At 66.4% G+C, this 229,358-nt stretch carries 197 protein-coding genes, 3 tRNA genes, 4 pseudogenes and 1 riboswitch (2 of these 205 cut by a window edge); of the genes and pseudogenes, 111 read left to right on the forward strand and 93 right to left on the reverse strand.

From position 1 onward, the window contains the following. A protein-coding gene (locus DES44_RS14050) for an endo alpha-1,4 polygalactosaminidase (RefSeq protein ID WP_083525372.1) crosses the window boundary here: on the forward strand, positions 1-786 show its 3' portion. The gene continues 54 nt to the left of window position 1, outside the view; only the last 786 of its 840 coding nucleotides appear in the window; its start codon lies beyond the left edge, outside the window; it ends in the stop codon at positions 784-786. Positions 787-855: 69 nt separating this feature from the next. Here DES44_RS14050 and DES44_RS14055 read toward each other — a convergent pair whose 3' ends face one another. Genes DES44_RS14055 through DES44_RS14065 form a run of 3 tightly spaced genes read right to left on the reverse strand, consistent with a single transcriptional unit; the run spans position 856 to position 7,743 of the window. Next, complete coding sequence (locus DES44_RS14055; protein WP_116001617.1) at positions 856-3,618, reverse strand: alpha-galactosidase; 2,763 nt, start codon at positions 3,616-3,618, stop codon at positions 856-858. Further along, positions 3,615-4,772 carry an amidohydrolase family protein gene (locus tag DES44_RS14060; protein ID WP_198164910.1) on the reverse strand — a complete coding sequence of 386 codons (1,158 nt, stop codon included), beginning with the start codon at positions 4,770-4,772 and terminating at the stop codon, positions 3,615-3,617. Before DES44_RS14060 ends, DES44_RS14055 begins: the two co-directional genes overlap by 4 nt. A gap of 22 nt (positions 4,773-4,794) precedes the next feature. Beyond that, positions 4,795-7,743: a TonB-dependent receptor gene (locus DES44_RS14065; protein ID WP_083525371.1), complete on the reverse strand. Its 2,949-nt coding sequence runs from the start codon at positions 7,741-7,743 to the stop codon at positions 4,795-4,797. Positions 7,744-8,173: 430 nt separating this feature from the next. Here DES44_RS14065 and DES44_RS14070 point away from each other — a divergent pair, with 430 nt between their 5' ends. The 5 genes from DES44_RS14070 to DES44_RS14090 all read left to right on the forward strand — a co-directional run bounded on the left by DES44_RS14070 (position 8,174) and on the right by DES44_RS14090 (position 13,539). Beyond that, complete coding sequence (locus DES44_RS14070; protein WP_058934049.1) at positions 8,174-9,088, forward strand: DMT family transporter; 915 nt, start codon at positions 8,174-8,176, stop codon at positions 9,086-9,088. Next, positions 9,085-10,380: a D-tagatose-bisphosphate aldolase, class II, non-catalytic subunit gene (locus DES44_RS14075; RefSeq protein ID WP_116001619.1), complete on the forward strand. Its 1,296-nt coding sequence runs from the start codon at positions 9,085-9,087 to the stop codon at positions 10,378-10,380. The genes DES44_RS14070 and DES44_RS14075 overlap by 4 nt, the downstream gene beginning before the upstream one ends. A 25-nt stretch (positions 10,381-10,405) precedes the next feature. Further along, positions 10,406-11,620 carry an AgaS family sugar isomerase gene (locus DES44_RS14080; protein ID WP_058934048.1) on the forward strand — a complete coding sequence of 405 codons (1,215 nt, stop codon included), beginning with the start codon at positions 10,406-10,408 and terminating at the stop codon, positions 11,618-11,620. Beyond that, positions 11,617-12,594 (forward strand): N-acetylglucosamine kinase, encoded by a 978-nt coding sequence (locus tag DES44_RS14085; protein WP_058934047.1) that lies wholly within the window; start codon positions 11,617-11,619, stop codon positions 12,592-12,594. Before DES44_RS14080 ends, DES44_RS14085 begins: the two co-directional genes overlap by 4 nt. Positions 12,595-12,735: 141 nt before the next feature. Continuing rightward, positions 12,736-13,539: a DeoR/GlpR family DNA-binding transcription regulator gene (locus tag DES44_RS14090; protein WP_058934046.1), complete on the forward strand. Its 804-nt coding sequence runs from the start codon at positions 12,736-12,738 to the stop codon at positions 13,537-13,539. Positions 13,540-13,558: 19 nt separating this feature from the next. Here the strand turns inward: DES44_RS14090 and DES44_RS14095 are convergent, their stop codons facing one another. After that, entirely contained in the window at positions 13,559-14,428 is an 870-nt protein-coding gene (locus DES44_RS14095; protein ID WP_058934045.1) for a LysR family transcriptional regulator, read from the reverse strand. A 73-nt stretch (positions 14,429-14,501) separates the two neighbouring features. Between DES44_RS14095 and DES44_RS14100 the strand changes: the two genes are divergently transcribed. After that, entirely contained in the window at positions 14,502-15,026 is a 525-nt protein-coding gene (locus tag DES44_RS14100; RefSeq protein ID WP_058934044.1) for a lactoylglutathione lyase family protein, read from the forward strand. After that, positions 15,026-16,072, forward strand: coding sequence for a zinc-binding dehydrogenase (locus tag DES44_RS14105; protein ID WP_083525370.1), 1,047 nt, complete (start codon positions 15,026-15,028; stop codon positions 16,070-16,072). The genes DES44_RS14100 and DES44_RS14105 overlap by 1 nt, the downstream gene beginning before the upstream one ends. Before the next feature lie 470 nt (positions 16,073-16,542). Here the strand turns inward: DES44_RS14105 and DES44_RS14115 are convergent, their stop codons facing one another. Next, complete coding sequence (locus DES44_RS14115; RefSeq protein ID WP_232309936.1) at positions 16,543-17,100, reverse strand: cytochrome b; 558 nt, start codon at positions 17,098-17,100, stop codon at positions 16,543-16,545. Between the two features lie 396 nt (positions 17,101-17,496). Here DES44_RS14115 and DES44_RS14120 point away from each other — a divergent pair, with 396 nt between their 5' ends. Continuing rightward, positions 17,497-19,701: an autotransporter outer membrane beta-barrel domain-containing protein gene (locus DES44_RS14120; RefSeq protein WP_147307092.1), complete on the forward strand. Its 2,205-nt coding sequence runs from the start codon at positions 17,497-17,499 to the stop codon at positions 19,699-19,701. Between the two features lie 54 nt (positions 19,702-19,755). On the opposite strand, the gene DES44_RS14125 is transcribed toward DES44_RS14120, so the two are convergent. Further along, positions 19,756-20,910 carry a PEP-CTERM sorting domain-containing protein gene (locus DES44_RS14125; protein WP_116001621.1) on the reverse strand — a complete coding sequence of 385 codons (1,155 nt, stop codon included), beginning with the start codon at positions 20,908-20,910 and terminating at the stop codon, positions 19,756-19,758. Positions 20,911-21,031: 121 nt separating this feature from the next. On the opposite strand from DES44_RS14125, the gene DES44_RS14130 reads away from it, so the two are divergent. The 3 genes from DES44_RS14130 to DES44_RS14140 are packed head-to-tail and all read left to right on the forward strand — an operon-like array spanning position 21,032 to position 22,314. Then, a complete protein-coding gene (locus DES44_RS14130; RefSeq protein WP_058934040.1) occupies positions 21,032-21,541 on the forward strand; it encodes an HD domain-containing protein in 510 nt (169 codons plus the stop codon). Positions 21,542-21,574: 33 nt separating this feature from the next. Next, on the forward strand, positions 21,575-21,826 hold the full coding sequence (locus tag DES44_RS14135) for a hypothetical protein (protein WP_147307093.1): 252 nt from the start codon (positions 21,575-21,577) through the stop codon (positions 21,824-21,826). Between the two features lie 20 nt (positions 21,827-21,846). After that, positions 21,847-22,314 carry a hypothetical protein gene (locus DES44_RS14140; protein ID WP_116001623.1) on the forward strand — a complete coding sequence of 156 codons (468 nt, stop codon included), beginning with the start codon at positions 21,847-21,849 and terminating at the stop codon, positions 22,312-22,314. A 110-nt stretch (positions 22,315-22,424) separates the two neighbouring features. Here DES44_RS14140 and DES44_RS14145 read toward each other — a convergent pair whose 3' ends face one another. After that, the gene (locus DES44_RS14145) at positions 22,425-23,027 is read right to left on the reverse strand and encodes a hypothetical protein (RefSeq protein ID WP_058934037.1); all 603 of its coding nucleotides are present in this window, start codon (positions 23,025-23,027) and stop codon (positions 22,425-22,427) included. A 58-nt stretch (positions 23,028-23,085) separates the two neighbouring features. Next, complete coding sequence (locus tag DES44_RS14150; RefSeq protein WP_147307094.1) at positions 23,086-23,316, reverse strand: hypothetical protein; 231 nt, start codon at positions 23,314-23,316, stop codon at positions 23,086-23,088. On the opposite strand from DES44_RS14150, the pseudogene DES44_RS14155 reads away from it, so the two are divergent. The 4 genes and pseudogenes from DES44_RS14155 to DES44_RS14170 all read left to right on the forward strand — a co-directional run. Continuing rightward, positions 23,315-23,660, forward strand: a pseudogene (locus tag DES44_RS14155) (transposase); the annotation flags it as partial. The gene DES44_RS14150 and the pseudogene DES44_RS14155 sit on opposite strands and share 2 nt — an antisense overlap. A 505-nt stretch (positions 23,661-24,165) precedes the next feature. Further along, complete coding sequence (locus tag DES44_RS14160) at positions 24,166-25,272, forward strand: DNA-methyltransferase (RefSeq protein ID WP_083525369.1); 1,107 nt, start codon at positions 24,166-24,168, stop codon at positions 25,270-25,272. Continuing rightward, positions 25,269-27,296, forward strand: coding sequence for an ATP-binding protein (locus DES44_RS14165; protein ID WP_058934035.1), 2,028 nt, complete (start codon positions 25,269-25,271; stop codon positions 27,294-27,296). The genes DES44_RS14160 and DES44_RS14165 overlap by 4 nt, the downstream gene beginning before the upstream one ends. Beyond that, a complete protein-coding gene (locus DES44_RS14170; protein WP_058934034.1) occupies positions 27,293-28,630 on the forward strand; it encodes a hypothetical protein in 1,338 nt (445 codons plus the stop codon). The genes DES44_RS14165 and DES44_RS14170 overlap by 4 nt, the downstream gene beginning before the upstream one ends. Positions 28,631-28,752: 122 nt before the next feature. Here the strand turns inward: DES44_RS14170 and DES44_RS24715 are convergent, their stop codons facing one another. From DES44_RS24715 to hrcA, 4 genes are all read right to left on the reverse strand, one after another. Then, positions 28,753-29,751: a hypothetical protein gene (locus DES44_RS24715; RefSeq protein ID WP_147307095.1), complete on the reverse strand. Its 999-nt coding sequence runs from the start codon at positions 29,749-29,751 to the stop codon at positions 28,753-28,755. Between the two features lie 281 nt (positions 29,752-30,032). Then, positions 30,033-31,070 (reverse strand): IS630 family transposase, encoded by a 1,038-nt coding sequence (locus tag DES44_RS14175; protein WP_058937225.1) that lies wholly within the window; start codon positions 31,068-31,070, stop codon positions 30,033-30,035. A gap of 97 nt (positions 31,071-31,167) precedes the next feature. Further along, positions 31,168-31,244 (reverse strand) — tRNA-Ile (locus tag DES44_RS14180). Positions 31,245-31,373: 129 nt separating this feature from the next. Continuing rightward, complete coding sequence (gene hrcA, locus DES44_RS14185) at positions 31,374-32,402, reverse strand: heat-inducible transcriptional repressor HrcA (RefSeq protein ID WP_058934033.1); 1,029 nt, start codon at positions 32,400-32,402, stop codon at positions 31,374-31,376. A gap of 71 nt (positions 32,403-32,473) precedes the next feature. Here hrcA and DES44_RS14190 point away from each other — a divergent pair, with 71 nt between their 5' ends. The 3 genes from DES44_RS14190 (at position 32,474) to rapZ (ending at position 36,218) form a co-directional block, all read left to right on the forward strand. Beyond that, positions 32,474-33,349, forward strand: coding sequence for an NAD kinase (locus tag DES44_RS14190; RefSeq protein WP_058934032.1), 876 nt, complete (start codon positions 32,474-32,476; stop codon positions 33,347-33,349). 143 nt (positions 33,350-33,492) lie between these two features. Beyond that, entirely contained in the window at positions 33,493-35,310 is a 1,818-nt protein-coding gene (gene recN, locus DES44_RS14195) for a DNA repair protein RecN (RefSeq protein WP_083525368.1), read from the forward strand. After that, a complete protein-coding gene (gene rapZ, locus DES44_RS14200) occupies positions 35,307-36,218 on the forward strand; it encodes an RNase adapter RapZ (protein WP_083525367.1) in 912 nt (303 codons plus the stop codon). The genes recN and rapZ overlap by 4 nt, the downstream gene beginning before the upstream one ends. Positions 36,219-36,316: 98 nt before the next feature. Here rapZ and DES44_RS14205 read toward each other — a convergent pair whose 3' ends face one another. The 3 genes from DES44_RS14205 to mutM all read right to left on the reverse strand — a co-directional run bounded on the left by DES44_RS14205 (position 36,317) and on the right by mutM (position 38,736). Further along, complete coding sequence (locus DES44_RS14205; protein ID WP_058934031.1) at positions 36,317-36,670, reverse strand: hypothetical protein; 354 nt, start codon at positions 36,668-36,670, stop codon at positions 36,317-36,319. Between the two features lie 40 nt (positions 36,671-36,710). Then, positions 36,711-37,784, reverse strand: a complete 1,074-nt coding sequence (gene mutY, locus DES44_RS14210; RefSeq protein WP_058934030.1) for an A/G-specific adenine glycosylase — start codon at positions 37,782-37,784, stop codon at positions 36,711-36,713. 85 nt (positions 37,785-37,869) lie between these two features. After that, positions 37,870-38,736, reverse strand: a complete 867-nt coding sequence (mutM, locus tag DES44_RS14215; protein WP_058934029.1) for a bifunctional DNA-formamidopyrimidine glycosylase/DNA-(apurinic or apyrimidinic site) lyase — start codon at positions 38,734-38,736, stop codon at positions 37,870-37,872. A 133-nt stretch (positions 38,737-38,869) separates the two neighbouring features. On the opposite strand from mutM, the gene DES44_RS14220 reads away from it, so the two are divergent. The 20 genes and pseudogenes from DES44_RS14220 (at position 38,870) to DES44_RS14325 (ending at position 60,081) form a co-directional block, all read left to right on the forward strand. Further along, entirely contained in the window at positions 38,870-40,843 is a 1,974-nt protein-coding gene (locus DES44_RS14220; RefSeq protein WP_083525366.1) for a tetratricopeptide repeat protein, read from the forward strand. Continuing rightward, positions 40,843-41,421 (forward strand): outer membrane lipoprotein LolB, encoded by a 579-nt coding sequence (locus tag DES44_RS14225; protein ID WP_058934028.1) that lies wholly within the window; start codon positions 40,843-40,845, stop codon positions 41,419-41,421. Before DES44_RS14220 ends, DES44_RS14225 begins: the two co-directional genes overlap by 1 nt. Before the next feature lie 120 nt (positions 41,422-41,541). Then, positions 41,542-42,501: pseudogene (gene ispE / locus DES44_RS26130) on the forward strand (4-(cytidine 5'-diphospho)-2-C-methyl-D-erythritol kinase); the annotation flags it as partial. Between the two features lie 179 nt (positions 42,502-42,680). Further along, positions 42,681-42,757, forward strand: a tRNA-Gln gene (locus DES44_RS14235). Positions 42,758-42,826: 69 nt separating this feature from the next. Continuing rightward, positions 42,827-43,789 carry a ribose-phosphate pyrophosphokinase gene (locus DES44_RS14240; protein WP_058934026.1) on the forward strand — a complete coding sequence of 321 codons (963 nt, stop codon included), beginning with the start codon at positions 42,827-42,829 and terminating at the stop codon, positions 43,787-43,789. 111 nt (positions 43,790-43,900) lie between these two features. Next, a complete protein-coding gene (locus DES44_RS14245) occupies positions 43,901-44,518 on the forward strand; it encodes a 50S ribosomal protein L25/general stress protein Ctc (RefSeq protein ID WP_058934025.1) in 618 nt (205 codons plus the stop codon). A 101-nt stretch (positions 44,519-44,619) separates the two neighbouring features. After that, a pseudogene (gene pth, locus DES44_RS25625) lies at positions 44,620-45,234 on the forward strand (aminoacyl-tRNA hydrolase); the annotation flags it as partial. Between the two features lie 314 nt (positions 45,235-45,548). Further along, the gene (locus DES44_RS14260; protein WP_147307096.1) at positions 45,549-46,283 is read left to right on the forward strand and encodes a hypothetical protein; all 735 of its coding nucleotides are present in this window, start codon (positions 45,549-45,551) and stop codon (positions 46,281-46,283) included. Between the two features lie 14 nt (positions 46,284-46,297). Beyond that, positions 46,298-46,605: riboswitch (cobalamin riboswitch) on the forward strand. A 70-nt stretch (positions 46,606-46,675) separates the two neighbouring features. Then, positions 46,676-48,622, forward strand: coding sequence for a TonB-dependent receptor plug domain-containing protein (locus DES44_RS14265; protein WP_058934023.1), 1,947 nt, complete (start codon positions 46,676-46,678; stop codon positions 48,620-48,622). 35 nt (positions 48,623-48,657) lie between these two features. Continuing rightward, positions 48,658-49,215, forward strand: coding sequence for a bifunctional adenosylcobinamide kinase/adenosylcobinamide-phosphate guanylyltransferase (cobU, locus tag DES44_RS14270; RefSeq protein ID WP_058934022.1), 558 nt, complete (start codon positions 48,658-48,660; stop codon positions 49,213-49,215). A 23-nt stretch (positions 49,216-49,238) separates the two neighbouring features. Continuing rightward, the gene (locus tag DES44_RS14275; protein ID WP_058934021.1) at positions 49,239-50,183 is read left to right on the forward strand and encodes an ABC transporter substrate-binding protein; all 945 of its coding nucleotides are present in this window, start codon (positions 49,239-49,241) and stop codon (positions 50,181-50,183) included. Between the two features lie 8 nt (positions 50,184-50,191). Then, a complete protein-coding gene (locus tag DES44_RS14280; RefSeq protein WP_058937223.1) occupies positions 50,192-51,199 on the forward strand; it encodes a FecCD family ABC transporter permease in 1,008 nt (335 codons plus the stop codon). Next, positions 51,196-51,981, forward strand: a complete 786-nt coding sequence (locus tag DES44_RS14285; protein ID WP_058934020.1) for an ABC transporter ATP-binding protein — start codon at positions 51,196-51,198, stop codon at positions 51,979-51,981. Before DES44_RS14280 ends, DES44_RS14285 begins: the two co-directional genes overlap by 4 nt. A 102-nt stretch (positions 51,982-52,083) precedes the next feature. Continuing rightward, the gene (locus DES44_RS14290) at positions 52,084-53,424 is read left to right on the forward strand and encodes a cobyrinic acid a,c-diamide synthase CobB (protein ID WP_116001625.1); all 1,341 of its coding nucleotides are present in this window, start codon (positions 52,084-52,086) and stop codon (positions 53,422-53,424) included. After that, a complete protein-coding gene (cobO, locus tag DES44_RS14295; protein WP_058934018.1) occupies positions 53,421-53,990 on the forward strand; it encodes a cob(I)yrinic acid a,c-diamide adenosyltransferase in 570 nt (189 codons plus the stop codon). The genes DES44_RS14290 and cobO overlap by 4 nt, the downstream gene beginning before the upstream one ends. Before the next feature lie 99 nt (positions 53,991-54,089). Then, entirely contained in the window at positions 54,090-55,004 is a 915-nt protein-coding gene (cbiB, locus tag DES44_RS14300; RefSeq protein WP_058937222.1) for an adenosylcobinamide-phosphate synthase CbiB, read from the forward strand. Positions 55,005-55,066: 62 nt separating this feature from the next. Next, positions 55,067-56,338 (forward strand): aminotransferase class I/II-fold pyridoxal phosphate-dependent enzyme, encoded by a 1,272-nt coding sequence (locus DES44_RS14305; protein WP_058934017.1) that lies wholly within the window; start codon positions 55,067-55,069, stop codon positions 56,336-56,338. 47 nt (positions 56,339-56,385) lie between these two features. Beyond that, positions 56,386-57,849, forward strand: a complete 1,464-nt coding sequence (locus tag DES44_RS14315; protein WP_058937221.1) for a cobyric acid synthase — start codon at positions 56,386-56,388, stop codon at positions 57,847-57,849. A 123-nt stretch (positions 57,850-57,972) separates the two neighbouring features. After that, entirely contained in the window at positions 57,973-59,019 is a 1,047-nt protein-coding gene (cobT, locus tag DES44_RS14320) for a nicotinate-nucleotide--dimethylbenzimidazole phosphoribosyltransferase (protein WP_058934016.1), read from the forward strand. 87 nt (positions 59,020-59,106) lie between these two features. Next, positions 59,107-60,081 (forward strand): hypothetical protein, encoded by a 975-nt coding sequence (locus tag DES44_RS14325; RefSeq protein WP_147307097.1) that lies wholly within the window; start codon positions 59,107-59,109, stop codon positions 60,079-60,081. Positions 60,082-60,374: 293 nt separating this feature from the next. Here DES44_RS14325 and DES44_RS14330 read toward each other — a convergent pair whose 3' ends face one another. The 6 genes from DES44_RS14330 to DES44_RS14360 form a co-directional block, all read right to left on the reverse strand. Further along, complete coding sequence (locus DES44_RS14330) at positions 60,375-61,175, reverse strand: PIN domain-containing protein (protein ID WP_083525360.1); 801 nt, start codon at positions 61,173-61,175, stop codon at positions 60,375-60,377. An 11-nt stretch (positions 61,176-61,186) separates the two neighbouring features. Beyond that, the gene (locus tag DES44_RS14335; RefSeq protein WP_083525359.1) at positions 61,187-62,422 is read right to left on the reverse strand and encodes a helix-turn-helix domain-containing protein; all 1,236 of its coding nucleotides are present in this window, start codon (positions 62,420-62,422) and stop codon (positions 61,187-61,189) included. 127 nt (positions 62,423-62,549) lie between these two features. After that, positions 62,550-63,968: a pectate lyase family protein gene (locus DES44_RS14340; protein WP_198164906.1), complete on the reverse strand. Its 1,419-nt coding sequence runs from the start codon at positions 63,966-63,968 to the stop codon at positions 62,550-62,552. Positions 63,969-64,736: 768 nt separating this feature from the next. Continuing rightward, on the reverse strand, positions 64,737-66,188 hold the full coding sequence (locus tag DES44_RS14350) for an efflux transporter outer membrane subunit (protein WP_232309934.1): 1,452 nt from the start codon (positions 66,186-66,188) through the stop codon (positions 64,737-64,739). Further along, positions 66,185-67,375 (reverse strand): efflux RND transporter periplasmic adaptor subunit, encoded by a 1,191-nt coding sequence (locus DES44_RS14355; RefSeq protein WP_058934012.1) that lies wholly within the window; start codon positions 67,373-67,375, stop codon positions 66,185-66,187. The genes DES44_RS14350 and DES44_RS14355 overlap by 4 nt, the downstream gene beginning before the upstream one ends. Then, positions 67,365-70,601, reverse strand: a complete 3,237-nt coding sequence (locus DES44_RS14360) for an efflux RND transporter permease subunit (RefSeq protein WP_116001724.1) — start codon at positions 70,599-70,601, stop codon at positions 67,365-67,367. The genes DES44_RS14355 and DES44_RS14360 overlap by 11 nt, the downstream gene beginning before the upstream one ends. Positions 70,602-71,016: 415 nt before the next feature. Between DES44_RS14360 and DES44_RS14365 the strand changes: the two genes are divergently transcribed. The 3 genes from DES44_RS14365 to miaB all read left to right on the forward strand — a co-directional run bounded on the left by DES44_RS14365 (position 71,017) and on the right by miaB (position 73,879). Beyond that, the gene (locus DES44_RS14365) at positions 71,017-71,790 is read left to right on the forward strand and encodes a hypothetical protein (protein ID WP_198164904.1); all 774 of its coding nucleotides are present in this window, start codon (positions 71,017-71,019) and stop codon (positions 71,788-71,790) included. Positions 71,791-71,857: 67 nt separating this feature from the next. Further along, the gene (locus tag DES44_RS14370) at positions 71,858-72,376 is read left to right on the forward strand and encodes a hypothetical protein (protein WP_232309933.1); all 519 of its coding nucleotides are present in this window, start codon (positions 71,858-71,860) and stop codon (positions 72,374-72,376) included. A gap of 102 nt (positions 72,377-72,478) precedes the next feature. Further along, a complete protein-coding gene (gene miaB, locus DES44_RS14375; RefSeq protein WP_058934011.1) occupies positions 72,479-73,879 on the forward strand; it encodes a tRNA (N6-isopentenyl adenosine(37)-C2)-methylthiotransferase MiaB in 1,401 nt (466 codons plus the stop codon). A 142-nt stretch (positions 73,880-74,021) separates the two neighbouring features. Here the strand turns inward: miaB and DES44_RS14380 are convergent, their stop codons facing one another. After that, positions 74,022-74,306 carry a hypothetical protein gene (locus DES44_RS14380; protein ID WP_058934010.1) on the reverse strand — a complete coding sequence of 95 codons (285 nt, stop codon included), beginning with the start codon at positions 74,304-74,306 and terminating at the stop codon, positions 74,022-74,024. Positions 74,307-74,465: 159 nt separating this feature from the next. Here DES44_RS14380 and hemA (DES44_RS14385) point away from each other — a divergent pair, with 159 nt between their 5' ends. From hemA (DES44_RS14385) to DES44_RS14410, 6 genes are all read left to right on the forward strand, one after another. After that, entirely contained in the window at positions 74,466-75,866 is a 1,401-nt protein-coding gene (gene hemA, locus DES44_RS14385) for a glutamyl-tRNA reductase (protein ID WP_083525356.1), read from the forward strand. 279 nt (positions 75,867-76,145) lie between these two features. After that, positions 76,146-77,234 (forward strand): peptide chain release factor 1, encoded by a 1,089-nt coding sequence (gene prfA / locus DES44_RS14390; protein ID WP_058934009.1) that lies wholly within the window; start codon positions 76,146-76,148, stop codon positions 77,232-77,234. Then, entirely contained in the window at positions 77,231-78,061 is an 831-nt protein-coding gene (gene prmC, locus DES44_RS14395; RefSeq protein WP_058934008.1) for a peptide chain release factor N(5)-glutamine methyltransferase, read from the forward strand. Before prfA ends, prmC begins: the two co-directional genes overlap by 4 nt. Before the next feature lie 280 nt (positions 78,062-78,341). Further along, complete coding sequence (locus DES44_RS14400) at positions 78,342-79,031, forward strand: hypothetical protein (RefSeq protein WP_058934007.1); 690 nt, start codon at positions 78,342-78,344, stop codon at positions 79,029-79,031. A gap of 141 nt (positions 79,032-79,172) precedes the next feature. Next, the gene (grxD, locus tag DES44_RS14405; protein ID WP_058934006.1) at positions 79,173-79,487 is read left to right on the forward strand and encodes a Grx4 family monothiol glutaredoxin; all 315 of its coding nucleotides are present in this window, start codon (positions 79,173-79,175) and stop codon (positions 79,485-79,487) included. A 5-nt stretch (positions 79,488-79,492) separates the two neighbouring features. Next, positions 79,493-80,113, forward strand: coding sequence for a UbiX family flavin prenyltransferase (locus DES44_RS14410; protein WP_058934005.1), 621 nt, complete (start codon positions 79,493-79,495; stop codon positions 80,111-80,113). A gap of 18 nt (positions 80,114-80,131) precedes the next feature. Here the strand turns inward: DES44_RS14410 and DES44_RS14415 are convergent, their stop codons facing one another. From DES44_RS14415 to DES44_RS14425, 3 genes are all read right to left on the reverse strand, one after another. Continuing rightward, a complete protein-coding gene (locus tag DES44_RS14415; protein WP_058937217.1) occupies positions 80,132-80,803 on the reverse strand; it encodes a lytic transglycosylase domain-containing protein in 672 nt (223 codons plus the stop codon). A gap of 47 nt (positions 80,804-80,850) precedes the next feature. Further along, complete coding sequence (locus DES44_RS14420; RefSeq protein ID WP_058934004.1) at positions 80,851-81,957, reverse strand: DUF418 domain-containing protein; 1,107 nt, start codon at positions 81,955-81,957, stop codon at positions 80,851-80,853. 108 nt (positions 81,958-82,065) lie between these two features. Next, positions 82,066-83,820, reverse strand: coding sequence for a proline--tRNA ligase (locus DES44_RS14425; protein ID WP_058934003.1), 1,755 nt, complete (start codon positions 83,818-83,820; stop codon positions 82,066-82,068). 111 nt (positions 83,821-83,931) lie between these two features. Here DES44_RS14425 and DES44_RS14430 point away from each other — a divergent pair, with 111 nt between their 5' ends. Continuing rightward, positions 83,932-84,681 carry an RNA pyrophosphohydrolase gene (locus DES44_RS14430; protein WP_233441659.1) on the forward strand — a complete coding sequence of 250 codons (750 nt, stop codon included), beginning with the start codon at positions 83,932-83,934 and terminating at the stop codon, positions 84,679-84,681. A gap of 78 nt (positions 84,682-84,759) precedes the next feature. Here the strand turns inward: DES44_RS14430 and proB are convergent, their stop codons facing one another. The 4 genes and pseudogenes from proB to rplU all read right to left on the reverse strand — a co-directional run bounded on the left by proB (position 84,760) and on the right by rplU (position 88,037). Beyond that, on the reverse strand, positions 84,760-85,878 hold the full coding sequence (proB, locus tag DES44_RS14435; protein ID WP_058934002.1) for a glutamate 5-kinase: 1,119 nt from the start codon (positions 85,876-85,878) through the stop codon (positions 84,760-84,762). Between the two features lie 296 nt (positions 85,879-86,174). After that, a pseudogene (gene cgtA / locus DES44_RS14440) lies at positions 86,175-87,227 on the reverse strand (Obg family GTPase CgtA); the annotation flags it as partial. Positions 87,228-87,417: 190 nt separating this feature from the next. Next, entirely contained in the window at positions 87,418-87,675 is a 258-nt protein-coding gene (rpmA, locus tag DES44_RS14445) for a 50S ribosomal protein L27 (RefSeq protein ID WP_058934001.1), read from the reverse strand. Positions 87,676-87,725: 50 nt separating this feature from the next. Then, positions 87,726-88,037, reverse strand: coding sequence for a 50S ribosomal protein L21 (gene rplU / locus DES44_RS14450; protein ID WP_058934000.1), 312 nt, complete (start codon positions 88,035-88,037; stop codon positions 87,726-87,728). Positions 88,038-88,720: 683 nt separating this feature from the next. Between rplU and DES44_RS14455 the strand changes: the two genes are divergently transcribed. The 8 genes from DES44_RS14455 to DES44_RS14490 all read left to right on the forward strand — a co-directional run bounded on the left by DES44_RS14455 (position 88,721) and on the right by DES44_RS14490 (position 94,218). Then, positions 88,721-89,650, forward strand: a complete 930-nt coding sequence (locus DES44_RS14455; RefSeq protein ID WP_058933999.1) for a polyprenyl synthetase family protein — start codon at positions 88,721-88,723, stop codon at positions 89,648-89,650. A gap of 65 nt (positions 89,651-89,715) precedes the next feature. Beyond that, positions 89,716-89,792: transfer RNA gene (locus DES44_RS14460), tRNA-Pro, on the forward strand. 285 nt (positions 89,793-90,077) lie between these two features. Then, positions 90,078-90,365: a helix-turn-helix transcriptional regulator gene (locus DES44_RS14465; RefSeq protein WP_083525354.1), complete on the forward strand. Its 288-nt coding sequence runs from the start codon at positions 90,078-90,080 to the stop codon at positions 90,363-90,365. A gap of 3 nt (positions 90,366-90,368) precedes the next feature. Then, complete coding sequence (locus DES44_RS14470; protein WP_058933998.1) at positions 90,369-91,718, forward strand: type II toxin-antitoxin system HipA family toxin; 1,350 nt, start codon at positions 90,369-90,371, stop codon at positions 91,716-91,718. Between the two features lie 271 nt (positions 91,719-91,989). Then, positions 91,990-92,184, forward strand: a complete 195-nt coding sequence (locus tag DES44_RS14475; RefSeq protein ID WP_058933997.1) for a hypothetical protein — start codon at positions 91,990-91,992, stop codon at positions 92,182-92,184. Positions 92,185-92,257: 73 nt separating this feature from the next. After that, a complete protein-coding gene (gene rbp / locus DES44_RS14480; RefSeq protein WP_058933996.1) occupies positions 92,258-92,611 on the forward strand; it encodes an RNA-binding regulator in 354 nt (117 codons plus the stop codon). Between the two features lie 235 nt (positions 92,612-92,846). Beyond that, a complete protein-coding gene (gene cspE, locus DES44_RS14485; protein WP_058933995.1) occupies positions 92,847-93,059 on the forward strand; it encodes a transcription antiterminator/RNA stability regulator CspE in 213 nt (70 codons plus the stop codon). Positions 93,060-93,189: 130 nt separating this feature from the next. After that, positions 93,190-94,218: a hypothetical protein gene (locus DES44_RS14490; protein ID WP_058933994.1), complete on the forward strand. Its 1,029-nt coding sequence runs from the start codon at positions 93,190-93,192 to the stop codon at positions 94,216-94,218. On the opposite strand, the gene DES44_RS14495 is transcribed toward DES44_RS14490, so the two are convergent. The 14 genes from DES44_RS14495 to DES44_RS14565 all read right to left on the reverse strand — a co-directional run bounded on the left by DES44_RS14495 (position 94,205) and on the right by DES44_RS14565 (position 108,212). Beyond that, positions 94,205-95,491: a putative Na+/H+ antiporter gene (locus DES44_RS14495; RefSeq protein WP_198164902.1), complete on the reverse strand. Its 1,287-nt coding sequence runs from the start codon at positions 95,489-95,491 to the stop codon at positions 94,205-94,207. The two genes, DES44_RS14490 and DES44_RS14495, sit on opposite strands and share 14 nt — an antisense overlap. A gap of 101 nt (positions 95,492-95,592) precedes the next feature. Beyond that, the gene (locus DES44_RS14500; protein WP_147307099.1) at positions 95,593-96,765 is read right to left on the reverse strand and encodes a PAS domain-containing protein; all 1,173 of its coding nucleotides are present in this window, start codon (positions 96,763-96,765) and stop codon (positions 95,593-95,595) included. 163 nt (positions 96,766-96,928) lie between these two features. Beyond that, the gene (pufC, locus tag DES44_RS14505) at positions 96,929-98,086 is read right to left on the reverse strand and encodes a photosynthetic reaction center cytochrome PufC (RefSeq protein ID WP_083525352.1); all 1,158 of its coding nucleotides are present in this window, start codon (positions 98,084-98,086) and stop codon (positions 96,929-96,931) included. A 226-nt stretch (positions 98,087-98,312) separates the two neighbouring features. Beyond that, positions 98,313-99,293, reverse strand: coding sequence for a photosynthetic reaction center subunit M (gene pufM / locus DES44_RS14515; protein ID WP_058933991.1), 981 nt, complete (start codon positions 99,291-99,293; stop codon positions 98,313-98,315). Between the two features lie 92 nt (positions 99,294-99,385). Next, positions 99,386-100,210, reverse strand: coding sequence for a photosynthetic reaction center subunit L (gene pufL, locus DES44_RS14520; RefSeq protein WP_058933990.1), 825 nt, complete (start codon positions 100,208-100,210; stop codon positions 99,386-99,388). A gap of 106 nt (positions 100,211-100,316) precedes the next feature. Beyond that, entirely contained in the window at positions 100,317-100,508 is a 192-nt protein-coding gene (pufA, locus tag DES44_RS14525; protein WP_058933989.1) for a light-harvesting antenna LH1, alpha subunit, read from the reverse strand. An 11-nt stretch (positions 100,509-100,519) separates the two neighbouring features. Beyond that, positions 100,520-100,744, reverse strand: a complete 225-nt coding sequence (locus DES44_RS14530; protein WP_058933988.1) for a hypothetical protein — start codon at positions 100,742-100,744, stop codon at positions 100,520-100,522. 37 nt (positions 100,745-100,781) lie between these two features. Beyond that, on the reverse strand, positions 100,782-100,931 hold the full coding sequence (gene pufB / locus DES44_RS14535; RefSeq protein WP_058933987.1) for a light-harvesting antenna LH1, beta subunit: 150 nt from the start codon (positions 100,929-100,931) through the stop codon (positions 100,782-100,784). Between the two features lie 97 nt (positions 100,932-101,028). After that, positions 101,029-102,513 (reverse strand): chlorophyllide a reductase subunit Z, encoded by a 1,485-nt coding sequence (bchZ, locus tag DES44_RS14540; protein WP_058933986.1) that lies wholly within the window; start codon positions 102,511-102,513, stop codon positions 101,029-101,031. Beyond that, positions 102,510-103,997: a chlorophyllide a reductase subunit Y gene (gene bchY, locus DES44_RS14545; protein WP_058933985.1), complete on the reverse strand. Its 1,488-nt coding sequence runs from the start codon at positions 103,995-103,997 to the stop codon at positions 102,510-102,512. Before bchY ends, bchZ begins: the two co-directional genes overlap by 4 nt. A gap of 12 nt (positions 103,998-104,009) precedes the next feature. Continuing rightward, entirely contained in the window at positions 104,010-105,053 is a 1,044-nt protein-coding gene (locus tag DES44_RS14550) for a chlorophyllide a reductase iron protein subunit X (RefSeq protein WP_083525351.1), read from the reverse strand. Positions 105,054-105,102: 49 nt separating this feature from the next. Next, on the reverse strand, positions 105,103-106,056 hold the full coding sequence (bchC, locus tag DES44_RS14555; protein ID WP_058933984.1) for a chlorophyll synthesis pathway protein BchC: 954 nt from the start codon (positions 106,054-106,056) through the stop codon (positions 105,103-105,105). Between the two features lie 90 nt (positions 106,057-106,146). Beyond that, positions 106,147-107,322 (reverse strand): methyltransferase, encoded by a 1,176-nt coding sequence (locus DES44_RS14560; protein WP_083525998.1) that lies wholly within the window; start codon positions 107,320-107,322, stop codon positions 106,147-106,149. A gap of 11 nt (positions 107,323-107,333) precedes the next feature. Continuing rightward, positions 107,334-108,212 (reverse strand): polyprenyl synthetase family protein, encoded by an 879-nt coding sequence (locus DES44_RS14565; RefSeq protein WP_058933983.1) that lies wholly within the window; start codon positions 108,210-108,212, stop codon positions 107,334-107,336. Positions 108,213-108,302: 90 nt separating this feature from the next. On the opposite strand from DES44_RS14565, the gene crtD reads away from it, so the two are divergent. From crtD to DES44_RS14580, 3 genes are read left to right on the forward strand one after another with little or no spacing between them, the layout of a single operon-like run. Further along, complete coding sequence (crtD, locus tag DES44_RS14570; protein WP_058933982.1) at positions 108,303-109,898, forward strand: 1-hydroxycarotenoid 3,4-desaturase CrtD; 1,596 nt, start codon at positions 108,303-108,305, stop codon at positions 109,896-109,898. Continuing rightward, a complete protein-coding gene (locus DES44_RS14575) occupies positions 109,853-110,812 on the forward strand; it encodes a carotenoid 1,2-hydratase family protein (protein ID WP_198164899.1) in 960 nt (319 codons plus the stop codon). Before crtD ends, DES44_RS14575 begins: the two co-directional genes overlap by 46 nt. Beyond that, positions 110,812-111,801, forward strand: coding sequence for an NAD(P)H-binding protein (locus DES44_RS14580; protein ID WP_116001631.1), 990 nt, complete (start codon positions 110,812-110,814; stop codon positions 111,799-111,801). The genes DES44_RS14575 and DES44_RS14580 overlap by 1 nt, the downstream gene beginning before the upstream one ends. Before the next feature lie 22 nt (positions 111,802-111,823). Here the strand turns inward: DES44_RS14580 and DES44_RS25110 are convergent, their stop codons facing one another. From DES44_RS25110 to DES44_RS14595, 4 genes are read right to left on the reverse strand one after another with little or no spacing between them, the layout of a single operon-like run. After that, positions 111,824-111,982, reverse strand: a complete 159-nt coding sequence (locus DES44_RS25110) for a hypothetical protein (RefSeq protein WP_157592934.1) — start codon at positions 111,980-111,982, stop codon at positions 111,824-111,826. A gap of 7 nt (positions 111,983-111,989) precedes the next feature. After that, entirely contained in the window at positions 111,990-113,276 is a 1,287-nt protein-coding gene (gene hemA / locus DES44_RS14585; protein ID WP_058933981.1) for a glutamyl-tRNA reductase, read from the reverse strand. After that, positions 113,273-114,382, reverse strand: a complete 1,110-nt coding sequence (locus DES44_RS14590) for a phytoene/squalene synthase family protein (RefSeq protein ID WP_058933980.1) — start codon at positions 114,380-114,382, stop codon at positions 113,273-113,275. The genes hemA (DES44_RS14585) and DES44_RS14590 overlap by 4 nt, the downstream gene beginning before the upstream one ends. Next, positions 114,366-115,940: a phytoene desaturase gene (locus DES44_RS14595; RefSeq protein WP_058933979.1), complete on the reverse strand. Its 1,575-nt coding sequence runs from the start codon at positions 115,938-115,940 to the stop codon at positions 114,366-114,368. The genes DES44_RS14590 and DES44_RS14595 overlap by 17 nt, the downstream gene beginning before the upstream one ends. A 40-nt stretch (positions 115,941-115,980) precedes the next feature. Between DES44_RS14595 and bchO the strand changes: the two genes are divergently transcribed. After that, complete coding sequence (gene bchO / locus DES44_RS14600; protein ID WP_083525350.1) at positions 115,981-116,916, forward strand: alpha/beta fold hydrolase BchO; 936 nt, start codon at positions 115,981-115,983, stop codon at positions 116,914-116,916. On the opposite strand, the gene DES44_RS25310 is transcribed toward bchO, so the two are convergent. The 10 genes from DES44_RS25310 to DES44_RS14650 all read right to left on the reverse strand — a co-directional run bounded on the left by DES44_RS25310 (position 116,877) and on the right by DES44_RS14650 (position 128,318). Then, entirely contained in the window at positions 116,877-119,162 is a 2,286-nt protein-coding gene (locus DES44_RS25310) for a VWA domain-containing protein (protein WP_058933977.1), read from the reverse strand. The genes bchO and DES44_RS25310 overlap by 40 nt on opposite strands. Further along, entirely contained in the window at positions 119,153-120,172 is a 1,020-nt protein-coding gene (gene bchI / locus DES44_RS14610) for a magnesium chelatase ATPase subunit I (RefSeq protein ID WP_058933976.1), read from the reverse strand. The genes DES44_RS25310 and bchI overlap by 10 nt, the downstream gene beginning before the upstream one ends. 1 nt (position 120,173) lies before the next feature. After that, the gene (locus tag DES44_RS14615) at positions 120,174-121,481 is read right to left on the reverse strand and encodes a DUF3422 family protein (protein WP_058933975.1); all 1,308 of its coding nucleotides are present in this window, start codon (positions 121,479-121,481) and stop codon (positions 120,174-120,176) included. A gap of 43 nt (positions 121,482-121,524) precedes the next feature. Then, positions 121,525-121,827, reverse strand: a complete 303-nt coding sequence (locus DES44_RS14620) for a high-potential iron-sulfur protein (RefSeq protein ID WP_058933974.1) — start codon at positions 121,825-121,827, stop codon at positions 121,525-121,527. Between the two features lie 12 nt (positions 121,828-121,839). Beyond that, positions 121,840-122,163, reverse strand: a complete 324-nt coding sequence (locus tag DES44_RS14625) for a hypothetical protein (RefSeq protein WP_058933973.1) — start codon at positions 122,161-122,163, stop codon at positions 121,840-121,842. Then, positions 122,160-123,362 (reverse strand): geranylgeranyl diphosphate reductase, encoded by a 1,203-nt coding sequence (locus tag DES44_RS14630; protein ID WP_058933972.1) that lies wholly within the window; start codon positions 123,360-123,362, stop codon positions 122,160-122,162. The genes DES44_RS14625 and DES44_RS14630 overlap by 4 nt, the downstream gene beginning before the upstream one ends. After that, complete coding sequence (locus tag DES44_RS14635) at positions 123,359-124,681, reverse strand: BCD family MFS transporter (protein WP_058933971.1); 1,323 nt, start codon at positions 124,679-124,681, stop codon at positions 123,359-123,361. Before DES44_RS14635 ends, DES44_RS14630 begins: the two co-directional genes overlap by 4 nt. After that, positions 124,678-125,556, reverse strand: coding sequence for a chlorophyll synthase ChlG (gene chlG / locus DES44_RS14640; RefSeq protein WP_083525349.1), 879 nt, complete (start codon positions 125,554-125,556; stop codon positions 124,678-124,680). The genes DES44_RS14635 and chlG overlap by 4 nt, the downstream gene beginning before the upstream one ends. 84 nt (positions 125,557-125,640) lie before the next feature. Further along, a complete protein-coding gene (gene ppsR, locus DES44_RS14645) occupies positions 125,641-127,146 on the reverse strand; it encodes a transcriptional regulator PpsR (protein ID WP_083525348.1) in 1,506 nt (501 codons plus the stop codon). Positions 127,147-127,355: 209 nt separating this feature from the next. Further along, on the reverse strand, positions 127,356-128,318 hold the full coding sequence (locus DES44_RS14650; protein WP_147307100.1) for a cobalamin B12-binding domain-containing protein: 963 nt from the start codon (positions 128,316-128,318) through the stop codon (positions 127,356-127,358). 303 nt (positions 128,319-128,621) lie between these two features. On the opposite strand from DES44_RS14650, the gene bchF reads away from it, so the two are divergent. From bchF to DES44_RS14715, 13 genes are read left to right on the forward strand one after another with little or no spacing between them, the layout of a single operon-like run. Next, the gene (gene bchF / locus DES44_RS14655) at positions 128,622-129,134 is read left to right on the forward strand and encodes a 2-vinyl bacteriochlorophyllide hydratase (protein WP_058933969.1); all 513 of its coding nucleotides are present in this window, start codon (positions 128,622-128,624) and stop codon (positions 129,132-129,134) included. Beyond that, entirely contained in the window at positions 129,131-130,447 is a 1,317-nt protein-coding gene (locus DES44_RS14660) for a ferredoxin:protochlorophyllide reductase (ATP-dependent) subunit N (protein WP_058933968.1), read from the forward strand. The genes bchF and DES44_RS14660 overlap by 4 nt, the downstream gene beginning before the upstream one ends. A 9-nt stretch (positions 130,448-130,456) precedes the next feature. Then, complete coding sequence (bchB, locus tag DES44_RS14665; RefSeq protein ID WP_058933967.1) at positions 130,457-132,127, forward strand: ferredoxin:protochlorophyllide reductase (ATP-dependent) subunit B; 1,671 nt, start codon at positions 130,457-130,459, stop codon at positions 132,125-132,127. A 16-nt stretch (positions 132,128-132,143) separates the two neighbouring features. Then, complete coding sequence (locus tag DES44_RS14670) at positions 132,144-135,923, forward strand: magnesium chelatase subunit H (protein WP_232309932.1); 3,780 nt, start codon at positions 132,144-132,146, stop codon at positions 135,921-135,923. Further along, positions 135,920-136,825: a ferredoxin:protochlorophyllide reductase (ATP-dependent) iron-sulfur ATP-binding protein gene (gene bchL, locus DES44_RS14675; protein WP_058933965.1), complete on the forward strand. Its 906-nt coding sequence runs from the start codon at positions 135,920-135,922 to the stop codon at positions 136,823-136,825. Before DES44_RS14670 ends, bchL begins: the two co-directional genes overlap by 4 nt. Continuing rightward, positions 136,825-137,526 (forward strand): magnesium protoporphyrin IX methyltransferase, encoded by a 702-nt coding sequence (gene bchM, locus DES44_RS14680; RefSeq protein ID WP_058933964.1) that lies wholly within the window; start codon positions 136,825-136,827, stop codon positions 137,524-137,526. Before bchL ends, bchM begins: the two co-directional genes overlap by 1 nt. After that, on the forward strand, positions 137,523-138,992 hold the full coding sequence (locus DES44_RS14685; protein ID WP_058933963.1) for a BCD family MFS transporter: 1,470 nt from the start codon (positions 137,523-137,525) through the stop codon (positions 138,990-138,992). The genes bchM and DES44_RS14685 overlap by 4 nt, the downstream gene beginning before the upstream one ends. Before the next feature lie 9 nt (positions 138,993-139,001). Continuing rightward, complete coding sequence (gene puhA, locus DES44_RS14690; protein ID WP_058933962.1) at positions 139,002-139,757, forward strand: photosynthetic reaction center subunit H; 756 nt, start codon at positions 139,002-139,004, stop codon at positions 139,755-139,757. Next, a complete protein-coding gene (puhB, locus tag DES44_RS14695; protein WP_232309931.1) occupies positions 139,754-140,461 on the forward strand; it encodes a photosynthetic complex putative assembly protein PuhB in 708 nt (235 codons plus the stop codon). Before puhA ends, puhB begins: the two co-directional genes overlap by 4 nt. Before the next feature lie 3 nt (positions 140,462-140,464). After that, complete coding sequence (gene puhC / locus DES44_RS14700) at positions 140,465-140,959, forward strand: photosynthetic complex assembly protein PuhC (RefSeq protein ID WP_058933960.1); 495 nt, start codon at positions 140,465-140,467, stop codon at positions 140,957-140,959. Then, positions 140,943-142,019 carry a magnesium-protoporphyrin IX monomethyl ester (oxidative) cyclase gene (gene acsF, locus DES44_RS14705; RefSeq protein ID WP_058933959.1) on the forward strand — a complete coding sequence of 359 codons (1,077 nt, stop codon included), beginning with the start codon at positions 140,943-140,945 and terminating at the stop codon, positions 142,017-142,019. The genes puhC and acsF overlap by 17 nt, the downstream gene beginning before the upstream one ends. A 6-nt stretch (positions 142,020-142,025) precedes the next feature. Then, positions 142,026-142,802 (forward strand): putative photosynthetic complex assembly protein PuhE, encoded by a 777-nt coding sequence (gene puhE, locus DES44_RS14710; protein ID WP_058933958.1) that lies wholly within the window; start codon positions 142,026-142,028, stop codon positions 142,800-142,802. 35 nt (positions 142,803-142,837) lie between these two features. Next, entirely contained in the window at positions 142,838-144,505 is a 1,668-nt protein-coding gene (locus DES44_RS14715; RefSeq protein WP_058933957.1) for an O-linked N-acetylglucosamine transferase, SPINDLY family protein, read from the forward strand. Between the two features lie 114 nt (positions 144,506-144,619). On the opposite strand, the gene DES44_RS14720 is transcribed toward DES44_RS14715, so the two are convergent. After that, complete coding sequence (locus DES44_RS14720) at positions 144,620-144,994, reverse strand: glutaredoxin family protein (RefSeq protein WP_083525346.1); 375 nt, start codon at positions 144,992-144,994, stop codon at positions 144,620-144,622. A gap of 434 nt (positions 144,995-145,428) precedes the next feature. Here DES44_RS14720 and pilB point away from each other — a divergent pair, with 434 nt between their 5' ends. The 6 genes from pilB to DES44_RS14750 all read left to right on the forward strand — a co-directional run bounded on the left by pilB (position 145,429) and on the right by DES44_RS14750 (position 151,209). After that, positions 145,429-147,153, forward strand: a complete 1,725-nt coding sequence (pilB, locus tag DES44_RS14725; RefSeq protein ID WP_058933955.1) for a type IV-A pilus assembly ATPase PilB — start codon at positions 145,429-145,431, stop codon at positions 147,151-147,153. 98 nt (positions 147,154-147,251) lie between these two features. Next, positions 147,252-148,484: a type II secretion system F family protein gene (locus tag DES44_RS14730; protein ID WP_058933954.1), complete on the forward strand. Its 1,233-nt coding sequence runs from the start codon at positions 147,252-147,254 to the stop codon at positions 148,482-148,484. A 3-nt stretch (positions 148,485-148,487) separates the two neighbouring features. Next, positions 148,488-149,426 carry a prepilin peptidase gene (locus DES44_RS14735; RefSeq protein ID WP_058937209.1) on the forward strand — a complete coding sequence of 313 codons (939 nt, stop codon included), beginning with the start codon at positions 148,488-148,490 and terminating at the stop codon, positions 149,424-149,426. 16 nt (positions 149,427-149,442) lie between these two features. Next, positions 149,443-150,036, forward strand: coding sequence for a dephospho-CoA kinase (gene coaE / locus DES44_RS14740; RefSeq protein ID WP_198164897.1), 594 nt, complete (start codon positions 149,443-149,445; stop codon positions 150,034-150,036). A 77-nt stretch (positions 150,037-150,113) separates the two neighbouring features. After that, positions 150,114-150,869: a cell division protein ZapD gene (zapD, locus tag DES44_RS14745; protein ID WP_058933952.1), complete on the forward strand. Its 756-nt coding sequence runs from the start codon at positions 150,114-150,116 to the stop codon at positions 150,867-150,869. A 115-nt stretch (positions 150,870-150,984) separates the two neighbouring features. Then, positions 150,985-151,209 (forward strand): DNA gyrase inhibitor YacG, encoded by a 225-nt coding sequence (locus DES44_RS14750; protein ID WP_058933951.1) that lies wholly within the window; start codon positions 150,985-150,987, stop codon positions 151,207-151,209. 141 nt (positions 151,210-151,350) lie between these two features. Here the strand turns inward: DES44_RS14750 and DES44_RS14755 are convergent, their stop codons facing one another. Genes DES44_RS14755 through tal form a run of 3 tightly spaced genes read right to left on the reverse strand, consistent with a single transcriptional unit; the run spans position 151,351 to position 154,561 of the window. Beyond that, a complete protein-coding gene (locus tag DES44_RS14755; protein WP_058933950.1) occupies positions 151,351-151,974 on the reverse strand; it encodes an HAD family hydrolase in 624 nt (207 codons plus the stop codon). An 11-nt stretch (positions 151,975-151,985) separates the two neighbouring features. Continuing rightward, positions 151,986-153,614 (reverse strand): glucose-6-phosphate isomerase, encoded by a 1,629-nt coding sequence (gene pgi / locus DES44_RS14760; protein WP_058933949.1) that lies wholly within the window; start codon positions 153,612-153,614, stop codon positions 151,986-151,988. Further along, positions 153,611-154,561: a transaldolase gene (tal, locus tag DES44_RS14765; RefSeq protein WP_058933948.1), complete on the reverse strand. Its 951-nt coding sequence runs from the start codon at positions 154,559-154,561 to the stop codon at positions 153,611-153,613. Before tal ends, pgi begins: the two co-directional genes overlap by 4 nt. Positions 154,562-154,877: 316 nt before the next feature. Here tal and zwf point away from each other — a divergent pair, with 316 nt between their 5' ends. Both zwf and DES44_RS14775 read left to right on the forward strand, forming a co-directional pair. Then, positions 154,878-156,323, forward strand: coding sequence for a glucose-6-phosphate dehydrogenase (gene zwf, locus DES44_RS14770; protein WP_058933947.1), 1,446 nt, complete (start codon positions 154,878-154,880; stop codon positions 156,321-156,323). 31 nt (positions 156,324-156,354) lie between these two features. Further along, positions 156,355-157,215: a MurR/RpiR family transcriptional regulator gene (locus tag DES44_RS14775; RefSeq protein WP_058933946.1), complete on the forward strand. Its 861-nt coding sequence runs from the start codon at positions 156,355-156,357 to the stop codon at positions 157,213-157,215. Positions 157,216-157,274: 59 nt separating this feature from the next. Here the strand turns inward: DES44_RS14775 and DES44_RS14780 are convergent, their stop codons facing one another. The 6 genes from DES44_RS14780 to DES44_RS14805 all read right to left on the reverse strand — a co-directional run bounded on the left by DES44_RS14780 (position 157,275) and on the right by DES44_RS14805 (position 161,583). After that, a complete protein-coding gene (locus DES44_RS14780; RefSeq protein WP_058933945.1) occupies positions 157,275-157,601 on the reverse strand; it encodes an STAS domain-containing protein in 327 nt (108 codons plus the stop codon). Between the two features lie 4 nt (positions 157,602-157,605). Further along, positions 157,606-158,247 (reverse strand): MlaC/ttg2D family ABC transporter substrate-binding protein, encoded by a 642-nt coding sequence (locus tag DES44_RS14785; protein ID WP_058933944.1) that lies wholly within the window; start codon positions 158,245-158,247, stop codon positions 157,606-157,608. Positions 158,248-158,324: 77 nt separating this feature from the next. Beyond that, positions 158,325-159,413 (reverse strand): MlaA family lipoprotein, encoded by a 1,089-nt coding sequence (locus DES44_RS14790; RefSeq protein ID WP_058933943.1) that lies wholly within the window; start codon positions 159,411-159,413, stop codon positions 158,325-158,327. Further along, entirely contained in the window at positions 159,410-159,886 is a 477-nt protein-coding gene (gene mlaD, locus DES44_RS14795) for an outer membrane lipid asymmetry maintenance protein MlaD (protein WP_058937208.1), read from the reverse strand. The genes DES44_RS14790 and mlaD overlap by 4 nt, the downstream gene beginning before the upstream one ends. 66 nt (positions 159,887-159,952) lie before the next feature. Beyond that, positions 159,953-160,741, reverse strand: coding sequence for a lipid asymmetry maintenance ABC transporter permease subunit MlaE (gene mlaE / locus DES44_RS14800; RefSeq protein ID WP_058933942.1), 789 nt, complete (start codon positions 160,739-160,741; stop codon positions 159,953-159,955). Next, positions 160,738-161,583, reverse strand: coding sequence for an ABC transporter ATP-binding protein (locus DES44_RS14805; RefSeq protein ID WP_058933941.1), 846 nt, complete (start codon positions 161,581-161,583; stop codon positions 160,738-160,740). Before DES44_RS14805 ends, mlaE begins: the two co-directional genes overlap by 4 nt. A gap of 257 nt (positions 161,584-161,840) precedes the next feature. On the opposite strand from DES44_RS14805, the gene DES44_RS14810 reads away from it, so the two are divergent. From DES44_RS14810 to DES44_RS14835, 6 genes are all read left to right on the forward strand, one after another. Then, positions 161,841-162,344 carry a type IV pilin protein gene (locus DES44_RS14810; protein WP_083525344.1) on the forward strand — a complete coding sequence of 168 codons (504 nt, stop codon included), beginning with the start codon at positions 161,841-161,843 and terminating at the stop codon, positions 162,342-162,344. Then, positions 162,335-162,970: a prepilin-type N-terminal cleavage/methylation domain-containing protein gene (locus DES44_RS14815; RefSeq protein WP_058933940.1), complete on the forward strand. Its 636-nt coding sequence runs from the start codon at positions 162,335-162,337 to the stop codon at positions 162,968-162,970. Before DES44_RS14810 ends, DES44_RS14815 begins: the two co-directional genes overlap by 10 nt. Continuing rightward, the gene (locus DES44_RS14820) at positions 162,967-163,374 is read left to right on the forward strand and encodes a type IV pilus modification PilV family protein (RefSeq protein ID WP_170156681.1); all 408 of its coding nucleotides are present in this window, start codon (positions 162,967-162,969) and stop codon (positions 163,372-163,374) included. The genes DES44_RS14815 and DES44_RS14820 overlap by 4 nt, the downstream gene beginning before the upstream one ends. Before the next feature lie 2 nt (positions 163,375-163,376). Further along, positions 163,377-164,600 carry a PilW family protein gene (locus tag DES44_RS14825; protein WP_058933938.1) on the forward strand — a complete coding sequence of 408 codons (1,224 nt, stop codon included), beginning with the start codon at positions 163,377-163,379 and terminating at the stop codon, positions 164,598-164,600. Positions 164,601-164,686: 86 nt separating this feature from the next. Further along, positions 164,687-165,250, forward strand: coding sequence for a hypothetical protein (locus tag DES44_RS14830; protein WP_058933937.1), 564 nt, complete (start codon positions 164,687-164,689; stop codon positions 165,248-165,250). 8 nt (positions 165,251-165,258) lie between these two features. Then, positions 165,259-169,077 (forward strand): pilus assembly protein, encoded by a 3,819-nt coding sequence (locus tag DES44_RS14835; protein WP_058933936.1) that lies wholly within the window; start codon positions 165,259-165,261, stop codon positions 169,075-169,077. A 179-nt stretch (positions 169,078-169,256) separates the two neighbouring features. Here DES44_RS14835 and DES44_RS14840 read toward each other — a convergent pair whose 3' ends face one another. From DES44_RS14840 to DES44_RS14890, 11 genes are all read right to left on the reverse strand, one after another. Beyond that, a complete protein-coding gene (locus DES44_RS14840) occupies positions 169,257-170,732 on the reverse strand; it encodes a glutamate synthase subunit beta (protein ID WP_058933935.1) in 1,476 nt (491 codons plus the stop codon). Positions 170,733-170,772: 40 nt separating this feature from the next. After that, positions 170,773-175,506: a glutamate synthase-related protein gene (locus DES44_RS14845; RefSeq protein WP_058937207.1), complete on the reverse strand. Its 4,734-nt coding sequence runs from the start codon at positions 175,504-175,506 to the stop codon at positions 170,773-170,775. Between the two features lie 195 nt (positions 175,507-175,701). Then, positions 175,702-176,403, reverse strand: coding sequence for a transposase (locus DES44_RS14850; RefSeq protein ID WP_058933934.1), 702 nt, complete (start codon positions 176,401-176,403; stop codon positions 175,702-175,704). A gap of 657 nt (positions 176,404-177,060) precedes the next feature. Next, the gene (locus tag DES44_RS14855) at positions 177,061-178,200 is read right to left on the reverse strand and encodes a deoxyguanosinetriphosphate triphosphohydrolase (RefSeq protein WP_058933933.1); all 1,140 of its coding nucleotides are present in this window, start codon (positions 178,198-178,200) and stop codon (positions 177,061-177,063) included. 51 nt (positions 178,201-178,251) lie between these two features. After that, positions 178,252-179,442: a 3-dehydroquinate synthase gene (gene aroB / locus DES44_RS14860; protein ID WP_083525343.1), complete on the reverse strand. Its 1,191-nt coding sequence runs from the start codon at positions 179,440-179,442 to the stop codon at positions 178,252-178,254. Next, entirely contained in the window at positions 179,439-180,065 is a 627-nt protein-coding gene (locus tag DES44_RS14865) for a shikimate kinase (RefSeq protein WP_058933931.1), read from the reverse strand. The genes aroB and DES44_RS14865 overlap by 4 nt, the downstream gene beginning before the upstream one ends. Positions 180,066-180,074: 9 nt before the next feature. Continuing rightward, positions 180,075-182,294 (reverse strand): type IV pilus secretin PilQ, encoded by a 2,220-nt coding sequence (locus DES44_RS14870; protein WP_058937206.1) that lies wholly within the window; start codon positions 182,292-182,294, stop codon positions 180,075-180,077. Between the two features lie 23 nt (positions 182,295-182,317). Beyond that, positions 182,318-182,869 (reverse strand): pilus assembly protein PilP, encoded by a 552-nt coding sequence (locus DES44_RS14875; RefSeq protein WP_058937205.1) that lies wholly within the window; start codon positions 182,867-182,869, stop codon positions 182,318-182,320. Continuing rightward, the gene (locus DES44_RS14880) at positions 182,869-183,558 is read right to left on the reverse strand and encodes a type IV pilus inner membrane component PilO (protein ID WP_058933930.1); all 690 of its coding nucleotides are present in this window, start codon (positions 183,556-183,558) and stop codon (positions 182,869-182,871) included. Before DES44_RS14880 ends, DES44_RS14875 begins: the two co-directional genes overlap by 1 nt. 7 nt (positions 183,559-183,565) lie before the next feature. Beyond that, positions 183,566-184,186 (reverse strand): PilN domain-containing protein, encoded by a 621-nt coding sequence (locus tag DES44_RS14885; protein ID WP_058933929.1) that lies wholly within the window; start codon positions 184,184-184,186, stop codon positions 183,566-183,568. Further along, on the reverse strand, positions 184,183-185,262 hold the full coding sequence (locus DES44_RS14890; RefSeq protein ID WP_058937204.1) for a pilus assembly protein PilM: 1,080 nt from the start codon (positions 185,260-185,262) through the stop codon (positions 184,183-184,185). The genes DES44_RS14885 and DES44_RS14890 overlap by 4 nt, the downstream gene beginning before the upstream one ends. Positions 185,263-185,581: 319 nt before the next feature. Between DES44_RS14890 and DES44_RS14895 the strand changes: the two genes are divergently transcribed. Next, positions 185,582-188,005 (forward strand): penicillin-binding protein 1A, encoded by a 2,424-nt coding sequence (locus DES44_RS14895; RefSeq protein ID WP_083525341.1) that lies wholly within the window; start codon positions 185,582-185,584, stop codon positions 188,003-188,005. A 60-nt stretch (positions 188,006-188,065) separates the two neighbouring features. On the opposite strand, the gene cyaY is transcribed toward DES44_RS14895, so the two are convergent. Beyond that, positions 188,066-188,419: an iron donor protein CyaY gene (cyaY, locus tag DES44_RS14900; RefSeq protein WP_058933928.1), complete on the reverse strand. Its 354-nt coding sequence runs from the start codon at positions 188,417-188,419 to the stop codon at positions 188,066-188,068. 28 nt (positions 188,420-188,447) lie between these two features. On the opposite strand from cyaY, the gene DES44_RS14905 reads away from it, so the two are divergent. Beyond that, positions 188,448-188,780: a lipoprotein gene (locus DES44_RS14905; protein WP_147307101.1), complete on the forward strand. Its 333-nt coding sequence runs from the start codon at positions 188,448-188,450 to the stop codon at positions 188,778-188,780. A gap of 21 nt (positions 188,781-188,801) precedes the next feature. On the opposite strand, the gene DES44_RS14910 is transcribed toward DES44_RS14905, so the two are convergent. The 7 genes from DES44_RS14910 to DES44_RS14940 form a co-directional block, all read right to left on the reverse strand. Next, positions 188,802-189,851 (reverse strand): ABC transporter ATP-binding protein, encoded by a 1,050-nt coding sequence (locus tag DES44_RS14910; protein WP_058933926.1) that lies wholly within the window; start codon positions 189,849-189,851, stop codon positions 188,802-188,804. 24 nt (positions 189,852-189,875) lie between these two features. Continuing rightward, positions 189,876-190,877: an ABC transporter ATP-binding protein gene (locus DES44_RS14915; protein WP_058933925.1), complete on the reverse strand. Its 1,002-nt coding sequence runs from the start codon at positions 190,875-190,877 to the stop codon at positions 189,876-189,878. 15 nt (positions 190,878-190,892) lie between these two features. Beyond that, on the reverse strand, positions 190,893-191,861 hold the full coding sequence (locus tag DES44_RS14920) for an ABC transporter permease (RefSeq protein WP_375137529.1): 969 nt from the start codon (positions 191,859-191,861) through the stop codon (positions 190,893-190,895). A 53-nt stretch (positions 191,862-191,914) separates the two neighbouring features. Further along, positions 191,915-193,141 (reverse strand): M20 aminoacylase family protein, encoded by a 1,227-nt coding sequence (locus tag DES44_RS14925; protein ID WP_058933923.1) that lies wholly within the window; start codon positions 193,139-193,141, stop codon positions 191,915-191,917. Position 193,142: 1 nt separating this feature from the next. Beyond that, positions 193,143-194,120, reverse strand: a complete 978-nt coding sequence (locus DES44_RS14930; RefSeq protein ID WP_058933922.1) for an ABC transporter permease — start codon at positions 194,118-194,120, stop codon at positions 193,143-193,145. Between the two features lie 254 nt (positions 194,121-194,374). Continuing rightward, positions 194,375-195,436 carry a porin gene (locus DES44_RS14935; protein ID WP_083525340.1) on the reverse strand — a complete coding sequence of 354 codons (1,062 nt, stop codon included), beginning with the start codon at positions 195,434-195,436 and terminating at the stop codon, positions 194,375-194,377. 331 nt (positions 195,437-195,767) lie between these two features. Beyond that, entirely contained in the window at positions 195,768-196,790 is a 1,023-nt protein-coding gene (locus DES44_RS14940; protein WP_058933920.1) for a porin, read from the reverse strand. 381 nt (positions 196,791-197,171) lie between these two features. Here DES44_RS14940 and coq7 point away from each other — a divergent pair, with 381 nt between their 5' ends. Next, positions 197,172-197,840 carry a 2-polyprenyl-3-methyl-6-methoxy-1,4-benzoquinone monooxygenase gene (gene coq7 / locus DES44_RS14945; protein WP_375137530.1) on the forward strand — a complete coding sequence of 223 codons (669 nt, stop codon included), beginning with the start codon at positions 197,172-197,174 and terminating at the stop codon, positions 197,838-197,840. Positions 197,841-197,899: 59 nt separating this feature from the next. Here coq7 and DES44_RS14950 read toward each other — a convergent pair whose 3' ends face one another. Then, the gene (locus DES44_RS14950; protein ID WP_058933919.1) at positions 197,900-198,322 is read right to left on the reverse strand and encodes an OsmC family protein; all 423 of its coding nucleotides are present in this window, start codon (positions 198,320-198,322) and stop codon (positions 197,900-197,902) included. Positions 198,323-198,824: 502 nt separating this feature from the next. Between DES44_RS14950 and ilvA the strand changes: the two genes are divergently transcribed. Both ilvA and DES44_RS14960 read left to right on the forward strand, forming a co-directional pair. Further along, positions 198,825-200,423, forward strand: a complete 1,599-nt coding sequence (ilvA, locus tag DES44_RS14955; RefSeq protein ID WP_083525338.1) for a threonine ammonia-lyase, biosynthetic — start codon at positions 198,825-198,827, stop codon at positions 200,421-200,423. A 191-nt stretch (positions 200,424-200,614) separates the two neighbouring features. Next, on the forward strand, positions 200,615-201,700 hold the full coding sequence (locus tag DES44_RS14960; RefSeq protein ID WP_058933918.1) for a nicotinate-nucleotide--dimethylbenzimidazole phosphoribosyltransferase: 1,086 nt from the start codon (positions 200,615-200,617) through the stop codon (positions 201,698-201,700). A gap of 84 nt (positions 201,701-201,784) precedes the next feature. Here DES44_RS14960 and DES44_RS14965 read toward each other — a convergent pair whose 3' ends face one another. Next, positions 201,785-202,411 (reverse strand): hypothetical protein, encoded by a 627-nt coding sequence (locus DES44_RS14965; RefSeq protein WP_058933917.1) that lies wholly within the window; start codon positions 202,409-202,411, stop codon positions 201,785-201,787. A gap of 64 nt (positions 202,412-202,475) precedes the next feature. Here DES44_RS14965 and gspG point away from each other — a divergent pair, with 64 nt between their 5' ends. From gspG to DES44_RS15035, 14 genes are all read left to right on the forward strand, one after another. Beyond that, complete coding sequence (gspG, locus tag DES44_RS14970; RefSeq protein ID WP_232309927.1) at positions 202,476-202,910, forward strand: type II secretion system major pseudopilin GspG; 435 nt, start codon at positions 202,476-202,478, stop codon at positions 202,908-202,910. A 46-nt stretch (positions 202,911-202,956) separates the two neighbouring features. Further along, the gene (locus DES44_RS14975) at positions 202,957-203,415 is read left to right on the forward strand and encodes a type II secretion system protein (RefSeq protein WP_058933916.1); all 459 of its coding nucleotides are present in this window, start codon (positions 202,957-202,959) and stop codon (positions 203,413-203,415) included. Further along, positions 203,412-203,816, forward strand: a complete 405-nt coding sequence (gene gspI / locus DES44_RS14980; RefSeq protein ID WP_058933915.1) for a type II secretion system minor pseudopilin GspI — start codon at positions 203,412-203,414, stop codon at positions 203,814-203,816. The genes DES44_RS14975 and gspI overlap by 4 nt, the downstream gene beginning before the upstream one ends. Then, on the forward strand, positions 203,816-204,427 hold the full coding sequence (locus DES44_RS14985) for a prepilin-type N-terminal cleavage/methylation domain-containing protein (RefSeq protein ID WP_058933914.1): 612 nt from the start codon (positions 203,816-203,818) through the stop codon (positions 204,425-204,427). The genes gspI and DES44_RS14985 overlap by 1 nt, the downstream gene beginning before the upstream one ends. Continuing rightward, positions 204,424-205,479 (forward strand): type II secretion system minor pseudopilin GspK, encoded by a 1,056-nt coding sequence (gene gspK / locus DES44_RS14990; protein WP_058933913.1) that lies wholly within the window; start codon positions 204,424-204,426, stop codon positions 205,477-205,479. The genes DES44_RS14985 and gspK overlap by 4 nt, the downstream gene beginning before the upstream one ends. A gap of 168 nt (positions 205,480-205,647) precedes the next feature. Continuing rightward, positions 205,648-206,916, forward strand: a complete 1,269-nt coding sequence (gspL, locus tag DES44_RS14995) for a type II secretion system protein GspL (RefSeq protein WP_058933912.1) — start codon at positions 205,648-205,650, stop codon at positions 206,914-206,916. Beyond that, positions 206,913-207,410 carry a type II secretion system protein M gene (locus tag DES44_RS15000; RefSeq protein ID WP_058933911.1) on the forward strand — a complete coding sequence of 166 codons (498 nt, stop codon included), beginning with the start codon at positions 206,913-206,915 and terminating at the stop codon, positions 207,408-207,410. Before gspL ends, DES44_RS15000 begins: the two co-directional genes overlap by 4 nt. After that, complete coding sequence (gene gspN, locus DES44_RS15005; protein ID WP_058933910.1) at positions 207,407-208,285, forward strand: type II secretion system protein N; 879 nt, start codon at positions 207,407-207,409, stop codon at positions 208,283-208,285. Before DES44_RS15000 ends, gspN begins: the two co-directional genes overlap by 4 nt. Positions 208,286-208,299: 14 nt before the next feature. Then, positions 208,300-210,549, forward strand: coding sequence for a type II secretion system secretin GspD (gene gspD / locus DES44_RS15010; RefSeq protein WP_233441652.1), 2,250 nt, complete (start codon positions 208,300-208,302; stop codon positions 210,547-210,549). Positions 210,550-210,566: 17 nt separating this feature from the next. Next, complete coding sequence (gene gspE / locus DES44_RS15015) at positions 210,567-212,006, forward strand: type II secretion system ATPase GspE (RefSeq protein WP_058933908.1); 1,440 nt, start codon at positions 210,567-210,569, stop codon at positions 212,004-212,006. Between the two features lie 6 nt (positions 212,007-212,012). Then, positions 212,013-213,221, forward strand: coding sequence for a type II secretion system inner membrane protein GspF (gspF, locus tag DES44_RS15020; protein ID WP_058933907.1), 1,209 nt, complete (start codon positions 212,013-212,015; stop codon positions 213,219-213,221). A gap of 17 nt (positions 213,222-213,238) precedes the next feature. Further along, a complete protein-coding gene (locus DES44_RS15025) occupies positions 213,239-214,138 on the forward strand; it encodes a 5'-nucleotidase (protein WP_058933906.1) in 900 nt (299 codons plus the stop codon). A gap of 270 nt (positions 214,139-214,408) precedes the next feature. Then, a complete protein-coding gene (locus tag DES44_RS15030) occupies positions 214,409-217,807 on the forward strand; it encodes a S41 family peptidase (protein WP_232309926.1) in 3,399 nt (1,132 codons plus the stop codon). A gap of 384 nt (positions 217,808-218,191) precedes the next feature. Continuing rightward, positions 218,192-219,307 carry an acyltransferase family protein gene (locus DES44_RS15035; RefSeq protein ID WP_058933904.1) on the forward strand — a complete coding sequence of 372 codons (1,116 nt, stop codon included), beginning with the start codon at positions 218,192-218,194 and terminating at the stop codon, positions 219,305-219,307. Positions 219,308-219,325: 18 nt separating this feature from the next. On the opposite strand, the gene DES44_RS15040 is transcribed toward DES44_RS15035, so the two are convergent. Then, the gene (locus DES44_RS15040) at positions 219,326-221,119 is read right to left on the reverse strand and encodes a glycoside hydrolase family 15 protein (protein WP_058933903.1); all 1,794 of its coding nucleotides are present in this window, start codon (positions 221,117-221,119) and stop codon (positions 219,326-219,328) included. 240 nt (positions 221,120-221,359) lie between these two features. Further along, positions 221,360-222,616: a tyrosine--tRNA ligase gene (gene tyrS / locus DES44_RS15045; RefSeq protein WP_058933902.1), complete on the reverse strand. Its 1,257-nt coding sequence runs from the start codon at positions 222,614-222,616 to the stop codon at positions 221,360-221,362. Positions 222,617-222,952: 336 nt separating this feature from the next. Here tyrS and DES44_RS15050 point away from each other — a divergent pair, with 336 nt between their 5' ends. Together DES44_RS15050 and DES44_RS15055 are read left to right on the forward strand one after the other, a co-directional pair. Continuing rightward, entirely contained in the window at positions 222,953-224,338 is a 1,386-nt protein-coding gene (locus tag DES44_RS15050; protein ID WP_058933901.1) for a M23 family metallopeptidase, read from the forward strand. A 246-nt stretch (positions 224,339-224,584) separates the two neighbouring features. Next, complete coding sequence (locus tag DES44_RS15055; RefSeq protein WP_058933900.1) at positions 224,585-225,703, forward strand: anhydro-N-acetylmuramic acid kinase; 1,119 nt, start codon at positions 224,585-224,587, stop codon at positions 225,701-225,703. Between the two features lie 145 nt (positions 225,704-225,848). Here DES44_RS15055 and erpA read toward each other — a convergent pair whose 3' ends face one another. From erpA to rplM, 3 genes are all read right to left on the reverse strand, one after another. Continuing rightward, entirely contained in the window at positions 225,849-226,229 is a 381-nt protein-coding gene (gene erpA, locus DES44_RS15060; protein WP_058933899.1) for an iron-sulfur cluster insertion protein ErpA, read from the reverse strand. 248 nt (positions 226,230-226,477) lie between these two features. Continuing rightward, positions 226,478-226,870 (reverse strand): 30S ribosomal protein S9, encoded by a 393-nt coding sequence (gene rpsI / locus DES44_RS15065; protein ID WP_058933898.1) that lies wholly within the window; start codon positions 226,868-226,870, stop codon positions 226,478-226,480. Positions 226,871-226,879: 9 nt separating this feature from the next. Continuing rightward, positions 226,880-227,308, reverse strand: a complete 429-nt coding sequence (rplM, locus tag DES44_RS15070) for a 50S ribosomal protein L13 (RefSeq protein ID WP_058933897.1) — start codon at positions 227,306-227,308, stop codon at positions 226,880-226,882. A 352-nt stretch (positions 227,309-227,660) separates the two neighbouring features. Between rplM and DES44_RS15075 the strand changes: the two genes are divergently transcribed. Beyond that, a complete protein-coding gene (locus tag DES44_RS15075) occupies positions 227,661-228,452 on the forward strand; it encodes a GNAT family N-acetyltransferase (RefSeq protein ID WP_116001639.1) in 792 nt (263 codons plus the stop codon). A 182-nt stretch (positions 228,453-228,634) separates the two neighbouring features. Continuing rightward, on the forward strand, positions 228,635-229,358 hold the 5' portion of the coding sequence (locus DES44_RS15080; RefSeq protein ID WP_170156682.1) for a DUF2726 domain-containing protein. Its footprint extends 116 nt past the window's final position; 724 of the gene's 840 nt are visible here — the first part of the coding sequence; its start codon is at positions 228,635-228,637; the stop codon falls past the right edge of the window.

The raw sequence follows: 229,358 nt of genomic DNA on the forward strand, positions 1-229,358 counted from the left end.
TCCGCCGGCATGGGGACCATGAACGCACAGGCCCAGACCTGGTGGAAACCGGGCGCCAACACCACCTGGCAATGGCAGCTCAAGGGCAAGATCAACACCAGCTACGCCGCCGATGTGTATGACGTGGACCTGTTCGACACCAGCGTCACTCAGATCAATGCGCTGAAGGCCCAGGGCCGCAAGGTGGTGTGCTACTTCTCCGCCGGCAGCTACGAGAACTGGCGTGCCGACAAGAACTCGTTCCAGAGCACCGACTACGGCAAGCCGCTGGATCCGGAATGGGAAGGGGAATGGTGGCTGGACATCCGGTCCACCAATGTGCGCAACATCATGCTCAGCCGCCTGGATACGGCCCGCTCCAAGGGCTGCGACGGCGTGGAGCCCGACAACGTGGACGGCTACAGCAACACCACCGGTTTCCCGCTGACGGCCGCCCACCAGTTGGACTACAACAAGTTCCTGGCCAATGCCGCCCATAGCCGGGGCCTGGCGATTGCATTGAAGAATGACGTGGACCAGCTCAGCGCGCTGGAGCCCTATTTCGACATGGCACTCAATGAGCAATGCAATGAATACAGCGAATGCGGCGGCTATTCGGTGTTCACCAGCAAGGGCAAGCCGGTGTTCAATGCGGAATATGCCTCCAAGTACCGCACCAACAAAAAGCAGGCGCGGGACAAGCTGTGCAGCTCGATGAATGCCGCAGGCATCAAGACGCTGGTGCTGGCCCTGGAGCTGGACGACACCTACCGCTACGCCTGCTTCGCGCCCACCGTGCGCAAGTAATGCGGTCATGAAGAAGGCCTCGCCGGGATCCCTCCCGTCGAGGCCTTTCCATCCACCCTCAGCTGAACCTCAGCCGAGCCTCAACTGCCCAAACGCCTGCGGCACATGGAAGTTCGGCTTCTCCGTTCCGGTGGGATTCCAGGCCGAATACATCCGGGCGCCGGCCGGGCCTTCGATCCGGAAGAAATTCAACCGCCAGCCCTCGGGCAAGGCCCCGGAGGCGCTGCCGCCGCCGACCGTCTGCCACGGCACTGCCAGCTCTGCCGTCCACAGCCGCTGCTCCGCCTGGACCGAGGCCCGCGCGCGCGACCGGTTGAGCACCCGCTGCCGCTTCGTCTCACCGATGTCGATCTCCTGCATCAGGCCGCTGGGCGCCACCTGCAGTTCCCGATAGCGCGAGGTGCCGGCATCCTGCGGCGCCTGCACAAACACCTCCACCACATCCCGGTCCCACAGCGGGTAGATGTCCGTCGCCGACAAGGCCCGCTCGTGGGTGGCGAGCTGCTGGTAGCGGCTGATGAAGCGCAGGTACAGCATGCGGTCGTCATGCAGCAGTTGCACCCGGGTGGACTGCGCTCCGGCGAGCGGCCGCCCCTGCCAGTCATGCGCAAAGAAGCTGGCCGGCGCATCGCTCCAGGCCGTGGCCACCGGGAACCCTTCCCGGTCCAGCCAGCGCGCCGGCACCCGTGACGATCGCGCCGTGGGACGCGAATCCTGCGTCACCCGCGTCGCCTCGATCAGCAGATGCTCTTCAAACCGCAGCTTCAGCGTGGGCCGTTCACCCTGCACCGTGCCAAGGTCCTGGTGGTTCACATAGTCGCGCAGGCGCCAGGTGCCTGGGCCCAGACCGCGCAGCGTCACCGGACCCTCCCAGCGCGGCGCATAGAAGGCGTAATGCATGACGCCGTTCTTCTCCACCACGTGGGTCTCCGGCAGGTCGAAGGCGATGTCGTAGAGCTCGCCGCGGTAGGTCCCGTCGGACAGACCCTTGGCATTGTGGGCCGCGATGTAGCGGCGCCAGTGGGCTTCGCGCTCCGGCGTCAGCAGGAAGGAGTCCTTGGGCTTGGGATCCACCGGCCAGGTGAACTTGGTGGAGACCACCGCACCCACCCCCACCGCCGAGGCAAAGTCCTGCCCGCCGGTGGACAGCTCCACATGGTCGCCCGCGTAGGCGGACCAGCGGCCCATCTGCGCCTTGAGGGCCTTGCCCTTGTGCCGCACCTGCCAGCTCGACAGCGGGTCGCTCGCCGGCGCCTGGTCGATGAAGGGCATGTTGTGGAAGGCATAGCTGGTGCCGCAGGGGCACACCTCCACCACCGCTTCCGGATTCACCGCATGGGCGGCTTCGAACATCGTGCGGTAGAAGGCAGCCATCTGCTCGACAGCGTCTTCCGGACGGGCGTGCTGGTGCTTGGGGTTGTAGCAGGGCGCGACGCCATTGAGGTGCTGGCCGTCGATCTTCAGCCCGTCAAAGCCCCAGTCCCCGATGATCTTTCGGAAGATCGCGGCAATGCGGGCCTGGGTCTGCGGATGCGCCGGGCAGAGGTAGAAGCTGTTCCACCACGACACCAGCTGCGGCGCACCGTCCTTGTCCAGCAGCAGCAGGTCGGCGTGCTCATGCAGTTCATCGCTGCCGGGGGCGACCGCCAGCGGCGCGATCCAGAGCCGCGCCTTCATGCCGCGGGCGTGGATGTCCTGCACCAGCGCCTTGATGTCCGCTTCGCCGCCGGGGAACTTGGCCAGGTCCAGCGTCCAGTCGCCGGTGGCGCGTTGCCAGCCGTCGTCCAGCACCGCCCATTTGAGGCCGAGTTCCTGCACCTTGGGCAAGGTGGCGCGGACGTAGTCCAGCGAGAAGTCGCGCTCATAGCCCCAGGCACACCACACGGCGTCGTGCGCGCTGCGTGGCGGCTCCGGCGCCGCCAGGCCCTGGGCCAGCATCAACTGCCGGTAGCGGTCCAGCGGGACGAAGCAGTCTCCGTCGTGCAGGTGCAGGAAGGCGGTGGGCGTCGCCAGCGTGGCGCCCGGCGCCAGCGAGGTCGGCTCGTCGCAGCGCAGGGCCAGGTCGATCTGGTCACCGACGGCGCGAACCGGCAGGGACACGAGCCGGGGCACGCGGTCGAGATGGCCGAGGGCCACACCCAGGTCTCGCCGCCACACATCCACCACCGGCGTGCCGCCGCCATAGTCGGAGGCATTCATGCCCATGAAGTTGCGCTGGTCGAAGCCCCGCTTGACGGGCTGCATCCAGTCGCGGCGGTCCTGATGCGTGGCGCCGGAGTAGGTCCACCAGCCGCCCCCGTGACGCGGCGCAGCCAGCAGGCGGTGCGCACCCACGGTCCAGCCCTGCACGGCCAGTGGCGTCGAACCGGTGTTGGTGAAGACCGTGTGGATCAGCAGCACGCCCGGATGCTGGTCCAGGAGGGTGACAATGACGGCCTTCTCAATGCCGGTCGCGGAGCGTCCGGTGACCACCAATTGCTGGCCCGGGCCCCAGGGGGTCTTCACTTCGCCGGGATGGGCGGCCGTGAGCGTGAATCGATCCACCGCCTTGCCGCCGTCCAGCAGCAAGGTTTCTCCAGCGTCGAAGCCGGTGAGCGGGAGCGGACGTGGTCCTCCCCGGCGCACCAGTCGCGAACGCATCTGCTCATCAAATTGGATCGACACCCGGTCATCCTGCAGCCGGACATGGCCGCGACCGATGGCCTCACGACGGGCGGCCTGCGCGGAGGCCGGGCCATGGGCGCTGCTGTCCGCAGAGCGGGCCCAGGTCGGCACGGTGGCAGCGACCGGCGCAGCACCCAGCCATTGCAGGAAGGCACGGCGCGCGGTCATGGCTTCGCCTCCCAACCGCCGCTGTAGATGCGCTCCGCATTGCGGTGGTAGAGCTTGTCCACCACCTCCCGCGGCAGGGCCAGGCCCTGCACCGGCGCATCGAGGTCGGCCACCTTGAAGCGATCCGCAGTGTTGAAGTAGCGCCAATGCATGCGCCAGAACGGCACCATCTCCTTGAGCAAGGCCGCGCCGGACTGGTCCGGGGCCTGCGCCAGGTCGGTGCCATACATCAGCCGGTCCTGGTATTTCACAATGAAGCGTCTCACCTTCTCTCGGTCCTTCTGACTCTGGGCCTGCAACTGGCCGATGCGCGCGGCTAGGTCCACATTCGCCTGCGGAAAGCGGTCCAGGAAGTCGGCCAGTTCATCGACATTGCGCTCGAGGGACGCCATGTGCATGCCGATGAAGCGCAGCCCCGGATGGGCCGTCAGCATGCGGTCCCGCGCCGCCATCTGCGCTTCCCAGCTGGGCATCTCCGGATGCAGGGCCATGTGGTATTGCGGATGGGCCTTGAAGTACTCGCGGTCATTGTTGACCGTCATCTGCGCCAGCGGCAGCCAGCAGTTGTGGGGCTCGCCCTGGTGACCCAGCATGGCAATGCCGCGCTGCGCGAAGTCGTCGAATAGCGGGCTGAAGCGGGCGTCATCAATCATCACCAGCTCGCCTTGCGCATTGCGCAGGCTCATGCCGATGTTCTTCCACACCTTCACGCCCACCGCGCCTTGCGCCAGGCCTGCATCCACCCGCGCGCGGGTGGCCTCCAGCCAGCCCGGCTGGTCGGAGGTCTCGCTGGAGAAGCTGACCGCCCAGGCGATGGTCCCAGGCACGGACTTGCGCAGCGAGAGCGCCACCCGCTGCTGATCGTCCAGCGGCGGAAAGTCCGGGTAGTCGACGTTGATGGTGAGCAGCTTGAAGTTCAAGCGCCGCGCGGCCTGCACAAAGGCCGGGTCGGGGTTGTGAAGGTGCACGTGTGCGTCGATCTTGGGCACGCGCTCGAAGTCGGCCATGGTGTAGGGACGCGACGCCTGCGCGGAAGGCGCCTTGGCGGGTGGCTCCGCCGCTCGCGCTGGGGAAGCCACGCTGAGCGCCAACAGCGCTGCGGCCAAGGGTGAAGCGGCCCACCGTGCCGACATCGTGAATGAACGAAAGGTCATTGTTGAAAGGCTTTCCGCAAGATCAGAACTTCAGGCTGGCGCCCACGGTGAAGGCGCGACCCCAGCGGTTGTAGCCCTGCGGCAGCACGATGTTGCCATTGCCCAGGGTGTAGGACTGCTTGGCATCGGTGAGGTTGCGACCCTCGATCGAGAGGCGCAGCCACTGGTTGACCTCATACGCCGCCTGCGCCGTCAGCCAGGTGATGGCCTTGGCCCGCTCATTGAACCCCGGGCCCAGCACGTTGATGGCGCTGACGAATTCATCGGTGTGATCGGCGGTGGCGCTCAGGCTCCAAGGGCCCTTCTCATACAGCACCCCCAGCGACGAGGTCGCCGGCGCAATGCCTTCCAGCGGACGCTCTTCCCCGCCCACCCAGCTGCGGGAGTTGTTGCGGGTGTACTGCGCCCGCAGGCCGAAGCCGTTGTCGAACAGATGCTGGAAGCCGACTTCCATGCCGCGCACACGGGCCTTGTCGCCGTTGATCGGCTTGAGCACATTGAACAGATGCCCCGGCACGCCGATGTCAACGCCGGTCTGCCAGCTGGTGGTGATCTGGTTCTTGATGTTCTTTTGGAACACCGCGAAGGTCAGGGCCGAGTTGCGGGCGTAGTACCACTCCAGCGAGGCGTCGTACTGACGCGCGCTGTAGGGCTTGATCTGGGCATTGCCGCCATAGACCTGGGTGAAGTCGCCCCAGGCCACGCTGGCGGTGGTGCTGGTGGGCGCCAGCTGCTCCACAGACGGCCGCGCCATCGTCTTGGCCGCGCCCAGGCGCAGTTGCAGCTTGTCGTCGAAATGCCAGACGAAGTTGGCGGACGGCAGGCCGTAGGTGTAGCTGCCGGTCTCCACCAGCGAGGTCGGCGCCGCATAGGTGGCGGTGTAATTGAAGGCTCCGTTTTCCACCAGGTCCACGATCTTGGCGTCCCAGGCGGTGGAGGCCGTTTTGGTATGCACCAGCCGCACGCCCACATCGGCATTCCAGCGCTCGCCAGAAAGGTCGGCCTGCACAAAGGCGCTGGTGGTGGTTTCCTTCACCCGGTAGCTTTGCAGCGGGTTCCACACCGGCGCGGCCTTGCTGAAGTCGTAGGTCGTGCCGTCCGGGCGTGGCTGGCCGTTGTAGGCCTGCAGGGCCGCCAGATAGTTGGGCACGTCAAAGCCCAGGAAGCTGCGCGGGAAGTTGCCGCTGACCCCGCTCATGAAGTTGGGCAGATGCAGGCTCTGGTCCAGCACATTGCCGCCCAGGCTGCCCACATTGATGGCGTTGTCGCCGGAGTAGTAGTTCTCGCCACCATTGATGGCGTTGTCCACCAGGTCGCGGCTCTTCTTGCGGCGGGTGCTGCTGATGCCGAATTGAACGGTGTCGATGTTGAAGCGGTCCAGCGTCCAGGTGCCGTTCAGGCTGATGCCGTTGATGCGGTCATCGATGTTGTCGCCGGACAGGCCCAGGTAATGGGTGTTGAAGTCACTGGCGCCGAATTGGCCCGCGGCCAGGCCCTGTGCCAGATCCCGCCCATCCGCCAGCGTGGTGGTGATGCTGGGCACCTGCGAGCCGGTCAGCTGCACCGTGGTGACATTGGGCTGGTTCATGCGCAGGACGGTGTAGGTGTCCTGCCCACCGGAATGGCGCTTGGAGGTGGAGGTGTAGACGTCGCCGTTGAACTTGAGGTCGGCCGTGGCCTTCCACTCGGCATTGGCGCCGTACAGGGCGGTGTCCACCACACGATGGGTGGTGAGGTTCAGCAGCTCGGGATTCAGGCGCAGCTCAGGGTCGCTGTTGTCCATGGTGAAGCCGGTCACCACGCCGTTGCTGACCTTCATGTTGGACCAGCGGCCCGGTGAGAACAGCGTGTAGAACGACTGCTGATAACCGACCTGCGGGGAGTCCAGCCGCGTGCGGATGCCATCGACCACCAGCTTGAGGTTGTCCGCCGGCCGCCATTCGACCTTGCCGGACAGGGCCAGCCGTTTCTTCTGCTCCATGATCGAGCCAACGCGGAACTGCCCGGGGCCGATCAGGCCTTCTTCGTCGGGGTCCAGCACGCCATTGCCGTTGGGATCGATGTTGCCGCCCCAGGCATTGCCGGTCCAGTTAGCCGCTGGGTCGCTGATCGGATTGCGGGTCCAGCCGCCGTCGTTGCCGGCGGTGTCGGTGCGCACCTTGCGGTCGGCATACACAACTCCCAGCAGAACGCCCACCTGCGAGCCGAAGGTGTTGCTGTAGGTGCCCGACAGCTTGCCGCCGTTGAGACGGCTCATGGTGTTGCGGTCCGCCTCCACACGCAGCAGGCCATGCTGGCCCGGCTGGTCAAAGGGACTGGCCGAGCGCAGGTTGACCACGCCGCCGATGGCGCCTTCCATCACTGCTGCCTGAGCGGACTTCACCACATCGGCGCCGTTGATGATGTCCGACGGCAGCACGTCGAAAGCGAAATCACGCCCCTCGCCGTCGGTGGCCAGGATGCGGTTGTTGAAGGTGGTGAGGGTGTACTCCGGGCCCAGGCCCCGAACGCTGACCTTCTGGCCTTCACCGCCGGCCGTGCGCGAGATCGACACGCCAGTGATGTGGCTGAGCGAATCAGCCACGTTGTCGTCGGGGAAGCGGCCCAGCTCGGTAGCGCTGATGCTGTCCTGCACCAGGGCGGCATTGCGCTTGAGGTTGAGCGAGCGCTGCAGGCTGGCGCGGGTGCCGCTGATCTCGACACGGTCCAGGGTCTGGTCGGCGCCCTGGGTGGAGGCGCGGTCCTTCGGATCCTTGCTGTCCGGGGCGGAAGCGGCGGCGGAAGCAGCGGCAGATGCGGCGGCTGGCGAAGCGGCGGCAGATGCGGCGCCGGACGGCGCAGGCGCGGCCTGCTGCGCCCAGGCCGGGCTGACGGCGGACAGCGACGCCGCCAGGCCCAGCACAGCCAGGGCGACGGCGGTCAGCGGTGGCGCCAGGGGGACGGCAGGCGCGGGGAGCTTTCGAGCAGACATCAGAGATTCCTTCGTTGGTGTCGTGGCAGCCGGGGGAGGCGGCGGTTGCGGCCGAGGCAGCGAAAACAGCGAATACAGCGAAAACAGGGAGCTCTACAGAAGCGCGCCGAAGGGAACGGACGGGGGAGGCACGCGGGCCGGACGCTGAACGATAGGAGCGCGTCGCCGGTCTGACGAAAGTCTACGAGTCCTTTCGAATCATTTCGCACATGGTTTTTACGGACATTTTTGTTTTCGTTACAAGAGATTTCGAAAGCATTGCCGCGCTGTCCATTCGCCTATTGGTCGGGGTTTTCCCGGCTTTATCGCCGATATCGACGGGACAAGCCTCACCTCCGTTGTGTTTCTCATCCACCTCGCCTATTCTTTCGTTCGAAAGCTTCGGATCGAAAACCAGATCCCTTATTCCCTCCCTTCGAAAGTCCACACCATGCAACGTCACTGGCTGACCTATTCGCTGGTCACCACCTTGTTCTGGGGCGCCTGGGGCGCCTTGACCGGGCTGTCCTCGGAGCGAGGTTTTCCGGACACGCTGGTCTACGCGGTGTGGGCCCTGACCATGATTCCGCCGGCGCTGATCGTGCTGGCCCGTGCCGGCTGGCGGCTGCAGCGGGACCGCCGTGCCGTGGTGCAAGGCCTGGCGGTGGGCCTGCTGGGCGCCGGCGGGCAGATGCTGCTGTTCCGCGCGGTGGAGTCCGGGCCGGCTTACCTGATCTTCCCGATCGTGTCGCTGTCCCCGGCCGTGACGATTGCCCTGTCCTTCGGCCTGCTGGGCGAGCGCACGGGACGGCTGGGCGTGGCGGGCATCGTGCTGGCGCTGTGCGCACTGCCGCTGTTTGATTTCCAGTTCGGCCAGTCCGGCCAGCCGCTGGGGCTGTGGTTCGTGCTGGCCCTGGTGGTGATGCTGGCGTGGGGCCTGCAGGCGTATTTCCTCAAGACGGCCAACAACGCCGCCAGCGCCGAAAGCATCTTCTTCTACATGATGGTCAGCGCCCTGCTGTGCGTGCCGGTGGCGCTGTGGATGACCGACTTCAGCCGCCCGATTCCCTGGGGTTGGAACGGCCCGGGCCTAGCCGCACTGATCCAGGTGCTGAACGCGGTGGGCGCGCTGACGCTGGTCTATGCCTTCCGCCTGGGCAAGGCCCTGGTGGTGGCGCCCATGGTCAATGCCGGCGCGCCGCTGCTGACCGCCCTGCTTTCCATGGCGCTGAGCGGCGCCACGCCGTCCGGACCCAAGCTGGTCGGTGTCGCCCTGGCCTTGCTGGCCGCCCTGCTGCTCGCGCTGCAACCCGAAGGCGGCACGCCCGCCGCCGACGACTCGAACGTCCGCAAGGAGCCCGCTTGAAGTTCATGCTCGACCTGGTGCGTCGCCACAAGGCCACGCCCTCCGACGGCCCCGCTGTCGGCATCCCGTCCGTCTGCTCCGCCCATCCGGTGGCCATTGCCGCCACGGTGGCCGAATGTGCCGCGCTGGGCCGCCCCGCCTTGATCGAGGCCACGTCCAACCAGGTGAACCAGGAAGGTGGCTACACCGGCATGAAACCGGCCAACTTTCGTCGCTTCGTGCAGGCCATTGCGGCCGAGCACGGCCTGCCGCCGGACCAGCTCATCCTGGGCGGCGACCACCTGGGGCCCAATGCCTGGCGCAGTCAGCCGGCTGCCGTGGCCATGGCCAAGGCCGAAGTGATGGTGGCGGACTACGTGAGCGCCGGCTTCCGCAAGATCCACCTGGACTGCTCGATGTCCTGCGCCGACGACCCCGTCCCGCTGCCCGAGCCGGAGATCGCCGCCCGCGCGGTGCGGCTGTGCCGAGCCGCCGAGCAAGCATGGCGCGAGGCCTTGGACCCCGGGGAGCCGCCGGTGTATGTCATCGGCACCGAAGTGCCGGTGCCCGGCGGCGCGCATGAGGACCTGGACGAACTGGCCGTCACCTCGCCGGACGCTGCCGCCGCCACGTTGTCCCTGCACGAAGCCGCCTTTGCCGCAGCCGGCCTGGAGTCGGCCTGGGCCCGGGTCATCGCGATGGTGGTGCAACCGGGGGTGGAGTTCGACCATCACAAGGTGATCGACTACCGTGCCGACAAGGCCCGCGCGCTCAGCGCCTTCATCGAGACGCAACCGGGGCTGGTCTTCGAAGCCCATTCCACCGACTACCAGACGCCGTCCCGCCTGGCCCAGCTGGCGCAGGACCACTTTGCGGTGCTCAAAGTCGGCCCCGGCGCCACCTTTGCGCTGCGAGAGACGCTCTGGGCCCTGGCATCCATCGAGCAGGACTGGCTGGGCCCCTCGCGCAGCGCCGAGGACGGCCTGATCCAGACCGTGCTGACGGTGATGCGCGCCGAGCCGGCCCACTGGAAGCCCTACTACCAGGACCCGGCCCGCCTGCAGGTGGACCTGGCCTACAGCCTCAGCGACCGCATCCGCTACTACTGGGCCCACCCGGTGGTGCAGCGGGCGTGTGCGCGGCTGATCCATCGCCTGGAGGCCAGCCCCCCGCCGCTCACGCTGCTGAGCCAATACCTGCCGCGCCAATACGAAGCGGTGCGCGAGGGCCGCCTGGGTCTGCGCCCGGTCGAACTGCTGCGCGATGGCACGGCCCAGTCCCTGCGCCCTTATCTCCACGCCTGCGCCGCCTGAGCGCCGGGCCTTCCCGACACTGACCATGACCCTGCTTCACCTCACCCCGTCCGACCTGGAGCGCCGCGGCGCCCCCCACACCGCCCGAGAGATCGCCCAGCAGCCCGCCGTCTGGCAGACAGTGCAGACGCTGGTGGCCTCGCGCCGCGCGGAGCTGGACACCTTCCTGGCGCCGCTGCTGACGGCGCCCGCCGCGCGGATTGTGCTCACCGGCGCGGGCAGCTCCGCCTTCATCGGGCAATGCTTGACGCCGGCCCTGGTGCAGGCGCTGGCCGACCGGCCCGGCGTGCGCGTCGAGGCCATTGCCACCACCGACATCGTCTCCAATCCCCAGCAGTGCCTGACCCCGGGCGTGCCGACCCTGCTGGTCTCCTTCGCGCGGTCGGGCAATAGCCCGGAGAGCCTGGCAGCCGTAGCGCTGGCGGACCAGGTGGTGGGCCGCGAATGCCGTCACCTGGCCGTGACCTGCGCCGCCGAGGGCAAACTGGCGACCGAGCTGTCGTCGCGCCTGGACGCGCTGGTGCTGCAACTGCCCGACGAGACCCATGACCGCGCCTTTGCGATGACATCCAGCTTCACCGGCATGCTGCTGGCGGCGGCCTGGGCTTTTCAGTTGCCGCTGCCGGGCGCCGACGTGCTGGGCCGTGCCGCGCAGCACCTGCTGGAGACCGAGACGGACCGGCTGCAAAGCCTGTCGGACAGCGCCTTCGAGCGCATCGTGGTGCTGGGCAGCAACGGCCTGCAAGGGCTGGCGCGCGAGGCCGCCCTCAAAATCCTGGAGTTGACCGACGGACAGGTGGTCGCCCTGGCAGACTCCCCGCTGGGGTTCCGCCACGGCCCCAAGACCATCCTCAACGACCGCACCCTGGTGCTGATGCTGCTGTCCGCCGACCCCTACACCGCCCGCTACGACCTGGACCTGCTGCGCGAATTGCGCCGTGAGCAGCGGGGCCGGGTGATCAGCCTGGGCGCTCGGGCGCCGGACGGTGCGGGCGCCTCGCCCACCTCGCCCGCCTCGCCGGTTTTGCCCGCTGCGCCTGATGACGACGTGCTGCTGGCCCTGCCGCACGACACGCCGGACCTCGGCCTGGCGCCGGTGTCGCTGGTCTTCGCGCAATGCCTGGCCCTGCTGGCATCGCTGCGGCTGGGCATCACGCCGGACAATCCCAGCGCCTCCGGGACCGTCACCCGCGTGGTGAGCGGCGTGACCATTCATCCCTTTGATCGACCCCACGCATGAACGATCGCAATCCAGACGCCGGGAGCCTTCAGGACGCTCTCTACCTGGGCATTGATGGCGGCGGCACCAAGACCAGCTTCCTGCTCATGTCCGGAGACGGCCGGGTGCTGGCCCGGCACACCGGCCCCACCAGCTACTACCTCGAGACCGGCTTCGACGCGCTGCGTGGGTTGCTGCGCGATGGGGTGGCGACGGTGCTGAATGCCGCAGGAGTGCGCCCCGATCAGGTCCGCTCCGCCTTCGCTGGCCTGCCCGCCCATGGCGAGGACAGCGCCCTGCTGCCCGCGTTTGATGCGCTGCTGTCGGACCTGCTGCCGGTCAGCCGCGTCGGCAACGACATGGTGTGCAGCTGGGCCGGCTCACTGGCTGGCGGCGACGGCATCAGTTTGGTGGCGGGCACCGGCTCGATCGCCTATGGGGAATGGCGGGGTCACCGCGCCCGCTGCGGCGGTTGGGGCGAAGTCTTCGGCGATGAAGGCTCTGCCTACTGGCTGGCGCGGGAGGGGTTGGCCCTGTTCTCCCGGATGGTGGACGGGCGCGCCGAGCCGGGACCGCTGCTGGGCCTGGTGCGCGAGCATTTCGATCTAAAGCATGACCTGGACCTTTGCGCTGCCATCAATGGCGAAGGGGCACGCAGCACCCTGGCGCAACTGGCGCGGCTGGTGACCCAGGCGGCAGACCTGGGCGACGAGCAGGCGCTGGCGCTGTTCACCCGCGCAGGGCAGGAGCTGGCCGCCCTGGCCAAGGGCGTGGCGCGGCGGCTGGAAGTCCCCGCATCCGCCTCGCTGCCCGTCTCCTACACCGGCGGCGTGTTTGCGGCGGGGGAGCGGATCCTGGCGCCCCTGGCTGCGGGATTGGCCGAGGCCCTGCCCGGCGCGGTGCTGCGCACGCCTGCCTTTGGCCCGGATGTGGGGGCCGCCATGTATGCGGCGCGGCTGGTCGGTCAGCGGCTGGTGCCGCAGGGGACCGACTGACGGCGCCACCGGGCACATCCGCCGGGCCAGTTCCCTACACACCGCAGGCGACCACCGCCACGGGGCACTGACGCCAATGCGCGCCCGAGCCCCGTCCCGCCTCGATATGATCCGAACGTTCTGCGCACCTCCCTCTGCCCAATGCCCGCCTCCATCGTCCCCGACAAACCCGAGTCCGCGCTGCTCATCGATGAGCGCCGCCGCCTGATCCAGGAACAGGTGCAGGCGCAGGGTCGGGTGACCGTGGAGGAGCTGGCGGAGCGGTTTGGTATTTCTGTTGTCACCATCCGCAGCGACCTGAACGCGCTGGCCGCCAGCGGCGTGCTGCTGCGCACCCACGGCGGTGCACTGGCCCAGCGGGACACCGAGGAAGTGCCGATCAGCGTCAAGCAGAAGCTGCGGCATGAGCAGAAGGTGCGCATCGCCAAGGAAGCGGCCAAGCTGATCCGCGATGGCGAGACCATCCTGCTGGACTCCGGCTCGACGACCGAAGAGATCGCCAAGCAGATCCGTGGCATGCGGCTGGGGTCGCTGAATGTGATCACCAATGCGCTGAACATCGCGGTGCAATTGGCCACCGTGCCCAATGTGAATGTGATCATGCCGGGCGGGCTGCTGCGGCCGAATTCCTATTCGCTGTCCGGCCCGCAGGCGGTGACGGCCTTGCAGAGCCTGTATGCCGACCGGCTGTTCCTGGGCGTGGACAGCCTGGACCCGGACATCGGGCTGATGACGCCCCATCTGCTGGAAGCACAGCTCAATGCGCAGATGATGAAGATTGCCCGGCAGGTGGTGGCGGTGGCGGATGCGTCCAAGCTGATGAAGCGCAATCTGTCGGTGATTGCGCCGGTGGAGCAGTTGGACCTGCTGATCACCGACAGCGAGGCGGACCCGGCCATCGTGGCCGAGCTGCGCCGCAGGGGTGTGGACGTGTTGATGGCTTGATGGCTTCGCCCCGCTCCCCCTATCCCAACCGCTCCTTGATCTGCTGCACCGCCCACGCCGCCCGGGCAGACAGCGGCCATTCGGCGCGATGGATCAGCCACAGCGTGTCCCACACGGCTTCCCCCAGTTCGACCACCTGAATGGCGTCCTGACGCGCAAACGCCTGACGCGCGTGGCGGGGAATGACGGTGAACCCCAGGCCTCTCGACACCGGCTCGAGGATCAGCGCGATCTGATTGCTGAACCCGCGGCTCGGAAGATGGCCGATGCCCGGGTTGCCCGGCAACTGGCGCGTCAGCAGCCGGGTGGCCATGGCCTGCCCATCGGGATGGTCGATGAACCCCAGACGCTCCAGGTCCGCCCACCCCGCCACAGCTTCCCCTGCCGGCACCACCAGCTCCAGCGGCTCCTGCAGAAAGGCATGAGCGGAGAGACGCGCATCCTCCGGCTTGAGCGTCACCAGCCCCAGTTCGTACTGCTTGCTCAGCACCGCTTCCCGTGCTTCGGGGTCCGGCGCAAAGCGATGGCGCACCACCAGGCCAGGGTGGGCACTTTGGAGACTGAGCAAGATGGGGTAGAGGGCCAAGCCGACGCTGCCGGGACTGATGAGGCTGAGTTCACCGCTGGTGTGGCTGGCGTCGCTCAACCGACTGTTCAGGCGCTTGGCCGCGAATTCGACTTCCTGCCCGTATTCCCGCAGGGCCTGGCCCGCCGGAGTCAATTCGATCAGCCTGGGATGGCGGATGAGCAGCGGGCCGAATTCCGCCTCCAGATGCCGCAGGTGCTGGCTGACCGCGGCCTGCGTCAGTCCGAGCCGGTCGGCGGCCCGAGTGAACCCGCCGGTCTCCACCACCGCCAGGAACGAACGCATCCAGTGCGGGTTCACCATCACAGACTCTTATGCCGTCGATAAGGGTTCATTAGAGCAAAGTTGGGCCCGGTGCGCCTACGCTGGCGGCACCATGCAAACACATCCCTACCCCCGCAGTTTTTCGCACATCGGACTGTCCGTCACCGACCTCGACGCGGCTGTCCAGTTCTACACCGAGGTCATGGGCTGGTATCTGATCATGCCCCCAACCACCATCACCGAGGACAGCAGCGCCATCGGCGTGATGTGCACCGACGTGTTTGGGGCCGGATGGGGCTCTTTCCGCATTGCCCACCTCTCCACCGGCGACCGCATCGGCGTGGAGATCTTCCAGTTTCCCAACGCGCAGAAGCCGGCCAACAACTTCGAGTACTGGAAGACCGGCATCTTCCATTTCTGCGTGCAGGACCCCGACGTGGAAGGCCTGGCGGCAAAGATCGTGGCCGCGGGCGGCAAGCAGCGGATGCCGGTGCGGGAGTATTTCCCCGGTGAGAAGCCCTTCCGGATGGTCTACATGGAAGACCCCTTCGGCAACATCCTCGAAATCTACAGCCACAGTTACGAGCTGACCTATGCAGCGGGCGCCTATCAGCCGGCTGCTTCCCAGGAGTCCTGATGAGTGATCGTCTTTCCTCAAACGCTACTTCGGCAGCTGCTTCGGCCCCCACCCGTTCGTCAGCCGCCTTACCCAGCCACTATCGTGCGTGGCGATGGCACGGCAGCGCCGACCCCCTTGCGCTCACGCTGGACGAAGTGGCCTTGCAACCACTGGCCCCAGGCGAAGTCCTGGTGCGCAATGACGCGATTGGATTGAACCCCGTGGACTGGAAGGTGCTGGGCGGTGGCCTGACCGCCTGGCAGCCCGGCCACATTCCTGGCGTGGATGGCGCCGGCGAAGTCGTGGCCGTGGGGCCAGACGTGGCGCAGGACTGGCTGGGGCAGCGAGTGGCTTATCACACCAGCCTGCACGGTCACGGCAGCTTTGCGGACTACGCACCGGTCCCGGCACGCGCGTTGATGCGCCTGCCGCAGGGCATGACCGCGGAGAGAGCCGCGGCGTTCCCCTGCCCCGCTCTGACCGCCTGGCAAGCCATTGAGAAGGTGCCTGCACAACCCGGTCGCACGCTGCTGATCAGCGGCGCTGGCGGCGCGGTCGGCCACTACCTGATCCAGTTGGCACGTTCACGGGGCTTCGACATCACGGCGATGGCCAATGCCCGTCACCACGAACGGCTGCGTGCGTTGGGGGCCCACCACTGCATCGCGGGCCCGCTGGCCGATGGCCAAAGCTGGACAGGCGGACGCCAATTCCAGGTGGTGATCGACACGGTCAGTGGCAGTCATGCGGAACGTCTGTCGGCTTCCCTCCAAGCGAACGGTCATCTGGTGTGTATCCAGGACCGGGTGCCGACCTGGCCGAATGCGGCATTCGGGCTGACCTTGTCGATGCATGAGGTGGCCTTGGGAGCCCTGCATGTGCATGGCGACGACCTTGCCTGGAAGCAATTGACGCAGGCGGGCGAGCAGATGTTGGCGCAAGTGGCCGATGGGCAGATGGACATCCCGGACCGCGAGGTGCGGGATTTCAGCGGCCTGTCGCAACTGCTGGCGGACTTGCAGCATCGACGCTTCTCGGGAAAACCGGTGGTGCAGATGCGCTGAGGTCGGCAGTGCAAAAGAGCTAGTTCTGGAAGGTGGGCAGTGAATCAAGCTTGCGGAACCCACCACTGAGGCTAGCCGGTGAAGGTGGCCGGCTCCTGCAACTTGGTTGTTCAAGCGACAACCTTTCAGAACGAGAGGACTGCCTCATGGCTCTGTACAAGCAAGGTCAGCTGTTGACCCAATCCCAGCATCAAGCCTTTGACACATTGCTTCCGCCCGGTTCAGACGCGTCCAACCCGGGCATCTATCGGTGCGCTGTCTGCGGCGATGAAATCGGCATTGCCAAAGGGCATGTGCTGCCGCCGCAGAATCATCACCAGCATGTGCCGGGGCAAGGCCCGATCCGGTGGCAACTGCTTGTGTGTGCGCAGCAGCGCTGAGACGGGGCACTGCTGAGTCATGGGGCGCCGTCTCTGACGACGGCGCCCCTTCTCAACAGCGTACGACCCGCCGGAAGGTCGACACCGACCTCAGAGCATTCGTTTCAGAACATCCGCCTGCGGATCCTTGTCGAAGAAGCGGTGCTTGAGGGCCCCGGCGATGTGGAGCGCAATCAGCCCGAGCAGGGTGTAGGCCAGCACGCGGTGCAGGAGTTGGAAGACCTCGAACCAGCGGTCGTTCTTGGGCAGCAGTTCAGGCAGGTGGCCGAAGAAGAAAAACGGGACCCCGTCGCTCTGTGTGAAGGTGCTGGACATGGAATAGCCCATCAACGGCACGATGATCATGAGCGCATAAAGCGCCTTGTGCGTCAGGTGCGAGAGCTTGTGTTCCCAGGGCTGGAGGCCGGCCCCATCGGCGGGTAGACGGGCCCGGAAGCGGATGCGAAGCACCGCCTGGATGAGGACCAGCAGCAAGGCCAGAACGCCGAATTGCTTGTGGTTCGGGTAGAGCGCCTCGAACTTTGCAGTGACGTCGTCCGGCAGGTTGACCATCAGCAGGCCGACCAGCAAGGTACCCAGGATGACGGCGGCGCGCAGCCAGTGGAGGAGGCGCATGCTCAGGGGGTATTTCTGGGCGGTGGAGGTCATGGACGGCATGCAGAGGAAGTCGAAGGGACGGGGCGAATGCTAACGCTGACGGGGTGTCGATGCGGCCGCGCTGGCCGCCCACGCTCGCATGCCGGCGCCCTGAATGCCGATTGCTGCCGCCTACCCCGAAGACGCCCCGCCACGCAACGCCCCCGCCCCTTTCAATCGTGCGTTTTTCACGGCCAAAGACGGCTTGCTGCGCCTCGATTCGGTGCGTCCCTCAGCGCCCCGAAATCACCCTCGAAACAGTCTGTGTCCTTTGTATGGAATCGGCCTGGAAACCCCCGCCAGGCCCCGTGCTCAGGCATCATCGCGTCCCAATCCGTCGGGGCTCCAGCCCCATCCGACATCCGTCGCGCGGACACCTTTTTCTTTTTTCCGACCGCTCGCGGCGCCATGAATTCCGACCCTTCTCACACCGACCCGGCGACCCGCTCACGACGAGTGGGCCGCACGCGTTCGACCAAGAAGGCGGACGCGCCCGCGACGCATCGTGCGCGGCTGGCCCCCGCTGGCGCGCAGGCGGTGCTGGCGGCGCGGCTGGTGGTCGAGGTCACGGGCCGCGGCCATGGCGACCAGCCGGTCAAGGGCTGGGTGCTGCTGCGGTTCTCGCTGGCCCGCTGCCTGGTCCTGACCGGCGCGCTGGAAGGCGGCGAGCAGGACGTGCCGCTGCGCTCGGGCGTCAAGCAGGTGAGCGCATCCCTGACGCGCCGCGTGCGCTGGGTCATCCGGCGCTTGAATGGCGGCCTGTTGACGATCACCGGCCTGTCCGCGCGCAGCGGGCACACGCTGTATCGATCGCTGCCCATTCCCGCTGACCGGTTCAAGGCGATGACACGCCCGGGTTGCGTCTCGTCCGGCCCGCTCGAGCAGGTGCTCGACGACACCGTCTTCTTTGGTCGCGCGCCCGCCGAGCTGCTGGCTCGCTTCCAGCGGGACATGGCCAAGCGCTCCGCGCCGGTGACGCGCGAGACGCCCTCCGTCATCTTGCGTCGGGCTTCAGCCGGTCGCAGCAATCGCCATGTGCCGGCCCGTCCGGCCGCCGTGCGGGGGCAGCGTCCGCTGCGGGCGCGTGAGCTTCGGCGGTCGGCGATTTCTCTGTCGGTCTGCGCTGCGATCGCCACCACGGCACCGGTGCATTACGCGTCCGCGGCCGCCTACACGAGCACCATCAACCGCAGCGGACTGGTCGACAACGGCTTCAAGCCCAGCGTCGATGCCGAAGGCCGGCGCGTGTTCACGCTGCAGCGCAGCGACAGTCTGTTCGCGTCGTCCGGTCCGTGGGCCAACGCGGGCGGTGTCAAGCTCAATGGCGCCACCAACACGGTCCTGCCGCAGGCGGGCGCCAAAGCGGGTGCGATAAGCATGGGGACAGCACGCCCTGCTGCTGCTGCGGCGGCTCAAACGTCTACCGCTGCTGCGGAGCGTAGCAACAGCGGTGAGACGGCGGAGGCTGTCGCGACCGTGTCGCCCTCGCGCAGCACCTTGCAGAGCGACGTTGGCCGAGTGGGACTCAACGGGCAGGAGATTCGGCCCGCCGCGACCAGCCAGTGGGCCGCAATGGACGCCGATGGACAGCCGCCCGCCGAAGTGGGCGCTTCTGAAGGGCTGTCGCCCGCGTCGCTCGTGTTGTCGGGCTCGCCGACCAGCGCGGCCAATGCCGCTCCCGCCGAGGTGGTGCTGACCGCCGGCGAAGCGCTGGACGCGATGCGCAATCTGGTGCTCAGAACCTCCAACTGGAGCGCGGGCAATGTGTCGAACTCGGCGAGCCGGTCCGACGAATCCGTGCGACATGTCTGGGCAACGCCAATGGCGAGCCACGACCGGACGGACACGAGTTATGGCCGTCAATACCGGCAGAACGTCACCGCGCTGAACGTGGGCGGGGACTGGCAGGTGGGCCGGTTGGAGAACGGCACCGTGCGCGCCGGCGTCAGCGTGACGCAGGGCCATGTGGAGGACGCGTATGCGCGTGGGAACGGCATCGCGAATCTGACGGCGGTGAACGGGCATGTGAGCGTACGCACGAGGGCCGGCGCGTATGTGGCGGCCAGCGTCGGCGCCGGGTCGGTGCGCGCGGTCTACGACGCCACGAGCCTGGAGCAGAGCGTCAGCAGCGGCAAGTTCCGCATGACCGCAGCAACGGCCAGCGTGGAAGGCGGGCGGCCGTTTGAGCTGTCGCGGGGGCTGACCCTGGAGCCCTCGGCGTCGGTGGTGGGCGCGGTGATGCTCAAGGACAGCAATGTCACCACGTCAGGCGTGTTGATCGAGACGCGCCGGACGACTTTTGGACAAGCCAAGGCGGGGCTGACGCTGCGTCATACAGGCACGGATGATGCGGTGACGCATCAGGTGTATGCCCGGGCGGCGGCATTGAAGGGGTTCGGGAGAAACCCTTCCGTGCAGGCCAGCAAGGACGGCGACATGATCGCCACCCAGGCCGTGGCAGGACAGCACTCGGGGCACGAAGGAGTGCTGGGTGGGTCGGTCGCGGTGGGGAACCGGAAGGCGCTGGCGGTGAGCGTGGAGGCGGGTCACCAGAAGATCAGCGGATCGACGTCCGGCTGGTCGGGGATGGTGAATGTGTCGTTCCGCTGGTAGCGCCCGGACGGCGTAGCGACACGGGGACAGGACAGAGCGGGGCTCTGCCCTGTTTCAGGATTGCTGGCGCCGGCGCCGCCAGGCAAGCCCTGCCATTGCGGCCACACCGCATGCGGCCAGCAGCATGGAAGAAGGCTCTGGCACCGGAGATGCGAGCTCACGGATGGATAGCAGCGTGGCAGTGCCCGAGGCCTCCGCCTGGTACGTGTGCGTGATCGTGTAGTACTCCGACTGGTTGCTCGCGTACAGGCAACTCACGCAACCCACCAGGCTTTGCAAGGTCTGGATAAAGGACCCCGATGTCATCGGTGCGTCAAAGGTGCCAGGCGTCGCCGCCGCCAAGTTCAAACTCAGGTCGAAGAAGTTCACCCTTGATATGCCCGTGGAGCCTTGCCAGATATCGTCTCGGAAAAGAACCAATGAGCGGGTTGCATTGAACACTTCGCCGGTGGTGGTGCTCTGCTCGTATTTTTGAAAATCAGTGGCCGACGTACTCTGGTAATACTCGGACGCGGGGACTGTGCCATGGGCAACTGTCAGACGGCTATCAAAATCAAGGGGAGCCGCCAAGATATTAGGGCTTTGATTGACCAGCGAAGACCTCACGCTGTGGGAGGCCGGGAACGGGCCATGTTCCGGACGGTCGAACACGCTCACAGTGGGCTGGGCGGCCAGTGTGAGGTTCAATGTCCCGCTGAACGGAATCGACACGTCAAGAATCGGCTCGCTGAAGCCGTCGGTGCAGCTATCACACGAATAGCCTTTCCAGAGCTTGGTGAAGGTGCCCGAGAAGGTCAGTTCGTAGGTTTGCGCTGCGGCGGGCACGGCGAGCGTGAGCGCCAGCAAGGCGGCGGCGATTGATTTGTTCATGGTCTCTCCCTCGGTCGCGAGTATCGCGGAGCGGAGGGGGAGTTTTGGGCGGTGTATCCCCCGGGATTCCGGGGGATAAGGATGCGGCTCGTCATGAGCCAGCCGCTTTTTTACCTGCGGTCGGGGAATCGACGCCAGCGCAGTGTCAGAGTCCACCGCCTTCGTCTTCACCAGCTCCAGCGTCATGCGAAGCTCGATCAGATCATTGCCGTCATCAGCGACCTCATCTTCATCGTTGGACGTCTGGCAGATGTGGGCCCACTTTTGATCCAGCTCCGTGAGCGCCTCAAGAATGCGTTGAGCTTGCCAGCGCGTCAGTTCCAGATTCAAAGTCTTCATGCCTGCTCACCTTGGCCCGCTTGGACGCGGGGGCCCCTCCCCTTCACCTTAAGATTCGCGAAGAGGCCGAAGCGACCTGACCCACCCTGCTGATCCCGCAACGTTCGATTCTAGGCAGATCATGACAACTCCCCTTGCAGCGCAGGCGCGCGCCTTCGCGGTAGCGGCCCATGCAGACCAGATGTATGGACAGCATCCGTATGTTCATCACCTCGATGCGGTGGCGAGCATCGCGGAGCCGTTTGGCGAGACGGCGGTGGTGTCCGCGTATCTGCACGATACGGTGGAAGACACGGCGGCGACAAAGCAGCAGATTGACGAGCTGTTCGGCACCTTGGTGGCGGAGTGCGTGGCGCTGTTGACCGATCAACCAGGCGCTGATCGCGCCGAACGTAAGCACAAGACCTACGCGAAGCTTGGCCAGGTCCAAGGGCAGCTTGAAGTGGCGCTGATCGTGAAAGCCGCTGATCGGCTGGCCAATGTGCGGGCGTGTGTGCAGGATCGGAATGAGCGCCTGTTAACGGTCTACCGCAATGAGCATGCGATGTTTCGGCAGGCGGCTTACCGGCCAGGTCTGTGCGATGCAATTTGGAATGAACTGGATGTCGCTATAGGGCACACTGCCCAGTAGCGCAGCTCCAGAAAATCTGGCCCATTCGTCGTCGTGAAAATCGTCAAGGCAGTCGGTGTGATTCTCGCGGTGGCCGCCGGGGCGTACCTGATCGGCGTCAACGCGTTGCGCCCCTGGAGTGGCGTCCGATTGGCACCAGCGTCGGAACTTGACCTTGGCATCGCAATCGTTCTGATGATTGCTGCGACAGGCGTTTGCATCTGGCGGCTGGTCGAGGGCGCAGAACCTGGCAGCGAAATGGAGCGGTTCTTGGATGCGGCGGGTGGTCAGGACGATCTTGGTTGATAGGATTTATAGGGAACGCGATGGGAATCACCATTCACTACGCCGGTCGAGCCTTGTCGGAAGACAGCATTGCTGCTGCTTTCAAAGAAGGCATCGAGCTTGCACATGAATTCGGTTGGGAGGCACGAGTCCCGCCAGCTGACGCAATGAGAGAAGAAGGCCTTGTGTTCTTTCCTCATGTGGACTGCGAGCCCGTCCACCTTCGGTTCACCAGAACCAGGCGCTTCTCCGAGTTCTGCAAGACCCAGTTCGCCGGGCCTTCCGTCCACCTTCAGGTGCTGGAATTCCTTGAACGCCTGTCTGGCCACTTCTCCAACCTCATCGTGTATGACGAGGCCGAAGACATTCTGGCGGAGGGAGAGGACATGTCGCTGGACGAAGCGTTCGACAAAGCGCTGGCGTTTATCAAGGACGGCCTGCTGGAGTATCCCGACGCTCAAATGAAAGTCAGGCTGCCGAGTGGTCGCATCGCAGACCTTATCGGGTGAAACCGGGCCAGGCCTTCGATAGGACGCCGCACGGTGAGCCAGCCGCGCGTGAGCTTCAGCGGTCCGCGACTCTTCGGTCACGTCCCCAATCCTTCGACCGGCTTGGCGATTCAGAGCAGTGCTAACAATGGAGCGTCGAGGCAATGATCGGGGAAGAAGTTTTGGAAGTATGAAACGTCTTCCCCACGGTCCGCCTTATCGAACATGTCGCTGATTGGCCCCCAGTAGTAGCGCTTGGACAGCTCGTCGATCTCGCGTTGCCGGTCCTCTGGAAAAGCATCGACGTCGATTTCGCTCAACCCGTCCGCTGTGAACTGATAGACCCGCCAGAGCGTGTCGTACATGAAGTTCGGTGCGCTTGGCGAGAATGCAATGTAGTCCACGCCGCCACGGTCCCGGTATCCAGCGATCTTTGTGAATGCAACGAAGGAGGGAAAGCCTTCCATGGTCTCCGGGTCGCGCACCTCAAGTTGGTAGAGGTAGAACAAGGTTTCTGTGGCGGCGTCGTAGCGGATGACGAGCTTGTTGAGCGGGTTGTGATAGTAGTCCGTCGATGGATCTACGAAGCCGCCATGGCTCTCCTGCTGCAAACCCGGCTTCTTGCCGAGGATGCAGCGGACATCGTCGATTAACTTGTCACCCCAGTCTCGGTAGTACTCGTCGAGACGTTGCTTGCTGATCTTGACTGAGGCGTAGATGCCGACTGGTTCCATGGGTGCTCCTGGAGGTGTTGGCCAGAGTATCCGTCCGCGGCGAGTTGCGGGGGCGAGATCAATCGGAGGTCTCGTACTTGGCTTTCAGGTCCAGATAGGCCTTCTTGCAGTGCTCGAAGTATTCGCGCTCGTCGTGCTCGCGCTGCCTCGCCTCATGGCCTGACTCAGCGGGATCCGCTGTGGGGGCGTCGAGCACCTCAACGAGGATGCGGTCGCCAACGCGCAGCTCACGGTGGCTGAACCGCCCCGGCTTTCTAGGAGGCTCAACACTCTGAGAGGATTGAGCCATTAGCAAATCGAACAAGTTCTCGCCCGAGGTGCGTGAGCGCGCGGTGAGGATGATGCAGCAGCACCGAGGGGAGTACCCGTCTCTGGCGGGGGCCGTCGAGTCCATCGCACCCAAGAACGGCTTTGTACCGCAGACGCTGAACGAATGGGCAAGCGCGCTGAGGTGGAAGCTGGCGTACGTGAGGGCGTGACGACCAGCAAGGCTCAGCGCGTAAAGGACCTTGAACGCGAGGTGCGGGGGCTGCGCAAGGCCAACCAGATCTCGAAGCTGGCCAGCGCGTTTTTCGCCCAGGTGGAGCTCGACCGCCGCATCAAGTCTCGAAGGCCTTTGTCAACCAGCATCGCTGTATTGCTGTGCCGATGGTTCCACGTGCCGCGGCGCAGCGTGTACCACCGCCCCGTCAAGGCCGCGCCGACGCTGCAGGCGCGCTTCGTCGCCCCGATCAAAGCCATGATTGAGGCGAACCCGTCCGTCGGGTACAGGAGGGTGGCGCACCTGCTGGTCAATACAGGTCGGTGAAAGACCGTCTGCAATCGTCGACCTCGCAATGGCGCAGAAATTGCGATTCAGTTGGTTCAACCGCAATCTAGTCGTCGACGGCATCCTGGTCGTCCATGTATAAATCGCGTGTACACGAGAGCCTCAGCAACTGCGCCTTAGAAGGGCAAAGCCGTCGAGTTGAGGCGGACCACTACAAGCGAAAACGAGATGACCGGAAAAAGTCGGCGACCAGGGAGCGCCAAAAGAGCTAGCGATGCGGCAGACACTAGGCCTAAGTCGAAAGGCATGGCGGTCGAGGAGGCAGAGCCTCTTATGGGCCGGGGTGGCCCTGAAAAGCGAGCGGGAAGTATGAAGCGCTCGGCTAATTCCGCCGCGGCCAAAACGACCGAGCGCTCTGCGCCCGGTACTGAGCCGGCCGAGGCACGCGCTAAGAAGGTCAAACCGACGCATTCGACGGTTGGGAAGAAGGACGTCGCTCTTCCGCAGAGGCCGAAACCCCAGTACGAAGCTAGTGGCGGAGCCTATTATTTTGGCGACTCGCTCGAGTTGCTCAGTAGCGATTCGTTCGCTGCCCTAAAGGGAAAGGTTCAGCTAGTCGTCACTTCCCCTCCGTACCCACTAAACGAGAAGAAGAGCTACGGCAACTTGACGGGAGCTAAGTACCTCGCTTGGATTGAGTCACTCGCTCCCGTGCTCTCGGAACTCTTGGCGGATGACGGATCCATCGTCATCGAGCTTGGAAACAGCTGGGAGAAGGACCGACCTGTCCAAAGCTTGTTGTCTATGGAGGCGCTACTGGCGTTCACCAAGGCGAAGGGGGCAAACCTTCGCCTGATTCAGCAATTCGTTTGCTACAACCCATCACGTCTTCCATCGCCAGCGCAATGGGTAACCGTGAATCCTCTCCGTACTGTAGACAGCTTCACGCACGTATGGTGGCTTGCGAAATCGGACTATCCAAAAGCAGATAACAGTAAGGTGCTTCGGCCATATAGCCCTTCAATGAAAGCCCTGTTAAAACGGGGCTCATACAACGCCGGGCTCCGTCCATCTGAGCATCGAATTAGTACTGGAAGCTTCCTGAAAGACCGTGGCGGCTCGATTTCGCATAACTTGTTTGAACTCGAGCAAATGCAAGAGGGGCGTGAACCACGCCTACCAAACGCGTTTTCTTTATCTAATAGCGCCTCAGCAGATTTTTTCCACAGGGCATGCAAGGAAAAGGGAATTACACCCCACCCCGCGCGAATGCCGTTGGGCTTGGCCTCATTCTTTATTGAGTTTTTAACAGATGAAGGCGACTTAGTCCTCGATCCATTTGGGGGAAGTAACACAACCGGATTCGCAGCTGCAATGGCGGGGCGGCAATGGATTGCAGTTGACGCATCGAAGCAATATGTAGAACAGTCAAAGCTGAGGTTTGAAGACCCAACGCTTAAGGGAGGGAAAAAATGAGTATTACCGACAATATTACAAAGGTAGATTTTTTCAAGCGGGAAGAATTGGCAGGGAAGTGGACTTGGGCGACCGGAGCATTTGTCGGCCGCCCGTTCAAGATCTCATATTCCGACGCATCAGTGCTTGTTGCTGATTCCTGGAAGGAACGTGCCCAAGGAATTCCACAGGGCTGCTTTCTACTTGCGTATTACGACTGCGACCCCGACAAAAAACATCTGCATGAAGCGGTTTTGTTGCGAGTAATTGAGCCGGCTGCACTTCCGACTGATCCAGATGTTGTCAGTTCCATGGTTGAATATTATAAAGACACAATCAGGACCGGCTCTGATAAACAAAGTCAACTAGACCAGTATTCCCGGTATGAATTTGGCTTTAGTGGGGTTCGATGCTCAATTCTCGGATGCTTCTATCTCTCAGAGGATGGTAAGTTGCAGTTCGGCGCCGACCTTGAAAATTTCTACAGCGCTCATAACTATTCCGTTATTAAGCCAAACGACACATTACTAACCACTATTGTTAATTACAGGGATAAGGGACTACCCGGTGGGGATGGCGACATCCGAATCGGTAAAGTACGATACAGCTCAAGCAGGCGATTTCCCAAAGCAAACCCCGACGTTCCACTTTATGTGAAGGCGAAAGATTTCGCGGGGAAGCGAACCGCTCTGTTCGGAATGACCCGTACCGGCAAGTCAAATAGCATCAAGAAGGTAATCCAAGCTAATGAGGCCATGAGCGCATTAGCGAAGATGGACTTGGCATCTTCAAAGGAAAGTGCCGAGGAGGCACTCGAACCGTTCAATGGAGACGCACCAAAATACCCCATCGGTCAAATAATATTTGACATGAATGGCGAGTATGCGAATAAGAACCTTCAGGACGAAGGAACGGCAATCTTTGAAATTTACAAGAACAAAACGGACCGTTACTCAATCGTTGAGAAGCCCGGCTTTAGGGTTATGAAGGTCAATTTCTACCGTGAAGTTGAGTCGGGCCTGGAGTTGATGAAGTCTTACCCGAGCGTCGCCGAAGACAACGCGAAGTTCATGGTTAACTTCAGAACAGTCTTCTTAGAAAAGCCGGACGACTACGCGAGCAATCCTTCAGCAAAGACCAGATACGACAGGCGAGTGGCTGTCTATCATTGCATTCTCCACCGCGCAAAGTTTGCCGCTCCACCAAATTTCACCTTGCAATGGTCTGCCTCTGAAGATGTCCGTAAAGAGGTAAATTCCGCAGTGGACCCAACCAAACCGCTCAGTCTCGAGGAAGCATGCGCTTGGTGGGAGAAGTTTTGGGAGGTATATAAGGATTCTGCCTTCGGAGCTGCATATAAAAAGAAAAATGGCCGTGAATGGGTGGACGACGATTTGGTAGCACTTTTAGTTATGCTTACCCGCGCCCGAGAGTCTGGCGGTCGGGCGGATTGCAATGGATATCGCAACCTTCGAGTGGTTGCAACACAGCACACTCCGACCACCAATAGTGCATTCGAACAGGACATTCTCGATTCTTTGCGTGCCGGGCGTATTGTGATTGCTGACCTCTCAAGTGGAGATGAAGCTCTCCAGCGCATGTACTCGGAGCGCATCACCTGGAAAATCTTCCGTGATGCGATGAGGCGTTTCACGTCTGCACAGCCTAACAACTTCATCCAATTTTATTTTGAAGAGGCGCATAATCTCTTTCCCAAGAAGGAGGATAAAGATCTAAGCCAGGTATATAACCGCCTAGCCAAAGAGGGCGCGAAACTACACCTTGGCTTGGTTTATGCCACGCAAGAGGTAAGTTCTATTAGCGGCAACATTTTGAAGGCGACGCAGAATTGGTTTATCTCGCACCTGAACAATGAAGACGAGATCCGCGAGCTTCGGAAATATTACGACTTTAGCGATTTTAGCGACAGCCTTGTTCGATTCAGTCAAGATACCGATAAGGGTTTTGTTCGAATAAAGACATACTCCAATGCCTTCGTCGTTCCCGTACAGGTGGATAAATTCTCGACCACCGACAAAGTATGAGCTATTCAACCAAAGGCCCCAAACCATTTGAGAGGGCAAGCAAGTCTTCTCATCACCACGTTATTAATGACCCTGAAGTTTTACGGGCGCTAACCTCCCTGCATGTCCCGCCGCGACAAGAAGCGGGGCAGATTGGGAGCCTTACGATTCCATTTGTCCCAACACAATCTGAAATTGAGCACGTTGTGGCTATTGATGGAGGCTATACCCACGTTCCGATACGTGACGGCTACCCATCCGCAGCAATTCACTTCTTTCAGTTTGGTGCGCTCCACTTTAAAACGGAAGACCTTTTTCGCCTGGAGCGGTTCGATCATGTTTCACCTGAGGACATGCAAAGGCTAAAGAATATGTCCCGGCTCAAGCTAGCTCTTGCAACTTCAGGCGCAAGGCGTAGTGATTGCACCTCGTTGGAGGAGTCGGTCCGTCGCACGCTGTACGAATTTCTCTGCATGCAGCAGCTAGAGGAAGACAGCAGCTTGATGGACACCTTGGCGTGGTTTGTATTTCGCCGGTATCAGTCGTCCAGGTCATCTCGGCACACAAACTGGGAGTTGGGCAACAATCCATATGGCGGAGGAAAGGTAATGCTTAATGAGGGGAACATGACAAAGGAATTTACCTTCGCATGCCCCATCACCTCGAAAACAATTTTCCTTACAGACGTATTTCGACTGCATGAGTTAATTGAGGAAGACGTGGGTGCGGCAGGCGTAGCTGGTTATGTCGCAGGCATCGTTGAGCACCTGATCCTCTTGCACATCATTCGGAACCTTTTAAGAAAAGATAGGGCAGCCCTCAAGCAGGTTTTGTTCATTATGGACAGGCCAACCGGATGGTTCGGTGTCACTGCGACCGTACATACACTGATGCTTGAACTTTCGGAATGGTTATTTGATAACCATGCGTTTTATCTTGCCGGGCTCGAGAAGAGCGGGGCCTTTGTTGAACATGCCACGCTAATTCGTGAGCACATGACTGCTGGGTCCGTGCTGGTGCTCAACGACTCATACATATACAAGTTCATCTCGCCTGGGGAGGAAGATGCTAGACGCCCTTACGCTAGCTCCTCATACTATGGGCACAAAGTAATATTCAAGTCGAGACTGGGCCAAATGTACGTCGTTTCGCTGCCAGTTAAGGAGCTGCTAAAGACTCCTCAACCATCGGACATTCCCAATTTGATGGATGTTCTTACCCATATCGAGCAGCTCCACTGTGACATGTATGAGAACGCCCTCTTGCCGGTAGCTCTTGCCAACAAGCTAGTGAGCTTGTCGGCACATCCAAGTTCGCAAATCCTTAAGGCCTTCGCGAAATCGTCAGTCGCGTGATGTGTTACTCGGATTTTGCATGTGGCGGATCATGATGCGGATGCCATGAGCTGGGTTTCTGTCACCTTCTTGACCAGTCAGAAGGCGGAGCTTACAGCTGCACCTTCCTCAGCAAGGCATTCTTAGGCAACTTCATCAGCAGACTGGTCGGGCTGTTTAACCTTAAACTTCAATAGTCTTGCGGATAGCTGCGCTTTATCAGCCGTTTTTACCTCCAATGTGGCGGAGACAATTTGACCATCAGCCATGCACCGAAAGAGTTGCCGCACCTTAGCGTCCGTGACTTGAGGTCTTCTGAAGGTCGCAGTCACAGCCATTGCAGCCGTTTCAAGCTTAATACGATAAGCACCCTGCGCCTTATCGATTCCCAGAACCTTGAAATCCTTTGTAATTTCTTCGACGCCGACTACTCTTCTCTTGCGGCGCTCAGACAGGATTTCAAGATCGTCTCCAGAAAGGTCAATCCCTGCGACGGTCATCCGATCGGCATTTGCGGATGCCGAAGCAAACTTCCAGAATGCATGACGCGCATCAGGTAGTGCTTGATGGATTTGCGGGTGGGTCTTCGCTACCTTCTTCAGAGACTGTTCATACAAATCAAATTGTTCTTTCTCTCTACTAGACAAGCCGAGGTTGAGCAGGCGAGCTCGCTCGTCTACATCGAGCTGCTTAGCTCGATGCTCGTAGTGCTTTAGGATTACAGGTCGAGCAACGAACGCCAGTCCCAAAATAAGTCCCACAGCGAGCGATGCTGCGGGGTGTGTCGAAATCGTTGAAGATAACGCTTGCACGAGGGGTGAGAGGTCCGTTTCCAGCAAGGAGGAGCCTTGCTTCACCTGTGTATTGAAATCAAGCTGCTCTTCTTCGTCTTGATGCAGTCGCCTCATATCGTAAGCACCATGCGAAATCATCGCATAGGTTCGGCCAATCGTCTTTTTGAAATCGACTAAGGCAGCCATTTGGCTAGAATTGAGTGACGAATGGTATTCATCACCCTCAACTGCGATTTGAAGCTTCGGCCAGCCTTCGAATTCCACCTCGGGCATTTGGTCTGTTTCTACCCAGTTTTTGAGCAGACGCCATGCCCTTTCCTCAGAATTGACCACGAAACTCTTGGCCATCTGGCACCCTTTCGACGAGTTCGAATTAGCAGATTACCAAAAGGATAAGGCTGTGGCCCGGTCGCAAATGGCCAGGGCAGTATAGGGCGACTGAACTCCATCAATCGTTAGCGCCAACCCGCAGACGAACCAACGCTAAGGCGTGATTGGCATGTAGCGAAAAGCGGACGATTCCCTACGTGCACGGCAAACGTGCTCCGCAGCGGTTCTCGATTGAGCACAGTCGACTTGGGATACAGAAAGCGTCTGAGTGGCTGTGGATCCAGCCCTAATCCAATGAATCAGAAGAATTGGTGGTGTCGGCGCTGAGGATTGTCGTACTTCCATTTCAGCGGTTTGGGGTTCTTGTTGTACTGGCGGATGTAGCGCATGAGCTTCTTGTCGAGGTCCTTGACGGAGGTGAAGGTGCCCCGGCTGATCACATCGCGTTGGATACGGGAGAACCAGTTCTCGACCTGGTTGAGCCACGAAGAGTAGGTGAGCGTGTAGTGGATCCGGACGTTGCTGTGCTGGACCAGGAAGGCTTGAACCAGCTCAGTCTCGTTGCTGCTGACGTTATCGCAGATGACATGGACTTCACGACCTTCGGGCTGGCTGGCGAGCACATCGCCCAGGAAGCTGACGAACTGCTCGCTGGTAGGGCGTCGGGCGGTCATCCCTAGCTCCTGGCCCGTGGCAGCGTTCAGCGCAACAAAAAGGCTGAGCGTGCCGTTGCGCTTGTATTCGGAGCTATGACTCTCGGCACGACCGGGGGCCAAGGGGCGCATGCGGTCTTTGCGGTCAAGCGCCTGGATGGCTATTTTCTCGTCCACGCAGAAGACAGGCGCGTGCGCCGGCGGATTCAAGTACAGCCCGATCACGTCGGCGGCCTTGGTCTCGAAGTCAGGGGCGTTGGAGACGAGGTGCCGCTCTAGCCGATGCGGCTGCAGGCCGTGCTTGCGCCAGATGCGTTGCACGGCGGAGAAGGAGAAATCGCCCAGCTCGGCCGCCAGCTTGCGACTGCTCCAGTGCGTGGAGCCATCCTTGGGCTTGTGCTTCAAGGTCTTGTTCAGGACCCGGGCCTCAATTTGGGCCACTGGACGAGCCGGAGCACGGCCAGGATGCAGCGAAACGAGTCCCGCCAAGCCCCCAAGCTCGAAGGCCTTGGTCCAGCGAGTCAAAAAACCGTCGTTGCAACCCAGCTTGTTCCGGATGTCCACACGACGCGCTCCATCGGCCCAAAGTAGTACACAACGCGCGCGACGTGCCAGAGCTGCACTGCCACTACGCTTGCGGATCACAGCTTTCAGTTCGCTGCGCTCGTCTGTCCTCCTGTGCATACCCTCCGACATGAGCATACACAGTCGATTTCAATGCTTCAGTGGACTAGACGTTGGGCATTGCCGGTGAATGACTGCCACCGCCATTCAAACTTACTGGTAGGCCGTACAGGACTTGAACCTGTGACCAAAGGATTATGAGTCCTCTGCTCTAACCAACTGAGCTAACGGCCCCCTGAACACTGGATCAGCGGAAGCCCGCGATTCTACTCAAGGCAAGACCCGTCCCGGGCCTGCGCGGTGTGGGGCGAGAGGTCTCCGTCAACCGCCGGTCAGCAAGCCCCTCAGCCAAGCACCCCCACGCTACCCACCCCCACCCTGCTTCTGCGACAACGCATTACTCACCATCCTCGACGTAATGTCCACGATCTGAATCATCCGGTCATACGCCATCCGCGTCGGCCCGATCACCCCCAGCGTGCCCACCACCTCGCCATCCACCTCATACGGCGCCGACACCACCGACAGTTCCTCATACGGAACCACCTGGCTCTCCCCGCCGATGTAGATGCGCACCCCTTCCGCCCGGCTCGACACATCCAGCAGCCGCATCAGCTGCGTCTTCTGCTCAAACAGGTCGAACATCCGCCGCAGGCTGCCCATGTCGTGGCTGAAATCCTGCACCGTCAGCAGATTCCGCTCGCCGGAGATGATCACCGGCTCATGCTGCTGGAAGCTCTGCGTGCCCACGTCCACCGCCGCGCTCATCAAGGAAGCGATCTCCCCGCGCAGCGCATCCACTTCCGTGCGCAGACGGTCCCGCACCATGTCCAGGCTCATCCCGGAATAGTGGGCATTGAGCCGGTTGCTGGCCTCGGTCAGCTCCGACTGGTTCAGGTCCTGCGCGGTGAACACCAGCCGGTTCTGCACATCCCCTTCCGGGGACACCATGATCACCAGCACCCGCCGCTCCCCCAGCCGGAGGAACTCGATGTGGTGGAACACGCTGCTCTTGCGCGGCGCCGTGATCACCCCCACGAAGCTGGACAGGCTCGACAGCAGCTGCGCCGCATTGGCAATCACCCGCTGCGGCTGGTCCGGCAGCAGCTGGGACTCCAGCGACGGCACTTCCGCCGCCGTGTTGGCCTTGGCCGTCAGCAGCGTGTCCACGAACAGCCGGTAGCCCCGGGCCGTCGGGATGCGTCCGGCACTAGTGTGCGGGCTGGCGATCAGCCCCAGTTCTTCCAGGTCGGCCATCACGTTGCGGATGGTCGCCGGGCTCAGTTCCAGGCCCGAGGCCTTGGAAAGCGTGCGCGAGCCCACCGGCTGTCCGTCCGCGATGTAGCGTTCAACCAGGGTCTTCAGCAGTGTTTTGGCGCGCTCGTCGAGCATGTTTTGATTGTATTGAATCCCCAGACCTTCCCCCGGTGGGGCCCGTGGTGCTGTGGTGTAATTCTGCGAATATGTCCAAGCGCTTCCGTCATGTGGCCATCGTCGGCAAGCCTCAGGCTCGCGGCATCCGTCCGCTCCTGGAGGAGATTGCCGATTTTGTGGCCGGCCAGGGATTGGATGTTTCCCTGGATCAGGAAACAGCCGACACCACCGGCATCTCCACCTTCCCCGCCCTCTCCCACGCGGAAATGGGCCAGCAGTGCGACCTGGCCGTGGTGGTCGGTGGCGACGGCACCATGCTGGGCTTTGCCCGCGAGGTCGCCCGCTACGGCATGCCGCTGGTCGGCATCAACCAGGGCCGGCTGGGGTTCATCACCGACATCTCCGCCGAACAGTACAAGGAATCGCTGGCCCCCATCTTCGCCGGCGACTATGAAAGCGAACACCGCTCCATGCTGGAAGGCGCAGTCCTGCGGGACGGGGAACAGATCTTCTCCGGCGTGGCGCTGAACGACGTGGTGGTCAGCCGCGGCGCCACCGCCTCCATGGTGGAGCTGCGGGTGGACGTGGGCGACGAGTTCGTGGCGAACATGCGGGCCGACGGCGTGATCGTGGGCACGCCCACCGGCTCCACCGCCTACGCGCTGTCCGCGGGCGGGCCCATCCTGCATCCTGGCATCGCCGGCTGGGTGGTGCTGCCCATCGCGTCCCATGCCCTGTCCAACCGGCCCATCGTGCTGCCGGATGCAGGCGAGGTGCGCCTGACCATCGTGGCCGGGCGGGACGCCAGCGTCAATTTCGACATGCAGAGCCTGGCCAGTCTGCTGCATGGGGACTGCATCACTGTGCGGCGCTCCCAGCACCGGGCCCAGTTCCTGCATCCGCGCGGATGGAGTTATTACGCGACCTTGCGGCGCAAGCTGCGCTGGTATGAGGGCGGCAGCTGATCCGGGGCAGTGACCGGGCCGTATCAAGCCAGCGCAACCGCTGCACGCCGCCCGGACACTGAGTCTTGTCGCCGACACCGCCCCTCCCCCGTACCGTCAAAGTACGAAGAGACCCGATTTGAGCCATTGAAGGACTCACCGACATGCTTCGCCGCCTGAGCCTGCGAGATTTCGTGATCGTGCCGGAACTGGAACTGGACTTCGCCGCCGGCTTTTCGGCGCTGACGGGGGAAACCGGTGCCGGCAAGTCCATCCTGATCGATGCCCTGCAACTGGCGCTGGGCAGTCGCGGGGATGCGGCCGTGGTGCGCGAAGGCGCGGCCAAGGCCGAGATCACCGCGGAGTTCGACCGCCCCGAAGCGGTGCTGAGCTGGCTGGAAGAAGGCGGCTTTGCCACCGACGACGAACATGCCAGCCTGCTGCTGCGCCGCGTGATCGACGCGCAGGGCAAGAGCCGGGCATGGATCAACGGCAGCGCCGCCACCGTCGCGCAGTTGCGGGAACTGGCTGAGCACCTGCTGGACATCCACGGCCAACACGCCTGGCAAGGCCTGACACGGCCGGCCAGCGTGCGTCAGTTGCTGGACGAGTTCGGGCAGATTGATGCCCGCCCGGTGGCTGCCGCTTACGCCCAGTGGCGCCAGGCCAGCGAAGCGCTGAGCACGGCCCAGGCCCGCCAGGCCGACCTGGCCCGCGAGCATGAACGCCTGAGCTGGCAGATCGGCGAGGTGGACCGTCTGGCCCCCACGGCCGACGAGTGGGAAGACCTCAATGCCGAGCATCAGCGGCTCTCCCATGCCCAGTCGCTGATGGACGCCGCCCGTGGTGCGCTGGACCGGTTGAGCGAAGCGGAGATCAACGCCCAGGCGCTGACCGAAGACGCCCTCTCCAGCCTGCAGGACGTGCTGACCTACGACGCTGGCCTGCAGGACACCGTCAATGCGTTGATCGGCGCCCAAGCCCAATTGCAGGACGCGGCGCACAGCCTGAGCAGTTATCTGAACGGCGCCGAGCTGGACCCGGACCGTCTGCAGCAACTGGACGAGCGCGTGTCCGCCTGGGTGACCCTGGCGCGTCGCTACCGTCGCCCGCCGGTAGAGCTGCCGGCACTGCTGGAAGAGTGGAAGGCCGAACTGGCGCAGCTCGACGCCGCCACCGACCTGGAAGGCCTGCAGGCCAAGCAGGCGCAGGCGCTCAAGGCCTATCAGAAGGAAGCGAAGCTGATCAGCACCGCTCGCGCCAAGGCGGCGCCGGCGCTGTCCAAGGCGGTGTCGCAGGCCATGCAGCAGTTGGGCATGGCGGGCGGGCGGTTTGAGGTGTCGCTTCAGCCGCAGGAGGAGCCGCAAGCCTTCGGTCTGGAATCCGCTGAATTCCTGGTGGCCGGTCACGCCGGCAGCACGCCGCGTCCGCTGGGCAAGGTGGCGTCGGGCGGGGAACTCTCCCGCATCGCGCTGGCCATTGCCGTCACCACCAGCCAGCAGAACAGCGGCGCGGGCACGCTGATCTTTGACGAAATCGATTCGGGCGTGGGCGGTGCCGTCGCTGAAACCGTGGGCCGCTTGATGAAGCAGTTGGGCCAGCGGGTACAGGTGCTGGCGGTGACCCATCTGCCGCAAGTGGCCGCCTGTGCCGACCATCACTTCCTGGTGGCCAAGGCCGCCAAGGGCGGCAAGACCAGTTCCGATGTCCAGCCCATCCAGGGTGAGGCCCGCACCGCAGAGATCGCCCGGATGCTGGGCGGTGAGCGCTTGTCCTCCACCAGCCTGGCCCATGCCCAGGAAATGCTGGCGCATTCCGCACGCGCCACGCCGCTGTCCGCCAACAGCGCTGACGGCGCGGACGCTGGAGGCGCAGGCAGCTCCGACACGTCCGGTGCAGGCGGGTCCACGGGCTCTGCCGGTTCAGCGGGGTCAGCGAGTTCAGCGGGTTCTTCCGGCAAGACACGAAAGGTCAAACCATGACGTCCCCGCCCGACAACACCGTCGCCGGCCAGGCCGCCCACATGACCGAACTGGTGCTGGTCACCGGCATGTCCGGCGGCGGCAAGTCCATCGCCATGCATGCGCTCGAAGACGCGGGCTTCTTCTGCGTCGACAACCTGCCGCCGGAGTTGCTGCCGCATTTCCTGAAGCTGGAACAGGAAAGCGGCTCGCGTCGCCGGGTGGCGATTGCGGTGGACGTCCGCAGCGCGGGCTCGCTGCCCCAGTTGCTGCTGCACATCAAGGAGATGCGTCTGCAAGGCGTGGCCCTGCGCAGCATCTTCCTGGACGCCGATTACGACACGCTGCTGCGTCGTTTCTCCGAGACCCGTCGCCCGCATCCGCTTCGCGCCGGTGTGGACGACAGCGACACCCATCGCGCCCTGCAGGAAGCCATCGCGCTGGAGCGCGAGCTGCTGACGCCGCTGCGCATGGAGTCCACCGTGATCGACAGCAGCCAGTTGCGTCCGGCGCAGTTGCGCGCCTGGGTGCGGGACCTGGTGCGGGTGAGCGGATCGTCGCTGACGCTGGTGTTCCAGTCCTTCGCCTTCAAGCACGGCGTGCCCAGCGATGCCGACTTCGTGTTTGACGTGCGGGTGCTGCCCAACCCCTATTACGACCGGGAACTCCGGCCTCTGACGGGGCGGGACCAGCCGGTGGCGGACTATCTGGAGCAACAGCCCGAAGTGCGGCTGATGCTCAGCCAGATCGGCGCGTTCATTGCGCAGTGGCTGCCCAGCTTCGGGTCAGACCAGCGCAGCTACCTGACGGTGGCCATTGGCTGCACCGGCGGGCAGCATCGGTCGGTGTATTTGGTGGAGACGCTGGCCAAGCAGTTTGCCTATCACGGGCAGGTGCTCAAGCGGCATCGGGAGCTGGACGCTCGCTAAGGCCGAGGCCGGATCTGGCCTGGTCTGGCTTGACAAGGCGAGGCCAGGCGACGCACCTGCAAGGACCCTGTCGGTGGCCCTGCAACCGCCGGGCCCGGTCAAGCCGTCCGGCTGCCCTGCTCCGCCTCTTCCTGGTTGGTCAGCAAGATGGCCAGGACCACCGAGGCAATCGGCATCGTCAGGACCATCAGCACCGTCCACCCCAGCACATTGCGTCCGGCCCGCTTGGCCGCGATGGCCATGTAGACCCAATGCGCGATCAGCCCGATCGACATGCCCAGCCCGCACAGCACGCCGCGGCCGGCGGGGATGTCCGCACCGTCTTCCGTCCCCGACACCAGCAGCCACAGGCAGCCGCCGAAGATCAGAAAGGCGACCAGCGCCGATTCGAGGGCGCTTTTGACGGGAGATTTGGCGGCTGAAGACATGGTGAGCAGGAAAAGGAGCTGCAAGGGCGGAGGATATCCCAGCCAGCCCCTTCCGAAACTCGGGTCAATCCAGCAACTTCTTCAGCGGCGCTGGCAGGGCGTATTGGCTCAGCTGTTCCCGGGCGACCCATTGGCCGGCCGGGAGTGCTGGGGCGCCACTGGCGTCTTGCGCGGTCGCCCCCAGCACCGCGCGGCGCGGATGCAGCACCCAGTCGAAATGCGTCAGCGCATGCTGCACGCGCGGCAGCGTTTCCAGCTCGGCCACGCCCAGCGCCTGGCGATGGGCGTCCAGGGCGTCTTCGCTGTCGTACATCGGCAAAGTCCACAGCCCGCCCCACAGGCCTTCGCTGGGGCGCTGCTGCAGCCAGATCCGCCCTTCATGCTCCAGCCACAGCCACCAGTTCTCGCGCTGGCCGCGCTTGAGCTTGCGGGTCTTGATCGGGTAGAGCGTCGGGTCCCCCTGCGCGCGCCCGTGGCACAGGCCGGAGACCGGGCACAGCAGGCACTGCGGCTGGCGCGGCGAGCAGTGGCTGGCGCCCAGGTCCATCAGGCCCTGCGTGTAGGCGGGCATGTCGGCTTCAGAGGCCGGGAGCAGCGCCTCGGCCTGGCGCCAGAGGCGCTTTTCTTGGGAGAGCTGCGCCAGGTCACCGTCGAAGGCCAGCAGGCGACCCAGCACGCGCTTGACGTTGCCGTCCAGGATGGCCACCCGTTCACCGAAGCAGAAGGACGAGATGGCAGATGCAGTGGAGCGGCCAATGCCCGGCAGTTCCGCCAGCTCCACCGCCGTGCGCGGGAAGGCGCCGCCGTGGCGCTCCATCACTGTTTGAGCGCACTTGTGCAGGTTGCGGGCGCGGCTGTAGTAGCCCAGGCCCGCCCAGGCGGCCATGACCTCGTCCTGCGGCGCGGCGGCCAGAGCGGCGACATCGGGGAAGCGCTCCAGGAAGCGCTTGTAGTAGCCCAGCACCGTCGTCACCTGCGTCTGCTGCAGCATGATCTCGGAGAGCCACACGCGGTAGGGGTCGCGCGTGTTTTGCCACGGCAGGTCGTGTCGGCCGTCCTTGCGCTGCCAGGCCAGCAGCAGCGGCGCAAAGTCGCCGCTCAGGGCCTGCACACGGGTTTGGAGTTCTTCGTCGGTCATCAGGGGGCGGAGTATCGCGCGTGGGGCGTCGGCGCATGGCAGCAGGACCTGCTCGCCATCCGGGGCCTCGCAGCCTTTGCAGCCATCAGCGCTTCTGGCAGTTTGGGCAGAAGAACGTCGATCGCTGCCCCTGCACGATGCGCCGGATCGGCGTGCCGCACACGCGGCACGGTTCCTTCTCTCGGCCGTACACCCGCGCCTGCATCTGGAAACTGCCCGCCACCCCGTGCGCATCCTTGAAGTCCCGCAGCGTGCTGCCGCCAGCCTCCAGCGCTTCGCCCAGCACCTGGGTCAGCGCCTGCGCCAGCTTCTGCGCCCGGGGCCGGCTGATCTTGCCCGCGGGCAGTCGCGGATCGATGCCCGCCATGAACAGCGCCTCGCACGCATAGATGTTGCCCGCCCCCACCACCACGTCGCCGGCCAGGATGGCCTGCTTGATGGCCACCCGCCGACCCTTGAAGCCGCGGTGCAGGTGCGCGCCGTCGAAGGCTTCGTCGAACGGCTCCAGGCCCATGCCGGCCAGCAGCTTGGCGGCCGGCGCCACATCCAGTCCCTCGGACCACACGACCGCACCAAATCGGCGCGGGTCGGTCAGGCGCAGCACCCCGCGGTCGGTGATCAGCTCGAAATGGTCGTGGGGGCCGGAGACCGGTGGTTGTTCCCGAAAGGCCAGCGACCCGGACATGCCCAGGTGCAGCAACAGCCCACCGCCTGGCGGCAGCGGCTGGGCGGGGTCCTGGAGATCGATGGCGTCCCCGTCGGTGCGCAGCGGCAGCCACAGGTATTTGCCCCGCCGCAGCACGGCCCCCACCCGTCGGCCCACCAGCCGCCCGGCCTCCACGCCCAGCGGCCAACGCAGGGGCTTGCCCATGCGCACGTCCAGCACACGAGACCCTTCAATGGCGGAGGCAAAGCTCAGACGTGTAACTTCAACTTCTGGCAACTCAGGCATGGCTCAATGATAGAGGGGCTGTTCTTGAGTCGCTTCGTCGGGGCGTAGAGCCCTTTTGTGCGGGGGACTCATCGGTCCCTAGAATGGTCCGGAGTCTTGTTTGCCTCCCTTGCGTCAGTTCAGGAGTTTTTTCATGCCCGCCTTTGTGCGTCGTCATTCCTGGTGGATTCCCGCCGTCCTTGCCCTGAGCTGCGCTGCGAACGCCCAGACCGCCCAGACCGTCCAGCCGGCCCAGTCATCCAAACGTCCTGCGACGCAGGCGACCAAGCCCGCTCGCGCCGCGACGCCGGCGGCGACGGGCGCTTCGGCGCCGTCGTCCACCCCTGCGGCCGCGCCGGCAGGCGGGGGCAAGAACGCTGCGCCGGCCGCTCCCGCGGCGCCTGCATCGCCTGCGGCACCGACGGCTCCCGCAGCACCGGCTGCGCCTGCATCGGCCGCGTCCGCGCCGGAGCCAGTCCAGAACTCCGATCTGGACGCACCGCTGTTCTATCAGTTGCTGATCGGTGAGATGGAGCTGCAAAACGAGCAGCCCGGTGTCGCCTACCAGGTGCTGTTGGACGCCGCCCGTCGCTCCGAAGACGAGGCCCTGTTCCGGCGCGTCGTCGCCATTGCGCTGCAAGCCCGTGCCGGCGACCAGGCCGTCGTGGCCGCCCGCGCCTGGCGCGACACGCTGCCGACCTCGCAGGAAGCGCACCGCACGCTGATCCAGCTGCTGGCCCTGCTCAACCGCCCCGCCGAGGTGGCTGCACCGCTGCGGGCGCTGCTCGCCCTGAATGTGCCGGACGCCCGTGCTGGGCTGCTGGCCGGTATTCCTCAATTGTTTGCGCGCACGCCGGAACCGAAGAAGGTGCTGGATGGACTGGAGCCGCTGCTGCAGGAGACCGCCGCGCGGCCGGAAACCCGCTTTGTGTCGCTGATGGTGCTGGCGCGTCTGGCCCAGTTGGCGGGCAATTCAGAAGCGGCCCTGGTGAATGTGCGAACGGCGCAGCGGGATTTCCCGGACCGGGAAGAGCCGCTGCTGCTGGCCGTAGAGCTGCTGCCGCAGCGCCCCGAAGCGGAGTCACTGATCACGGCCGAACTCCAGGCCCATCCCGACCGCCAGGCACTGCGCCAGGCCTACGCACGCGCCCTCGCCCGTGCGCAGCGACCGGCCGATGCCGCGCGGGAGTTCCGCCTGCTCACGGAGCAATCGCCAGAGAACCTGACCTCCTGGCTGGCCCTGGGCTCGCTGGAGCTGGACCTTCAACATCCCGATGCCGCCGAGACCGCCATCCAGCGCTACATGCGCCTGCTGGACGAGCAACCCGCCCAGCGTGAACGCCTGGAGCTGAGCGACCGTGAAGCCCGTCAGCAAGGTCAGCTGCTGTTGGCCCAGGCCGCCGAGATGCGGGGCGATCTGAAGTCCGCGGAAAAGCGCCTGGGCCAGATCGATGCCGCGCCGGGCAACCTGGACATCGCGTATCGGCGGGCCTCGCTGCTGGCGCGTCAGGGCAAGCTGGAGCAGGGGCGCAAGCTGCTGCAATCGCTGCCCGGCGACGATGTGAAGGACCGTCGCGCCAAGCTGCTGGCCGAGTCCCAGCTGCTGCGCGAAAACCGCCAGTGGCAGACGGCCTACGACCTGCTCGGCGAAGGCGTCACCGCCTATGGCGACGACACCGATCTGCTCTACGAGCAATCGATGATGGCCGAGAAGCTGGGCAAGATGAAGGAGATGGAAGCGCTGCTGCAAAAGGTCATCCAGATCAAGCCGCAGCACTACCACGCCTACAACGCGCTGGGGTATGCGCTGGCGGATCGCAATGAACGGCTGGAAGAGGCGCGGGACCTGATCTCCAAGGCCCTGAGCTTCGCGCCGGGCGAGCCCTTCATCATGGACAGCATGGGCTGGGTGGAGTTCCGCCTTGGCCGCATGGGCGAAGCAGAGCGGCTGCTGCGCCAGGCCTATGGCTCGCGGCCGGATCCCGAGATCGCCGCCCACCTGGGCGAAGTGCTGTGGGCGGCCGGTCAGCAGGACGAAGCGCGACGCATCTTCGCCGATGCGATGAAGCGCGATCCGGACAATGAGTCGGTCAAGAGCACGCTGCAGCGGCTGAAGGTGCGCCCCTGATGCAGCGTCGCATGTGGGTGGCGGCAGTGGCCGCTGCGGTGATGGGCCTGGGCCTGAGCGCTTGCACCAGCGTGCCAAAGGTGAGTGAGCAGGAAGCCTCCGCGCTGGCGCAGGCGCCTCGCCTGACCGGACGATTCGGCCTGGTGGTGCCCGCCGGTGCAGGGGGGCAGCCACGGGGACAGAACGTCACCGCCAATTTCGAGCTGCTGGGCGACCCGGCGCGCGGTCGGCTGGAAATGAGCACGCCGATGGGCAGCCTGCTGGCGCGAGTGTCGTGGCAACCCGGCAGGGCGCAGCTGCGCACACCGGACGAGGAACGCAGTTACGACACGCTGGATGCGCTCACCCAGGAGCTGCTGGGCGAAGCACTGCCGGTGCAGGCGCTGTTCGACTGGCTCAAGGGCCAGCCGTGGCCGGGCACGGAGCATCGCCGCACGGGAGACCAGGGCTTCGAGCAATTGGGCTGGCAGGTGGACTTGCGCCGCTTCTCCAGCGGGTTGATCGTTGCGCAGCGGATGAACCCCGGTGGGGCGGAACCGTTGGCGACCTTGCGGTTGAAGCTGGACGAGGCGCAGTAGCGCTGCGACCTTGTGGCCCTGTAACGAAGGGCCAAAGTAGCTCAGTGGCGGGGGAGCGCTGTCGCGCCTTGGCGGACAATACCGCGTCCCTCCCCTCCAACCCCGACCCCAATCCGCTCCGTGCTCGCCCTCTACGACGTCCCCGCACCGGCCAAGCTCAACCTGTTCCTCCATGTGGTGGGCAAGCGGCCGGATGGCTATCACCTGCTGCAGTCTCTCTTCGTTTTGATCGACTGGGCGGACACGCTGCATTTCGAGCGCCGTGCGGATGGCGCCTTGCATCGTCACGACCAGGGCGACGCCCTGCCCCCGGACGACCTGTGCCTGCGCGCCGCGCGTGCACTACAGGCGGCCAGCGGTGTGTCCTTCGGCGTGGACATCCATATCGAGAAGCGCCTGCCCGCCGGGGCCGGCATGGGCGGCGGCTCGTCCGATGCGGCCAGCACGCTGCTGGCGCTGAACCGCCTGTGGGGACTGAACTGGCCGCGGTCGCGTCTGCTGCCGATTGCGCTCCAGCTGGGTGCGGACGTGCCCTTCTTCGTGGGCGGTCGCAATGCCTTCGTCGAGGGCATTGGTGAGATTCTTCACGCCGTGAAGGTGCCGGTGACGCCCCTGGCGGTGATCAAGCCGCAGGTGAGTATCGGCACGAAAGAAATTTTTTCGAGCCCCCTGTTGCGGAGGTCGAAAAGTGTGGCTATAGTAGCGGGCTTTCCTGCAGTGAACGGCGGGCACGAAGTTAGTCAGATTCATCAGACTAGCCTTGTGAATACCGGTCACGCTGGAGCTGAGAATCCAGGCAACGTGCTCAAGAGTATTCCTTCGGGTCCTTCGGGAATTACCCAAAGCGATACTGACTTGCATGAAGCAACGCTTGAGAAACTCACTGAACTGGCAGTTTCAGGGTGGGGCAGAAATGATCTGCAGCCTCCTGCTGAATCTGCAAGCCAGGAAGTTTCGGAAGCATTGCACTGGTTGCAAACTCGCTACGGCAATAGTCGAATGACGGGTTCAGGCAGCGCAGTATTTGCTATACTCTCGGCTTCGCAGCAGAATGCTGATGACTCAAATGCCAGCTTAGGAAGTAATTCCAAGGCGACATCGGAAGCAAAAGCAAATGGTTCACTAAATATTAGTCTTCCATTTGATTTACCTCCGAAATGGGCTGGTAGAATGTGTCGCAGTCTTGAAGCTCACCCATTACTGGGCTGGGCGGCAGACTGAAGGTTAAAGGGTGTTGTGCCACGCACAATGTCCTGTGTAGGGGAGTCGCCAAGTTGGTTAAGGCATCGGATTTTGATTCCGACATGCGAGGGTTCGAGTCCTTCCTCCCCTGCCAAATTTCTTAGTTTCAATCCGGGACCCGCTGGGTTGGCCACCGGGCCACAAATTTTTTGGATGGCCCGCTGTGCTGCTCAATACCGTCCTCTTCACGGGTAACGCTAACCCGTCCCTCTCCAAAGAAATCGCCACCCATCTGGGCCTCGAGCTCGGCAAGGCTGTGGTCGGCCGTTTCTCCGACGGTGAGGTGACTGTCGAGATCCAGCAAAACGTCCGCGCCCGCGACGTCTTTGTGATCCAGCCCACCTGCGCGCCGACCAACGAAAACCTGATGGAACTGCTCATCATGGTGGATGCGTTGAAGCGCGCCAGCGCCCGTCGCATTACCGCGGTGATTCCCTACTTCGGCTACGCCCGCCAGGACCGCCGTCCTCGCAGCACCCGCGTGCCCATCTCGGCCAAGGTCGTGGCCAACCTGCTGGAAACCGTCGGCGTCGAGCGCGTGCTCACGATGGACCTGCACGCCGACCAGATCCAGGGCTTCTTCGACATCCCGGTGGACAACATCTACGCATCGCCGGTGCTGCTGTCCGACCTGAAGGCCCGCAACTACGAAAACCTGGTGGTGGTCAGCCCCGACGTGGGCGGTGTGGTCCGCGCCCGTGCGCTGGCCAAGCAGCTGGGCTGCGATCTGGCCATCATCGACAAGCGCCGTCCGGCCGCCAACGTCTCTGAAGTGATGCACGTCATCGGCGACATCGACGGCCGCAACTGCGTGATCATGGACGACATGATCGACACCGCCGGCACGCTGGTGAAGGCCGCGGAAGTCCTGAAGGACCGCGGCGCCAAGCGCGTCTTCGCCTATTGCACCCACCCCATCCTGTCCGGCCCGGCCATCGAGCGCATCTCGAGCTCGCAGCTGGACGAAGTGGTCATCAGCAACACCATTCCCCTGTCGGAGGCCGCCAAGGCCTGCGGCAAGATCCGTCAGTTGTCCGTTGCATTCCTGTTCGCCGAAACCATCCGCCGTATTTCGGACGGTGAGTCGGTGACCTCGCTGTTCTCCGAGCAGAACAACAACTTCTGACATGCAGAGTTCTGGTGAAGGCCCGTCGGGTCTTCATCAAGCAGAAGGCGCCTGGTCGCGGGGCCTTCACCCGGACAGCCATGGGGGTTGTCCGTCACATTGGAGTTGAATATGAAATTCGTCGCTTTTGAGCGCAAGCTGCAGGGGACCGGAGCGAGCCGCCGCCTGCGTCACGCTGGCAAGGTGCCTGGCATCGTTTACGGTGCTGGTGAACCCGTCTCGATCGAGCTGGACCACAACGCCCTGTTCCACGCCCTGAAGAAGGAAGCTTTCCACAGCTCCCTGCTGGACATGGAACTGGCCGGCGCCACCACCAAGGTGCTGCTGCGTGACTACCAGATGCACCCGTACAAGCCGCAAGTGCTGCACGTGGACTTCCAGCGCGTGGACGCCACCACCAAGATCACCAAGAAGGTGCCGCTGCACTTCGTGGGTGAAGCCGAATCGCCGGCCGTCAAGACCGACAAGGGCACCGTCAATCACGTGATCACCGAACTGGAGATCACCTGCCTGGCCCAGCAGCTGCCCGAGTTCATTGAAGTGGACCTGAGCGGCCTGACCATGGGTCACTCTGTGCACGTGAACGACCTGAAGCTGGCCCCGCACATCAAGATCGTGACCCACGGCAAGCCGAACCCCGTGATCGCCACCCCGGTGCCTGCCGTTGTGGAAGAGATCGTGGTGGCCGCTGCTCCGGCACCGGAAGCCAAGGGCAAGAAGAAGAAGTAATCTTCTTGTCGGTTCCCCCCAAGGGACGCCCTCTTCAAAGGGCAGCGAAGGCCCCGCTCAGCGGGGCCTTTTTCATGGGCGCTCCACTCGATAATCCCCTCATGATTCGACTCCTTGTTGGCCTGGGCAATCCCGGCACCGAATACGAAGACACCCGCCACAACGCGGGTTTCTGGTGGATCGACACGCTGGCACGCGGCCTTGGCGCCACGCTGCAGGCGGACCGCAACTACCACGGGCTGGTGGCGCGGGTGAACAACGCGCCGGGCGCGTCCGGGCCCATCTGGCTGCTGCAGCCGATGACCTACATGAATCTGTCGGGCAAGTCGGTGGCGGCGCTGGCGCGTTTCTTCAAGATCGCGCCGGAGGAAATCCTGGCCATTCATGACGAGCTGGACATTGCACCGGGCGAGATGAAGTTCAAGCAGGGTGGCGGCAATGGCGGCCACAACGGGCTCAAGGACATGCAGGCCCAGCTCGGCTCCCCCAACTTCTGGCGCCTGCGGCTGGGCATCGGGCATCCGGGGCACAAGGCGGAGGTGGCCAACTATGTGCTGCGCAAGCCGCCGCTGGCCGAGCGCCAGTTGATCGAGGACTGCATCGCCAAGTCGATGGACGCCGTGCCGCTGATGCTGCAGGGGGACCTGGCCAAGGCGCTGACCAAGATCCACGCCAAACCGCCGCGGCCCAAGCCGCCGCGTCAGGAGCCTGGCGCGGGTAAGGATGCTGGGAAGGACAAGGAAAAGGACAAGGGCACGGCTGCGCGCACGGATGCGGGCGCGGTCCCACTGGGTCAAGCCTCGACCGCAACGGCGAACAAAGATGCCGGCACCGCTCGCACCACCGGCACCGGCACCGGCACCGGCACCGACACTGGCACTGGCACTGGCACTGGCACTGGCACTGGCACCGGCACCGGCTCCGGCGCAGGCGACGGCGGCCACGCAGCCGGCGTCGCGGCCACACCTGGCACCGCTGGCAACGCCACCGGCACGCCAACCCCCGGCACCTCGTCGAAAGAGAATTAGCCATGAAGCCTGCCGCCGTCCTGCTCGCAATCTTATTGCTCGCAACATCCCCGCACGGGATGGCAGGACCGGCAGACGGGGCGGCTTCGCCCGCGAATGGGCGCTCCCAGTACTACCGCTGCGGCCCCAAGGGCCAGGACTTGCGGGACAGCCCCTGCCCACCCGGCATGGCCAGCAGTGCGGTGGATCTTCCGGAAGATCGCGTCACGCCCGACCAGCAGCGAGCCGCCCGGCAGCGCACTCAACAGGAGGCGCGCGACCTTGAAGCTCGGCAACGATCCCGCGAAGCCGGTGCCGCGCAGCGGGGCGCCTCGCCGGCAGCCGCCGGCATCAATGGCCTGACCACACTCGCCCCCGCCGCCGAAGCTGCCGCCCGGCATGCCAAGGACAAGGCCAAACCCAAGCCCAAGCAGCCGGCTCCGCCTAAGGCACCCAAAGCACCCAAAGCACCCAAAGAGCCGAAGGCCCCGAAGGAACCGAAGGAACCGAAAGCGCCGAAGGCCCCCAAAGAGGCGAAGGAAGCCAAGGAGCCGAAGCCACCCAAAGAAGCGAAGGAGCCAAAGGCACCGAAGGCACCGAAGGCACCTAAAGCACCTAAAGCACCCAAGGAGCCCAAGGAACCCAAGCCTCCCAAGCCACCCAAAGCTCAGAAGGACGGCAACACCTCCCCCTCCTCCAAACCGCGCAAGAAACCGCGCACCAAGGACGAAGCCGACCCCACCGCCTCGCCCTCCTGACGCGCCCCCCGCCCGTTAGAATCCGCCCCGTTGGTGCTCGTGCAGGCATTGCGCCTGTGCAGTTAAACGGGAATCAGGAAGCCGGCGGTCCTTCGGGCCGACAGCCAACCTGAGCTGTCCCCGCAACGGTAAGTGGCCGCCGGCCGACTGATCACGCTTGCATGCCCTCCCCCGCTTCGCGCTTCCCGCGTCCAGCGCGAGGCACGCACCGTGAACCCGTCGTCCGGCCGTGTCTGTCCTCATGTCCACTGGTGCCCTGCACTGGGAAGGACGCAGACATCGCGCCACCAGCCCGGATACCGGCCAACAGGAGGCCCACCGCCGCAAGGCGTGGGTCGTGTCACGGACGCCTGCGGGGAAGCTGGCGGCCGTATTGCCTGTTGATTGCTTCCATGTCCCGCTGCTTCCTGAGCGTCCGGCCCCGGGCCCGTGCGCTGCCTGCCTTCACCTCTTCGACCGCTCTGTCTGCGCTGTTCTCCCTGCGGTCTCTCAGCGCCCTGACCCTCGCTGCGGTCGCCCCCGCGGCCCTGCTGGCCGCCGAGGCCCAGACCGCCCCGCCCCGCAAACTGGACGACATCACCGTCACCGGCTCACGCAGCCCCATGCGCCTGGCCGACGTGCTGGGCGACCTCACCCTCATCTCCCGCGACGACATTGAACGCCAAGGCTACGGCAGCCTGCCCGATCTGCTGCGCAACGTCGCCGGTCTGGAGATGTCCCGCAACGGCAGCGCCGGTGCCAACACCAGCCTCTACCTGCGCGGCGCCGAGACCCGGCACACCGTCGTGCTGATCGACGGGGTCCGCATCGACTCCCAGTCCAGCGGCGGTGCCGACTGGCAAACCCTGCCCCTGTCCCAGATCGACCGCGTGGAAGTGCTCAAGGGCCCGGCCAGCGCCCTGTATGGCTCCGACGCCATCGGCGGCGTGGTGCAGATCTTCACCCGCCGCGGCAACGGCCGCACCCAGGTGGAATTGGGCCTGGGCGGCGGCAACCTGGGCGCCAGCCGGGCCGATGCCAGCATCACCGGCGGCAGCCGACGTTTCGACTATGCCGCGTCGCTGGCCATGGACCGCGGCACCGGCTTCAACAGCTACGTGCGTACGGGCACCAGCAGCTCCAATCCGGACAAGGACGGCTGGCGCAACTACAGCGGCAGCCTGCGCCTGGGCAGTTGGCTGAATGATGCCCATCGCATCGAAGCCGTGGCTTTCAAGAGCCGCACCAACAGCGGCTACGACGCCAGCCGCACCGCGGACGACCGCAACATCACCACCACCGAATCGGGCCGGCTGGCCTGGACCGGTGTCTGGTCGCCAGCGCTCTCCACCGACCTCAGCCTGTCTGAATCCCGCTCGGAACTGGAGACCGGCCCCACCTCGGTCTACCTGACCCGCACCCGGTTGCGCACTGCCACCTTGCAGGCGTTCTACCGGGTCGATGAACACCAGCAGATCAACGCGCTGCTGGAGCGGCGTGAAGACCAGCTGGACAACAGCGCCCTGGTCACCAACGGCAAGGACACCCGCTACGACAACGCCCTGGGCTTGAGCTACCTGCTCAAGGCCGGTGCGGCCAGCCTGCAGCTGCATGGCCGCCATGACGACGACCAGCAGTTCGGCGGCGTCAACACCGGCATCGCGGCGGCGGGTTATCAGCTGGGCGGTGGGTGGCGGGCGACCGCATCGGTGGGCAATGCCTTCCGCGCACCCACGCTGTATCAGCGCGGCAGCATCTATGGCCCCAACCTGGCACTGCCAGGTGTGGAGGCCCTGCGGCCGGAGCGGGCTCACAACGCCGAGCTGGGACTGAATTGGACGGGTGCCGGCCACGAATTCGCCATCACCACCTATCGCAACGAAGTGCGGGACCTGATCGCCTTTGGGGCCGCCGGCACCTGCCCGTCTTCCACCGGTTGCTACGGCAACATCGCCCAGGCCACGCTGCGGGGCACCAGCCTGAAAGCCGGCACGCAGCTGGGCCGGGTGCACCTGAGCGGTCATCTGGATCTCAGTGATCCCACCGACAACAGCACGGGCAACACCCTCGCACGTCGGGCCCGCCGCTTCGGGAGCCTGCGCGCTGACACCGACCTGGCCGCCTGGACCCTGGGCGCCACGCTGCAGGGCTCCGGCGAACGATGGAACGATGCGGCCAACAAGACGCGCCTGGGCGGCTACGGCCTGGTGAACCTCGATGCCACCTGGCGTTTCACGTCGGACTGGCGCGTGCAGTTCAACCTGGACAATGCCTTCAACCGCAGCTACCAGACGGCCACCTACTATGCGCAGGCGCCGCGCACCTGGATGGTGACGCTGCGCTACTCGCCGTCGTTCTGACCAGCACCTCATCGGCATCCACAAGGACTTCATCCATGGCGGCACATCAGCTCATCGTCGGGGGTCAGCGCAGCGGCAAGTCGCGGCATGCCGAGCGGCTGGCCTTGCAATGGGCGGCGACGCCCGGCCATCAGGTCAGCGTGCTGGCCACCGCGCAGGCCCACGACGACGAGATGCGGCAACGCATCCTGCGCCATCAGCAGGACCGGCCGGAAGGCTTCGACACCATCGAAGAGCCGCTGCATCTGTGTGAGGCGTTGCGGGCCCATGCGTCGCCGCGCCGCCTGCTGGTGGTGGACTGCCTGACCCTGTGGCTGACCAACTGGCTGATGCCGATGAGCGGCGAGCCGCATCTGGAGGACTGGCGCACCGAATGCGCCGCCTTGCAGCAGCTGCTGCCCTCGCTCACCTCGCCGGTGATCTTCGTGTCCAACGAGGTGGGCTGGGGGGTGATGCCCATGGGGCGCGAGGTGCGCGCTTATGTGGATGAACTCGGCCGTCTGAATCAGTTGATCGCGCGGCAGTGTGACCGGCTGACGCTGATGGTCGCGGGCCAGCCCTGGACCCAGCCGGTACAAAAGGATCTGGAATGACTCGATGCCCTCTGGCCATGAGGATGCTGCTGGCGCCTGTTGCGCGTAGCGCTCTTGTTGCGCGTACGGCGCTGCTGGCCCTTCTGACCGCCGCCTCCGCGCACGCCACCGCCCTGCCGATCAAGGACGACCGCGGCGTCACCGTCGAGCTGACCGCCCCGCCCCGCCGCATCGTGAGCCTGCTGCCCTCGCTCACCGAAACCGTCTGCGACCTGGGCGACTGCGACAAGCTGGTCGGCGTGGACCGGTATTCCAACTATCCCGCCCGCATCCAGGCCCTGCCCAAGCTCGGCGGCCTGGACGACACCGCCATCGAAATGCTGGTGGCCCTCAAGCCCGACGTCGTGCTGCTGGGCGTCTCGGCCCGCGTCATCGACCGGCTGGAGTCGCTGGGCCTGAAGGTGGTGGCGCTGGAGCCGCGCAGCATGGCCGATGTGCAGCGCGTGCTGGGCAAGGTCGGCCAGGTGCTGGGCCGGACCGAAGAAGCGCGGCGGCTGTGGAACCGCATCGACGGCCACATCGCCCAGAGCGCGGCCTCCCTGCCGGCGTCCGCACGCGGCTTGAGCGTCTATTACGAGGTCGATGCCGGCCCTTACGGTGCAGGCAGCAGTTCCTTCATCGGCGAGATCCTCTCGCGCCTGGGCGCGCGCAACATCCTGCCGCCCGAGCTGGGTCCGTTCCCCAAGCTCAATCCTGAATACATCGTGCGGGCGGACCCGCAGGTCATCATGGTGGGCCAGCGCAATGCCGTCGGGCTGCCGCAGCGTCCCGGCTGGGCCAGCATCCGCGCGGTGCGCCAGCAGAAGATCTGCGTCTGGGTGCCCGCCGAATCCGACGTCCTGGTGCGGCCCGGCCCGCGCATGTCGGAGGCCGCGGCGCTGATGGCCCGCTGCCTGAAGGAGGCTGCCGCCGGACCGGTCCTGTGGCCTAGCGCGCCTTTTAATGCGCCGCCCGGAGGCATGCGCTGATGCCGTCGATGGGCACACGCACCGCCGCCCAATTGCTGGGCCTGCTGCTGGTGGGCGCCTTGCTGCTGGCCCTGGGCCTGTGCGTCGGCAGCACCGGCTGGAGCCCGTGGTTCGGGGCAGAGGCGTTTCCGGACGACACGCTGCGGCAGATCCTCTGGGACATCCGCGCGCCCCGCTCCCTCGGCGCCTGGCTCGCCGGTGCGCTGCTGGGCCTGGCGGGCGCGATGGCGCAGGGGCTGTTCCGCAATCCGCTGGCCGACCCCTACCTGCTGGGCTGCTCGGCCGGCGCATCGCTGGGCGTGGCCGCCTTGCTGTTTGCCATCGGCCTGTCGCCCACCGCCACCGCGCTGGCCCTGCGCATCGGCATGACCGGTGCGGCGTTCAGCGGCGCGGTGCTGGCGGTGGTGCTGTCGCTGGTGCTGGCCCGGGGCGTGGCGCATGGCCTGCGGCTGTTGCTGGCCGGCGTGGTGGTGGGCGTGGTGCTGGGCTCTGGCGCCGCGCTGCTCACGCTGATGAACCCGGATGCGCTGCGCGCCATGCAGGCCTTCATGCTGGGCAGCACAGGGTTTGTGAGCTGGAGCGCGGTGCAGGTGATGGCGCTGTCGCTGCTGGTGTGCCTGCTGGTGGGCCTGGGCTGCAGCCGGGCGCTGGATGCGCTGACGCTGGGGGAGGACACGGCCCGGTCGCTCGGCCAGAAGCTGTCGCTCATCCGTCTGCTGCTGATCGCCGCCCTGTCGCTGGCCACCGGGTCTGCGGTGGCGCAGTGCGGCCTGATTGCATTCGTGGGACTGATCGCGCCGCATCTCGTGCGCAGCTGGGGACCGACGCCGCACGGCGCGCTGCTGCTGCTGTCGCCGCTCACCGGGGGCGCGCTGCTGCTGGCGGCGGACATCGGCGCCCGCTGGGTGATCGCCCCGCAGGAGCTGCCGGTGGGCATCATCACTGCACTGCTGGGCGGCAGCTACCTGCTGTGGCTGATGCACCGCCGCGGCAGCGTGCTGGGAGCGGCAAGATGATCCGCGCCCACAGCCTGTCGGGCGTGCCGCGGCTGCGCATCGAGCTGCGGTCGCTGTCCTTGGGCGACCGCGCGGTGCTGCATCCGTTGACACTCTCACCCGCCCCCGGTGAATGGATGGCGGTGGTCGGGCCCAATGGTGCGGGGAAGTCGCCCCTGCTGCGGGCCATGGCCGGGCTGCTGCCGTTTGACGGCACCTTGACGCTGGATGAGCGCGCCTGGTCCTCCTGGCCATCGCGGGAGCGGGCCCAGCACCTGGCCTGGCTGGGCCAACAGGAAACCACCGCTGAAGACCTGACCGCGCTGGACGTGGTGATGCTGGGCCGCCTGCCGCATCAGGCCTGGCTGGCGCCGGCGAGCGACGCGGACCGGGCCGCCGTGGAACAGGCCATGCAGCAGACGCAGAGCTGGGACTGGCGCCACCGCCCGCTGAGCCGGCTCTCCGGCGGCGAACGGCAGCGGGTGCTGCTGGCGCGGGCGCTGGCGGTGCAGTCCGGCCTGCTGCTGATGGATGAACCGCTGGCCCATCTGGATCCTCCCCATCAGAGCGACTGGGTGCGACTGGTGCGGGACCGCGTGGCCCAGGGCGGCGCCGTCGTCAGCGTGCTGCATGAGCTCAACATCGCGTTGCAGTCCGACCGACTGGTGGTGATGGCCGACGGCCGCATCGTCCACCAGGGTGCGCCTCACGATCCGGCCACCCATGCCGCGCTCCAGGAGGTGTTCCAGCATCGGCTGATGATCCTGCAGGTGCAGGGACGCTGGGTGGCACTCAATGCGTAATCAGCGGCACCAGCAGCATCGCAACGAGCGAGATCCTCAGCGGCCTCGCGTCGCGGGCAATGACCTGCCTTTGACGACATCACTCGCCGGATCAATCTTTCCATGACCTGCCCCACTTTCCTGATCAGCGCACCGGCCTCCGGCCAGGGCAAGACGAGCATTACTGCGGCCATCGCTCGCTCCGCGGTTCGCCGCGGCCTTCGTGTGCGTGTGTTCAAGACCGGACCGGACTATCTCGACCCGATGGTGCTGGGCCGGGCCTGCGGGCATCCGGTGTATCAGCTCGATCTGTTCATGGGCGGCGAGGCGCATTGCCGCGCGCTGCTGGATGAAGCGCGCCGGCAGGCCGATCTGGTGCTGGTGGAAGGGGTGATGGGGCTGTTTGACGGCGCACCGAGCAGTGCCGATCTGGCGGCGCGTTTTGGCTTGCCGGTGCTGGTGGTGCTGGACGCCTCCGGCATGGCGCAGACCTTTGCTGCGGTGGCCACGGGGCTGGCGCGTTTCCGGAGCGACCTGCGCGTGGCGGGCGTAGTGGCCAACCGTGTGGGCAGCGCGGCGCATGCCCGCATGGTGGCGGAGGGACTGCCGCCGGACCTGCCGCTGGTCGCCGCCTTGCAGCGGCAGGAAGCGCTGAGCCTGCCGGAGCGGCATCTGGGCCTGGTGCAGGCACTGGAGCTGGCGGATATCGATGCGCGCCTGGATGCCTGGGCGGATGCGTGGGAGGCCGGCGAAGCGCTGGGGCAGGGACTCGAGTCGCTGGGAGCGCTGCATGCGACACCCAGTCAGGCGCGCCCTGCCGCGGCCAATGCTGTCAGCGCGCCAGCAGCACCGGAAGAGCGTCCCCTGCGCGGCCTGCGCATCGCCGTTGCCCAGGACGCCTGCTTCTCCTTCATCTACCCCGCCAACCTCGACTGCCTGCGAGACCTCGGGGCTGAGGTGCTGAGCTTCTCCCCGCTGGCCGGCGATCCGCTGCCCGACTGCGATGGCCTGTGGCTACCCGGCGGATATCCTGAACTGCACGCGCCCGCGTTGAAGGCTCATCCCAGCTTCTTCGAGAGCCTGCGGCAGCACCTCGCCGCCGGCCGGCCGCTGCTGGCCGAATGCGGCGGCATGCTGGTGCTGCTGGACCACCTGACCGATGCGGACGGCGTGGCCCACCCCATGGCCGCATTGATGCCTGGCAGCGCCCGGATGCAATCGCGCCTGGCCGCGCTGGGCTTGCAATCGGTGGACTGGCCCGAAGGCGCCCTGCGCGGACACAGCTTCCATTACTCCACCATGGAGACACCGCTGGTCCCGGTGGCGGTCGCCGCCAATCCCAACGGCGGGCGCACGGCGGAGCCGCTTTATCAGCAGGGTGCGCTGCGGGCCAGCTACCTGCACCACTATTTCCCGTCGAACCCGACCGCAGTGGCCGCGTTTTTCCGCCCCCTCGCCCCATGAACATCGAACAACCCCCCGTCAATCGCGAACGCATCATTCCCACCGGTGAGCGTCGCGGACTCATCCTGGTCCACACCGGCAACGGCAAGGGCAAGAGCACGGCGGCCTTCGGCCTGGCACTGCGTGCCCATGGCCGCGGCAAGGCGGTGCGCATCTATCAGTTCATGAAGGTGCCCAGCGCCCGCTTCGGCGAACACCGCGTCTTCGAGACACTGGGCATTCCCATCGAAGGCCTGGGCGACGGCTTCTCCTGGAAGAGCAAGGACCTGGAGCATTCGGCCCAACTGGCCCGTGACGGCTGGGAACGCGCCCGCGCGACGATCGAGGCCGGCGAGCATTTCCTGGTGGTGCTGGACGAGATCATGTACCCGCTGCGCTATGGCTGGCTGCCGCTGGAGCCGGTGCTGGAGACCCTGCGCCAGCGTCCGCCCCACGTGCATGTGGTGCTGACCGGGCGCAATGCGCCGCAGGAGCTGATCGACCTGGCAGACACCGTCACCGAGATGGGCCAGGTGAAGCATCACTTCACCGCCGGGGTGCCGGCGCAACGCGGCATCGAGGACTGAGGCCCCGCCATGACGCTCCATGCGCTCCATGCGCTCCATGCGCCGCTGTCACTGCTTACGCCGCTGAATGTGTCGCTGCCGCTGCTGCTCCCGCTCGCCATGCTGGTAGCCCTGGGAGTGGACCGCCTGCTGGGCGAGCCGCCGGTGAAGCTGCATCCAGTCGTCGGCATGGGGCGATATCTGGGCCTGTGGAGTGCATGGCTGACGTCGCTGCCGCCCCGAAAGGCCCTGGTGGCCGGTGCGGCGGCCTGGTTGCTGGGCGCTGTGGCGGTCGCCGCACTGGCGCTGCTGGTCGAGCAGGCCGTGTGGACGCTGCTCCAGCCGTGGCGCGGCACGGCGGCACTGCTGGCTGCGAGCGGGGTTCTGGGGCTGCTGCTCAAGCCGATGCTGGCCTGGCGCATGCTGCGCGAAGAAGTGGCGGCCGTGGAGACGCAACTGGACCGGTCGCTGGACGACGGGCGCCAGCAGCTGTCACGGCTGGTGAGCCGGGACACGACGGTGCTCAACGCCACCGAGGTGCGCGAGACCGCCATCGAAACCCTGGCCGAGAACCTCAACGATTCGGTGGTGGCGCCGCTGTTCTGGTTTGCCATCGCGGGTCTGCCGGGCGCAGCGGTCTACCGCTTCGCCAACACGGCTGATGCGATGTGGGGCTATCGCGGCCAATGGGAATGGGCCGGCAAATGGGCGGCGCGGGTGGATGACCTGCTGTCGTGGGTGCCGGCACGTCTGACGGGTCTGGCGCTGCTCGCCGGGCGCCCGATGCTGCTGGGTCCGCTGTTGCGCGAAGCCGGCCGCACGCCGTCTCCCAACGGCGGCTGGCCGATGGGCGCCATGGCGTTGCGACTGGATCGTCGCCTGAGCAAGCCGGGTCACTATCAGCTGCATGAGGGCGGCACCGCCGTACAGCCCGGCGACATGGCCACAGCGCAGCGCCTGGCGTCGCGCGCGCTGTGGGGCTGCGTGCTGGCGCTAGCACTGCTGGCAGCCGGCGCGAGGGGAGGCTTGACGTGACCGACACAACACAGCCGCAGACTCAGATACCGGAACACGGCGGCACTGATGCAGGCCCTGCCGTGACCTGCGATTTTTCGACCAATGCGCATCCGTTGGGCCCGCCTCCCGCGGTGCTGGATGCCGTGCTGGCCGCGGACCGCCAGCGGTATCCCGACCCCAGCTACAGCGCCCTGCGCCAACACCTGTCGGACTGGCATGGCGTCGCGGCCGAGCGGGTGCTGCCGACAGCGGGAGGCGCGGAGGCCATCCGCCGGATCACGCTCGCGGCGATGCTGGCCGGCGTGCGCCGGGTCTGCGTGCCGCAGCCCGGGTTCGGGGACTATGCGGCAGCCGCGCAGGCGCTGGGCCTGACGGTGGTGCCCTGCTTGGATGCCGACGCGATGGTCCGCGCCATGGACGTACCCTGCCTCGTCTGGATCTGCGACCCCAACAATCCGACCGGTCGCACGCTGGCTGCGTCCGAGTGGGCCGCGATCGACAACGCCCGTCAGCGCTCCGGCAGCCGGGTGGTGGTGGACCAGGCCTATGAGCCGCTGCGTCTGCACGGGGCTTCTTCGATACCGCCGAGCCTGACGGACCAAGTGTGGCGGCTGATCTGCCCCAACAAGGCACTGGGCCTGACCGGTGTTCGCGCCGCCTATCTCCTGGCGCCGGTACAGGATGACTGGCGGGATCGACTCGTTGCGCTCGCGGCCAGCTGGGTGCTGTCGGCCGAGGGTGAGGCGCTGCTCAGGGCCTGGGCGCAGAGCGAGGTGCAGGACGAATTGGCCGATTCTCACGCGCTGCTGCGCGACTGGGTGCAGGAGCAGCAAGGCCGTCTGGCGTCCTGGGGCTTCGACGTGATGCCCGGCAGCGTCACGCCTTTCTGGATGGCGCGCCTGCCGGAGCTGGGGGCGGACAGCGAGTTGGATCCTGAGCTGGACCTTGATCTGGATCTCGGTTCAACGCGGCGGAAGATGGCTCCCATAGAGCCCACTCGCACCAGCGGGACCGGTCAACAAAAGCTGGAAGCTGCACACGCTCTGCAAGCTGCCGGGTCAACGGTTGCAACAGGCATCACCGTGTTCCCGGTGATGCCTCACACGCCCCCCGCCACCCCAGCAGCCCTGCTGGCCGCCTTGCGTCATCACGGCATCAAGCTGCGGGACGCGACCAGCTTCGGCTTTCCCGGCTGGGTGCGCCTGTCGGTGCAGACGCCCGCTTCCCAGATGGCCCTGCTCACAGCGCTGCATCAGGTGCTGGGCCCCCATCACGTCGTGCGGCGGCGCTCGCCGGCGGACATGCCGTCCTTGCTGCCCTTGCCCCCCGCTTCCCAACAGGATCCCCAGTGACTGCCACCCTCGACCTCCCCACCGCCCGCCCCCGCGGACGTGCCGTGATGGTGCTGGGCACGACCAGCGGCGCCGGCAAAAGCTTTCTCACCACGGCGCTGTGCCGCTGGTATGCCCGCCAGGGCCTGCGCGTGGCGCCGTTCAAGGCGCAGAACATGAGCAACAACGCGCGGGTCGTGCCCGGCCTGCACGGACGCATGGGCGAGATCGGCTCGGCCCAATACTTTCAAGCGCTGGCGGCCCGCGCGCGTCCGGACGTGCGCATGAATCCGGTGCTGCTCAAGCCGGAGAAGGACACCGCCTCCCAGGTCGTCGTGCTGGGCGAGGTCGACGACGTGCTGACACGTGCGCCCTGGCGCGCCCGCAGTGAATCGCTGTGGGCCCGTGCCCGTGAGGCGCTGGACGCGCTGCTGGCGGAAAACGACGTCGTGGTGATCGAAGGCGCCGGCTCCCCGGCAGAGATCAACCTGCATGACAGCGACTACGTGAACATGCGCACCGCCCTGGCCGCCGATGCGGCCTGCCTGCTGGTGAGCGACATCGACCGCGGCGGCGCTTTCGCCCATCTGTTCGGCACGCATCAGCTGCTGCCGGCGCATGAGCGTGCGCTGATCCGCGGCTTCGTGCTCAACCGCTTCCGCGGCGACGCGTCTCTGCTGGCGCCCGGCCCCGAGATGCTGCAGCAGCTCACCGGCGTGCCGACCGTGGCCACGCTGCCGATGTGGCGCGGCCACGGGTTGCCGGAAGAAGACGGCGTCTTCGACGATCGCATCACCGGCAGCGGCAGCCTGTGCCGCATTGCGGTGGTGGCGTATCCGCGCCTGTCCAACCTAGACGAGTTCCAGCCGCTGCGGCAGCTCGACGGCGTGCGTCTCCAATGGGCCCGCACTCCGGCGGATCTGGCGGAGGTGGACTGGATCATCCTGCCCGGCTCCAAGGCCGTGGCCTCGGACCTGGCTTGGCTGCGCGAGCAGCGGCTGGACCGCAGCATTGCCGAGCATGCGGCTGCGGGTCGGCCGGTGCTGGGCATCTGTGGCGGCCTGCAGATGCTGGGAGAAGCGCTGATCGATCCGCATGGGGTGGATGGCAACGCACCGGGCCTGGGGCTGCTGCCGCTGGTGACGCAGTTTGAACGCGAGAAGCTGCTGCGCGAGACGCAGGCCCGGTTTGCAGGTCCGACCCTGGCGGCGCCCTGGTCCGCCCTCGGTGACCAGACCGCCCATGGCTACGAGATCCATCACGGGCGCACCGCCCAGCATCCGTCGCTGGCGGCTGCCACGCCCGTCCTGTGGGACGACCGCGGCGAGGTCATCGGCTGGCAGCACGGCCCGGTGCTGGGCCACTACCTGCACGGCCTGTTCGAAAACGACGCGGTGCTGACCGCCTTGTTCCAGCGCCCCATCCGCCCGCTGGAAGATGTTTTCGACGGCCTGGCCGACTACGTGGACCGTCACTTCGCGCCCGGCGTGCTGGCCGGCCTGCTGTCCCCGGCGCCCGCCCTTCCCCCCTGACTCAAGGGTCTGCCCCTCAAAGAGACCGCCTTCTACGGGTAGGCCCTGAATGCCGACCCGGCGACACCCGCGTTACATCGCGTGGGCCGCTCCCAGGAACCGATTCGCTACTTCGTCACCGTTATGTCCACCCCTCAAGATCTGATCCCCGTCATTTCCTCGATTCAAGACCCGGCCCTGGCGGCGCGTCTTCAGCACCGCATCGACCGCAAGACCAAGCCGCTGGGGTCGCTGGGCCGGCTGGAGGATTTGATGCTGCGCCTGGGCCTGATCCTGGGCACCGAAACGCCGCAGCTGGTGGAACCGCAGATGATGGTGTTTGCCGCCGATCACGGGATCGCCGCCCATGGCGTGTCTGCCTTCCCGCCCGAGGTGACCTGGCAGATGGTGGAGAACTTCCTGTCGGGCGGCGCGGCGGTGTCGGTACTGGCACGTCAGCACGGCCTGACGCTGAGCGTGGTGGACGCCGGCGTGAAGCATCAGTTCCAGCCGCGTGCGGGTCTGCTGATCGCCAAGATCGCCATGGGCACCGCCGACATGCTGGCCGGCCCGGCCATGACGCCGGACCAGTGCAGCACCGCCGTGGCCGCCGGCAAGACGCTGCTGCAGAAACGCCCGGGCAATGTGCTGCTGCTGGGCGAGATGGGCATCGGCAACACGTCGGCAGCGGCGCTGCTGCTGGCGCGGCTGGGCGGTTATGCGCTGGTGGATTGCGTGGGACGCGGCACCGGGCTGGATGATGCGCAGCTCAAGCACAAGCTCGATGTGCTGACCCGCGCCTTGAACCGGCATCCGCGCGCCACCGACCCGCTGGCTGCGCTGGCGGCCTTGGGCGGGCTGGAGATCGCGATGATGGTCGGCGCGGTGCTGCAGGCGGCGCTGGAGCGGCGGATCATCGTGGTGGATGGGTTCATCACCGGCGCGGCGGTGCTGGTGGCGGCCCGTCTGCAGCCGGCGGTGCTGGAACGCTGCGTGTTTGCGCATCGCTCCCAGGAGGTCGGCCATCGGCTGATGCTGGAATCGCTCAAGGCGCAGCCGCTGCTGGACCTGGGCCTGCGACTGGGCGAAGGCTCCGGCGCAGCGCTGGCCTGGCCGCTGCTGGGGTCGGCCTGCCAGGTGTTGTCGGACATGGCGAGTTTTGACAGCGCAGGGGTGAGCGACCAGCGCTGATGCGGTCATCCCTAATTTGAAGGATGTCCGGGACCCCCGGTGGGCGTCACGCTTGCTATCGAGCGAGATCGTTCGACAGGGAGTCCCATGACAAGATCTGCACGCATGCTGCGGGGCCGGCTGATGCTGCTCGCCCTCCCCCTGACGCTGGGCATGAGCCTGGCCCAGGCCCAGTTCAATCGGCCGCCCGACTCGTTCCAGTCGGTGACGGTGACCGCGGGCGGCAACACCCAGAGCGACGGCGCGGCGGGCAGCGGGGCCGCTCCGACCTCGGTGTCGGCGGCGGTTATTGGCGGCGGGCCCGGCGAACCGTCGGTGTCCAGTGCATTTGCCAGCACGACCCTGGCGCCCGGCTCAGTGTCGGGGTCCTTAGGGACGGCCTTTGCGGGACCGGGCTCTGCGACTGCGCGGGCCGAGGCTTATCTGGGCGACACCCTGACCCTGAATGCCAACACCAGCGATGCCTTTGCGCGCATCTACTTCAGCGTCACCCTGTTCGGGACCAGCGAGACCTTCCTGGATGCCAGTGCGGTGCCTGCCGGCGTGCAGGGCAAGGCGGGCGACCTGAATACGCTGTTTGTGCTGGGCATTGACGATCACTTTGCGTCCTGGGAAACCAACAAGACGCTGCAGTTCGATGGCAGCACGGTGCTGGAGCGTTATCACAACGCCAGCGGACCGGATGGCAGGACTTACGGGGTGTTCGATTTCTCGGCGCAGATCCTCATTGGGCGCGAGGTGCCGCTGGACTTCTACATGCTGCTGACCAGCGATCTGAATCCGGGTGGTGTGTCGACCAATGGCTCGGCGTATACCGACGAATCGCCGGGGCTGTACTGGAACGGGATTTCCCGGGTGACGACGCTGGACGGATCACTGCTGAGCTATTCCTTGTCGTCGCGCACGGGGACGAACTATTTGCTGTCGGCATCGCCGCTGGTGACGCCGGAGCCGGCCACTTGGGTACTGGCCATGTTGGGGCTGGTGCCGATGGTGGTGTGGCGGTGCCGGGTGGCGGCGCGGGCGGCTGGACGGTCGGTGAGTGAGTTGGCCGGGAAATAAAGCGCCCCGGCTGGGCAGCCGAATTGCCGCTGTCAGCCGTGGCCCTCAACCTGGGGGCCGTGTGCAAGGAGTTGCCATGACCAAACCCCGTTCCGCCTCCGACTTTCCGCCTGGCCTGCAAGGCGGGCTGGAGCATGACAGCGAGGACCATCGCCTCGGTGAGACCGGGCAGACGGGTCCGGAAGCCCCCGGTGATGTGGATCGAAGTCACGCTGGCGCGGATCGGGCGTCCGATTCGTCCAAGATCCCCCCTGCCCGCCCACAGCAAAGCCGACGCGAGGGATGAACTGGCTCTAGCGGCCCTCTCCAAATGAACTGGTGGCGGCCGCGGCAGGAGTCGATCTGAGCGTCTTGGGCAGTTGCTGTTGGCGCGCAGCCGTGAGCGACGTTTTCATCTCATATCCCCAACGTCGGCCAAGCTCCAACGCGAACATGTGGCAGCCTGCCCCCACCAGCACGTTGAGAAGGTTCACCTGGCTGATGGGCGGGTTCTTGAAGCGCATCAGCATCTTGTCGATGGTGGTGACCACGGCCTTGGCGCTCCGCTTGAGTAAGGCCAGGAGAAACCTGTCGGGATGGAGCATCAGCACCTGCATCCCGTCGAAGGCCCACTGAGGTAGGTCAGCGGCATTGCTTGTGACCAGGATCACGGGCTTGCCCCCATAGACACTGAGGCTGACCTTGAGTGCGCCAGCAGCAACATGCTGGTCCTTGGCATCGGTGCTGCCAAAGAAGGCTTCGTCATACTTCTCCGATCCATGGGCGAGCGCTCGTGGAAAAGCCTTCGCCATGGCTCGCAACGTCTTGTCTACACCTCGCGGGTCCAGGGCGTATCGTCCTTGCGGGTCGACGAGATTGCGGCGCGTCTCCGCGAGGACGCCTTTGGACCAATGCGGCTCCAGCAGCCCGGCATACGCCAGGTCGAGAAACACCGAGCGGAGGTATTCAGGGATCAGGATGTTGGCATCCAGGAACACTGACGGCACGCCCTGCTGCAGCACCTCATCCAGCGTCGTGTCTTTACGCTGGCCTGCAGGCGCTGTCTCGACGGGTTCTGCCTTTGTGGCGGCCCTGTTCCTCGTCGATGCGCTCATAGACTTCGGGTCTACCTTGCTGGGCGCCTGCGCGGCGACGCCTGGCTGCTATCGACTTTTGTCCACCCGAGGCCCTGAGTGGACGCGGCCTCCTCGGCGGCCTGCAAGTCGATGGCCCGGGCGCGCGCGCTCGTATCTGACGCAGCCATCTTGTTCAGCAGTTCGTTTTGACCACTCCGCTGTGCTTGATAGACCAGCACGGCGGCGAGCGGGATGCGTCGCTGCCCACCCTCGGTTTTCAGCACGGGGCCGAAGACGCCGAGATCGCAGAGCTTGGTGATGTAGGGCCGGCTGACACCCAGCATTTCAGCAACTTCCGTGGTTCGGATCAGCGGACTGTCGTCCCGCCGCGTCTTCACAGGTTGAGCGGAATAGGCTGCTGGCGCTTCGCGAAGCGATTGAACGGCGGCTACCGGGTTCGTTGCTTGTGTTGCTTCGTTTGGCATTGGCTTCCATGAACTGCCCATGTGGGCTTGCGGCCGCGGAACGAAGCAATCCAGCCCTTCCACCGGTAGCCGGCTAGGATTTGCTGGCGCATCGACAGGGACCAGAGGTGTGGTCGGGGTTAAACGCATCAGAACAGAACCTTGGATCTCCGGATCCTGGAAGTACTCGACCTGAACCTTTCGGTCGCCAAAGCGTCGGTCCCGCACCCGCATCGTCGAGGTGATGACCAGACCGAGTGCTTCCAGTTGCTCTCGTAGTTGGCGGTAATGGCGAGCCAGTTCCTCTGCACCCGCTAGGAGGGGATGCGCAACAGCGGGTCCACCGGTTGAAGCGTCGCGATTGTCGAAACCTTGCCCAGTCTCTGCTGTGCTGCGTCGAAGACCATTGGCCTTGACCAGGAAGGCCTCGTCAGTGCCGACAGCGGGAGAGAGCGCTTTTGCTTTGCGCGAAGTCCCCCGAGTCCTGTCACTGGCAGACCGGTGAATCACAACATACCCCGCCTCACTAAGGGCGGACAGCTCCAAAGCGCGGTGGATGGCCTGGGTCAGTGCCTCCGGGGCTCGCGGGTCTGACACGTGGACGGTGAGCGGCAGGACCGTTGAGGTCTCCCGTTCGGAGTCGGCTCCGATCGCAGACGGCGCACGATGCGATGCGGGCTTCGAGCCATTACTCTGTCCGGCTTTCAGTCCGCCTTTCAGTCCGACTTTCAGTTCGACGTTAGGCCCACGATCCAATGCCGCCTTGCTGGCGCCCGCATTTTTGGACCTGCCGGAAGTAGCGTTGCGTTTGGTGTTTGCCATCCACAAAGCCTATCACACACCCCACCATCCCGCAAAACACGAAACGTCATGCGATGCAGGATCCAATAAAAAAAGGGGGACCTGCCCCGTGAGGCAGGTCCCCGTTCACGTCAGGTCAATCGCCTGATCAGTTGCAGCTGAGCGTTGCCAGCGACTTGCCTGCGCCGGCCACGCTCGGCAGCTTGGCTTTCACGCAGGCCGCGTCGTGCGCGGTGTAGCTGTAGGGAATGCCCACCGGGAAGGTGGCGGTGCTGACCCAGTCGGTCGCATCCTTGGACGGCGACGAGGGGCTGGCCACCCAGGTGATGCCGTAGGTGCTGAAATCAGCCTTCGACTTGATGTTGTTGTTGCGCAGTTCCCAGTAGCCAATGGCCGAGCTGTCACGCGAGGTGACCGGGTTCTGCGAGTTCTCGAAGTAGTTGGCCTCGATCAGCGAATAACCGCCCATGCGGATGTTGGCGCCCGACGTAATGACCTTGGAGAACAGGTTGTTGTAGATGTGGGTGTAGCCCCCGCGCTGCAGCGGGATGCGCGAGCCGACGTTGTAGTAGTAGTTGTGGTGGAAGGTAATGTAGCGGTCGCTGGCATCACTGTCGCTGGAACCAATCAGGCCCACCTTGTGGTGGTCGTGGATGTAGTTGTAGCTGTAGGTGATGTGGTGGGCACCCGCCTTGTTGTCCACCAGGCCGTCAAACTCGAGGTCACCGGCTCCAGAGCATTCGGCCAGCGAGCTGAACAGGGTGTTGTGGTCCACCCAGATGTAGCCCGGATACTTGCCGCTCTGGCCCTCGATGCCGATGGCATCGATGGAGCCGGGCAGCAGACCGATGGTCATGTTGCGGATGATGATGTTGGTGGCGCCGCCCTTGACTGCGATACCGAAGTTGGCGGCAGAGCCGTTGACGCCCTGGATGGTGACGTCGCTCTTGTTCTTGATCTCCACGATCGCACCGGCCGGCTTCTTCCACTGGGTGCAGGGGTCGGGGATGGTGCCAAAGTCAAAGGTGCCGGTGTAGTTGATGACCAGGCCACCAGTGCCGCTGTAGTTGTTGATGGCGGCCTGCATGTCCGCCGCATTGGAGACGGTGATGGGTGTCTTGCTGCCGCCACCGGTGACGGTGCCAGCAAAGCCACCGCTGGCGCCGGACGGCGACGGAGCCGGTGCGGGGGACGGGGCCGGTGCCGGCGAAGGCGCAGGAGACGGTGCAGGAGCGGGCGACGGTGCCGGCGAAGGCGCCGGTGCGGGCGCAGTGCTCACCGGGCCGACGGCGCACTTCTCCGCCTTGCCAGCATTGGGATCAGCCTTGCCAAAATTCGCGCTGGTGCAGGCGATGGCGGTCCCGGTGAAGGTCTTCACCACCCACTTGTCCTTGAGACCGAACGACACCTGACGGGTGGTGCTGGTGGAACCGAGCTTGCAGGTCTCCCCCTCTTCCGCACACTTGGAAAAGCCGGACGGCCAGTCGGCCGCATGTGCGGCCGGAGCCAGAGCGCCACAGGCGATCGCGATCAGCGCCAGACGTTGGCGCGGTTGCATTGCTTTCATGAAAACTCCCAGAGTGCTTCGTTTCATTGATCCGCCCACGCTGGCGCCGACCCGAGCCATCAGGGATTCGCTCCGCGGCTCGCGTCAGACCAGCGCTTGTCGCTCCAGACAAGTCAACTGGCTACCAGGTGGACAGGGAATGACCGGTCCCGTCAGCGAAATGGGCTTGGCAGCTCTGCAGGGGCTGCCTGACTGCGCTGAAAGGCGGGTCGGCCTTGATTCGGATGGCGACCTAAGGGTGCCGGGCCGAGATCGACGCGCAGGCTATCGGGACAGCCTGCACGCGGCCAGTGTTTGTATCGCGGCTGAGTTGGGTTTTACGGATACTGACACTCGAGGTGGGGGCTTTGGGGGACAGGCCTTGAGTGGTGTGCGGGGTGGTCTGAGAGTGGTCTCGGTCAGACCCGTCGCTTTGGGCCAAAGGCCGAGGGCGGTGGCAGCGCTCGGCGCAGGGAGGCGGTAGGCGGGAGGCGGTAGGGGTTTGGGTTGGCGCGTGTGTGGGAGGAGCCGAGGAGCGGAGGAAGTCGGGGGGCGCGCGGAGCGCGCATCAATGACTAGCTAGAGGGACCGGCTGTTTGAGCGGAGCGAGCCGAAGGTGAGCGAAGCGAGTTGGGCCCGCCCCGACTTCTGAGCACCGCAGGGGAGTCTTGAGGGCGTCCGCCCTCAAGACCTCCGGACTCACACGCGCCAACCCAAACCCCTACCGCCTCCCATTCACCGCTCAGCACGCTCCCGGTCCATTCGGCCCATTCGAGCCATTCGAGCCATTCAGGATCGAGGTTCTGCCGGCTGCCAACCGCCACCCAATGCGCGAATCAATTGAATCGATGCACGACGTTGACGTGTCGCCAGATCATTCGCGCTGCGTTTGGCCGTCAATCCTGCCGTTTGCGAAGTCACCACTTCAAGATAATTCGCAGCGCCCGCCTTGTAGCGATTGGTCGCCAATGCCAGCGATCGATCCGCCGCCGCGACGTTGGCACGCTCGTTCTCCAATGCCTGCCCAAATCGGTCCAGCAGCACCAGTTGGTCCTCCACCTGCTGGAAGGCCGTCAGCACTGTGCTGCGATAGCGCTGTGTCGTCTCTTCCAGCACTGCCCGCACACGTGACTCCTCCGCCTTGCGACGTCCCCCGTCCAGAAGATTGAAGGTGATCGACGGCCCCAGCGCCCAGAACAGGTTGGGTGCATCAATGAAACGGCCGAGGTCGCTGGTCTGAAAACCGCCCTGCCCGCCCAGGGTGAAGGACGGGTAATACGCCGTCCTGGCCACGCCCAAGCTGGCCGTGGCCGCTTCCACGCGCCGCTGTGCTGCGGCAATGTCCGGCCGGCGCTGCAACAGCGTCGACGGCACGCCCACGGGAATGACCGGCGTCGCCAATTCGTCCAGGCGCGGCGCCATGGCAAAGGTCGAGGCATTGGCCCCCACCAGCGCTGCAATGGCATGCTCCAGCACCGCCCGCTGCGCCTGGGACTGCTGTCGCTGCGAACGCGCCGCTTCCAGCTGCCCCTGCGCTCGCGCCAGGTCCAGGCCCGAGGAAATGCCCGCCCTGTGGCGCCGCTCCACCAGGTCCAACGCCTTGCCGTAGGCCTCCTCAGCTTCCTTCAGCAGCGCATCGTCACGGTCCAGGCCCCGCAGGGCCATGACCGTGTCCGCCAGTTGAGCCTGCAGCTGCAGGCGAGCGGCCGCGAGGTCCGCCTGCGCCGCCGCTTCGGACGCCACACCCGCCGCCACCTGCTGCCGAACCCGGCCCCAGAGATCCAGCTCATAGCTGGCGTCCAGGCCCAGGGTGGCGCTGTTGTACCAGTCCGGGGACGTGGGGCCGAGGACCCGCAGCGGTCGTCGCTCCGACTGGCGGTTGCGGGTGACGTTCAGAGAACTGTTGACCGTGGGAGACTGGGCCGCGCGCAAGGTCTCGGTCGCCGCGCGAGCCTGGTCGTAGCGCGCCAATGCCGCGGCGAGGTCCGGGCTGTTCTGGATGAGGCGCTGCTCCAGGCCATCCAGCTCCGCATCCCCATAGGCCTTCCACCAGCCGTCCCAGGCCAGCGGCACGTCCGTGGACGCCACCACCCAGGGGGAGTTTCCGGCCCGCGTTTCCTTGAAGGCCGGCGCGGGGTCCATGGCGGGCAGCTCGGTGCGTGGCGCCTGCGCGCAGCCGGTCAGGCCCGCCACCAGCGCGAGCACCGCCAGCCCCGTCGCAGTCAGGGTCAGGCGACTCACGAACGCCCCTTCGCCGCAGGCGTTGCCGCCTCGGTGTTCACCCGCACGACATCCCCGTTGGCCAGGCCATCCGGCGGGTTCTCGATGACACGGTCCTGCGCGGTCAGGCCCGTAGCAATCTCCAGGACCGTGCCCAGGTCGCGTGCAATCGTGACCTTGCGCAGTTGCACGCGGTTCTGTGCATCCACCGTCGCCACCTGCACGCCAGCCTTGTTGATGATCACGGCGCCCGGCGGCAGTCCCAATGCCGACGTCGGTGCGGGGTCGGCGGACGGCTTGGCGGCGCTGCCGACAAACCTCACCGTCGCAAAGCCCCCCGGCAGCAGCTCGCCCCGCGTGTTGTCCACGACCAGTTGCACCAGCATGGCGCCGGTGCCGGTGTTGATCGAGCGGGAGAGCGATTCAACGGTGGCATCGAAGGTCTGGCCCGGACGCTCCGGCACCGTCAGCTGAGCCTTGGCCCCCGACTGGACGCGGGTGACCTGCCGCTGCGGCACGTTCACATAAACCCGCAGCCGACGCACGTCGGAGACCACGAACAGCTCACTGCCCGGAGACCCGCCCACATTGATGAGCGCCCCGACATCGGTGTTGCGCGCAGTGACGATACCGTCAAACGGCGCCGTGAGCCGGGTGAACTGCTTGAGCGCCTGGATGCGCTCCACATTGGCCTGCAAGGCATTGACGGTGGACTGCTTGGCCGCCAGGTCGCCGCTGCGCTCTTCCACCTCCTGGCGGGACACCGAGTCCGACTCCAGCAGCGATTGCCACCGCTTGGCCGTGCTGGCCGCCAGGGCCGCATTGCTGCGCGCGGTGTTGAGTTCGGCACGGGCCTGGGCGAGCTGCTGGTCCAGGTCCGGCGTCTCGATTTCCGCCAGCAACTGGCCCGCCTTGACCGGCGTGCCAATGTCCGCCTGCCAGCGCTTCAAATAGCCGCTCACCCGCGCATAGATCGGCGCGCGTGACCAGGCCTCGATGCGCGCCGGCAGTTCAAGAGCCTCCTGCGTGAGCGGCTTGGGCGCAATCAGGTTGACCGTGGGCTGGCCACGTTCGGCGGCCGCAGTCTTGAGCTGCTCGGCGCTGGATTGGCAGGCCCACAGGCCCGACCCCACGATGATCACGGCCAGCGCGGCGGCCACGGCAGCGGCAACCCGCAGGCGGGGAGTGGAAGGTGCATCAGTTCGCATGGGAAGCATCTCCTGCCGGCAGCAGCGGCGCTGCATCGGCGGATGTATCGGCGGATGAATCGGACCGCTTGGGTCGGTGGTGGCGGTGCACCAGGCTGAAGACCACCGGCACAAAGACCAGCGTGGCGAAGGTGGCGAAGATCAGGCCGCCAATGACGGCACGGCCCAGCGGTGCATTCTGTTCACCGCCCTCCCCCAGGCCCAGCGCCATCGGCAACATGCCGATGACCATGGCCAGCGCCGTCATCAGCACCGGCCGGAAACGGACAAAACCGGCGTCCAGCGCCGCAGCGGTGGCATCTCCCAGTTCCTCGAGCCGCTCACGCGCAAAGCTGATGACCAGCACGCTGTTGGCCGTCGCCACGCCCATGCACATGATGGCGCCGGTGAGCGCCGGCACCGAGAGCGTGGTGTGGGTGGCAAAGAGCATCCACACAATGCCGGCCAGCGCCGCCGGCAGGGCCGACACGATGACCGCCGGGTCCAGCCAGGACTGGAAGTTCACGACGATCAGCAGGTAGATGAGCACCACCGCGCCCAGCAGCCCAAAGAGCAGGCCGGAGAAGGCCCGGTCCATGGTGCGGACCTGACCCAGCAACTGCACGTTCGATCCCTTGGGCACTTGCGCCGCCGTCTCGGCCAGCGCTTCGCGGATGTCGCGAGCGACGGCGCCCAGGTCCCGGTCCTGCGTGGTGGCATGGATCTGCACCATGGTCTGCACGTCATATTGGCTGACCAGCGCGCTGCCGGTGCTGCGCTCAAAGGACGCCAGCCCACCCAGGGTCGTGGTGCCCGGGGCGCTGCCATTGCCCACCGGCAGGTTGCCCAGCGCCGCCAGCGAATCCAGCTGCTGCTGCGGCGTCTGCATGACGATGGCGTAACTCACACCATTGGCCGGGTTGAGCCAGTAGGTCGGTGCCACCTGGCTGCTGCCCGCCAGATTGACCACCAGGCTGTTGGCCACGTCCCGCGTGGTCAGGCCCAGCAACTGGGCCTGGGTGCGGTCCACGTTGACATTGAAGGTCGGCGCCTTGTTGGACTGCTGGATGCGCGCATCCGCCACACCCGGAATCGCCTTGATGCGCTTGAGCAGTTGCTGCGCATAGGCGTAGTTCGCCTCGATGTCCCGCCCTCGGATCTGTACATCGATGGGCGCCGGAGAGCCGAAGTTCAGGATCTGGCTGACGATGTCCGCCGGCGGAAAGGAGAAGGTGGTGTCCGGAAACTCCTGCGGCAGCACCTCGCGAAGCTTGCGCACATAGTCGGCCGTCGGCGCATGACCTTCCTTCAGCGCGATCTGCATGTCCCCATCCTGCGAGCCCATCACCCCGGTGTTGTTGTAGGTGAGGTTGATGCTGGACGGCGGCAGACCGATGTTGTCCACCAAGGTCTCGATCTGGTCCGACGGAATGACCCGGCGCACCGCCGCTTCGATCTTGGCGAATCGCGCGGCGGTTTCCTCCACCCGCGTGCCCACCGGCACCCGCGCATGCATGAGGATTTGCCCGGAATCCACCTGCGGGAAGAAGTTGCTGCCAATGAAAGGCACCAGCGCAAACGAGGCCAGCACCAGCAGCACGAAACCGAGCAGGAAACCGCGGTGGTGCGTCAGCGCCGCCTCGAGCAGGCCGCGGTAGGACTCCCGCACCCGCTCGAAACGCGCCTCGAAGTTGCGCTGGAAACGCACCAGCGGATTGCGCGACGGCGGCGCAGCCAGGTGGCCGTGGCCATCGGTGAGCGGCGCATGCGGCTTGAGCAGGTACTTGGCCATCGTCGGCACCAGGGTGCGCGACAGGATGAAGGAACACACCATCGCGAAGATCACCGCCTCGGCCATCGGCACGAAGAGGAAGCGCGACACGCCTTCCAGGAAGAACATCGGGATGAAGACGATGCAGATGCACAGCAGCGACACAAAGGCCGGTGTGACGATCTGCCGCGCGCCGTCCATGATGGACGTCTCCACATCCTTGCCGTGCTCGAGATGCCAGTTGATGTTCTCGATGGTCACGGTGGCATCGTCCACCAGGATGCCCACCGCCAGCGCCAGGCCCCCCAGCGTCATCAGGTTCAGCGTCTCGCCCACCGCCGCCAGCGCAATGATGGAGCCCAGGATCGACAGCGGAATGGAGACCGCGATGATCAGCGTCGAACGCCAGCTGCCCAGGAACAGCAGAATCATGGCGCTGGTCAGGGCGGCCGCAATCGCACCTTCAATCGCCACGCCCTTGACGGCGGCCCGCACGAAGAGGGACTGGTCATTGATCGGCTTGACGTCCAGCGTGTCCGGCAAGGCGGACTTGAGGTCGCCCAGCTTGGCACGCACCCCATCCACGATGGCCAGCGTCGAGGCCGCACCATTCTTGAGCACCGACATCAGCACCGACCGACCACCGTCCACATGCACGATGTTGGTCTGCGGCGCATTGCCGTCATGCACGTCGGCCACGTCCTTCAGATAGATGGTGCTGCCATTGACCACCTTCACCGGCAGCAGCCCCAGCTCTTGAATGGCCGACGGAGCGCTGTTGAGTTGCAGGGTGTATTCCAGCTCGCCGATCTTCTGTGTGCCAATGGGCGTCAGCACGTTCTGGGTGGCCAGCGCATTGGCGACGTCCTGTGCCGACAAGCCCCGCGCCTGCAGCGCAGCGGGATTCAGGTCGATCTGCACCTGCCGCTGCTTGCCACCATACGGCAGCGGAATGGCCGCGCCCGGCACCGTGACCAGCGGCGTGCGAATGGTGTTGAAGCCCAGATCAAACAACTGCTGTTCCGACAGGCCCTTGCCCGACAGCGCCAATTGCAGAATGGGCACGGTGGCGGCGTTGTAGTTCAGGATCAGCGGTGGGGTGATGCCCGCCGGCATCTGCCGCGTGACCACCTGCGACACCGCCGTCACCTGCGCATTGGCCACCGCCACATTCACGCCGGGCTGGAAGAAGATCTTGACGACGCTCACCCCGGGATAACTGTTGGCCTCGATGTGCTCGATGTCATTGACCGTGGTGGTGAGCGTGCGCTGGAACAGCGTGGAGATGCGCCCCGCCATCTGGTCCGCCGGCAGCCCGGTGTATTGCCAGGCCACGGCAATGACCGGCACCCGGATCTCCGGAAAGATGTCGGTCGGCGTGCGCATCGCCGCGAGCGGGCCGATGATCAGCAGCAGCAAGGCCAGGACCAGGAAGGTGTAAGGGCGCCTCAATGCGACGCGGACGGCACCCATCAGCATGATCGGATTTCCAAGGTCATTCTCATTGTTGAATTGTCTGTAGCCGTGAGGACAGACTTGTTGCTGGCCGGTAATGGCGCCCCCCAAAGGCCCCATTGCCGCGCGATTGCAGCACGGTTGGAGGTCAATGCACTCAACCAGCCAAAGTGCCTTTCGCTGCCAGTGCGAATGACGCCCCACTCGCCAGGGAGCCTCGGTGTAATCCCTGCCAAGACCTTTGCAAAGGCCCCCTCGCGACGTGCGCCGTCCGTACCGCGGGCGGTACTTTCCGACAGCATCCCCAACCCTTGTGCAACACAGGGAAATTCCGGGGCGATCGGCGGTCAGATCACCGCCGCAAGCTTGCGTCCGCTCCTTAATATCCGCCCCGGAAGACGGCCATGCGGTCTTCACTGGAAGGATTGCAGTCGCGATGAAGGGCTTGAAGTTGTTGGGACGCCGTGCAGTCACACGGCGGGTGAGTGGACCGGGATGGGCGCTGAAGTGCCCACCACGGTCGCTGCAGTTGCCGCAGTTGCTGCTCGGCGCTGCCCTGATCAGCATGGCGCTGGCCGCAGAGCCCGCCCATGCCGCCAGGTTGTCGGCCACTGCCGTGCAGGCGCAGATGGACGCCGCCGCGCTGTCCCCCCAGGCGCAGCAGATGGTGCGCATGGCGCTGGACGGCGGCGATGCACAGGGGCGCCCGTTCGCCGTGGTGGACAAGAAGGAAGCGCGGCTGCTGGTGTTCCGCGCGGACGGCCGCCTCGCCGGCGCCTCGTCCGCGCTGCTGGGCCTGGCCCGCGGTGACACGCTGGATCCCAACGTCGGGCAGATGGTGTCGACCGGCATTCCCCCTGCGCTGCGCACCACACCCTCCGGACGGTATGACAGCCAGCCCGGCCGCAACCTCAAAGGGGAACTCGTCATCTGGGTGGATTACGACGCCGCGTTTGCCATCCACCGCCTGCGGCCGTCCCCGGCCAGTGAGCGGCGGGCCGAACGGCTGGCGTCCCCGTCGCCGGACGACAACCGGATCTCGCTGGGCTGCGTGATCGTTACCGGGGAGTTCTTCGACCAGGTCGTCCGTCCGGTGCTGGGCGAAGGGCCGGGCGTGGTCTACGTGCTGCCGGAGCCGCCGCCCCAGGACGACCCGCCCATGACGCTGAGCGCCGCCCCGGCGCAACGACTGGTCACCGGTCGTCTCTAGGTCGGCCCCCTCCGGCCGGGTCGCTGCCGGTACACTTGCGGTTTTTCGCAGCCACTGGATCTACCCCATGTATCGCTGTGCCTTGCCCGGCCACCCGATTGATCAGAACGGCCAGCGTGGTGACCCTCACCACGGCCTGCGCGCACCCCGCCGCGGCGTCGCCGCCGTGGCCACCAGCCTTGCCGTTTTGACCGCCACCGTTGGCGCAACAATTGGCGCTGCCCTCCTGCCGCAAGCGGCCCAGGCGCAGGCGACCATCGGCCATCGTTTCTTCCCGGCCAAGGCCCTGCGGGGGACCCTGGTGGTCGGTGTGCCGCCCGAGGTCACCCTCAACGGCAAGGACGCGCGCCTGGCCCCCGGCGCCCGCATCAAGGATGCCAACGACATGGTGGCCCTGTCCGCCACCCTGTCCGGTCAGAAGCTCGTGGTGCACTACACCACCGACCTGAACGGCCTGCTCATGGACGTCTGGGTGCTCAACAGCGTCGAGCTCGAGAACAAGCCCTGGCCCACCACCCTCAAGGAAGCGTCTGAATGGTCGTTTGACGCGGCCAACCAGAAGTGGACCAAATCGTCCTGGTGGTGACCCTCTTTCGCTGACGCCCCGCGGCGCCGTTTCCCGGCCCGCATCGCGTCCAGTTTCCTGCACGGTCCGGGCTGACACAGCGCCGGGCCTGGAGCTTTTGCCATGACCAAAAAAGTCTTCATCAAGACCTTCGGCTGCCAGATGAACGAGTACGACTCGGACAAGATGGCCGACGTCCTCCGCGCCGCCGAAGGCTACGAACCCACCACCGATGTGGAACAGGCCGACCTGATCCTGTTCAACACCTGCTCGGTCCGCGAGAAGGCCCAGGAGAAGGTGTTCTCGGACCTGGGCCGCATCAAGCATCTGAAGGCCAAGGGCACGCTGATCGGCGTGGGCGGCTGCGTGGCCAGCCAGGAAGGCGCCGCCATCATCGAGCGCGCGCCCTATGTGGACGTGGTGTTCGGACCGCAGACGTTGCACCGCCTGCCGCAGATGCTGGCCCAGCGCCAGCAGGAACTGCGTCCGCAGGTGGACATCAGCTTCCCCGAGATCGAGAAATTCGACCACCTGCCGCCCGCGCGGGTGGAAGGCGCCAGCGCCTTCGTGTCGATCATGGAGGGCTGCTCCAAGTACTGCTCCTACTGCGTGGTGCCCTACACCCGTGGGGAAGAGGTCAGCCGCCCCTTCGAGGACGTTTTGGAAGAAGTGGCCGGACTGGCCGACCAGGGCGTCAAGGAAGTGACGCTGCTGGGCCAGAACGTCAATGCCTACCGCGGCCGCATGGGCGAGAGCGACGAGATCGCCGACTTCGCCCTGCTGCTGGAATACGTGGCGGAAATCCCCGGCATCGAGCGCATTCGCTACACCACCAGCCATCCGAATGAGTTCAGCCAGCGCCTGATCGACGCCTACGGCAAGATCCCGCAACTGGTGAACCATGTGCACCTGCCGGTGCAGCACGGCAGCGACCGCATCCTGAGCGCGATGAAGCGTGGCTACACCGCCCTGCAGTTCAAGAGCATCGTGCGCCGGCTGCGGGCCGTGCGTCCGGACATCCGCATCGCCAGCGATTTCATCGTCGGTTTCCCCGGAGAGACGGACGAGGACCATGCCAAGACGATGCAACTGGTGCGGGATGTCGGCTTCGACGCCTCGTTCAGCTTCATCTTCAGCCCGCGTCCCGGCACGCCGGCCGCCAATCTGCCGGACGACACGCCGCATGAGGTGAAGGTGCGCCGGCTGCAGGAACTGCAGGCCGAGATCGAGGCCACCGCCCTGCGCTACAACCAGGAGCTGGTGGGCAAGACGGTGCCGGTGCTGGTCTCCGGCCATGCGCGCCGCGACGCCACCGAGCTGATGGGCCGCACCGAATGCAACCGCATCGTCAACTTCAAGGGCCATGAGCGGCTGATGCATCAGCTGATCCCGATGCGGATCACCGAGGCCTTTGCGCACTCGCTGCGCGGGGAAGTGCCGCTGGCGGATGGGGAGACCGTGGGTGCTTCCTCTTCAGCAATGGACGCCGCAGCGCCGGCGAGCGCCGCCAGCGCATCGGTCTGAGCCTCGGCCTGAGCCTCGGCATGAAGGAACGGACCGCCGCTCGCTCTGGACGGGGCGGGCTGCGCCGCTGTTTACTCGGCGGGCTCCACCGCGCGACGGTCTCCACCGGGCGGCGAGCGCCACCGCTCCGCCAGGCGCCCGCTCAGCTATTCGGCGAGGCTCGCCATGTGAGCCCCCACTGCGGCAAGGTGACGCCCACCAGAATGGCCGCATAGCCGGCCATGCTGCCGTCCCGGCCGATCAGCAGCACCGCAAACACGGTGGCCATCGACCCACCCGCCGCGCCCCACAGCGCCAGTTGCGCCCAGGTCATGCCGCGGGCCCGGTCCCGCCAGAGCAGCTTGAGCGCCCCAGCCATCAGGGCCGCGACGACCCAGGCCGGCAGGAAAAGATTGCACAGGTGCCAGACGACGTCCAGAGAATTCAAGAGGGGCCCATTCGGTTGGAGGACGGGACGGCAATCACCAGGGACGCCGAAAAACAACCGGCCTTGCGGGGGAAGTCGCCGCATCCTTGACGGATCATGCGCAGACCTTTCCCCTGATAGGTGCGGGAGTACGGCAGGAATTTTATAATCGCCCGCATCATGACGGTCTTCGCTCTTGGCTTGAACCATCAGTCCGCGCCGCTGGACCTGCGCGGACGCTTTGCGTTCACCCTCGAGCAACTCGCGCCCACGCTGCAGCGCTTCACCGACCAGCTCGGCCAGGGCGCCAGTGTGAATCGTCGCGCCAGCAGCAGCAACCTGCCCGAAGCCGCCCTGCTCTCCACCTGCAACCGCACCGAGCTCTACGTGGCCGGGCATCCGGACATGGTCCGCCCTGCGGTGGACTGGCTGGCCGGTGTCGGCGGCGTTGGCAGCTCCACGCTTCTGGACCATGCCTACGTGGCCGAGGACGGCAAGGCCGCCCGCCATGCCTTCCGGGTGGCCAGCGGCCTGGACTCCATGGTCCTGGGCGAACCGCAGATCCTGGGCCAGCTCAAGCAGGCCGTCCGCGAAGCCGACCAGGCCGGCACCCTGGGCACCACCCTGCATCAACTCTTCCAGCGCAGCTTCTCCGTCGCCAAGGAAGTGCGCAGTTGCACCGAGATCGGCAGCCACTCCATCAGCATGGCCGCTGCGTCTGTGCGGTTGGCGTCCCAGCTGTTTGAAGACCTGTCGGACATCCGGGTGCTGCTGGTCGGCGCCGGGGAAATGATCGAACTGGTCGGCACCCATTTCTCCGCCAAGGGCCCCAAGGGGCTGGCCGTGGCGAACCGCACGCTGGAGCGGGGCGAGAAACTGGCGCAGCACCTGGGCGCCGAAGCCATCCGGCTTGTCGACCTGCCGCAGCGCCTGCATGAATTTGACGCCGTGATCTCCTGCACCGCCTCCAGCCTGCCGCTGATCGGCCTGGGCGCGGTGGAACGGGCCCTGAAGCGCCGCAAGCATCGCCCGATGTTCATGGTGGACCTGGCCGTGCCCCGCGACATCGAGCCCGAAGTCGCCCAGCTGGACGACATCTATCTCTACACCGTCGATGACCTGTCGCAACTGGTGCAGACCGCCGGTGAGAAGCGCCAGGCCGCGGTGCAGCAGGCGGAAGCCATCATCGAACATGGCGTGCAAAGCTTCGTGCACTGGCTGGGCCAGCGGCACACCGTTCCGCTGATCCAGGCCCTGCATCAGCAGGCCGACAGCTGGCGCCAGGCGGAAATCCAGCGCGCCCGCAAGCTGCTGGCCAAGGGGCAGGACATCGACACCGTGCTCGAAGCCCTGTCCAAAGGCCTGACGCAGAAGATGCTGCACGGCGCCATGGCGGAGCTCAACTCGAGCGATGGCGACCAGCGGCTGGCCATGGCGCAGACCGTCTCGCGCCTGTTCCTGCGCAACACGGCGACGGACCTGCCGGCCACCAAGCTTCCGGCGTCCGGCCCTTTGCCGGGCGCGGAGGCTGCCTCCCCGGTGGCGTCTGACGCTGCCGGCCTGTCGTCTCGCGAGTCTTAGCGACGACCTTTCAGCGAAGAGCTTCCAGCGGACACCTCCCTGCGGAGACCTCCCTGCAACGCGCCGCATGCGGCCTCGCAATCTCCCGCCCCACCGCTGAAGCATCGATCCGCAACAGCGCCGACGTGTCCACCGCTGCTCCCAAGTCCCCTCCGCGCTTTCCGGCTCCGTCCCCATTCCGCAGGCCCCCTTCCGGACGGCTCAACGCAGCGACCTCAGCCCCTCCTGATCGGTACTGAGGCGTTCACGTTCCGCTCCGGCAGGTTCTGACAGGTTCCCATGAACGACACCCTTCGCCAACAATTTGAACGCCTGGCCTTCCGCCTGGTCGAGCTGGACAACACCCTGGCCGACGGCAGCGTGGCCGCCGACATGAAGCGCTATCGGGCCCTGACCCGGGAGCAGGCCGAGGTGTCGTCGCTGGTCGAGCGCTACCGGCGCTACCAGCAACGCGAAGACGACCTGGCCGCCGCCCGTGAGCTGCTGGACAGCGGGGATGCCGAGATGGTCGCCATGGCCCGCGAGGAAATCACCAGCGCCGAGACCGATCTGGCCGAGCTGGACCAGGCCCTGCAACTGGCCCTGATCCCCAAGGATCCGGACGACGAGCGGCCCGCCTTCCTCGAAATCCGCGCCGGCACCGGGGGCGACGAGTCCGCCCTGTTCGCAGGCGACCTCGCCCGCATGTACACCCGCTTCGCGGAAAGCCAGGGCTGGCGGCATGAAGTGCTGTCCTCCAGTGAATCCGACCTGGGCGGCTACAAGGAACTGGTGTTGCGGCTGGAAGGGGACGGCGTCTACGGACGGCTCAAGTTCGAATCCGGCGGTCACCGGGTGCAGCGGGTGCCGGCCACCGAGTCCCAGGGGCGCATCCACACCAGTGCCTGCACCGTCGCGGTCATGCCGGAACCCGACGAAGCGGAGGAGATCCAGCTCAATCCGGCCGACCTTCGCATCGACACCTTCCGCGCCAGCGGCGCCGGGGGCCAGCACGTCAACAAGACCGACAGCGCGATCCGCATCACCCACCTGCCCACCGGGCTGGTGGCCGAATGCCAGGACGACCGCAGCCAGCACCGCAACAAGGCCAAGGCCATGGCCGTGCTGGCGGCCCGCCTGCGGGACAAGGACCGTAGCGAACGCGCGGCCAAGGAAGCCGCCCAGCGCAAGAGCCTGATCGGCAGCGGCGACCGCAGCGACCGCATCCGCACCTACAACTTCCCGCAGGGCCGGCTGACCGACCATCGCATCAACCTGACGCTCTACAAGCTGGGCGCCATCATGGACGGCGACCTGAGCGACGTGATCCAGGGCCTGCAGCAGGCCCAGGCGGCCGAGCAGCTGGCTGCGCTGGAAGGACGGGCATGAACACGCCGATGACGGTGGCCGAGGCCCTTCGCCAGGCCAGCAGCGCCGGACTGCCCAGGGCGGAGGCGCACTATCTGCTCCAGGCGGTACTGGCGTGCAGCCGCAGCTGGCTGATCGCCCATGACACCGACGCCCTCACGCCCGAACAGCAGCAGCGCTTCGAGCACTGGCTGACACAGCGGCTGGACGACGTGCCGCTGGCCTATCTGGTAGGCGAGAAGGAGTTCTTCGGTCTGACGCTGCAGGTCACGCCCGACACCCTCATCCCCCGTCCGGACACCGAAGTGCTGGTGCATTGGGCGCTGGAGCGGATGGAGGGCCTGACCGCGCCTCGCGTGTTGGATCTGGGCACCGGCAGTGGCGCCATCGCGCTGGCACTGGCGTCGCGAAGGTCCGATGCCGTCATCCACATGGTCGATGCCAGCGCGGGTGCACTGGCGGTGGCATCGGCCAATGCGAGACGGCTGGGATTGAAGGTCCAGGCCCACCTGGGCAGCTGGTTCGAACCCCTGGCCGGGCAGGCTCGGTTCGATCTGATTGTCAGCAACCCGCCGTATGTGGCGGGGAACGACCATCATCTTCGTGCATTACGTCACGAACCCCGTTCCGCCCTCACACCAGAAGGTAACGGGCTCAGTGACCTTGGTCACTTGACACAACATGCCCCGGATTGGCTCTCTCCAGGCGGCTGGCTGCTGCTGGAGCACGGCTGGGACCAGGCGGACGCTGTGGCGTCCCTGCTGCAGGAGCGGGGTTTTGGGGACGTGTCCCTGAGACACGACCTGGGCGGTCAGCCCCGCGCCAGCGGCGGACGCTGGGCGGGCTGACCCACCCGCGCTGCGGCTGGATCGCCACAGCCCGCGACGGTTGTCACGCCGATGCTGCGGCTTTCGGGCAACACCTTCGGCCCCGGCGCAGGCCGCCGCTGCGGTCCTTCCGGCCAAAACTGCAACAGCCGATGAATCCCCTTTCATCTCGGGCTACACAAGCCGGGGAGCACCGCGTAGCATGAGTTGCATCGGACCTCTGAATCCGGTCTGCGCAGCAGCAAGCCAGCTCGCCTGCGCCTCTGACCGGCTCCCTGCGGTCCCTGTAAGGAGACCTCCAATGCGCGCCGCACCTGTGCTCCTGCGCCTGGCCTGGGTCCTGGTCGGTATGACATCGGCCGGTTCCGTCCTGGCCCAGCAGGGACTGCAACTCAAATCGAATGCCTACAGCAGTGCGCTGAGCCGTGACTACGGCAGCAAAGGCTTTGGCAGTGGCATGAGCCTGAATGAGGGCGGCACCGCGCCCACCAGCCACTGGCAGGCGCGCGTGCAGATGAACCAGACGCTGGACGACACCAGCAGCAGCTACGACGCCCGCAACGGCAGCCGCATCCTCAGCGCCAACCTGCTGGGCGACTACTACCTCACCGGCTCCGGCCTGGGACAAGGCACCCGCGGCGGTCTTCGGGCCACCGGCGGCCTGCTGGTGGGGCCGCTGTCCCTGGTGCAGAGCAGCTCGGGCCTGGCCCTGGGCCGGGGCGCCAGTCTCACGCCGTATCTCTCGGTGGGACAGCGCAGCCTCAGCCTGCTGACGGCGGCCGAACGCGAGCCCAGCCTGTCCATGTCCTACCTGGGTCTGGGCTACACCAGCTATTCGCTGCGCGGTGGCTGGGGCTTCAGCGCCGACCTGGGCCTCCTGGCCAGCGGCGCCCCGGGCCTTCGCCTGGGCAACAGCGCCCCGCTGGACGATCCGAACCGGGACGTCCGGTTCAAGCCGGTGCTGCAGTTCGGCGTGAGCTACAGCTTCTGAGGTTCATGGCGGGGTGATTCCTGCACCGTGTGCGCCCGTGCAAGCACCCCGGCGCGCACGGGTCTTGGCGCGTGGCCGATAATCCCCCTATCGAGCCCAGGGGCCTCACCGGCCCTCGCATTCCAAGAAAGGATTTCCCCCATGAGCGACGTTCAGCAACGCATTGATGACCTGGTGAAGAACAACCGCGTCATGCTGTTCATGAAGGGTACCGCCCAGTTCCCGATGTGCGGCTTCTCCGGCCGCGCCATCCAGATCCTGAAGGCCAGCGGCGCCAGCGACCTCAAGACCTTCAATGTGCTGGAAGACGAAGCCGTGCGCCAGGGCATCAAGGAATATGCCAACTGGCCGACCATTCCCCAGCTCTACATCGGCGGTGAATTCGTCGGCGGTTCGGACATCATGATGGAGATGTACGAAAGTGGTGAGCTGCAGCAGTTGCTGAGCAAGGCCTGATCGCGATGACCGCCGGTTCCGCCGGACCGGACGCCCTGCCCGCCCCGACGTCCGCCCCGAGGCCCCGGCTGGTGGTGGGCATCACCGGCGCCACCGGAGCGGCCTACGGGCTGCAACTGCTGCGCCGCGCACGTGCGCTGGGCGCCGAGACCCATCTCATCCTGAGCCCCGCCGGCGTGCTGAATGCCCATCATGAGCTGGGCCTCAACCGCGATGCGCTGGAGCGCGAGGCCGACCGGTCCTACGCGCCCGGTGACGTCGGCGCCTGTGTGGCCAGCGGCAGCTTCTCCACCGCCGCCATGGTGGTGGCGCCCTGCTCGATGCGGACCCTGGCCGCCGTCGCGCATGGCCTGTCGGACAACCTGATGACTCGCGCGGCGGACGTGACGCTCAAGGAGCGCCGTCGTCTGATCCTGATGGTGCGGGAGACGCCGTTCAACCTGGCCCACCTGCGCAACATGACGGCCGTGACCGAGATGGGCGGCATCATCTTCCCGCCGCTGCCGGCGCTCTATCTCAAGCCCGCCTCCATCGACGAGATGGTGGCGGAAACGGTGGAGCGGGTCCTGGACCTGTGTCAGTTGCCTGGCGCGAAGCCGCAGGCGTGGCTGGGTTTGAAGGCCTGAGGGCGTTCCAATACGCCGTCAAGCCTGCGGCGGCAGCCATCGCTTGCGCGCGCCAAACACCAGGTCCGGATACTCCCGCTTCCCGCGACTGCCGTTGTAGCGGCCCAGGGCCAGGAACAGGTCGCCGTTCTCCCGGTCCAGGTAGTGCCGCATGATCACGCAGCCAAAACGCAGGTTGGTCTGCATGTGGAACAGGCGCGAGGCCTGGCCATCGCCGATCAGCTTGGTCCAGAACGGCATCACCTGCATGTAGCCGCGCGCACCCGCCACGCTGATGGCGTACTTGCGGAATCCGCTCTCCACCTGGATGAGCCCCAGCACCAGGGCCGGCTCCAGGCCTGCACGGGTGCTTTCATACCAGACGGTTTCCAGGAACTCGATGCGGGTTTGCGCCTCGGCCTTCTGGCGCTTGAGGCGCTCGCTCATCTCTCCCAGCCAGCGCAGGTAGACCAGCCGCGACTCGATGCCGTCGAAATGCGGCTTGGGGGGCGCGTCATAGGCAATGGCGGCCGACAAGGCCGAGCGCACGGCATCGGCCAGCGGTTCCTCCACCTGCGCACCGGCCCAGGCGGGCGCGGGCAGGCTGCCCAGCCCGGCCGTCAGCGCGGTGGCACCGGCACCCAGCAGCAGGCGACGGCGCGACGGGCCGCCGGGCAGTGCTTCGTTTTCATCGGTGGGCGCAGCCTCCATGGACGGCTGCAGGACCGATCGCAATCCAGACACGTTCATCCTCAAATTCAACGGGACATCCAGGCTTCCAGCGGCAGGCGCCGCGAGCCCAGCAGGTGCGACAGCACGAGGCCAGCGCCCCAATACAGCAATGCCAGCAACAAGGCCATCGCCGTCCCCGGCTGCCAGGCCAGGCCTGCACCGCTGAACAGCAGCAGGCTGACGACCGAGCTGCCGATGTAGATCGTCAGCGTATGGTGGCCCATGGGCGCCAGCAGTTGCAGCCACTTCGGTTGCCGATGCAGCATCAGCACCAGGGCCGGCACTGCGGCACTGAGCAGCAGCAGGGTGGGGTAAAGATAACCGATGGCGAAGTGACTGCCGTCGCGAACATCTCCCACCGACAAGCCGGGCCACAACAACGTCACGCAGAGCACGTTCAACAGCAGCGCCGGCCAGCCCCAGCGACGCACCCAGGCCGCCAGCGCCGGGCGCCAGCGCGGATGCGAGAAGAGCCGCATCCGCCCGGCGATCAGACCCAGCGTCATCAGCAGCAGCGGCAGCGGCAAGCCCAGCACGATGATGGTGATCACCATGGCCAGGTAGTGGCCGGCGTTGCTGAGCACCCAACTGCTCCAGGACATGGGCGTGGTGAGCGGGACAGACGTCGATGCACTCACCGGCATCTGCGCCAGCACCACGGCCAGCAGCAGGATCAGCACATTCAGCGCCACGATCACCCGCAGCCGCACGCGCACCTCGCTCAGCCGCCGCGACATCCAGCCCAGCATCACCCAACCACACACCGCATAGGTGGTGAGGATGTCACCCATGTAGAGCAGGCAGCCGTGCAGCAGGCCCAGCACCGCCATGCGCTGCAGGCGCTGGCGACGATGGGCCCGCGCCGTCTCCGAGCGAGAGCGCTGCGACAGCGCCTGGCTGTAGCCGAAAAGGAAAGCGAGCAGGCTGATGCCCTTGCCGGCCACCAGCGCATGCAGCAGGAAAGACAGCACCTGCGCCAGCGGGGAGTCCACCGGCGACGGCGGGCTCAGCGGCCCAGCGTCCGGCAAGGCGGGATAGCCCACCCAGTTGACGATCACCACCGGCATCAGGGCCAGGGCGCGCAGCGCGTCCACCACCGCGATGCGGGACGGCGGCGAGGAGGAAGGATTCACGTGCGGCTCATTCAGCGGATGGCCAATCCCCGCGGCGCACACCCGGGCGGCTAGGAGGCGCCGGGTGGTACGCCTGGACGCTCACCGCGTCGCCCCGCCCGGCTGGCATCACTTCAGGCGCTGCTGCAGATGCGGCACCACGTCGGCCAGCGCCAGCTTGGTGGCGGCGGCATCGCGACGGCCCTGGTATTCCACCTGGCCTTCCTTCAGGCCACGGTCGGAGATCACCACGCGGTGCGGCACGCCGATCAGTTCCCAGTCGGCGAACATCGCGCCGGGCCGCTCGCCGCGGTCGTCCAGCAGCACATCCACGCCCAGGTCCAGCAGGTCCTGGTAGAGCTTGTGGGCGGCCGTCTTGACCTCTTCGCTGCGGTCCATGCCGATGGGGCACACCACCACGGTGAACGGTGCAATCGCATCCGGCCAGATGATGCCGCGCTCGTCATGGTTCTGCTCGATCGCCGCGCCCAGGATGCGGGTGACGCCGATGCCGTAGCAGCCCATTTCCATCAGCTGCGGCTTGCCGTTTTCGTCGAGGTAGGTGGCGTTCATCGCGGCCGAGTACTTCGTGCCGAGGTAGAACACATGGCCCACTTCGATGCCGCGCTGGATGGCCAGCGTGCCCTTGCCGTCCGGCGAGGGATCACCGGCCACGACGTTGCGGATGTCGGCGACGACATCGGGCTCGGGCAGATCGCGGCCCCAGTTGGCGCCGGTGTAGTGGGCATCCACCTCATTGGCGCCGCAGACGAAGTCGGCCATCCGGGCGACGGTACGGTCCGCCACCACCTTGACGCTGCCTTCGCCGTCACGCTTGAGGCCGATGGGGCCCAGGTAACCGGGCTTGCAGCCGAAGTGCTGCTCGATCTCCGACACGGTGGCGAAGCGGAAACCGCCCTTGAGGCCTTCCACCTTGCCGGCCTTGACCTCGTTCAGGTCGTGATCGCCACGCACCAGCAGCAGCCAGACCTGCGTCTTGATGATTTCGCCGGCTTCATTGGTCTCGTCGGCGGCCAGCACCAGGGACTTGACGGTCTGCGTCAGGGGCAGCTTCAGCAGCTCGGCCACGTCCGCGCAGGTGGACTTGCCGGGGGTGGGCGTCTTGGTCAGCGCCTGGGCCGCCGCAGCGCGTTCGGCCAGCAGCGGCAGGGCCTCGGCCAGCTCGATGTTGGCCGCGTAGGTGCCTTCGGGGCTGTAGATGATGGCGTCTTCACCGGTCTCGGCGATGACCTGGAATTCATGCGAACGGTCGCCGCCGATGGCGCCGGTGTCGGCCGCCACGGCGCGGTACTGCAGGCCCATGCGCTCGAAGATGCGGCAGTAGGCCTGGTACATGTTCTCGTAGCTGCGGCCGGCGGCTTCCACGTCACGGTCGAAGGAGTAGGCGTCCTTCATGGTGAACTCGCGGCCGCGCATCACACCGAAGCGGGGACGGCGCTCGTCCCGGAACTTGGTCTGGATGTGATAGAAATTCTTGGGCAGCTGCTTGTAGCTGCGCAGTTCCTGGCGGGCGATGTCGGTGATGACTTCTTCCGAGGTGGGCTGGATGATGAAGTCACGACCATGCCGGTCCTTCACGCGCAGCAGCTCGGGGCCCATCTTCTCGAAGCGGCCGGTCTCCTGCCAGAGCTCGGCAGGTTGCACCACCGGCATCAGCAGTTCCACCGCACCCGCGCGGTTCATCTCGGCGCGGATGATGCCTTCCACCTTGCGGATCACCCGCAGCCCCATCGGCATGTAGTTGTACAGGCCGGCGCCCAGGCGCTTGATCATGCCGGCGCGCATCATCAGCTTGTGGCTGGCGATTTCCGCATCGGCGGGGGCTTCCTTGAGGGTGGAGATGAAGAACTGGGATGCTTTCATGGGGCCGTCGGCACGCGGGGAAAAAGAGCGGTGGGACTGAGGGTTAGCGACAATCGCCCCGGTTCTTTGCCCCGGTGCAATAATCGACTCAACGAATGATTTGAGGTGATTATGCTCGACCGTGAAGGCTTCCGGCCCAACGTCGGCATCATCCTGCTCAACCACAAGAACGAGGTGTTCTGGGGCAAGCGCATACGCACCCATTCTTGGCAGTTCCCTCAAGGGGGAATCAAGCATGGAGAAACGCCCGAGCAGGCGATGTTCAGAGAGCTGCATGAGGAAGTGGGCCTCACTGCAGACCATGTGCGCATCATTGCGCGCACGCGGGACTGGCTACGTTATGAAGTGCCAGACCATTTCATCCGGCGGGACGCACGGGGGCACTATCGCGGGCAAAAACAGATCTGGTTCCTGTTGCAGCTGACTGGCCGCGACAGCGACATGAACCTGCGCGCCACCGACCATCCCGAGTTCGACGCCTGGCGCTGGAATGAATACTGGGTGCCGCTGGAAGCGGTGATCGAGTTCAAGCGCGGCGTCTATCAGATGGCGCTGACCGAACTGGCGCGCTTCCTGCCCCGGCTGAATCATCACAACCGCTACCTGCGGGCCGGCATGCGGCCGCCGCCGCGCGGGGATCGGCCGGAGCGGCATGACCGGCACGCGGGGGGGGGCGGTCATGGGGGCCATGGCAGTCACGACGGCCATAGCGCTCATGTCGGGCAAGGCCCTGAGGGGCATGGTGGCCCGCAAGCCGCCCTGATGCAGGAACCCGTCGAGCATCCTGAGGCGAAGACAGGCAGCGCGGACTCAGCGCGCCTTCCCCGCACAGACCCGCCCGAACCGCCGATCGTGGATTGAGCATCGGCTTGCAGCCGTCCCAGAAAAAAACCCGCCGCGTCCTGAAGACGGGCGGGTTTTGTTTTGGCGGCATTCGCTTCAGCGCAGCACCAGGTTGTCCCGGTGAATCAGCTCCGGCTCTGCCGCATAACCGAGGGTGCGTTCGATCTCGAAGGACGGCTTGCGCGCGATGAGGCGCGCTTCCGCGCTGGAGTAGTTGGTCAGCCCCCGCGCCAGCTCCCGGCCGGCGGGGTCGAGCACCGCGATCACATCGCCGCGGTGGAAGTCTCCGGACACGTCCTGCACCCCGATCGGCAGCAGGCTCTTGCCCTCTTCCTTGAGCTTGATGGCGGCACCGGCATCCACTCGCACCGATCCGCGCAGCTGGAGGTGATCCACCATCCACTGCTTGCGGGCGGCGAGCTTGGCGGTGCTGGCGGTCAGCGCCGTGCCGATGGCTTCGCCGTGGGCCAGGCGCAGCAGCACGTCGGCTTCGCGACCCCAGGCGATGACGGTCGAGGCGCCGCTGCTGGCTGCGCGCTTGGCCGCCAGGATCTTGGTGATCATGCCGCCGCGGCCGATGCTGCTGCCGGCACCACCGGCCATCACCTCCAGCTCGGGCGTGCCGGCCACGGCCTGGTCGATGAAGCGGGCGGAGGGGTCCTTGCGAGGATCGGCGGAGTACAGCCCCTTCTGATCGGTGAGGATCACCAGCGCATCGGCTTCCACCAGGTTGGCCACGAGGGCGCCCAGGGTGTCGTTGTCGCCGAACTTGATCTCGTCGTTGACGACCGTGTCGTTCTCGTTGATCACCGGCAGCACCCGGTGCAGCAGCAGCGCCAGCAAGGTCGAGCGGGCGTTCAGGTAACGCTCGCGGTCGGCCAGGTCAGCATGGGTGAGCAGCACCTGCGCGCTGGTCAGGCCATGCTCGCGCAGCTTGGTCTCGTACATCTGGGCCAGGCCCATCTGTCCGACGGCGGCCGCCGCCTGCAGCTCGTGCAGCTCCTTGGGCCGCGTGGCCCAGCCCAGGCGCTTCATGCCCTCGGCGATGGCGCCGCTGGACACCATCACGACTTCACGCCCCTCCAGGGCCAGCTGCGCCAGCTGCCGACACCAGTTGCCGATGGCCTCGGCATCCACGCCCCGGCCCTCGTTGGTCACGAGGCTGGAGCCCACCTTGACCACGATGCGCCGGGCGCCCTGGAGCACGCTGGTCATGATGCGGGATCGAAGCGGGGGTCGCGTTCGGGCGCCTTCTCGGCCTTGTCTGCCTTCTTGCCCTTGGCGCCGGCCTTGGTGGCCGTCTTGCCGGCGGGCTTAGTGGCGGGCTTGGCGGCAGCCTTGGCAGCGGCCTTGACGGAAGGCTTGGCGGCGGGCAGCTCGGCATCCTCAGCCGAGTCTGCGTGCGCAACCGGCTGCGGCTGGGCCGCCGCTTCCTTGGCCAGCTTCAGTGCCTTGGCCTTGGCCGCACGGGTGGCGCGGGTTTCCTGGAAGGCCTTGGGCGCGTCCGGCACCGGCTCGTCGAAGCGCACATCCGCGTCTTCCGGCGGCGGCGCCTTGATGGCGGCGACGTGGTCGTAGATGCTGCGGATCAGCGTCTCGCAGCCTTCCCGCGTCAGCGCGGAAATCTCGAAAACGGGACCCTTCCACTTGAAGCGCTTGATGAAGTCCTTCACCCGGGCTTCGCGCTCTTCGGCCGGCACCATGTCCAGCTTGTTGAGCACCAGCCAGCGCGGCTTTTCGTAGAGGGTCTGGTCGTACTTCTGCAGTTCCTTGACGATGGCCTTGGCTTCGGCCACCGGGTCCACGTCCGGATTGAACGGGGCCAGGTCCACCACATGCAGCAGCACGCGGGTGCGCTGCAGGTGACGCAGGAACTGGTGGCCCAGGCCGGCGCCTTCCGCCGCGCCTTCGATCAGGCCGGGGATGTCGGCAATGACGAAGCTCTTTTCCGGGCCCACCCGCACGACGCCCAGGTTCGGGTAGAGCGTGGTGAACGGGTAGTCGGCAATCTTGGGACGGGCGTTGGAGACCGCGGCGATCAGCGTGGACTTGCCCGCATTGGGCTGGCCCAGCAGGCCGACGTCCGCCAGCACGCGCAGCTCCAGCTTGACCTTCTTGACCTCGCCGGGCCAGCCGGGGGTCTTCTGGCGCGGGGCGCGGTTGGTGCTGGTCTTGAAATGCAGGTTGCCGAAACCGCCGTCACCGCCCTTGGCCAGCAGCACCGGCACATCCGGCTCCAGCAGCTCGGCGATGACTTCGTCGGTTTCCAGGTCCCGCACGATGGTGCCCACCGGCATGCGCAGGATGATGTCCTCGGCAGCGGCGCCGAACTGGTCCGAGCCGCGACCGGCTTCGCCGTTGCGCGCTTCGTGGCGACGGGCGTAGCGGTAGTCGATCAGCGTGTTGAGGTTGCGGTCCGCCACGGCATAGACACTGCCGCCACGGCCTCCATCGCCGCCGTCCGGTCCGCCAAAGGGGATGAACTTCTCGCGACGGAAACTCGCGCAGCCTGCGCCGCCATTGCCGGCGGCGATGTCGATGGTGGCTTCGTCAACGAATTTCATGGATGGCCTTCTGTCCCGCAGCGGAACAATCGTAATTCATGGTCCGGCGCTCCCGCGCGGCCCGAGGTTTCACAAATCACGCGGAGCGTATTCGTGAAAAAGACAAAAGCCCCGGGCAATGCCGGGGCTCTGGCGTTGCGCAGGGCCGGGACAAGCCCGGCGGCTGCGCATCAGGAACTCAACAACAGATTCAGACCGGCGTGACGACGACGGTGGAACGGTTGTTTTCGCCCTTGACGGTGAAGGACACTTCGCCGTCGATCAGTGCGAACAGCGTGTGGTCCTTGCCCATGCCCACGTTGGTGCCAGCGTGGAACTTGGTGCCACGTTGACGGACGATGATGGAGCCGGCCGACACGGCCTGACCGCCATACACCTTCACGCCCAGCATCTTGGGCTTGGAGTCGCGGCCATTTCGTGTTGAGCCGCCGCCTTTTTTCTGTGCCATGGATTACTCCTTAATGGTTGCGTGAATCAGCCGAAGCTTCGACCGATGTTTCAGCCGTTCACCGCGCTGATTTCCAGCTCGGTGTAGGTCTGGCGATGGCCTTGGCTCTTCTTGTAGTGCTTGCGACGACGCAGCTTGAAGATACGCACCTTGTCGTGCTTGCCATGCGCCACCACGGTGGCCTTCACGCTTGCGCCAGCAACCAAGGGAGTCCCGATCTTCAGGTCGCCGCCGTTACCCACGGCGAGCACCTGCTCGATCACGATCTCTTGGCCAACTTCCGCAGCAATCTGTTCTACCTTGATCTTCTCGCCAGCAGCAACCTTGTATTGCTTGCCACCGGTTTTTATGACCGCGTACATATCAGCCCTTTCAACAGTCCACTTTGACTTCACACAGTCCCCCCTGTGGGGACCGGCGCTCCCAGGCGCTTGGAAATTGCTCCACCCGGCGGCCCGCATGCTGCTCATTCGAGCGTTCATGCAAGCATCACGGTGAGGAAGCACCAAGGTCACTGGTACTTTTTCTTCGCCAAAGAAAGCACTTCCGCAAAAAGCGCGGAAGCCGCAGATCCTAGCACAAGGGGTTTCCCCCAAGCAAGCCATAGGGCTGGCAAAAAGCCCTGGAGGGGCGCTGGGGCGGGGCTTGGCGAGGCATTGTGCCTCGGCCGCGTGTCCCCTCCCCGCCTTCCAGGTCCTGCCCTTCTTCTCCGGCGCAGGCTGCGAACGCACAGGCCGAGCAACCCCTGCGCCATCGGCCAGCCGCCTGAAAAGACGTAAAACTCCGCCCAAGCCTCGAGCAGGCGTGCAGTCCGTCACGTTCCTCGCATGTGCCTGCGCACCCGCTGCGGACAAGACCCGGCCCCGCCGTGGCCCGTGGCGGTCTCATGACGCCGTCACCTCAACAAGCGTGCGAGAAAGTGGCGGGCTCCCACGGCAAGGCGGCCGGCCTTTCTATAATCCGCACTTCCCCCTTTTGTGAGCCAAGAGTGCAGCCCATTGCCTCTACCCCTGTTGCCGAGGTCCTCGCTGCGCTGAATGCGCAGATGGAAGAAGTGGACGCCGTCATTGCGCGCCGCCTGTCTTCCGACGTTGCCCTGATCAACCAGATCTCTGCCTACATCATCCATGCAGGTGGCAAGCGCATGCGGCCCAAGCTGGTGCTGATGTTTGCCAACGCACTGGGCGCAGACAGCCCGGCCAGCCGCGAGCTGGCCGCGGTGGTGGAGTTCATCCACACGGCCACCTTGCTGCATGACGACGTGGTGGACGAGTCCGAACTGCGCCGCGGCAAGCAGACCGCCAATGCGATGTTTGGCAACGCGGCCAGCGTGCTGGTGGGCGACTTCCTCTACTCGCGGGCCTTCCAGATGATGGTGTCGGTCAATCGCATGCGGGTGCTGGAAGTGCTGGCGGATGCGACCAATGTCATCGCCGAGGGGGAAGTGCTGCAACTGATGAACATGCATGACCCGGATGTGGCGGTGGACAGCTACCTTCGCGTCATCCGCTACAAGACCGCCAAGCTGTTCGAGGCCAGCGCGCGCCTGGGCGCCGTGCTGGCGGACGCGCCGCAGCCGCTGGAAGATGCCTGCGCCGGTTATGGCCGCGCGCTGGGCACCGCATTCCAGTTGATTGACGATGCGCTGGACTATGAGGGCAGCAGCGAGTCCCTCGGCAAGAACGTGGGCGACGACCTCCGTGAAGGCAAGCCCACGCTGCCGCTGCTGATCGCCATGGAGCGCGGCACCGAGCAGGAGCGCGCCCTGATCCGCCATGCCATCGAGCATGGCGAGGTGGAGCGACTGAAGGACATCGTGGAGATCGTGCGCCGCACGGGCGCCCTGGACGCCACTCGCGATGCGGCTCGCGCGGAGATCGAACACGCGAAAGAATGTTTGTCTCAATTGCCTCTTAACAAGTGGCGAGAAAGTCTGCTAGAATTTGCGGCTCAGTCGGTTGAGAGAAGTTCTTGAAGAAATTCAAGAAAACTTCGATCAGAACCTAAGCGAAGATGCTTAGCAGATTGAGACAAAACCATCGGGGTGTAGCTTAGCCTGGTAGAGCGCTACGTTCGGGACGTAGAGGCCGGAGGTTCGAATCCTCTCACCCCGACCAGGAATTCTTCAAAAGCCCAAGTGCTGCAAAGTGCTTGGGCTTTTTTGCGTCTGTCGTCTGCGATGGGGCCGTTTGCCACCGTCGTCGCCCATGATGTGAAGCAAAGCCTGACCCTGAAGATGGCGTCAACATGTTTGGCCGACGGATCCGGCTCAACCCCGGCGCGCTTTCAACGAGGCCGCTCGCTGCATCCCTCCCGCTTTCGATTGCCAAGCCAGCATCTGATCGGTATTCTTCCAGATACAAATCATATGCTGTAAACAGCTTTTACAGCCCATAGACTGTATGAGCCAATCTTTCACCGTCCGCACGGCTGATCAACTGACGACCTTGCTGCAGGCATTTCGAAAGGATGCTGGGCTGACCCAGAGCCAGGTGGCTCAGCGTCTTGGCGTCACACAGCAAACTTACTCTGCGTTGGAACGCAACGCCGCAACGGTCGGCGCGGCTCGGCTGCTGAAGCTGCTGCACATCCTTGGCGTTGAGCTGGCACTCAGCAAACGCGATCCCGATGCATCACCTGTCCCCCCTCCAGGGCCCACACGGTCTGGCACCGAACAGCCTGACTGGTGACCCATGGGACGCCGCTCACACTCCCGGACCCTCGGTCTCTGGATGAACGGGGCCCCTGTCGGCCGTTGGACACTGGCACCGAACGCCCCCGACACACTCCAATACGACCTTGCCTGGACTCAGTCCTCACAGGGGCGCCCTTTGTCCCTGTCTTTGCCATTCACGCCCGGCAACACGCCACACCATGGCGAGAAGGTCCGCGCTTTTTTCGAGAACCTGCTGCCGGACAGCAAAGACATCCGCGAGCGCCTGGCTCGCCGCTTCGCCACCGGGTCGACCGACGCTTTCGAGTTGCTTGCCGAGATTGGCCGGGACTGCGTCGGGGCACTGGAGATCCTGCCTGAGGACCAGACCTCCACGGGCATCGCCCCTTTGCAGGCGGAAGCTCTGGATGAGAGCCGGGTCGCCCAACTGCTGCGCAACACGACTCGCCCAGGCCTCTTGAGTCGCGGTGACGAAGACGACGAATTCCGAATCTCCATCGCCGGGGCTCAAGAAAAAACGGCCCTGCTGCTTCACGACGGCCAGTGGTGTTTGCCGCACGGCAATACGCCGACCACCCATATCTTCAAACTTCCCCTGGGGCTGATCGGCGGCATGAAGCTCGACATGCGCCATTCGGTGGAGAACGAGTGGCTTTGCGCCTTGATTCTCAAAGCGTTTGGTCTGCCCGTCGCACCTTGCTGGCCCGCGCAATTCGAGGACATGAAGGTGCTGGTCGTCGAACGATTCGACCGCGCTTGGTGGACGCCGTCCTCTGGAGACACTCGCCTGATCCGCCTGCCGCAAGAGGACATGTGCCAGGCCACGGGTGTCTCGCCGGACAACAAATACGAAGCCGACGGCGGCCCCGGTATGGACCAGATCCTTGACCTGTTGAATGGCTCCATCACCCGTGAGCAGGACAGGCGCCACTTCTTTACCGCCCAGCTGCTGTTCTGGATGCTGTGCGCCACCGACGGCCACGCCAAGAACTTCAGCCTGTTCCTGCGTCCTGGAGGACGCTTCCAACTCACGCCGCTGTACGACGTCCTGTCCGCCTACCCGGTGCTTGGCGCAGGCCCTGCAAAGATGTCGCCGCACAAGGTCAAGATGGCCATGGCGGTGCGCTCCAAAAATGCGCACTGGAAGATGCGAGACATCCTGCGACGCCACTGGGTCGCCCTGGGCGAGCGGCACGGCATCTTGACCGAAGGCGGGCGTGAGGTGGCGTATCTGATCGACGAGGTGGTGGCTCAAACGCCACGGGTCATCGCCACCGTGCGCACCCTGCTGCCGAATGGGTTTCCGGAGACCGTCGCCAACAGCCTCTTCGAGGGCCTGCAGAGCGCGGCTGACCAGCTTCGCCAATGACGCCAGCGACTCGTGGCTGACGCGGCCCCATTGAGCGCGCGCCCCCCCTTCCCCATTCCCCCCACAAACCCTTCTCCACCCACTGGGTGTACACTGAAGGTACGGTGATCCCCTGCCCTTTGCGGCGCCGACCTCACCGCACACCCCCGCGACATCGGTCGCCCTTCGTTGCGCTCAAGGCCGCAGAGCTGCAACCTACCGAGCCCCTGGGCTCACGCAGGCCTCACCACCGCCTGCCCACTGATTGACCAACATCACACATTCGATCCCCATGGGCGAGTACGACGTCTCGCCCTCGACGCACGCCACCAGTAGTGGCCGCTTCCGCGCTTCCGTGACCGTCCAGCACGCTCACGGCCTCGACAGGTCCACGCGACGCTTCGAGTTCAACACCACCTTCGCCTCCCGGGACGCTGCGCGCATCTTCGCCGTCACCCAGGGCTGGCTGCAGACGTGCCTGCCGTGACGGCAGCCGCACCCCTCCTCCCCTTCCGTCCGCACGCATCACGCTGATGCAACAACTGCCAGAAAGGCGTCCCATGACCACCAAGATTTATGTGGGCAACCTGCCCTATTCCGTCACTGACGCGACCCTCAAGAGCAACTTCGGCGAATTCGGCACCGTGGTGTCGGCCCGGGTGATGATGGACCGTGACACCGGTCAATCCAAAGGCTTTGGCTTCGTGGAGATGAAGTCCGCCGAAGACGCAGAAGCCGCCATCAAGGGCTTGAACGGTCTGTCCGTCGAAGGCCGGTCCATCATCGTGAACCTGGCCCGTCCTCGTGAAGACCGTGCGCCGGGCGCCGCCTCCGAAGCATCGGCCGGCTTCCGCGCCTCCAAGCGCCAGGACGTCGGATACGGCAACGGGGGCTTTGGCGGCGGCCGCTACTAAAGCCTGCAAGGCCCTGTCCCCGGGGCCTGGCGCCTGTGTCGAGAATAAATCTGCACAGACACCGGTTCTGGGACTACTATGGGCTCGCTGATATGCACAAGACCGTCCGCTCTTAGGTCTTTCCACTCGCCCCGGCGTTCTGCCGGGTGCCCAGTTGAATCCCCCATGAAGATTTTCTTGGCGTCTCTTCGTCAGATGCGCTGTTGCGTCTGACAGTCTCAGGAAAGACATCGACATGACGACTCAAACCGGTACCGTGAAGTGGTTCAACGAAGGCAAGGGCTTTGGCTTCATCGCTCCCGATGATGGCGGCAAGGACCTCTTCGCCCATTTCAAGGAAATCCAGGGCGGCGGATTCAAGACGCTCAGCGAAAACCAGCGCGTGGAATTCGAGGTGACCCAAGGCCAGAAGGGACCGCAGGCGTCCCGAATTCGCACCCTGGGCTGACACCCCACTGCCAGCGTGCCAGGCCCGACCTGGACACGCACCCCGATGCGCTCCCTGCGGAGCGTCTCGAACAAGCGCGGCCTGGCCGCGCTTTTTTTTCGCCCCACTGTTGCCGACACAGGAGCTCCCCATGAAAAACCTCCAAGAGGCCACCGAGCGCATCTGTGAACTCAAGGGCAGTCTGGTCGCCCTGGACGCCCTGCTGCCGGCGGTGATCGACACCCTCTCCGCCGCAGGCCTGAGCCGGCTGTCCGCTTCCTTCGATGCGCATGCGGAAGTGGCGCGCACGGTCATGCTGAACTCCGACATGTCCGAGGTGGTGCTGGCCGCGTTCGAGCGCGAGGTGCGGCGCAACGGCGCGCTGCTGCGCCGCAGCCTGCAGGCGACGGAGCCGCTGCCGCAGGCGACCGGCCTGGACCCGATGCTGCTGGCCATCACGCCGGTGACCGCTTATGCCGGCAAGCAGCGGGTGGGCCAGGCCAGCGGATTCTTTTTCCGCCGGGGCCCGCAACTGTTTCTCGTCAGTGCCCGATCGGTGATGGCCGGCCAGGCCGACTCCCCTGCGCCGGACCGGCTGGACATCGAGCTGGCGATGGACGCCCGGGATCCCGCACGGCGGGAGATCTGTCCCCTGCACCTGCGGGAAGGCGACACGCCGTTGTGGCGCGAGATGCGGGATGCACAAGGTCCCATCGATGCAGCCGTGCTGCCCATCGAGCCGTCGGACCTGCCACCCAAAGCGCTTTGGCTGGCCTTCGATGAGACCCACCTGGCGTCCCACGGCGAAGACATCGCGATGGGCGATGGGGTGTCGATGGTCGGCTTTCCCGTGGGCCTGTCGTCGCCGCGCCGCCCCCTGCCGATCGCACGCACCGGCGCCCTGGCGTCGCCCCTGGGCATGCGGGTCCAGGACCGGGACTGCTTCCTCACCGATGTGTGGTCCGGCGCTGGCTGCCAGGGCGCACCGGTGCTTCGCCGGCGTTCGATCAGCCGCTCAGCATCCGCGCCGGCCGCCTGGCAGTTGCTGGGCATTCATGCCCGCCAGCACGTGGAGGCGGGCACGGCTGCGCAGTCTGCATCGTCTGCGGCCTTGCATCGGACCTGGTCTGCGGCAACGCTGCTGGCACTGACCGCAGCGCCCCTGCTCACAACATCCTGAACGCCAGCATCGCCACCACGGTCGGTGGCAATGCGGCCATCAGCAGTCCCAGCGGATGAATGGTCTGGTCCTCGAAGCGCTCGCGCAAGATGGCTACGCCGGCTGGATTGGGCGCATTGGCAATCACCGTCAACCCGCCGCCCGTCACCGCCCCGGCCACCAGGGCCAGCTTGAACGGCTCGCTCAGCCCCGGCACCAGCGACCCCAGGTAGGTCAGCGCCGCGTTGTCCGTGATGGCCGTGAGCGCCGTGGCCCCGAAGTACACCGCGTCCGCATCCATGGCCAGCAGCACCGGCTGCAACCACCACTGCTGCTGCCCGCCCAGGACCACCAGCCCGGCCAGGAAGAACGCCACCAGTAGCGCCTCCTTCAGGATCAGCCGGTCCTGGTGGGCGCTGTAGGCCGTGGCAAACCCCATGAAGAACAGGAACAGGCCCATGAACACGGCGGGATGATGGGCAAACACCACCACCCCGACCAGGAACATCAGCTGCACCGCGATGATGCTGGCCGGCACGCGGCCCCCGCCAGCGGTCGCTCCGTCCGTGCCATTCGCGCCATCCGCCCCGGTCTGTCCCATGTGTCCCAGCTCCTTCCGGAACAGCAGCGCCGCAGTGGCTGCATTCACGCCCACGGCCAGCGCTGCCTTCCAGCCGAAGTGCGTCAGCATGTAGGTCATGTCCCAGTTCCACGCACTGGCCACCATCAGCACCGGCGGGGCGGCGAAGGGCGTCAGCGTCCCGCCGATGGAGATGTTGACAAACAGCACACCCACCGTCGCATACATCAGCCGGCGGCTGACGGTCTGAGAGAACAGCGTGTCGCGCAGCATCAGCGCCGCCAGCGTCATGGCCGCTGGTTCGGTGATGAAGGACCCCAGCAGCGGCACCAGCGCCAGCACCATGAAGTACATGGCCATGCCGCGCGGCAGCGGCACGGCACTGGCGGCGAGCCGCACCACCGTGCCTGCAAATTGCAGGATGGGCCTTGTGCCCGCGATCACCATGATGGCGAAGACGAACATCGGCTCGGTGAAGTTGCGGGTGTCCAGGTAATGGGTGGCACTGGCCTTGCCTTCGATGCCGAACATGAACAGCATCAGCACCATGGCCCAGAAGCCGAAGACGATTTCGACTTCGCCCAGCAGATGCCAGAGGCCCGCGTGACGGGGCTGGGAATGGGCCAGCCGCTCGAAGAACTTGGTGGAGAAGGTATGGATCAGGGCAACGGCAAACAGCGCGGCCCCAACCAGTTGGATCGTGGTGGGTGTCATCTCGGGCAGGCCTGCAACAGGCACAACAGGTCCCGCGAGGCGCCCCTGCCATTCGCGTCAACCTGCTGAGGGACCCTCCCCTCAGCACCCAGCGGGCGATTCTAGTCGGAAGCGCTGCCATCCTCGCGCCGCATCCGCAGCACCCATCCCACGCCGGCTGGCTCCGTCTCCGCCAGCAAGGCGGCAGACACGTCCACCAGTTGAAGATCGCCAGTGGCGGACTGCAGGTTCAGCCGCTGCCCCGACACCATGCCCACCCGCCGCACCTGCGTGGTCAAGGCGGACCAGGCGCCCTCTGGGTCGTTCACCCAGTCGGCCAGCGTCCGCTGTCGCATCGCGCTGTCGTCCTCCTGGCCGACCCAGGCCAGGAACGCAGCCCCGGCCATCCGCACGCTGCCGTCCGCCTCCGTGATCACCAGCCCCTGCGGCGTGCTTTCAACAAAACCTGCCATGCGCGACAGCGCCAGCGCTTCATCCTCCGCCGACAGCCGTGCGTCCCGCACCCGCAGCATAAGATGCCGCCGACCGTCCACCGCCAGCGGCGCGACGGTCATGTCCAGCGACGCAGCGCTCTCGCCCACCAGCCCTCGCCGGGACAGCGCCCGACCGCCGCTGCGCGCCGCCACCAGCAACTCCAGCACGTCGCCGCGCAGGCGGTCCGGCAGGTTGTCCGTGAGCGGCTGATGCAGCAGGTGGGTCAGATCCTGCCCCAGCACCGTCGCGACGCCGTCATTGGCCTGCAGCACCACCAGGCTGGCAGCATCCAGCATCAGCACCGCATCGTGCGCCACCTGATAGAGCTGCTGATAGCGGCTTTGCACCTGGCGGTAGCGCCAGTAGTGCCGCTCCATCTCCTGCTGCACCTCCACAAAGCGCTGCTGCATGGCCGTCACCGCCCGTAGGTCGCGCCCGACGGCCAGCACCGGTCCCAGCGGCCCCAGCCGGATGGCGGACCAGGCAATGGGCACCGACCCGCCCTGCGACTGTGGATGCATCAGCTCCCGCCCATGGACCACCTGCCCGGACCGGTCCACCTCCTCCAGCAGCGCGGTCAGCTTGGCGCGGCTGCCGGCGCACACCGTGTCCGCCCAGGCCCGTCCCACCCAGGACGCGCTGCCTTCCAGCGGCACCGAGCTGCCCTCGGCCACCGCCATGACCACCCCTTGGGCGTCCACCACGAGCGCCAGGTCCCCCACCACGTGCGCCATGGTGAGGGCGAGCTCGTGCGCGAGCGAAGCAAACGCACTGAGGTCGGGTTCGGAGGGCGTGGACACCGTCGCGGCTCCCGATCGATGGGATGACAGGCCGGCATCGTGCAAGACGTTGCCGGGGCGTGTGGCGATTCATCCTGTACCGGGTCGCTCTGTCGGCGCCCCTTCCCACCGGGCGGCCCGGACGCGCCCCTCCCCGGGACGCATCAGGCGGCCACGCCATTGTTCAGCTGGGCGCGCCGGGCTTGGCCCCTTCGGGCGTGAGGGCCCGCAGCATCTGCAGGTCCTCGGCCGTCACCATCGCCGCATCCGAAGCCGCACTCGACGCCGGGCTCGGCGCCGCAGCGGGCGCCACCGGCGACTTGGTCAGCAGCTCCGGATGGAACTTGGCCATTTCCGCGCCATACAGCGGCTTGTGCGCGCCCTGGTGGCAAGTCGCGCAATTGACCTTGGCCACGTCGCCCGTCGGCCCCAGCCGGTTGGCCGGGAAGGTCTGGGTGAGCGGCACCAGGTATTCGAGATTCAGCTGGCGCACCATGCGGATGCCATGCCAGGCGGTGACCCGCGGCGGCGAGCTGTTGTCCCACGAGCCCAGCGCCCGGGTGTTGTGGCACTGCGTGCAGTTCACCCCCAGCGACTTGGACATGTGCATCATCAGCCCGTAAGTCCATTCCGTCTGCTTGATCGACTGACGGTTGCCGGCGGGCAGCGCCTGGATGCCGGCGACACGGATGTTCTCGCTCTCCAGCAGGAAGGGCGTGAACGGGTCGTTGGGCAGCGACGACAGTCCCACACTCGGCGCGGGCGCATTCTGTCCGGCCTTGTTGCCGGAGAAGGTATTGGCGCCGTTCGGCGTCATCGGCTTGAACCACACTTCCTTGGGCACCGGCTCTCCGCGGTGGCAGGTGTAGCAGGTGACGCCGGTCTTGCCGACGTGGCGCTGCCAGTCGCTGTTGATGGTCTGCGTCATCTGCAGCATGCGCCGCGCCACCAGCTTCGGATAGAGCGAGTCATCGGCGAAGTTCTGCACGTTGTGGCAGTGCACGCAGCCTTGCTTGGGCGACACCCAGGCCGTCATCGCGGCCATGGTGCGGTTGAACTCCCCGACGCTGAGGTGGCCCAGCACCTTGACGTTCTGGTAGATCTGACCGGCCTTGGGGCCATCCGGCGAGGCCGGCTCCAGCGGGGCCGGCGCCTCGTTGGACGCCGCCTGCTCGGCCAGCAGCCGCGGGTTGTAGACCTGCTCCATGCCGGTGCCGCGGTAGCCGCGCTGCACCGTCTCCACCGGCGGCCGCTCGCAGCCCGCCAGCAGCCCCAGCATCAGGGTCGAGGCCAGCATCAGCACCCGCAGGGGCGAGCGCTGGCGTGTCTGAGTCTGCGTCATGCTGTCTCCCCCGCCCGGTGGACCGGGCTGTCAGTCAGGGTCTGCGGCTTCACCATCGTGATGCCGTGTTGCAGGGCAACGGTCGCGCCCGTCTCGCACAGGGCCGACCACAGCCGGGCGGCGAGCTGACGGGGCCAGTGCGCCAGGCCGGCGTGCGAGCCGCCGAAGGTGCGGCCGGAGCGCCCAGAGCGCCCAGAGTGGCCGGAGCGGGGCCTTCGCCCGGCGCTCATGGCTGGCCCCCGGGCACCACCAGCGACGGATCGACCACCGGCGGGAAGACGGCCGGATACATCGGCGCAATGCCGTGTTTCACGCCCCACAGGTACCAGTTGTCCACCACGGTGCCGGTCAGCAGGATGCCGATGCCCCCGGTCAGCGGACACAGTACCGCGAACCACCAGGCCCAGCGGTGGATCGATTCCATGGTGGCGTTAAAGCCCATGGTCCAGCGCCAGAACAGTGCCGCGCGCTCGCTGGCGGTGCCGCGGTCGGTGATCTGCTCGATCTCCCGCTCGCCGCCGAAGCGGCTCACCGCCAGGATGGTCGCCCCGTGCATCGCAAACAGCAGGGTGCTCCCATACAGGAACACGATGCTGAGCATGTGGAACGGGTTGTAGAACAGATTCCCATAGCGCAGCGAGAAGGCGGCCGTCCAGTCCAGATGCGGGAAAATGCCAAAGGGCACGGCCTCGCCGAAGCTGCCCATCAGCACCGGCCGGATGATGCCCAGCACCAGGTAGAGCCAGATGGCCGCGGCAAAGGCCCAGGCCACATGCGTGCCCATGCCCAGCTTGCGGGCGCGGCGGTACATGCGCACCCACCACAGCAGGATGGAGGTGGTGAGGAACAGCCCCGCCAGCAGCCACCATCCGCCCTGGTTGAGCGGCGGCAGATGCAGCCCGTTGGCCGGCGGCGGCGGCTCCAGCGCCAGCCAGGGCAGCTGCCGCACGAACTGGATCGGATTCCAGTTCACCGAGGCCAGCATGTTGAGCCCGATGATCTCGATGGCAATGAAGCCGCAGATCAGCGAGCACAGCCCCAGCCAGCCCAGGTAGATGGGCCCGAGCTGGGCATCCCCCAGCCGGCCCAGCCAATGGACATGGGTGCTGCCGCCGCTGCGCTGATACTCGTCCCGCCCCAGCGGCACGCCGGGATACGACGGCGCGGCCACCTGCACGCTGGTGAAAAGGTTCTGATATTCAGGCATGACAGGACTCCTTAGCCGCCCGCGGTTCCCGCGAGGACCGACCACAGAGGTCAAGGGGCCGGCAGGGCCGGACGTGGGGGGACTTCATCACTTCACTTCCAGATCGGAAGGTTGAGCCACCAGCTCCACCATTCCGGCCAGCCGCGGGTCCAGAACGGTCCGCTGATGACGATGCAGATGGCGCTCCAGAAACCGGCCGACAGGGCCAGGAACAGGCCCAGGCGGTGGATGCCCAGCGTGCCGATCGAATAGCCGATGGCATCGCGGAAGAAGGTGTTCTCGTGCTCGGCGGTCTTGACGACCTCGCCGGGCGCCGGATTGGTCGCCGACAACACCAGCGCCCCGTGCAGGCTCAGCGCGAAGGTGGTGGCGAAGAAGAAGCTCACCGCCAGCATGTGCGCCGGGTTGTAGTGGAAGTGCAGGTACTGGTAGCCGGTGTTGGACACCCAGTCCAGGTGACTGATGATGCCGTAGGGGAAACCGTGTCCCCAGGCGCCCATGAGCACCGGGCGGACGACCACCAGCGTCACATAGGCAAAGATGGCGACGGCAAAGGCAAAGGGCACGTGATAGCCCATGCCCAGCTTGCGGCAGATCTCCACCTCCCGCAGCGCCCAGGACACGAACGCGCCGATGGCGCAGACGGTGATGAGCTGCCACAGCCCGCCTTCCATCAGCGGCGCCATGCCCAGCCCGTATTTGAGGTCGGGGGGCGCGATGCTGATCCGCCAGAGGTTCCAGGTGCCGCCCTGGGAAGCGCCCCAGACGATCAGCAGCGTGCCCACGAGGGTAAAGAACATCGTGGTGACACCGAAGAAGCCGACGTAGAACGGCCCCACCCAGAAGTCGAACAGATCGCCTCCCAGCAGGGTTCCGCCGCGGACGCGGTACTTCCTCTCGAAGTTCAGCATGGCCATGTTTGCCACCTCAGGTAGAGGGTCACCCGCGGGATGCGGGGCCCTGTGCAGTCGCGAGGCGGTGCGAGGCATACACCCCGCACCGTCATGGGCGCGGACGCGAGGACTACTTCGGCGCTGGCGCCGGCGCCGGCATCGCCGAGTTCTGAACCACCGGCTTGGTGTTCGGACCGTCGAGCCAGTTGTACTTGTTGGTGCTGAGCAGGATGAAGTGAATCACCAGCGCCAGAACGAACAAGAAGGCGAACAGCGCGACCAGCGCTCTGCGCGGGTCGAATAACAACCAGATCTTCCACATGCTTGGATCTCCTAATTGAGGTGGGACATGAAGGTATAGACCCCTGCCCGAACACCCTTGATCAGTGATTTCTCACCCTCCGCCCCGGGCAACCACGTGCGCCAGTCCAGAAACAACATCTGCGCGGCAAGCGCGATCAGGAGCACGAAAAGGAAGCTCACGAGGAACAGGGCCGCATCGGTCCTGGTGTCCTGCGCGGCAGTGCTGCCTGCTGGAAGGTTGGTGATGTGCGCCATGGCGGACCTCTCTTTCAGTGGGAACTCATGCCCGGGCTCAGAGCCACGGACGCCACATCCACACCAGCACATGGGCCACCACGGCAATCGCCGTGAAGCCGATGAAGCTGGTCATGAAGATGCCGTGGAACTCCCGGGCTTCGTTGTCAGTCAGCCCGGATAACGAGCCTGATCTGTTATCAGCCATATCGATCACTCCTGAGAATGGACCTTGCGGCCCAGCACCGCGCAGCTCCCGCGCGGCAGGGACTTCCTGGGCAACAGGCCCACGGCAAGCCTTGTGTTCATGCCACCGCTCCCAGCGCGGCAGCGGCCAGCTGACGGGCCTGTCGCTCCAGGTCCTCCACGTCCACCGTGGCGCCCTGCCGGGCCCGTGCGGCGGCTTCCGCCTGGTCGCGCAGCCGCTTGGCGGCAGAGATGCGCACCAGCAGCGGCTGGGCTTCCAGCAGCTCTTCCAGCAGTTCACGCGCGGCATCGCTCCAGGGCAGCGCGGCCAGCGCCCGTGCGGGGGTGGGATCGACACGGTCCAGATCGGTGCCCAGCGGCAGGATGTGGAACAGCGCGTCGAACAGCGCGTTGCAGAATTCCTGCACCAGGTAGGTGGCGCCGGCATACCCCATGAACGGCGTGCCGGTGGCGCGGCGAACGATGGCGCCGGGGAACGAGGCCGGGATGAAAGCAGGCTTCATCGACCCGCTGCTGGCCGCCTCGGCCAGGTACATGCGTTCGTTGAAGCTGCCATACAGCACCAGCGGCGGCTTCTGATGCACCAGCGCCCGCACCTGCGCGTTGTTGGTCTTCTCGCCCGGCTTGCGGGCGATGGCGAACTGGCAGGGCAGGCCCAGCTCGTCTTCCAGGAAATGCCGCACGCCGCGGGTGTAGGTCTCGCTGGCCACGATGCCGAAACTGGCGGTGGCGAAGAAGTCCTGCGTAACCGAGCGCCACAGGTCCCACAAGGGCTTGATGGTGGTGTGCTTCTCGCGCTCGATGAAGGGTTCGGGATCCAGATGCAGCAACCGGCCCAGCTCGCGCAGGAAGGCGGTGGTGCTGTGCAGGCCGATGGGCGCCTGCAGCCAGGGCCGGTCCAGCGTCTCGCACAGCAGCTGGCCGAATTCGCGGTACAGGCACACGTTGACGTCGGCCTGGGCCAGTTGCGGCACATCGGCCAGGTGGCTGCCCAGCGGGAAGCTCATGTTGACCTCGGCCCCGATGCCCTCCACCAGGCGGCAGATCTCATGCAGGTCACTGGCGCTGTTGAACTGCCCGTAGCAGGGGCCGATCAGGTTGACCCGCGGCTTCTCACCAGCCGGGCGCTGCTCGAAGGGCGTGCGGGCCGGCACCTGGCGCAGGCCGTGCTCGGACCACAGCCAGTACATCGCGCGGTTGGCGCATTGCCACTGGTCTTCGTCGATGGTGCGCGGCAGGAAGCGGGCGATGGTCGTGCCCTCGGGCGTGACACCGCCGCCGATCATCTCGGCGATCGAGCCGGTGACCACCACGCTGGGCAGGTCCGGGTCGAGCGCGGCATGGGCGCGGCGCATGCTGCCCTCGGTGCCTTCGCGGCCCAGTTGCTCCTCGGCCAGGCCGGTGACCACGATGGGCAGTTCATGCGGCGGCAGGGCATCGGTGTAGTGCAGCACCGAGGTCACCGGCAGGTTCTCGCAGCCCACCGGGCCGTCGATGACCACCTGCAGGCCCTTGATGGCGGTGAAGACATACACGGCGCCCCAATAGCCGCCGGCCCGGTCGTGGTCGAGGACGAAGCTCACAGCATCTGCTCCGACTGGCGACGCTTCATCACCTTGATGACCTGGCGCCGGGTGTCTTCCCGGAAGCCGGGATGCAGCACGGGCGTCTCGGACCAGATGCCGGCCTGGTCGCCGGTGCCGACGTCCCCGAAGAAGTCACGCATTGCGTCGAAGCGGGACTGGTTGGCGATGGCCGCGTTGATCACCTGGGCGAGTGATCCGGCGCCAGCAGGTCCCATCAGCGGACGGGCCGAGATCAGGTTGGTGAAGTACAGCGCCGGCAGGCCCCGCTCCTTGCAGGCCTGCACCAGCGGCGTGGTGCCGATGGCCAGCTGCGGCCGGTGGCGTTGCACGGCAGCCAGGTCCTGCTGCAGCGTCGCGCGGTATTGCACTTCGCAGCCATGGGCTTCCAGCCAGACGCGGTCCGGCTCGGACCATGGCGTGTGGGGACAGGCCGTGCCCACATAAGGCACGGTGGCCCCGCTTTCGATCAGCAGCCGGGCCACCAGCAGCTCGGACCCCTCATAGCCGCTGACGGTGACACGGGCGTTGGTGGGGGAACGGGCCAATGCGCCCTGGATGGACGGCAGCACCGCGGCAATGGCCGCTTCCACCTGGGCCGACGGCACCTCCGCCGCCTCGCCGATGGCGCGCAGCCAGGCCGCCGTGCCTTCAGCCCCCACCGGCGCGGAGCCCACGACCGGACGACCGGCCGCCTTCAGCTCCCGCACGCAGGCGGTGTAGAACGGATGCGTGGCCGCGACGACGCTGCAATCCAGCGCCGCATACAGCTCGCGCCATTCACGCGTCGGCACCGTGGGGCCCACCTTCAGGCCCAGCGGCGCCAGCAACGCGCCGATCACCATCGGGTCGGCCGGAAACAGCTCGCCCAGCAGGCTCACCGTGCGGGCTTCATCGAGGCCCTGTTCGCGCCATCCGCGCGGCGCGGAGACCGGCCCCGCCTCGGCTTCGCTGCGGGCCCGCTGCAGCATCGCGCCAGCCAGCACGTCCTTGGCTTCCGCATGGGTCGGGACGCCGAAGCCGGGCACGTCGATGCCGATGATGCGAACGCCGTTGATCACCTTGGGCAGCAGCTGCAGCGGCACCCCGCTGGCGGTCGGCACGCACAGGTTGATGACGACCAGTGCATCCAGCAGTGCCGGATCGGCCTGGGCATGCACGGCCTCGCGGATGTCCTCGAAGAGCTTGCCGGTCACCAGGCTCTCGCTGTTGAACGGCACATAACCGACGCTGCGCTTGGCGCCGTAGAAGTGCGAGGTGAAGGTCAGTCCGTAGACGCAGCAGGCCGAGCCGCTGAGGATGGTGGCGGTGCGACGCATGCGCAGCCCCACTCGCAGCGATCCGAAGGCCGGGCACATGCTCTGCGGCTGGTCATGCGGGCCGGTGCCGGCCGTTGGATAGTCCGCCGCATAACGCGCCAGCGTTTCACGCGTGGCGGCGCTTTCGGCCTGGGCTCGTTCAAGGGCGGCGTGGCATTGGCTCATGATGGTGGCCGGTCAGGTGGCGTCGTAGACCACTTCGAGCGTGGGCTTGGTGATCTCGCTGCGGCCGACCATGTCGAACAGCGTGGCGGGCTCCATCTGGAAGTCGCGGCCGGTGACTTCGGCGGCGAACAGCCCGAGCAGCTCGTCCTGGGTCTGGGGCTTGGGGCGCTGCGGCGGCGCATCGGCCACGTTCTGCGCCAGTTCTTCGAACAGCGGCCCCCACTCCCCGTCCGGCTTGCCGATGATTTCGTAGCTGGCGCTCTTGCGGCGGATGTCCTCATGCGCCGGAATCGCGGCCAGCACCGGGATGCCGGCATTGCGGGCGAAGGCGGAGGCTTCGCCGGTGCCGTCGTCCTTGTTGATCACCATGCCGGCCACGCCGACATTGCCGCCGAGCTTGCGGAAGTACTCGACCGCGCTGCACACGTTGTTGGCCACGTACAGGCTCTGCAGGTCGTTGCTCGCCACCACGATGACCTTCTGGCACATGTCGCGGGCGATCGGCAGTCCGAAGCCGCCGCACACCACGTCGCCCAGGAAGTCCAGCAGCACGTAGTCGAAGCCCCAGTCGTGGAAGCCCAGCTTCTCCAGCGTCTCGAAGCCGTGGATGATGCCGCGCCCGCCGCAGCCGCGCCCCACCTCCGGGCCGCCCAGCTCCATGGCGTAGACGCCGTCGCGCTTGAAGCAGACATCCCCGATGGCCACGGCCTCGCCGGCCAGCTTCTTGCGGCTGCTGGTCTCGATGATGGTCGGGCAGGCCTTGCCGCCGAACAGCAGGCTGGTGGTGTCGCTCTTGGGATCGCAGCCGATCAGCAGCACCTTCTTGCCCTGCTGGGCCATCATGTAGCTGAGATTGGCCAGGGTGAAGCTCTTGCCGATGCCGCCCTTGCCGTAGATGGCGATGATCTGCGTGGTCTTGGTGACGGCGCCGGTGGCGGGGGCTTGCGGCTCGGCCGCAGCCTCGTCGCGCAGCGCGTCCACATGCGACTGGACCGCGCTCTGGCGGCGCGGCTGGAAGGTCACCGTGGCCTCGGCCGGGATGGTGGAGGTGCTCATGCGGGGTCCTTCACGCAGGCACGAGGGCCCACGACAGCGGTGGAATCGGTCATGCGTGGTGTCTCCAGTCCAGAACCATCTTCAGGCAGGCGGCATCGCCGAACGCCTGGGTGTAGGCTGCCTGCGCGCGCTCCGCCGGCTCGCTGTGGGTCAGCAGGCCGTCCAGGGACAGCCGGCCTGCATGCAGCAGGGCATTCACGGCCCACATGTCGGGCTTCTTCCATTCGGCCGCCACCCGGATGCGCGCTTCCCGCATGAAGGCGGGCGGGAAATTCAGGGACAGCGGCTGGGCATAGAAGCCGGCCAGCACGACCTCGCCGCCAAAGCCCAGGCGTCCGATGAGGCTGTCCAGCAGGCCGGCGTCGCCGCTGACGTCGTAGATGGCGCGGTAGTCGCGGCGCGGATCGTCCTGCGGATGCAGCACGCGGTAGCCGGTGGCGCCCGACTGGCGGACCGGGTTGGTCTCCCAGACGGTGAAGTCCTGAATGCCTGCGGCCACGTTCATGCGGGCCAGCAGCCGGCCCAGCACGCCGTGACCCACGATCAGGTCGGGCGGTGTGTGCGGCTGGCCCTGGCCGCCGCCAGCCACGCTGTGATAAGCGGTTGCGGCCAGCGCCAGCAGCACGGCACGCTCGCCGAGCTTCTCGTCCACCGGCACGACCTTGGCTTCCGGCACCACCAGGCGCGAGGCCGAGGCCCCAAAAAGCCCGCGCACTTCGCCGAAGCAGCGGGCACCCGGCACGAAGACGCGCTGGCCGACCCAGTGGGTGCTGTCCGCGCCCACGGCGATCACCCGCCCGACGGCCTCATAACCCGGCACCAGCGGATAGCCCATGCCGGGGAACATCGGCATGGTGCCGTCCCAGATCAGTCGTTCGGTGCCAGTGCTGATGCCGCTGAATTCCACTTCCACCACCACGTCGCCGGCTTGTGGTGTCGGCAGGCGCAGCGGCGTGAGGCTCAGGCGCTGGGGCTGCTCGATGACCACGGCTTGGGTGTTCATGACGGAGCCCGTTGGGTGGGGGTGAGGAAGGTGTCCATGAAAGTCATCCTACGCTTACACCACAAAACGTCAACCTGAATTTACATTCGATCAGGTGGGGGTTTTCGCGAGGAGCGCGCTGGCCTGCAGCGGCAAGGCCGTGGGCAGGCGCTGCACCTTCTCGAAGCCCGCCGCCAGCAGCAGGGCGCGCAGCCGCGCTTCACTGCGAGGCTCGCCTCTGCCCATGGCCAGGAGATACATCCCGAAGTAGGCATCGCCCATGCGCTCGGCGCCGGGGGTGTCGGCAAATGGCTCGGCCAGCAGCAGCGTGCCGCCAGGCACCAGGGCCAGGCGCACCGCGCGCAGCAGGCGCAGGACGCGGGCGTCGTCATGGTCATGGACCACGCGCAACAAGGTGACCAGGTCGGCCCCCGGCGGCAATGGGTCCTCGAAGAAATCGCCGCCCTCGGCCGAGCAGCGCGCACTCAGCCCCGCCTGTTCGAAGCGCTGCCGCGCCAGCGCGGCAACGCCAGGCAGATCAAAGACCTGCACCGACAGATGCGGCGCGACGTACGCCGCCCGGCAGGCAAAGGCCCCGGTGCCGCCGCCCACGTCGAGCAGACGGCGGTGGTCCTGCAATGAATAGGCCTGCAGCACCTGGTCGGCCACCAGCGGCTGCGAAGCAGCCATCAGCTCCGAATAGGCCAGCAACTGGCCCGGCGGCAGAGTGTCCGGCGCGTCGGTGCCGGCATAGGGCCAGTAGCGCGAGAGCCCCGCCCCCGCCGGCGCGGCCGAGGCGTCGCCGCGCAGCAGGGTGAGCGGCTGGGCCAGGTCGCGGTACAGCGCCGTGTGATGCTCGATCATCGCGGCCAGGCCCGCATCCGCGGCCAGCGGTGCGCCCAGCGGCCCCAGCCCAAACCGGCCATGGGCCCGAGCTTCCAGCAGTTGCAGGGCCACGGCCGCCCGCAGCAGTCGCTCGGTGGAGGCCAGCGGCAACTTCCCCCGGGCTGCCAGCGCGTGGGGAGTCTGGGGCCCCTCCGCCAGCAGCAGGTCGAACAGGCGCAGTTGCACGCAGGCCAGCAGCACCTGCGAATACACGAAACCGGCCACCAGATCGAACACCGCCGTCGCCCGGCGCCGGGCCACCCAGCGAGTCAGTGGGAAGGACTGCGCCCAGCGCCGAAAGCGCGGGCTGGCCAGGAGGCGGTCGCGCCAGGCCAGCGGCGTGTCGCTCCAGTGCGGGGTGGGCGGTGCCAGGCCCGGCGGCGGTGGAGACACGCTGTGCATGGCCGGTCCCTTCAGACGGTGGACGCCATCCGGGCGCACAGTTGCTGCGGGACCAGGCGGTCCGCTTCACGCCGGATGAGCTGGCGGAACTGCGACGCCCCCGGGCACACCGGCACGGTCAGCAAGGTGGCCTGCACCAGGCGCTGGAATTCCGCCATCGCGCCGTCCAGGCCCAGGGCGCGGGCATAGCTGGGACGGTCCAGCGCCACGTCCTGCCCACCCGGCTTGCCCAGCACCTCGGCATCCAGCACCACATCGCGGATGTCGTCGGCCACCTGGTAGGTCTGGCCCAGCCGCTCGCCCAGGGCGCGCCAGGGTTCACCGTCAGCCCCGGCGGCCTGCGCACCGGCCATGGTGGCCGCCGCAAACAGCGCCCCCGTCTTGGCCTGCTGGTAATCCGCCAGCGACAACTGCGGCTCGCATTCCCAGGCCTGCCCGGCCACGATGCCCAGCGGCATGCCCACGCCCTGCGTCACCGACCGCAGCAGCACCGGCAGCCGCGACAGGTGCTGCCGGCAACTGCGCCCCAGCACCTCGAAGGCCGCCACGATCAGGGCATCCCCGGCCAGCACCGCCAGCCGTTCTCCGAAGGCGTTGTGCACCGAGGGTCGGCCCCGTCTCGTCTGGGCATCATCAAAACACGGGAGATCGTCATGCACGAGCGAGGCACAGTGCAGCAGTTCGATCGAAGCCGCCACACCGTCGCTGAGGCTGGCGTCGTCTTCTCCGCAGGCCTGCGCCACCGCCAGCGTCAGCTTGGGACGGATCCGGGCACCGCCCGGAAACACCGCGTGCTGCAGGGCCGCGGCCAGTTGTGGGGGATGCCCCGGCTGCAAGGCCGGCACCAGGCTGGCCCGCAGGGCCCGTTCAATCCGGTCGTCATAGGACATAGCGGCCTGAGCTCCAGATTCCTCCGCATGTCAGTGCGGAATTACATTACAGTTCGTCAACCAGAATAGACACATCCGGAAGTCGCGTCAATGAACCGTGTCCGTCCGCTCTCTCCGTTGCAGCCGCCGCGCGTGGTGGTGGTGGGCGCGGGCATGGGCGGCATGGCCGCGGCGGCGCTGCTGGCGCGCCAGGGTCTGGACGTGCAGTTGCTGGAGCGGGCCGGCTCGCCGGGCGGCAAGATGCAGCCGGTGGAACTGGGCGCGCTGCAGCTGGACGGCGGGCCGACGGTGCTCACCATGCGATGGGTGCTGGACGAACTGTTTGACCAGCTCGGCACGTCACTGGAGCAGCAGGTGCATCTGCGCCGCTGCGAAGTGCTGGCCCGGCATGCCTGGAGCGGCACCGAACGGCTGGACCTGTTCGCCGACATGGCCGAGAGCCTGGAGGCCATCGCCGCCTTCAGCGGTCCCGCCGAGGCCGCCCGCTACAAGGCCTTCTGCCAGCGGGCCGCCCAGGTGCACGACACGCTGGACCGCAGCTTCATGCGCAGCAGCCGGCCCTCGGTGCTGGCCCTCACCTGGCGGGTGCTGCGCCAGCAGGGGCCCGCCGGACTGCGCCGGTTGATGCGCATCTCCCCCTTCACCACCTTGTGGCGCGAACTGGGCCGCTATTTCCAGGATCCGCGACTGCAGCAGTTGTTCGGCCGTTATGCCACCTACTGCGGCAGTTCCCCCTTCGACGCACCGGCCACGCTGATGCTGGTGGCCCATGTGGAGCGCGAAGCGGTCTGGCAGATCGAAGGCGGCATGGCGCGACTGGCGCAAGCGCTGGCGCAGCAGGGCCAGAAGCTGGGCGTGCGCCTGCGCTGCGGCACGGAGGTGCAGCGGCTGCTGGTGACGGACGGCCGCATCTGCGGGGTGCAGCTCGCCGAGGGCGAGGTGATCCCGGCCGAAGCGGTCGTCTTCAACGGCGACGCGCGTGCGCTCACCGCCGGCCTGCTGGGCACCGACGCGCCGCGCGGCCTGCGCCATGGGACCCCGTCGCTGTCCGCCCTGACCTGGCATGCGGAAGCGGTGACCGGTGGCTTCGACTTGTCGCACCACAACGTGGTGTTCGGACCCACCCCGGCCTACCGGCAGGAGTTCGAGGCCATCGCCGCAGGACGCCTGCCCGAATCGCCCACCGTCTATGTCTGCGCCCAGGACCGCAGCGGCCAGGCCCACCGGCTGCGCCCCGGCCTGCCGGCGGGCGCCCGCCGTCCCGAGCGCCTGATGTGCCTGGTCAATGCCCCCGCCGATGCCCATGGGCGCGGCCTCAGCCCCGAGGAGATCGCACGATGCGAAGCACAGATGTGGGAACGGCTGCGACAGGCCGGGCTGGAGGTGACGCTCACCGGCCCGCCGCTGCTGACCCGGCCGGCGGATTTCGCGCGGCGGTTCCCGGCCAGCCAGGGAGCGCTCTACGGACCGGCCAGCCGGGGCTGGCAGGCCAGCTTCCAGGACCGGCCAGCGGGCCGCACGACGCTGCCGGGACTGTTCCTGGCGGGAGGCTCGGTTCATCCGGGGCCGGGGGTGCCGATGGCGGCGCTGTCGGGCCGATTGGCCGCCGCGCAGCTGCTCGAGGACCTGGTTTCGACCTCGTGGTCCCGCCCGGCGGTTATGCCTGGTGGTATGTCGATGCGGTGAGCGATGTGCAGCCGGACGGCAGCGTGCAGGCGCTGACGCTGATTGCCTTCATCGGCAGTGTGTTCTCGCCCTACTACGCCTGGGCGAGGCGCAGACACGGCGATGATGGGGCGCCGGCGCAGGCCCACTGCGCCATCAACGTGTCCCTCTACCGACGCGCCCCGGGCGACGACGGCTTTTCGCGCCTTTGGACGATGACCGAGCGGGGCGCCGCAGCGCTGGCGCGTGATGCGCAGCGTCTGGCCATCGGCCCGAGCCAGTTGCAATGGCAGGCGGACGGAGGCCTGCAGATCGACCTGGATGAGTGGACGGTACCGTGGCCGCAGCGCATCCGCGGTCGCATCACGGTGCGGCCGGGCGCGATGCCCGGCTGGTCCTTCTCGCTGGATCGGGAAGGCCGCCACCAGTGGCAGCCCATCAGTCCGTCCTCGCGCGTAGAAGTGGATCTGCAATCACCGCGGCGTCACTGGCAGGGCGATGCCTATGTCGATGCGAACCACGGCAGCCGCCCGCTGGTGCGGGACTTCCGCAGCTGGCAGTGGCAGCGCGCCACCCGTCCGGACGGCCGCACGTCCCTGCTCTACGAGGTGCAGCCGACCACGGGAGACGGGCAAGCCCTGGCCCTGAGCATCGATCCGGACGGCCATGTGCGCAGCCTGCCCCCGCCCCCGCGCCAGGCGCTGCCCGCCAGTGCCTGGCAGGTGGCGCGCCACAGCCGCGGGCATCGCGCACCACAGCTGCTGGCAACGCTGGAAAGCGGCCCCTTCTATTGCCGCTCCCTGCTGCGGGACGCTGACAGCGGCGCCCTGGCCCTGCATGAAAGCCTCTCCCTGCAACGCTTTGACCAGCGCTGGGTCCAGGCCCTGTTGCCCTTCCGCATGCCCCGGCGCGCCGCCTGGGCCGGGAGCCGCTGATGGCCCGCATCTTCCTGCTGGGCGCCACCGGCACGCTCGGTCAGGCGACTGCACGTGCCTTGCGGCGACACGGTCATGCGGTGGTCGCGCTAGTGCGTCCCCAGGCGGGCGTGGGGGGACGGCTGGCAGGCGCGGAATTGGCGCGACGGCTGCCCGGCGTGGAACTGCGCTTTGGCGACGCGGCAGACCCGGCCTCTCAGCGCCAGGAGGGGTGGCGTGGAGAGCGCTTTGACGCGCTGGTGTCCTGCCTGGCCTCCCGCACGGGTCTGCCGCAGGACGCCTGGGCGGTCGATCATGCGGCCCATGTGCAGGCCTTTGCCCAGGCCCGGCAGGCAGGCGTGCAGCAGGTGGTGCTGCTGTCGGCCCTGTGCCTGCAGAAGCCCCGGCTGGCCTTCCAGGGCGCAAAGCTGGCTGCCGAGCAGGCGCTGAGGACGTCGGGGCTGCCCTGGTCCATCGTGCGGCCCACCGCGTTTTTCAAGTCGCTGTGCGGCCAGGTGGAGCGGGTGCGGCGCGGCCAACCTTACCTGCTCTTCGGCGACGGGCGCCTCACCGCCTGCAAGCCCATCAGCGACGACGATCTGGCCGACTATCTGGCGGGCTGCCTCGACGACCCATCGCGCGTGAACCGCATCCTGCCCATCGGCGGCCCCGGCCCGGCGCTGACGCCGCGCGACCAGGGCGAGCTGCTGTTCGACGCCCTCGGACGCCCGCCCCGCTTTCGGGAGGTCCCGCTGCGGATGATGGACGTGATCGTCGGCGGGTTGACGCAGGTGGGCCGCCTCTGGCCCGCCGCCGCGGCCAAGGCCGAGCTGGCGCGCATCGGACGCTACTACGCCACCGAGTCGATGCTGGTGATGGATCCGCTCAGCGGGCGTTATGACGCGACGCTCACGCCGTCAACGGGCCGCCAGACCCTGGGGGATTTCTTTGCGGCACTGGCGCGCGGCGAGGCGGCGCTGCCGGAGCGCGGAGACCATTCGGTGTTCTGATCCGGGACGGGCGCGTGGGCGCTTACCCGCCCTTGTGATCGTTCGCATCGGCCTGCGCGTCCTTGCGCGCCTGCTCCCGCTTCCACCGACGCCAGTCCCACCACTGCCAGCCTGCCCAGCCCAGGATCAGGCCAAACACCAGCACCAGTTCGATCAGACCGTAGAGGCGGTCGTCGATCATGAACCGATCACGATCCGCTGCGCAGGAACAGCCGCTGCACCGAGCTGGCCCATTGCTGATGCGCCTCGCCCGCGCTGCTGTGCAGCTCGCTGAGTGCGCCGTGCAGCATCTTGCGGGTGAGTCCGGCGGACAGCGCCTCCATCACCGCTTCCACATCCTGCCCCCGGGCCAGTGCCTTGCGGGCCTTCTGCAGCTCAGCCTGGCGCCAGGCTTCCGTCTGCGTCTGCAGCGCCTGGATCAGCGGCACGGCGGAGCGCTGCTGCAGCCACTGCGAAAAACTGTCCACGCCGGCGCTCACGATGGCTTCGGCCTCGCTCACGGCCGCCTGCCGCCGGGCGCCGTTGACCTGCACCTGATGGGCCAGATCGTCCACCGAATACAGGTAGACGTCGTCCACCCGTCCGACTTCGGGCTCGATGTCCCGCGGCACGGCCAGGTCCAGCATCAGCATGGGGTGGCGCTTGCGGCGCTTGAGCGCACGCTCGACGGCGCCCAGCCCGATCAGCGGCAGGCTGCTGGCGGTGCAGCTGATGACGATGTCGAAGTCGCCCAGGCGCTCGGCCACGTCCGCCAGCGGCATCTGCGTGGCATGGAGCCGCTGCGCCAGCGCCTCCGCACGCTCCAGGCTCCTGTTGGCCACCGTCATCTGCAGCGGTTTCTGGGCCGCGAAGTGGGTCGCCACCAGGTCGATCATTTCCCCCGCGCCGATGAAGAGCACCCGGCGACGCGGCAGGTCGTCAAACAGCTGCTGCGCCAGACGCACGGCGGCCGCGGCCAGGCTGACCGCATGGCTGCCGATCTCGGTGCGGCTGCGGACCTCCTTGGCCACCGCAAAGCTGCGCTGGAACATCTGATGCAAGGTGGTGCCCAGTGCACCGGCGCTGTCGGCCTCGCGCACGGCCGTTTTCATCTGGCCCAGGATCTGCGGCTCGCCCAGCACCATCGAGTCCAGGCCCGCCGCCACGCGAAAGGCATGCCGCGCCGCTTCCGCACCTTCGCGGAAATAACTGTGCCGACGCAACTCTCCGGAGGGCGTGCCACCATGCCCGGCCAGCCACTCCATGGCGGGCTCCGCCAGCGCCAGCGCATGACGCGGGCAGGCACTGGCCGGCAGGCCCACATAGACCTCGGTGCGATTGCAGGTGGACAGGATGGCCACTTCGGGCCGCGCCTGCGCCAGATGGTCCCGCAGCCCCTGGATGCTGCGACCCAGCGCTTCGGTGGGAATGGCAAAGCGGCCCCGCAGATCCAGCGGGGCGCTGCCGTGATTCAGGCCCAGGGCAAGTACCGTCATGCCGCACTCCTGCGCCAGGTCTCGTCCCGGATCTTTCGATGGCGACGGTCTTCCTGCTCCAGCCGGGTGAAGAGATCGATGACGGCTTCAGTCCGAGGCCGATGCGCACGGCGCTGCCCGGTGGCGGCGCCAGAAGTGGATGCGGCCGCTGCGGTCGCGGCCTCTGCAGCCCGTGTGGACTCAGCAGCCACGGCCGCCAGCAAAGGCTCGCACGCCGGCAAGGCCGGTTCATGCAGCAGGCGCGCCGAGGGCCGCAGGCTCACCGCCGCGAGCGCCAGCAACTGCAGCTTGCGCTCACGCGGCACCACCGCACGGCGGCTGATGGCATCGAAGCCAGCGGCCTGCACCTGACGACCGACCCCCTGGTAGAACAGCCGCGCTGCGTTGATGCCGGGACGGCATGCCAGCGGCAGGCGGTTGATGCCGGCGGCTGCGCGTGCATACAGCGGGTCGGCGGCCTGCACCAACCGTTGCACCACCGAGGCCAGCGCCGGGCTGTGCTGCGGATGGGCCAACCAGGCGTCCGGCGCCAGCCCGGCCTCGCGCATCCATTGCTGCGGCAGGTACAGCCGTCCCATGCGGGCGTCCTCGCCCACATCCCGCGCGATGTTGGACAGCTGCATCGCCACGCCCAGGTCGCAGGCCCGCGCCAGGGCGGAGGGGTCCCGCGCGCCCATCAGCAGGCTCATCATCGCGCCGACGCTGCCGGCGACACGGGCCGCATAGGCCAGCAGCTCGTCCAGTGTGTCGTAGCGCCGCTCGTCCACATCCCAGGCCAGGCCCTCCAGCAGCAGGTCCAGCAGCCGACGCGGAATGGCATGCCGTGCCACCACCGCGGCCAGTGCCCGGTCCGCCGCCACCGGCTGGGGCCGCCCGTCGAACACCTGGTCCAGGCGCCGGTGCAGTTGCTTCAGCGACAGTCGCCGCCCGCCCTCCACATCCACCGTGTCATCGGCCAGCCGGCAAAAGCCGTACAGCACCGTGGCCGGCGCCCGCACCGAGGGCGGCAGCAGCAGTGAGGCGGCATGGAAGGTCTTGGAATGGAAGGCCAGGCTGGCGCGGCAGACGGCCAGGTCGGCCTCCTGCAGTTCATGCGGGTCGGACATGGGCAAGGCCCTCCTGGATGGGATGGGAGACACGGCGCGGCAGGTCACGGGCATGGGGCACGACGGCGTCCAGCACCCGGGCGGACGACAGCACCCCCGGCAGGCCGGCACCGGGGTGGGTGCCCGCGCCGACGAGGTAGAGACGCTCCACCTCCTCGCTGCGGTTGTGGGGTCGGAACCAGGCACTCTGGGTGAGCACCGGCTCCAGCGAGAACGCGGCGCCCTTGTAGGCACTGAGCCGGTCCTGGAAGTCCTGAGGGGTCAGCATCAGCGAGCTGATGACTTCGCTTTCCAGACCGGGCAGCAGCGTCTCCGACAGGCGCCTGGCGATCGCCGCGCGATAGGGCTCGCCACGGGACTGCCAGTCCACACCCGCTTCGAGATGCGGCACCGGCGACAGCACATAGAACGTGTCGCACCCCGGCGGGGCCAGGCTCGGGTCGGTGGCGGTGGGACGATGCAGGTAGAGGCTGAAGTCGTCCGCCAGATGCTTGTGGGTGAAGATGTCGTCCAGCAGGCCGCGGTAGCGCGGGCCCAGCGAGATCGTGTGGTGCGCGACGTCCGGATACTGGCGCCGCGTCCCGAAATACCAGACAAACAGGCTCATCGAGTAGCGCGCGCGTTCGATGCGCCGGTCGGTCCAGTGGCGCCGATGCTGGGCGGGCAGCAGATGGCGGTAGGTCCAGGCGGAGTCGGCATTGGAGACCACCACATCGGCGGTGATGCGTTCGCCGGAAGCCAGACGCACGCCGCAGGCCGCGCCCTCCTCCACCAGGATCTCCTGCACCGACACGCCGCAGCGCACCCGGCCGCCCTGCCCGTCGATCAGCCCCACCAGGCCCCGCACCAGCGCGCCAGTCCCGCCCATCGCGAAATGCACGCCGAAGCGCCGCTCCAGGAAGGCGATCAGGCAGTAGACCGATGTAGTGGAGAACGGATTGCCCCCCACCAGCAGCGACTGGAAGGTCAGCACCACCCGCAGCTTCTCGTTCTTCACATGCTTGCAGGCCAGGCCCCAGACGGTGCGGTAGCCCTCCAGCTTGAGCAGGTCGGGCAGGACACGGGCCATGTCGGTCCAGCGTTCGAAGGAGACATGGCCCAGCTGCTCGAAACCGACGCGGTAGATGGCCTCGCTGGCCTGGAGGAACTGCTCGTAGCCGTCCACGTCCGACGGGGAGAGGCGGGCCACCTCGCGGCGCATCGCCTCCGCATCCCCGCTGTAGTCGAAGCTCGTGCCATCATGGAAGCGCACGCGGTAGAACGGCGACACCGGCCGCAGGTCCACATCGTCCGCCAGGCGCCGGCCACACAGGGCCCACAGTTCCTCGAAGAGGAAAGGCGCGGTGATGACGGTGGGACCGGCGTCGAAGGTGAAACCGTCCTGCCGATGCACGTAGCCCCGGCCTCCGGGCGCATCCAGCTGTTCCAGCACGGTGACGCGGTAGCCTCGAGCGCCGAGCCGCACCGCCGCCGCCAGACCGCCGAATCCGCTGCCGATGATCACGGCATGGGGCTGGGTGGGGTCACCGGGGGCGACGGCCTGGCTTGGTGTCAACATGCATTTATCTTATGCTTGTCCACTTTAGTTGACAACCGAAATGCCCCCCGAGTTTGCCCCTCCTCCTGCGGGACCGATCGTTTCATCGGTGGCTGCACCGATCGAAAGCCCGGTGACCGTGCAGGCGGCCGGTCTGCGCTGGCGGGTTCAGTGCGCCGGCCCGGACGGGGGCACTGGCACGTCCCCGTGCCTGCTGCTGCTGCATGGCACCGGCGCATCGCTGGGTTCCTGGCGGGGGTGCATGACGGGCCTGGCGGCGCATTTCCGGGTCATCGTGCCGGACTTGCCGGGCCATGGCGGCACCAGCGCATTTGCCGACCGCCGCGCCACCCTGCCCCGCATGGCGCTGGCGGTGGCGGAGCTGCTCCAAGTCCTGGGGGCGGCACCGGTGCTGGCCGCTGGCCATTCCGCCGGCGCGGCCGTCATGGCGCAGCTGGCGCTGGACCATCACGTCCCCACCTTGCGCGGTCTGCTGGCGGTCAACGGGGCGCTGGAACCGCTGCCAGGGTTGATGGGCCTGGTGGCCCCGGCAGCGGCCCGGTTCGCCGCGCGCAGCGCGCTGCTGCCCGACTGGGTGACCCGCCATGCGTCGCAGCCACGCGCCCTGGGCCACCTCATCCACTCCACCGGCTCCCGGCTGGATGCCGACGGCGTGGCCCACTATCGCGAGCTGCTGAGCCAGCCCTCCCACGTGCGGGGCGTGCTGGACATGCTGGCGCACTGGCGGCTGGAATCGCTGCGGCAGCGGCTGCCCGGGCTGACGCTGCCACTGTGGCTGGCCGCCGGACTGTGTGACCGGACGACAGCGCCGGTGCGCTCGCTGGAACTGGCGCGGCTGCTCAAGCACGGCAAGTTCGTGCCGCTGAGCGGATTGGGCCACCTGGCCCATGAGGAGGCGCCGGAGACGATCAACGCCTTGCTGCTGGCGCTGCGGGATCAGGTCGCCGGAGACACGGCCGCGGAGACCGCGGCATAGACCTGGGCGGCCTGCCCATGCGGCAGCGGCACATATCGCGCGCCCATGGCCTGGGCCAGCATCATGGCGGTGGGCAGTGGACGCGGCGCAGTGTCGATCAGCAGACTCTGCAGACCGTCCAGACGCAGGCGCCGAGCCGTCAGCAGGGCATCCTGCACCGCCCTTTCGCGGCCCGGGCTGCCGTCCAGCGCGACGTTGGCACGCGCATCGGTGAGGAAGACCAGCACGGCACGCCCGCCTTCGCGCGACTGCACACGGCACCCCAGCAGCCATGCCGCTTCGATGCCTGCGGCCAGGGGCGTGCCGCCGCCGCCAGGCAGGCTGGCCAGCGCCCGGCGGGCCCGGGCCAGGGACCGCGTGGGCGTCAGCAGCAGTTCGGCGCTGTCGCCCCGGAAGGCCAGCAAGGCCACCCGGTCCCGGCGCACATAACAGTCGGAGAGCAGCAGCTCCACCGCCCCCTTGGCTTCCGCGAGCCGGTTGAGCGCCTGAGAGCCGGAGGCATCCACGACAAACAGCGTGGTGGTCTCCTGGGGCCGCTGGAAGCGTTTGAGATGCACATCCTCGCGCCGCAGCAGCAGCCGGGTCGCGGATGGCGGCAGGCCCTGCTGCTCGCGCTCCTGCGTGCGCAGCCGTTGCCAGGGCACCGCCGCGCGCAGCGTGGCCACGAGGTCGAGGCGACGGCCGTCCGACAGCGGGCCGCGTCGCGAGGCCAGGGGGCGTCCACTGGTGTGGCCACCCGCGGCAGCACCATGGCGGCCGGAGCCTCGTCCCCCTGCATGACCCGCGCTGGCCGTGGCACCGCACAGACTCTGAAGCAGTCCCGCCGGGATCGCGGCCTTGGCCGCCGCCAGCGTGCGGGTCTGAAGCGCATGGCCGGGTGGCGCCGTTGGACGATCGCCGCCAGCGTCGTTGTCGTCCGATGAGGGGTGGCCGTCTGCGCTGTCTTTCGCGTCTGAGGTGTTCGTGTCGAGTGCCTCCGGGAGCGCATCCAGGGTCTCGTTGGGGGACGCATCAGCGCCGTCGTGAGGTGTGCGCGCGGGAGCGCTCGAGTGGGACGACGCGGGCGGAGGACCGCCTGTCGTGCCCTCCTGGCCGCTTGGTTTCTGGGCGGCCGAGTCCGCCTCCTTCGATGCGGCGTCGGACGACGAAGCGCCAGGGGACGCATCGCGCTCCGCCCCAGCCTCCGTGTCCGCCGAACCGGGCAACGCCCGGGCGCGCGGCGCCAGCACCAGTCGTGCCGCCACCTCGGCATCCGCCTGCTCCACCGAAGTCCGGCCCGCGAGCGCAGCGGCCGCACGCGCGGCGGACCACGCCTGCCAGACCGTCCGCATCGAGTCCAGACCCAGCGCCTGCGCGGTGACGCAAAGCGCTTCGATGACCTCGAGGTCGCAGGTCACATGGGGAAGGCAGGCGCGGGCGTCGGCGATGTGGCGCGCCATCGACGGCATCGTCGCCGGAGGCGGAGTCAGGGTCGGAGTCGGAGTCGGAGTCAGGGTCGGAGTCGGAGTCGGAGCCGAGGCCGACGGCGCGGTCGCGGTCTCCGTCGCGGTCGCGGTCGCGGCGCAGACACCGTTCCAGAAGGTGCCCATGCCGCACCAGTCTCTCGCGCTGGCATCCAGCGTCACCATCAGTCCCAGCCGCTCTCGCAAGCTGCCGGGCAGCGCCTCGTCCTCTGTCTGGCCTTCGTCCAATGCCACCAAGGTGATCTCTGGCCCACTGCGCCGCTCACGGTCCATTTGATCGTGCGGATCATCGTCTGATCGATGGGTCGGCTCATCAGCGGCCTCAAGGTTCGGCTCAAGCTTCAACGCAAGGTTCCGCTCCAGGGCCCGCGCATGGCCACGCTCATGGCGTGCTCCGCGGCCTGACTCACGATCCCCGCCCCGATCACGCCCCGCATCCATCGCCGCCACCAGCCGAGCCGCCAGACCCGCCTCGACCCGCTCGGCCATCGGCAGCACCAGCACGCCGCCGGCCGCTTCCGCCAGCAGTCCCGCCGTCGTCACCGGACGCCCCGCCGCCAGACTCAAGCCCAGATCCAGCCCGCCCGACAGCCGCTGCTCATCGATCCTCACCGGCAGACGTCGCCACGGCGTTCCCGTTGGCAGTGCAGCCCGAAGCCCCGCCAGCACGGCATCCCGCTGAGGCCCTGCACCGCCACGAAGCACCAGCCCGCCCAGCCCGGACGGGTCCACGGCCAGCAGCCAGACGGCCTGCCAGACCGGTGGCCAGGGGTTCAGTTCCACAGCTCGGCCACCGCGCGCTCGATGCGCTCGCCCGAAGCGGTGTCATCCAGCGGGTTGCGACGCAAGCGGTGCCGCAGCGCCATCACCGCCACCGCTCGCAGATGGTCCAGCGTCACCTCGGTCGACGCCTCCAGGGCCGCCATGGCCCGCGCGGCTCGCATCAGGGTCAGTTCCCCGCGCAGGCCGTCGCTGCCCACCGCCACGCACAGCTCGGCGGCGCGCTGCAGCACCGGCTCGCCGACGTCCAGGCATCCCACCCGGTCCCGCGCCTGCAGGATCTGCCGCCGGACCTGCGCATCGGCGCGACTCCACTGGGACGCAAAGCCGGCCGGGTCCCGCTCATACGCATCACGCCGACGCACCACCTCGACCCGCGCCGCAATCTCGCGGGGCGTGCTCACCTCCACCGACAGCCCGAAGCGGTCCTGCAGCTGCGGTCGCAGTTCCCCTTCTTCCGGATTGCCGCTGCCGATCAGCACAAAGCGCGCCGGATGCCGCAGGCTCAGGCCGTCGCGCTCGATGACGTTTTCCCCGGAGGCCGCCACGTCGATCAGCAAGTCCACCAGATGGTCCTCCAGCAGGTTCACCTCGTCGATGTAGAGAAAGCCGCGATGGGCCCGTGCCAGCAACCCCGGCTCGAACACTTTGATGCCCTGCGACAGCGCCCGCTCCAGGTCCAGCGCGCCGAGCACGCGGTCTTCGCTGGCGCCCAGCGGCAGGTCCACCACCGGCACCGGCAGCTGGTCGGTCTTGATGCGGCCGCCGGCTTTCAGCCGCTCGCAGTCCTCGCAGACCGAGGCCGACTCCGGATCGCAGTGGTAACGGCAGCCTTGCACTGCGCGCATCTTCGGCAGCAGCGCGGCCAGGCCGCGCACTGCGGTGGACTTGCCGGTGCCCCGGTCGCCCAGCACCAGCAGTCCGCCGATGGCGGGCTCCACGGCGGCGATCAGGATGGCTCGCTTCATCTCGTCCTGGCCGACCAGGGCGGAGAAGGGATAGGGAATGCTCATCTCAAGGCCCTTCCTTCAAGTCCCGCTCGCTGGCATGGCGGCGGGCGCGGCGCACCGCGCTGAACGCCAGCAGCGCCAGCAGCGGCACACTCAGTCCGACAAACAGGTCGACATCCAGCCGCAGGCCAAGCGATCGCCCGCCTTTGGCCATGTAGCCCACCACGCCGGCCATGTAATACACGATGGCCGCAATGGAGAGACCTTCCACCGTCTGCTGCAGGCGCAACTGCAGCTTGGCCCGGCGGTCCATGGAGGCCAGCAGCGCCAGGTTTTGCTGTTCCCGCACGATGTCGACCCGGGTGGACAGCAGATGACTGGCCTGCGCCACCCGCTCGGACAGGTCGTGCATGCGCCGCGAGACCGTCGCACAGGTCGCGACCGCCGGGGTGAAGCGGCGGCTCATGAATTCATCCAGCGTCTGCAGGCCGGTCAGGCGTCGTTCCCGGAGTTCCTCGATGCGGGTGCGCACCAGCTCCGCATAGGCCCGGCAGGCGGCGAAGCGGTATTGACTCGCAGCCAGGCCGCTTTCGATTTCGGCGGCCAGGCGTGTCAGCTCCTGCAGCAGGTTTTCGTCGCGGCCGGTTTCGCGCGAATTCACCGCAGCGATGCTGTCGGCGAGTGAGGCCAGTGACCGCTCGATGGCCAGCAGCCGGGGCGACAGACGCCGCGCCACCGGGAACGCCAGCAAGGCCATCATGCGATAGGCCTCGATCTCGAAGAGGCGCTGCAGCATGCGGCCGGCCACCAGCGGGGTGAAGCCCTGGTCGATCAGCAGCAGCCGGCCGAAGCCGTCGCCATGGATGAGGAAATCGGAATAGACCAGGCCCGCGCCGTCGCCCAGTGCACTGCCCACGACGATGCGGTCGCCGAAACTCTGCCGCATCAGCTCGCCCAGTTCCTGCCCTTCAGACGGGGACAGCAGCTCGGCATGCCCCGCATAGACGGTCAGCCCTGGCACGCCCGCCAGCCAGCCGGTGGGCAGTTCGGCCGCGGCCGTCTCGGCAAACGGCACCGGACCGGCCGATGGCGTCAGCAGCGTGTAGCTGGAGAACTCCCCGTGGCGTTCCCACTTCAGCCGCAGCGTGCCGATGGTGCCGCTCCAGTGCACCGCATCGGCCCCGGGGCCCACCTGCGCATGCTGGCGGCACAGCCGCGAGAGGTGGGCCAGTTCGCGCTCCCGCTCATCGGCATCCACCAGCACGGCGATGTAACTCGCCCGCCCCGGTGGCGCCAAGGGCTCCGGTGGGCGGGCGTGGATCTCCATCGCAAGCGCGGCGCGCTCGGGGAGGTCGGCCGGCAGCAGCCTCATGAGACCGCTCCGGCTCTGGGACGGCGGGGACCGTCCCGGGGGGTCAGGCCTTCTTCACATAGGCCGAGCACCAGCCCTTGGCCGCCACGTGCTTGCCGGCGAAGATCGGACACGGCCCGGAGGCCGCCCCGGCCTTGCCCTGGTACAGCGAGCAGTTGCCGCAGGCCGATCCGGCCACGTACTTGGGCTGCTTGGCCTTGTCCACCTTCGACGCATCGGCGTGGTAGCCGAGTGAAACGGCCGTTGGATCCTTCTCGTCGACCATGGTCTGGGACCAGGCCGGACCGACCAGGAGCCCTGCTCCGGCCAGGGGAACAAGACGGATGAACTGGCGACGGCTGTTCATGGTGTGAGCCTTTCATGATCGCTGGCGACGCAAAGGGGGAGAAACGACCGGTCGGCGCCAGCGGGCCCGAAGGTCGAACAGGTGACTGACTCCAGCCGCGGCCAGACAGGCCGCCACCCAGAGCACACCGGCGCCACCCAGTCCCAGGCGCAAGGCCAGGACCAGACTCACACCGGCCAGCACATTGGGCACCAGCCCGGGCGGCCCTGCAGGACGACGGGTCAAAAACCAGAGCAGTTCGATCAGGCTTGTGGCGAGCACGACCTCGCACAGCCGCAGCAGCACGGTGGTGTCGGTCCAGGTGGACAGCGTATGCCAGTCGGACAGCTCGCTCATGACACACGCGCCAGGCCCAGCAGATGGGCCATGTCCTTGAGGAAGATGCGCACATGGGCCAGGGGCCGTGCCCGCACCAGGCGCTTGTGCATGTAAGCATCGAAGGTCAATTGCTGGACATCGCGGTCGCGGCAGATGCTGACGAAGCGCTCGCGCCGCTTGTCGCTGCTGTACCAGAAGTGCTGCATCAGGCCCAGCACCCAGAACACGCGGCCATGCTCGCGCATGAAGCGCCGGCGTGCCGTGGCCAGTGCGCGGCCCTGCCCAGTGCGCAGCAACTGCGCCACCGCATCGGCCGCCAGCCGGCCGCCCAGCATGGCGTAGTAGATGCCCTCGCCCGAGGCGGGCGCCACCACACCGGCGGCATCACCGGCCAGCACCACATCGCGACCGTTGTCCCAGCGGGGCAGCGGCTTCATGGGGATGGGTGCGCCTTCCCGCCGCAGCGTGCGGGCATGGGTCAGTCCGGCGGTCTCGCGCAGTTGCATCACGCCGCGGCGCAGGGAAAAGCCCTTGTCTGCGCTGCCGGTGCCCACGCTGACGCTGGGTCCATGCGGGAAGACCCAGCCATAGAAGTCGGGCGAGACACCGCCGCGGTAGTGCACCTCGCAGCGTCCCGGGGCATATCCGGCCGGGCGTTCATCCGGCACGGCGATGATCTCGTGATAGGCAAACACAAAGCGTCCGCGGTCGGCACCGGGCACTTCCTGCTGGGCCACTCGCGAGCGTGCGCCGTCAGCGCCGATCACCGCGCGGGTGCGCACCTGCTGCGGGCCTTGTTCGGTCTGGAAGTGGACGATGCAGGTGCCGTCGGCCTCGCGACTGAGCCGGTCGAACTGCCCCACCTGCCGCCGCGCGCCATGGGATGCGGCGCGGGCCCGCAGCCATTCGTCGAACTGCTCGCGGTCCACCATGCCCACGAAGCCGCCTTCGATGGGAATGTCCACCTGCACCGACTGGGGCGAGACCATGCGGGCCGCTGTGGCGCGGGCCACCAGCAGCTCGTCGGGGATGGCGAAGTCCTGGATCAGCCGCGGCGGGATCGCGCCGCCGCAGGGCTTGATGCGTCCGGCCCGGTCCAGCAGCAGCACCTGCAGCCCCTGGCGGGCCAGGTCGTCGGCCGCCGTGGCGCCGGCGGGTCCACCGCCGATGACGACGGCATCCAGGACGGACGGGTCGGAGGATGAGGCGTCGTTCATGAGGCTCTCCGCAGGGGGCTGATGAAGACCTGCGGGACCGCCACAGGACGGGGCTCCACCCGCGCAGCAAGCCACGCGGCCACGACGAAGAGCAGTGCATTGGCCAGAAACACCAGCCCGTAGGCCGGACCGTTGGCGGTGAGCAGCCAGCGCGCGAGGTCGCTGGCGGCAGTGCCCACCAGGCCGCCGAGGGCAAAGGCCTGCGCCTGCGCGGCTCCCCATAGGCCCATGCGAACGCCTTCCTGCCCAGGCCCCTGCGCACCGGCCAGGCCCATCATCGACCCGATGGCGGCAATCGAAAACGCGCCGGTGCAAGCACCCAGCGCAAACACATTGGCCGCCAGCGGCCACCCGGGCCCCTGCCAGGCCGCGCCGACCAGTCCGGCCAGGGCCAGGCCCGAGGCCACGCAGCCCCAGACGGTCCATTGCCGCAGGCTGCCCCAGCGACCGCCGGCCCACCGGCTGCCCGCGCCGGCGGCCAGCAGCATGCCCATCAGCGCCCCGCCATGCTGGGTACCGGAGAGCTGCGTCGTGGCGCCCGGGGTCAGTCCGAACACCAGGCCGGCAAAGGGCTCCAGGATGAGGTCCTGCATGCTGTAGGCCAGCATGGACACAAACACGAAGACGGTGAAGCGACGGGCCCGGGGTTCGGCCCAGGTGTCCCGCAAGGCCTGGGCAAACGGAACAGGCACCGCTTTGGCCTGCGGCAGTCCCGGGCGGTCCCGCCCTTCCAGACGGAACAGCGCCGCGGTCGCCACCAGCACGGCCGACAGCGCCACCCCAGCTGCCACCATCAGCAGCCGCTGCGGCGTGAAGGGGTCCAGCAGACGTCCGGACACCCCGGCGGTCACCACGAAGCCCACGATCATCAGCATCCAGACAGTGGTGGCCGCAGCAGCCCGTCGCTCCGGCGCTACCCGCTTGGCCAGCAGCGTGAGCAGCGAGGTGCCGCTGGCCGCCACGCCCAGTCCGATCAAGCCGTAGGCCAGCACCGCCAGCACCAGGCCGACTGCCAGGTGCGCCCCCATCAGCACGGTGGCCAGCGCCGCCAGCCATCCGCCCGCCGCCAGGGTCACCATGCCGCCCAGGATCCACGGCGTGCAGCGACGTCCCTGGTCTGCCCCATGACCCATGCGCGGACGGGCCACCTGCACGACGTAATGCCAACCCAGCAGCAGACCCGGCAGCAGTGCCGGCAAGGCCATTTCCACCACCATCACCCGATTGAGCGTGGAGGTGGTCAGCACCACGATGGCGCCCAGGGCCGACTGCACCAGCCCCAGCCGCAGCACGCCGGACCATCCCATGAAACCGTTCATGTCACCACCCCTCGCAAGGCAAAGGCACTGACCAGCATGCCGGCCACATACAGCGGGACGCCGAACCCGCTGTACCAGCGGGCGCGCGACAAGGGTTCCGCCAGGAATCGATGCATCAGCACCGCCTGCGCCACCAGCAGCAGGGCCACCGCCAGCGCATGGCCGGTCTGCCCCCAGGTGGTCAGCAGGGCGATGACCACGATCTGCGGCAGCGCCATGACGGCGCAGGCCACCTGCGCCGCACGCGGAGCGCCGAGCATGACCGGCAGGGAGCGGATGCCCATCTGCCGGTCCCCCGGGATGGACTTGAAGTCGTTCAGCGTCATGATGCCGTGGGCACCGAGGCTGTAGAGCAGCGCCAGCGACAGGGAGCGGCCATCCGGCCACTGCCCCATGGCCATCACGGCCGCGCCGGTGATCCAGGCCAGCCCCTCATAGCACAGGCCACAGGCCGCATTGCCCCACCAGCCATTTCGCTTGAGCCGCAGCGGCGGCGCGCTGTAGGCCCAGGCCAGCAGCAACCCGAGCGCGGCGGCGATAAAGCCCACCACCCCGATCTGCCATGCCAGCAGCAGCGACAGCAGCGTCCACAACACCGCGATGTAGAGACCCCAATGGCCCGGCATGCGGCCGGAAGGAATGGGGCGTTGCGGTTCGTTGATGGCATCGACCTCACGGTCGAACCAGTCGTTGACAGCCTGGCTGGTGGCGCAGACAAAGGGGCCTGCCAGCAATACACCGGCCACGATCACCGGCCAGCGGCCATCCACCGTCAGCCCCGAGGCCACCACCCCACAAGCAAAGGCCCACATGGGCGGGAACCAGGTGATGGGCTTGAGCAGTTCGGCAATGGCCGACAGAGCGGGGCGCTGCATGCGGCCTATTCTGGGCCGATGCAGCGGGTTGTCAATATAGATTTACATTGACCGGTGTCAGCATTGAGGTGACAGAGACGGGCGTCAATCCGACGCCATCGTGTCGTCCTGGGTCGTGTCACCCAGAATGCCGTAGCGGCGCAGCTTCACGTAGAGGCTTTGACGCGAGAGACCCAGCATTTCGGCGGCGGACGCGCGATGATCGCGGGTCAGTTCCAGGGCGGCTTCAATGCAGAGTTTCTCGATGAGATCGGTGGTTTCGCCGACGATGTCCTTGAGCGGAAGCCGGCCCACCAGTCCTGTGAGCTGCTCCACCGAGCGCGGCAGCTGGCGCGTCGGCCTTGTTTCGGCAGGCAGGCGGCGGGCGACGTCACGGATGGCAAAGCCCAGGCAGGCCTGGCGGCCATCGGGAACGGCCACCGCCGACACTTCCACCGGGCTGGCCTCGCCAAAGCCGCTGCGCAGCGTGGTGGGGAACAGCCTCAGCACGCCATGCTGGCGCAGGTTGCCGATCAGCACGCTCATGTCCACCGAGGTGCGACCCAGCCAGCGGTCCAGCGGCTGCCCCACCACCGCCTCGCCAGGAGGCAGCTGGAGCATGTCGCCAAACGCCTGGTTGGCGCTGAGGATGCGGCCCTGCATGTCCGTCAGCACGAAGGCGTCCGGCAGCGTATTGACCACATCCAGCAGGGAGGGCGAGGCCTCGCCCTGCGAAGCGCCCTTCTGCGGGGACGTCGCTGCGGTGGACGACAAGCGGGCCAGCAGCAAGGTGGTGCTGTCCTGGCGGAAGGCGGAGGCGGACAGATGCAGCTCAGCGCCCTGCCCGGCGGTGCCGGACGGTGCCGCCAGACGCACCGGCAGATCGTCGCAGCGTCCGCCGCTGCGGGCCTGGGCCAGCGCCGCCTGGGCGTCGGCCTGGCTGCCCGCCTGCAGCAAGTCCAGCAGGCTGCGGCCGATCAGCCGCTTGCCGGCGTCACCCAGCAGCTGCGTCGCCGCCGCGTTGTGTTCAAAGACCACCAGCGAGCTGGCATCCAGCACCAGCACCGCTTCGTCGACCGCCTCGAACAGCAGGCGGTAGCGGGCCTCGGTGTGGCGAAGGCGCAGATAGTCGCGTTCCATCGACTGCTGGGCGTCGACCAGGCGCTGCTGCACCGCGGCCACTTCGCGCAGGTCACGGCCCAGGGCCAGCACGCCGCCCTGTGCGTCCAGCGGGACGATGCTGTAGCTGATCGGCAGGTCGATGCCGCCAGACAAGGCATGGGTGACCTGCCGCTCGGGCATCACGGCCGCCGTCGTGCCCGGATCGGCAGCGGGCTGACCCGCCGCCAGCATGGCCTGCACCTTGCCGCGGTTTTCAATGGTGACGGTTTCCGACCAGCGACGGCCGACCCATTGCCGCAATTCCGCCAGCTCCGCTGCTGCCGAGGCACCCAGCGACACATCCCGGATCACGCCCTGGCTGTCAACGACCAGTGCGACGTCGCACGCGGCGGCAACGATCCGAGCCAGAAAATCGGCACTCATCCCGGCGAAGTGGCGCTCCGGCGCCTCGAAACGCTGGGGGTGGGCCGCGGTACCGTGGGTCTGCATCAAAGTCCCTGTTGTGATTCATGCGGCACGACATGCCCCGAGCCGCCAGTGTTCCAGTGCGTTCATCTGTCCACAAAACCGTCCGCCGAGCCGTTCGCCGAGCCGTCGGGCCAGTGAGGGCATGTGGTAAGTCATGCCCGCCTGTCCCTGTTTGCGGCATCCAACGTGCCTGACGGTGAGAGGCTGAGGGTCTCTTCCTCAACCCTGCGTCAAGCGTGTCTCACATCGGCTTCCAGCCAGGCATTCGCCAAGTCCACCGCCGCCTGCGCGTTGATGGCCATCGCATCCGCGCCGCAGCGCTGCGCCAGGTCCGGCAGCTGGGCCGCCATCGGCCCACCGACCATCACGACCAGCTTCGTATTGGCGGACACCCGTCGTATGTCAAGAATAGCAGACGCTATCTGAGGAATGGTCTCGCTCGATGCGATTGACAGACCAAACACGTCGAAATGCTCACACGCGAGTTGACGCTTCATCTGATGCCAGCTGGCCATCGGTTCACATTGCACCTGCCAGCCGCCTCGGGTGAAGAATTCCGCCACGATGCTCAGCCCGAAGGTGTGCTGCGTGCCTGGCTCGGCCGCCAGCATGCAGCGGCGGGAGGCGCCCGGTCCGCGGAACATGGGCAGATCGCGCTGCGCATGGTCATGCAGCACCCGCTGCAGTCGCCACAGGCCGATGGTGACCTCGGAGAAACTGTAGCGGTCTTCTTCCCACAGCTCCCCCATGTAGCGGGCACTGGCCGAGAGCAGGTCCAGGAAGACCTGCTCAGGCGTGGCCCCCTGCGCCACCAAACCGCGCATATAGGTGGGGGCGGCGTCGGCATCGCCCTGCACGGCCAGCTCGCTGAGCTTGAGCACATGGGCATGGGTCGGCACAAAACGCGGCGGCGGCTTGACGGCACCCAGAGAAGGCACACGGTGCAGCAGCATCAGCCGCGGAATGATCTCGGCCTCGACCAGCCGGGTCAGCTGATCTTCGGCGGCATCGTCCAGATGCGGGGCGGCGCGAGCGGGGGGGCCGTCCTGTGAGTCGTCACGCGCCGCCAGCAGCGCATTGATCGTCAGCGCATCCACTGCGCCCCTGACTGCACGATCGGGTGCAGCCTCCATGTCGGCACGGCGCCGCTGCAGCGGGCGCTTGGCCTGCCGATTCGTTGTCCATCCAGCCACCACGCGTCTCCTCTGGGGTGGATCGGCAGCATCAGGTTCCCTGTGGGGCAGGAGAGCATTGGCCCCTGTCCGCGGCGCTGGGCAGCGTCAGAAATCGAAGCAAACCGTTGAGGTCTTCTTACTCTGGTCTTTATTTTTTGGACAGCGCAGCGGCGAGCCCTTTCGGGCGGCCACTGCTTGGCGCAATGTCCCCCTCGCTGACCTTGCCGTCAAGATGTATTTCAGGCGACAAGACTTTCTGTCCATTTTTTATTACGTCAATCTGGATTGACATCCATTCGGGGCAGGCCTAGATTCGGCCCCATGTTGCAGCCCCTGCCTTCGCCCGCCCTGTCCCGCCGCCCAGTGGCGGACCGGCCCCGCCCGGCCCTCTACACGCCGCAGGAGCGGGCCCGGCGCGATGCGACGGGCTGGACCCTGGTGCAGGGCATCCTCGCACCGCTGCAGTTCCTGGTGTTCCTGGTCAGCCTGGGTCTGGTGCTGCGCTACCTGGTCACCGGCCACGGCGAGTCGCCAGCGGTCGTCTCGGTGCTGGTCAAGACGCTGCTGCTCTACACCATCATGATCACCGGCTGCATCTGGGAGAAGGTGGTCTTCGGGCGCTGGCTGTTCGCGCCGGCCTTCTTCTGGGAAGACGTCTTCAGCATGGCGGTGCTGGCCCTGCATACCGCCTACCTGCTGTGCTGGTGGGGCGGCTGGCTGGACAGCCGGCCGCAGATGCTGCTGGCGCTGGCCGCCTACGCGGCCTATCTGATCAATGCGGTGCAATTCATTTTGAAGCTGCGGATGGCGCGGCTGCAGGGAGCGGCCGCATGAGCCCCGTCATTCCCATCCAGGTGGAACACGGCTGCCAGGACGCGCCGGTGCTGCGCGAGCGCGGCCAGCGCGAAGTGTTCTGCGGCCTCACCGGCATCATCTGGCTGCACCGCAAGATGCAGGACGCCTTCTTCCTGGTGGTGGGGTCACGCACCTGTGCCCACCTGATCCAGTCGGCGGCCGGCGTGATGATCTTTGCCGAGCCCCGCTTTGCTACCGCCATCCTGGATGAACGGGACCTGGCGGGCCTGGCCGATGCGCAGGACGAGCTGGACCGGGTGGTGCACCGCCTGCTGGAGCGCCGGCCGGACATCCGGCTGCTGTTCCTGGTGGGCTCCTGCCCGTCCGAGGTGATCAAGCTGGACCTGTCCCGCGCCGCCGCGCGGCTGAGCCAGCGGCATGCCCCGCAGGTGCGGGTGCTCAGTTATTCGGGCAGCGGCATCGAGACCAGCTTCACCCAGGGGGAAGATGCGTGCCTGGCGGCCCTGGTGCCCACGCTTCCGGACCTGCCGACCCTGCCGACGCCACCCGCTTCAGCGACCGGCCAGGACGCCGCGCCGGAACTGCTGATCGTGGGCGCTCTGGCGGACGTGGTGGAAGACCAGTTCCGACGCCAGTTCGAGGCGCTGGGCCTGACGCAGGTCCGCTTCTTCCCGCCGCGCCACACCGGCGCCCTGCCCCCTGTCGGCCCGCGCACCCGCTTCCTGCTGGCACAGCCCTTCCTGGGCGATACCGCGCGGGCCCTGGAAGCGCGGGGCGCGCGCCACATTCCCGCGCCGTTCCCGCTGGGGGCGGAAGGCAGCGCGGCCTGGCTGACGGCGGGTGCCGCCGCGCTGGGCCTGTCGGCCGAGCGTACCGCCCCCCTCATCGCGCCCTGGCGGCAGCGGGCGGAGCGGGCCCTGGCCGTCCATCGGCAACGCCTCGCGGGCCAGCGCATCTTCTTCTTCCCGGATTCACAGCTGGAGATTCCGCTGGCCCGATTCCTGTCCCGCGAGCTGGGCCTGCAGCTGGTGGAGGTGGGCACGCCCTATCTGCACCGCGGCCATCTCGCCGAGGAACTGGCCCTGCTGCCGTCGGGCACGCAGTTGTCGGAAGGGCAGGACGTGGAGCGTCAGCTGGACCGCTGCCGTGCTGCCCGCCCGGACCTGGTCGTCTGCGGCCTGGGGCTGGCCAATCCGCTGGAGGCAGAGGGCTTCACCACCAAGTGGTCCATCGAGCTGGTCTTCACCCCCATCCACGGCTTCGACCAGGCCGCGGACCTGGCGGCCCTCTTCACCCGCCCGCTGGACCGTCGCCAGCGTCTGGCCGCCTGAGGACCCACCATGCAGCTCACGCTCTGGACCTACGAAGGCCCCCCGCATGTTGGCGCCATGCGCGTGGCCACCGCCCTGCGCGGCGTGCATTACGTGCTGCATGCGCCGCAGGGCGACACCTACGCCGACCTGCTGTTCACCATGATCGAGCGGCGCCCGGAGCGTCCGCCCGTCACCTACACCACCTTCCAGGCCCGGGACCTGGGCGGCGACACCGCACAGCTCTTCAAGGATGCGGTGAAGCAGGCTTACGACCGCTTCCAACCTCAAGCGATGCTGGTGGGCGCCTCCTGCACGGCCGAGCTGATCCAGGACGACCCGGGTGGCCTGGCCGCTGCCCTGGACCTGCCCATCCCTGTGATCCCCCTGGAGCTGCCGGCCTACCAGCGCAAGGAAAACTGGGGCGCGGCCGAGACCTTTTATCAACTGGTGCGCACGCTGGTCGTCAAGCCGCAGGCCAGCCGCGTCCGCGGCGCCGTGCCGCGCTGCAACGTGCTGGGACCGACGGCGCTGGGATTCCGTCATCGCGACGATCTGCGCGAGATCACCCAGCTGCTGCAGCAACTGGGCATCGAGATCAATGTGGTGGCGCCCTGGCAGGCCACGCCGGCCGACCTGGCGCGGCTGGCGGATGCCGATTTCAACGTGGTGCTGTATCCCGAGGTGGCGCAGACCGCGGCCGCCTGGCTGCGTCGCCAGCTGGGACAGCCGTCCACCACCATCATCCCCATCGGCGCCCGCGCCACGCAGGACTTCATCGAGGAGGTCAGCACGCTGGCAGGCCTGGGCACGGGCGACGGCGCCGAGCGGCATGCGGTGCGTGTGCGAGACCTGGCCGCCGGCCTGTCGCGCTCTCCCTGGTATGCCCGCTCGGTCGATTCCAACTACCTGACCGGCAAGCGTGTGTTCATCTTCGGCGACGCCACCCATGCGATCGCAGCGGCACGGGTGGCGACCGAGGAATTCGGCTTCGAGCTGGTGGGCCTGGGCAGCTACAGCCGCGAATTCGGCCGCGAGTTGCGCGCTGCCGCGGCGCACTACGGCCTGGAAGCGCTGATCACCGACGACTATCTGGAGGTGGAGGCAGCCATCAGCGCCGCCACCCCCGAGCTGGTGCTGGGCACGCAGATGGAGCGCCACATGGCCAAGCGGCTGGGGGTGCCCTGCGCCGTCATCTCCGCGCCGGTGCATGTGCAGGACTTCCCGGCCCGTCATGCGCCGCAGATGGGCTTCGAGGGCGCCAATGTGCTGTTCGACACCTGGGTCCATCCCCTGATGATGGGTCTGGAAGAACACCTGCTGGGCATGTTCCGCGGTGACTTCGAATTCCATGCGGATGCGTTGCCGTCCCATCTGGGGCATGCGGCGCGGCCGGTGTCGATGGCATCCCGTGATGCGCCGATGCATGAGGCGACAGAGGCGGCGACAGGTGAGCCGACAGGTGAAGCGATGGATGCGGCGATCGCGGTGCAGACAGCCCCGATCGCAGCCCCACGGCCCATCGAAGTACCGCCGCAGGATGCCCCCTGGTCCGCCGATGCGGAGCAGGAGCTTCGCAAGATTCCCTTCTTCGTCCGCGCCAAGGCCCGTCGCAATACCGAGGCCTATGCCCGCAGCCGGCAGTTGCCGCTCATCACCCTGGAGACGCTGTATGACGCCAAGGCGCACTTCAGTCGCTGAGCCTCGGGCCCCCGCCATGAACGTGGTCATCGTGACCATGGACAGCCACCTGGCCAGCGCCGCGGAGCGGGCGCATGCGGTGCTCTCCCGCAGCCTGCCCGGCCTGCGCCTGACGGTGCACGCCGCCGCCGAATGGGGCGACCAGCCCGAGGCACTGGCGCGCTGCAAGGCGGACATCGCCTCGGCCCATATCGTGATCGCCTCGATGCTGTTCCTGGAAGATCACTTCATGCCGGTGCTGGCTGACCTGCAGGCGCGGCGCGACCACTGCGATGCGATGGTCTGCGCCATGTCCGCGGCGGAAGTGACGCGGCTGACCCGCATGGGCGGCTTCGACATGAGCGCGCCGGCCACCGGTGCCCTGGCATTTCTCAAGCGGCTGCGCGGCAAGCCGCCCGGCCCGGGTGCCCACGGCGCCGGCAGAAGCGGCGGCAGCGCCGGTGCGCAGCAGATGAAGACGCTGCGCATGCTGCCCAAGATCCTGCGCTTCATCCCCGGCACGGCGCAGGATGTGCGGGCGTATTTCCTGACGCTGCAATACTGGCTCGCCGGCTCCCAGGACAACATTGCCAACATGGTGCGGCTGCTGGTGGAGCGGTATGCCGACGGACCGCGTCGCCTACTGCGCGACAGCGCCCGGCCGGAGCAGCCGATCAGCTATCCGGAAGTCGGGCTCTACCACCCGCAGATGCGCCCGGGCAGCGCGACCGGCCTGCTGGCCACCCGGCTGGACGCCCTGCCGCTGACGGCCACGACCGGCACGCGTGGCACGGTCGGCCTGCTGCTGATGCGCTCGTACCTGCTGGCCGGCAATGCCGACCACTACAACGGCGTCATCACGGCCCTGGAGGCCCGCGGCCTGCGTGTGATTCCCGCCTTTGCCACCGGCCTGGACCAGCGCCCTGCCATTGCCAGCTACTTCCAGGATGCCGAGGGCCATTCCCGCATCGACGCCCTGGTGTCGCTGACCGGTTTCTCGCTGGTCGGTGGCCCGGCCTACAACGATGCCAAGGCTGCCGAAGACGTGCTGGCCGCGCTCGACGTGCCCTACCTGGCGGTGCATCCGGTCGAGTTCCAGACTCTGGACCAGTGGGGCGGCTCGCCGCGCGGCCTGCTGCCGGTGGAGTCAACCATCATGGTGGCGATTCCCGAGCTGGACGGTGCCACCGGCGCGATGGTGTTCGGCGGCAGGGCCAACGGCACCCGCATCGCCTGCACCGGATGCAGCCATGCCTGCCGTTTCGACAATGTGGTGGACGCGCACGACATGCACAGCTGCATCGACCGCGCCGATGCCCTGGCCTCGCGCGTGGGCAAGCTGGTGGACCTGCGCCGCAGCGAGCGGTCCAGCCGCCGGGTGGCCGCCGTCATCTTCAACTTCCCGCCCAATGCGGGCGCCACCGGCACGGCCGCGTTCCTGTCGGTGTTTGAATCGCTCTACAACACGCTGGTGCGGCTGCAGCGCGAAGGCTATACGGTGGCGCTGCCCGACAGCGTCGATGACCTGCGCGAGCGGCTGATCCACGGCAATGCCGAGCGTTTCGGGGCACTGGCCAATGTGCATCACCGGATCCCGGCCAACGAGCATCTGCGGCGCGAGAAGCATCTCAAGGAGATCGAAGCCCAGTGGGGACCGTCGCCCGGCAAGCAGCAGACGGATGGCAGCCACCTGCACATCCTGGGCGAGCGTTTTGGCAATGTGTTCGTGGGCATCCAGCCGGCCTTCGGTTATGAGGGCGATCCGATGCGGCTGCTGTTCGAGCACGGCTTCGCCCCCACCCATGCCTTCTCCGCGTTCTACCGCTGGCTTCGCGAGGACTTCGCCGCCCATGCGGTGCTGCATTTCGGCACCCATGGCGCGCTCGAGTTCATGCCGGGCAAGCAGGCCGGCCTGTCGGCGCGCTGCTGGCCAGACCGGCTGATCGGTGACCTGCCCAACTTCTATCTGTATGCGGCCAACAATCCGTCCGAAGGCAGCATTGCCAAGCGACGGGCGGCGGCCACCCTGATCAGCTACATGACCCCGCCCGTCACCGAGGCGGGCCTGTACAAGGGTCTGGTCGAGCTCAAGGAGATGCTGGAGCGGCATCGCGGGCTGGAGCCGGAAGCCACCGAGGAACGGGGCGAACTGGCCGTCATGCTGCAGGCCCAGGCCGCGCTGCTGGACCTCGCCCCCGCGGAACCTGCCTGGAGCGAGAGCGCCGGGGGTGCCGAGGCGTCCATTGCACGTCTGGGCGATGCGGTGCTGGAGCTGGAATACACCTTGATCCCGCATGGGCTGCATGTGGTGGGCCGTGTGCCCAGCATGGCCGAGCGGGTGGACCTGCTGATGTCCTTTGCGGACGCGTCGGAAGGCCGCCGCCTGGACCGTGCGGTGATCGAGTCGCTGGTGCTGCACGGGCTGCCGGTCGGCGAGATCCCGGACCGCGCGCTGCTGGAGCGTCTGGCCGACATGGACCGCCTGATGGCCCAGGACCACGAACTCGACGGCATCGTCCAGGCCCTGGACGGCCGCTTCCTGCGTCCCGCGCCGGGCGGCGACCTGCTGCGCACGCCGGCCATCCTGCCCACCGGTCGCAATCTGCATGGCTTCGACCCCTTCCGCCTGCCCAGCGCCTATGCGGTCAAGGACGGGGCCCGTCAGGCGCAGCGCCTGCTGGAGCGGCACCAGGCCGGTGGCTTCCCGCTGCCGGAATCGATCGCGATGGTGCTGTGGGGCACCGACAACCTCAAGAGCGAAGGCGGCCCCATTGCCCAGGCCCTGGCGCTGATGGGGGCCCGGCCCCGGCAGGACAGCTACGGGCGCCTGGCCGGTGCGGAGCTGATCCCGCTGACGGAGCTGGGTCGCCCCCGCATCGATGTGGTGATCACGCTGTCGGGCATCTTCCGCGACCTGCTGCCGCTGCAGATCCGGCTGCTGGCCGAGGCCGCCTTCCTGGCCGCGAGCGCGGACGAACCGGAAGACCAGAACTACCTGCGCAAGCATGCGCTGGCCTACCAGGCCGCCCATGGCGGGGACCTGGAGACAGCCTCGCTGCGGGTCTTCGGCAATGCCGAAGGGGCCTATGGCGCCAACATCAACAGCCTGATCGACAACAGCCGCTGGCAGGACGGCGACGAACTGGCCGAGACCTACAGCCGCCGCAAGGGCTTTGCCTACGGCCGCGCCGGGCGACCGCTGCAACAGGCGGCGCTGCTGCAGAGCGTGCTGGCGGATGTGCAGCTGGCCTACCAGAACCTGGATTCGGTCGAGCTGGGCGTCACCACGGTGGACACCTATTTCGACACCCTGGGCGGCGTGAGCCGGGCGATTCGCCGGGCCAAGGTGACCCGCGATGGCGACCAGGCGGCCCAGACCCCGGTCTACATCGGCGACCAGACCCGCGACGGCCTGGGCGGCGGCACGGTGCGCACCCTCAGCGAGCAGGTCGCCCTGGAAACCCGCACCCGCATGCTCAACCCCAAGTGGTTCGAGGCCATGCTGGAGCACGGGTATGAAGGCGTGCGGCAGATCGAGGTGCATGTGACCAACACCCTGGGCTGGTCCGCCACCACCGGCCAGGTCGCGCCCTGGGTGTATGAGCAGCTCAGCGCCACCTTCATCCTGGATCCGGCCATGCGGGAACGCCTGGCCCAGCTCAATCCGACGGCCTCCACGCGCGTCGCCCATCGCCTGCTGGAAGCCGTGGATCGCGACTACTGGCAACCCGACGCCGCCACGCTGCAGGCCTTGCGCCAGGCGGGCGACGAATTGGAAGACCGCCTCGAAGGCGTCATCGAAAAGGCCGCTGCATGAGCACCATCTCCGTTCCCTTGAGCACCATCGGCCAGCGACGGCCCGATGGCGCCGGCAGCGTCCAGGTCCAGATGGACCCCGACCTGCAGATCGGCACCGCCAAGTGCTTCGCCATCTACGGCAAGGGCGGCATCGGCAAAAGCACGACGTCGAGCAATTTGTCGGCTGCCTTCTCCAAGCTGGGCAAGCGGGTGCTGCAGATCGGCTGCGACCCCAAGCACGACTCCACCTTCACCCTGACCAAGCGCATGCTGCCCACCGTCATCGACGTGCTGGAGACGGTCAACTTCCATGCCGAGGAATTGCGGGTGGAAGACTTCGTCTACGAGGGCTACAACGGCGTGATGTGCGTGGAGGCGGGCGGACCGCCGGCGGGCACCGGCTGCGGCGGTTATGTCGTGGGCCAGACGGTGAAGCTGCTCAAGGAGCACCACCTGCTGGAAGACACCGACGTGGTGATCTTCGACGTGCTGGGCGATGTGGTGTGCGGCGGCTTTGCCGCGCCGCTGCAGCACGCCGACCGGGCCATGATCGTCACCGCCAACGACTTCGATTCCATCTTCGCGATGAACCGGATCGTGCAGGCCATCGGCGCCAAGGCCAAGAACTACAAGGTGCGGCTGGGCGGCGTGATCGCCAACCGCAGCGCCGCCACCGACCAGATCGACCGCTACACCGAACGCACCGGGCTGAAGCTCTCGGCGCGGTTCCCGGACCTGGACGTCATTCGCCGCAGCCGCCTGAAGAAGTCGACCCTGTTCGAGATGGAGGCTTCGCCTGAGCTGGAGCAGGTGCAGCAGGAATACCTGCGGCTGGCGGCGTCGATGTGGACCGGCGGCACGCCGTATGAAGCGGTTCCCATGAAGGACCGCGACCTCTTCGACCTGCTGGGATTCGACTGATGCGCGACGCCAACTACCTCGAACGCCGCGGCCAGATCGAAGCGTATTTCGACCGCACCGCCGCCGATGCCTGGGCGCGATTGACCTCGGACGCGCCGGTGGGCCGCGTGCGGGCGAGCGTGCGGGCCGGACGCGACCGCATGCGCAGCACGCTGCTGTCCTGGCTGCCGGCCGACCTGCGCGGACGCCGGCTGCTGGATGCCGGCTGCGGCACCGGAGCCCTGGCGGTGGAAGCCGCACGCCGCGGTGCCGAGGTGCTGGCCATCGACCTGTCGCCCACCCTGGTGGACCTGGCCCGCGAGCGGCAACCCCGCTTCGACAGCGGCGGCCGCATCGACTTCCGCGCCGGCGACATGCTGGACCCGGCCCTGGGCCACTTCGATCATGTGATCGGCATGGACTCGCTGATCCACTACGAGCCCGCTGATGCAGTGGCGGTGCTGGCCGACCTGGCGGAGCGCACCCGGTATTCGGTGCTGTTCACCTTCGCGCCCAGCAACCCGGCCCTGCAGATGATGAAGGCGGTCGGCAAGCTGTTCCCGCAAGGCAACCGTTCGCCGTCCATCGTGCCGGTGGCGGAGCAGCGGCTGCATCGGCTGATCGGCAGCCATCCGCGCCTGCTGGCCTGGGACCTGCAACGCACCGAGCGCGTCTACAGCGGTTTCTACACCTCCCAGGCGCTGGAACTGGTGCGGCCATGAACCTGCTGCGCGCCACCATCTTCCACCAGCGCCTGGCGCTGAAGTGGTCCCGGCTCAGCCTGAAATTCCTGCCCTTTGCCGACGTCGCCACCACTGAATTGCCGCTGTCGCGACTGATGCGGCTGGCGCTGTTCCAGGTGTCGGTGGGCATGGCCTATGCGCTGCTGGTGGGCACGCTGAACCGGGTGATGATCGTGGAGCTGGGGGTCGCGACCTGGGCCGTGTCGCTGATGGTGGCGCTGCCGCTGCTGGTGGCGCCGCTGCGGGCGCTGGTGGGCCATCGGTCGGACACGCATCTGTCCGCCCTGGGATGGCGGCGCGTGCCTTACCTGTGGTTTGGCACGTTGCTGCAGTTTGGCGGCCTGTCCATCATGCCTTTTGCCCTGATCCTGCTGCAGCCCGGCGCAGAAGCCAGTGCGCAGCCCGGCGGCGTGATCGCGGGCCGTCTGGCGGCGGCGCTGGCCTTCGTGCTGGTGGGCGCCGGCATGCAGACCACGCAGACCGCCGGCCTGGCGCTGGCCACCGACCAGGCCCGCCCGGACACCCGGCCCCGTGTCGTGGCCATGATGTATGTGATGCTGCTGCTGGGCATGGTCGCAGCCAGCAGCTGTTTCAGCCTGCTGCTGGAGACCTTCTCGCCGACCCGGCTGGTGGCCGTGGTTCAGGGGGCGGCGCTCGCCACGGTCGTTCTCAACACCATCGCCTTGTGGAAGCAGGAGGCGCGCGGATCGATTCGCCGTCCGGAGGCTGAGCGCGAGGAATCCGCCCCCGCCTTCCGCGAGGTCTGGCGCCGCTTTGCCGCACAGCCGAACACCCGCCGCTTCCTCGTGGCCGTGGCCCTGGGCACCGCCGCCTTCAACATGCAGGACATCGTGCTGGAGCCCTACGGCGGCGCCATCCTCAAGCTGCCGGTGGCGGCCACCAGCCTGCTGACCGCCGGCATGGCGCTGGGCTCGGTGATCGCCTTTGGCCTGGCCGCCCGCTGGCTGGCCCGCGGCGTGGATGCCTACCGGCTGGCGGCCTTGGGGCTGCTGGTCGGCATCGTGGCCTTCTCGGCGGTGATCTTTGCGGCGCCGCTGGAATCGGGCTGGCTGTTCCGGCTGGGCAACCTGCTCATCGGCCTGGGCGGCGGACTGTTTGCCGTCAGCACCCTGGTCATCGCGATGGGCCTGGAAAGCAGCAGCGGCGCCGGCCTGGCCCTGGGCGCCTGGGGCGCCATGCAGGCCACCGCCGGCGGCTTGGCCGTGGCGCTGGGCGGCACCCTGCGCGACGCCTTCGAGGCGCTCGCCGCCCACGGCTGGTTCGGCACGGCGATGTCCGAGCCGCAGGTCGCCTACAGCGTTGTTTATCACCTGGAGATCGCGCTGCTGTTTGGCACGCTGATCGCCATCGGTCCCCTGGTGCGCCGCACGGGCGCATCCCCACCGTCCCGCCAGCGCATTGGGCTGGCCGAGTTTCCAGGCTAGGAGGCCTCCATGCAAACCGGTGCCATCACGGGCTACATCGACGTGGCCCAGCTCGTGCTCTACGCGTTCTGGATCTTCTTTGCCGGGCTCATCTACTACCTGCATCGCGAGAACAAACGCGAGGGCTATCCGCTGGAATCCGACCGCTCGCACGCCATCACCGTGCAGGGCTGGCCGTCAGTGCCCAAGCCCAAGACCTTCCGCCTGGCCAACGGGCAGACGGTCCAGGCCCCCAATGCGCGGCGGGACAACCAGCCGCCGCTGCATGAAGGCGCCTACCGCGGCGCACCGTTGCAGCCGGTGGGCGATCCGCTGCGCGCCGGCGTCGGCCCGGGCGCCTGGGCCGACCGGGCGGACGTGGCGGACGTGACCTATGAAGGCGTGATCAAGATCGTGCCGCTGCGGGTGGCCGCCGGCTTCGGCGTCGCGCCGCAGGACGTCGATCCGCGCGGCCTGCCGGTGCTCGGCGTGGATGGCGTGGAAGGCGCGCGGGTGGTGGACCTGTGGGTGGACCGCTCGGAAATGCTGTTCCGCTATCTGGAGCTGGCGCTGCCCGGCCAGGGCCGTGTGCTGCTGCCGATGAACTTCGCCAAGGTGCATGACCATCACATCCGCGTGCGGTCGCTCCTGGGCCATCAGATCGCCGGCGTGCCGCCCACCCGCCATGCCGAGCAGGTCACCCTGCTGGAGGAGGAGAAGATCATGGCCTATTACGGGGCCGGCACGCTCTATGCGACGCCGCAGCGCCAGGAGCCGCTGCTGTGAGAGCCGTGCCCAACCTTGTGAATGTGCTGGCCCCGGCGCACGAGCACGAGTTCGAAGCCACGCCGGGGCTGCCCGAAGCCCTGCCGGACGGCGAGCGGATGTTGTGGCAAGGGGCGCCCGATGCCCGGCTGCTGTTGCGGCAAGCCCTGCATCTGGACCTGGTGGCGGTGTATTTCGGCCTGCTGCTGCTGTGGCGGGCCGGCACGGCCTGGGCGGATGGCCTGAGCCTGGGCCAGACGCTTGGCGCGCTGGCCGGCATGCTGCCGCTGATGCTGCTGGCCGGCGCCCTGCTGACCGGCATGTCCTGGCTGATCGCCCGCACCACCGTCTACACCATCACCAATCGACGGGTGGTGATGCGGGTGGGCATCGTGCTGAGCATCACCTTCAACCTGCCGTTCGCGCAGCTGGCCGCGGCCAGTTGGCGGCCACGCGGCCGGGGTGGTGACATCGTGCTGAGCCTGGGGGGCGCGGACCGTATCGCCTATCTGCATCTGTGGCCGCATGCCCGGCCCTGGCATCTGAAGCGCACCCAGCCGATGCTGCGGGCCCTGGCCGACGCGCCTGCCGTCGCCGCCTTGCTGGCACAGGCCCTGAAGGACGCCGAAGCGGCGCGGCAGGCCCTGCCCGAGAAGGCCGTGGTGGTGGACCCCACCCGTCCGCTGGCCGAGCCGTCCCACGGCCCGGTGCCTCAACTGGCCTGAGCCATGAACACCGCCGACCCCCACACCCGGCTGCCCCAGCTATCCAAGCTGCCCACCCTGCCCCTGGCCGCCCTGGCGGCGCTGGTGCTCACCAGCGTGCTGGGCGTGGCCGTGGTCCGGCTGGCCGGGGTCAGTCCCCAGCAATTGCCGGATGCCCCCACCCGGCAGGTGCGCCTGCTGCATTTCGAGGATGGGGCCGACGGCAGCATCGCCATCCGGGATGCCCGAAGCGGCGACCTGCTGGACACGGTGGCCCCCGGCACCAACGGGTTCCTGCGCAGCGCCGTGCGCGGCCTGGCGCGGGAACGCAAGCGCCAGGGCCTGGGTCCGGAACTGCCGTTCGAGCTGCTCGGCCGGGCCGACGGCCGGCTCACCCTGGTGGACCCGGGCACCCACCGACGCATCGATCTTGAATCCTTCGGGGCCACCAATGCGGCCGTGTTCGTCCGCCTGCTGCCCCCCACCTCACCAGGAGCTGACCATGTCGCCCAGCGCTGAACTGCAGACCCCGGAAGATGCCGCCCGTCTGGCCAAGGCCGAGACGATGCTCACCCCGCGTTTCTACAAGACCGACTACGCGGCCATGGACCGGCTGGACATGAGCCCCATCCGCGCCGAGTGGGACGCGATGCTCGCCGAGTACGAAGGCGACAACAACCACGACCACTTCCTGCGCACGCCCGAGTTCGCGGCGGAGGTGGCGGCGCTGTCGGCCAGCTGGACGCCGCAGTTGCGACGGGACTTCCAGGACTTCCTGGTCAGCTCACTGACCAGCGAATACTCCGGCTGCGTGCTCTACAACGAGATTGCCAAGAATGTCAGCAACCCCGACATCCGGCAGCTGATGCGCTACCTCACCCGGGACGAATCCCGCCATGCCAACTTCATCAACCAGTCGCTGAAGGACTTCGGCCTGCAGGTAGACCTGGTCGGGCTCAAGAAGACCAAGGCCTACACCTACTTCAAGCCCAAGTACATCTTCTACGCCACCTACCTGTCGGAGAAGATCGGTTATGCCCGCTACATCAGCATCTACCGCCAGCTGGAGCGGCATCCGGACAAGCGCTTCCATCCGATCTTTCGCTGGTTCGAGCGCTGGTGCAACGACGAGTTCCGCCACGGTGAATCCTTCGCACTGATGATGCGGGCCCAGCCGCATCTGCTGCGCGGCGGCAACAAGCTGTGGATTCGCTTCTTCCTGCTGGCGGTCTACGCCACGATGTATGTGCGGGACCATACCCGGCCCTGGCTGAGCGAGGCCCTGGGCATGGACCCGACCGAGTACGACTACCAGGTGTTCGACATCACCACGGAGATCTCCCGGCAGGTCTTCCCGCTGAGTTTGGACACCGACCATCCAGCTTTCCGCGCCGGCATGACCCGGCTGTGCCGGATCGCCGAGGCCAATGACCGGGCCAAGAAGCGCGGCGGCGTGCTGGGGCGGCTGCAGCAGGGCTGGTGTGCGGTGCAGGCGACGGCGTGTTTTGCGCGGCTGTACCTGCTGCCGGTGAAGACCCATGAGCTGCCGCGCGAGATGCGTGTGGCGCCGAGCTGGTAGCCCCTCATGCAACACGGCTGGCCCGCCCTCTACACGCTGCTGCTGTGGTGGTTCAGCACCGGGGTGATCCTCTACCTGAACGGACTGCCGCGCGCGACCCATCCCTGGACCATGGCCGCGGCCACGGTGCTGCTGGGCATTGCACTGATGGGCGTGGGCGTGACGGCCGCGGATACCCGCGTCACCGGCGCCTATCTCGCCTTCACCGCCGCCCTGATGGTGTGGGGCTGGCAGGAGATCGGCTTCCTGCTGGGCTATGTGACCGGACCGCGCCGGGCCGCCTGCCCGCCCGGTGCCCGGGGCTGGCGACGGGCAGGCCATGCGGTGATGGCCATCCTCTATCACGAGCTGGCGCTGATCGTGCTGGGCATGGCGGTGCTGGCGCTGACCTGGGGGCGGCCGAACCAGGTGGCCACCTGGACCTTCGGCGTGCTGTGGCTGATGCGGCTGTCGGCCAAGCTCAATGTGTTCCTTGGGGTGCGCAATCTCAATGAGCAGTTCCTGCCGGAGCATCTGCGGTACCTGCACAGCTACTTTCGGCAGCGGCCGGGCAATCGCTGGTTCCCGGTCAGCGTGATCGGCGTGACGGGCCTGTCGGTGGCGGCCTGGCACGGCGCGGTGGCCTTGAGCGTCGAGGCCTTCGAGGTGACCGCCTGCAGCTTCGTGGCCATGCTGCTGAGCCTGGCGCTGCTGGAGCACTGGTTCATGGTGCTGCCGCTGCCCAGCGAGCGACTGTGGGACTGGGGACTGCGGTCCCGGACGGGGCGCGCCTCGCCGGAGTAGTCTCGCCTAATAGGCCCGAGCGGCTAGGATGGGGAATGACCGCACTCCAGGATCTCCTGCAAGCCGCCTTGTCCGAGATGGGGCACCAGCGATATGCCGAGGCCGCCGCCCTGCTGGCCCCCCACGCGCAGACGCCCTCCAACGAGCTGCAACGCTACTACGGCGAAGCCCTGCGCCGCAGTGGCCGTCCGCAGGAGGCGGTCGGTCCGCTGATGCAGGCCCTGGCGCTGAAGATGGACGATGTGGACGCGTATCTGCAGTTGGCCTTTGCCCTGCAGACGCTACAGATGAAGGCCGAGGCCGCCGAGTGCTTCCGCACGGTGGCCACGCTGCAGCCGGACAGTGTGATGGCCCAGGCCTACCTGGCCCATGGCGACCAGCAATGCGCCCGCTGGATTGACTTCGAGGCCAACCTGGCCGCGCTGCAAGGCGCCATTCGGGCCAAGCCGGAGGACGCGGACGATGAATTTGGCGTGCCCTTCACCTTGGTCGGTTTGCCGCATGCACCGGCCGATCTGCTGAAGGTGGCGCGGATGAGCACCCGCTTCCTGAGCCGCGGCCTGAAGCCCCTGCCGCCGGTGCGCGCCCTGCGCAAGGCACCGGGCGAGCGGCTGCGCGTTGCCTATCTTTCCTCCGATTTCCACACCCATGCGACCGCGGCCCTGCTGGTGGAAACGCTGGAGCAGCATGATGCCGAGCGCTTCGAGGTGTTGCTGGTCTCTCATGGCGGGCCCGACGACAGCCCGCTGGGACAGCGCATTCGCCGTGCGGGCTCCCGCTTCATCGATGTCTCCGCGCTGTCGACCAGCGGCATCGCGGCCAAGTTGAGAGAGGAAGGCGTGGACATCGCCGTCGACCTCAAGGGACACACCGCCGGCAGCCGCTTCACCGCCCTGGCCTGCCGCCCGGCGCCGGTGCAGGTCAGCTGGCTGGGATTTCCCGGCACCAGCGGCGCCGACTTCATCGACTACATCATCGGCGACCCCGTCGTAACACCGCACAGCCAGGCGGCCGACTACAGCGAAGCAATCGCCCAGTTGCCACGTTGTTATCAGCCGGGCGACGCCAGCCGGCACATCACGCCGCTGCCCCGTGACACCTGGGGGCTGCCGCCACACGCTCTGGTGCTGGCCGGTGCGAATCCGGTCTACAAGATCACGCCGGCCGTGTGGGACACCTGGATGGACATCCTGCATCGGCTGCCGCAGGCCCTGCTGTGGCAGCTCAGCGGCGGCGATCAGGCCGATGCGCAGTTGCGGGCCGAGGCGGCGCAGCGCGGCATTGGTGCTGATCGCCTTCAGTTCATGCCACCGGTGGACATGGCCACCCACTGGCAGCGACTGGCCAGCGCCGACATTGCGCTGGATACCTGGCCCTGCAACGGACACACCACCACCAGCGATGCGCTGGCAGCCGGTGTGCCGGTGGTCACGCTCAAGAGCGAGGGATTCGCCGGGCGGGTGGCGGCCAGTCTGCTGACGGCGGCCGGCTTGGAGGACCTGATCTGCGAGACGCCAGCCGCGTATCTGGAGCGGGTGTGCGAGCTGGCGCAGGAAGTGGAGCGTGGGGGCGCCCGAAGGGTGGTACGGGTCCGCCCGATCCGCCCCTGGATCGATTCACGTCAGATGGCCCGCGACTTGGAGTCGCTGTATGAGCGCATGTGGGAGCGGGCGGTGATGGGATTGTCGCCGGGGCCGCTCTGAGGTCGTGCCTTCATCGAAGCCATCAGCCGCTTAATCAGCAAAGCCATCAACCGCTTAATCAGCCGCGCAATTAGCCGGGCATTAGCCGGGCATTAGCCGGGCATTAGCCGGGCATTAGCCGCGTAACGCGGCCACGAATTCCTCGGTATCGAAACCCTCGCGCATCAGGTGCTGTTTCTTCCCGCGGTTGATCACGAGGAAGGGCGTTCCGTCCGCATGGTAGGACTGGAATTCGCTCTGGCAGCGCGCATCCACGCTCATGTTGCATTCGGTGAAGGCAAAGCCATTGCTGCTGAGCCAGTTCTTGGCCTGATGGCAGTAACCGCACTCGGTGGTGGTGTACATGACCACCTCCTCCGGACGGACACTGGCGGCCAGCGTGCGCATCTCGCTGCGGCTGACGCCAGCCGGCGGCGCATGGCGCTCCCATTGCTTCCAGGCCACCGAGGCCAGCACCAAGGCGATCACGACCGCCACCAGATTTCTCATGTTCGTCCTTCCCCGTTGTGATGTCGTTGTCAGCGACGTTGGGCGGACCGGCCCTGGATCGCTGCAGCTTGTGTGGGCAAAGTATGGCCCAAGTCCTTCCTGGCGGTGAAGCACGCCAGCGCCGCATGGCAGTCACGCGGGTCGTCCACTCGGTAGAAACCCGAAGGACTCCCGCAGCGGCGCCACGCGCTTCAGCGGGGGCTGCACGGACGTCGCCAAGCGCGGCGAGGCAGCGATGCGGGCAAGCCACGGTCCTCACAGATCGTTACCTTGACCCTGCAGCCCACAAGGAGGTAATTGTTCACTGAACGTGGGGGGCCGGACAGCCCGATTGCAACTGGAAAGGACCAATTTGCACGAAGCTCCCTACTTCCGTGAAACACCCTGTGCTCGGGCCGGTCACGCCAGGGTACAAGACGGTAAAGTGAGAGGCGATGGACACCACTCTGGCCGACCCCCCTCAGTCCGCCCTGTCGGGCGTGGCGCGCGTGCTTGTGCACGCCGGAAAACTTCAGCCGAAAGCCGCTGAGGACCTCGTTCGCCTGGCGCGGGAGAAAAAGACCAGCTTCGTCAACGCCGTCATGGCGTCCGGCACGGTCACCTCCGCCGACCTGGCGCACACGCTGGCCCATGCTCTGGCGATGCCACTGATGGACCTCAATGCGGTCGATTCGCACAAGCTCCCGCAGAACATCATCGATGCCAAGCTGGCGGCGCAGCATCAGGTGGTGGTCCTGGCGCGCCGCGGCAACCGGCTGTTCATCGGCGGCGCCGATCCGACCGACCAGGAAGTGGTGGAGCGGATCAAGTTCGCCACCCAGCTCACGCCCGAATGGATCATCGTCGAGCATGACAAGCTGGTGAAACTGCTGGGGGCGTCGGCGTCCGGCAGCACCGCCGAGCAGCTCGAAGCCATCGCCGGCGACGACTTCGAATTCGACATCTCCGAGGAAGAAACCGCTCCCCAGGAAGAAGCCCAGGAGATGGGCGACGTCGAAGACGCCCCGGTGGTGCGCTTCCTGCAGAAGATGCTGGTGGACGCCATCAACATGCGGGCGTCCGACCTGCACTTCGAACCCTACGAATATCACTACCGCGTCCGCTTCCGGGTGGACGGCGAATTGCGGGAAATCACCCAGCCGCCGATCGCCATCAAGGAAAAGCTCGCCTCCCGCATCAAGGTCATCTCGCGCATGGACATTGCCGAGCGCCGGGTGCCGCAGGACGGGCGGATGAAGCTCAAGTTCGGCTCCAAGGCGATCGACTTCCGGGTCTCGACCCTGCCCACCCTGTTCGGCGAGAAGATCGTGATCCGTATTCTGGATCCGTCCTCGGCCAAGCTCGGCATCGAGGCCCTGGGCTACGAGAAGATCGAGAAGGAGCGCTTGCTCCTGGCCATCCATCGCCCCTACGGCATGATCCTGGTCACCGGCCCGACCGGCTCCGGCAAGACGGTGTCGCTCTACACCTGCCTGAACATCCTGAACCAGCCCGGCACCAACATCTCCACCGTGGAAGACCCGGCGGAAATCAACTTGCCGGGCATCAACCAGGTCAATGTGAACGACAAGGCGGGCCTGACCTTCGCAGCCGCGCTGAAGTCCTTCCTGCGTCAGGATCCCGACATCATCATGGTCGGCGAAATCCGGGACCTGGAAACGGCGGACATCGCCATCAAGGCCGCCCAGACCGGCCACATGGTGATGTCCACGCTGCACACCAACGACGCGCCCACCACCCTGACCCGTCTGCTGAACATGGGCGTGGCCCCGTTCAACATCGCGTCCAGCGTGCTGTTGATCACCGCCCAGCGTCTGACGCGGCGGCTGTGCGAGAACTGCAAGGCCCCGGCCGAATACCCGCGCGACGCCCTGCTGCGCGCCGGTTTCGCGGAAAACGACCTGGACGGTTCGTGGAAACCCTACCGGGCCGTGGGCTGCTCGAGTTGCAACAATGGTTATCGGGGCCGGGTCGGCCTTTACCAAGTGATGCCCATTAGTGAAGCAATTCAGCGGATCATCCTGACCCAGGGCACTGCCATGGACATTGCAGAGCAGGCCCAGAAGGACGGCGTGCGAGACCTGCGGCAGTCCGGGCTGATCAAGGTCAAGTCGGGGGTGACCACACTGGAAGAGGTGTTGGCGGCCACCAATGAATGATTGAGGGCCACCCGGTTTCGTGCTCACGCACGAACCGCTGAGGGAATTAAACAACTGATTGGGAGCGCCGTTCGCTTGGCGCAACGGCTGGAGGTGATATGGCGACGACCACTGCGGGTTCCCGCGCAAAGCAGGGCATCAAGGAATACATCTTTGAGTGGGAAGGCAAGGACCGCAACGGCAAGCTGGTGCGCGGTGAAATGCGCGCCGGTGGTGAAGCCGTGGTCAGCGCCTCGCTGCGCCGCCAGGGCATCCTGGTCAGCAAGGTCAAGAAGCGTCGCTCCGGTGGCGGCCGCTCGATCAAGCAGAAGGACATCTCCATCTTCACCCGCCAGCTGGCGACCATGATGCGCGCGGGTGTGCCGCTGCTGCAGGCCTTCGACATCGTGGCCCGCGGCAGCACCAACCCCCGCCTGACCAAACTGCTCAACGAGATCCGCCAGGACGTGGAGACCGGCACCAGCCTGTCGGTGGCCTTCCGCAAGCACCCGCTCTACTTCGACGCGCTGTATTGCAACCTGGTGGAAGCCGGTGAGTCCGGCGGTATCCTGGAAGCGCTGCTGGACCGTCTGGCCATCTACCAGGAAAAGACGGTGGCCCTGAAGCAGAAGATCAAGTCGGCACTCACCTACCCGATCGCCGTGCTGGTGGCCGCGTTCGTGGTGACGGCCATCATCATGATCTTCGTGGTGCCGACCTTCCGCGACGTGTTCAAGAGCTTCGGTGCGGACCTGCCGGCCCCGACCCTGTTCGTGATCTGGCTGTCCGACATCTTCGTCAACTACTGGTGGCTGATCTTCGCCGCGGTCGGCGGCGGTCTCTACTTCTTCTTCCAGAGCTGGAAGCGCTCGGTCCGCATGCAGAAGGTCATGGACCGCCTGCTGCTGAAGGTGCCCATCTTTGGCGACCTGATCTACAAGTCGGTCATCGCTCGCTGGACCCGCACCCTGGCCACCATGTTCGCCGCAGGCGTGCCGCTGGTCGAAGCGTTGGACTCGGTGGGCGGTGCCTCCGGCAATGCGGTCTTCGTCGAAGGCACGGAGCGCATCCAGCGCGATGTGTCCACCGGCGCATCGCTGACCAATTCGATGCAGACCACCGGCCTGTTCCCGGTCATGGTGCTGCAGATGTCGTCCATCGGCGAAGAGTCCGGCTCGCTGGACCACATGCTGGGCAAGGCGGCTGACTTCTACGAAGAAGAAGTGGACGATGCGGTGAAGTCGCTGTCCAGCCTGATGGAGCCGATCATCATCGTCTTCCTGGGTACGCTGATTGGCGGCATCGTGGTGGCCATGTACCTGCCCATCTTCAAGCTCGGCGCGGTGGTCTGATTGCTGGAACGGGAAACGCTCGACCTGCTGCTCTCTCCCTGGTATCTCGGGCTGCTGGGACTGTGTGTCGGCAGCTTCCTGAACGTGGTCATCTACCGGCTGCCGGTGATGATGCGCCGGGGGTGGTTGGATGACTGCCAGCAGCAACTGGCCGCCAGCGAAGAGCTGCAGGAGGTGCTGAAATTCTCGCCGGCACAGGCACAGGCGGTGGCCGACGGCGTGCAGCCGGTCCGGCAGGCGCTGGACGCATTGCCGCCGCTCGGCCTGGTGACGCCTCGCTCCCGCTGCCCGCACTGCGGCCATCAGCTGCGCTGGCATGAGAACCTGCCGGTGATCGGCTGGCTTCGGCTCGGCGGCAAATGTGCGTCGTGCAAGGCGCCGATTTCCTTCCGATATCCCTTCATCGAACTGCTGACCGGGCTGCTCTTCGTGGGCATCGGCTGGCAGGTCGGCCCCCAGTTCGCTGCACTGCTCTATTGCGGGTTTGCTGCCGCCCTGGTGGCGCTGGCGGGCATCGACTGGGACACCACCTATCTGCCGGACAGCATCACGCAGCCCCTGTTGTGGGTGGGCCTGGTGGCGGCGGGTGCGGGCATGCTTCCCGTGACGCTGCCGTCTGCGCTGATCGGCGCCGTGGTGGGCTACCTGTCCCTGTGGTCGATCTACTGGGTGTTCAAGCTGCTGACCGGCAAGGAAGGCATGGGCTATGGCGACTTCAAGCTGCTGGCGGGCCTCGGCGCCTGGCTGGGCTGGCAGATGATCGTGCCGATCGCCCTGCTGGCGTCGGTGATTGGTGCCCTCGTCGGGCTGTCTCTCAAGATGTCCGGCGGGCTGCGGGAAGGTCGTTACGTGCCCTTCGGCCCCTTCCTGGCCGGCGGCGGTCTGACGGTGCTGCTGATTGGCCCCCGCACCGTGATGGCGTGGCTGGGTTTGCCAGGCTGACGGCCGCTGCCCCATCATGCGCATCGGTCTGACCGGCGGCATTGGCAGCGGCAAGAGCACCGTGGCCCAGGCCCTGGTGAGCCTGGGGGGCTGCCGGCTGGTGGACACCGACGCGATTTCCCGCGCCCTCACCCAACCCGGTGGCGCTGCCATGCCCATCATTGCCCAGCGCTTCGGCGCCGGGTTCGTGACTGCAGACGGCGCCCTGGACCGACCGGCCATGCGCGCCCTCGCCTTCCAGGACCCCTCCGCGCGGCAGGCGCTGGAAGCCATCTTGCATCCTCTCATCGGTGAAGAAACCGAACGACAGGCGCTGCTGGCCGATCCGGGCCAGCGGGTGGTGTTCGACGTCCCACTGCTGGTGGAGTCAGGCCGCTGGCGCCAGAAGCTGCACCGGGTGCTGGTGGTGGATTGTGAGGAGTCCACCCAGGTGCAGCGGGTAATGCAGCGCTCCGGTCTCGACGCGGCTCAGGTGCGCGCCATCATGGCCCAGCAGGCCTCCCGCGCGCAGCGACGCTCGGCCGCGGACGCCGTCGTCTACAACGACGGTCTGAGTCTGGATCAATTGCATCAGGAAGTTGCGGCGCTGTTGACAAGCCCCCTGTTCTGACCACACGAACCCCAGCGCGGGTGGGTGACGGCTGGCGTGTGGAACAATGGCCCCTTGCCGTAACAGGATGGGCCGACTTGATCCTCTACGAATACCCCTTCAACGAGAGCATCCGCACGATGCTCAGGCTGGAGCATCTGTTCGATCGATTGGGCCAGCTCGTGGCGCGCGACACGCCGCTGGACCACCACTATGCGCTCGCCACCATCTTCGAAGTGATGGACGTGGCTTCGCGCGCCGACCTGAAAGCCGACCTGCTCAAGGAGCTGGAGCGCCATCGCACCCAGCTCAATGGCTACCGGGGCAATCCGGCCATTGCCGAGTCGGTTCTGGACGAGGTGGTGGGTCGCATCGACCACGCCTTCGACAAGCTGAACCAGCTGCCGGGCAAGGCCGGTCAGGCCCTGACCACGAATGAATGGCTGATGAGCATCCGCAGCCGCATCTCGATTCCCGGGGGCACCTGCGAATTCGACCTGCCCGGCTACTACACCTGGCAGCAGTATCTGCCGGCCAGGCGCCGCAATGACCTGATGCAATGGGCCCAGACCCTGATGCCGCTGGCAGAGGCGCTGAATGTGCTGCTGGGGCTGTTGCGTGACAGTGGGTCACCGCACAAAGTGGCGGCGCATGCCGGGCAATATCAGCAGAGCCTGCCGCAGGGCCGCAGCTTCCAACTGCTTCGCATGCGCATCGACCCCAGCCTGGGGCTGGTGCCAGAGATCAGCGGCCACCGGCTGATGGTCTCCATCCGGCTGATGCGCCAGGATGAAGAGGGCCGCTTGAAACCTGCGCCGGTCGACGCCACCTTTGAATTGACGCTGTGCGCTTGAGGCGCGCAGCCACCCGCCGATTCATGCAGTTCCCGTCATGACTTCCAAGCCGTCTTCCAGCATTTCCACGTCACCCGTCGCTCCTGGCTCGACCTCGTCGCCGACGGCAACAGGCGTGTCAGGGGCGTCCTCAGCCCCCGCGTCCAGCGCACCCAGCGCCAGTCCTCGCATCGTGCCCTGCCCGACCTGTGGCGGTGACAGCATCTTTGCCCCCAGCAATCCCTGGCGGCCGTTCTGCGGGGAGCGCTGCCGCCAGATCGACCTCGGCCACTGGGCCGATGAATCGTTCCGCGTGCCGGCGCCGCCGACCACCGAAGACGAGAACGACGCCGAGCATTGACAACGCTTGCTGCGGATGCCGCAGCAAGCGTCGGAAGCAGGGCAACGCCGCTGTGGCACACGCCAGCGATGGCAGGGCGAGGCCTGCCGCCGCTGAAGGCGACGTTGAAGGCGCCGTTGAAGGCGCCGCTTGAGCCGCCGATTAAGCCGCCGCCAGCAGTCCCCGCGCCTGCAGCGCCTCCCGCGCCGCCTCCGGCGTGGTGAACAGCACCGCCTGCCAGCCCAGCGCCGTGGCCGCCTCGATGTTGGCCGGGTGATCGTCCAGGAAGACCAGCTCCTGCGGCTTCGCACCGAACTGCTGCGCCGCCAGCTCGAAGATCGGCGTATGCGGCTTGGACTGCTTCACGTGCCCTGAGAAGATGCCGGACTCAAACCATTCGCCCAGCGGATGGTGCGTTTCCAGATGGTCTGCATAGGGCTCCGGCATGTTGGACAGGAAGTGCAGGGTATGGCCCTGCGCCTTCAGGTCCTGGATCAAGGCAGCGGTTCCCTCGATGAGCTGGAGTTCCTGCGGGACTGCGTCCATCACCGTCACGATCTCAGCCCGCGGCCATCCGGTGCGGGCGGTGATGCGGTCGGCCGTGGTGGCCGCGTCCGCCAGGCCCTGGTCGAACGCGCCCCAGTCCCCGGTGTAGCTCTGGAAAAAGGTCTGGGCCACCTCGGCACCGACCGTCTCATCCGGCACGCGATGCGGCCAGACACGGGCCAGGAAACTGGGCGGATGCCAGCGAAACAGGACGCCGCCGAAGTCGAACACGATCTTCATGCCGCGGCCCCTCACGCCTTGAGGCGGGTCAGCAGCCCCGCGGTGGACGCATCCAGGCCGGTGAGATCCCCGCTGCCCAGACGAGGCAGCAGGCTGTTGCACAGCGCCTTGCCCAGTTCAACACCCCATTGGTCGAAGCTGTTGATGTTCCAGACGGCCCCGCTCACGAAGACACGGTGCTCATACAGCGCGATCAGCGCGCCCAGCGACGCGGGCGTCAGCGCTTCCAGCACCAGTGTCGTGCTGGGGCGGTTGCCGGGGAAACTGCGGTGGCGCGCCAGGACCTCGGGCGACAGGTCCTTCGACGCGGTCGGCGCCGATTCGCCAAGCGCCGCCTCGGCCGTCTTGCCCTGCATCAGGGCCTGGGACTGGGCCAGGCAGTTGGCCAGCAGCTTGGTGTGCTGGTCCTGCAGGCGGGTGAGCAGTTCACCGGTGACGTGCTCACCGAACTGCGGCGTCTTGACCGCGATGAACTCCACCGGAATGACGTCGGTGCCCTGGTGCAGCATCTGGAAGTAGGCATGCTGGCCGTTGGTGCCCGCTTCGCCCCAGACCACCGGGCTGGTGCCGTAGCCCAGTGCCTGCCCGTCCCGGTCCACGCCCTTGCCGTTGCTTTCCATCTCCAGTTGCTGCAGATAGGCCGGCAGGCGACGCAGGCCCTGATGGTAGGGAGCGACCGAGCGGCTGGTGAAGCCGTGGAAGTTGCGGTACCAGACGTCCAGCAGGCCCAGCAGCACCGGCAGATTGGTGGCCAGCGGCGCGGTGCGGAAATGCTGGTCCATGGCATGCGCCCCGGCCAGCAGCGCCTTGAACTGGCCGGAGCCGATCGCGATGGCGATGGGCAGGCCGATCACCGACCAGAGGGAATAACGCCCGCCCACCCAGTCCCAGAAACCAAAGGTGGTGGTGATGCCGAATTCGGCGGCAGCCTTGGCATTGCTGGTAGTGGCTGCAAAGTGGCGGGCAATGTCGGTGCCGCCCTGTTGCAGGAACCAGGCCTTGGCCGCCTGCGCATTGGCCAGCGTTTCCTGCGTGGTGAAGGTCTTGGACGCGATGATGAACTGCGTGGTGGCCGGATTCAGGCCCCGCAGCACGGGCGCCAGGTCATGGCCATCCACATTCGAGACGAAGTGCAGCTTCAGTGTGGCCGGGACATAGGCCTGCAGCGCCTGCACCACCATGGCGGGGCCGAGGTCGGACCCGCCGATGCCGATGTGCACAACATCGGTGATGCCGCTGATGGCCTGGTCCCGCACGCTGTCGGCGAAGGCCAGCATGCGGTCCAGCGAGGCCTCCACCTCGTCACTGAAGGGCGCCTGGCCGGCAGGTGCCCGCAGTGCGGTGTGCAGCACCGCGCGGCCTTCAGTGTGGTTGATCGGGTCGCCGTTGAAGAGCGCCTCGCGTTGCGCCTCCAGTTGCACATCCGCCGCCAGGCCCAGGAGCAGCTCGAGGGTCTTGGCATCGATGCGGTTCTTGGACAGGTCGGCAAACACCTCGGGCGCCTGCAGTGACCAGCGCTGGAAGCGCTCCGGCTCCGCCGCAAAGGCCTGCCGGATGTCAAAGGCGGCACCGGTGTGCTGGAAATGCTGGTGGAGGGCGGCCCAGTGGGGGCTGCTGTCGCAACGCGGGAACAGGCTCATCGCAGGCTTTCGATCATCTGGTCCAGCTTGCCGGCATCGGCGGCAAACAGGCGGATGCCTTCGGCCAGTTTTTCGGTGGCCATGGCATCCTGGTTGAGGGCAAAGCGGAAGGCCGCTTCGTTGAACGAGACCTTGGGCAAATCCAGGGCCTTGGCGGCGTCGGCATCCAGGGCCTTGGCCAGGGGGGCGTCACTGGCCTGGAGCTGGGCCAGCAGGTCCGGACTGATGGTGAGCAGGTCGCAGCCGGCCAGTGCCTGGATCTGCCCGATGTTGCGGAAGCTGGCCCCCATCACCTCGGTGTTGATGCCCTGCTTCTTGAAGTAGTTGTAGATGGCGGCGACCGACTTGACGCCGGGGTCGTTCACGCCGGCATTGGCGGCTTCGTCCCACTGGCTGCCGGCCGACTTCTTGTACCAGTCGTAGATGCGGCCCACAAACGGGGAGATCAGCTGGATGCCGGACTCGCCGCAAGCCACCGCCTGGCAGAAGGAGAACAGCAGCGTCAGGTTGCAGTGGATGCCTTCACGCTCGAGTTCCCGGGCGGCCTGGATGCCTTCCCAGGTGGCGGCGATCTTGATCAGCACCCGGTCGCGCGGGATGCCCGCGGCTTCATACAGGGCCATGATGCGGCGGGCGCGGGCCAGCGTGCCGACGGTGTCGAAACTCAGGCGGGCGTCCACTTCCGTGGAGACGCGGCCCGGCACCACCTTGAGGATCTCCAGGCCAAAGGCCACCAGCACCTGGTCCACGATCAGGTCCAGCGCGTCCGTCTTGAAAGCGGCCACGGTGTTTTCGAGCAGATGGACATAGTCCGGCGACTGCACGGCCTTGAGGATGAGCGACGGGTTGGTCGTCGCATCTTGCGGCGTGAACTGCGCCAGTTGCTTGAAGTTGCCAGTGTCGGCCACCACGGTGGTGAAGGCCTTCAGTTGTTCGAGCTGGTTCATAGGGGGGCGCCCGGAGGCGGTCACAATCGGAGGGTTGAAGCCGGAGGCGGGGCGCGGCATGAGCCTTGCCCCTGTGCCCCCGTATTAGAACCTCTGCTGCAAGCTTCCCGGACGCTCGTCGCCCTCGAGTCCCCCGTTGTCGTGGAGGGCCCTCCCCAGAGGGAGACGCCTCCCCAGGATAGGCAGGAGAGCCCCTCCTGGAAACGACTTCAGGCGGATTGACCGTCCGAAGAAACTGCGGCATCATAATTCCGGTAACTTCGTTACATCAAGACGTCAGCCAACTATCGCGCTCCTTCGCGGGAGTGCCGCGCACATGTCCTTTGATCTTGTCTTTTTTGGTGGCACCGGCGACCTGACCTGGCGCAAGCTCATGCCCGCCCTCTTCCAGGCTTTCCGGCACGGCAAGCTGCCCGAGAACGGCCGCATCCTGGCCGTGGCCCGCGACGAGATGCCGGATGAGCGTTATCGCGAGTGGCTCAAGGAGCGTTTCCGCGAGGTGGAGGAAGGCAAGCGCCCCTCCGATGAAGAATTCGAACGGTTCGCGTCGCTGGTGCATTACCGGCGCATGGACCTGTCCCAGCCCGACCACTACTCCCGGCTGAAGGACTGGCTGGGCGAGCGCAATGCCGACACGGTGGTGCTGTACCTGGCCACCAGCCCGCATCTGTTCACCCAGATCTGCGAGCAACTGGGCGCCGCCGGCCTGAACGGCCCGAAGGTGCGGGTGGTGCTGGAAAAGCCGCTGGGCCACGACCTGGCCAGTGCCCAGCAGATCAACCGGGTGGTGCGCAGCGTCTTCGACGAGACGCAGGCCTTCCGCATCGACCACTATCTGGGCAAGCCGTCGGTGCAGAACCTGATGGCGCTGCGTTTTGGCAATGCGCTGTTCGAGCCGCTGTGGCGCCGCGAGAGCATCTCCAACATCCAGATCACGCTGGCCGAGTCGCTGGGCGTGGGCACGCGCGGTCCGTTCTACGACAGCACCGGCGCGCTGCGCGACATGATCCAGAACCATGCGCTGCAACTGCTCACCATGATCGCCATGGAGGCACCGGCCAGCAATGACGCCGACGCCATTCGCGATGAGAAGCTCAAGGTGCTGCGCGCGCTCAAGCCGTTCACGCCCGAGACCGTTTCCCGCGATGTGGTGCGCGGCCAGTACCGCGCCGGCACGGCAGGCGGCAAGTCAGTCCCCGGCTACCTGGAGGAAGGCAAGGTACCTCCCGGCAGCCACACCGAAACCTTCGTGGCCCTGCGCACCGAAGTGCAGAACTGGCGCTGGGCCGGTGTGCCCTTCTACCTGCGCACCGGCAAGCGCCTGGCGGCGCGGGACGCGCAGATCGTCATCAACTTCCGCCCGGTGCCGCATCCGATCTTCCCGGGGGGCAGCTGCCCCAACCGGCTGATCATCAAGCTGCAACCGGAGGATGGCCTGGAGCTCCAGCTGATGGCCGCCAAGGGCGGCTCCAGCACTGAGGCGCTGAGCCCGGTGTCGCTGGACCTGGACTTCGACAAGGCCTTCGCCGCCGACCGCGTGGGCGCCTACGAGCGTCTGCTGCTGGATGCGATCGCCGGCCGCCTCAACCTGTTCGTCCGCAGCGACGAGCAGGAGCAGGCCTGGAAGTGGGTCGAGCCCATCCTGAACTACTGGAAGAACGACAGCACCGGCCCCCGCAGTTATGTGGCCGGCACCTGGGGCCCGCCGGCCGCCAGCGCCCTGGTGGCGCGCGACGGCCATTCGTGGATCGAAGAGTGCTGAGTCTCCTGCTGCGCGAGTGCCGTTCATGAGCATGCTCGAACGCATCAAGGCGGCACTGCCCGCCCTGCCGCCGGCAGAGCAGCGGGTGGCCAAGCTGCTGCTGGCCGATCCACGGGCCTTCGCCAACCTGCCGGTGAGCGAGCTCGCCGACCGGTCCCATGTGAGCAAGCCCACCGTGGTGCGCTTTTGCCGCAGCGTCGGGTATGACGGGCTGGCCGACTTCAAACTGAAGCTGGCCGGCAGCGTCAACGAAGGCGTGCCCTTCGTGCACCGCGCGGTGGACGAGGACGACAAGCCGGGGGATCTGATCGTCAAGGTGGTAGACAACGCGGTGGCAGCCCTGCTGCACTACCGCAATGACGCCGCCAGCCACGCCTTCGAGCGCGCCATCCTGGCGCTGACCGAGGCCGGACGGGACCACAAGCGCATCGAGTTCTACGGCGTCGGCAACTCCGGCATCGTGGCCATGGATGCGCAGCACAAGTTCTTCCGCCTGGGCGTCAACACCTTTGCCTGCAGCGACGGCCACATCCAGTTGATGAGTGCCACCATGCTGGGCCCGGGTGACTGCGCGGTGATCATCTCCAACTCGGGTCGCAGCCGTGACCTGATGGATGCTGCCGAGATCGCCCGCAAGAAGGGGGCGACCACCATCATCATCACGGCCAGCGGCTCGCCGCTGGCGCAGATGGGCCAGTTGCCCGGTCAGGTGCTGCTGGCCGTGGACCATCCGGAGGACTACGACCGCTACAGCCCGATGGTGTCGCGGCTGCTGCATCTGGTGGTGGTGGACGTGCTGACCACCGGCGTGGCGCTGCGGCTGGGCGAAAACCTGCGGCCGATGCTGCAGGAAATCAAGAAGAACCTGCGGAGCAAGCGCTACGCACAGTAGGCGGATCTTCCAAAAACAAAACCGGGCCAAGGCCCGGTTTTTTCATGCGCCGTGAAGGGTCAGGCGGCGAGGTCCGCTGCTGCAGGCGTTGCCGCAGCATCAGCCCAGAACAGCGACTCCAGCCCATACACGCGGGCCAGTTCGCGGAGCTGGCCCGGCGGCTGGAGCAGGTCCAGCTGCCAGCCGTTCTGCCCGCACATGCGCAGGGCGCTGAGCAACAGGCTCAGGGCAGCCGAATCAAAGTCGTTCAGGCCGCTGGCGTCCAGGCTGACGGACCGGCCGGCGGCATTGCCGACCTGCACCATCTCGGCCCGCAGCGCATCCTCGAGCTGAGCCCAGACCTGCGGCACGTTGTCCATGCGCAGGCGGGCAGGCAGCTTCAGCATGGCATCAGCCCTTCTTAGGCGCCGAAGCGGCCGGCTTGGCGGCGTTGCGCTCAGCCAGCGCCTTGATCAGGCCGTCGATGCCGTTGGCATTGATTTCCTGGGCGAAGCTGTTGCGGTATTGGTCAGCCAGCCAGATGCCCAGCACGTTCACGTCATAGATCTTCCAGCCCGCGTCGGTCTTTTCCAGGCGGTAGTCCAGCTGGATCGGATCCCCACGGCCGCGGATCTCGGTCTTGACCACGACTTCGGTGTCTTCCGGCGAAGCACGCAGCGGCTTCAGGGCAATGGTCTGGTCCCGCACCTGGGTCAGGGCGCCGGCATAGGTGCGCACCAGCAGGGTCTTGAACTCGTCCTGCAGACGCTGCTTCTGCTCCGGCGAGGCCTGGCGCCAGAAGCGGCCGACCGCCGACGCGGTGATGCGCTGGAAGTCCACATGCGGCATGACCTTGGTGTCGACCAGCTGCATGATCTTGTTGACGTCGCCGCCCTGGATGGCCTTGTCGCTCTTGACCGCATCCAGCGTCTCGACGGAGAGCTGGCGGATCAGTTGGTCAGGCGCGCTGGCATCAGCTGCGAACGCCGCCAGCGGGCTCACCGCTGCCACGGACAGGGCCAGCTTCAGCAGCAGTCGTTTGGTGGAAATCATGCTTGTCCTTTCTCTTTGGGCTGGGACCTGACTACAACGCGCCAGGTCCCTCATGGGTAGACCGGTGGAGCAGCCGCTCAGGGTTTGGCGGGCGCCTCGGCCGGCGTGATGACTTCGTAGTCGTCTTCCTCATCATCCGCGCTGCTGTGCGCCTTGATGTTGCGGCGCTGCAGATAGGCATCCCGCACGAAGGTGTATTTGTCCAGGGCAATGCCGTCGAGCATGTCGGTGACCTTCAGCAGGCCCGCCCGGGTATTGATGATCTGCAAGGCGCTGATGCCGAACTTGTACTCCCCTTCCTCGAACAGGTAGGCCGGGGAGTAGTAAATGTTGGCAGGCAGGGCCACGGAATCACGCAGCGACGACGGGCCCAGCAGCGGCCAGACGATGTACGGTCCGGTCTTGACACCCCAGTAGCCGAGCGTGCGGCCCAGGTCTTCCGAGGTCTTTTCCAGGCCGGCGGGCGTGGCAATGTCGATCAGGCCGCCCAGCCCCAGCACGCTGTTCACCGCCACGCGCATGGTCTGCTGCGCGCCGGTCTTCAGGCGTCCCTGCAGGAACAGGTTGACGGCCGACCAGGCGTCGGAGAAGTTGCCAAAGAAGTTGTCCACCGCCTGACGGGCCGGGGACGGCACCAGGTTGCTGTAGGCCGTGGCCACGGGGCGCAGCACGTTCTCGTCCAGCTTCTCGTTGAAGTTGAACACCTTGCGGTTCCAGCGCTCCCAGGGGTCCTGGCGATTGCGCACCCGAGGATTGGGCTGCGTGGGATCTGGTTCGGCGGCTTGCGCGACCTGACCCGCCTGACCGGCCGCGGCGGGCACTTGCGTGTCGCCGGTGGTCGCTGCGCTGGCGGCGTCGCCCGGCGCTGCGGCTGCGGCGGCGCTGGCAGCATCCGCACTGGCGGGGGCTGCACTGGGTTCTGCAGATGCACCCGAACCTGCCTCAGCGCCTGCTTCGGCTCCTGCTTCGGCTCCTTCGGCGACTGCTTCTGCAACTGGGGTCGCGACAGCGATCTCAGTCCCGGTGACCAGGGCTGCACTGGCGCCTGCGGCCGTCTGCCCCAGGTCCTGCTCCGTGGTGGCCTGCGCCGACTGCGCGGCCAACGAGGCCAGCAGCGCCGCGCTCAAAAGCCCGGCACGCAGGCCGGACGTGGCGATCGATGTCATTTGTTCTCTCCCGAAGAAGCATCGGCCGCCTTGTTGTAGAGGAATTGGCCAATGAGGTTTTCCAGAACGACCGCGGACTGGGTCTGCTTGATCATGTCGCCGGACGCCAGGTTCTTCTCGTCAGCGCCCGGCTCCAGGCCGATGTATTGCTCGCCCAGCAGGCCGGAGGTCAGGATCTTGGCGGAGCTGTCCTTGGGGAAGGCCACGCCCTGGTTCAGCTTCAGGACCACGCGGGCCTGGAAGCTCTTGTCGTCAAAGCTGATGGAGTCCACCCGGCCCACCACGACGCCGGCACTCTTGACGGCCGCACGGGGCTTGAGGCCACCGATGTTGTCGAACTTGGCGGTGACGGTGTAGGTGTCTTCCAGATTGAGGCTGAGCAGGTTGCCGGCCTTCAGGGCCAGGAACAGCAGGGCTGCGGCGCCGATCAGCACAAAGAAACCGACCCAGGCGTCATAACGTGAGGATTGCATCTGCAACTCCGGATCAAATCGAAATCAAACGAACTCAAACAGCGAGCGGAGTGGACAGCCGGCCACTCAGATCGAGAACATCATGGCGGTCAGCATGAAGTCCAGGGCCAGCACGGCCAGGGACGACATGACCACCGTCCGGGTGGTGGCCGCCGCCACGCCCTCGGGCGTGGGCTTGCAGGTATAGCCCTGCAGCAGCGCCACGAAGCTGACGGTGATGCCGAAGACCACGCTCTTGATGACGCCGTTGCCCACATCGGCAAAGACGTCCACGCCGCCCTGCATCTGGGACCAGAACGAGCCGGCATCCACGCCGATCAAGGGCACCGCCACCAGCCATCCGCCGATGATGCCCACCGCCGAGAAAACGGCCGCCAGCAGGGGCATGGCGATGAAACCGCCCCAGAAACGGGGGGCCAGCACCCGCTGGATGGGGTCCACCGCCATCATTTCCATGGCGGTGAGGACTTCATCCGACTTCATGAGGCCGATTTCCGCCGTCAGCGACGTGCCTGCGCGGCCGGCGAACAGCAGCGCGGCCACCACCGGACCCAGTTCGCGCACCAGGCTCAGCGCCACCAGCAGACCCACGGCTTCAGCGGAGCCATAACGCTGCAAGGTGTAATAGCCCTGCAGCGCCAGCACGAAGCCCACGAACAGGCCGGACACACCGATGATGGACAGCGACCGGTTGCCCAGATAAAAGACCTGCTCCCGCACCAGCACGAAGCGGCGCAGGCAGCCGCCCAGGCCCAGCAGCAGCAGGCCCAGCAGCCGGGTGGAGGCGCCCCAGTCCACCAGTTTCAGACGCAGCCCGCGACCGATCGCGGCTGCTGCATTCGTCACCGCATTCATGCGGTCTCCTCAGGTTCGGGCAGCCCGAAATCGTTCTGCATCGTCGGCGCCGGTTGATGGAAACGCACCGGTCCGTCCGGCTGCGCATTCACGAACTGGCGCACCAGGGGGTCGTCGCTGGCCTTGAGCTCCTCCGGCGAGCCCTGGGCGACCACGCCGCCGTTGGCCACCATCACCACATGGTCGGCGATGGCGAAGGTCTCGTGCAGGTCGTGGGTGACGATGACGCTGGTCAGGCCCAGGGCGTCATTGAGATCGCGGATGAGCCGGGCGGTCACACCTAGCGAGATCGGATCCAGCCCGGCGAAGGGCTCGTCGTACAGCACCAGGTCGGGGTCCAGCGCGATGGCGCGAGCCAGCGCCACCCGCCGCGCCATGCCGCCGGAGATCTCGTTCGGCATGAGATCGCGGGCCCCGCGCAGACCGACGGCATTGAGCTTCATCAGCACCAGGTCCCGAATCATGGCCTCCGACAAACGGGTGTGTTCCCGCAGCGGAAAGGCCACGTTCTCGAACACGCTGAGGTCGCTGAACAGTGCACCAAACTGGAACAGCATGCCCATGCGTCGCCGCTGGGCGTAGAGCTGGTCCTGCTTCATCGGTGCCAGGTCCTGCCCGTCAAAGAGCACCTGACCGGAGATCGGCTTGAGCTGACGCGTCAGCAGCCGAAGCAAGGTGGTCTTGCCGCCGCCGGACGAGCCGATCAGCGCCAACACCTTGCCGCGAGCAAGGCTCAGATTGACGTTGCTCAGGATGATGCGATCTGCATATCCGCAGGTCACATCCCTAACTTCAATCAGAGGACCGGCTGGAGTGGTGGGATGGGGATCGGTGAATGCCATTGTCGATGAGTTCGGCGGACGAGCGTCCGACCGGGAGCCGGGATCATAGGGTAAAGCCCGGATTGATGCCGGAGCTCATCTGGGGCGCGGAGGAATTGCGACAGTCGCGCAAAGGCACTTGACGCGGCCCCTTCGGAGGAGTTGTGACGAAGTTCACAGTTCACGCCCCCCATAAGACGGGCGGAACCCGAGGCGCGATGAGCGGCCTCGCCTTCATCATGTCGCTGTCGATAATTTCCCCCTAACAGGAGTGATAAATGGCTGGGACTCTACAAAGCAAGATTGGGCGACTGACCAAAGCAGGTCAGCGCGGTTTCACCCTCATCGAGTTGATGATTGTGGTGGCGATCATTGGGGTGCTGGTGGCAATTGCATTGCCGGCCTACCGCGACTACGTCATCCGCGGTTCCGTGACCGATGCGGTCACCGGGCTGACCAATGTCCGCGCCGACATGGAGCGCTACTACCAGGACTACCGCACTTACCAGGCGGTGGGCACGACCGCCAGCCCGCCCTGCCTCACCAGCCAGACCGTTGGCAAGTTCACCATCAGTTGCCAGTCGTCCAACCTCACGGCCACCACCTACATCATCAGCGCGGTGGGCAGCGGCAACGTGAACGGATTCACCTACCAGGTGAACCAGTCGGACACGAAGGCCACCACCATCGCCTCCCCGGCGCCCGCTGCGTGGCAGGTCTCCTGCCCGTTGACCAGCAACGGCACGAAGTGGATCACCAAGAAGGGTGACTCATGCACCTGAACATCCACCGTCAGCCAGGTCAGCAGGGCCTGACGCTGCTGGAGCTGATGGTGGTCATTGCCATCATCGCCATCGTCAGCGCGTATGCGATGCCCGGGCTCAAGAGCTGGTCCAACAACGCCCAGATCCGCACCACGGCCACCAACCTCCAGATCGCGCTCAAGGAAGCGCAGGGTGAGGCCAACCGCAGCTTCCGCCAGGTGGTGTTCTTCCGCACTGCCGCCACCACCTGCACCGGCAACGAACAGGTGTCCACCAGCGGCACGCGTTGGGTGATGAAGATGCTGCCGCTGGTCTCCACGGAAAGCGCATCGGCCATCAAGTGCGGCAGCCTGACCGAAGCCGCCCCGCTGGTGTCGATCGCCGGCCCCACGGCCGTGTGCTTCAGCGCCGCAGGTCGGCCCACCGCGCTGAGCGCCACGGTCACCGGTGTGGGCGCCGCCTGCACCACCGGCACCGACAGCCAGATCATCTTCGGTGTGAGCCCCACCACCACGACCAGCAACACAAAGAAGCTGCAGGTCTGGTTGAACCTGGGGGGCGCAGTGCGCACCTGTGATCCCACCCGTCTGTCCACCGCTGCACCGGATGGATGCCCGCTGGCCAACCAGGCGACCACGTCATGACACGTTCCTCTCGTCCTCCTCGCGCCCGTCGCCGCGCTCGCGGCATGACGCTGATCGAAATCCTCTGCGCGGTCCTGGTGATGACTCTGGGCCTGCTGGGCCTGGTGTCCGTCATGGCCAAGGCCTCCCAGGTCACCATTGCCACGGACGATGCCCAGCGGGCGGCTTCGCTGGCCAATGAAATGGCCACCCAGATGTGGCTGACCGGCACGGTTGTCGTGCCCACCGACGTGCAGACCGCCTGGAAGGCCCGCGTGGCCAATGCCACCGATGCCGGCCTGGCCGGCGGCGTGGGCACGATCACCCAGCCTGACTCCACCAACTTTGCGCGGATCACCATCACCTGGACACCGCCCGGCGGCAGACAGCGCCAGTACTTCACGGACGTCCGGCTGAACAACTAATCATGATGCTGCACCGCCTTCCTCAGCCCGCCCAGGGCGCCCGCCGGTCGCGGGGCTTCAGCCTGATCGAACTCATGGTCTCTTTGGTGATCGGCATGGGCCTGATCATCACCATGGGTGTGCTCAGCCAGAAGTTCGAGACCTCCAAGCGCGAGCAATCGACCTCGTCCGATCTCTCAGGCACCTCGGCCTTCCTGAGCTACGACCTGGACCGCCAGATCCGCAGCGCTGGTTCGGGTTTCACCAACGGCTATGAAGATACCTTCGCCTGCGCGCTGAACGTCTCCAAGAGCAACGCACAGATCCTGCCCGCGCCGGTTGCGCTGCCGGACCCGTTTGGCTCGGTGCCCCAGGCCATCACGCTGGTGCCGCTGGCCGTGTATCCGGCCACCGGCAGCACGGACTCGGACACCATCCAGATCATGACCGCCACCGGCGGCGTGGGGGAAGTGTCCACCCAGCTGAAATACAAGTCGGTCAACACCAACCAATTGCAGTTGGTCTCGAATGTCGGCATCGAAGCGAATGACCTGCTGCTGATCACCGAGAAGGGTCGCCCCTGCATGATCGAGCAGGTCAAGGGCCTGAATGCCACCACGCCCGACATCATTGACCTGGACGGCGCCTACTACGCTTCGGTCATCAATGGACAGGCGTTGAACGACCGCGGCACCAGCGCCAGTGTCAATGCGAAGGCCTTCAATATCGGCAACGCGTCCAACGGCAACCCGCCGATGTTCCATCTGCTGGGCGTCAATGGCAGCAATCAGCTGGTGCGATATGACCTGATGCGATTCAACAATGGCGGCTCAGGCGGCAACCAGCCGATCCCGATCACCGACGGCGTCATGATGATGCGCACCCTCTACGGGGTGGACACCAGCGGCGACGGCAAGGTCGATTCCTGGGTGCGCCCTGGCACGGGTAGCTTCACGGCCGCCAACGTCACCACCAACTCGGCGATTGCACGTCAGATCGTCGCCATCAAGATCGCCATGGTGCTGCGTTCCGACACCATCGAGGATCAGTCGAGCAACGCCAAAACCACCGCCACTCGGTCCACCTTCTTCGTCGCCCCGGAGAAGCTCACCTTGTTCACCAGCCAGGCCACCACGCTGCGGACCGACTACGAGGTAACCGACCGTCAGCGTCGTCACCTGGTGGTGGAGTTCACCGTGCCGCTGCGCAACCAGCTGGCCAGCCTCAGAACCACTACTCCGGATTGATCGAGGTCATGATTTCGATGCGAGTTCCCCTTCCACATGCGCGGCCCGGGCGCACTCCGACTGCGGCCCGGCAACGCGGCATCATCATGGTCATCGCGCTCATCACGCTGGCCCTCATGATGATCGGCGCCGTCGCAGCCCTGCGCTCGATGAACGCCACCCTGTCCGGCGCCGGCAACATCGGCATGAAGCGCGACATGAGCAACCAGGTCGAGGTCGCCCTGCGCAAGGCCATGGCCAGCTTGACCGGGGCCACGTCGGCCACCCTGTCGAACAGCAGTACCGCGATGAACTACAGCGCCACGATCCTGCCGACCACACCGGAAGGCATTCCCACCGTGCTGCTGGGGACGTCCCCGACCACGGTGGGTGGGCTCGGCGTTGCCACCAACGTGGTCGATCTCACCACAGCTCCTGCGGCCGGTACCGGCTCACCGCCACAGGTCACCATGTATTACGTCATCGACCGCCTGTGCAAGAACGCTGGCGTCGTTGATACGACCAACTGCCTCACCCCAACGACGGTGTCCACCGGCACCGACAGCAAGGGGGGCGTGCCGCCCCCCACCAAGCCCGTTTATCGCGTCTCCGTCCGTGTGGACGGCCCGCGCGGCTCCCAATCGTTCTATCAGGCGACCTTGACGAACTAAGGCCTCTCATGAACCACATTCCTCCCCTTTCACGTCGGCTCGGCGGCGCGGCCTTGGCCACCGCCCTGACGGCGGCGCTGACGACGTCCATGCTGGCATCGAGCCTGGTCCAGGCCCAGACCAAGCTGGCGGACCAGCCCGTGCTGTCGGCCACCTCGGTGCCGGGCAACCTGGCCCTGGCCCTGTCGGTGGAATATCCGACGGCCGTCAGCAACACCCACCAGGACACGGCCTACAACCCGGCGACCAACTACATCGGCTACTTCGATCCGAACAAGTGCTACAACTACGTGTATTCGGATGTAGAGGCTGATCGCTACTTCCAGCCGGCGGGCAAGGCCACCAACCACTTGTGCAATAACAAGTGGAGCGGCAACTTCATGAACTGGGCATCGATGCAAACCATCGACCCGTTCCGCTGGGCCCTGACGGGCGGCGCCCGGGTCAAAGATACTGCGGACACCACCATCATCGAGAAAGCCTGGGCCAGCGGCCAGGGCGGCGCCAGCAACTTCCCGGACCGGCTGATCAACGCCAACATCACCGGCGCCACGCCCCTGGCCTTCACGCAGCTCAAGCTGCGGATCCAGGGGCTGGGCAACAAGATGCGCTTCACCCAGGACGGTGACAACAACAACCCCAAGACGCTGGCTGCGTTCAACAATCCAGCCACGCCCTCCACCGACACCGTGTACGAAGTGAGCGTGCGGGTGAAGGTCTGTGAGCCCTCGGAAGCTGCCGGCGGCCTTGAGGCCAACTGCATCAAGTACAGCGGCGGCTACAAGCCTGAAGGTCTGATCCAGAAGTACTCCGATCAGGTCCGTTTCAGTGCTTTCGGCTACCTCAACGACGCCACGGTGAACCGCGACGGCGGCGTGCTGCGCGCCCGCATGAAGTTTGTCGGCCCCACCCAGCCGGTTCCCGGCGCGCCGGCCACCAACAACAGTAACGCGGAGTGGGACGCCAAGACGGGCATCATGGCGATCAATCCGGATCCGACGGATGCGTCAAGCACGGCCAATGCCTATGGCATCACCATCAGCAACAGCGGGGTGATGAACTACCTGAACAAGTTTGGCACCGCCACCAGCAACTACAAGACCTATGACCCGGTCGGCGAGTTGTATTACGCGGCCCTGCGCTATTACCGCAATCTGGGCAATGTGCCGGAGTATTCGAACGACAACGGTGCCAGCAAAGCCACCAAGGAAAAGTATGCCGACGGCTTCCCGGTGATCACCGACTGGAATGATCCCATCCTCTATAGCTGCCAGAAGAACTTCATCCTGGGCATTGGGGACGTGAACACGCACGCGGACCGTAATCTCCCAGGCGCCACCGGCAACTCGGAGCCGGCCAAGCCGGGCGCGGTCACAGCGGACACGCTGGATACGGTGCTGTGGACGAACCGCGTAGGCACGCTGCAAGGCATCGCCGACCTGGGCACCAAGCAGAACTACAACGGTTGCTGCACCAACAACGGCGCGTTGATGGCCGGCATGGCCTACTACGCCAACACGACGGACATCCGGTCGGACTTGAGCGGCCGGCAGACCATCAAGACCTACTGGCTGGACGTGCAGGAATACCAGAAGTACGTGGCCAACAACCAGTTCTATCTGGCGGCCAAGTACGGCGGCTTCACGGCCCCGACCGGCTACGATCCGACCAACATCGCTGCCAAGGACTTCCAGGACGCCTGGTGGCACACGGGTCCGGCGACGGACAAGGTTGGCAACCAGCTTCGCCCCGACACGTACTTCACGGCCGCAAAGGCTGACACCATGGTGGACGGTCTGGTCACGGCCTTCGCGTCGATCGGCGGCTCCATCAAGGCGCCCACATCGTCCTTCCAGACCGTGGACGCCACCCTGAAGATCGGTGAAGCCTCTTACGGCACCACCTACGATGCCTCCACCTGGGCCGGCAACGTGTGGGCTGCTGGCGTTCGCGACATCGAAGTGGGTGCGACCATCAAGTTCGACAAGGTCAGCTGGAACTTTGCTGACCAGCTGTACGCCCAGATGAGTGCCACCAGCGACGGTTGGGCCCAGCGACGGATCGTCACCATCAACCCCACCACCCAAAGCGGGACGTCCTTCCTCTACAACAGCCTGACCGCCGCCCAGAAGACGGCCGTCACGCCCACCTGGAGCAAGGTGGCCACTGGCGACACCTATGTGAAGTGGCTGCGCGGCGATCAGTCCAACGAGCAAAATGCGGTGGGCACCGGCAGCTTGCTGGCCTATCGCACGCGGACCGCCAACCGCCTGGTCGGCGACATCGGCGAAAGCGGCGTCACGGTCCTGGGGCCGCCTTCGCTGGAAGACGGCTCGCTCTCCGACGCCGGCAATCCGGGATATTCCAGCCACGCCAAGACGTACGCCAACCGGCCCAATATCGTCCTGGCCGGCACCAACGCCGGCATGGTGCATGTGATCAACGGAACCTTGACCGGCACCACCGCGGGCAAGGAATTGTTTGCCTTCGTGCCCAACGCGGCCATCACCGGTCCCAGCAACACCCCCAGCGTGGACGGCATCGCCGCCGTCGGCAATCCGGACTATGCGCACCGCTACCTGGTGAACGGCAAGATCACCGTGGGCGAAGTGGACTTCAACAAGACGTCTGGCACCAGCGCCTCGGGCAATGACTGGCGCAGCATCGCCGTGGGCGGTCTGGGCAAGGGTGGCCGCAGCGTGTGGGCCCTGGACCTGACGACGGCGGATTCCACCTCGTCGGAGGCCAACGCCGCCACCCGCGTGCTGTGGGAGTACACCGATGCCAACATGGGCTTCGTCTACGGCAAGCCGATCATCACCAAGATCAAGGGCTACGGCTGGGTGGTCGTGGTGGGCTCCGGCCTGAACACACCGGACGGCAAGGGTGCCTTCGTGATCCTCAATGCCCGCACAGGTCAACTGCTCAAGCGCGTGGCCCTGCCCACGACGGGCGTGACCGGTACGGTCGACGACGGCTCCACGTCCAACCCGACTGGCCTGACCTACATCAACGCCTGGCATCCGGACAGTTCGGACCTGACCGCCGAAACGATCTATGGCGGCGACCTGCGCGGCAACCTGTGGCGCCTGGATGTGTCGGGCGGCAGCACCAACATCCCGGCCCCGGTGAAGATCGCCAAGCTGACGGACATCAACGGTAAGGAACTGTCCGTGACCAGTGCCCCCAAGATTCACGTGGACCCCAGTACGGGTTGGCGCTGGGTCTCGGTCGGTACTGGCCGCCTGCTCTCCACCGACGACATCAACAGCACCGACCTGAACCGGCTCTACATGATTCGCGATGGCGGCAACAACAGCTACACCGCCACGTCGCTGCCCACTGGCGTTTCCTATCCCATCCTGGAGAGCAATGTGGGCCGACATGACCTGGTTGACCTGAGCACCTCGGGCAGCCAACTGGGCAACACCAAGGCCGGCTTCTTCATTGACCTCAAGACGTCGCTCAACACCACGGGCTACCGGGTGATCTCGGATGCTGACGGGTACGCCAACTACGTGCTGTTTGCAGCCATTCAGCCAACGACCGTCAATGGCGGATGCTCGACGTCGGCAACGTCGTGGGCCTTCCTGATTGATCTGGCGAGCGGCGGTGTCTACAAGGAACAGGTGAACTTCCTGGCCACCACTGCGCGGATTGTGCAATTTGACGGCGAGGTGTATGCCACGGTGTCGGGCAACGAAGATCCCAAGGATCCGGAGAAGGATGTGACCGAGAACGGCGACAAGGCGCTCGGCAAGAAACTGACCGGGGGCGGCGGCACGGCTCGCCTGATCAACTGGCGCGAAATCCCGCTGCGCAACTGATGCGGCATGGCCCGGGGGAAACCTCGGGCACCACCGACCCCGGCGCTCCGGGGTCTGACCAGCAAAAAGGCCTTCGTCTCACGACGAAGGCCTTTTTTCTTTGGGCATGCCGCTGCCCCTTGCAGGGCGCCGGCATGCGACGGGTGCAGCGCGCCGCAGTCTGCTGCGGCCGTGCGCCTTCAGCGCGGCAGCTCGCTGTCCCCCATCAGGAACTCATCCACCGCCCGTGCCGCCTGGCGGCCTTCGCGGATGGCCCAGACCACCAGGGACTGGCCCCGACGCATGTCGCCGGCGGTGAACACCTTGGCGACGTTGGTCCGATAGCCGCCGTTGAAATCGGTCGTGGCCTTGGCATTGCCCCGCGCGTCCTTGGTCACGCCAAACGCCTCCACAATCGACGCAACCGGCGACACAAAGCCCATGGCCAGCAGCACCAAGTCGGCCTTGAGCACCTGCTCCGAGCCTTCCACCTCGACCATCTTGCCGCCCACCCATTGCACCCGCACCGTCTTCACGCCGGTGACCTTGCCCTTCTCGCCGATGAACTCCTTGGTCGCGATCGCGAATTCGCGCTCGCAGCCTTCTTCATGGCTGGACGAGGTGCGCAGCTTGATCGGCCAATAGGGCCAGGTCAGCGGACGGTCTTCCACTTCAGGCGGCTGGGGCAGCAGCTCGAATTGCGTCACGCTCTTGGCGCCGTGGCGGTTGCTGGTGCCGACGCAGTCGCTGCCGGTGTCGCCGCCGCCGATCACGATCACATGCTTGTCGTCGGCCCGCAGCTGGTTCTTCAGCTTGTCGCCGGCATTGAGCTTGTTCTGCTGCGGCAGGAACTCCATGGCGAAGTGCACGCCCGCCAACTCACGGCCCGGCACCGGCAGGTCGCGGGACTGCTCCGCACCACCGGCCAGCAGCACAGCGTCGAACTGCTGCATCAGCTCACCGGCGGAGACCACGTCCTTGGCCCAGTTGGTGACCTTGGAGCCTTCCGGCAGATGAGCCACCATCACGCCGGTGCGGAACACCACGCCTTCGGCCTCCATCTGCGCGACGCGGCGGTCGATGTGGCTCTTCTCCATCTTGAAGTCGGGAATGCCGTAGCGCAGCAGGCCGCCCACGCGGTCGTTCTTCTCGAACACCGTCACGCTGTGGCCGGCGCGCGCCAGTTGCTGCGCCGCCGCCAGGCCCGCCGGGCCGGAGCCGACGATCGCCACCGTCTTGCCGGTCTTGACCTTGGGCGGGCGCGGCGTGACCCAGCCTTCCGCCCAGGCGCGGTCGATGATGGCGTGTTCAATCGACTTGATGCCGACCGCATCGTCATTCACATTCAGCGTGCAGGCCGCCTCGCAGGGCGCGGGGCAGATGCGGCCAGTGAATTCGGGGAAGTTGTTGGTCGAGTGGAGCACCGCAATGGCGCTCTTCCAGTCGGCCTCGCTGTTGCGGTAGACGAGGTCATTGAAGTCCGGAATGATGTTGTTGACCGGGCAGCCGCTGTTGCAAAACGGCGTGCCGCAGTCCATGCATCGCGCCGCTTGCTGCTTGGCCTGCTCGGCCGTCAGCCCGATGACGAATTCCTTGTAGTTTTTCAGACGGACGGCGACGGGGGCATACCCCTCTTCCAGCCGCTCGTACTCCATGAAGCCGGTGACTTTTCCCATGTCGGTCTTCTCCTGATCCTGTGTTGTCGTCAGCGGCCCATCAGACCTTGGCCTTGGCCGCAGGGGCCTTGGCATGGGCGATGGTGGCGGCGGTTTCCTTGGCGGCATTGATCTCGCCCAGGGCACGGCGGTATTCGTTCGGGAACACCTTGACGAACTTGGCGCGGGATTCGGCCCAGTGGTCGAGGATGTCGCGCGCACGCTGGCTGCCGGTCCAGCGGTGGTGGTCCTCGATCAGCTTGCGCAGCAGGACTTCGTCGGTCTTGCCTTCGCCGTCACCGGCGTGGTGCCAGATGCCACGGTCCACGGTGGCTTCCTGCTCGTGGGCGGGCAGCAGCTTGTCCAGGCTCACCATGCTGGTGTTGCAGCGCTTGGCGAACTGGCCGTCCTCGTCAAAGACGTAGGCAATGCCGCCGCTCATGCCGGCCGCGAAGTTGCGGCCGGTCTTGCCCAGCACCACCACCGTGCCGCCGGTCATGTATTCGCAGCCATGGTCGCCGGTGCCTTCCACGACAGCCGTGGCGCCGGACAGGCGCACCGCAAAACGCTCGCCGGCCACACCGCGGAAGAAGGCCTCGCCCTTGGTCGCCCCGTACAGCACCGTGTTGCCCACGATGATGTTCTTGGTGGCGTCCCCGCGGAAGTCGATCGACGGTCGCACGACGATGCGCCCGCCCGACAGGCCCTTGCCGGTGTAGTCGTTGGCATCCCCGATCAGGTAGAAGGTGATGCCCGGGGCCAGGAACGAGCCGAAGCTCTGGCCGCCGGTGCCTTCGAACTGGATGAAGATGGTGTGGTCCGGCAGACCTTCCGGCTTGCGACGGATCAGCTCGCCCGACAGCATCGCGCCCACCGTGCGGCGCACGTTGGTCACTTCCTGCATGAACTGCACCTTTTCGCCTTTGTCGAAGGCGGGCAGGCACTTCTCGATCAGCTTCACGTCCAGGGCCTTTTCCAGGCCATGGTCCTGATGATCGTTGTGCAGGCGGGCCACTTCGGCCGGCAGTTCCGGACGATGGAACACGCGGCTGAAATCCAGGCCCTTCGCCTTCCAGTGGCTGATGCCCTTGCGGGTGTCCAGCAGGTCGGAGCGGCCGATCAGTTCGTCGAACTTGCGGATGCCCAGCTGCGCCATGATCTGGCGCGCTTCCTCGGCCACGAAGAAGAAGTAGTTGACGACATGTTCCGGCTGGCCGGTGAACTTCTTGCGCAGCAGCGGGTCCTGCGTGGCCACGCCGACCGGGCAGGTGTTGAGGTGGCACTTGCGCATCATGATGCAGCCCTCCACCACCAGCGGTGCGGTGGCGAAGCCGAATTCATCCGCCCCCAGCAGGGCGCCGATGACGACGTCCCGACCCGTCTTCATCTGGCCGTCGGCCTGTACCCGCACACGCCCGCGCAGGCGGTTGAGCACCAGGGTCTGCTGCGCTTCGGCCAGGCCCAGCTCCCACGGCGTCCCGGCATGCTTGATCGAGGACCAGGGCGATGCGCCCGTGCCGCCATCATGGCCGGCGATCACGATGTGGTCCGCCTTGGCCTTGGCCACGCCCGCGGCAATCGTGCCCACGCCGACTTCGGACACCAGCTTGACCGAAATGTCAGCCCGCTGGTTGACGTTCTTCAAATCGTGGATGAGCTGGGCCAGGTCTTCGATGGAATAGATGTCGTGGTGCGGCGGGGGCGAGATCAGGCCGACGCCCGGCACCGAGTGGCGCAGGAAGCCGATGTAGTCGGTGACTTTGCCGCCGGGCAACTGACCGCCCTCGCCCGGCTTGGCGCCCTGGGCCATCTTGATCTGGATCTGGTCAGCGCTGACCAGGTATTCGGTGGTCACACCAAACCGCCCCGAAGCCACCTGCTTGATGCGCGAGCGCAGCGAGTCACCGGCCTTGAGTTCGTAGTCGACCTCGATGACGCGAGGGCCCACCACGTCGGACACCTTGGTGCCCTGCGCGATCGGGATGCCCTTGAGTTCATTGCGGTAGCGGGCGGGATCTTCGCCGCCTTCACCGGTGTTGCTCTTGCCGCCGATGCGGTTCATGGCCACGGCCAGCGTCGCATGGGCCTCGGTGGAGATCGAGCCCAGCGACATGGCGCCGGTGGCAAAGCGCTTGACGATGTCCGCGGCGGATTCCACCTCTTCCAGCGGAATGGCCTTGGCCGGGTCGAACTTGAACTCGAACAGGCCGCGCAGCGTCATGTGGCGACGGCTCTGGTCGTTGATCAGTTGCGCATATTCCTTGTAGGTGTCGAACTTGCCGGAGCGGGTGCTGTGCTGCAGCTTGGCGATGGCATCCGGCGTCCACATGTGCTCTTCACCACGGGTGCGCCAGGCATATTCGCCGCCGGCGTCCAGCATGGTCTCCAGCACCGGGTCGTCGCCGAATGCTGCCCGATGCAGGCGCAGCGCCTCTTCCGCCACCTCGAACACACCGATGCCGCCGACCTGCGTGGGCGTGCCGCGGAAGTACTTGGCGACAAAGTCACTCTGCAGGCCGATGGCTTCGAAGATCTGCGCGCCGCAGTAGGACATGTAGGTCGAGATGCCCATCTTGGACATGATCTTCGACAGACCCTTGCCCACCGCCTTGATGTAGTTGTAGACCGCCTTGTCGGCCGACAGGCTGGCCGGCAGCTCGGCATGCATGGCGCTGATGGTCTCCAGCGCGAGGTAGGGATGGACCGCCTCCGCGCCGAAACCAGCCAGCACGGCGAAGTGGTGCACTTCACGCGCCGTGCCGGTCTCCACCACCAGACCGGCGGTGGTGCGCAGGCCCTCACGCACCAGATGGTGGTGGACGGCGGACAGCGCCAGCAGCGCCGGGATGGCGACGCGGTCGGCACCCAGGCGACGGTCGGTGATGATCAGGATGTTGTGGCCGCCGCGGATGGCGTCCACGGTTTCAGCGCACAGCGAGGCCAGTTGCGCCTCCACCCCTTCGCGGCCCCAGGCCAGCGGATAGGTGATGTCCAGCTCGTACGGCTTGAACTTGCCGTTGGTGTGCGATTCGATGGCGCGCAGGCGGGCCATGTCCTCGAAGTCCAGCACCGGCTGGGTCACTTCCAGGCGCATCGGCGGGTTGATGGCGTTGATGTCCAGCAGGTTCGGCTTGGGGCCGATGAAGCTGTTGAGCGACATCACGATGTTCTCGCGGATCGGGTCGATCGGCGGGTTGGTGACCTGGGCGAACAGCTGCTTGAAGTAGTTGTAGAGCGGCTTGTTCTTGTCGGACAGCACCGCCAGCGGCGAGTCGTTGCCCATGGAGCCGATGCCCTCTTCCCCGTTCACCGCCATCGGGGCCAGCAGGAACTTGATGTCTTCCTGGGTGAAGCCAAAGGCCTGCTGGCGGTCCAGCAGCGAGGCGGGGAATTCGGTGGGGGTGGCGGCCGGCGCCGGGATGTCGTGCAGCTTGACGCGGACGTTCTCGATCCACTGCCGGTAGGGGCGCGCGTTGGCGTACTGGGTCTTGAGCTCTTCGTCGTCGATGATGCGGCCCTGCTCCAGGTCGATCAGGAACATCTTGCCGGGTTGCAGGCGCCACTTCTTGACGACGCGGGACTCGGGGATGGGCAGCACGCCGGATTCGGAGGCGAGCACCACCATGTCGTCATCGGTCACCCAGTAGCGGGCGGGACGCAGGCCGTTGCGGTCCAGCGCGGCGCAGACCTGGCGGCCGTCGGTGAAGACCATGGCGGCCGGGCCGTCCCAGGGTTCCATCATGGCGGCGTGATATTCGTAGAACGCGCGGCGGCGCTCGTCCATCAGCTCATGCTGTTCCCAGGCCTCGGGGATCATCATCATGGCGGCATGGGCCAGCGGGTAGCCGGACATGGTCAGCAGTTCGATGGCGTTGTCGAAGGTGGCCGTGTCGGACTGGTGCTCGAAGCTGATCGGGTAGAGCTTCTTCAGGTCGTCGCCCAGCACCGGGGACTTCATGACGCCCTCGCGGGCGCGCATCCAGTTGAAGTTGCCCTTGACGGTGTTGATTTCGCCGTTGTGGGCCACCATGCGGTAGGGGTGGGCCAGCGGCCATTCGGGGAAGGTGTTGGTGGAGAAGCGCTGGTGGACCAGGGCAATGGCGGACACGACGCGCGGGTCGGCCAGGTCCTTGTAGTACTTGCCCACCTGGTCGGCCAGCAGCAGGCCTTTGTAGATGACGGTGCGACAGCTCATGCTGGGCACGTAGTACTCGCGGCTGTGGGTGAGCTTGAGCGCCTGGATGGCGCTGGAGGCCGTCTTGCGGATGACGTAGAGCTTCCGCTCGAGCGCGTCGGGCACGATGATGTCCGGACCGCGGCCGATGAAGATCTGGCGGATGATGGGTTCTTTTTCCCGCACGGTGGGCGACATGGGCATGTCCCGGTCCACCGGCACGTCGCGCCAGCCGAGCAGCACCTGGCCTTCGGCCTTGATGGCGCGGGCGAGTTCCTGTTCGCAGGCCAGGCGCGAGGCATGTTCCTTGGGCAGGAAGATCATGCCGACGCCGTATTCACCCGGCGGGGGCAGGACGACGCCCTGCTGGGCCATTTCAGCGCGGTAGAACTCGTCGGGAATCTGGATGAGGATGCCGGCGCCGTCGCCCATCAGCTTGTCGGCCCCCACGGCGCCGCGGTGGTCCAGGTTTTCGAGGATCTTCAGACCCTGCTGGACGATGTGGTGGTTCTTCTGGCCTTTGATGTGGGCGACGAAACCCAGGCCGCAGGCGTCCTTTTCGTTCGACGGGCGGTAGAGGCCATGGTCCGCGAGGGAGCGGATCTCGTCGGCAGTGGTCACGGCCGGGGCGGCTGTGTCGGTCAGGACGGTGGCGGGAGCGGTGGAATTCGCCTGCGGGTGTTGAGCTGCCGACATCGGTGGCCTCCAGGGGGTTCTTGGGAAACCCGCGCAGGTTAGCAACGCCGGGGGGCGCAGACAAGCAGAACTAAATGGGGTCAGTGTCGATTTATGGTCTGGCGTAGTGAAGCTTGTCTTTTAATTGGGGACAGATTGAGATTTGCGGGGGCGGCCGCGGGGGCGGGGCGCGGTGGGGCGGGGGCTGAGTTCGGCGAGCGCGGCCAGGAAGGACGGGGAGCCGAGGGGCCAGCCCTTGAGCGCCGCATCCACCAGGCGCTGGCGGTCAGCTTCGACTTCCCCCTCCTCCAACCAGCGGCGCCAGGTGAGCTCGCGCTCGAAGGGGGTGTTACCCAGAGCCCAGAAGTCCGGCGGGTCGCTGATGAGTGGGTCGCGGCGGCGGCCCAGGTGGTGCGCGGCCGAGGACCACGGGTAGTCCGCTGGGTCGGTGGCAAGGCCGGCGCGCAAGGGGTTGAGTTCAATGCTGCGCATCAGCGGCAGCAGGAATGCGGCAGCTTCGACAGGAGCAGCTCTGAAGCGGCCTTCCCAGAGGGTGCCCACTCGTTGGTGGCGCTGGTTGAATGCCGCCACGTAGCGACGGCCCAAGGCCTGCATCATTCGGGACAACCCCTCGTCGCTGGTAGGGGTCGCCAAGAGATGCAGGTGGTTCGGCATCAACACATACGCATGGATCGCCACCCGGTACGTGGCGGCGCAGTCCTGCAGCGCCGCCATCAACAACCGGCGGTCGTCGTCGTCATGCGCAATCGGCTGGAGGTTGTGGCCGCGGTGGATGACGTGGTGCAGGTGGTTCGCTAGCGCGAGGCGGGGGAGGCGGGCCATGGGGCTCTTCCGGGGGCGTGGAGTCTGTCCCCAATTATGCTCGGCTTGTTGGGGGCTCGGTTCTCTGACTTCGCTCGGGAAGTTGTGGGCTTGGAGGCTCGGTTTCCTGACTGCGCTCGAAAGCCACTGGCTTGAGGCTCGGTTCTCTGACTGCGCTCGGGAAGTTGCGGGCTTGGAGGCTCGGTTCCCTGACTGCGCCCGAAAGCCACTGGCTGGGGCCCTTTCACTCCATGTCATTCCTGTCCCGCTTCGCGGGCCATTCCCTTCTTGACTTCCGTGAAAGGGCCCCAGCCAGCGGCTTTCTCGAACCGAGCTCCTCCACCAACAACCAGCCGCAAATGACCACCGCGGCCCATCGCCACCCTCAGGGCTCAGGGCTCAGGGCTCAGGGCTCAGGGCCCAGGGCCCAGCTCACGGCTCACGGCTCACGGCTCACGGCTCACGGCTCACGGCTCACGGCTCACGGCTCACGGCTCACGGCTCACGGCTCACGGAAAGGTGGTGTCACGGCACCATCGATGTCAAGGCAAAGGCCGCAGCCCCTCACCCCCATCAAGACCAGCGCCCTCACGATCATCCTCCCCTTGCGCAGGTGCTTGGACCCACCCGCGCCCGAGGGCCGCGATCACTCGGTTACTCGGTCAGTCGGTCGCTCGATCACCCGAACAGTTTTTTCCCGGTGAGGCGCTCATGCTCCCGCAACGCATACCGGTCCGTCATGCCGGCGATGTAGTCGGCACAGGCTCTTGGGTGGTCGTCGGGGTTGGCGCAGTCGGGCGGGAGCTTGGACGGGTCGGAGAGGTAGATCTGGAAGAGGTCCCGCAGGACTTCCTCGGCGCTGGCCCGTTTTTCCGCCACCGCCGCATGGCGGTAGAGGTTGGCGAAGAGGAAGCGCTTGAGCTCGGTGCTGGCGTGCCGCATGTCCGGAGTGAAGCGAACCAGTGGGCCGGCTGCACGTGCGTCGTCGGCGGTGGTGATGCCGGCATGCTCAATGGCGGCGCGGGTTGCGGCGATGATGTCGTAGACCTGTTCGGACAGCATGCGGCGGATGGTCTCCGCGAGCAGTCGCTTGCCGGTGAGGTGGGGGAACTCGGTCAGCGTGTCGTCGAGGAAGCGCTTGACCAGGGGCACCTGCTCCAGTTGCTCGAGCGTGATGAGACCGGAGCGGACACCATCGTCGACGTCATGGGCGTTGTAGGCCACTTCGTCCGCCAGGTTGCAGAGCTGGGCTTCCAGGCTGGGTTGGCCTCCCGTCAGGAAGCGCGCTGCGACACCGCCGGGCTCAAGCGCTTCCAGTCGCAGTGCATCGCGTTTGCTGCAGTGCTTGAGGATGCCCTCCCGGCTTTCAAAGCTGAGGTTGAGGCCGTCGAACTGCGGGTAGCGTTGCTCGAGTTGATCGACCACCCGCAAGGACTGGAGGTTGTGCTCGAAGCCACCGTGCGCCTGCATGCAGTCGTTGAGCACGTCCTGGCCCGCATGGCCAAATGGGGTATGGCCCAGGTCGTGCGCCAGGGCGACGGTTTCGATGAGGTCTTCGTCCAGGCCCAGGCTGCGGCCAATGGAGCGGCCCAGTTGGGCCACCTCCAACGAGTGGGTCAGGCGGGTGCGGAACAGGTCGCCTTCATGGTTGAGGAAGACCTGCGTCTTGTAGACAAGTCGCCGGAAAGCGCTGCTGTGAACGATGCGATCCCGGTCCCGCTGGAAGTCGCTGCGCGTGGGCGCCGGCCGCTCCGGAAAACGCCGACCGCGGCTGTGTGCAGGGTGAGAAGCATAGGAAGCACGCGGCGTGTCGGTCATGGCAGGAATGTCGGGCGTCTCAGAGGATAGGTCGGCGCCGGTTCCGGTCAGTCATGGGGCCGGTGCGCCAGCAGCAGGGTCGCAATGGGTGGCCAGAACCTCGGCCACCAGTTCGGTGGGGGCGCTTCGAACGCCCGCTTGACCCAGGCCTTCGATCACCACAAAGCGGATGTCACCGCCCTCGTTCTTCTTGTCGACCTGCATCAGTTCCAGGTAGCGGTTCAGGCCAAGGGCGGGTGCCACCACCGGCAAGCCAGCCGCCTGGATGAGACGCTTCATGCGATCCACAAAGGCCGTCGGCACCAGGCCCAGACGAGCCGAAAGGTCCGACGCCAGCACCATGCCGCAACCCACCGCCTCACCGTGCAACCAGGCGCCGTAGCCCATGCCAGTCTCGATGGCGTGGCCGAAGGTGTGGCCAAAGTTGAGAATGGCACGCAGGCCAGACTCGCGCTCGTCCTGACCCACCACCCAGGCCTTGATCTCGCAGCTGCGCTGCACGGCATAGGCCAGGGCTGCTTTGTCGCGGGCCCTCAGTGCGGGCAGGTTCTGCTCGATCCAGTCCAGGAACGCGGCATCGGCAATCGGACCGTACTTGATGATTTCGGCCAGTCCCGCGGACAGCTCTCGGTCCGGCAAGGTGTCCAGGGTGTCGAGGTCGGCCACCACCCTCACCGGCTGGTAGAAGGCCCCCACCATGTTCTTGCCGCGCGGGTGGTTGATGGCCGTCTTGCCACCCACCGACGAATCCACCTGGGCCAGCAAGGTGGTGGGCACCTGCACAAACGGCACGCCGCGCATGTAGATGGCCGCCGCGAAGCCGGTCAGGTCCCCGATGACACCGCCGCCCAGCGCAAACAGCACCGTCTTGCGGTCGGCCGCAACGGCCAGCAGATGGTCGATGATGCGGTCCAGGCTGTCCCAGCTCTTCTGGGCTTCGCCATCCGGAAGCACCAGGCTTTCCACCCGCCCGTACACGCCCGAGAGCCGCTCGCGCAGACGCGCCAGATACAGCGGCGCCACGACCTCGTTGGTGACGATCAGGGCCGTGGAGGCGCGAGGCAGTCCAGACCAGGTCTGCGGCTGGTCGAGCAGCCCGGGCGCGATGTGGATGTCATAGCTGCGGTCGCCCAGATCGATGGACACACAGGCAGCCTGCGCCGTCCCTGCAGAGGCAGGGGAAGCGGGCACAGCCGAGGCCGGAGCGGAGGGAGGGACAGAAGACGGAACGGAAGGGCTCATGTCCCCGGAGTGTACGGGGCATCGCCGCCGGACTCCGAAGCCTCCCCCGCGCGAGGGGCGGCCGGGGGATGGGCCCCCACCGTCGCGGCCACGCGGGCCGGATCGATCAAGCCGGCCAATTCCAGCTGCATCAAAATCATGTTGACCAGCCCATTGACCGACGGGCGACTGGTCTCCAGCACGAAGTGAGCGCAGCGCCTATAGAGCGGATCACGCTGGCCGTACAGCTCACGCAGCTTGGCCAGGGGATTGCCCCCCTGCAACAGAGGGCGCGTCGTGTCATGCCGCAGCCGGCGGAAGAGTTCGTCCGGCGAGGAGCGAAGGTAGACCACCGTCGAATGCTGGTGCAGCCGGTCGCGGTTGATGTCCCGCAACACCGCGCCACCCCCGGTGGCCAGCACCATCTCACCGGGCACCTTGAGCAACTCTCCGATGACACGGCTTTCAAGATCCCGAAACGACGATTCGCCCTTGCGGGCGAAGTAGTCCTTGATCGTTTCGCCGCCGAGCTGTTTTTCAATCTCGGCGTCGGAATCCACGAAGGAAGTTCCGAGCTGTCTGGCCAGCAGACGGCCGACGGTGGACTTACCACCGCCGGGCATGCCGACCAGGGACAGCTTCATCCAGCCCGATCAGCGAGCGGCCGTCACCCGGTCGCTCACCACCTTGGGCGTGATGAAGATCAGCAGTTCGGTCTTGTTGGAGGTACGGGCGCGGTTCTTGAACAGGTTGCCCAGCAGCGGGATGTCACCCAGGTAAGGCACCTTGTTCTCGGATTCCTGCTCGTCCTGCGTGTAGATACCGCCGATCACCACCGTGCCGCCGTTTTCCACCAGCACCAGGGTCTGCACATGCTTGTTGTTGATGGCATAACCCATGGTCGTCAGGGTACCGCGGCTGTCCTTGTTGACGTCCACGGTCAGGATCACGTTGCCTTCCGGCGTGATCTGCGGCGTGACTTCCAGCTTCAGCACGGCCTTCTTGAAGGTCGCCGAGGTGGCACCACTCGAGGTGGCCTGCTGGTACGGAATTTCTTCACCCTGCTCGATCAGCGCCTTGGTCTGGTCCGCCGTGACGACACGCGGGCTCGACACGATCTTGCCCTTGCCGTCCGATTCCAGGGCCGACAGTTCCAGGTTCAGGAAGCGGCTGGCGCTGGAGCCAAACAGCGAGATGGCGAAGTTCGCAGCGTTGGCGCCGGCAAACACGTCCGACGTGGTGTTGGCACCGAAGTTCACGAACTGGCTGCTGGTGAAGTCAGGCTTGGTTTCCACCTGGCCGGTCTGGTAACCCACACCGTTGTAGGTGCCGCCCACCACCACCTTGTTGCCACCGCCCAGGCTGTAGCCGCCCGCCATGCCAGTGGTCGTGCCGAGCTTCACACCCAGCGAACGGCCAAAGGTGTCGGTCGCTTCCACGATACGGGCTTCGATCAGCACCTGGCGCACCGGGATGTCGATCTTGGCAATCATCGCGGCGATCTCTTCCAGCTTGGAAGGAATGTCGCTGATGAACAGCTGGTTGGTCCGGGTTTCGTAGATCAGGCTGCCACGGGGCGACAGGATGCGGCTGGTGTTGTTGTTGCCACCGCTGGAAGAACCTCCGCCACTGTTTTGCCCGGTCAGGCCCTTGGCAATTTCCTCAGCCTTCGTGTAGTTGAGCTGGAAGGACTGGGTGCGCAGCGGTTCGAGCTGCGTGACCTGCGCCTTGGCTTCCAGGTCCGCCTTTTCCTTCAGTGCCAGTTCTTCCTTCGGCGCAATCCACAGCACATTGCCGTTCTTGCGCAGGCCCAGGCCCTTGGCTTGCAGGATGATGTCCAGCGCCTGGTCCCACGGCACGTCCTTCAGACGCAGGGTCACGTTGCCGGTCACCGCATCGCTGGTCACGACGTTGAAGTTGGTGAAATCGGCGATCACCTGCAGCAGGGCGCGGACTTCAATGTTCTGGAAGTTCAGGCTGAGCTTGTCGCCGGCATAACCAGGGCCTTGCGTCAGCTTGTTGGGATCAACCTTCTGCGGACGCACTTCCAGCACGAACTGGTTGTCGCTCTGGTAGGCGCTGTGCTCCCAGTTGCCACGCGGCGTGACGGTCACGCGGACACGATCGCCCTGCTGGGTCGCCACCACGCTGTCCACCGGCGTGCCGAAATCGGTCACGTCCATGCGACGACGCAGACGCTCCGGCAGCGAGCTGCGCGGGAATTCCACCACCAGGCTCTTGCCTTGCTGCTGGATGTCCACGCCGATCTGGCTGCTGGGCAGGTTGACGATCACACGGCCGGCGCCATCGGCGCCACGGCGGAAGTCGATGTCCTGCAGCGCCTGCACACCGCTGTTCTGGCTGGGTGCGAAATGCAGCGGTTCGGTGGTGACACCGTTGCTCGCTTCTGCATTGGCCGTCGGCTGCGGAGCCGGGGCAGCATCCAGGAAGATCAGCAGGGAGTTGTCCTGCAGCTGGGCGCGATAGGTGCTGGCCTGACGCAGGTTCAGCACCACGCGAGTCCGGTCACCGGCCTGCGCCACATTGGCCGTGCGCATGTTGCCGGTGTTGATGTCCACCAGATTGCGGCCCATGCCATTGCTCACGCCCGGCAGGTCCAGCGCGATGCGCGGAGGCACCTGCACGGCGAAGCCCTTGGGCAGGTCCTGCAGCGGCTTGGACAGCTCGATGCGCACGACATCATTGCCGGACTGCTGCGTCGAGGTGATGGAACGGATCAGATTCTGTGCGAAGGCCTGCACCGGCATCAGGGCCGCCAGGCCCAGGGCGCATGCCAGCACTCGCCAATTGGCAGTACGGGTCTTGGGCTGGCTGGCTCCGTTGATCGACGGGCCGCTGGTTCGGGCGCTCATGGAAGCGTTCTCCACAAAAGTCTTCATCGTCCCTGCTCCTGTAGCTGGAGAGTACTGGTGCGTTCAATCCATTCGCCCGCAGCGTCCTGGACGACTTCTCGCAACGTGATTTCGGTTTCGCTGATCTTGGTGATACGGCCAAAGTTCTGGCCCAGGTAATCACCCGTCTTGACGTAATACAGCAGGTTCTCAACCCTGAGCAGTGCAAACTGCCGGCCATTGCGGACCACACTGCCCACCATGGTCATGCCGTCCAGCGGGAAGGCTTCCAGCGGTTCCTTGCGGCGCTTCATTTCCGACGCCAGCAGGGAACTCGGCTGGGCCGCCTCCTGCTTGAAGGCCACCGTCAGCTTCTGCACGGTGAACGGGTCCACCACATTCATGGCTTCATAGGGCTGCGGCAGGAACTTCTTCGGCGGCTGCAGCGGCTTGACCGAAGGCTTCGTCTGCTGACGCTGCTCTTCCATCCATTGCTGCAGTTCATCCGTCGAGGAGGTGCAAGCCGCCAGAGCCATGCCGCAGAGGGTCAGCGCCAGTGACCGGCCCAGAAGGGAGCGAGTGAGCGTGACACGCATCATTTCTTCTTCCCTGCTTGTTGAGCGGCCACACGCTTTTGCTCTTCCACTTCAGCAGGGTCGAGGTAGCGGTAGGTACGGGCAATGGCGTCCATGGTCAGGTGTCCGTCGCTGCGACCGTTGTTGGCCTGAGGTGCCACGATGGTCAGATCATGCAGCGTCACGATCCGCGACAGGTTGGAAACGTCGGCAGTGAAGGAACCGATATCGTGATATTGGCCCGTCACCTTCAACGAGATGGGCTGTTCCGCGTAGTAGTCCTTCATCACGATCTGTCCCGGACGGAACAGCTCGAACTGAAGACCGCGACCCAGGCCCGCCTGGTTGATATCGGACAGCAGCGCGTCCATTTCAGCCTTGCCCGGCAACTGCTTTTCCAGTTGCAGGACATATTCCTCGACCTGACGCTTTTGCTTGCGCAGCTCCGGCAGGTTCACCGCCTGGGCCAGCTTGCCGCGATAGTCCTCTTTCAGGGCCGGCTCGCGCGCCTTCTCCGCCTCGAGGGCGTCATTGGCGTCGGACAGCAAAAGGAACCAGGCAGCCGCCACGGCAGCAATGGCCACGAAGATGAACGTGACGATCTTGGGTGCCAGGGGCCATTGGCCCGGCTTCTTGGGATCGAGGTTCTGGAACTGACCCGAGAAGTCAGCAAACCAGGCATTCAGATCCAGGTTCTTGAGGTCAGCCATGCAGTCCTCAGCTGTTGTTGGCCCGGGCCGGCTTCACACCGTCCGGTGCGCTGGCGGCGCCTGGGGCGGCATCCGGCGCAGTGTTCTTGATGGCCACCCGCATCGAGAAATCGAACAGGCGGCGGGGATCCCGTGCATTCGCGGTCGCCACCTTGATTTCCACCAGGTCCGGGTTCTCCAGCCATTCGGCGTGACCCAGGTTGCGCAGCATTTCAGACACACGCTCGTTGGTCGCGGCCTGGCCGTTCAGGATGACCGACTTGCCGGTCTGCCGGATGCCTTGCAGGTAGATGCCTTCCGGCGTCAGCTTGGCCAGGTCGTTGAGCAGATGCACAGGCGTGTTGCGATCGCTCTGCAGGTCTTCCACCGCACGCTGGCGGGCCCGCAGGGCGTCGATTTCGGCGCGCAGCGTGGCGATGTCCTTGATCTGCTCGTCGAGCTTGGTGATCTCGGACTTCAGGAAGTTGTTGCGCTCGACCTGCGCGGAGGTCATCTGCTCCAGAAGCAGATAGATCACTCCGGCGACCAGCGCGCCAGCGACCAGCGACATGCCCAGACCCACGTAGAACGCGGTCTCACGGCGCTTGCGTTTCTCCTCGCGATGCGGGAGCAGGTTGATCAGAATCACTGAAAAAACCTCCGCATCGCCAGCCCGCAGGCCGTCAGGTAGGCCGGTGCCTCGCGGCGCAGCTTGTTTTCACGCACTGCAGAGCCCAGCACCATGTTTTCAAAAGGATTCACCACCATGCAGGCGAATCCGGTCAATTCGGTCACGCGTTCCTTCAGGCCCGGAAGCGTTGCAGTTCCGCCGGCCAGCATCACGTAGTGCACCTTATGGTGGGGCGTGCTGGTGAAGAAATACTGCAATGCGCGACCGATTTCCTGCGACAAACTGTCGACAAAAGGATTGAGCACTTGGGTCTCATAGTCCTCCGGCAATTCGCCGCTGAGTTTCTTTTGTTCGGCTTCCTCGAATGAGAAACCGTATTGGCGAGAAATCAGCATGGTGAGCTGGGAACCGCCAAAGGCTTGATCCCGGTCATACAGCATTTCATCGTCACGCAGCACCTTGAGGCTGGTCGTGTCGGCGCCAATTTCGAACAGTGCAACGAGGGCGTCCTTGCCTTCATTGGGCAGGGTCTCGACCAGGCGCCCCATCGCCATGCGCGAGGCATGGGACTCGATGTCCAGCACCACCGGACGCAGACCAGCCGCCTCAGCCAGGGCCTGGCGGTCCTGCACACGGTCCTTGCGCGACGCGGCAATCAGCACTTCCACGTCGCCCACCGACGTCGGGCTGGGCCCGATCACGCAGAAGTCCAGACTCACCTCATCGAGCGAGAACGGAATGTATTGATTGGCCTCGGCTTCGACCTGAAGCTCCAGCTCTTCTTCACGCAGGCCCGCAGGCAGCATGATCTTCTTGGTGATGACAGCGGACTGCGGCATGGCCAGCGCGGCATGCCGCGTCTTGCTGCCGCTGCGCGTCACGACCCGGCGCACAGCCTCGGCGACCTCATCGAATTTCTCGATTTGACCGTCGGTAATCCATCCCTTTTCAAAAGGCTCCGTGGCAAAACGTTCAAGAACGTATTCCCCACTCGCGTTTTGACTCAACTCCACAAGCTTGACGCTGGACGATGAAATGTCCAGGCCAATCATGGGCGGATGGGTGCGTCCCAGTAGTACGTCCAACAACCCCATGATGCGTTCCCCCAACGCGCCGCACACTGCGCCGGTTTGTTAATAAGTTACTTGAATGCTAGCAGCAAAGCCTTTGATGCCCCAAGGCAAAGCAGTCACAGCACGTAACACCGCGTTGCGTAACATACACGCCACGAAAGGGTGCCAAAAGCCGGAAATGTGCCCAGAAAGCGTGCGCATGCGCGCAGGGTCGCTGTTCGCCTCGGTCAGCCATTCGATGACCGACGCGGCTTCCTATAATCGCCGCAAGCGGCCGGATTCGCACCCGTACAGCCCCTGATGGGGAGCGGGTGGGCACGCAAAAATGCACACTTTGGTCATGCCCGCGAAGAAAACCTCCGACGACTCCCCCGACTCCCCCTCCTCCTCTTTTTCCGCCGACCCGCGGGATCGCGGACCACAAGGGCGCAAGAAGCCACGCACAACCCAGCGGCATTGGCTGCTGCGCGCGCTCGGATGGCTGTTCGGACTGTTACTTGCAGGCGTGCTTTCTGTGGCTTTGTTGGCAGGCATGGCCCTGGCCATGGCCTATCCCAGCCTTCCCGACATCAGCGGCCTGACCGACTACCAGCCCAAGCTGCCGCTGCGGGTGATGTCGGCCGATGGCCAGTTGCTCGGGGAGTACGGCGAGGAGCGGCGCTCCTACTCCAACATCCGCGACATCCCCAAGGTGATGCAGGACGCGGTGCTGGCCATTGAGGACGCACGCTTTTATCAGCACGGCGGGGTGGACTACCTGGGGGTGATCCGGGCGGGCCTGGCCAATGTGGGGGAGTCCAAGAGTCAGGGGGCCTCCACCATCACCATGCAGGTGGCTCGCAACTTCTATCTCTCCACCGAGAAGACCTTCACCCGCAAGATCTACGAGATCCTGCTGGCCCTGAAGATCGAAAGCGCGCTGCCCAAGGAGAAGATCCTTGAGATCTACATGAACCAGATCTTCCTGGGGCACCGGGCCTACGGCTTTGCCGCCGCCAGCGAGGTCTACTTTGGCAAGCCGATGAAAGACCTGTCGATTGCCGAGGCCGCCATGCTCGCCGGGTTGCCAAAAGCACCATCTGCTTACAACCCGATCAACAATCCCCGCCGCGCGACGTTGCGCCAGCAATACATCATCGACCGGATGCTGGAGATGGGCTTCATCAGCCCCGACCAGCATGCGCAGGCCAAGGCCGAGAAGCTGCGCATCCGCCCGCCCCAGGACACGGTCAGCCATGCCGAGTACGTCGCGGAGCTGGCCCGGCAGCTGATCTTCAGCCAGTACGGCGAAGAAGCCTACACACGCGGCCTGAACGTCTACCTGACGCTGAAGTCGGACGAACAGGAACGGGCATACCGGGCCTTGCGTCGCGGCATCATGGATTTCGAACGTCGCCAGGTCTATCGCGGCCCTGAGGCCTATGTCGATCTGCCCGGCGATCCCAAGGAGCTGGACACCCGCATCGCCGAGGCGTTGAGCGACCACCCCGCCAATGACGAACTGCTCGCGGCCGTCGTGCTCGAGGCCGACCCCAAGAAGGTGGTGGCGGCCCTCCAAAGTGGCGAGAGCATCACCATCACGGGCGAAGGCCTCAAGCCGGCCACGTCCGGCCTGTCGGACAAGGGGAATCCCAAGACCCGCATCCGGCGCGGCGCCGTCATCCGGGTGATCAAGCTCACCCGCAACAACAAGGAAGAGTGGACCATCACGCAGTTGCCGGAAGTGGAAGGGGCGATGGTGGCGCTCAATCCGCGAGACGGCAGCGTGCGCGCCCTGGTGGGCGGCTTCGACTACAACAAGAACAAGTTCAACCACGTCACGCAGGCCTGGCGCCAGCCGGGCTCCAGCTTCAAGCCCTTCATCTATTCGGCAGCGCTGGAGAAGGGCTTCAATGGCGCCACCGTGGTGAACGACGCCCCGCTGTTCTTCGACGCCAGCACCACCGGCAGCCAGCCGTGGGAGCCGAAGAACTACGACGGCACCTTCGACGGCCCCATGCCGCTGCGGCGGGCCTTGGCCAAGTCGAAGAACATGGTGTCCATCCGCGTGCTGCAGTCCATCGGCGTGAAGTATGCGCAGGACTGGATCACCCGCTTCGGCTTTGATGCCGACAAGCATCCCGCCTACCTCACCATGGCGCTGGGCGCCGGCTCGGTCACGCCGATGCAGATGGCGCAGGCCTATTCAGTGTTTGCCAACGGCGGCTACCGCGTCGGCCCTGCGCTGGTGCAGCGCATCACCGACCATCAGGGCCGCCTGCTCTATCAGGCCGTTCCCAAGACCCTGGACGAAAGCCAGCGCGCCATCGACCCGCGCAATGCATTCCTGATGGACAGCCTGCTGCAGGAGGTGGCGCGCAGCGGCACCGCGGCACGGACCCAGGCCACGCTCAAGCGACCGGACCTCTACGGCAAGACCGGCACGACCAACGACTCGATGGATGCCTGGTTCGCCGGGTTCCAGCCGGATCTGGTGTCGGTGGTGTGGATCGGCTATGACCAGCCTCGCAAGCTGGGGGATCGCGAAACCGGCGGTGGCCTGGCCTTGCCGGTCTGGATCGAGTTCATGCAGTACGCGCTGCGCAATACGCCGGTGGCCGAGATTCCGCCGCCCGCGACGGGCGTGACGAATGTGAATGGCGAGTGGTACTACGACGAGTTCGCCGAGAACCAGGGCGTTCGCGCGCTGACCGGGGATGAGCATGTGCCGGCGTCCGGCAGCGAGGATGAGAAGAAGAGCATCCTCGATCTGTTCAAGCGCTGACGACGGGGCTGGTGCTGCGCAGTCCGGACGCTGCGCAGACGAAGCAGGCGCTGCGCGGGTTCAGCCGCCCGTCACGCGCAACTGCTTGCCGCCGTGGAAGCTGATTTCCTGCGACAGCCGCTCGAAGAACTCCACCCCGTCCTTGGTATCCAGCCAGCGGCCATCCACGAACTTGAAGTGATAACCCCCGCGGCGGCTGGCCAGCCAGAGTTCCTGCAGCGGCGGCTGGGTGTTCACCACGATCTTGCTGCGGTCCTGGAACTGCAGCTCCAGCAGGCCCCCGGTGCGCTGCGGATCGATGTCGATGCAGTCCTCTTCCAGCCATTCATCGGCTTGCCGTTCGATGCTGGCCAGCACGGCGGCGGTGCGGGCGTCGTAGTCGACATCGGAAAGGGGCGTGGCAATGACGGTCATGGGTCGCGAACTCGCTAGACTGGCGTGCATGGAACAAACGAAGACCCGAAGTGTAGGCGCCCCTGCGCACCGCTCCCAGCCAACCGGCGGCAAGGCCCTGATGGGCTTGATGTTGTCGCTGGCGGTCATGGGCGCCATGGCCCTGACGGCCTGCGGCCAGAAGCGTCCCCTGCAGTTGCCGCCGGCCAAGACCTCCGGCACGGGCGGCGCCGCGCCCTCGAACACGCCGGCCAACACGTCGGTCAACACATCGGTCAACGCGCCGGCCGCCCTGCCCATCGGCACACCTGCCGAAACCCCGGCCCCGCGGGCTCAGCCCGCATCGGCACCGGCCAGCGCCACGATCGCTCCCCAGCGATAAAACGCGCCAGCTCCGCCCGCGTCAAATCCGCCCTTCCTCCACCGCATGGCAGGCGACCCGCACGCCATGCAGGCTCAGCAGCGCCGGCCGCTCCTGCTGGCAGCGTGCATTCGCATGCGGGCAGCGGGGGTGGAAGCTGCATCCGCTGGGCGGATTCAGCGGATTGGGCACCTCGCCGCGCACCGGCGTGCGGGCACGGCCCGTCATGTGAATGTCGGGAATGGCATCCAGCAGCATGCGGGTGTAGGGATGCCGCGGCGTTGCAAACAACGTGCGCTTGTCCGCCTGCTCCACCAATCGGCCCAGGTACATCACCCCGACCTGGTCCGCCACATGCCGCACCACCGCCAGGTTGTGCGAGATGAACAGATAGGTGAGCCCGCGCTGGCGCTGCAGGTCCTTCATGATGTTGAGCACCTGGGCCTGCACGGAGACATCCAGCGCGGACGTCGGCTCATCACACACCAGGAACTCGGGCTGGGTCGCCAGGGCGCGGGCAATCGAGATGCGCTGGCGCTGGCCGCCGGAAAACTGGTGCGGGAACTTGCCGGCATCGGCCGGCGACAAGCCCACGGACTGCAACAGCTCCGCCACCCGGGCGCGCAGCCCCGGCCCATCCGTCACCAGGCCATGCTCCCGCAGCGGCTCGGCAACGATGTCCTGCACCTTCCAGCGCGGATTCAGGCTGGCATAGGGATCCTGGAAGATCATCTGCATGCGGCGCCGCAGCGTCTGCGCCTGGGGGCCGGCCAGGGTGGCGGCGATGTCCGCGCCATCGAACTGCACCTGTCCGCCGGACGGTGTGTACAGCCCCACCAGCAGTCGCGCCACCGTGCTCTTGCCGCAACCGGACTCGCCCACCAGCGCCAGGGTGGTGCCGCGTGGAATCTGGAAGCTCACACCATCGACCGCATGCACGTACTGGCGCGGCCGGCGCTCGATCACCCGGTTGAGCCAGGGGGCCGAGACATCGAAGGTCTTGGCCAGGTCCCGCACTTCCACCAGCGGTGGGCCCGCAGGGGGCACCACCGGGCGGGCGGCGTCGGAAGGGGTGGTCGTCACAACACTCATGTCAGGATGTCCTTGCGCCGCGGGTCAGGCGACCTGGCCCGCTTCAGCGGTGGCGGCACGAGCCTGCCGGTCATGCAGCCAGCAGGCCGCCGAGGTGGCCGTGGCCGGCATCAGTTCGGGTCGCTGCTGAAGGCAACGGTCGAACGCCCGGGGGCAGCGCGGATGGAAGGCACACCCCGACGGAATGGCAGTGAGGCGGGGCATCGCGCCGTCGATCTGCAGCAGGCGGTCCCGGTCCTCGTCCATGGCGGGAATCGAGCCCATCAGGCCGACGGTGTAGGGATGGCCGGGCCGGTGGATCACTTCCTGCACCGGTCCGATCTCGGCAATGCGGCCCGCGTACATCACGGCCACGCGGTCGCAGGTCTCGGCGATCACGCCCATGTCGTGCGTCACCAGCATCACCGCCGCGCCCTGCTCCCGGCAGACCCGCTTGAGCAGCGCAATGATCTGCGCCTGGATGGACACGTCCAGCGCGGTGGTCGGCTCATCGGCCACGATCAGCTTGGGATTCGCAGCCAGCGCCAGGGCAATCACCACCCGCTGTCGCATGCCGCCGGAGAATTGGTGCGGATACTGGTCCACTCGGGCTTCCGGCGCCGGAATGCCGGTGGCTGCCAGCAGTTCCACGGCCCGCGCACGGGCCTGCTTCGGGGTCAGTCGCAAGTGGGTGGTGATGGTCTCCACCAGTTGGCGCCCGACGGTGTAGAGCGGATTCAGCGAGGTCAGCGGGTCCTGGAAGATGGCGCCGATCTGGCGGCCTCGCACCTGACGCATCTGGTCCTGGCTGAGCTGGTCGATACGGCGTCCTTCCAGCAGGATCTCGCCACTGGCAATGCGCCCAGGCGGCTCCAGAAGGCCGATGATGGCCGCACCCGTCAGCGACTTGCCGGCGCCGGACTCTCCGACCACGCCCAGCACCTCCCCGGGGGCGATGTCGAAGGACACATCATCCAGCGCCACCAGCGTGCCATGGCGGGTGGGGAACTCGACCCGCAGATGGCGGACTTCAAGCAAGGCAGTCATCTCGCGGCTCCGGCCTCAGCGCAAACGGGGGTTGAGGGCATCACGCAGCCAGTCCCCCAGCAGGTTGATGGACAGGGCAATCATCACCAGCATGACGCTGGGCCAGATGGTGATCCACCATTCCCCGGAATACAGGAAGTCGCTGCCGATGCGGATCAGCGTGCCCAGCGACGGCGTGGTCGGCGGCACGCCCACGCCCAGGAAGGACAGCGTGGCCTCGATCAGGATGGCCGAGGCCACCTGCAGCGTCAGCAGCACCAGCACCGGGCCGGTGACGTTGGGCAGCACGTGGCGCCACATGATGGCCATGGGCTTCACGCCGATCACGCGGGCCGCCTGCACATATTCCTTGTTGCGCTCCACAAGGGTGGAGCCGCGCACCGTGCGGGCGTACTGCACCCAGCCGGTGAGCGAGATGGCCAGCACCAGCACCAGGAAGGCCAGCGTGCCATGGGTGTCCGGCAGCACCACGCGGCCAATGCCATCCACCAGCAGCGCCACGAGAATGGCGGGGAAGGACAGCATCACATCGCAGATGCGCATGATGAGACCGTCCACCCGGCCGCCGACAAAGCCAGCCAGCAGCCCCAGCCCGACGCCGATCACCATCGACAGCAGCACCGAGGCCACGCCCACCACCAGCGAGATCCGGGCGCCATACATGATGGCGGAGAGCAGGTCGCGGCCCTGGTCGTCCGTGCCCAGCCAATACTTGCTGCTGCCGCCCTCGACCCAGGCGGGGGGCAGGCGTGCATCCATCAGGTCCACCGCCGTCAGGTCGAAGGGATCATGCGGCGCCACCCAGGGCGCAAACACGGCGCAGACCAGGCAGATGAGGGCCACCAAAGCGGCCAGCATGGCCACTGGGGAGCGGGTGAATGAATGCCAGACGTCCCCCTGGAAGAATCGGCGCAGCGGTCCGGGCGAGGACGCCACCGGAGGCGGGACGGCAGGGGGCATCGGCGGCGGAGAGGACAGGCTCATGAAGCGGATACTTTGGGGTCGTTGCGGCGTGGGACGAATCGTCAGGCGGCGGGTCAGGGGTTTTCCAGCGGCAGGCCCTGCTCCACCAGGCTGGCGAAGAGCGCAGCGCCCAGCGGCAGGATCTCGTCATTGAAGTCATAGCGCGGCTGGTGCAACCCGCACGGGCCCCCCTGCCCCAGTCGCAGATAGGCGCCGGGGCGCGCCTGCAGCATGAAGGCGAAGTCCTCGGAGCCCATGCTCGGCGGCAGCTCGTCGTCCACATGTTCCGCGCCGACCAGCCAGCGGGACACTCGCACCGCAAAGTCGGCCTCGCGGGCGCTGTTGATGGTGGCAGGGTACAGGCGCTGGTAGTCCACCTTCGCGCTGGCGCCGAAGCCCAGGGCCACGGACTCCACCATCCGGGTCAGCCGCTCTTCCAGCAGTTGCTGCACCTCGGGCTTGAAGCTGCGCACCGTACCGGTGAGCTGGGCCAGCTCGGGGATGACGCTGAAGGCGCCGGCATCGCCCGCCTGCATCGCACACAGGCTGACGACCGCCTGGTCCACCGGCGAGATGTTGCGCGACACCAGGCTTTGCACGGCCGTGATGATGTGACCGGCGATCAGCACCGGATCCACGCTCAGATGGGGATGCGCGCCATGGCCGCCGCGCCCCTGGATGTTGATCTGCACGCGGTCGGCGGCGGCCATCATCGCGCCGCGATTCAGGCCGATCTTGCCCGGCGGCAGATGCGGCCAGTTGTGCATGGCGTAGATGGCCTCGACCGGGAAGCGGTCGAAGAGCCCGTCGGCGATCATCTCGCGCGCGCCGCCATAGCCTTCTTCGCCAGGCTGGAACACCAGCACGGCGCTGCCGGTGAAGCGGCGGGTCTGCGCCAGATAACGCGCCGCGCCGACCAGCATGGCGCAGTGGCCGTCATGCCCGCAGGCATGCATCAGGCCGGGTGTGCCGGACTTCCAGGCGAAATCGTTCTGCTCGCGCAGGGGCAACGCGTCCATGTCGGCACGCAGGCCCAGCAGCCGGGCACTGCCGGCGGGCGTGCCCGGCTGGCCGTGGACCACCGCGACCAGTCCGGTGCGACCGATGCCTTCATGGATTTCATCCACGCCGCAGGCGCGCAAGGCCTGCACCAGCCGGGCACCGGTGCGGCGCTCCTCGAAGCCCAGCTCCGGCATGGCGTGCAGTTCCCGGCGAAGCGCGACCAGTTCACCCCGGCCTTCCAGGAGTCGCTGGTAGGTGCCGGACGCGGCACTGGTGACAGCGCTGGTGAGGGCAGTCATCTCAATGGGCCCCGCCGCCCACGCGCAGGCGAGGGTCGACAACGAAGTACAGCAGGTCCACCACCAGGTTGATCACCACGAAGATGAAGGAGATCAGGCAGAGATAGGCGGCCATGACCGGGATGTCAGGAAACTGGACGGCCTGGATGAACAGCAGCCCCATGCCGGGCCAGTTGAAGACGGTTTCAGTGATGATGGAAAAGGCAATCAGCGATCCCACCTGGAGCCCGGTCACGGTGATGACCGGCACCAGCGTGTTCTTCAGCGCGTGGCCGAAGTAGATGGCGCGATTGCTCAGGCCGCGGGCCTTGGCGAACTTGATGTAGTCGGCCCGCAGGACCTCCAGCATCTCCGAGCGCACCAGGCGCATGATGAGCGTGAGCTGGTAGATGGCCAGCGTGATGGCGGGCAGCAGCACATGACGCAGGCCGTCCAGCGTGAGCAGTCCGGTGGTCCATCCTCCCAGGGCCACCACGTCGCCCCGTCCATTGCTGGGCAGCCATTGCAATTGCACCGCAAAGACGAGGATAAGCAGCACACCGATCAGGAAGGTGGGCAGGGACACGCCCACCAGCGACACCGCCATCACCAGCTGGGTGCCAAAGCTGCCGCGGCGCAAGGCGGCATACACCCCCAGCGGAATGGCCACGACCAGTGCAATCACGGCGGCCACCGCCGAGAGCTCCAGCGTCGCCGGCACCCGCTCGGCCAACAGAGAGGACACCTTGCGGCGCTGCTGCAGGCTGATGCCGAATTCGCCCTGCACCGCATTGCCGACAAAGGTGGCGAACTGGGCCACGAAGGACCGGTCCAGGCCCAGGTCATGGCGGATTTGCGCACGCTGCTCCGGCGTGGCGTCCTGACCCGCGAGGCTGGCCACCGGGTCGCCCACGAACTGGAACAGCATGAAGGCGACGAAGGCGACCGTCAGCATGACGGCCATGGCCTGCACCAGTCGGCGAAGAATGAAAACCAGCATGTCGTCCGGGCCGCCGGAGGGCCGCCTGGCTCGTGGCCAGCAGCCTCACCCGGCCCTGCGGCTCCGCGAGAGTGAAACGTCCATCATCCGGACACATTCCTCCAGGGGCAAGAGGGGAAGTCCATTACCGGAGCCGGACGTGCGCAGGACGCGACAGCCATGAAAAAACCGCCCCTGGGAGCGGTTTTGGGGGACGCTGGGCGTCCGGAGGTGCGGAGGTGCGGAGGTGCGGAGGTGCGGAAACGATCAGGCCATCAGAAGCGATGACGCAGACCGAGGATGGCCCCGGCGCGCCTGTCCGCATTGTTGGAGAAGCGCACTGCACCGTTTTGCTTGGTGTAGTCCATTTCCAGATAGACGTCGGTGCGCTTGGAGAAGGCGTAGTCGGCCACGACCGCGAAGTAGTGGCCCTTGCTCTTGGTGTTGGCCAAGGCGGCGGAGTAGTGGGTCTGCTCGGCCAGCCAGTAGTGGCCGCCCAGGTTCAACTGGGCCGTCATCTGGTAGGTAGCGCCGAAGGAGTACATGTCCCGCTTCTTCACATCATTGGCGGCCGCATTGAACACGTTCCCCAGCAGTCCGGAGGTGTAGGCCGCCCCCAGCAGACCGCCCTGGTCGAACTTGTTGGAGGCCCAGGAGGCGTTCAGGTACAGCGGGCCGCTGGTCCAGGCGGCGCCGGCGGTATAGCCGCGCACCTTCTTGCCCAGCGTGTCTTCCACCGTCAGGAAAGCGCCGCCAGCGGCGAATTCGCCCTCGGCATACCGCAGCAGGCCGCCGTATGACTTGTTTTGGCTGTTGCCCTCACCAGCGGACACCTGGATCTCCCCGCGCAGCGGGCCCTTCTCGACCAAGTACTTCACCATGTTGTCCTGGCGGGCGCCCATCGACAGGCCGATTTCCGGCTTGTAGGCCTCGATGTAGGGCGAGTACTTGAAGGAGGCGTAGGTGGAGGTGTAGATGTCGAAGAGGATGTTGTACTGGCGACCCAGGGTGATGCGGCCAAAGTCGGCCGACTGGATGCCCACCCAGGACTGGCGCCAGAAGTCGTTCGCGGCTTGTGTGCCGTTGTCGGAGTTGAGCCGGTGCTCCAGGTTGACCAAAGCCTTCATTCCGTCGCCCAGGTCTTCACTGACGTTCACGCCCAACCGGCTTTGCGACATCCCGCCCGGAACGACCAGCTTCTTGGAGGATCCGGCGCTGGCATTACTGGTCATGCGCACACCAACGTCCACGATGCCGTAGAGCTGGACGCTGGACTGCGCCCATGCCGACCCGATCGATGCGGCCAGCAGGCCCAATGCCATGGCGGCTTTTTTCATGCGATGTCTCCTTTGTTTGATGTGGTCGTTCGCCGTGTTCGATTCTGGGGGAATGGTCGAAAAACAGACCATCCGCGTTGCAGATCGCCCACGGGAACTTACCCTGTCAAATATGAGACACAAAGGCCGCCTTCTGGTGCATGGATGCACAGGATTGGCGCAGGATGTGAGGCCGGAGCCGGAGCCGGAGCCGGAGCTGGAGCTGGAGCTGGAGCGGGGATTACAGCCTAGTCTCCACGCGGCGCGGCAAACAACAGCTCATTGAAAAAGTCAGGACGAAAAAAAGCCGCCCCGAGGGGCGGCCTTTGCACAAGTGCTGATCCGCGAGGGATTAGAAGCTGTGCTTGATACCGACGTCGAAGCCGCCGGACTTGCCGCCGCGAGCGGAGTTCACAGCATTGCCTTGCACCTTGAAGGCAGCCAGGCCGCTGTTGTCGATCAGCGAAGCGGTGGTGTACAGCGAGGTACGCTTGGACAGGTTGTGCAGGTAGCCAACGGTGTAGAACTTGGCATCGCCTGCGGTACCGGCCACGCGGTCAGCAGCGCTGTTGGTTTCAGCATCGCTGAATTGAGCCAGAACCGAACCAGCGGTCGTCACGGGGACAACGGCGCCGATCGTGTAGATGTTCTGCTTCAGCGAGTTGAACTTCAGCTGGCTCCACAGACCGCTGACCTTGGCCATGCCGAAGTCGTAGCTGGCGCCCAGGGAGATTTGCTTGAACTTGGCAGTTGCCACGCCTTCGGTGGACTGGTAGCCAGCAGCCACGTTGATGGCGCTGTCCTTCCAGCCCAGACGGCCACCGTACGACTTGGCGCCAACAGCGCCTTCGCCAGCGGCGACGTCGAACGAACCGTAGGCGCCGCCCAGGCCGCCCGGCAGGAAGTACTGAGCCAGGTTGTCAGCACGGTTGATGGTCTGGGTGCTGCTGCCCAGCGTGTTGTACACGCGGGTCACGTCGCCCAGGCCGGTGGTGCTGTACACGTCGAAATCGTCAACGACCAGACGGGTGGAGGTCTTGCCACGGCCCAGACGGACTTCACCGAAGTCACCCATCAGGCTCACCGAAGCGCGACGGCCCCAGAAGCGGCTGCTGTCAGCGGTGCCGGTGTCAGCCGACAGGGCGCTTTCCAGCCAGAAGCCAGCCTTCAGGCCGCCACCCAGGTCTTCAACGCCACGGACGCCGAAACGGCTGGAGCTGCTGCCGTCGTTGGTCAGTTGCTTGACGTTCTGGCCGTTGGCCTTGGTGTAACGGGCTGCGACGTCGATCACGCCGAACAGGGTCACCGACGATTGAGCGGCAGCGGCACCAGCGAAACCAGCCAGCACTGCCAGCGCGACGAGAGATTTCTTCATTAGAGACTCCTAGATCTTAATGAGGCTTGCAGGCCCACCAGGGTCCCCGCAAACCAAGCTCCTGCAATGAAGCTGTGCCGTATTGCAACAGTTCCCATCCGGCCTGACCAGCGCCCTCCCCGTAAAAGTCCTGATTTCGTTGGATGCAAGCAACGCGTATGCGATTAAAAAATGTGTCATCACCCATTCGCACAAATGAAGGGGGAGCCCCCCAGGGCAGGTATGTCGCATGCCCCCTAAACTGCCCTTTCCATGCAGCATCGGGCGGCCATGACGGTTTCCACTGTTCTTCCCACGGCTTTACGCGGAGGTTCCCGCGACAACACCGGGGACATGAATGCAGACCAGAATGGGCCCATGAATGAGTCCATGAATGAGTCCATGACATCTCCCAATCAGCGCACAGGCCATGGCGGCCGCCAGCACAGCCGCATGGACGCGTGGATTTCCACACTGGACCACAGCTTGCGAACCCTGGCGGGCGTGGCCCCCATGTCGCGTCCGACGCCCCAGGCGCTGACACCGGATGAGGTGCTGTCCGAAGATCAGCGCCGGGAAGCGGCCGCCTTGATGCGGGTCAACCATGTCGGAGAGATCTGCGCCCAGGCCCTGTACCGGGCGCAGGCCATGACCACCCGCAATGACGAGCTGCGCCAGCATCTGGAGCATGCCGCGCAGGAAGAGCTGGACCATCTGGCCTGGACGGCGCAGAGGCTCCAGGCCCTGAATGACCGGCCCAGCCTGCTCAATCCGCTCTGGTATGCAGGCGCCTTTGCCATCGGCACGGTGGCGGGCCTGGTGGGCGATCGGGTGAGCCTGGGGTTTGTCGTCGAGACCGAGCGCCAGGTGGAAGCGCATCTGGACAGCCACCTGGAGCGGCTGCCGGCGGGGGATCACAGCTCCAGGGCGATCGTCGCCCAGATGATGGCCGAGGAAGTCGAGCATGCCGATGCGGCCCGCGCCCGGGGTGCGGTGGAGCTGCCGGCGCCCGTCAAGGGGCTGATGCGTCTGGCGGCCAAGGTCATGACCACCACCGCCCACCGCCTCTAATCAATGTGCCGGGCCCGGGCGCCCGGCTCAGGGCGCCAGCCCGGTGCAGCATCAGCGGGTCAGACTTCGACCAGTTCCACCGACGTGGTGATCTCCGCCGTCTTGGCCAGCATGATGCTGGCGGAGCAGTACTTCTCATGGGAGAGCTTGACCGCCCGCTCCACCACCGGCAGGGACAGGTCCCGCCCTTCCACCACGAAGTGCATGTGGATCTTGGTGAAGACCTTGGGGTCGGCGTCCGCCCGGTCCGCCTTCAGCTGCACCCGGCAGTTGCGCACATCGTGCCGTCCACGCTTGAGGATCAGCACCACGTCATAGGCGGTGCAGCCCCCGGTGCCCAGCAGCACCATCTCCATCGGCCGAGGGGCGAGGTTGCGCCCGCCACCGTCCGGCGCGCCGTCCATCGTCACCAGATGACCACTGCCGGTGGTGGCGGCGAAGCTCATGCCGTCCCGGCCCATCCAGTCGATCGTGCATTCCATGCGCTATTGCTCCTTGGTCACTCACCGCGCTGACAGCCGCTCAGGGCCACTCATGGCCGGTGATATTGCTCATTAGAGACCTGTCTCCAACGAGAAGTCACAGAAAAAATATTGCGGCGCAGCATGCTTCCGCCCTAGAATTCTAGACATGCGATAGCGCTACCCCGCGAGGCCGTTTGAGAGACCCGCATGGAGTCTAGGCCGGTAGCCCGCACCAGTTGTCTCCTCCACCGCCTCCATGGTGGATTCAGCCCAAGGCCCCCAAGGCCTTGGGCTTTTTTTCTGCCCGTCGCGGATTGACGGTCGGCAACGGAGACCACCCGTCAGCGACCTTAAGCCGGGGACGCAGTGTCAGCCCCCGCCGCCACGCTGCGCCCCCGTGGCAACCCGCGCTCCTTCAATCGCGAACGCTGTGATCGCCCCCAGGGCCGTTCCGCGCAAGGCTAGGGGCAAACCCCAAAGTATCATCACCGGCCGCTTTCTGCGGCATGGAGGGAATTCAATGGCCGGCCCACGGCGCGCCCCGCGCAAGTCCACATCCACACACACCGCTGTGCAAGCGACCGGGCGTCATCCTGCGTTATTGCCCGCCGACCAGAGCTATCTCCAGCGAATTTTGAATGCGCGGGTATATGAGGTCGCGCAGGAAACCTCCCTCGATTTCGCGCGCGATCTCTCCAAGCGCATTAACAACAAGGTCTGGCTCAAACGCGAAGACCAGCAGCCGGTATTCAGTTTCAAGCTGCGCGGCGCCTATAACAAGATGGCGCAACTGTCGGCGGAGCAATTGAGCCGCGGCGTGATCTGCGCATCGGCGGGAAACCATGCGCAAGGGGTGGCACTATCCGCGCGCAAACTCGGCTGCCGTGCCGTGATCGTCATGCCGGTGACCACGCCGCGGGTGAAAGTCGATGCGGTGCAGGCGCTGGGCGGCGAGGTGGTGCAGGTGGGCGAATCCTTCACCGACGCTTATCAGCATGCGCTGGAACTCGAGCGCGAGCAAAGCCTGACCTTTGTCCACCCGTTTGACGACCCCGACGTCATTGCCGGCCAGGGCACCATCGCCATGGAAGTGCTGCGCCAGCATCCCGGCCCCATCGACGCCATCTTCTGCGCCATCGGCGGCGGCGGCCTGATTTCCGGGGTGGCGGCCTACATCAAGGCCGTGCGGCCGGAGATCAAGGTGATCGGCGTGCAAACGCGCGATTCGGACGCCATGGTCCGCTCCATCCAGGCGGGCAAGCGGGTGACGCTCCACGACGTGGGCCTGTTCTCCGACGGCACGGCCGTGAAGCTGGTGGGCGAGGAAACGTTCCGCGTCTGCCGCGAACTGGTGGATGACTATGTCGTGGTGGATACCGACGCGGTCTGCGCCGCGATCAAGGATGTGTTCGTGGACACGCGCAGCATCCTGGAGCCGGCCGGCGGCCTGGGCGTGGCGGCCATCAAGCAATATGCGGCAGAAAAAGGCCTGAAGGGCCAGACCTACATCGCCATCACCTGTGGCGCCAACATGAACTTCGACCGGCTGCGGTTTGTCGCGGAGCGGGCCGAGGTGGGCGAGCACCGAGAGGCGCTGTTTGCCGTCACCATTCCGGAGGAGCGGGGCAGCTTCCGGCGCTTTTGCGAATTGATCGGCCCACGCAGCGTCACCGAGTTCAATTACCGCATCTCCGACACGCAGGAAGCCCATGTCTTCGTCGGCCTGAGCATCAGCCGCCGCGAGGAAGCCGACAAGCTGGCCCGCCAGTTCGAGAAACACCGCTTCCCCACCGTCAACCTGACCGACGATGAATTGGCCAAGCAGCATGTGCGGCACATGGTGGGCGGTCGGACCGAGCTAGCCGACAACGAGCGCCTGTTCCGATTCGTCTTCCCGGAACGGCCGGGGGCCTTGATGCGATTCCTGTCGAATCTGCATCCAGACTGGAACATCAGCCTCTTCCACTACCGCAACCAGGGGGCTGATTACGGGCGCATCCTCGTCGGGCTGCAGGTCCCGCGGGGAGATGCCAAGGCGTTCAAGGCCTTTCTGGAGCAGCTCAACTATCCCTGCACCGAGGAAACGGACAACCCGGTGTACCGCCTCTTCCTGCGCTGAGGCAAGGGGCCAGCGTCGGCTGGCCACGACGCAAGTGAGCGCTATCCGCACAGCTTGCCCCCGGTCCAGGTGGCCTGGGGCATTTGCGGATCGAGGGACTGTGTGCGTCACCACACAATGGGAGCCGGGCATCCTCCCCGGGCGCGCGGCCTCGACCGTGTTGCGCGCCGCCCCGCTGTGCGTCGTTCCCCATGTCCATCCATCAGTCCCTGATCAGCCCCACCCTCAATCCGGAGCTGGAGCGCACGCTGCGCGCCCGCCTGGATCAGCGCAGCGCCATTGCCGGCCGACTGGGCGAGCTGGAACCGCTGGCGGTACGGCTGGGCCTGATCCAGAACACGCTGACCCCGGAGCTGGACATCCCGACGCTGATGCTGTTTGCCGGCGACCATGGTCTGGCCGTGGATGGCATCAAGCTACCCAATGGCCGCAGCACGCGCGAGCAGGCGCTGCTGGCGCTGCAGCACCGCCTGCCGTCCACGGTGTTTGCCAACAACCAGGGCATGCATGTGACGGTAGTGGACTGCGGCATTGCCGAACCGCTGAGCCCGCAGCGCGGCCTGCTGGCACGCAAGATCGCCCACGGCACCCGCAACTGCCGGGTCGGCCCGGCCATGACGCTGGAACAGGCCCATGCGGGCGTGCGGGTGGGCATGGAGATTTCCGACAACCTGTCCAGCAATGTGCTGGCCTGCGCCGGCCTGGGCCAGGGCTCGATGGAAGCGGCCGCGCTGGTGCTGTCCCGCCTGACGGACCTGCCGGTGCGGGACTTCGTGATCTCCGGCCCCGACATGCCGCAGGACGACCTGACCCATCTGCTGATCGTGCTGCAGAGTGCGCAGGCGCGGCACCGCGACGTTGAAGAACCGATGGCCGTACTGGCCGCCTTTGGCGGTCATGAACTGGCGGTGATGGTGGGCGCCATGCTGGTGGCGGCGAGCAAGCGGCAGCTGATCCTGGTGGACGGGATGGCCGCCTGCGCAGCGCTCAAGGTGGCGTCGATGATTGCCCCGCCGGTGACCGACTACGCCGTGTTCTGCCGCAGCACCCTCCATCGCGGCCTGGATGAATCCCTGGCGCTGTTCCATGCCACCGCTTTGCTGGAGCTGGGCATGGACTGCAGCGACGGCACTGGCGCTCCCCTGGCCTGGCCGATGATCCGCTGCGCCGCCGCGCTGCTGACCGAGGTGCAGGACATTCCGGACGGACCCATCCACAGCCGGCCGACCGACCTTCACAATGGCGCCAGCCTGCTGGGCACTTTGCGAAAGAATTGAAACGGGGCGTGTCAGTCGCGCTGCAGCGCCCTATTCGCCCTATTCGCCCTGTTCGCCCTGTTCGCCCTATTAGCCCTATTCGCCCTATTGATTCACCACGTTGTCAGGCGGCGGCTGCATCGCATTGGTGGGCAAGGCGCCGCCGATGTTCGTCAGCGGCGAGCCGCCTCCGTTCATCGGCACGCTGCCGGGCGGTGCGTTGAGCGAGATGCCCTGTTGGTTCGGCGGCAGCGCCCCGGCCGGCGGCAGGGTCGGCACAACGGGCGGCGCGTCCATCACAGGCATGGGCGATGCGCCCGGCACTGGCGTCAACGCCAGACGGATGGACACCGCATTGTTGCGTCCCAGGCCCACTTCCCGGCGGCTGACCTCCAGCAGCTGGATGTCGCCATCCACCACCTGACCGACCCGGAACGGACGGGCAAACCCGCCGCTGACCGCAATCAGGGCCACACCTTCCCCGGTGGCCTGACCCGTGGACGGCGCCACCACGCCCAGCAACTGGTAGCGGGATGAGGCCGATTCCACCGGCGCGGCGGACGGGGACTCCTGGGTGAAAACCCGGGTCCAGTCCCCCACCGTCGAAGAAGCCACGGCCGGCAAGACCTGCCCCGGCGCCGCGGGACCGCGGGCCATGAGCGTCAGCGACCAATAGGCCAGGCTGGCCGCCATCAGCGCCCAGATCACGAAGCTTAACCAACGTGCATGCATGTGCCGATTATGATGGAACGCAAGAGGCTGCAGACGGGCAGCCCAGCCCCAGGATTGCAAAACCATGCAACGCAAGATGACTTCCCGCCGCGCCAGCCGCGGTTTCACCCTGATCGAACTGATCGTGGCCATCACCATCGTGGCCGTGATGGGCGCCGTGGTGGTGCCCGCCGTGATGAATCACGTGGCCGATGCCCGGCGTACCGCCGCCAAGCAGGACGTCACCACGCTGATGCAGGCGCTCAAGCTTTACAAGATGGACAACGGACGCTTCCCCAGCGGCGACCAGGGCCTCAATGCCCTGGTCAGCAAGCCCACCAGCGGCACCGTGCCGGGCAACTGGAAGGTCTACATCGAGAAGCTGCCCAAGGATCCCTGGGGCAACCCCTATCAATATGACAACCCCGGCCTGAAGGGCGAGGTCGATGTCTACAGCCTGGGTGCCGACGGCAAGCCGGGCGGCGAAGGCAACGACGCCGACATCGGCTCCTGGGAGTAATCCGGCCCTCGGGCCCTGCGCCGACCGCACTCATGCACAAGCGACCATGAACCTCCGCCGCAGTCGCGGCTTCACGCTGATCGAACTGCTGGTCGCCATCACCATCATTGCGGTGGCCAGCGCCACCGTGGTGGTGGCACTGCGCAATACCGGCGGTGCCGATCTGGAGCGGGAAGCGCTGCATCTGGCCAGCGTGCTGGAAATGGCACGGGCAGAGGCGCGTGCGGCGTCGCTGGAAGTCACCTGGCAGCCGGACCAAGGGCGCTTCCGGTTCAGCGGACTGCCGCAGGACCTGGTGACCCGGCTGAAGCTGGACCGTGGATGGATGGGCGAAGAACCGTCGGTCACCATCCGGGGGCAGACGGATGCCAACGGCCGGGTCCGGCTGGGACCGGAGCCCATCATTGGCGCCCAGCACATCGTGCTGACCCGCGGCGAGGCCCACATCACTCTGGGCACCGACGGCCTGCGCCCCTTCACCATCGAGCGGGAGACGCCCCCATGAGCCGGACCCGTGCAGCGACCGGTGGGCTCAACCGGGGCCCGAGCCGCCCTGCCGGCGGCTTCACGCTCATCGAAGTGCTGGTCGCCCTGACCATCGTGGGCCTGTGCCTGGCCGCCGGGATGCGGGCGGCGGGCACCATGACCAACAATGCGCAGCGGCTGTCGCTCAACAACATGGCCCAGTGGTGCGCTGAAAACGAGCTGACCGAGATGCGGCTCAATGCAGCCTTCCCCGGCACCGGCACCACCGAGTTCTCCTGCACCCAGCTGGGCCGCACCTTCACCGGCAAGACGGAGGTGGCCACCACGGCCAATCCGAATTTCCGGCGCGTGGAACTGCGGGTGTTCAACGACGATGGCCAGGCCCTGCTCAGCATCACGACCGTGGTGGGGAGGTATTGATGACCCGCCCGAGCGCTCGCGGTTTCACCCTGATCGAGGTGCTGGTGGCGCTGGTCATCATGGCCATGATGAGCGTCATGGCCTGGCGGGCCGTCTCCACGCTCAGCACCACGCGAGATGCCACCGAAGCCCACATGGACAGTGCCGAAACCATCGGCACCCTGGTGCGGCAGTGGGAACTGGACCTGCGAGAAGTGCAGGACAGCAAGCAGGTCACCGCCCTGAGCTTCGACGGCGCCACCCTGCGCCTGACACGCCGCACCACCAAGGGCCTGCAGATGGTGTCCTGGCAGATCCGCGACGGCCGGCTCACGCGCTGGGCCTCACAGCCGGCCACCACCATCAGCGGCTTGCAGGACGCCTGGTTCCGCAGCCAGCAGCTCAGTCCGCAGGATCTGCGCGACAGCCCCGGCATCAGCGGCGTGCAGGGCTGGCAGATGTATTTCTTCCGAAACAATGCCTGGAGCAACGCGCAGTCCAGTGGCGACCAGGACGATGCCGTGACCAAGACCGTGCCCAGCGGCGTGCGCATGAAAGTGCAATTCGCCGGGGGCGGCTATAACGGCGAGCTGACCCGTGAAGTGATCGTGCCGGCCGGAGGCTCGCGTTGAGGCACGGTCACCGTCCCCGCGGCGCGGCGCTGCTGACGGCGCTGCTGATCGTCACCTTGGTCACGACGCTGGCCGCGGCCATGCTGTGGCGGCAGGCGCGCAGCATCCAGATCGAATCCGCCGAACGGGGTCGCGCGCAGTCGGACTGGGTGCTGCAGGGCGCGCTGGACTGGGCCCGGCTGATCCTGCGCGAGGACACCCGTGCCAACCGCAATGCCGGGGCGGATGCCGTGGACTACAACGGCGAAGTCTGGGCGGTGCCGCTGGCGGAAGCCAAACTCGCCAGCTTCCTCTCCACGGACGACAACCACTCTGCCGAGGGCGGCCCCGAGGCCTTTCTCTCCGGTCGCATCGAAGACGCGCAGGGCAAGTTCAATCTCTACAACCTGATTCCGCGGGAGACCGTCAATCCGCCGGTCCAGCTGTCCATCGCACGGCGGCTGTTCCAGGCGGCTGGCCTGAATGCGAGCCTGGCTGACGATGTGCAAAAACGCCTGCGCCAGGCTTTCCCTCAGCCCCAGGCGGAAGGCAATGCCAACGGCTCGTCCGGAAATGGCACCGATAACGGCAATGTCGCCACAGATGCCAACGCGCCGGTCCTGCCCATCCGCATCGAGCAACTGGGTTGGCTCAATCTCACGACGGACCAGGTGGAGCGGCTCAAGCCCTACGTCACGCTGCTCCCGCCCAGCTCGACCAATGCCAAGGTGGTCACGCCCACCATGATCAACATCAACACCGCCCCCCGCGAAGTGATTGCCGCCCTGGACCCTCGCATGGACTTGGGCGTGGCCGACCGCATCGTGCGCGCCCGTGAAGCCAAGGGCATCACCAGCAAGCAATTGCCGTCCTACCTGCCCCAGGGGGTCACACTGGAAGGGCTGGTGCAACCGACCAGCGACTACTTCATCGTCACCGGCCAGTTGCGGCTGGACGACCGCCTGGTCACCATGCGGTCCCTGGTCTGGCGCAGCAACGACTACACCACCCGTGTGCTGGACCGCCAGTACGTCCAACAATCCACCGCTCTGATGGCGGGGCAAGGCCGATAGTCCCGCATAGTCCCCTTCTGTCACGATTCGTCACCCGCTGCTGCGGCCCTGCCCCCCAACCTGCCTCAGACTTGCGCACCCTGACAATGTCGACAGGGTCGCCTAGGGGCTTGTGCGGAGGCTTTGCCGCCGTTCTGTCGCGCAAGCCCTCCTAGAATCCGCCTTCTCATGAGTACCCTGCTCATCCTGCTGCCTGAAGCGCCGCCCGCGGCGACAGGCACCCAAGATTACGAATTCTGGTTCAGCCCCGATGCCCAGGCGCCCGTCCGGGCGGGAGGGCGGGGCGAACGCGCCCCTCTGGACACCATGCCCAAGGCGGACCGGGTGTTTGCCCTGCTGCCGGATGCCGCCGTGAGCTGGCACACGGTGCGCCTGCCGCTGGCCCTGCGCGGTCCGAAGCTGCGCAGCGCCCTGTCCGGCGTGCTGGAAGAGTCCCTGCTGGACGATCCCGAACGGCTGCACCTGGCGGTGATGGATGTGGACAAGGGCCTGCCCGGCCTGGCTGAAGACGTGGACCATCCGGAAACCCGGCTGGAAGACGGCGAAAACCCGCCCCGCTGGGTGGCGGCGGTTGCCCGTGAACCGCTCAAGGCGCACCTGGCGGCCATCCAGTCGGCGGGCCTGCTGCTGGAAGCGGTGTATCCGCTGTCCTGGCCGGACGGCCGGCTCGGCGGTCATGTGGACCAGGGCGCCGACGGCCAGCCCCGCCTGCGCGCCTGGTCGCCGCCGGGCATTGCCACCTTTCCCATGACCAGCGCCGGCGTGCGCACCTGGCTGGGCGAGAGCTGGTGGACGCAGGCCAAGGTCAGCGCCGCACCGGCTGTCTCCGCCGAAGCCGAGCGGCTGCTCGGCCGGCCGGTGGACGTGCTCAATGACACCGAACGCGCCTGGGCCGCCCTTCAGGCCCCGGTGAACCTGCTGCAGTTCGAGCTCACCCCGCGCCAGCGTGGCTGGCAGCGGGTCTACCGCGCCTGGCAGGTGCTGCAGGGGCCGGAGTGGCGTCCCTTCCGCTGGGGGGTGGTGGCGCTGGTGGTGGTACAGGTCATCGGCGTCAATGTCATGGCCTTCCAGCAGCGCCGCGCCATCGACAGCCGCCGGGCCGAGCAGGAACAGCTGCTGCGCCAGGCCTTCCCGCAGATCCGCACCGTGCGGGACGCACCCGCCCAAATGCAGCGGGAACTGGACCTGGCCCGCGCGCGTGCCGGCCAGATCGGCCCCGGCGACCTGGAAGACCTGCTGGGTGCGGTCGCCCGCGCCATGCCGGCCGGTCAACCGCCGCTGCAGGGCCTGCGCTTCGAATCCAACCGCCTGCTGCTGACCGGCCTGCCCGCGCCGGTGCGTGAGCAGGTCCGAGACCGTCTCTTCCAGAACCCTGCCCTGCGGGTCAGCGACGAAGGGGATGCCCTCCAATTGAGCCTGCGCCCGACGACACGATGAAAAGTACTCCCCCTTGGCTGCGCCAGCTTGAGGAGCGCTGGCAGGCCGCGCAGCCGCGTGAACGGCAGATGGCCCGCACGGCCGCAGTGGTGGTGGGCGCGGCCCTGGTGTGGCTGGTCGCCATTGCCCCGGCCTTGAGCACGCTCTCCAAGGCGCCCGCGGAGATCGACAAGCTGGACGCCGAACTGCGCCAGATGCGAGGGCTCGCCCAGCAGGCGCAGCAGCTCAAGCAGACGCCGCCGATCTCGCAGGAACAGTCGATCAGCGCGCTGCGCAGCGCCACCGAACGGCTGGGCCCGAATGCGGAGCTCACCCTCACTGGTCCGCAGGCGCAATTGCGTCTGCGCGGCGTGCCCGGCGCGGCCCTGGCGGTCTGGCTGACCGAGGCCCGGCAGTCCGCCCGCGCCCGCCCGCAGGAGGTTGAACTGCAATCGGGCGCGCAGGGCTACACCGGTCGCATCAGCGTCGCCCTGCCGGGCGCCAACGGCTCATGAAACGCCCCTCCTTCAGCGTCAAACGGCCGGCATCGGCAACGGCGGCGCCGCGCTCGGCGCGTGCCGCGCTGCTGCCCACACCCAAGCCGCGCACCCGTCGCTGGGCATGGGCCGGTGGCGTGATCGGTCTGCTGCTGGCCCTGGTGACCTTCGCACCGGCGGCCTGGCTGGCCTCGGGCCTGGCCGCCGCCACCCAGCAACGCCTGCTGCTGGCCGATGCGCGCGGCAGCATCTGGTCCGGCAGCGCTCGGCTGATCCTGAGCGCCGGTCCCGGCAGCCGGGACGCCAGTGAGCTGCCCGACCGGTTGCAATGGTCACTGCGTCCGGCCTGGATCTCCGGCGGCGTGGGCCTGCGGCTCACCCTGAACCAGGACTGCTGCATCCGCCCGGATGCGCCACTGACCGTCCGCCTGGGCCTGGGCAAGCTGTCGCTCAACCTGCCGGACAGCAGCGACGGCCGCCCCTGGATCCAATGGCCGGCCGCCTGGCTGACCGGCCTGGGCACCCCCTGGAACACCCTGGCGCCGGATGGCCGCCTGGTCCTGAGCGCGCAGAAATTCAGCGTCGATCGCGACCAGGGCCGCTGGAAGGTCGACGGCGTGATCCAACTCGATCTACAAGAGATGTCTTCCCGGCTCTCTTCCGTGGATCCGCTGGGCAGTTATCGCCTCAGCATTCTGGGTTCTGCCACGCCGCAGCTGATGCTGCAGACGCTGCAGGGCCCCTTGCTTCTGAATGGCCAGGGCAGCCTGGGCAACCGCGTGCAATTCCGGGGGGACGCCAGTGCGGCCCCCGGCAGTGAGGCGGCGCTGGCCAACTTGTTGAACATCATCGGGCGTCGCGAGGGAGCGCGCTCGATCATCTCGGTGGGATGAGCATGAAGACACACATGATGCGACCGACAGCCCTGGCCCTGGCCCTGGCCATGAGTCTGATCGCCGCCAGCCTGCCGGTGCAGGCACAGCAGCAGGGCCAGTCGGGCAACCGCCGTCAGCCCGCGGTCAAGCCCAGCACGCCGGTGACCCTGAACTTCGTCAACACCGACATCGAGGCCGTCTCACGCGCCATGTCGGCCGCGATGGGCAAGCCCATCCTGGTCGATCCGCGGGTCAAGGGCACGATGACGCTCACGGCCGAGCAGCCGGTGCCGGTGCAGGAGGCCTACCTGAGCTACCTCGCCGCCCTGCGCGGCCTGGGCTTCGCGATGGTGGACGCGGGCGGCATCCTCAAGCTGGTGCCCGAGGCGGAAGCCAAGCTGCAGACCGGCTCGGTCTCCGTCGGCGGCGAAAGCCGCCAGCGCGGTGACCAGATCGTCACCCAGATCTTCAAGCTCAACCATGAGAACGCGAACAATCTGGTGGCGGTGCTGCGGCCGCTGATCACACCGAACAACACGATCAATGCCAACCCGGGCAACAACAGCCTGGTGATCACCGACTACGCCGAAAACCTGCAGCGCATCAGCCGCATCGTGGCGGCGCTGGACCAGCCGTCCAACACCGACATCGAGGTGATTCCGCTGCGCAATGCGGTGGCGTCGGACGTGGTGCAGCTGGTGCAGCGCTTGTCCGAAGGCGGCGGCGTGGCCGGCCAACCCGGCGGCGGTGCCAGTGCAGGCGGCAACAGCGTGCTGGCTGATCCGCGCAGCAATGCGCTGATCGTGCGGGCCTCCAATCCGGCACGGCTGATGCAGTTGCGCGCGATGATCGCGAAGCTGGACACGCCGGGTCTTGACGCATCCAACGGCAACATCCGCGTCATCTACCTGAAGAACGCCGATGCGGTGCGCCTGGCCACGGTGCTGCGCGCTGCCTTCAGCGCCAACAGCGCGGCCACGGGCGGCACTGGCGGCTCCGGCGGCGGCAATGCCACCGTGGGCGGTCTGGCCACCGGCGGTGGTGGCGGGGGCGGCGTCGGCAGCACGGGCAACACGAGCTTCTCCGGCGGCAACTCGTCCTTCAGCGGCGGCGGCGCCGGTACCAGCGGCTCGTCGTCCGGCGGCTCCGGCGTCGGCGGCTCGACCCAGGTCAGCGCCACCGCGCAGCCCAACACCGGCGGTTTCGTGCAGGCCGATCCGGCCACCAACTCGCTGATCATCACGGCGCCCGAGCCGATGTACAAGCAGATCCGGGCGGTCGTGGAACAGCTGGACACCCGGCGCGCGCAGGTCTACATCGAAGCCCTGGTGGTCAAGGTGGATGCGAGCAAGGTCGGACAGTTCGGTGTGCAGTGGCAAAACCTGTTCGGCTCCGTCGGCATCGGCACCAACTTCGGCACCGGCTACAGCAACATCCTGAACCTGTCGGCGGCTGCGGCTGGCGGCATTGGCTCCGGGAGCGGTGTGAACGTCGGAACGGCGCTGACCTCGGGCCAGATTTCGCAGGGCCTGAACATCGGCGCTACCACCCGCATCGGCAGCTACCTGACGCTGGGCGCCGTGGCCAATGCGCTGGAGCAGCTGTCCGGCACCAACGTGCTGTCCACCCCCTCGCTGGTGGTGCAGGACAACGAGGAAGCCGACATGATCGTCGGCCGCAACGTGCCGGTGATCAGCAGCACCACGCAGGGCAACAGCATCACCAGTCCGTTCAACACCTACGAACGCCGGGACGTCGGCCTGCGGCTGAAGATCAAGACGCAGGTCGGTGAGAACGGCACGGTGCGCATCAAGGTCTATCAGGAGAACTCCAGCGTCGTGGATGGCACGGGCTCCAGCGCCACCGGCCCCACCATCGACAAGAGCGCGGTGGAGACCTCGGTCACGCTGGAAGACGGCCAGGCCCTGGTGCTGAGTGGCATGCTCAAGGACGAGTACAGTGATGGCGAGAACAAGGTGCCTGGCCTGGGCGACATTCCGCTACTGGGCAACCTGTTCAAAAACCAGAGTCGCAACCGCAGCAAGTCCAACCTGATGATCTTCCTGCGCCCTGTCGTACTGCGCACGCCCGAAAGTGCCAACGCCGTCACACTGGACCGTTACGATGCCATCCGTGCCTACCAGCAGGATGTGCAACCGGCCCGGACGCTGGTGCTGCCCAACACCGGTGCGCCACTGCTGCCAGAGCGTCCGGCGTCATCGCCGGCCTTGCCGACGCCGCCACGGCCCGCCTCGGAACCTGCTTCGGAGTCGACTCGCTGAACGAAAGATTGTTGCCCATGGCCACCCGCCATCCCCTGCCTTACGCATTTGCACGCAGCCAGCAGTTGCTGCTGGAAGACGACGGTGAGCAGCGCACGCTCTGGGCCACGCCCGTGGCCAGCCTGTCCACACTGTCCGAGCTCCAGCGCGTGCATGCGCCGCACCGGGTGGAATGCATCAGCCCGGCCGACATGGCCGCGCGGCTGCAGGCCGCCTACGCCGGCGGGGAAGACAGCGCGGCGCTGGTGGTCGGGGAAGTGGAAAGCGCGGTGGACCTGTCCCGCCTGATGCAGGACCTGCCGGCGGTCGAAGACCTGCTGGAAGCAGCCGACGACGCGCCCATCATCCGCATGCTCAATGCGCTGCTGACGCAGGCCGCCAACAACGGCGCCAGCGACATCCACATCGAGCCCTATGAACGCGAAAGCAGCGTGCGCTTCCGGGTGGACGGCACGCTGCGGGAAGTGGTGCGGCCGAACCGCGCCCTGCATGCAGCGCTGATCTCGCGCCTGAAGATCATGGCCGAGCTGGACATCGCCGAAAAGCGGCTGCCGCAGGACGGCCGGATTTCGCTGCGCATCGGCGGACGGGCCATCGACGTGCGGGTCTCGACCCTGCCCTCGGCCCACGGCGAGCGGGCGGTGCTGCGTCTGCTGGACAAGTCCGAGTCCAAGTTCACCCTCACCGGGCTGGGCATGGACGGCGAGCGGCTGGCGCGTTTCCAGCGCCTGGTGCAGCAGCCCCACGGCATCGTGCTGGTCACCGGCCCGACCGGTTCGGGCAAGACCACCACGCTGTATGCAGCCATGCAGACGCTGGACACCTCCACCACCAACGTGCTGACGGTGGAAGACCCGATCGAATACGAGCTGGCCGGTGTCGGCCAGACCCAGGTCAATGCCCGCATCGACCTGACCTTTGCCAAGGCGCTGCGCGCCATCCTGCGGCAGGACCCGGACGTCATCATGATCGGTGAAATCCGGGACTACGAAACCGCGCAGATCGCCATCCAGGCCTCGCTGACCGGTCACCTGGTGCTGGCCACGCTGCACACCAACGACGCCGTCAGCGCCGTCACCCGCCTGACCGACATGGGCGTCGAGCCCTTCCTGCTCAGCTCCAGCCTGCTGGGCGTGCTGGCCCAGCGCCTGGTGCGCAAGCTCTGCCCGGTCTGCAAGACACCCGCGCCATCGCCCCTGCCCGGCGGCGGGACCCGTTACCAGCCGGTGGGCTGCCAGGCCTGCTCCTCCAGCGGCTACAAGGGCCGCACGGGGGTGTATGAGCTGATGGTCTGCGATGACAAGATCCGCCACCTGATCCACGGTCAGGCCGCCGAGTCCGATCTGCTGGCCGCTGCCCGCGCCAACGGCCTGCGCTCCATGCGCGAGGACGGTGACCGGCTGGTGGCCGCCGGGGTCACCTCCGAAGAGGAAGTGTTGCGCGTGACGCGGGAGTGATGCTGAATGCCCGCCTACAAATACGAAGCCCTGGACAACACCGGCAAGCCCCGCCAGGGCTTGCTGGAAGCGGACAACCCGCGTGCCGCACGCGCGCAGTTGCGTGGCCAGGGCCTGGTGCCGATGGAAGTGAACGCCGTGGCGGCACCCAAGTCCAGCAGCCGCTGGTCGCGCCGGGTGTTCAACGGCTCGGGGCTGTCGGTCTGGACCCGGCAACTCGCCGGGCTGGTGGCGGCCGGACTGCCGCTGGAGCGGTCGCTCGCCGCGCTGGCCGATGAAGCCGACGATCCGCGCCAGCGGGACCTGATGTCCTCGCTGAAGGCGGAGGTCAATGCCGGCTCGCCCTTTGCGCGCGCCCTGGGCACCGCGCCGCGGGAATTTGACGAGGTCTATCGCGCGGTGGTGGCCGCCGGCGAGCAGAGCGGCGCTCTGGGTCCCGTGCTGGAGAGCCTGGCCGACGACCTGGAAGAGACGCAGCGCCTGCGCTCGGAGCTGTTCGGGGCGCTGGCCTACCCGATCATCGTCTGCTTCATCTCGCTGCTGGCGGTGGGCTTCCTGCTGACCTACGTGGTGCCGCAGGTGGCCGCCGTCTTCACCCAGACCCGCCAGACCCTGCCGCTGCTGACCCGGATCATGATGGGCACCTCCGACGTGTTGCGGCAATGGGGCCTGCTGATCATCGGCCTGCTGGTGGTCGGCGGCATCACCATCCGCCAGACGCTGAAGAAGGAAGGCCCGCGCCAGCGCTTTGATGCGGCCTGGCTGAACCTGCCGGTCATCGGACGGATCTCGCGCGGCTACAACGCGGCGCGGTTTTCCGGCACGCTGGCCATGCTGGCCGGCGCCGGGGTGCCCATCCTGAAGGCCTTGCAGGCCGCCGCCGAGACCCTGTCCAACCACGCCATGCGGGCCGATGCGATGGACGCCCTGGTGCAGGTGCGCGAAGGCGCGCCGCTGGGGGCCGCCCTGGCCGGCAAGAAACGCTTCCCCGGTCTGCTGTCGATGTTTGCCCGGCTGGGCGAGCAGACCGGCCAGTTGCCCGACATGCTGCAGCGCGCTGCACGGCAACTGGGCAATGAGGTCAAGCGCCGCGCCATGACGCTGGCCACGCTGCTGGAGCCGCTGCTGATCGTGGCCATGGGCGGTGTGGTGATGCTGATCGTGCTGTCGGTGCTGCTGCCGATCATCGACATGAACAAGCTGGCCACGCAATAACCGGGGCTCCTGCCGACATGCCTGCCAATCTGGACGGACAACTGGTCGTGGCGATCTCGTCACGGGCCCTGTTTGATTTCGAGGAAGAGAACCAGCTGTTCGAAGCCGGGGACGACCGCGCCTACATGCAGCTGCAGCAGCAGCGCCTGGAGCAGCCGGCCAAACCAGGCACGGCGTTTTCGCTGGTCCACAAGCTGCTGGCCTTCAACCTGCCGGGCGAGCGCCCGCGGGTGGAGGTGGTGGTGCTGTCCCGCAATGATCCGATCTCCGGCATGCGGGTCTTCCGTTCAGCCCAGCATTACGGGCTGCCGATCCTGCGCGGCGTGTTCACCCGCGGGCAAAGCCCCTGGCGCTATCTGCGGCCGCTCAAGGCGCATCTCTTCCTTTCCGCCAACGAGGAGGACGTGCGCTCGGCCCTGGCGGCCGGCGTGGCGGCAGCGCGGGTCTTTCCGCAGTCGGCGCGGGCGTCGGTGGCCTATCCGGAAGAGCTGCGCATCGCGTTCGACGGCGATGCGGTGCTGTTCTCCGACGAGGCCGAGCAGGTGTTCCAGCGGGACGGCCTGGATGCCTTCCAGGCCCATGAACGCGAGCGCAAGCTCACCCCGCTGCCAGCCGGTCCCTTCAAGCAGGTGCTGCATGAACTGCAGCGACTGCAGAACCACCCGCTGGGTCCGATGCGCATCCGCACGGCGCTGGTCACGGCCCGCAGTGCGCCGGCCCATGAGCGCGCCATTCGCACACTGATGGACTGGCAGGTGGAGGTGGACGAGGCCATGTTCCTCGGCGGTCTCGCCAAGGGGGAATTCCTCAGGGAATTCGAGCCGGATTTCTTCTTCGACGACCAGGCCGGCCACATCGAAAGCGCCGTCGTCCATGTGCCATCGGGCCACGTGACCACGGGTGTGACGAATCACTGAGCCCCCGGGCTTGCGCAGAATAGGGGCATGCGCCCCACTCCTGCTCATCCCACCCCTGCCCGCCCTGCGCCGGCGTCCTCGTCCTCTTGCTCATCCTGCGTGGACGTCTCACTGTCCACAAAGGCGGCGACCTCGCGTTCCGCTCACGGCCCTGCCCCGCGGGCCTCGCTGATCAGCCTGGCGCTGGCGGCGGCCTGTTCGGGTGGCCTGCTCGTGGCGGCGGGCAGTGCGTGGTCGGCTCCAGCGGAGCCTTCCGCCCTCCCCGCGAGCGTGAGCCCACGCAGCGCCCCGTCGCAGCCTGCCGTCTCCCCGGCCGAAGGCTTCTACCGTCAGCCTGCGCTGCAAGGCGACCGCCTGGTCTTCGTGTCCGAGGGCGATCTCTGGACGGCCAGCGCGCAGGGCGGCGTGGCGCAGCGACTGACCACCCACCTGGGCAGCGAAAGCGCCCCTGCCCTCTCGCCGGACGGCCGCTGGCTGGCCTTCGTGGGCCAGTACGACGGCGGCGCGGGCGACGTGTATGGCATGCCCGCCACCGGGGGCGTGCCGCGCCGCCTGAGCTGGGACACCGGCCCCGTGCGGGTGTGGGGCATCACCGCCCGCAACGAGGTGCTCTACACCGGTGCGACCGAACGCGGGGAAGCCGGCACGCAGCTGCATCTGGTCAGCCTCGAGACCGGGGAGCGCCGCGCGCTGCCGGTGGGCCAGGCGGCCGACGGCGCCGTCAGCGACGATGGACGCTGGCTCTACTTCACCCGCAACGGCCTGCGCGGCGACAACGCCCGCCAGTACCGCGGCGGCGCCATCGCCCGGCTGTGGGTGATGGACCTGACCAGCCAGGCCGAGGCCCGGCCGCTGGTGGCCGAGGGCAATAACGACCGGCGGCCCATGCCCTACCGCGATGGCCAGGGCCGGGACCGCATCGCTTTCCTCTCCGACCGGGACGGCACCTACAACCTCTGGTCGGTGGCCGCCGACGGATCGGACCTGCGGCAACACACCCACCATCGGGGCTGGGACATCCGCCATGCCAGCCTGAGCGGGCGGCAGGTGGTATATGCGCTGGGCGCCGACCTGTATCGGCTGGATCTGGAGGGCGCCGCGGACAGCGTGAAGCTGTCCTTCCTCCTGAACAGCGACCACGACCAGATGCGCCGGCGCTGGATCGCCAAGCCGCAGGACTTCCTCACCCACATCGCCCTGTCGCCGGACGGTGAGCGTGTGGTGCTGACCAGCCGCGGCCGTCTGGCGACCCAAGGGGTGGGGCCGCTGCGCCGCGCCGAGCTGGCCTACCCTGCCACGCTGCAAGATGCCGGCCGGTGCCGCGATGCCCGTTTCAGTGCCGACAGCCGCTCGGTCTTCTCCGTCTGCGACTTCAGCGGCGAGACCGAAATCTGGCGCCTGCCGGCCAACGGCACCGGCCAGCCCGAGCCGATCACGCGGGGCGCCAGCGCCATGCGCCAGCAGTTGCTGCCCTCGCCAGACGGCCGCTGGCTGGCCCATGAGGACAAGGAAGGCCGGCTCTTCCTGACCGACCTCCGCGCCAAGGAGCCCGCCGCCAGCACCCGCCAGATCGACCAGGACCGCACCGGGGACGGTGTGTCGCAGATGCGCTGGTCGCCGGACGGCCAGGTGCTGGCCTACGTGCGCAACACCTCGAATGTCTACCGCGCGCAGCTGATGCTCTACAGCGTGGCTGAGCAGCGGGTGCTGCAGCTCAGCAGTGACCGTTATGCCGCGGCGGCACCGGCCTTCAGCCCCGATGGGCAATGGCTGTATTTCCTGTCCCGGCGCAGCTTCGTGGTCAGTGCCAACGGCGCGCCCTGGGGCGACCGCAACATGGGGCCGCAGTTCGACCGCGGCTGGAAGGTCTACGCCCTGGCGCTGCAACCGGGTCTGCGTTTCCCGTTTGCGGCACCGACGGAGCTGCAGCCGGCAGGTGCTGATGGCAAGGACACCGAGGACAACAAGGACAAAGGGAAGGACGCCGGAAAGGACAGCAGCAAGGGCAGTGGGGCCGAACCGAAGCCTGGCGTTCGCAGCGACTCTGCTTCGGACAGCGCCGCTAACACCGCCACGAACACCGCAATCAAGGCCGGCAATGCGCCCAAGGCCCGTCCCGCGGTGGTGCTGAACGGCCTGGCTGAGCGGCTGTATGAAGTCCCGCTGGCCGCGGGCAACTTCGATGACCTGCGTGTGGACGCCAAGCGTCTGTATCTGCTGGAAGGCAAGACGCTGCGGCAACTGCCCATCGGGCCGCAGGAACAAAAGGCCGAGACCGTCAGCGAGCAGGTGCAGTCCTTCGACCTCAGCGCCGACGGCCGCAAGCTGATGGTAGTGAAAGCTGCCGGTGCGGGCGCCGCTGCGGACATCCTGATCGTGGAGGCTGGTCCCAAGCTGCCGACGGAGCTCGACAAGTCCCGCGTCCTGTGGAGCGACTGGCAGATTCAGGTCGACCCGCGCGCGGAGTGGCGCCAGATGTTTGCCGACGGCTGGCGCATGCAGCGCGACTATGTCTACGACAAGGGCATGCACGGCGTCGATTGGCGCGCCATGCGCAGCAAGTATGCGCCGCTGGTCGAGCGCGTCACCGAGCGGGGCGAGCTCAACGAGGTGATGGCGCAGATGGTGGGCGAAATCAGCCTGCTGCACAGCTCGGTACGGCCCGGTGACGTGCGCCAGTCCAGCGGTGAGCCGGGCTGGGCGGGTCTGGGCGCGCTGCTGGTGCGCGATCCGCTGGGCTGGAAGATCCAGCGTGTCTACAGCGGCGATCCGGAGCTGCCGTCGGAAGCCGGTCCGCTCGCGGCCCCCGGCCTGAACATTCCGCTGGGCTCGGTCATTACCGCCATCAACGGCCGGGACGCCGCTGCCCTGCCCGACCCGACCGAGGGCCTGCGCGGCCAGGCCGGCAAGCAGGTGCTGCTGCAGCTGCGTGAGCCGGGTGGACGCAGTCGCAGCGTGGTCGTGACGCCGGTGGACCAGCGCCGGGAAGCACGCCTGCGCGTGGATGACTGGCGCTATGGCAAGGCCCGTCGTGTGGACCAGGTCAGCCAGGGTCGCATCGGGTACGTGCACCTGCGCGCGATGGGTCCCGAGGACATCGCCGATTTCGCCCGCGAGTTCTACGCCCAGAGCGACCGCGACGGACTGATCATCGACGTGCGCCACAACAACGGCGGCAACATCGACAGCTTCATTCTCGAAAAACTCTCCCGCCGCGCCTGGGCCTTCTGGCAGCCTCGCTCGCCCGAGGGCGCCAAGCCCTATCCCAACATGCAGCAGACCTTCCGCGGGCATGTGGTGGTGCTGGCCAACGAGGAGACGTATTCGGACGGCGAGACCTTCACCGAAGGCTTCAAGCGTCTGGGGCTGGGGCCGGTCATCGGCATGACCACGTCCGGCGCCGGTGTCTGGCTGTCCGACGGCAACTGGCTGGTGGACAAGGGCATGATGCGCGCGGCTGAGAACGGCCAGATCCTGATCGACGGCAGCTTCATCGTGGAAGGCAAGGGCGTGACGCCGGACCTGCGCGTGGACAACCCGCCGCGCGCCACTGCCAACGGCCAGGATGCGCAGCTCGACGCGGCCCTGGCATGGCTGAACAAGCGCCTGCAGGAAGCACCGGTCGAGACGCCCAAGCCGGGGGCGTATCCGCGGCCGATCCAGCAGTGACCCAGCTTGGGGCGCTCATCAGTGACGCGGTGACGCCCCATCTCGTGAGGGCTTGAAACAGTTGCTCGGACGGTGAGGCCCGATCGAGTGCCGTCCACCTCACGCTCCCATCGAAGCTCCCAACCACAGCGCCCTTCCAGGGCGCTTTTTTTCGCCTGCACAAGGCAGCCAGGCGGGATCACGGACATTCAGGGGACATCCGCAGACACCCGTCCGGCATCCGCATTGCCCATTCGGCACGGCCGCACGCGGCTGGAAACACCCTTCACCGTTGGACGCAGTTGCTGACCTCCTCGCTGTCAGCCGCTCCCTAGCATCGCGCGTCGCGGCAGTCCTGCACAGCGCCCTTGCCGCGTTGGCGGACATCTTCGGAGAAGTACACCCATGCGTCCCACCCAAGATCGCGAGATCGTTGGCCTGCAGGCCCTGCGAGCGTTTGCCGCAGTGGCCGTGGTCCTGCACCACGCCCTGCGAGCGTCCACCGTCAATGCACCCGCAGACCTGCCGCTGCTGCCGTCGCTGCTGCCCGCCTGGCTGATCGAGGCGGGGGCCGGTGGCGTGGATGTGTTCTTCATCCTCAGCGGCTTCCTGATGGTCTACATCTCGGGCAGCTATGTGCAGGGACGCCGCCCGGTGTCCCACTTCCTGCAGCAGCGCGTGCTGCGGGTCTGGCCGATGTATGCACTGGTGACGCTGTTCGCGCTCAAGCCCGCCCTGATGCACTGGTGGGCCACGGGCGAGCGCGGTTTCAACCTGTCCGCCGAGCGGCTGGGAGGACTGCTGCTGCTGCCGTCCTTCAACGAGCGGCATCTGATCCAGCCTATCGTCGGCGTGGGCTGGACCTTGAGCTACGAGGCCCTGTTTTATCTGTGCTTTGCCGCCGCCATCCTGCTGGCGCGGCAGCATCTCTTCCCGGCGCTGTGCGCCATCCTCGCGGCGGCTTTCGGCGTGGGCCTGCTGCTGCCGCAGTCCACTGTCTGGCACGGCTTCCTGGCGGACCCGATCACCCTGGAATTTCTCTTCGGCGCGGCCATCGCCAGCTTCGTGCCCTGGCGCGATCGCAGTCCCATGGGATCGGTGCTGCTGGTGATCGCAGGCCTGGCGCTGTTCGGGCTGTTTTCGGCGCTGGGGCTAATCCCCACCGGCTGGCGCTGCGTGAGCTTTGGCGTGGCGGCCGCCCTGCTGTTTGTCGGCGTGCTGCGGCTGGAAGGCCGGCTCACCTGGCCGCGCTGGGTGGTGATGCTGGGCAACGCTTCCTACTCGATCTACCTTGTGCACGTGCTGGTCATCTACCAGCTCATCCCCTACGCCGAGCGGGCAGTGCGCAAGTACCAGCTGGTGCTCAGCGCCGACCTGCTGGCGCTGATGCTCACCGCCGCCGGCGTCGGCGTGGGCCTGGCCTGCTACTTCCTGCTGGAAAAGCCCATCACCACCTGGCTGATGCGCAAGCCACGTGGGGGCGCACCGGCGGTCCTGCCGGTGTCGGTACGCCCCCGCTGAAGTGCTGGGCGCGAGGCGTCAGATCTGCGAATCCCACGGCTTGGACAGCCGCATCGCGCCGTTGATGATGCCCACCATCGAATAGGTCTGCGGGAAGTTGCCCCACAGCTCGCCAGTCACCGGATGGGTGTCCTCGGACAGCAGCCCCAGGTGATTGCGGGAGGCCAGCAGCGCTTCGAAGATCTCGCGCGCCTCGTCGGTCCGGCCGATGCGAGCCAGCGCGTCGATGCGCCAGAAGGCGCAGATGTTGAAGGCGGTCTCGGGACGGCCGAAGTCGTCCGGCGCTTCATACCGACGCATGTGCGGGCCGTCGCAGAGCGAGGCCTCCAGGGCATCCACGGTGCTGACGAAGCGTGGGTCCTTCGGATCGATGAAGCCGACCTCGGCCATCAGCAGCACGCTGGCGTCCAGGTCCTTGCCGCCGAAGCTCTCCACGAATGCCTTGCGATCGTCGCTCCAGGCGTTCTGCAGGATCTTGTTGCGGATGATCTCGGCCCGCTCGCGCCACAGGTGCGCGCGCCGCGGCTCGCCCAGCACGGTGGCGATCTTGGCCAGCCGGTCGCAGGCGGCCCAGTTCATCAGCACCGAAGAGGTGTGCACGCGGGAGCGGGTGCGCAGCTCCCACATGCCGGCATCGGGCTTGTCGTGGATGGCATAGGCCTGCTCGCCGATGCGCTCGAGCAGCGCGAATTCATTGAGGCCAGCGCGCTGGTGCAGGCGGTGGTCGAAGAAGGACTGGGCCGACCCCAGGACGATGTTGCCGTACACATCGTGCTGGAAGTGCTCGTAGGCCTGGTTGCCGGCGCGCACCGGACCATTGCCCCGGTAGCCGCGCAGATGATCGACCGTCTGCTCGGTCAGGCGATGCTCCAGGCCAATGCCGTAGAGCGGCTGCACATGGCCATCGCGCGACTGCGCCACCACATTGCGCAGCCAGCGCAGGTAGTCCTCCATCGTGCCGGTCTCGGACAGGCTGTTGAGGGCCCGCACCACGAAGAACGCGTCCCGCAGCCAGCAGTAGCGGTAGTCCCAGTTGCGCTGGGTGCCCGGGGCTTCCGGCACGCTGGTGGTCATGGCCGCCACGATGGCGCCGGTCTCCTCATAGAGACACATCTTCAGCGTGATGGCCGCGCGGATCACCGCGTCCTGCCATTCCAGCGGAATGGCCAGGCGGCGCGTCCAGTCCCGCCAGTAGTTGATGGTTTGCTCCTCCAGCATGCGGGCGGCGTCTTCCACGCCGCGGTCCAGCGTCTCGTCCGGGCCGAAGATGAAGCTCATCGGCTGGTCCAGCGAGAAGGAGGTCTCGTCCAGGATGTAGGTGAGCGGTGCGTTGGAGGTGAGCCGCACGACGAATCGCGGCCCGACGAAGCGGATGTGGTTGCTGCCGCGGGTGCGCACCGGGCGCGACTTGCCCCAGTCCACCACCGGACGCAGCACCACCCGGATCTGGGGTCGGCCCTCCAGCGGACGGATGCGCCGCACCAGCATCATCGGCCGGAAGGGCCGGTCGTGCAGGAAGAACCGCGGCATGAAATCGGTGACTTCGATCGCATTGCCATGGGTGTCGTAGAGGCGGGTGCGGAGCACCGCGGTGCCATGGTCGTAGGACTGCTCGCTGTGCGAGAAATCCTGCAGCACCACCTGGAAGGTGCCGTCCGGCCCCACGCCCTCCGGCGAATCGATGAGCGCATGGAACATCGGGTCGCCATCAAAGCGCGGCGCGCAGGCCCAGACCACCCGGGCCTGGTCGTCGATCAGGGCGCTGACCGCGCAATTGCCCACCAGTCCCAGCTTCAGCGATGCCACATCCATAACCGTATTCCCTTTCCGTAGAGCCGACAGACGGCAGGAAACGTGCCTTGGGCGCCTGTCAGCGGTGGAGGTCAGGTGTAGCGCGATGTCCGGTGAGCATCAACCGGCGGTCGGGATGTCGCAGTGGAATGTGGGGTTGGAGGCAGGCGAGCCGGTCGCCTGCGGTATGGTGGGAGTGGGCTGGTGGACCGCGGCCGGCATCGGGCCAGCGCTGGACCCCATTCCGGGCTCAGTGGCGATTCAGCTCAGCGTGACGCGAGCAAACTTGCGCCTGCCCACCTGCACCACCATTTGTCCGGCAGCGACCTTCAAACCGCGGTCAGAGACGGTGTCGCCATCGATCTTCACGCCGCCTTGCTCGATCATCCGGTTGGCCTCGGAGGTGGAGGGCACCAGGCCCGCCGCCTTGAGCAGCGCGCCGATGCCCATGGGGGCGCCGCTGAGCGCGACCTCAGGAATGTCGTCCGGAATGCCGCCCTTAGCGCGGTTGTTGAAGTCGGCCTCGGCCTCATCCGCCGCCTGCGCGCTGTGGAAGCGCGCCGTGATTTCCTTGGCCAGCAGCACCTTCACTTCCTTGGGATTGCGGCCGGCTTCGATGTCGCGCTTGAGCGCGGCGATCTCGTCCAGGCTGCGGAAGCTCAGCAGGTCATACCACTTCCACATCTGCACATCGCTGATGGACAGAATCTTGGCAAACATGCTGTTGGCCGGCTCGGTGATGCCCACATAGTTGTTCTTGGACTTGGACATCTTGTCCACACCGTCCAGCCCTTCCAGCAGCGGCATGGTCAGGATGCACTGCGGCTCCTGGCCGTATTCGGCCTGCAGGTGGCGGCCCATCAGCAGGTTGAATTTCTGGTCGGTGCCGCCGAGCTCCAGGTCGGACTTCAGCGCCACCGAATCGTAGCCCTGCATCAGCGGGTAGAGGAACTCATGCACCGAGATCGGGGTGCCGGCGGCAAAGCGCTTGGTGAAGTCGTCCCGCTCCATCATGCGCGCCACGGTGTACTTGGCGGCCAGCTGGATCATGCCGCGCGCGCCCAGCGGGTCGCTCCATTCGCTGTTGTAGCGGATCTCGGTGCGGGCCGGGTCCAGCACCAGGCTGGCCTGCTTGTAATAGGTCTCGGCGTTGTGCTTGATCTGCTCGGGCGTGAGCGGCGGACGGGTGGCGTTGCGGCCGGAGGGGTCGCCGATCATCGAGGTGAAGTCCCCGATCAGGAAGATCACCTGATGCCCCAGGTCCTGCAGTTGGCGCATCTTGTTGAGCACCACGGTGTGGCCGATGTGGATGTCAGGCGCGGTCGGGTCCAGGCCCAGCTTGATGCGCAGCGGCACCCCGGTGGCCTCCGACCGGGCGAGCTTCTTCACCCAATCGGCTTCGGGCAGCAGTTCCTCGCAGCCGCGCAGCGATTGCGCCAGCGCATGCTTCACCCGGTCGGTGATCGGAAATTCCGGTTTGCTGGAAGGACTGTCAGACTGGGTTCGGGCTTCGGACATAGTGCTGCATCACCCGCACGGGGCTTACATAAAGTCTTGATTTAGCGGGTTTTCTAGCATGCCGCGGGACACCCCGCCGCTATACTTGCCGCAGTTTTGCAGGGTGTGATCGGTAGCAATTACCGCCCGCATGCCCCGCGAAAGTGCCGATAAAGGCTGCCTTTCAAGGCCCCTCAGCGGGGTCCCTGGAAGGGATGCTGATTCTAGGTCACAGAACTTGGTGGTCGGCCGGCTCTTCGCTGTATCGACCGCGCGCGTCCGTCGCTGGCGTCCTTCGCTGGCCTGGGTGTGACCGCGGATTCCGTCACCCACCGTCTCCAGGATGTCTCGCGCGTGATGAATTGGTCTGAGGAATGGAAGCGCGTGCAGCGCTCGCTGGCTCGCGTAGAGGGTTTTGCCGCGCGTCATCCGCGTGCCCTGACCGGAACGGTGGTGGGGGTGCTCGGTGGCTTTGCGGTCACCGCCTTCGGTATCGCCCCGCTGGCTCCGGATGCTGCCGACCTGCACCAGCATGAGATCACCGAGGCCATCGTCCCGCAGTCGCTGGACGCGCAACTGGCCGAGCTGGCAGCGTTCGACCCGGGCCTGTCCCGCTCCGACCTCACCCGCGCTTCCGACACCGCCGACACCCTGCTCAAGCGCATGGGCGCCTTCGACCCGGCCGCCGCGCTCTTCCTGCGCAACGACCCCAATGCCAAGCGCCTGCTGCAAGGTCGCGTGGGCAAGCGGGTGCAGGTGGTGGCCACGGCCAGCGGCCAGGTGCAAAGCATCATTGCCCGCTTCCCGGCTGAGAAGGCCGAGCAACAAGACCGCTTCTTCACCCGCCTGAGCATCGTGCGCGAAGGCGATCATTTCGTCTCCAAGTGGGAAACCGCCCCGCTGGAGAGCCAGATCCGTCTGGGCAGCGGCACCATCCGCAGCTCGCTGTTCGCCGCCACCGACGAAGCCAACATTCCGGACGCCATTGCGTCCCAGCTGGCGGACATGTTCTCCGGCGACATCGACTTCCACCGCGAACTCCGCAAGGGCGACCGGTTTTCGCTGGTCTATGAAGTCCTGACCGCCGACGGCGAACCGATCAACTGGGACGGCCGTGCCGGCCGCCTGCTGGCCTCGGAATTCGTCAACAACGGCAAGAGCTACCAGTCGGTGTGGTTCAAGGACAGCGCCAGCGGCAAGGGCAGCTATTACGGCTTCGACGGCGAAAGCAAGCGCAAGTCCTTCCTGGCCAGCCCGATGGAATTCTCCCGCGTGACCTCCGGGTTCGCGATGCGCTTCCACCCGATTCTCAAGACCTGGCGTCAGCATCAGGGCATCGACTATGGCGCGCCCACCGGTACGGCGGTGCGCACCGTGGGCGATGGCACGGTGGCCTTTGCCGGCTGGCAGAACGGCTTTGGCAACGTCATCCAGATCAAGCACAACGGCGACCGGATGACCGTCTATGGCCATCTCAGCCGGATCGACGTCAAGCGTGGCGAACGCGTGGAACAGGGGCAGAAGATCGGCGCTGTCGGTGCGACCGGCTGGGCGACGGGCCCCCACCTGCACTTTGAATTCCGAGTGAATGGTCAGCAGCAGGATCCGCGTGTGATTGCCAAGGCCGCTGAATCCGTGCCGCTGCCGGCCTCGGCCCGTGCAGCATTCCAGTCGCAACTGGCCGCTGCCAAGACGCAGCTGCAGGCCGCTGCCACGCTGGGTGACGGCGTGGTGGGTGAGTAAGCCAAGGTCTGAATCGCCGATGGGCGGCTGAGTGGCGCGGTGGGTGCAAGCATTCGCTGAGCTATTGGGCTATCGGTCCGGCCCGAGCTTCAGGTGCTAGCAGCGCCAGCCCCCCTGGCGCTGGCGGGACGACGACACTTCTGCGGTGCGGCGGTTGCCGGACGCCACCCATCAGCTGGGCGTGACCGGTTTGTCGGTCGGTCTGTCGGTCTGTCCGTCTGTCGATGACTCAAGAGAATTTTCGCCATGACGCATGAGCTCTTCATCGGCCTGATGTCCGGCACCTCGCTGGACGGTGTGGACGCTGTGCTGCTGCAGGCCGAAAGCGATGGGCGCGTCCAGGCGCTGGCGCATCACCACCACCCCTTCCATGCAGTGCTTCGCACCGAGCTGCTCGCCCTGAATGCAGCCGGCGACAACGAACTCCAACGCGCCGCCCTGGCCGCCAATGCAGTGTCTCGCGCTTACGCCGAGGCGGTGCAGCAGGTGCTGCTGGCGCAAAGCCTGCCGCCCCGGCAGATCCGCGCACTGGGCGCCCATGGTCAAACGGTGCGTCACCGCCCCGGCGAATTCGACGGGACCGGCTTCACGCTGCAACTCCTCAATGCACCGCTGCTGGCGGAGCTGACCGGCATCAGCGTGGTCCATGATTTCCGCAGCCGTGATCTGGCGGCTGGGGGCCAGGGCGCACCGCTGGTGCCTGCTTTCCATCGCGCGGTTTTCGGGCGGGATGATGCCGATGTCGCCGTGCTCAACATTGGCGGCATCAGCAATGTCAGCCTGCTATGGGCGCTTGGGGAGAGCGGCGGTTTTGACTGCGGTCCGGGCAACTGCCTGATGGACGGCTGGATTCAGCGGCACCAGGGCGCCGACTACGACGCCGACGGCGCATGGGCCGCCCAAGGCCAGGTGCTGCCGGGCCTGCTGCAAGACCTGCTGGCCGAGCCTTTCTTTCACCGCCCGCCCCCACGCAGCACCGGTCGGGACCTGTTCCATCTGCAATGGCTGGATCAGCGGCTCGCCACCCATCCCGGCGCGCGACCGGTGGACGTGCAGGCCACCCTGCTGGAGCTGAGCGCACGCTGCGTCGCCGACAGCCTGAGTCGTTTTGCGCCGGGGCACTGGCAAGCGCTGAGGGTGTGTGGCGGCGGCGCCTTCAACGGGCGGCTGATGCAGCGTCTGCAATCGCTGCTTCCGACCGTGCAGGTGACCAGCACCGCGCAGGCCGGCCTGCCGCCGATGCAGGTGGAAGGGGCCGCCTTCGCCTGGCTGGCGATGCGGTGGGTGCGGCACCTCAGTGGCAATCTGCCAGCGGTCACCGGGGCCAGCGGACCGAGGGTGCTGGGAAGTTATACGCCAGCTTGAGCCAGCCCCGCGTGTCGCGGCCTGTGATCTTGCGGACCCAGAAACAACAAAACCGCCAACAGGCGGTTTCATGCGTCCGCCCCGATGGCGGCATTCCTGACAGAACGTCCGGTGCGGACGAGCCGTCAGGCAGCAGCGGATGTCGTCAGACCGAGAAGCTCGAGCCGCAACCGCAGGTGGTCGTGGCGTTCGGGTTCTTGATGACGAACTGAGCGCCCTGCAGGTCTTCCTTGTAGTCGATCTCGGCGCCCATCAGGTATTGCAGGCTCATGGCGTCGATCAGCAGGGTGACGTCGTTCTTGTTCATCCGCGTGTCGTCGTCATTCACGGCTTCGTCGAAGGTGAAACCGTACTGGAAGCCGGAGCAGCCACCGCCTTGCACAAACACGCGCAGCTTCAGGTCAGGGTTGCCTTCTTCCAGCACCAGCTCACGCACCTTCTCGGCCGCGGCGTCGGTGAAGACCAGCGGTGCGGGCATGCCGTCGGCGGTCAGATCGGCGGAGGTTTCGAGAACTGCAGTGCTCATGCTGGATCCTGAATGGAGATGTCCGGTGAATGGGGAGCATTATGACAAAGCAGGCGGCCAGGTGCCGTTGCGTGACGCCAAAGCCCTTCTCGCAATGCGGCAGGCGGCACGGTCTGGGGGCCGGTGCGGATTGGCACACCGCCTGTATGCCACATGGGGCCGACCCGCCAAAAACAAAGGCCGCTGAAAAGCGGCCTTTGCTTGGGGTTGGAACGCCAAGCGTAAGCCAGACGTTCCAGGAAGTTCGATCAGCGCTTGCTGAACTGCTTCCGGCGACGGGCACCGTGCAGACCGACCTTCTTACGTTCGACTTCACGCGCATCACGCGTCACGAAGCCGGCGCGGCTCAGTTCGGGCTTCAGGGCTGCGTCGTAGTCGATCAGGGCGCGGGTGATACCCAGGCGCACTGCACCGGCCTGGCCGGATTCGCCACCACCGTGCACGTTGACCTTGATGTCGAAGGCCTCGCCATTGTTCGTCAGCATCAGGGCTTGACGAGCAATCATGATCGAGGTCTGACGGCCAAAGTACTGCTCGATCGAGCGGCCGTTGACGATGATTTGACCAGTGCCCTTCTTGATGAAGACACGTGCCACCGACGACTTGCGACGGCCGGTACCGTAGTTCCAGTTTCCGATCATCACCGCTCCTTAGATTTCCAGCACTTGGGGCTGCTGGGCGGTGTGCGGATGCGTGTCGCCCGCGTACACCTTCAGCTTCTTGATCATCGCGTAGCCCAGAGGACCCTTGGGCAGCATGCCCTTGACAGCCTTTTCCAGGGCGCGGCCCGGGAACTTGGCTTGCATGTCCTTGAACTTCGTGGCGCGGATGCCGCCCGGGTAGCCGGTATGACGGTAGTACACCTTGTCATTGGCCTTGTTGCCGGTCACGCGCAGCTTGTCTGCGTTGATGATGACGATGAAATCGCCGGTATCCACGTGAGGCGTGTAGATGGCCTTGTGCTTGCCGCGCAAACGGAGTGCCACTTCGCTGGCAACACGTCCGAGCACCTTGTCGGTGGCGTCAATCACAAACCACTCGTGCTTCACTTCGGCCGGCTTGGCGCTGAAGGTCTTCATGAGAGTCTTTCAAAATCTGGCAAATCAGCAAAAGCCGCACGGCAGACCCCTTCAAGAGGAATCCAGCCAGTGCAATTTCCGCACGTTGGGCCAATGCCCCACTTCTGTTCGGTGCCGCTTATGAGTGCGCGACCTCTCACGAAAGTGCCCCACGGCTGCCATGAAACCGGGGAAAGCCCGCGAGTTTAGCAGAACTTGGGCAAAAGCCAAATGCGCGGGCCCGCCCGTGGGCCCATTGGCCCGGTCCGCGCCGCCGTTGATCGGGGAATCGTCACAGATCCTGCATCTGGCCGCAGAATCCACTTGGCGAGACCCGCACTTTGGCTACCATCCGGGTTACTACTGAGCCGCCATGACTGCCGCCCCACCCTCCTCTCCCACCCCGGCGCCCGCGCCTGCGCCTGCCGTGGCGGGATCGACGGGCGTCAGCGCCGATGCGTCGCCGCCCAAGCCCAAGCGGGACCGCCCCTGGACCGCCCGCCTGCCTGCATTCTGGCGACGCTGGGCGGACTGGGTCCCCATCCGCGCCCTGGGCAAACGCCACCGCAAGCGCATCGCCCAGCACCTGCTGTCTCTGCCGGAGCGAGACCGCTACCTGCGCTTTGGCTACGCGGCCCGGGACGAACAGATCCAGAAGTATGTCGACACCCTCAATTTCTCGCGGGATGAGGTGCTGGGCATCTTCAACCGCAAGCTGCAACTGATCGCCGTGGCCCACCTGGCCTATGAGCCGACACCGCAGATCAAGGGCCGCCCCGCCATGGCGGAATTTGGCGTTTCGGTGGCGGGGACTGCCCGGGGCCGGGGTTTTGGCCGCCGGCTCTTTGAACGCGCCGCCCTGCACGCCCGCAACCGCGGCATCGACACCCTGTTCATCCACGCCCTCAGCGAGAACGGCCCCATGCTGGCCATCGCCCGCAAGGCCGGGGCCAAGGTGGAGCGGGACGGCAGCGAATCCGAGGCCTGGCTGCGCCTGCCGCCAGACTCCGTGTCGTCCCATGTGGACGAAGCCATCGAGCGCCACATGGCCGAGGCGGACTTCCAGCTCAAGCGCCACCTGCGCAACTTCAACGCCTTCATCGACGGCGTGGCCGAGGTGAAGACCAAGCTGGGCAAGACCAGCGGCAAGTCGGCCAAACAATAGCCAAGCCACCACCGGTCTCTACCAGCCCCCCAGACTGGTCCACCCGATCCAGGGGGGCCACTCGGATGCATCTTGTAACGACTTTCGGCTACATTCGCGCCGATCCGGGCACGATTCAAGCCGTGCGTTCCGTCACACGACGGGCGCTGTGCCCTTCGGGCCCTCTTACAACGCTTCGGGACATGCTCAACACATTGCCGTGGGTCGTGGCAGGCCTGGGTGGCGCTGCCGGACTCGGTCTGGCCGCAACCCTGCTGCTGCGCCGACCCCAACGCCGCAAGCCCTTGCCCACCGAATGGTCGCTGAATGCGCGACCGGTGTTCAGCGCGGACGAACGACGGGTCTTCCGCCTGCTGCGCGAAGCCCTGCCCCATCATGTGCTGATGGCCAAGCTGCCGCTGGTGCGTTTCTGCCAGCCGACAGAAGCCAAGGACGTGCGCTACTGGTATGACTTGCTGGGCGGCATCAGCGTCAATTTTGCGATCTGCAGCCCCAATGGTCGGGTGCTGGCCGCCGTAGACCTGGACACCCAGCGCTCCGGCAGCGCCCGCAGCCTGCAGATCAAGCAGGAAGTGCTGGCGGCCTGCCGCATCCGCTACCTGCGCACGTCGGTGGACACCATGCCCACCGTGTCTGAATTGCAGTTGCTGGTGCCCTTCAGCAACCAGTCGTCGCGGGCGCCCCAGCCGCTGCAGCCCCGCAGCGCCGTGCGTGCCCAGGCGGCTGCGCCGAGCGCGGCCCACCCGTCCGCCCAGCGCCGGGTGCCGGGCCGCAACACCTTGTGGAACGATTCGTCGGTCTTCAGTGACTCCTTCTTTGCGCCCGACAGCCGCCTGGACGGACTGGGCGGAGCGCCGGACAGCGTCCAGACGGCGGCGGAGCCACGGGTGCGCGGCTACCGTCCGC

It is taken from the genome of Roseateles depolymerans, assembly GCF_003387155.1.
Taxonomy (GTDB): domain Bacteria; phylum Pseudomonadota; class Gammaproteobacteria; order Burkholderiales; family Burkholderiaceae_C; genus Roseateles; species Roseateles depolymerans.

Coding starts and splice junctions, on each gene's coding strand:
- DES44_RS14830 (WP_058933937.1), top strand. CDS start 164,687: ATGGTCATCGCGCTCATCACGCTGGCCCTCATGATGATCGGCGCCGTC.
- DES44_RS15035 (WP_058933904.1), top strand. CDS start 218,192: ATGCGTCCCACCCAAGATCGCGAGATCGTTGGCCTGCAGGCCCTGCGA.
- DES44_RS14335 (WP_083525359.1), bottom strand. CDS start 62,422: ATGGCAAACACCAAACGCAACGCTACTTCCGGCAGGTCCAAAAATGCG.
- DES44_RS14960 (WP_058933918.1), top strand. CDS start 200,615: ATGTCCATCCATCAGTCCCTGATCAGCCCCACCCTCAATCCGGAGCTG.
- grxD (WP_058934006.1), top strand. CDS start 79,173: ATGAGCGACGTTCAGCAACGCATTGATGACCTGGTGAAGAACAACCGC.
- DES44_RS14715 (WP_058933957.1), top strand. CDS start 142,838: ATGACCGCACTCCAGGATCTCCTGCAAGCCGCCTTGTCCGAGATGGGG.
- tyrS (WP_058933902.1), bottom strand. CDS start 222,616: ATGTCCGAAGCCCGAACCCAGTCTGACAGTCCTTCCAGCAAACCGGAA.
- mlaD (WP_058937208.1), bottom strand. CDS start 159,886: ATGCAATCCTCACGTTATGACGCCTGGGTCGGTTTCTTTGTGCTGATC.
- hrcA (WP_058934033.1), bottom strand. CDS start 32,402: ATGCTCGACGAGCGCGCCAAAACACTGCTGAAGACCCTGGTTGAACGC.
- puhE (WP_058933958.1), top strand. CDS start 142,026: ATGCAACACGGCTGGCCCGCCCTCTACACGCTGCTGCTGTGGTGGTTC.
- rplU (WP_058934000.1), bottom strand. CDS start 88,037: ATGTACGCGGTCATAAAAACCGGTGGCAAGCAATACAAGGTTGCTGCT.
- bchF (WP_058933969.1), top strand. CDS start 128,622: ATGTTGCAGCCCCTGCCTTCGCCCGCCCTGTCCCGCCGCCCAGTGGCG.
- DES44_RS14060 (WP_198164910.1), bottom strand. CDS start 4,772: ATGACCTTTCGTTCATTCACGATGTCGGCACGGTGGGCCGCTTCACCC.
- DES44_RS14415 (WP_058937217.1), bottom strand. CDS start 80,803: ATGGAGGCTGCGCCCACCGATGAAAACGAAGCACTGCCCGGCGGCCCG.
- proB (WP_058934002.1), bottom strand. CDS start 85,878: ATGACCAGCGTGCTCCAGGGCGCCCGGCGCATCGTGGTCAAGGTGGGC.
- DES44_RS14245 (WP_058934025.1), top strand. CDS start 43,901: ATGAAATTCGTCGCTTTTGAGCGCAAGCTGCAGGGGACCGGAGCGAGC.
- DES44_RS14550 (WP_083525351.1), bottom strand. CDS start 105,053: ATGAGCACCTCCACCATCCCGGCCGAGGCCACGGTGACCTTCCAGCCG.
- DES44_RS14095 (WP_058934045.1), bottom strand. CDS start 14,428: ATGGTGAACCCGCACTGGATGCGTTCGTTCCTGGCGGTGGTGGAGACC.
- DES44_RS25110 (WP_157592934.1), bottom strand. CDS start 111,982: ATGATCGACGACCGCCTCTACGGTCTGATCGAACTGGTGCTGGTGTTT.
- rpsI (WP_058933898.1), bottom strand. CDS start 226,870: ATGATCGGAAACTGGAACTACGGTACCGGCCGTCGCAAGTCGTCGGTG.
- DES44_RS14260 (WP_147307096.1), top strand. CDS start 45,549: ATGAAGCCTGCCGCCGTCCTGCTCGCAATCTTATTGCTCGCAACATCC.
- DES44_RS14785 (WP_058933944.1), bottom strand. CDS start 158,247: ATGATTTCCACCAAACGACTGCTGCTGAAGCTGGCCCTGTCCGTGGCA.
- DES44_RS14400 (WP_058934007.1), top strand. CDS start 78,342: ATGCGCGCCGCACCTGTGCTCCTGCGCCTGGCCTGGGTCCTGGTCGGT.
- DES44_RS14925 (WP_058933923.1), bottom strand. CDS start 193,141: ATGACTGCCCTCACCAGCGCTGTCACCAGTGCCGCGTCCGGCACCTAC.
- DES44_RS14315 (WP_058937221.1), top strand. CDS start 56,386: ATGGTGCTGGGCACGACCAGCGGCGCCGGCAAAAGCTTTCTCACCACG.
- DES44_RS14720 (WP_083525346.1), bottom strand. CDS start 144,994: ATGAGAAATCTGGTGGCGGTCGTGATCGCCTTGGTGCTGGCCTCGGTG.
- DES44_RS14775 (WP_058933946.1), top strand. CDS start 156,355: ATGCTCGAACGCATCAAGGCGGCACTGCCCGCCCTGCCGCCGGCAGAG.
- gspG (WP_232309927.1), top strand. CDS start 202,476: ATGCAACGCAAGATGACTTCCCGCCGCGCCAGCCGCGGTTTCACCCTG.
- DES44_RS14940 (WP_058933920.1), bottom strand. CDS start 196,790: ATGAAGAAATCTCTCGTCGCGCTGGCAGTGCTGGCTGGTTTCGCTGGT.
- gspD (WP_233441652.1), top strand. CDS start 208,300: ATGATGCGACCGACAGCCCTGGCCCTGGCCCTGGCCATGAGTCTGATC.
- DES44_RS14280 (WP_058937223.1), top strand. CDS start 50,192: ATGGGCACACGCACCGCCGCCCAATTGCTGGGCCTGCTGCTGGTGGGC.
- DES44_RS15050 (WP_058933901.1), top strand. CDS start 222,953: ATGAATTGGTCTGAGGAATGGAAGCGCGTGCAGCGCTCGCTGGCTCGC.
- DES44_RS14595 (WP_058933979.1), bottom strand. CDS start 115,940: ATGTTGACACCAAGCCAGGCCGTCGCCCCCGGTGACCCCACCCAGCCC.
- recN (WP_083525368.1), top strand. CDS start 33,493: ATGCTTCGCCGCCTGAGCCTGCGAGATTTCGTGATCGTGCCGGAACTG.
- DES44_RS14285 (WP_058934020.1), top strand. CDS start 51,196: ATGATCCGCGCCCACAGCCTGTCGGGCGTGCCGCGGCTGCGCATCGAG.
- DES44_RS14080 (WP_058934048.1), top strand. CDS start 10,406: ATGACCCTGCTTCACCTCACCCCGTCCGACCTGGAGCGCCGCGGCGCC.
- pufL (WP_058933990.1), bottom strand. CDS start 100,210: ATGGCCATGCTGAACTTCGAGAGGAAGTACCGCGTCCGCGGCGGAACC.
- DES44_RS14620 (WP_058933974.1), bottom strand. CDS start 121,827: ATGAACAGCCGTCGCCAGTTCATCCGTCTTGTTCCCCTGGCCGGAGCA.
- DES44_RS14835 (WP_058933936.1), top strand. CDS start 165,259: ATGAACCACATTCCTCCCCTTTCACGTCGGCTCGGCGGCGCGGCCTTG.
- tal (WP_058933948.1), bottom strand. CDS start 154,561: ATGAACCAGCTCGAACAACTGAAGGCCTTCACCACCGTGGTGGCCGAC.
- DES44_RS14175 (WP_058937225.1), bottom strand. CDS start 31,070: ATGCACAGGAGGACAGACGAGCGCAGCGAACTGAAAGCTGTGATCCGC.
- DES44_RS14065 (WP_083525371.1), bottom strand. CDS start 7,743: ATGTCTGCTCGAAAGCTCCCCGCGCCTGCCGTCCCCCTGGCGCCACCG.
- DES44_RS14840 (WP_058933935.1), bottom strand. CDS start 170,732: ATGGGAAAAGTCACCGGCTTCATGGAGTACGAGCGGCTGGAAGAGGGG.
- DES44_RS14105 (WP_083525370.1), top strand. CDS start 15,026: ATGAGTGATCGTCTTTCCTCAAACGCTACTTCGGCAGCTGCTTCGGCC.
- pufM (WP_058933991.1), bottom strand. CDS start 99,293: ATGCCTGAATATCAGAACCTTTTCACCAGCGTGCAGGTGGCCGCGCCG.
- DES44_RS14905 (WP_147307101.1), top strand. CDS start 188,448: ATGGAACAAACGAAGACCCGAAGTGTAGGCGCCCCTGCGCACCGCTCC.
- DES44_RS14120 (WP_147307092.1), top strand. CDS start 17,497: ATGAATTCCGACCCTTCTCACACCGACCCGGCGACCCGCTCACGACGA.
- ilvA (WP_083525338.1), top strand. CDS start 198,825: ATGGCCGGCCCACGGCGCGCCCCGCGCAAGTCCACATCCACACACACC.
- gspF (WP_058933907.1), top strand. CDS start 212,013: ATGCCCGCCTACAAATACGAAGCCCTGGACAACACCGGCAAGCCCCGC.
- DES44_RS14625 (WP_058933973.1), bottom strand. CDS start 122,163: ATGAGCGAGCTGTCCGACTGGCATACGCTGTCCACCTGGACCGACACC.
- DES44_RS14340 (WP_198164906.1), bottom strand. CDS start 63,968: ATGAAAGCAATGCAACCGCGCCAACGTCTGGCGCTGATCGCGATCGCC.
- DES44_RS14670 (WP_232309932.1), top strand. CDS start 132,144: ATGAACGTGGTCATCGTGACCATGGACAGCCACCTGGCCAGCGCCGCG.
- bchL (WP_058933965.1), top strand. CDS start 135,920: ATGAGCACCATCTCCGTTCCCTTGAGCACCATCGGCCAGCGACGGCCC.
- cobU (WP_058934022.1), top strand. CDS start 48,658: ATGGCGGCACATCAGCTCATCGTCGGGGGTCAGCGCAGCGGCAAGTCG.
- acsF (WP_058933959.1), top strand. CDS start 140,943: ATGTCGCCCAGCGCTGAACTGCAGACCCCGGAAGATGCCGCCCGTCTG.
- bchY (WP_058933985.1), bottom strand. CDS start 103,997: ATGAGCCAATGCCACGCCGCCCTTGAACGAGCCCAGGCCGAAAGCGCC.
- DES44_RS15000 (WP_058933911.1), top strand. CDS start 206,913: ATGAAAAGTACTCCCCCTTGGCTGCGCCAGCTTGAGGAGCGCTGGCAG.
- DES44_RS14530 (WP_058933988.1), bottom strand. CDS start 100,744: ATGGCGCACATCACCAACCTTCCAGCAGGCAGCACTGCCGCGCAGGAC.
- DES44_RS14465 (WP_083525354.1), top strand. CDS start 90,078: ATGAGCCAATCTTTCACCGTCCGCACGGCTGATCAACTGACGACCTTG.
- gspL (WP_058933912.1), top strand. CDS start 205,648: ATGAGTACCCTGCTCATCCTGCTGCCTGAAGCGCCGCCCGCGGCGACA.
- DES44_RS14870 (WP_058937206.1), bottom strand. CDS start 182,294: ATGAGCGCCCGAACCAGCGGCCCGTCGATCAACGGAGCCAGCCAGCCC.
- DES44_RS14470 (WP_058933998.1), top strand. CDS start 90,369: ATGGGACGCCGCTCACACTCCCGGACCCTCGGTCTCTGGATGAACGGG.
- DES44_RS14115 (WP_232309936.1), bottom strand. CDS start 17,100: ATGACCTCCACCGCCCAGAAATACCCCCTGAGCATGCGCCTCCTCCAC.
- DES44_RS14165 (WP_058934035.1), top strand. CDS start 25,269: ATGAGTATTACCGACAATATTACAAAGGTAGATTTTTTCAAGCGGGAA.
- DES44_RS14615 (WP_058933975.1), bottom strand. CDS start 121,481: ATGAGGCTGCTGCCGGCCGACCTCCCCGAGCGCGCCGCGCTTGCGATG.
- DES44_RS14935 (WP_083525340.1), bottom strand. CDS start 195,436: ATGAAAAAAGCCGCCATGGCATTGGGCCTGCTGGCCGCATCGATCGGG.
- DES44_RS14330 (WP_083525360.1), bottom strand. CDS start 61,175: ATGAGCGCATCGACGAGGAACAGGGCCGCCACAAAGGCAGAACCCGTC.
- crtD (WP_058933982.1), top strand. CDS start 108,303: ATGAACCGTGTCCGTCCGCTCTCTCCGTTGCAGCCGCCGCGCGTGGTG.
- gspI (WP_058933915.1), top strand. CDS start 203,412: ATGAGCCGGACCCGTGCAGCGACCGGTGGGCTCAACCGGGGCCCGAGC.
- DES44_RS14150 (WP_147307094.1), bottom strand. CDS start 23,316: ATGGCTCAATCCTCTCAGAGTGTTGAGCCTCCTAGAAAGCCGGGGCGG.
- prmC (WP_058934008.1), top strand. CDS start 77,231: ATGAACACGCCGATGACGGTGGCCGAGGCCCTTCGCCAGGCCAGCAGC.
- DES44_RS14950 (WP_058933919.1), bottom strand. CDS start 198,322: ATGGAATGCACGATCGACTGGATGGGCCGGGACGGCATGAGCTTCGCC.
- DES44_RS14895 (WP_083525341.1), top strand. CDS start 185,582: ATGCCCGCGAAGAAAACCTCCGACGACTCCCCCGACTCCCCCTCCTCC.
- DES44_RS14590 (WP_058933980.1), bottom strand. CDS start 114,382: ATGTCCGACCCGCATGAACTGCAGGAGGCCGACCTGGCCGTCTGCCGC.
- DES44_RS14850 (WP_058933934.1), bottom strand. CDS start 176,403: ATGGCCCGCCTCCCCCGCCTCGCGCTAGCGAACCACCTGCACCACGTC.
- cobT (WP_058934016.1), top strand. CDS start 57,973: ATGTCCACCCCTCAAGATCTGATCCCCGTCATTTCCTCGATTCAAGAC.
- bchO (WP_083525350.1), top strand. CDS start 115,981: ATGCCCCCCGAGTTTGCCCCTCCTCCTGCGGGACCGATCGTTTCATCG.
- bchI (WP_058933976.1), bottom strand. CDS start 120,172: ATGAGCATTCCCTATCCCTTCTCCGCCCTGGTCGGCCAGGACGAGATG.
- DES44_RS15055 (WP_058933900.1), top strand. CDS start 224,585: ATGACGCATGAGCTCTTCATCGGCCTGATGTCCGGCACCTCGCTGGAC.
- DES44_RS14730 (WP_058933954.1), top strand. CDS start 147,252: ATGGCGACGACCACTGCGGGTTCCCGCGCAAAGCAGGGCATCAAGGAA.
- pufC (WP_083525352.1), bottom strand. CDS start 98,086: ATGACGCAGACTCAGACACGCCAGCGCTCGCCCCTGCGGGTGCTGATG.
- DES44_RS14490 (WP_058933994.1), top strand. CDS start 93,190: ATGAAAAACCTCCAAGAGGCCACCGAGCGCATCTGTGAACTCAAGGGC.
- DES44_RS14875 (WP_058937205.1), bottom strand. CDS start 182,869: ATGCGTGTCACGCTCACTCGCTCCCTTCTGGGCCGGTCACTGGCGCTG.
- DES44_RS14275 (WP_058934021.1), top strand. CDS start 49,239: ATGCTGCTGGCGCCTGTTGCGCGTAGCGCTCTTGTTGCGCGTACGGCG.
- DES44_RS14880 (WP_058933930.1), bottom strand. CDS start 183,558: ATGGCTGACCTCAAGAACCTGGATCTGAATGCCTGGTTTGCTGACTTC.
- pgi (WP_058933949.1), bottom strand. CDS start 153,614: ATGAGCCTGTTCCCGCGTTGCGACAGCAGCCCCCACTGGGCCGCCCTC.
- DES44_RS14425 (WP_058934003.1), bottom strand. CDS start 83,820: ATGAAAGCATCCCAGTTCTTCATCTCCACCCTCAAGGAAGCCCCCGCC.
- hemA (WP_083525356.1), top strand. CDS start 74,466: ATGACGGTCTTCGCTCTTGGCTTGAACCATCAGTCCGCGCCGCTGGAC.
- DES44_RS14325 (WP_147307097.1), top strand. CDS start 59,107: ATGACAAGATCTGCACGCATGCTGCGGGGCCGGCTGATGCTGCTCGCC.
- DES44_RS14790 (WP_058933943.1), bottom strand. CDS start 159,413: ATGACATCGATCGCCACGTCCGGCCTGCGTGCCGGGCTTTTGAGCGCG.
- hemA (WP_058933981.1), bottom strand. CDS start 113,276: ATGACGGTACTTGCCCTGGGCCTGAATCACGGCAGCGCCCCGCTGGAT.
- DES44_RS14125 (WP_116001621.1), bottom strand. CDS start 20,910: ATGAAGACTTTGAATCTGGAACTGACGCGCTGGCAAGCTCAACGCATT.
- DES44_RS14160 (WP_083525369.1), top strand. CDS start 24,166: ATGAAGCGCTCGGCTAATTCCGCCGCGGCCAAAACGACCGAGCGCTCT.
- DES44_RS14805 (WP_058933941.1), bottom strand. CDS start 161,583: ATGGCATTCACCGATCCCCATCCCACCACTCCAGCCGGTCCTCTGATT.
- aroB (WP_083525343.1), bottom strand. CDS start 179,442: ATGAGCCCTTCCGTTCCGTCTTCTGTCCCTCCCTCCGCTCCGGCCTCG.
- DES44_RS15075 (WP_116001639.1), top strand. CDS start 227,661: ATGACTGCCGCCCCACCCTCCTCTCCCACCCCGGCGCCCGCGCCTGCG.
- DES44_RS14810 (WP_083525344.1), top strand. CDS start 161,841: ATGGCTGGGACTCTACAAAGCAAGATTGGGCGACTGACCAAAGCAGGT.
- DES44_RS14085 (WP_058934047.1), top strand. CDS start 11,617: ATGAACGATCGCAATCCAGACGCCGGGAGCCTTCAGGACGCTCTCTAC.
- pufA (WP_058933989.1), bottom strand. CDS start 100,508: ATGTGGAAGATCTGGTTGTTATTCGACCCGCGCAGAGCGCTGGTCGCG.
- DES44_RS14225 (WP_058934028.1), top strand. CDS start 40,843: ATGCAGCGTCGCATGTGGGTGGCGGCAGTGGCCGCTGCGGTGATGGGC.
- DES44_RS14910 (WP_058933926.1), bottom strand. CDS start 189,851: ATGAGTGTTGTGACGACCACCCCTTCCGACGCCGCCCGCCCGGTGGTG.
- rbp (WP_058933996.1), top strand. CDS start 92,258: ATGACCACCAAGATTTATGTGGGCAACCTGCCCTATTCCGTCACTGAC.
- DES44_RS14975 (WP_058933916.1), top strand. CDS start 202,957: ATGAACCTCCGCCGCAGTCGCGGCTTCACGCTGATCGAACTGCTGGTC.
- DES44_RS14560 (WP_083525998.1), bottom strand. CDS start 107,322: ATGCACAGCGTGTCTCCACCGCCGCCGGGCCTGGCACCGCCCACCCCG.
- DES44_RS14825 (WP_058933938.1), top strand. CDS start 163,377: ATGATGCTGCACCGCCTTCCTCAGCCCGCCCAGGGCGCCCGCCGGTCG.
- bchM (WP_058933964.1), top strand. CDS start 136,825: ATGCGCGACGCCAACTACCTCGAACGCCGCGGCCAGATCGAAGCGTAT.
- DES44_RS14145 (WP_058934037.1), bottom strand. CDS start 23,027: ATGGAACCAGTCGGCATCTACGCCTCAGTCAAGATCAGCAAGCAACGT.
- cbiB (WP_058937222.1), top strand. CDS start 54,090: ATGCTGGTAGCCCTGGGAGTGGACCGCCTGCTGGGCGAGCCGCCGGTG.
- DES44_RS14090 (WP_058934046.1), top strand. CDS start 12,736: ATGCCCGCCTCCATCGTCCCCGACAAACCCGAGTCCGCGCTGCTCATC.
- DES44_RS14475 (WP_058933997.1), top strand. CDS start 91,990: ATGGGCGAGTACGACGTCTCGCCCTCGACGCACGCCACCAGTAGTGGC.
- DES44_RS14815 (WP_058933940.1), top strand. CDS start 162,335: ATGCACCTGAACATCCACCGTCAGCCAGGTCAGCAGGGCCTGACGCTG.
- DES44_RS14685 (WP_058933963.1), top strand. CDS start 137,523: ATGAACCTGCTGCGCGCCACCATCTTCCACCAGCGCCTGGCGCTGAAG.
- DES44_RS15025 (WP_058933906.1), top strand. CDS start 213,239: ATGCCTGCCAATCTGGACGGACAACTGGTCGTGGCGATCTCGTCACGG.
- DES44_RS14820 (WP_170156681.1), top strand. CDS start 162,967: ATGACACGTTCCTCTCGTCCTCCTCGCGCCCGTCGCCGCGCTCGCGGC.
- ppsR (WP_083525348.1), bottom strand. CDS start 127,146: ATGCAGACCCACGGTACCGCGGCCCACCCCCAGCGTTTCGAGGCGCCG.
- DES44_RS14755 (WP_058933950.1), bottom strand. CDS start 151,974: ATGAAGATCGTGTTCGACTTCGGCGGCGTCCTGTTTCGCTGGCATCCG.
- coaE (WP_198164897.1), top strand. CDS start 149,443: ATGCGCATCGGTCTGACCGGCGGCATTGGCAGCGGCAAGAGCACCGTG.
- DES44_RS14920 (WP_375137529.1), bottom strand. CDS start 191,861: ATGAGCCTGTCCTCTCCGCCGCCGATGCCCCCTGCCGTCCCGCCTCCG.
- DES44_RS14855 (WP_058933933.1), bottom strand. CDS start 178,200: ATGACCGACACGCCGCGTGCTTCCTATGCTTCTCACCCTGCACACAGC.
- erpA (WP_058933899.1), bottom strand. CDS start 226,229: ATGAGCACTGCAGTTCTCGAAACCTCCGCCGATCTGACCGCCGACGGC.
- rplM (WP_058933897.1), bottom strand. CDS start 227,308: ATGAAGACCTTCAGCGCCAAGCCGGCCGAAGTGAAGCACGAGTGGTTT.
- DES44_RS14365 (WP_198164904.1), top strand. CDS start 71,017: ATGAAGGGCTTGAAGTTGTTGGGACGCCGTGCAGTCACACGGCGGGTG.
- DES44_RS14930 (WP_058933922.1), bottom strand. CDS start 194,120: ATGCTGGTTTTCATTCTTCGCCGACTGGTGCAGGCCATGGCCGTCATG.
- DES44_RS14455 (WP_058933999.1), top strand. CDS start 88,721: ATGGAAGAAGTGGACGCCGTCATTGCGCGCCGCCTGTCTTCCGACGTT.
- DES44_RS15040 (WP_058933903.1), bottom strand. CDS start 221,119: ATGGATGTGGCATCGCTGAAGCTGGGACTGGTGGGCAATTGCGCGGTC.
- DES44_RS14220 (WP_083525366.1), top strand. CDS start 38,870: ATGCCCGCCTTTGTGCGTCGTCATTCCTGGTGGATTCCCGCCGTCCTT.
- coq7 (WP_375137530.1), top strand. CDS start 197,172: ATGACATCTCCCAATCAGCGCACAGGCCATGGCGGCCGCCAGCACAGC.
- cobO (WP_058934018.1), top strand. CDS start 53,421: ATGAACATCGAACAACCCCCCGTCAATCGCGAACGCATCATTCCCACC.
- cyaY (WP_058933928.1), bottom strand. CDS start 188,419: ATGACCGTCATTGCCACGCCCCTTTCCGATGTCGACTACGACGCCCGC.
- pufB (WP_058933987.1), bottom strand. CDS start 100,931: ATGGCTGATAACAGATCAGGCTCGTTATCCGGGCTGACTGACAACGAA.
- puhA (WP_058933962.1), top strand. CDS start 139,002: ATGCAAACCGGTGCCATCACGGGCTACATCGACGTGGCCCAGCTCGTG.
- gspE (WP_058933908.1), top strand. CDS start 210,567: ATGGCCACCCGCCATCCCCTGCCTTACGCATTTGCACGCAGCCAGCAG.
- DES44_RS14635 (WP_058933971.1), bottom strand. CDS start 124,681: ATGAACGGTTTCATGGGATGGTCCGGCGTGCTGCGGCTGGGGCTGGTG.
- DES44_RS14985 (WP_058933914.1), top strand. CDS start 203,816: ATGACCCGCCCGAGCGCTCGCGGTTTCACCCTGATCGAGGTGCTGGTG.
- DES44_RS14630 (WP_058933972.1), bottom strand. CDS start 123,362: ATGAACGACGCCTCATCCTCCGACCCGTCCGTCCTGGATGCCGTCGTC.
- DES44_RS14265 (WP_058934023.1), top strand. CDS start 46,676: ATGTCCCGCTGCTTCCTGAGCGTCCGGCCCCGGGCCCGTGCGCTGCCT.
- DES44_RS14130 (WP_058934040.1), top strand. CDS start 21,032: ATGACAACTCCCCTTGCAGCGCAGGCGCGCGCCTTCGCGGTAGCGGCC.
- mutM (WP_058934029.1), bottom strand. CDS start 38,736: ATGCCTGAGTTGCCAGAAGTTGAAGTTACACGTCTGAGCTTTGCCTCC.
- mutY (WP_058934030.1), bottom strand. CDS start 37,784: ATGACCGACGAAGAACTCCAAACCCGTGTGCAGGCCCTGAGCGGCGAC.
- chlG (WP_083525349.1), bottom strand. CDS start 125,556: ATGCAGCGCCCCGCTCTGTCGGCCATTGCCGAACTGCTCAAGCCCATC.
- DES44_RS24715 (WP_147307095.1), bottom strand. CDS start 29,751: ATGGCCAAGAGTTTCGTGGTCAATTCTGAGGAAAGGGCATGGCGTCTG.
- DES44_RS14580 (WP_116001631.1), top strand. CDS start 110,812: ATGGCCCGCATCTTCCTGCTGGGCGCCACCGGCACGCTCGGTCAGGCG.
- DES44_RS14190 (WP_058934032.1), top strand. CDS start 32,474: ATGTCCAAGCGCTTCCGTCATGTGGCCATCGTCGGCAAGCCTCAGGCT.
- mlaE (WP_058933942.1), bottom strand. CDS start 160,741: ATGAATGCGGTGACGAATGCAGCAGCCGCGATCGGTCGCGGGCTGCGT.
- DES44_RS14780 (WP_058933945.1), bottom strand. CDS start 157,601: ATGCTGAAGCTGCCTGCCCGCCTGCGCATGGACAACGTGCCGCAGGTC.
- DES44_RS14070 (WP_058934049.1), top strand. CDS start 8,174: ATGCAACGTCACTGGCTGACCTATTCGCTGGTCACCACCTTGTTCTGG.
- DES44_RS14370 (WP_232309933.1), top strand. CDS start 71,858: ATGTATCGCTGTGCCTTGCCCGGCCACCCGATTGATCAGAACGGCCAG.
- miaB (WP_058934011.1), top strand. CDS start 72,479: ATGACCAAAAAAGTCTTCATCAAGACCTTCGGCTGCCAGATGAACGAG.
- DES44_RS14865 (WP_058933931.1), bottom strand. CDS start 180,065: ATGAAGCTGTCCCTGGTCGGCATGCCCGGCGGTGGTAAGTCCACCGTC.
- DES44_RS14430 (WP_233441659.1), top strand. CDS start 83,932: ATGCTCGACCGTGAAGGCTTCCGGCCCAACGTCGGCATCATCCTGCTC.
- DES44_RS14055 (WP_116001617.1), bottom strand. CDS start 3,618: ATGACCGCGCGCCGTGCCTTCCTGCAATGGCTGGGTGCTGCGCCGGTC.
- bchB (WP_058933967.1), top strand. CDS start 130,457: ATGCAGCTCACGCTCTGGACCTACGAAGGCCCCCCGCATGTTGGCGCC.
- DES44_RS14290 (WP_116001625.1), top strand. CDS start 52,084: ATGACCTGCCCCACTTTCCTGATCAGCGCACCGGCCTCCGGCCAGGGC.
- zwf (WP_058933947.1), top strand. CDS start 154,878: ATGTCCTTTGATCTTGTCTTTTTTGGTGGCACCGGCGACCTGACCTGG.
- puhC (WP_058933960.1), top strand. CDS start 140,465: ATGAACACCGCCGACCCCCACACCCGGCTGCCCCAGCTATCCAAGCTG.
- rpmA (WP_058934001.1), bottom strand. CDS start 87,675: ATGGCACAGAAAAAAGGCGGCGGCTCAACACGAAATGGCCGCGACTCC.
- rapZ (WP_083525367.1), top strand. CDS start 35,307: ATGACGTCCCCGCCCGACAACACCGTCGCCGGCCAGGCCGCCCACATG.
- DES44_RS14565 (WP_058933983.1), bottom strand. CDS start 108,212: ATGTCCTATGACGACCGGATTGAACGGGCCCTGCGGGCCAGCCTGGTG.
- DES44_RS14140 (WP_116001623.1), top strand. CDS start 21,847: ATGGGAATCACCATTCACTACGCCGGTCGAGCCTTGTCGGAAGACAGC.
- cspE (WP_058933995.1), top strand. CDS start 92,847: ATGACGACTCAAACCGGTACCGTGAAGTGGTTCAACGAAGGCAAGGGC.
- DES44_RS14355 (WP_058934012.1), bottom strand. CDS start 67,375: ATGCGAACTGATGCACCTTCCACTCCCCGCCTGCGGGTTGCCGCTGCC.
- DES44_RS14100 (WP_058934044.1), top strand. CDS start 14,502: ATGCAAACACATCCCTACCCCCGCAGTTTTTCGCACATCGGACTGTCC.
- DES44_RS14495 (WP_198164902.1), bottom strand. CDS start 95,491: ATGACACCCACCACGATCCAACTGGTTGGGGCCGCGCTGTTTGCCGTT.
- DES44_RS14965 (WP_058933917.1), bottom strand. CDS start 202,411: ATGCATGCACGTTGGTTAAGCTTCGTGATCTGGGCGCTGATGGCGGCC.
- DES44_RS14660 (WP_058933968.1), top strand. CDS start 129,131: ATGAGCCCCGTCATTCCCATCCAGGTGGAACACGGCTGCCAGGACGCG.
- DES44_RS14915 (WP_058933925.1), bottom strand. CDS start 190,877: ATGACTGCCTTGCTTGAAGTCCGCCATCTGCGGGTCGAGTTCCCCACC.
- DES44_RS14170 (WP_058934034.1), top strand. CDS start 27,293: ATGAGCTATTCAACCAAAGGCCCCAAACCATTTGAGAGGGCAAGCAAG.
- bchC (WP_058933984.1), bottom strand. CDS start 106,056: ATGAACACCCAAGCCGTGGTCATCGAGCAGCCCCAGCGCCTGAGCCTC.
- DES44_RS14890 (WP_058937204.1), bottom strand. CDS start 185,262: ATGGGGTTGTTGGACGTACTACTGGGACGCACCCATCCGCCCATGATT.
- gspN (WP_058933910.1), top strand. CDS start 207,407: ATGAAACGCCCCTCCTTCAGCGTCAAACGGCCGGCATCGGCAACGGCG.
- pilB (WP_058933955.1), top strand. CDS start 145,429: ATGGACACCACTCTGGCCGACCCCCCTCAGTCCGCCCTGTCGGGCGTG.
- prfA (WP_058934009.1), top strand. CDS start 76,146: ATGAACGACACCCTTCGCCAACAATTTGAACGCCTGGCCTTCCGCCTG.
- DES44_RS14410 (WP_058934005.1), top strand. CDS start 79,493: ATGACCGCCGGTTCCGCCGGACCGGACGCCCTGCCCGCCCCGACGTCC.